Origin of the sequence: Nonomuraea sp. B12E4 (assembly GCF_039871825.1) — a bacterium.
Taxonomy (GTDB): Bacteria; Actinomycetota; Actinomycetes; order Streptosporangiales; family Streptosporangiaceae; genus Nonomuraea.
The window spans coordinates 171705-399037 of record NZ_JBDPME010000003.1 but is presented as its reverse complement, the minus strand read 5'-3'; the positions used below and the strand labels follow the sequence as shown (position 1 = coordinate 399037).

Genomic DNA, 227333 nt, shown 5'->3' with positions numbered 1-227333 from the left:
CAACGCCAGCAGGCAGAGCAGGCTCAGCACGGCCATGGCGGAGACATACCCGCCGATGGCCAGCACGCTCAGCCCGTTCGCCCGCATGCCGGTGGCGACCAGCGGCGGCACCGCGCCGCCGAGCACCCCGCCGAGGCTGTAGGCGGCCGAGGCGCCGCTGTAGCGGAACTCGGTCCTGAACAGCTCCGGCAGGTACGCGCCCATCGGCCCGAAGATCAGCCCCATCAGCCCGAGCGTCCCGGCCAGCGACAGCCCCGCCAGCGCGGTCGAGCCCGTCTCCATCAGCGGGAACATCACGAGCCCCCACCCGGCGGCCGCGGCCGTGGCGGTGATCAGGATGCGCCGGCGGCCCACGCGGTCGGACAGCAGCGCGGAGGCCACCGTGCCCGCGGCCATGAACACGACCCCGAGCAGGGTCAGGCCGAGCATGGTGGTCTTCGGGATGCCCAGGGCGGTGGTGCCGTAGGCCAGGCAGTAGGTGGTGGCGGTGTAGAAGAGGGTGAAGGCGGCGATCATGGCGCCGGCGCCCAGGAGGACGCGCCGCCACTGGTGCCTGACCAGCCCGGCGAGCGGCACCCTGGCGATGCGCCGGTTGTCCATGGCGTCCTGGAAGACCGGGGTCTCGGCGATGCGCAGCCGTACGTACAGGCCGACGATCACGAGCAGCAGGCTCGCCAGGAACGGCAGCCGCCACCCCCAGCTCCCGAACTCCACGTCGCTGAGCGCCGCGCCGAGCACCAGGAACGACCCGTTCGCCGCGATGAACCCGACCGAGGCGCCGAGCTGCGGGAACGTCGAATAGAGCCCGCGCTTGCCGGGCGGCGCGTGCTCGGTGGCCAGCAGCACCGCGCCGCCCCACTCGCCGCCGAGCCCGATGCCCTGCGTGAATCGCAGCGTCACCAGCAGCACGGGAGCGAGCACGCCGATCGTCTCGTAACCGGGCAGCAGTCCGATCGCCACCGTCGAGATCCCCATCACCAGCAGGGACGCGACCAGCATGGACTTGCGGCCGACCCGGTCTCCCCAGTGCCCGAACAGGATCGAGCCGGGCGGCCGGGACAGGAAGGCCACGGCGAACGTCGAGAACGCCGCCAGGCCGCCCGCCACCGGATCCAGGCTGGGGAAGAACGCGGTGTTGAGCACCAGGGCCGCTGCGGTGCCGTAGATGTAGAAATCGTAGTATTCGATCGCGGTGCCGATCAGGCTCGCGGCCGCGATTCTCGATCGGCTCGGCTCCGCGGGAAGATGACCCATATATGTCTCATTATGTGGACATTCATCTTGCGCTGCGATACGCCGACGCTACCATCTGCGAATTCTCTCGGAAAGGGAATCGGCTTGGCTGTCGATCTGGTGATCTTCGACTGCGATGGGGTGCTCGTGGACAGCGAGCCCATCTCCGTACGCGTGGGCACGGCGGCGGTGCGGCGCCTGGGCTGGACGATAGACGAGGCCGAATACGCCGAGCGCTTCGTCGGGTGCACGAACGAGTACTGGGCCGAGCAGATCGGCGAGACACCGCCGGGCTGGCGCGAGCGGCTCAACGCCGAGTACGCGGCTGCGATCATGGCCGAGCTGCGCACGATCGACGGCATCGAGGACGTCCTCGACCAGCTCACGGTGCCGAGCTGCGTGGCCTCGAACGGCCGCCACGCCACGATCCGCCGCAGCCTGGAGGTCACGGGCCTGGCCCGCCACTTCGACGGCCGGGTCTTCAGCGCCGAGGACGTGACGCGCGGCAAACCCGCCCCCGACCTGTTCCTGCACGCCGCCGCCACGCTGGGGGTGGAGCCTGAGCGCTGTGTGGTGGTGGAGGACAGCCCGTTCGGGGTGACGGCGGCGGTGAGCGCGGGCATGCACTGCCTAGCCTTCGCCGGCGGCCTCACCCCACCCGAACGCCTGTCGAGCCTGGGCGCCACCCTCTTCCACCACCCGGCCGCCCTCCCCACCCTGATCGGCTCCCTCCCCTGACCACCTCGCACCGAACCGATCCGACGTCCGGGCACAGGCCGCGTCGTCACCCCTGGCGGGTGTGGCCGTTCTCGTCCAGGTAGTCGCGCCAGGACCGCTTCGGGTTCCAGCCCAGGAGGCGGTGTGCCTTGGCGCACGAGATGCCCGAGGCGTCCGGCCGGGACAGCGGGCGGAGCTCGACCTGGTCGCCGAGGTGGCGGCGGGCCATCTCGGCGAAGTCCCGCCCGCCCACGTTGTCCGGCGAGGCGATGTAGAACACCTCGTGGCCGGGCAGCTCCGACTCGGTGGCCAGGACGATCGCGTCCGCCAGGTCGTAGACGTCGATGTAGCTCCACATCCCCGCCCCCACCAGGGAGGGGTCACGGACCTGGGGGCCGAGGTTGCGCTCGTAGTTGCCCTCGTGCTGCACCCAGCTCGGCCGCAGCGAGATGCACCGGATGTCCGAACGGCGCACCGCGGCGTCCATGAGCTGCTCGCCGAAGTGCTTGGACAGCGCGTACGGGTCCTGCGGCCGGATCGGATGGTCCTCGTCGACCGGCGCGTAGTCGGGCAGGAACGGCCGCTCGGGGAAGAAGAAGCCGGGGACGGTCTCGCTGGAGATGTTCACGAACCGCCGCACGCCCAGCCGCACCGCCGCCTCGATCATGTTGAACGTGGCCATCAGGTTGTTCTGGAACACCACGTGCGGCGGGTTGCCGGTGGGGTCGGGGATGGCGGCGGCGTGCACGACCGCCTCGGCCCCGACCACCACCGCGTACGCCTGCCCGGCGTCGGTCAGCTCGGCCTGCTGGTAGCGGGGAGCGCCAGGCTCGTGCCGTTCCCAGACCGGACGCGTGAGATCCACGGCGGTGACTTCGTGACCCGCCGCGGCCAGGGCCTTGACGGCCGCCCGGCCGACCTTGCCGTGGGCTCCGGTGACGACGACGCGCATGAGCTGCTCCTTAGGGCTTCGATGAGGGCAATCTATCCCCGCCGAAACGGCTCAGGAGACGCCCACGGTGGCGAGGGTGGAGCCGGCGCGGGTCTTGCTGACCTTGAGCTGGGCGGTGATCCGGGAACGCAGCTCGGCGACATGGCTGACGATGCCCACCGCGCGGCCGCCGTCCCGCAGCCCGTCGAGGATGTCGAGGACGCCGTCGAGCGTGTCCTCGTCGAGGGTGCCGAAACCCTCGTCCACGAAGAGGGTACCGATCTCGGCGCCCCCGGCCTCGGCCGTGACGACGTCGGCCAGCCCCAGCGCCAGGGCCAGCGAGGTGATGAAGCTCTCGCCGCCGGACAGCGTCGCCGGGTCGCGGTCGACGCCGGTCCAGCCGTCGGCCACGCGCAGGCCGAGCCCGCCGCCCGCACGACCCCGCGACCCCGCCGTCTTCCGCAGGTCGTGCCGCAGCAGGTAGCGTCCGCCCGACATGTGGTCGAGTCGCTCGTTCGCCGCGTCCACCACCTGCCGCAGCCGTTCCCCCAGCACGAACGACGACAGCGACATGCTCCACCGGTTGTCGCTGGACGTGCCGCCGGCCAGCGCCGCCAGGCGCTCGGTCAGCCGGTGCCGCTCGGCCGCCGGGCGCCACCGCTCGATGCGGTCCGCCAGCTCGGTCTTCAGCTCCTCCAGCCGTGCCGCCCTGGCCACGGCCCGCTCGCGGAGGCCGGCCAGCCTCGTGTGCGTCGCCTCCAGTGCGTCCCGCTCGGCCGCGAGCGCCGCCAGGTCCGGCGCGGGCTCGGCCGCGGCGGCGACCAGCTCGGGATCGGCCAGGGTCTTGGCGACCGCGGCGTGCTCGTCGTCCAGCCGGCGCAGCGCCTCGGTCTTGCCCTCCCGCTCGGCGGGGCTCCGGTAAGCGGTCTCCGCCCCGGCCACGTCGCCGAACCCGGCCTCGACCGCCGCCGCTTCGGCCGCCCGCCGCGCCCCGGCCAGCTCCTCCTCGGCCGCCACCGCCGCCCGCGTGGCCTCCAGCGCCTCGCGCAGCAGCTCGGCCTCGTCGTGCAGCCTGGACAGGCGCGCGGTCAGCGTCGCGTCGCCTCCTCGGGCGGCGTCCAGGCGGGCGCTCAATCGTCCCGCGTCCCCGCTCAGCTCCTCGTGCCTGGTGCGGGATGCGGCCAGCCGCGCGGCCACCCGGCGACCGTGCTCCTCCAGCTCCAGGCGTTCCCGGTTGAGCCCGGCCACCTGTGCCGCGAGCCCCGCCTCCCTGCCCGCCGACGCCTCCAGCCGCCGCACCTCGCGCTCGGCGGCCTCAAGCACGGCGGCACCGGACCGGGCCGGAGGGGGATTCCCGGCCGTGCGGGTGTGACGGTCGGTCATTTCGCCCGGGCCGGCAGGCCCGTCGTCGGCTGCGCTCACCGAGCCGGTGAGCCGGTCGGACGCCTCCGCGGGGGGTGCGGTTCGGGTGAGGCGGGCCTGCAGGCGGGTGCGTTCGGATTCGAGGTGGACGCGGTGGGCGCGGTGGCCGGCGAGGGCTTCGGCGATGTCCCTGGCCTGGTCACGCACGCGTTCGCGGTCGGCTTCGACGGCTTCGAGCGCGGCGGCCAGGGCGGGCTCGCGGCCGGCCATCGAGTGCAGCCTGGCCAGCTCCTCCCCGGCCTGGCGCACCTGCTCGTCCGCGGTGTCCAGGTCGAGGTCTCCGGTGGCCGCCACGGCGTCGGCGTGCCGGGACTCCAGGGAGGCCAGGGTGCGTTCCGCGGCCTCGCGCTCGGCGAGGGCGGCGTCGTGGTCGGACTCGGCCGCGTGCTCGTCGTCGGCCGACGGGGCGCTGTCCGCCGGGGCGGCCGGGTGGGGGTGGTGGCCGGAGCCGCAGACCGCGCAGGGCCTGCCGTCGGCCAGGTCTCTGGCCAGCTCGGCCGCCATGCCCTCGATGCGGGCCTGGCGCAGGTCGAGCCAGCGTTCCCTGAGGGCTTGGGCGCGGTCCACGAGCACCTGGTGGTCGGCGACGGCCGCTGCGAGCTCCCCCGCCAGGAGCTCGCGGCGGTGGGTGGCCTCCCGGGCCGCTCGGGCCGCGTCGAGGGCCGCCGTGGCCGCCGGGACGGCCGCCGCCTCGGCGCGTACCTCCGCCAGGGCCTCGCTCGCGGCGGCGACGCGCCCGGGGAGCTCGGCGTCGGAGGCCGACACCTCGGCCTCGCGCTGGGTCAGCACGTCGAGCTCGTCCGCCAGGCGGGCCAGCTCGGCGTCGATGCCGATCAGGTCGGCCGCGGCGTCACGCACGGCCTGCGCCGCCGGGATCCTGGCCGCGTCCACGCGCGCCCGGGCCAGCTCCTCCTCGGCGCGCTCGATCAGCCCCGGCAGCGCCGCCAGCCGCCCGGCCACTTGCTCGTCGGTGCCGATCAGCTCGGCCAGCTCACCCTCGACACGCAGCAGGTCGCGCCGGACGACCGACAGCCTGGCCTCCTCGGTGAGCAACTCCGACAACCGGGCGATCTCCGCCTGCCGCTCCCGCTCCAACCCCGCCAACTCGGCCAAGCCGGCGTCGGGGGGACGAGACCCCGAGCTGGAATCAGAGGTAGGAGGTCCCGGGGTGGGGAGGAGGGGGCGGGCTCGGGCGCGGGCGTCGGCGGCCATGGTGCGGGTCTTGGTGGCGGCCGCGGAGCGTTGCCTGGCCGCCGTGATGAGGGGCAGCACGCGGTCCGCCCTGGCGGCGTCGTCGAGGATGGCCTGCAGGTCGGCACGCTTGTCAGCGCGCTCGTCGAGGGCGCGGCGGAGGGTGAGCGCCTCGGCGTGCCGGCGCTGCCGCTCGGCGAGGGCGGCGGCCCGCTCGAACCGCATCCGCACCGAGCGCAACGCGTGACCGGCCGCGTCATGCTCCTCCCCGGCCCGCACCACGACGGCCCGCGCGGCGTCGAGCAACGCACCCGCCCACCCCAAGGGGTCATCGTCGGGCGACGGCGGCCACACCCCCGCCGCGCCACCACCGGCGGCATCGGACCGGGCCGCCCCGGAAACACCGGCCTCAGGGCCCGAAGGCGACGACGTCCCATCGGACGACGTGCCGGCCAAGCCGCCGGGTGGGGTGCCGGGGTGAGAAGCAGGCGAAGCTCCGGCCGAGGTGCCGGGCGACACCTCGACCGCAGCGGGTGAGGTGCCGGGCGAGGCTCCCAGGGAGGGGGTGGGGCCGGCGGCTTCCTCGACGCGTTTGATGGCGTAGTCCACCTGTTGGCGTAGGTCCTGGGCCGTGCGCCAGGCCAGCTTGCGGTGCTCGGCGAGCCAGGACTCCGCCTGGGTGAAGATCTTGACCGTGAACAGGCGCTCCAGGAGCTTCGCGCGGTCGTCGCCCTCGGCCCGGAGGAATTTGGCGAAATCGCCCTGTGGCAGCATCGCGACCTGGCAGAACTGGTCGGCGTTCATGCCGAGCAGGCCGCCCACCAGATCGCCCGCCTCATCCAGCCGGGTCGTGAGGCCCTGCCAGGTGGCGCCGTGCCACTCCGACACGATGACCTTGGACTTCTCCTCCGTGAAGCCCGTGCCGCGCAGCTTGGGGCGCTGCCAGGACGGGGAGCGCTGGATGCGGAGTAAGCGGCCCCGGATCGAGACCTCCAGCGAGACCGACGGGCCGGCCGTGAGCGGCGCGTGGTCGCAGCGCAGGCTGCGGGCGCTGTTGCGCTGGCCGGGCACCTGGCCGTAGAGCGCGAAGCAGAGCGCGTCGAGGATCGTGGTCTTGCCCGCGCCGGTGGGCCCGTGGACGAGGAACAGTCCGGCCTCGGCCAGGGCGTCGAAGTCGACGGTCTCGGTGCCGGGGAACGACCCGAACGCCGTGAGCGAGAGCCGGTGCGGCCGCATCTACGCCATCGTCTCCTTCACCCTGGACGCCTCGATGGCCTGTCTTAGCAGGTCTTCCTCGTCAGGTGCGGCAGGCTCGCCGCGAACCTCCCGAACGAAATCGAGCGCCACCTCCGCCTCGGGCCGCCCGCTGAGGCGTACGGGCTGGGCGGCGGGAGCGGCGCCGACCGGGTCGAAGGCGAGGGCGAGGGTGTGGGGGAAGCGGGCGCGGAGCCGGTCCATGGCGGATTTGGGGCGCACGGCGTCGGTCAGGGTGACGTGCAGCCAGTGATCCTCAAAAGAGTCATATCCTGGGAGGGTCAGCAGCTCCTCCAGCTCCCCGCGCAACCGCCCGATCGGGCGGGGCACCGGGGCCGTCACGAACTCCACGTCCACCACCGAACCCGCCGGCGCTCCCGGGTCGAGGGCGACCAGCCAGGAGCCCTTGAGCTGGCCTGCCTCCGAGAACGAGTAGGCCAGGGGCGAGCCCGAGTAACGCACGGTCTCCGACATGCGCTGGCGCCCGTGCAGGTGGCCGAGCGCCACGTAGTCCACCCCGTCGAAGGCCGGCAGCGGCACGTGCGCCACCCCGCCCACGCTGATGTCGCGCTCGCTGTCGCTCGCCTGCCCGCCGGTCACGAAGCAGTGGGACAGCACGACGGAGGCGCGGTGGCGGGCCGAGGAGGCTCGCACGCGCTCCATGGCGTACGAGATCGCGGCCGTGTGGCTGCGGTCCGGCAGCTCCCACGCGGCGCGGACCAGCTCCGGCTCCAGGTAGGGGATGCCGTAGAAGGCCACGTCGTCCACCACGACCGGCTCCCAGGACCGGTCGGGCGCGGCACGCACGTGCACCCCGGCGGCCTCGAACAGCGCCGAGCCGAACCTGAGCCGCAGCGCGGAGTCATGGTTGCCGCTGATCAGCACCACCCGCGCCCCGGCGGCGCGCAGCCGGGCGAGCGCGTCGTCGAGCAGCGCGACCGCGTCCACCGGCGGCAGCGCCCGGTCGTAGACGTCGCCCGCGACGGCCACCACGTCCACTCGCTCGGCCCGCACCGTCTCGACCAGGTGATCGACGAACGCCGCCTGCCCCGCGAGCAGACTCTCGCGGTGGAACGAACGGCCCAGATGCCAGTCCGAGGTATGCAGGATCCGCATTCGCAGGAAGCTAACAGCTCCCGCTGACAAATGCGGTCTCTTCTGTCCCACGGGGCGGGAGTACGCTGGAAGATCAGCGGGCAAACCAACCCACATGGGGAGGCCAATGCGCAATGGCCGTGGCACCTTGAGCGTCGCCGCCGGTCTGGTGCTGGTGGCTCTCGCGACGGTCGGATACGTGCTGCCACCCGCGTTCGACCCGCCGCCTCTCAAGGCGGATCCAGCCTTCCAGTCGATCCCGGCGCAGCCGTCGCACGAGCTGCAGCCGGTGGTGGCCGTCGACTCGGTCCGCCGGCGGGAGATCTCGGTGGCGGCGGAGAACCAGCGCCTGTACGGCACGCTGCGGGTGCCGCTCACCCCGGGGCGGCATCCGGCGATGGTGTTCGTGTCGGGATCGGGCAACGGGTCGCGGACCGAGTTCACGCCGCAGGCCGAGTTCCTGGCCAAGGCGGGCGTGGTGACGATCGCGTTCGACAAGCGCACGATCGGCTACAACTTCCGAGACCGGGACTTCGGGCTGCTCGCCGACGACGCGCTGCGCATGGTGGAATACCTGCGTACTCTCCCCGAGGTGGATCCCACCCGCGTCGGCCTGTGGGGGGTCAGCGAGGGCGGCTGGGTGGTGCCGATCGCCGCCGCCAAGAGCCCGGCGGTGGGGTTCATGGTGCTCGTGTCCTCCCCGAACGTCTCCCCGCTGCGCCAGGTCGCCTGGGCCCTGAACGAGCAGTTGCTGCGGCTGCGCGCCCCGGTCGGCGCGCGTGACCTGCTGACCAGGGCGATGGGCGGCGTCGGCTTCAACTTCCTGCGTTACGACGCGATGCCCGCCTTAAGCCGGGTCAAGCAGCCGGTCCTGGCCTTCTACGGCACGACGGACCCCTCGATCCCGTTCGTGGAGTCCACCAAGGCGCTCGTCACGGCCATGGGTGAGGCGGGCAACGACGACTACACGATCCGGTTCATGGCCAGGGGCGACCACGCGATGCGGGTCAACGGCGGCGAGTTCACCGACGGCTACCTGGAGACCCTCACCAACTGGATCACCGGCCTGCCCGGCACGAGCAGGCCCGCGGTGCACATGGCGGGCGCCACTCCGGTGCAGCGGTTCGAGGCCAGCGACGTGCCCGCCGCCCCCTGGTACGCCGGGGGCACGATGCTGGGCCTGACGATCTGCCTGGCCGCCGTCGGCTACGTGGCCGGCCCGGTGGCGGCCATCGTCGTACGCCTGCGCGGCCGCCCCATCGCCCCCGTCGAGACCAACGCCCGGTTGTGGCCGCCGATCCGGCGCCGGCTGATCCGGATGGTGTGGACGAGCCTCGGCCTGCTGGTGTCGGTGGTGGCGTTCATCGCGGTGCTGGTGCTGTTCTCGATCAACCAGGCCGGCGCCTGGCCCGCGGTGCTGGCCGGCTGGCTGGTGGTGCGCGCGCTGGCCGTGCTCATGCTGATCCAGGAGGTCACGGCGGTGGCGGCGGTCGTGTCGGCGCTGCGCGAGGGCATGCGGCCGAGCCGCTGGCAGCATGTCGCGGTCGCGGGCGTGCTGGGCGGCACCGGCCTGCTGATGGTGGCCGCGGCCTACTACGGGCTGTTCTCGTTTCCCTGGTGACTCGGGGAACGGCCTACTGTGAGCTGTTCTCGTTCCCCTGGTAGACGTAGGTGTTCATCCACCGGTCCAGCTCGGCGAACACCTGCTTGCGCACCGGCTCCGCGGACAGCACGAGGTCGTGCACGCCGTCGGCGATGCGTACGCACGTGACGTGCGGGCCGAGACAGGTGGACCAGCGGGCGATCTGCCGGGGGTCGAGCACCACGTCGGCCGAGTGCGCCTCAGGGACGAAGTCGCGTACCCGCAACCCGGTGGCCGCGGCCAGCACGAGCACCGGCACGTCCACCGACAGGCCCGCGTGCAGCCGCCGCTGTGCCCGGCGGATGGCGGCCAGCCACATGGCGTGCACCGAGAACCCGCCCAGCGGCTTGAGCTCCAGGTCGTAGTCCCACTCGCCCTGCTCGCTGCGGTGCAGGCTCCGCCCGTAGACGGTGCTGGGACCGAGCGGCAGCCGCCTGCTGGTGTACGAGAGCGGGGTACGCAGCAGGTCGGCGGCCACCCGCAGCGGCGTGGACACGTTGAGGTCGAAGAACGGGCTGTTGAGCACGAGCCCCTGCACGAGACCCCGGCCGCGGACCCGGTCGGCCCACAAAGGGGCGATCAGGCCGCCGGTCGAGTGGGCGTTGACCGTCAGCTCATCGTGGTCCTTCCGGATGATCCGGACGGCCTCGTCGATCTCCGGGAAGTAGTCGGTGATGCTCCTGATCAGGCCCCTGGTCTGGTGCGGCAGCAGCGAACGTCCGTATTTGCGCAGGTCGAGCGCGTAGAAGTCGATGCCGCGGTCGATGTAGTGGGCGGCCAGGTGGTCCTGGAAGAAGTAGTCGGTGAACCCGTGCAGGTAGAGCACCGCGCGCCGGGAGCCGATCTTCCTGGAAACCAGCGTCGCGACGACCTCGCCCTCGAAGTCGTCCGGCAGGTCCAGCACGGTGATCTCGTACATGTTAGACACGATAGGGACTGTCCGGCCAGGACGGCACCCCGGGCGGCAGGTCGGCGCTGACCTTCATCGGAAATTCCGCCTGCCGCTTCTCCAGGAACGCCGTCACGCCCTCCACGGTGTCGGGCGCGCCGCCCAGCTCGGACATGAGCCGGGAGTCGGCCGCGTGCGCCTCCCACGGTGAGGCCGCCGACAGGCCGGACCACATGAGCCTGCGTACGGCGGCCACGGCGACGGCGGAGGTGTTGTCGGCGATCTCCCGGGCCAGCGCGTACGCCGCCGGCAGCAGCTCCCCGTCCGGGTACACCCGCGAGACCAGCCGCCCGTCGAGCGCCTCCGAGGCGGGGAAGACCCGGCCGGTCGCGGCCCACTCCATGGCCTGGGCGATGCCGACGATCCTGGGCAGGAACCAGCTCGACGCGGCCTCGGTGACGATCCCGCGCCGGGCGAACACGAAACCGAACCTGGCCGACTCCGCCGCGAGCCGGACGTCCATGGGCAGCGTCATCGTGACGCCCACGCCCACGGCGGGCCCGTTGATCGCGCCGATGACCGGCTTGAGCGAGCGGGCGATCCTGAGCGCGACGGTGCCGCCCCCGTCCCTGGGCGAGCCGTCCACGGTCTCGCCAGGTTCCCGCCGCCCGAACGTGTCACCGCCGCCGCCGAGGTCGGCCCCGGCACAGAACGCGCGGCCGGCCCCGGTGACCACCACCGCACGCACCTCGTCGTCGGCGTCCGCGAGGTCGAAAGCCTCGATCAACTCTCCGCGCATGGCAAAGGTGAAGGCGTTGAGCCGCGCCGGACGGTTCAATGTGATCGTGGCGACGCGGTCGGCCACGACATACTCGATCTCAGAGAACGCCATGCCCGAATCCTATTCGGCAACAGATGTTCACCCTCCGATAAAGACATATTTCGTATTTAGTGCGTAAGCTGCCGCCTCTACTGAGGCCGATGGTGGAGTTCGGGGAACGGGGAAGGCGTTGCGTCAGGCAAAGGAACCGATGGGCGCCGGAGCGGTCTTGGGCTGGTTGGTGCTGGCGGCGGTGGCGCCGGGGGCGGCCCACCTGCGCGCCGGGTGGCGCAGGACCGGCCTCATCCTGATCTGCTGCTATGCCGCCGGCCTGCTCGCCCTGCTCGCCGCCATCCTGACCACCGACAACCTGGTGGGCTCGCTGACCGAGGACTCCCTGCTGACGGTGATCGTGGTGGCCGCCGCCGTGCTGGGCGTGGCGTGGTTCGCGCTGGTCGTGCACTCGTTCGTGGTGCTGCGGCCCGGCCGGCTCCCGCAGCAGGGGCAGATCCTGACCGGCACGCTGGCGGGGCTGCTGGCGGTCGTGGCGGTGGTGCCGTTCGGGGTGGTCGCGCAGGTGGTGTCCACCTACCAGGCGACGCTCAACGGCATCTTCCAGGAGACGCCGGCCGAGGGCGAGCCCACGCCGGTGGCGCAGGACAAGCCCGAGGACCCGTGGGCGGGGCGGCAGCGGGTGAACATCCTGCTGCTGGGCGGCGACGCCGACGACAACCGGATCGGCGTGCGTACCGACAGCATGAACCTGGCCAGCGTGGACGTGAAGACCGGCAACACCGTGCTGTTCAGCCTGCCGCGCAACCTGGAGGACGTGCGCTTCCGCCCGGGCACGCCGATGGCGCAGCGGTTCCCGCAGGGGTTCCGGCTGCCGGCCGACCCCGGCGGCGGGCGCAGCGACCTGCTCAACAGCGTCTGGGAGTACGCCGACGCGCATCCGGAGATCTTCGGCGGCAAGCAGCACCAGGGCCCCAAGGTGCTGATGGACACCATCGGCTTCACCCTCGGCGTCAAGGTCGACTGGTACGCCCTGGTCAACATGTGGGGTTTCGCCCGCCTCATCGACGCCATCGGCGGCATCACGCTCACCGTCGAGCAGGATGTCGTGTTCGGCAAGTACAACGAGGGCCTCGTCAAGGCCGGCACGCGCAAGCTCAAGGGCGCCGACGCCATGTGGTACGCCCGCTCGCGTACCTTCAGCGACGACTACACCCGGATGCGGCGGCAGCGGTGCGTGCTCGGCGCGATCCTCAACCAGGCGGACCCGGCCACGGTGCTCACCAGGTTCAGCAAGATCGCGCTGGCCACCAAGGAGCTCATCAGAACCGACATCCCGCGCTCGATGCTCGCGCAACTGGTGCCGCTCGCGCTGAAGGTCAAGGACGCCAAGGTGACGAGCGTGCAGTTCGTGCCGCCGCTGATCAACACCGGCTATCCGGACTGGGTGAAGATCCGCAACGTCGCCGCCAAGGCCCTGCGCGACTCGGCGCGCTCCAACCCGGCCGTCGCCGCCACCGCCTCCGCCTCGCCCACCGCTTCTCCGAAGAAGTCCCCGAAGCAGCCCACCAAGCAGCCCGGCCAGGACAACAACCCGGCCAAGGGCCTCACGGAAGGTTGCGGCGGCGCCCTGTAGAACCGCGCAGGATTCATCGCGGCGGCCCGTACGGATTCCCCTCCCCGCCGCCAAAAGATCCGCCTTCCGCAGGGCCCGCATACCCGGACGCGAATGGCGGCGATTATCCGCCGCCGGCCTCCCGGCGCCAAATGGAGCGCGTCGTTTGGAAGCCCGCGCGGCACAAACAGGAAAATCAGCTCGGCCGGATTCCGGTAAGCGCTCTCGGGTGACCCGGCGTATCGCGGCCGCTGGTTCGTCACGGGCCGCACACAGGGCAGTCGGGCCGCTTCGGGATCGCCCGTGACCGTATTTCCAGCGGCCAGAAGTCGATCTCGCTCCACCGGTCGCCGAGGGCCGGCGGCAGCCCTGTGAGAATGCGGATCGCCTCCCAGCCCAGCGCGTTGCCGACGAGCCCGCACAGCGCCCCCATGGCACCGGCCTTCTCCCGCTTCCCCACGATCGACTCCATGCGGTCGCGGCCGTGGTCGGCGAACGTCTCCGCACGCACGCAGGTCCAGCAGGGGGTCCTGCCCGGGATGATCGAGGTGCCGAGCACGCCGACGTGATAGGCGTAGCCCGTGCCCATGATGTGCGGCACGCGCGGCCAGCAGGCCGCGGCCACCCAGTCCGCCACGTCGTTGGGGGTGGGCAGGTCGTCGTTTCATCGCTACCCCCTCGGTCGAACGGGCCTTCGCCGAGATTGTCCCCCCGGGCCCCGGCGAGTATCACAAACCTCGCCGTTGAATAATTGTCAGCACCCGAACGCGCCTACGACACCCGCAGGTCGTCCATGGCGTCCCGGTCCCAGGCGATCCCGAGCCCGGGCTCGTCGGGGGCGATCGCGTGCCCGTTCTCGATCGGCAACTCCGCCCTGGTGACGGCCCGCAGTTGCGGGATGTGCTCCACGTACGTCCCGGCGGGCACCGCCGCCACCAGGCTGACGTGCAACTCCATGAGGAAGTGCGGGCACAGGGCCACGTTGAACGCCTCCGCCAGGTGGGCCACCTTCAGCCACGGGCTGATCCCGCCCACCCTGGCCACGTCCGCCTGCACCACCCCGGCCGCCCCCCGCGCCAGGTAGTCGCGGAACTGCCCCACCGAGTACATCGACTCCCCCACGGCCACCGGGATGGAGGTGGACCGCGCCAGCTCGCGGTGTCCCTGGACGTCGTCGGCGGGCAGCGGCTCCTCGAAGAAGTACACCCCGTACGGCTCCAGCGCGTGCGCCCGCCGCCTGGCCTCCGAGTACGTCATCGACTGGTTGGCGTCCACCATGATGTCGAACCCGGGTCCCACGGCCGCCCGCACCGCGGCCACCCGCTCCGCGTCCTCCTCCAGGCGCGGCTTACCGATCTTGAGTTTGACCCCGCCGAGGCCGGACTCCTGCGCCGCCAGCGCGCTCCGTACCAGGTCGTCGAGGGGAAGGTGCAGCCAGCCGCCCTCGGTGTCGTAGACCGGGACGGCACGGCGGAACCCACCGGCGAGCCGCCACAGCGGCTCTCCGGCGCGCAGGCAGCGCAGGTCCCACAGGGCGGTGTCGACGGCGGCCAGGGCCAGCGAGGTGATGGCGCCGACCGTGGTGGCGCGGGTCGAGGCGAACAGGTCGCGCCAGATCGCCTCCACCTCGCGGGCGTCCCGGCCCGCCAGCCGGGGCAGCAGGTGGTCGCGGAGCATGGAGAGCACGGCGTGGCCGCCGGTGCCGATCGTGTACGAGTAGCCGGTGCCCGCCAGGCCGTCGTCCGTCCGCAGGTCCACGAAGATCGTCTCCTGTTTGAGGAACGCCTGGACGGCATCGGTTCTGACGGTTTCGACGGGGATGTCGACCAGGTGGGCTTCAGCGCTGACGATCTTCGTCATGGTCAGGTTCCAATCCGGAGGAAACGGTCGCGAGCCGCGGCGAGGTGGGCGCGCATCGCCTCCGAGGCCGCCTCCCGGTCCCCCGCGATGACGGCCTCGGCGACGCGGGCGTGCTCGGCCAGCGTCGGCTCGCCGCTGCGCCGGCCCTCGTACTCGATGCGGAACAGGTGCAGGTGGGAGTGCGTACGCTGGAGCGACTCGCGTACCGCGGGGCTGCCGGAGAGCTCGGCGATCAGGTCGTGGAAGCGGGCGTCGTGGGCGGCGATGTCGTGGTAGTCCTCGTACCTGGTGCCCTGGGGTGCCCGGGGGAGGCCGGCCAGCTCGGCGCGCACCCGGTCGGCGGCCTCGGCCGTCACCCGCTCGGCGGCGCCGGCCGCGGCCCACGGCTCCAGCAGCAGCCGCAGGTGATAGAGGTCGGCGACCTGGGCCGGGGTCAGCACGGGAGCCACCGAGTAGCCGCGCAGGGCCTCCTTGGTCAGCAGGCCCTCGGACTCCAGCGCGGACAGCACCTCGCGCACCGGCGTCTGCGAGACGTCCAGCAGCCGGGCCACCGCGTAGATGTTGACGCGGGCGCCCGGTTCCAGGTCGCCGTTCATGATCAGGCTCTTGACCCGCTCGTAGATCTCCTCGGTGAGGACACTGCGCCGGGCCGCCCGCACCCGCCCCTTGAGGCGGCTCTCGATCTGGTCGGCCATCGGCATCGCTCCCGGGTGCGGTTGTTGACAGCTCTTGACGGACACCATGCACGATAGGCAACATGTCCGAAATATCCAATAGGAAATAGTACAGGGGACATCGATGGCCACAACCATCCGGAGCACCGTGCGCGGCCGTCTGCGCTGGTACATGATCAGCTACGTCTTCGCGGGGCTCGTCATCAACTATCTGGACCGCGCGAGCCTGGGGGTCGCCCTGCCGTTCATGGGAGAGACGTTCAAACTCTCCAAGACGGAGGAGGGCATGATCCTCGCGGCGTTCTTCTGGTCGTACGACTTCTTCCAGCTCGCCGCCGGCTGGTTCGTCGACCGGTACGGCCCGCGCAGAACCTTCACCTTCGCCTCCCTGTGGTGGTCGGTGTTCACCTCTCTGACGGCGCTGGCCGGGAGTTTCGCGTCGCTGTTCGGGGTGCGGCTGCTGCTCGGCGTCGGCGAGAGCCCGGCAGCCACGACCAGCGCCAAGGTCGTGGGCCGCTGGTTCCCCAAGCACGAGCGGGCGCTGGCCACCGGGATCTGGGACTCCGGCTCGCGGGTGGGCGGCGTCATCGCGTTGCCGGTGGTCACGGGGTTGATCGCGTGGCTGGGGTGGCGGTGGACGTTCGTGATCATCGGACTGATCGGGCTCCTGTGGGCGTACGGGTGGTGGCGGACCTACCGGGATCCGCAGGAGCACCCGAAGATGACCGAGGAGGAGCTGGCCTACCTGCGCGAGGGCGGGGCCCGATGGGCGGGCGACGACGAGGGGGACGCCGGCAGGATCCGCTGGCGGGACCTTTTCCGCAACCGCACGATCTGGGCGATGATGCTGGGCTTTTTCTGTCTCAACATGGTCGTGTACTTCTTCCTCACCTTCTTCCCGACGTACCTGGTCGAGGAGCGCGGGTTCAGCCTGCTGACGCTGGGCCTGTTCGGCGCGCTGCCCGGGCTGGTGGCCATCGTCGGCGAGTGGCTCGGCGGGTGGCTGGCGGACCGCCGCATCGCCCGGGGCGACTCGCTCACGAGGGTCAGGAAGACGTTCATCTCGGGCGGGTTCCTGGTCTCGATGGTGATCGGGGTGGCGGTGTGGGTGCCGCAGGCGTGGATGGCGCTGGCCCTGCTGTCGATCGCGTACGCGGGCTCGACGTTCGCCGCCGCCAACATCTGGTCGCTGCCCGCCGACGTCGCCCCGGCCGACCGGCACGTGGCCTCGATCGGCGGCATCCAGAACTTCGCCTCGAACTTCGCCGGCATCATCAGCCCCATCATGGTGGGCTTCCTGGTGGACCGGACGTCGTCGTTCGCCGTCCCGCTGATGGTGATCTCGGCGGTGGCGCTGCTGGGGGCGATCACGTACGCCGTGATCCTCAGGCGCGTCGAGCCCCTCGGGATCCCCGCCGGGCGGGAAGCGTGAAGAACGCGCCGTGCCCCGTGCGGCGGAGCGCCTACACGTGGAAGGAGTCCTTCACCAGGCGGTGCAGCCGGGTCTCATCCACGTCGTGCCCCAGTCCCGACTGCGTCAGCGGGACCGCGATGACCCCGGCGTTCGCGCCCACGATCGGCGTGACGATCTGGTTCTGGCGCGGCGGCTGCGTCACGTCGCACGGCAGCGTGCACCCCGGCAGGCTGGCCACCGCCACCGTGGCCGCCCGGGCCAGCCCCGCTCCCTGGCCGCCCGTGCACTGGATGTCCCAGCCCGCCGCCGCGGCCCGGTCGTGCGCCCGGCGGGCCTCCGACAGCGACGGGAACGCCGAGGGCCGCAGCAGCAGCACCTTCGCCGCCCGCAACGTCAGGTAGTCGTCGAGCTCCGCCGTCGAGCCGACCTCGACCGCGACCGAGGCGGCCACCTGGTCCTGTAGCGAGGCGTGCGTGAAGACGTCGGTGACGGCGAAGGGCCGCTCGATCACCTCCAGTCCGTAGGCGTCGATCGCGACGAGCTGGCCGAGCTCGGTGTAGGCGTTGCCGCAGTCGACGGCCAGGGTCAGCGCCGGGTACGCCTGCCGCACCGCGCGTACGGGCTCCACGTCCCACCCGGGCCGGATGTCCAGCGTGACGTGCCCGTATCCGGCGCAGACCTGCTGGTTGACCCGGGCCACGAGACTCTCCACGGAGGGGTCGGGCGTCAGCCGCACGGTCGCCATGAGCGAGGTGCGGGTGCCGCCGATGGCCTCGGCGAGCGGCACCCCGCGCATCCTGGTCCACAGGTCCCAGCAGGCCATGTCCACCGCGGAGTCGCCGCTCGGCACGGCGTCGGGATGCTCCCAGTCGACCCCGATCAGCAGCGCGGCCAGCGACTCCTCCAGCCTGGACCACGTCTTCGGCTGGGGCGAGATCGCCTCGCCCCAGCCGGTCATGCCGCCGTGATCCGTGAGCTTCACGAGCAGCGTCTCCTGCCTACGGCCGAACGGCAGGACCAGCCGGAAAACCTCAAGCTCCCGCACTCGCGGCATGTACCCCCCTTTATGACGCGCTTTTCTCCATAGTGCCTGCCCTGCCGGACTGGACAAAACGAGGGGCCAGCACAACGGCCAGCAGAGCCAGCGCGACGGTGAACGCGAGCCCGATCGCGTAGTTCTCTCCGGCGGCGGTGAACAGGGCGCCGCTGATCGCCACGGCCACCACGCCGAACACCGCCTCGCCCACGCTCACGGCCGCGGAGTTGTGTCCCTCCTCGCCCTCCTTGGACATCTCCAGCACCAGGACGGACACGGTGGGGTGCAGCGCGCCGATGCCCAGCCCCGCGATGGCCATGGCCACGTACGCGACCGCGATCGGCATCGCGTCCACCAGCACCAGCGTCACCAGCGTGACGCCGATGGCGATCATGGCCGCGCCACCGCGGATGGCGGCCAGGTTGCCGATCGCGCCGCGGCCCTTGAGCCAGGAGCCGGCCGACCAGCCGAGGGCGCCGATCGTGAGCACCACGCCGGCCTCGATGGCGGTCAGGCCGCGCTCGTACTTCAGCATGAGCGGGATGAGCACCTCGGCCGCCGTGAACGAGCCGTAGGCCAGGCCGCGCAGCACGGGCGCGGTCGGCAGGCCGCGCGCGGCCCTGAGCGAGCCGGGCAGCAGCAGCCTGGGCAGGGCCACGGCCAGCAGGACGAGGCCCACCAGGAGCAGCGGCAGACCGGCGAGCTTGAGCGCGCTGCCGTACTGCATCAGGGCGGCGGCGACGGCGGTCACCGCCGCCCAGCCGACCTTGCGGCCGATGCCGGGAGCGGGCTCGGCGGCGCCGGCGGCCAGGTCACGGCCGGCGGTGCCGCGCCAGAGCAGCAGCGCGGACGGGATGACGATCAGGGAGACGCCCCAGAAGATCCACCGCCAGTCGGCGTTCTCGGCCACGAAACCCGCGATGGCGGGGCCGACCATCGACGGCACCACCCAGGCGGCCGAGAACAGCGCGAACACCTTGGGATGCAGGGCGCTCGGATAGACCCTGGCCACCAGGACGTAAAGCGCGACCTGCACCAATCCGGCGCCGAGCCCCTGCACGAACCGGCCCGCGACGAACACCTCCATGTTCGGCGCGAACCCGGCCAGCAGCAGCCCGGCCACGAATCCCGCCACCCCGGCCGCGACCGGTGGCAACGGCCCCCGCACGTCGCTCCACCGCCCGCCCAGCACCGTCGCGATCACGCTGGCCGCCAGGGTGGCGCTGAAGGCCAGGTTGTACAGGTCCAGGCCACCGAGGTCGCGGGCCACCAGGGGCATCGCCGTGGTCACCGCCATGCCCTCGAAGGCCACCAGCGTCACAAGAGCCAGCAAGCCGATGCTGACCGCCCGGTAGCGGGCGGAGGCCACCCCTGCGGCGGCCTCGGGAGAAACGTCAACGGTCGTAGTCATAGCCAGCAAGGTACGGCCGGTCGCGCGCGTGCACATCCGGCGGGCGTCCTAGGCAATTCGGCCTACGTCGCCGTGCGAGGTCCTAGGGCGGGCCGTCTTTCGGCATGCGGGCCTCGATGCCGTCGAGGAGCAGGTCGAGGCCGTAGCGGAAGCGGGCCTCACCGTCGTCGGCGATCAGGTCGTCCACGAACCCGCGCAGGTACGGGAACCGCTCCGCCGGCAGTGCCCGATAGTAGTCGGCGATCTGGCCGGCGAACGACTCGAAATACACCCGCGCGTCCCGCAGGCCGGCCGCGCGCATCCGCGCGTAGTGCAGCGAGCCCTCGTACGCGTCGCCGACGATGTGCAGCGTGAGCCGGTCCATCGCCAGGGACGCCTCCCTCGGGGGCATGCCGGCCTCGATCAGCAGCCCGAAGACGAACTCGCCCGCGCGCAGCGAGTTCTCCCCCGTGGGGACGCCGGCGAGCGCCGCCCGCGCGACGTCCGCGTGGCCGGACAGCACCCGGTGCGCCTCCATGGCGTACGCGTGCAGTTGCTCCCTCCAGCGTCCCGGGTCGGGCTCGGGCAGCTCGATCTCGCCGAGCACCCGGTCGTAGATCAGCTCCAGCAGCTCTTCCTTGTTGGCCACGTGCACGTAGAGCGAGGCGGGGCCGGTGTCGAGCTCCTGGGCGACGCGTCTCATGCTCAGCGCGTCGAGCCCCTCGGCGTCGAGCACCCGCAACCCGGCGCTGACGATCCGCTCCTGGCTGAGCTGCCGCTTGAGCTGCGCCGGCTTGCGCGACCTGCGCCATGGGGGCACGGGAATCCCGTCGTTGCCGCTTCCGCTGCGATCTACCATACGAACAATGTACTTGACAAGAACAGCGTTCGTTACTACAAACGGTGTTTGTTGACGAACGGCGTTCGTTGACGAGAACACTGTTTTGAACCCTCTTGAGGAGCCCCCGATGCCCGTTACCGCCACAGCAGCGACGACCGAGGTCCAGCCGTACCGCTGGCGCTGGGCCGCCCTGTTCGTGATCCTGGCCGCCGAGGTCATGGATCTGCTCGACGCGCTCGTGACCGCGATCGCCGCCCCCACCATCCAGCGGGAGCTGGGCGGCTCCGACAGCCTCGTGCAGTGGCTCGGCGCCGGATACACCCTGGCCATGGCCGTCGGCCTGATCACCGGCGGGCGGCTCGGCGACCTCTACGGCAGGAAGCGCATGTTCGTGGCCGGCGCCCTCGGCTTCACCGCCGCCTCCCTGCTGTGCGGCGTCGCGGTCAGCCCCGGGATGCTGATCGGCAGCCGGGCGTTGCAGGGCCTGTTCGGCGCGGTGATGATCCCGCAGGGGCTGGGGTTGATCAAGGAGATGTTCCCGCCGCGGGAGCTGGGCAAGGCGTTCGGCATGTTCGGGCCGGTCATGGCGATCTCGTCCGTCGGCGGGCCCGTGCTGGCCGGCTGGCTGGTGGACGCCGACTTCTTCGGCACCGGCTGGCGCATGATCTTCCTGATCAACCTGCCGATCGGCCTGGCCGCCGTGCTGGCCGCGATCCGTTTCCTGCCCGAGCACCGCCTATCCGACGCCACCAAGCTCGACCTCGTCGGCGTCGCGCTCGTCTCCGTGGCCGCGTTCCTGCTGGTCTTCCCGCTCATCCAGGGCCGGGAGCTGGGCTGGCCGGCGTGGACGTTCGCGTCGATGGCGGCCTCCATCGCGATGTTCGCCCTGTTCGGCCGCTACGAGTCGCGCCGCGCCCGCTCCGGCAGGGATCCGCTGGTCACACCCGGCCTCTTCCGCAAGCGGGCCTTCACCGGCGGGCTGGTCGCCGGGCTGGCCTTCTTCTCCGGGATGATGGGCTTCGGCCTGGTCTTCAGCCTCTACACGCAGCTCGGCCTGGGTTTCACCCCGCTCCAGGCCGGTCTGACCGGGCTGCCGCAGGCGGTCGGCGGCGTCATCGGCTTCGGCCTGGCGATGTCGGGGCTGCAGGACAAGCTGGGCCGCGGGCTGCTGCAGATCGGCACCGTCGTGATGGCGGCGGGCGCGGCCGTGCTCGCCGTGACCATCCACCTGGCCGGGCTCGACGTCGACGGCTGGCAGCTCGCTCCCGGGCTGGGGCTGGTCGGGATCGGGATGGGGCTGACCATGGCGCCGTTCTTCGACATCGTGCTCGCCGGGGTCGAGCCGCACGAGTCCGGCTCGGCCTCCGGCACGCTCACCGCGGTCCAGCAGCTCGGCGGCGCGCTCGGCAGCGCCGTACTGGGCACGCTGTTCTTCAACCTGCTCGGGAATCGGTGGGGCTTCGGCTCGTCGATGCAGGTCACGGTGTGGGTGGAGGTGGGGTTGCTGGCGCTGACGTTCGCGCTGTCGTATCTGCTGCCCCGCAGGGCCCGCCCCGAACAGACCGGCCACTGAGACCGCGGGCCGCCCCGTCAGGCGCCCAGGTGCCGCTCCGCCCACTGGCCGATGTCCCGCCGCTCGATGGCGGCGGCCATCAGGGCGGGGAACGCGTCCGGCGTGCACGCGAACGCGGGCACGCCCAGCGCGGCCAGCGCCGCCGCGTTCTCGTGGTCGTAGAACGGCGCGCCCTCGTCGGACAGCGCCAGCAACACGATCACCTGTACGCCGGCCTGCGTCATCGCCGCCACCCTGCGCAGCATCTCCTGCCTGACACCGCCCTCGTAGAGGTCGCTGATCAGGATGAAGATGGAGTCGGCCGGCCGGGTGACGAGCCCCTGGCAGTAGGCGATGGCCCGGTTGATGTCGGTGCCGCCGCCGAGCTGCGTGCCGAACAGCACCTCGACCGGATCGTGCAACCGCTCGGTGAGGTCCACGACCGCGGTGTCGAACACCACCAGCGACGTCTTCACCGACCGCATCGAGGCCAGCACCGCCCCGAACACGCTCGAATAGACCACCGAGGCCGCCATCGACCCGCTCTGGTCGATGCACAGCACCACCTCGCGCTGCACCGACCGCTGCCTGCGGGCGTAGCCGACCAGCCGCGAGGGGACCACGGTGTTCCGGTCCGGCAGGTAGTTTTTGAGGTTGGCCCTGATCGTCCGGTCCCAGTCGATGTCGGCCACCCGTCTGGGCCGGTGCGTCCTGGCCGAGCGGTCGAGCGCGCCGGTCACGGCCGCCCTGGTCTTCTGGGCGAGCCGGCGTTCGAGGTCCTCGACGACCCGGCGCACCAGCGCCCTGGCCGACTCACGGGCCTGGTCGGGCATGACCCGGTTGAGCGCGAGCAGGGTGCCGACCAGGTGCACGTCGGGCTCCACGGCCTCGAGCATCTCGGGCTCCAGCAGGAGCCTGGTGAGGTTGAGCTTCTCGATCGCGTCCTTCTGCATGACCTGAACGACCGTGGAGGGGAAATAGGTGCGGATGTCCCCCAGCCACCGCGCCACCCGCGGCGCCGACGCGCCCAGCCCGCCCTCCCTCTTGCCCTGGTCGTAGACGGCGCTCAGCGCCGCGTCCATCTGCGCGTCCACGCCCTCCAGCCCGGCCCCGGTGCCGTCGGCGTCCCCGCCGCCCAGCACCAGTCGCCACCGGCGCATCCGCTCGTCCGCCCCGCTCATGCCTCCGCCTTCCCGAGGATCGCCAGGACGGTGGCGACGGCCCCCGCCGCGCGCTGCTCGTCCAGGTCCTGCTCCCGCTCCCCCTCGTCCCGCCCGGCCGAGCGCAGCCGCCCCCCGACGGCCCGGCGCTCGGGCGCGGCGAAACCGCCGAACGTACGCCGCAGCAGCGGCAGCACGTCGGTGAACTGCTCGCCGGACAGCCCCGTCAGCCACCCGTCCACCAGGCTCAGCAGCCGCGGGTCGTGCACCAGCAGCAGTCCACCTCCGGCCAGGAACCCCTCGACCCAGGCCGCCGCCCTGGCCGGCGCCTGGCCCCGGGACATGGCCCTGGACATGCGGTCACCGGCGTCGTCGAGCTCACCCGAATCCAGCAGGATCCTGGTCAGCCGCCCCTCGATCAGGCCGTGCAGGTCCTGCCGGTCGCTGATCCCCCGCAGGGTGGCCAGCCACCGGCCGCGCGGCGACGCCGACGTGCCGCCTCCGGCCGGCGCCGGGTCCCGCTCACCCGGCGGGGCCTTCGGGTCGCGCTCACTCGCGGGCGCCGGATCATGCTCGCCGGACGCGGGCGCCGGGTCATGCTCGCCGGACGCGGGCGCCGGGTCATGCTCGCCGGACGCGGGCGCCGGGTCATGCTCGGTGAGCAGGGCGACGGCCGTGTGGACGGCGTCCACGTGCTTGAGCAGGCCGGCCGCCGCGTCGTCGTCCAGCCCCGTCACCGCCACCGGCAGCCCCACGCGGATGCGCTCCAGCATCGAGCGCACGATCACCGCCAGCCCCTCGGCCGAGGTGCCCCGGACATCGCCGTAGCGGTGGGCACGCACCATCGCCGGCAGCGCCGCCATGAGGTGCGTGACGTCGGTGTCCAGCGCCGCCTTGGCCGACAGGGCGGCCAGCACGCCGGGCAGCGCCTGCGGCAGCTCCGCCAGCAGGCACAGCTCCACCAGCGAGGTCAGGTCCGCCAGCGCCGCCGACTCCGTCCCCGCCAGGTCCTTGGCCCGCTGCGCGGCGGCGGCGAGCACGGTGGTGCCCAGCGCGGCGTGCTCGATGAGCGCGAGGTCGTGCTCGGGCCGCCAGCGCAACGTCCACGTCTCCCGGAACGTGCCCTTCCCCCGCGCCTGCCCCGGCGTGCCCCACTCGATGCCGAGCAGCCGCAACCGGTGCAGCAGCCGGCTGCGGTCCAGGTCGAGCGGCTTGCGCAGGTCGAGGTCGAACTCACGGTCGAGCGCCTCCGGCTTGAGCCTCAGCCGCCGCTGCTGCTCGCGCAGGTCCCGCTGGAGCGGCACCATCGGCGTGCCGTCGCTGACGTGGCCGAGCCGGTCGCCCACCACCATGCGCCGCTGGATCAGCTCCACGGCCAGGTCGTCGCCCTCGCACAACACCGCCCTGGCCGCCTCGGTGACCTCACCCAGCCCGGCCAGCGGGCGGCCGCGCAGCGCGGCCAGGGTGCCGGCGAGGCGTACGGACTCGATGACGTGCGCCGACGACACGGCCAGCCCCTCGTCGCGCAGCACCGCGGCGGCCTCGGCCAGCCATCGCTCCACCGGCCGGTCGGCGGCGGTGAACAGGTGGTGGTACCAGCCGGGCGAGGTGATCCCCGCCCCGTACCCGCTCCACGAGGCCAGCCGCCCGTACGTCCACGGCACCCACGTCAGCTCCGCCTTCACCTTCGGCAGCCCGCGCAGGAGCGCGTTGTCGGCCGCGGCGGACGGCTGGGCGCCCGTCAGCGCGGGGACGTGCCAGGCTCCGCAGACCACCGCGATCCGGGTGTGCCCCTGCTTGACCGCCGCGCGCAGGGTCCTGCGCATGTGCGCCTCGCGCCTGGCCTCCCGCTCGTCCGGCTGGTAGCCCTCGCGTACGGCGGCCATGGCCTCGGCGATCACCTCGAAGGGCGTGTCACCGCGGTGCTCGACGACGTCCTCCCACCAGCGTTCCGGGTCGTCGTATCCGGCGGCGGCGGCGAGCGAGCCGATGGGGTCGGCCCGCAGGTCGGGTGTCTCGTCGTCGTCGCGGTCGCCGGCCAGCGAATGGGCGGCGGGCAGGTCGCAGAAGCGGACCGGGACGCCGGCGGACGTGCCGTACAGGATGGCCTGCCACTCGGGCGAGAACCCGGCGAACGGCCAGAACGCGGCCCGCGTGGGCGCGCCCGGGACGTGGGCGAGCAGCGCGACGGGCGGCTCCAGCTCGGGCGCGAGCGCGACGAGCCCGTCGGCCTCCGGCGGGCCCTCGATGAGGATCGCGTCGGGCCGCAACCGCTCCAGCTCGGCGCGTACGGCCCGCGCCGAACCGGGCCCGTGATGCCGCACCCCCAGCACCGAGACGCTCGCCCCGCCGACCACCGACTCGCCCGCCCGCCCTGCCCGCCCCGGAACGAGCGCCACCGCACTTTCCTGCCCCTCCGGCAGCGCGCCCGGGTTCATGAGACCTCGCGGCAGGCGCGGTAGAAGTCGCGCCAGTCCGGGCGCTCGCGCACCACCGTCTCCAGGTATTCGCGCCACACCACCCGATCCGACACCGGCTCCTGCACCACGGCCCCCACGATCCCGGCGGCCACGTCGGACGGCCGCAGCACGCCGTCGCCGAAGTGGGCGGCCAGCGCGATGCCGTTGGTGAGCACCGAGATCGCCTCGGCCGTGGACAGGGTGCCGCTGGGCGACTTGACCTTCGTGCGGCCGTCCTCGGTGGCGCCCATCCGCAGCTCGCGGAACACCGTCACCACGCGCCGGATCTCCGTCAGCCCCGTCGTGGTCTCGGGCAGTTCCAGGGCCCGGCCGAGCTGGGTCACCCGGCGGGAGACGATGTCCACCTCCTCCTCCGCGGTGGCCGGGACCGGCAGCACGACCGTGTTGAACCGGCGCCGCAACGCGCTGGACAGCTCGTTGACCCCGCGGTCGCGGTCGTTGGCGGTGGCGATCACGTTGAAGCCGCGCTCGGCCTGCACCTCGCGGTTGAGCTCGGGGATCGGCAGGGTCTTCTCCGACAGCACGGTGATCAGGGCGTCCTGCACGTCGGACGGCATGCGGGTGAGCTCCTCGACCCGGGCGACCCGGCCCTCGGCCATCGCGCGCATCACCGGCGACGGGGTGAGCGCCTCCATCGACGGGCCCTCGGCCAGCAGCCTGGCGTAGTTCCAGCCGTACCGGATGGCCTCCTCCGCGGTGCCCGCGGTGCCCTGGACGAGCAGTGTCGAGTCGCCGCTGACGGCGGCGGCGAGGTGCTCGGACAGCCAGGTCTTGGCGGTGCCGGGCACGCCGAGCAGCAGCAGCGCGCGGTCGGTCGCCAGCGTGGCGACGGCCACCTCGACGATGCGCCGGGCCCCGACATATTTCGGGGTGATGGTGTCGCCGTCGCCCAGGATGTAGGTGGTCACGGCCCACGGCGACAGCTTCCAGCCGGGCGGCCTCGGCCGGTCGTCGTCCTTGGCCAGGACGGCCAGCTCCTCGGCGTACTGGTCTTCCGCGTGCGGGCGCAGAACGGTCATGAGGCAAGCTCCTTGTACATGTCAGCACGGAAACGCAGCAGGGCCGCGACCTGCTGGACGGACTCCACCGGCGAGTAGCTCTCGGCCAGCGGGAACAGCGCCGGGTCGATGTGCTCCCCGGCCAGCTTGACCAGCTCGCCGAGGTTCCACGGCTGCGTGGTGGCCACTTTGACGATCTTGTGCAGCACGGCCGTGGCCAGTCCCTCGCGCCAGTGGGACGACACGCCGCCCAGCACCATGATGAGCTGGCTGTCCAGGTCGTGGCGGCGTACGAACTCGGCGGCGAGCTCCTGCTGCTCGCCGGGCGGGAGCGCGTCGAGGAGGTCGGCGATCGGGTCCCAGCCGAACATCGCCCGCGCCCACTCCGGATCCCGCTGCAGCACGGCGCCGCGCACCCACGCCGCCTTGACCTCGGCGTCCCAGTCGGGGATCCGCATCTGGAGCAGCCGGGCGGGCGGGCGGCCCCAGACCGCCAGCGGGGCCCGGGCGATGATCTGCTGCAGCCACCAGGCCCGCTCGCCGGTGCCGCGGGGCGGTTTCGGGCGGATGCCGTCGCGTTCCATCGCCTTGTCGCACTCCACGGGGGCTTCGACGGCGATCACGCCACCCGTGACGGCCACGAAGGCGCGCACCCGGTCGGCCATCCGCTGGGCCATGCGCGACCCGGGCAGCCGGGTGAGCAGGTTGGCGGCGGCCTGGCGTACTTCCCTGCGCCGATCGTCCAGGGCCGCTTCGAGGAACGGCTCGTCCTCCATGCTCAGCCCGTCGGCCAGCACCTCGACGAACTCGGCCCGGTCGTCGGGCCCCTCCCGCTCCCAGGTGCTCGCCAGCAGCCGCCGGGCCGCACCGGGGTCGGCGGCCCGCAGCTCCCGCAGGTGCGCCCGCCGGTCGGCGGGGCCACCCAGCTCCCAGGTCTCCCCGGTCGGCTCCTCCAGCAGGAAGCCCCAGCCGGGGTTGAGCCCGGCCAGCCACCTGCCGCGCTGCCCGGCCAGCGTGCCCAGGTGCCCTCTGATCGACCGGTCCCGCCTGCCCCTTTCGAGCAGCTCGGGCAGCACGAAGGGGGGCACCCTACGGCCGGTCGCCGCGGCGGCGGCCAGCCATTCGGGCAGCAACCGCTCGTGCTCGCCGCCCAGGATCCGCACCAGCCGCTCGGCGGCCCGCCTGCCCACGGCCGCCTGCTCCTCGTCGGGCGCGGGCTCCGGCGGCGCGACCTCCCCCACCCGGCGCCCGGCACGCCGCCGCACGGCTTCGACGGCCGCGGTCTCCAGCAGATTCCCTTCGTACGGCCGCCGATCGGTCCCCACCAGCGCCGCCGACGCCAACTCCGCCCAGCTCGTCACAGGATCACCGCCGTCCCGTCGTCGTCCCACGTGGTCAGGGGCCGCAGGCCGGACGGGGTCCATTCGGCGGCCACGGTCACCTGCCGCCCGCCCGACACGGCGATCAGCCGCCACAGATCACGTGCCCTGGGGTGCAGCGGAAGCCCGCCGAGCGCCTCCCGTTCGGGCACCACCCCGGCGAGCACCAGCGGCCAGGACTCCGTCCACGGGTCCTCGGCCAGCACCCCGGCCACCTCCCGCAGCCCCTCCTCCGGCGACACGCCGGGCGGCACGGCGGCGGGCACGACCTCGTGGCGGGCGGCGACCAGGGCCCGCAGCGGGGCGGCGCCGGGATAGAAGGTCAGGTCGGCGTCGATCGTGGTGCCCGTGACCAGGGACGTGTCCAGCGGCTGCCCGGGTGGGGCGAAGGACAGCACCAGCGCGGGCCGCCGGGTGTGCCGCCCGCGCAGCCAGACGCGCCGGGCCGTCAGCCGGTCCTGCTCCTCGTCGCGCCGGCCCAGCACATCCCACTGATCGCGTACGGCCGTCCCGGTCAGCACCTCTTCCCTGGTGACCGGGAACCCGGCCCGGCTCAGCACCGTCTGGACCAGCGCCGGGGGCAGCTCGGCGCGCCGCCGGTAGGCCACGGCGAGCAGGTTGACCAGCGCGTATTCCGCCAGCAGCCGTCCCGGCCAGTCGTCCTCCGAACGGATCCTTGCCAGGCGGGAGACGACACCCGCGACCCCGGGGGCCTGGGCGTCGATGAGCCGCTTGGCCAGCCCCTCCCAGTCGTGCTCGGCCGCCCCCGCCAGTCCCTGCCGCACCTGGTCGGCCAGCCACCGCTCCAGCTCGGCCAGCCCGGCGGCGACCCGAGCATGCCGTACGGACTCCGCCCCGCCCCCCTGCGCACGCCCAACACCGCCGGTCCCCTCACCAGTCCCCCTGACCCCAGCAGTCCTTCCGGCCCCACCAGTCCCCCCAGCGGCCTCCGTCCCGGCCTCGGCGGCCTCGGCGGCTTTGGCGCGCGCCGCCTCGATCTTGGCTGCCGACTTGGCGGCCCGTTCGGCGCGCCCGTCCAGCCACTCCGTCACCCACGGGGGCACGGCCTCGCTGTCCGGCACGCCATCCGCCGACCACATGAGCAACAACCCGAGCGCGTGCTTGCACGGGAACTTGCGGCTCGGGCAACTGCACCGATAGGCGGGCTCGGTCAGGTCGACGCATGCCAGATAGGGCTTGGACCCGCTGCCCTTGCACTCGCCGTAGACGACCGTGCCCGTCGTGCCGCGCGACGACCACTTTCCGGGCGCCGCCACGCCCTGCGCGGCCTTCTGCGAGGCTGCGTCGGGGGCGAGAGCGAGCACCTGATCACGGCTCCACCGTTCGATCACCTGCCGCAGACTAGCCAGCCTGACCGACATTTCGCCGCGATATCCCCAAGGCCCTCCACCCCTGACCGGAGGACCTCGGAGGGATCAACCCGCTGTCACCCGGCGTGTCCCTGGCCGCCACCTCCGCCTGCCGCACGGCCGACTCGCAGTGGTCGAGCGCGAGCGATCCGCCTCTAGACTCTCTCAGCGTGGAGCTACGGATCTATCCCGACGGCCCGGCCGTCCAGGTGCCGGACGAGGCCGCGGCGCTGGCCAGCCCGCTCGACGGCCAGCTCGTCCTGGACGGCACTCGCTTTCTGCGCAGGGACGTCACGGGTGCGCCGGTCGCCTTCGTGGAGCGCCCGCCGGTCGCCGCCGCCCTCGACCTGCTCCCCCACCCGGAGGGCGGCTGGTTCCGGGAGACCTGGAGAACGGCGGTGACGTTCCGGCCCGACGGCTACGAGGGGCCGCGGGCCAGCGCCACGGGCATCTACTTCCTCCTGCACCCCGGCGAGGAGTCGGTGCCGCACGTGGTGGCCTCGGACGAGGTCTGGTTGTGGCACCGCGGCGGCCCGCTGGCCCTGACGATCGGCGACGCGACGATCATGTTGGGGGCGCGGGTGGAGGACGGCGAAGTGCCCCAGGCAGTGGTGCCCGGCGGGGTGTGGCAGTCGGCTCGCCCGGCCGGGGCAGAGCCCGTTCTGGTGAGCTGCGTCGTCTCCCCCGGCTTCGACTTCGCCGACTTCACCGCCTGAAGCCGCCTGAAGCTGCCCGAACCAGCCCTCACCGGGTCTGACCTGGGGCTGGCAGCCATGATCACCACGGAGCCGACCAGGAGCTCCAGGGGTCGACGTGACACCATGAAAGCGTGCAACAGCTATCCTTGCGTACGATCCGGTCCACCGAGGACGTGGCTGCCGGGGACGCCTTCGCCTACTGGTCCGACGTCATCTGCGACACGCTCGTGCACGTCGCGGCCCGGGCGACCGGGAAGGAGCCGTTTCGAGGGTGGATCGAGCACACCGTCCTTGACGGCATCGGATGGTCGACCCTGTCCTCCGGACCCCAGCAGGTGACGCGCACGCGCCGGATGATCGCGCGGGATCAGGAAGAGTTCCTGCTGGTCAACATCCAGACCGCCGGCCAGGCCGTGATCCGGCAGGACGAGCGTGCCGCCACACTCGCGCCGCGCTCGATGACTTTCCTGGACAGTACGCGCCCGTACACGCTGGAATTCGGCGATCCGTTCTCGCAGGTCGTCGTGCAGGTGCCCCGGTCCCTGCTGTCCGGCAGGTCTCTGGACGATGTGACGGCGCTCACGCTCGGCCCTCACGGGCCGGCCCGGCTCGTCGCCGACTTCCTCGTGGGTCTGGAACAGCAGCAGCGCGAGGATCCCGTGGCGGCGGCCGCGCTGCTGCCGCACGCGGTGGGCCTGCTGGAGTCGATCCTCGGCCTCGCCGCGCGGGAAAGTACGCCACACCCCTCCGCCACGGCCCTGGCCAGGGAGCGCGTACACCGGTTCGTCCAACGGCACGTCCACGACCCCGGGCTCGACGCCGCGGCGGTGGCCGCCGGCTGTGGGATGTCGCGGCGCACGCTTTTCCGCGCCCTGGCCGCCGACGGCGAACCGCTGACCACGTTGATCCGGCGCCTTCGCGTGGCCCAGGCCCAGCAGCTTCTCCGTGCCCGGCCGGCCCTCCCGATAGCTGCCGTGGCCCTGAACTGCGGTTTCGCCGGCACGGCGCAACTCCACCGCGCGTTCCGCTCCCTCACCGGCACGACGCCGGGGGCTTACCGTACCGGGGGAGAGCGGGCTCAGGAGCCGGCACCGCTCTGAGGCATCAGCTTCCGCACCACTTCGATGAACGACGGCGGGGGCGGGGACTGCGGGCTGTCGACGAACCGGCCGAGCGCGACGTCGTAGCGCGGGCCCCAGACGGGATCGAGCACGTGGTAACCGTCGGACCGCAACTGGGCCACGTTGCGCTGAACGGCCGGCTTGCCCCACATCTCACCGGTCATCACCGGGAAGAACGCGACGGGATGGGCGGCCGCCAGGATCGTGGTCGCGAGCATGCTGGGCGCCCCGCCCGAGGCCGTCACGTGCAGCGTGTGCGCGGTCGCCGGGAGCACCGCCGTCATGTCGTGCTCGGCGGCCAGTGTCGCGTGGTTCACCTCCGGCCAGGTGTCCGCCGGCTCGCCCGTGACGACGCGGTCCGCGAACAGGCCGACGGTGTGCGCGGGCAGGAAGGCCGACGCCGTACGCGTCATCAGAACGGTGATCGTGCCCTGGAAAACGGCGCGCAGCGCGCCGATGTACATCGGCAGCGTCGCGACGGCGGCCGACCCGGTCGCGCCGATGAGCAGGCGCCCGTCAAAGGGTGAGATTTCATCACTGGTCATAGGTGCAGGTTGCGGCCCCGGAAGGCGGATCGGGGAACCGAACGTGCCCCTTTGTGTGACCGTATGTGCCAGGCGCCGACCTGAGAATGGCGATGCTCCACGACGGCTCGAACATCAACGACTGCCTGAACGCCCTGGCTGAGGCCTCCGCCCAGCGCGTCACCCACGAGCATCTTGTCCGCGGAACCGTCAAGATCAAGCCCCACTGGCCAATTACATTATTATACCACGAAATCGCTATTTCCGCATTTTTCGCAGCCGTCCGGAATATCGCGTACGACGGTTGTAAATTTCGCTACATTGGCAGCTATGACCGATTCAACATTTGTTTCCTCCGGCGATTTGCGACTCTGGACAGAACGATTCGGCGACCCCGGCCACCCGACCGTGCTGCTGGTCATGGGCACCTCCACCCCGGCCGCCGGATGGCCGGACGAGCTCGTGGAGACGCTCGTCGACGGCGGACGGCAGGTGATCCGGTTCGACCATCGCGACACCGGACGGTCCGACTGCGTGGACTTCGCCATCCGGCCGTACACGCTCGCCGACCTGGCCACCGACGCCGTCGCCGTGCTCGACGGGCACGGCGTCGCCGATGCGCACGTCGCCGGGGCCTCGCTGGGCGGCGCGGTCGGGCAGTGGCTGGCGGTGCACCGGCCCGAGCGCGTACGGACCCTGACGGTGATCATGAGTGGGCCGATGGGCGCCGACGCCGGGCCCGCCTGGGCGCGGGCGCTGGCCGGGCAGGAGCCCGACCCCGACGACCTGCCACCGCCCGCGCCCGCCTTTCTCCGGCATCTGGCCAGGTCCGCCACCATGCCGCGGACGACGCGCGACGAGCTGCTCACCGCCGGCCTGGAGACCTGGCGGGTGCTGAACGGCGACGGCCTGCCGTTCGACGAGGAGGCCGCCCGCCGCCTCGTCGCGGAGGCGTACGACCAGAGCGGCAACCCCGCCGCGGCCCTCAACCACGACCTGGCCGGGCGGTTGATGACCGACGACCGGCTCGTCCCTCTGTCGTCGGTCAAGGCGCCGACGCTGGTCGTGCACGGCACGGAGGATCCGCTGCGCCCGCTCCCCCACGGCGAGGCCGTCGCCGCTCAGATCCCCGGCGCGCGGCTGCACCGGGTGCCCGGCATGGGGCATTCGTTCCTGTCCCCCGGGCTGCCCCGCCGGATCGCCGGACTGGTCCTCGACCACACGGCCTGAGCGTCGCGAGGGACGGTCAACAGGTAAATCGGTTGACGCGGCGGGGCGGGAGCCGCTGGTATGACCCGGGTCCGACGGATAAAGGCATACATGGGCAAGATGCACGCTGACGAGGTCGACATCGACATCCCGCTCGTCCGCCGCCTGCTGGCCGCGCAGTTCTCCCAGTGGGCCGATCTGCCCATCGAGCGGTTCCCCTCGCCCGGCACGGTCAACGCGGTCTACCGGCTCGGCGACCACCTGGCCGTACGGCTCCCGCTGGTCTCGTGGGGAGTCGAGGACGTGGAGAAAGAGCACCACTGGCTGCCACGGCTGGCCCCGGTGCTGGACGTCCCCATCCCGGCGGTGCTCGGCAAGGGCTCACCGGCCGCGGGCTACCCCTGGCCCTGGTCCGTCTGCCGCTGGCTCGACGGGGAGAACCCGGACCCGGCCCGCCTCGCCGGCCCGGAGCGGCTGGCGAAGGATCTGGCGGGGTTCGTGGCCGCGCTGCGGCGGGTCGATCTCCGCGGCGCGCCGCGGGCGTACCGGGCGGGACCACTGACGGAGGTGGACGCGGGGGCGCGGACCGCGATCAGCGAACTGGAGGGGTTGATCGACACCCGGGCCGCGACCGCGGCGTGGGAGGCGGCCGTGGCGGCGCCCGAGTGGCCGGGGCCGCCCGTGTGGCTGCATTCCGACCTGATGCCCGGCAACCTGCTGGTCGAGGACGGCCGGCTCACCGGAGTGATCGACTTCGCCACGGCCGGCGTGGGCGACCCCGCCTGCGACCTGATCCCGGCCTGGAACCTGCTCCCGCCGCCCGCCCGCGAGGTCTTCCGCTCCGCGCTGGACGTGGACGAGGCGACCTGGGCCCGCGGCCGCGGCTGGGCCCTGGCCATGGCGCTCATCCAGCTTCCTTACTATCTGCATACCAACCCGGCCATCGCGGCCAACGCGCGGCATACCATCGACGCGGTGCTGACCGGGTGATTCTTGGGTTTTTTCCGGCGAGATGATTGTCTGTCCGGAGGAACTACGAGGAGGGCACCGGTGAGCCGTCAGATCGTTTCAGTCGTGGGTGGCAAGGACGCCGCCACCGCTGACACATACGAGTCGATTAATCCCGCCCGCACCACCGAAGTCGTGGCGCGGGTGGGCCTGGCCGACGCAGCCACGTTCGCCGCCGCCTGCCGCACCGCCAAGGAGGCCCAGCGCGAGTGGGCCAAGGTGCCCGCTCCCGTGCGCGGCCGGGTGATCGCCTCCATCGGGCGGCTGGTCGAGGCCAACGCCGAGCGCCTGGCCGGGCTGGTGACCGAGGAGATCGGCAAACCGTACGCCGAGGCGCTGGGTGAGGTGCGCGAGATCATCGACACGTGCGACTTCTTCCTGGGCGAGGGCCGCCGGCTCTACGGGCAGACGGTTCCGTCGGAGATGCCGGACAAGAACCTGTTCACGTTCCGCAACCCGATCGGCGTGGCCGCGGTGATCACGGCGGGGAACTTCCCCGTCGCCGTGCCCTCCTGGTATCTGGTCCCGGCGCTGCTGTGCGGCAACGCCGTCGTGTGGAAGCCCGCCGAATACGCCGCCGCCGCCGCGCACGCCATGTTCCAGCTCTTCGTCGCCGCCGGGCTGCCCGACGGCGTGCTGAACATCGTGTTCACCGACGGCGCCGAGACCTTCCGCGGCCTGGAGCTGGCCCTGGAGGAAGGCAGCGTGCAGAAGGTCGGGTTCACCGGCTCCAGCGAGGTGGGCCGGAAGGTCGGCGAGCTGGCCGGGCGGCACCTGCAGGCCCCCTGCCTGGAGCTCGGCGGCAAGAACCCGATGGTGGTCATGCCGGACGCCGAGCTGGATCTGGCCGTGGAGGGCGCGCTGTTCGCCGGGTTCGGCACGGCGGGGCAGCGCTGCACCAGCCTCGGCACGGTCATCGTGCACGAGAGCGTGCACGATGAGTTCGTGGAGCGGTTCGCGGGGGCGGTGCGCGAGGCCAGGATCGGCGATCCCCGGCAGGACGTGCTGGCGGGCCCGCTGCTGGCACAGAAGTTCGCGGATCGGTACGAGGAATACCTGACCTGGATCCAGCCCCACCACAAGGTCGTGTCAGGAAATATCGGGAAAATTACCAAGGACAAGCCGCACGGCGACTTCGACGGCGACCAGGGGATCTACTACCACCCCGTCATCGTGGACGGCGTCAAGCCCACGGACCGGCTGTTCCTGGAGGAGACCTTCGGCCCGATCGTGGGCGTGACCACCTTCAGGACCCTCGACGAGGCCATCGAGCTGGCCAACCTGCCCGGCTACGGCCTGTCCAGCTCCATCTACACCACCGACCCGAAGCACGTCTTCCGCTTCCGCGAGGGCATCTCGGCCGGCATGGTCAGCGTCAACAACTCCACCTCGGGCGCCGAGGCCCACCTGCCGTTCGGCGGCAACGGCAAGTCCGGCAACGGCAGCCGCCAGTCCGGCATGTGGGTGCTCGACCAGTTCACCCGCTGGCAGGCGATGAACTGGGACCACTCCGGACGCCTGCAGAAGGCCCAGATGGACGTCGCGGAGATCACGCCCGACCTGGAGTTCCGCCTCCACTGAGGTGCCCGACGGGCCCCGGGCGGCCGGGGCCCGTCGGCGGGGAGGTCAGACCTGGCCGGCCTTCTCCAGGGCCGAGCAGCAGGTGTTCACCAGCAGGCGGGTGACCACGTACGGGTCGATGTTGGCGTTCGGGCGGCGGTCCTCGATGTAGCCCTTCTTGTCCACCTCGACCTGCCACGGGATGCGCACGGAGGCGCCCCGGTCGGACACGCCGTAGCTGTACTTGTTCCACGGGGCGGTCTCGTGGGCACCGGTCAGGCGGCCCTCGATGCCGGCGCCGTACTGGGCGATGTGCTCCGCCGGCTTGTCGCCCTCGCCCAGCGCCTCGCAGGCGGTGATGATGGCGTCGTACCCCTCGCGCATGGCGCGGGTGGAGAAGTTGGTGTGGGCGCCGGCGCCGTTCCAGTCGCCGCGGGCGGGCTTGGCGTCGAGCGTGGCCTCCACGCCGACCTCCTCGGCCGTACGGTAGAGCAGCCAGCGCGCGATCCACAGGTGGTCGGCGACCTCAAGCGGACCCGCCGGGCCGATCTGGAACTCCCACTGGCCGGGCATGACCTCGGCGTTGATGCCGGAGACCTTGAGACCGGCGGCCAGGCAGCGGTCGAGGTGCAGCTCGACGATCTCGCGGCCGAAGACGGTGTCGGCGCCGACCCCGCAGTAGTACGGCCCCTGGGGGGCGGGGAAGCCGCCCTCGGGGAAGCCCAGCGGACGGCTGCCCTTGAAGAAGGTGTATTCCTGCTCGATGCCGAACCACGAGTCCTGCTCGGCGTACCTCTCGGCGATCGGGCGGAGCAGGGCGCGCGTGTTGCTGACGTGCGGGTCACCGTTGGTCTCCTCGACCTCGGCCAGGACCAGCACGTTGGCGCCGCCGCGAATCGGGTCGGGGCACGTGAACACCGGGCGGAGCACACGGTCCGACGCGTGGCCCTCGGCCTGGTTGGTGCTGGAGCCGTCGAAGCCCCAGACCGGCGGCTCGGCTCCGTCGGCAAGGATCTTCGTCTTCGAGCGCAACAGGGCGGTGGGCTCGGTGCCGTCGATCCAGATGTACTCAGCCTTATAGCTCACAGCAGTCCTTTCGGTTCTCCTCCGACACACCGAGTCTTACGGATAGCCGTTACCCGGCTTTTGCCCACATGTGAACGGCGTGTTAATCGGCCCTCGTCACAGACCTGTCGCGGGCCGGGCATGTCCCGCACAGGACTCGGGGCAGCCGTTCGCGGTCCGAGCCGCCGTGCGACCATCGACTCGGGGGGATTCACATGCACGATCTGTGGTTCGGCGCGTTCCTGTCACCGGAGGCCGCCGGGCGCGACCGGCTGCTGCGCCACGTCACGCTGGCCGACCGGCTGGGCCTCGACCTGGTCGGCGTCCAGGACCATCCCTATCAGGCCGACTTCCTGGACGCCTGGACGCTGCTGTCGGCGATGGCGCAGCGCACCGAGCGGATCCGGCTGGTGCCCGACGTGGCCAACCTGCCGCTGCGGCCACCCGCCGTGCTGGCCCGGGCCGCCGCCTCGCTCGACCTGCTCAGCGGCGGCCGGGTGGAGCTGGGGCTGGGCGCGGGCGCGTTCTGGGACGCGATCGTCGGGATGGGCGGGCGGCGGCTGTCGCCGCGCGAGTCGATCGAGGCGCTGGCGGAGGCCATCACGGTGCTACGAGCGCTGTGGACGCCCGGCGGGCCCGTGGTGTTCGAGGGCACGCACTACCGCCTCGGCGGGGCGCGGCCCGGACCGTTCCCGGCGCATCCGATCGGCATCTGGATCGGCGCGATCAAGCGCAGGATGCTGGAGCTGACCGGGCGGATGGGCGACGGCTGGCTGCCCTCCTCCTTCTACAGCCCGCCCGCGGTGGTGGCGGCGCAGGCGAAGGTGCTCGACGCGGCGGCCGCGGACGCGGGCCGCGACCCGACCGAGATCCGCAAGGTCTACAACATCGGCGGCACGTTCTCACCGCTGCCGGGTCCGGGCTTCCTCGACGGGCCCGCGGGGCTCTGGGCGGAGCAGCTCACCGAGCTGGTGTTCGGGGTGGGTATGACCGGGTTCGTGCTGGCGCCGGGGCCGGAAGCGGAGCGGGATCTGCGGGTGTTCGCCGAAGAGGTGGCGCCGGCCGTACGCGAGGCCGTGGCCAAGGAGCGCGGGCGGCCCGCGCCCGTGCCCGCCGAGCGGCCGGCCACGCTCACGGACCTGGACGAGACGGGACGGCCCCGGACGCCGTCATCGGCCCCCTCGACGCTCACGCCCGAACAGCAGCGGTACGCGCTGCGCCTCGTGGCGGTGCACGACGGCTACCGGCAGGAGATGCGTCAGGTCCAGGACGCGATCGACCAGGTCGCGGCCGACGCCGCGGCCGGCCGGGCGCCCCACACGGCGGCCGGCCGGGTGGCCCCCGGCGCCGGGCACTCGCCGGCCGGCCGGTTGGCCACGCGGCAGAACCACTGGACGCTGGGCACGCTCTGCGCCACGTTCCGCCGGCTGCTGACCGTGCACCACACGGCCCAGGACGAGTCGGTGTTCCCGGCCCTGCTGGAACACGATCCCGCGCTGGCTCCGGTGATCAAGAAGTTGCAGCAGGAGCACGAGCTGATCGCCGAGCTGCTCGCCCGGCTCGACGGCGCGTGCGTGGCACTGCTGAGCGACCCGGCCGGGATCGACCGGGTCAGGGCCGGGGCGGAACGGCTGGCGACCGTGCTGTCCTCACACTTCGCCTACGAGGAGGAGGAACTGGTCGAACCCCTCGGCCGCCTCGGCACCGGCCTGTAGCCACGCAGGCGGCCACCTCCGCATCGGCCCACAACCGACCCCGACGACCACCGCGGCAGCGGGCTGTGGGCGGGGAGCCGGGGTTCAGGGGGTGAACGTGGCGAGTTCGGGCGGGATGCCGCCCTCCAGGATCGAGGTGGCCAGTGCCTCGCCGCTGAGCGGGGCCATGGTCAGGCCCGCCGCGCCGAACCCCGTCATGACGTGCACCCCGGGCGCGCCCGGCAGGGCGCCGACGATGGGCAGGCCCCCGGACAGCGGACGCAGCCCGACGCGGGTCTCGATGAGGGTCGCGTCGGCCAGCCCCGGCGCGATCCGCAGCGCCTCCGACGGCACCTGCCACTGCCCCCGGGCGGTCACCCGGGGGTCGAAGCCGCTGCCCGTCTCGCGGGTCGCCCCCACCGCCACCCTGGAGTCGTCGAAGGCCATCAGGTAGTGGTGGGACAGCGGGTTGACGGACGGCCAGCCGCTCGTGTCCACCCCGTCGAGCCGCAGGTGCGTGATCTGGCCGCGCTGCGGCTCCACGTCCAGGCGCACGCCGAGCGGTTCGAGCAGCGCGTTCGTCCAGGCCCCCGACGCCACCACGACGTCGTCGGCCGCCAGCACGCCGGTTTCCGTCTCGACCTGCGGTGTGCCGTGCGGGCGCGGGAGCAGCCGGGCCTGCCCGGACACCGTGACCGCGCCGTTCCGGGCCGCGCCGGCCAGCAGCGCGTCACGCATGGTGCGCCCGTCCACCCGGCTGCCGCCGGACACGTACACGCCTTCCAGGTCGGGCGCGAGGACCGGGACCAGGGCGCGTACCTCGGCGTCGCCGACGCGCCGGATGTCGCCCACGACGCCGCCGGCCGTACGGGCGCGGGTCTCGACGAGCTCCTGCGCGGCGGCGAGCCGGCCCGGGTCGGCGCTGACCAGCAGGGCTTTGCGAGAATACGAGCCCGCGTCGCCGGGGCGTCGCGGGCACGCCCTGGAAGCGCGGGCACGCCCCGCGGCCGGTCGAGCCACGGCGGCCGGTCAGGGTCCGGGGCGGCCCTCGCTCCCGTTGCCGTCGTATCCCAGCAGTCGCATGGCCGTGTCCGGGTCCATCGCCGCGGCCAGGAGCTGGGCCCGGGCGTGCGCCTGGTCGCGGTCGCGTTCGGCCTTGGCCTGCGCGGCGCGTACGCCCTTGACCGCGACGAGCGCCAGCCCGGCGCCCACGATCACGGCGACGACCACGACGAACAGCAGGAGCAGCAGCCCCGGCGAGGCCACCATGGGCGCGGCGTTGGCGCCGGGGCCGTTGCCGCCCGCGACCGCGCCCGTCACCGCCAGCGCGGCGATGATGGACAGCGTCACCAGGCCGAGCAGGCTCGCGATGACCGACCAGAGCCGCCCCACCCTGCGGCGCCGCGCCACGAGCGGCCCGGCGGCCACGGGCCCCGCCTGCACGGCCCCGGACATAAGCCCCGCAATGGGCCCCGCAATGGGCCCCGGACCGGCGGCGGGCACAGTCGTGGACGACTGCGCCCACGGCACGAACTCGGGCCGCCCCGACGGATCCGACAGGATCGGCGCGCCTGGCTCAGGCCACTGCCCAGCACCCCCGACCGGCACCACCGGAGGCGAACCTGGCCGCCCGCCACCCCCGCCCGGCAGCGGGGGTGCGACCGGCACCATCGGAGGTGTGACCGGGGGCGTGACCGGGGGCGTGACCAGGTATGGCGGCCGGCTGGCCTTGGCGCGGGGGCCCCTGAGACAGGCGGGTTCCAGGTCGATCGGTCGCGGGCCGGGCAGCTCCCGGTCGATGCGGCTGTGCTCCTTGTGCGCCCGGACCGCGTCCCGGTGGTAGTCCTCCAGCTCCTGGTAGAGCTCGTCGGAGGCGTAGATCGTGCCGTCGACGAGCGGCCCCGGCCGGTGGCCGAGGATGGCCACCACGTCGTCGCCGTTGAGCGTCTTGTACGTCTCCAGCGCGTGCGCCAGGCACAGCACCTTCCTGCGGTGCTGCCGCAGCAACTCCTCGGTCTTCTCCAGCAGCCGCACGAGGTTGGACTCGATCCGCTCACCGAGGACGTCGGGCGTCAGATCGGGCTGGGCCCGGCTCGGCTCCCTGCCGGTGATGCCGCTGCCGCCTCCCCGGTTGCGCATGGTCTTGCCGCTCATGATCTCCAGCTCCTGGAGCGCGGGCAGCGAGGTGACGCCGGAGCCCATCCCCCAGTACGACTCCATGAGCGCGGTCAGATAGGTGGCCGAGTGCAGGTCGCCGGACACGCCGGAGGAGTTGTCCTCGCCGAAGAACATGCGCTCGCCCGCCAGCGAGGCCAGCGAGACCATGATGTCGGCCTCGTACTCGGACTTCCACCGGGTGAACTGGTCCTCGGGCTTGATCGAGGCGACCATGCCCAGGTGGTCGGCGCTCTTCTCGATGGTGGCGATGTCGATCGCGAGGTGGAAGCGGGTCACGTACGCCACGACGGCGTGGCAGGCCTCGTGCACGGCCACGGCGTGCCGCTCGCGCTCGATGTACTCGACGTCCTCGGGCGGTCCGAGCTGCTTGAGCCGCTTGGCCCGCAGCACGTCGGACCAGGTGATGACCTCGCGGCCGTCCCGGATGGCGATGATCAGGGACTCGTTGACCAGGTCCTTGATCGTGGCGCCGGTGGCGTAGGGGGTGATCGTGGCCAGCTTGTCGATCTGCTCGGGGGTGAGATCGTGCCACACCTTGCCGAAATAGCCCTGGTAGGTCCGCAGCCGTCCGGCCTTGGACGGGTAGCCGACCTTGTAGATGCGGTCGATCCGGCCCGGCCGCAGCAGCGCGTCGTCCAGCGCGTCCGGCCGGTCGGTCGCCATCATGACGAGGATGCGGTATTTGGGCGGCGGCTTGGGCCGCATCCCGAGCAGCCGCCTGACATGCCGGTTGAAGAACCCCCGCGGTTTCTTCAGCCCGGACAGCTCGGTGAGCAGCGCCTGCAGCGTTCCCGGGGCACCGCCGCCCATCACGCCGCCGCCCCTGATGAACCGGTTGCGCCGCCCCGGCTCCTCCTCGGCACCCCGCCCGGCCCGGTAGGCGAGCACCTGGCGGGTCTCCTCGGAGAGATAGCTCAGGCCGTGGCAGCCGACGTGTTCCGCGAAGCCGCCGCTCTGGCCGGGCGGGCCCTGCTGGGCCGGCCGGCCGCGCTTGCCGAGCGAGTCGGCCTCGTCGAAGAAGACGATCACGCCGCCGTACCTGAGGGCCAGCTTGCGCAGCTTCCTGAACAGCGACTTGACCTTGAGGATGCCGATGCCCATGAACATGTCGGTGAACGCGTGCGGGTCCACGAACACGTACGGCTTGCCGGTCTCGCCGGCGACGGCCTCGGCCATGAGGGTCTTGCCGGTCCCCGGCGGGCCCCACAGGAGCAGGCCGCTGGGGACGTACCCGCCGCGCTTCTCGATCTCGTCGGACCGCTCCAGGAGGACGATGTTCTCCTGGACGCGCTCGACCACGTGGTCCTGCCCCCACACGTCGTGGAAGCGGGTCTTGATGTCGTCCGGGAAGTACGTCTCGATGCCGCCCCTGGACAGGAACCAGAACAGGCCGGCGAACTGGATGATGATCACGAAGAACAGGAGGACGATCTGCGGCAGGAGCGGCATGGGCTGCCAGAGCAGGGCGGGCGCCTGGAACAGCGCCTGGAACGGGCTGGTGTCCAGCACCACACCCAGCACCAGGGCGATGAGCACCACGAAGAACGCGACCTTGAGGGCCTGTGACACCCGGTATCGCGTCCAGTCGTCGAAGCGGCGGCGGGTCCACCGCTCGGTCCCGCCGAAGACCCGGTCGCTCCAGAAGCGGTGGTAGGCCGACCAGTGCTCGCTGACGAGGAAGTGCGACTGCCGCACGGCCTCCACGCCGAGCAGCCAGAAGATCCACTGGTTCGACCGCGCGATCACCTGCGCGGCCTCGGGAAAGGTGACGATGCCCTGGTAATCGGCCATCATCTTCCACGTGAGGATGAGGTAGGCCGCCACCAGGACGATGAGGAATTTACTCCGGTCCCAGAACCGCATTTTCTTCCTGGTCACGGATTCGGGGTCGGAGGGTCCGCTGCCGGGGGCACACAGCCCTCCATGATGAATGGTCCTGGTCAATGGTGCTCCCTCATCCAGGCGGCCGGAGCAGCTTGAACGTACTCGCGATCTTGTCGAATTCGGCGGCGCGCCGGCGGAAACAGATCGACTGGCAACCGATGATCATGACGGAGACCGTGCCGCCCTTCTCGTCGAGAATCGCGGTGTGGTCGAACGTCTGGACGTCGTTGCCGATCTGGTAGTTGAAGCGCACATGGACGCCTCTGGCACCCCGGTCCAGGAGCAGGACCTCGTCGCGGAGGGGCTCGAAGCGGCTGAACAGCGGTGGCCGCCCGAGGGCCATCGACCGTTGCACATAGAGGTCACGCGTCGGCTGGGTCACCGGCAGGACGAAGTCCCGCAGCCCGTTGAGCGAGACGGTGTCCCGCTGCTGGTCGGTGAGCCGGTGCACGGTGGCGTACACGAACGGGTCCAGGGAGCCGAGCAGGTGGCCGACCGTCGGCTGCGCGGACTGGTCGAAGGCGGTCGACCAGACTCGCTGGGCCCGCAGCAGCGCCGCCTGGGAGTTCGGATGGTCGCCGGACAGGAACAGCTCGATGGGGTTCGCGTTGAGCTGGGTGAAGGAGGAGGGCACCTTGAAGTAGGTGGTGCCGGCTTTGTCACGTACGTAGGTGAACTCCGGCTGCCCGCACGCCGACAGCACGAAGACCGCGACCATGAGCGCGATCCAAGCCCGTGTCTCTTTCACCGGGGCTTACCTCCGCTTTACGGACCAACGGAGTTGTTGTGCCCGCTTTCAGGCCGAATGAGCCCGGCGCGCGCTGAGAAATCTTGACCAGATCTTGGCCACCCATTGGCTTTACTTGTTACAGATCGAATTGGACGGTCATGCGACCGGTGCCTGAATCGTGGTCGAATGTGAGCACGCTTCAGGCAGCCGCCGGTCGTTCCAGATGGCCTTGTGGCCCAGCAGCCGCCGCGCGGTGGTGACGGCGCGCAGCGCGAGCTCCGCACCGTCCGGTACCGGCGGGCGCACATCGACGTCAGCACCTCGTTCGTTCACGCATGCTCACACTTTTGAGAACTGTTCCGAACCCCCATTGGTCCAACTCAGGAAGTAGCGAAAGATATGAGGGTCCCTTCCGCCAACCGGGAGTGCACAATGACAGAACCCGCAAGGGAGATCGTCGGCTCCTTCGCCGTGATGGCGGAGCGCCGGTTCGCCGACGTCTGGTCCAGGACGGTCCTGCCGGTCAGGGACCGCCGCCTCCTCCTGCTCGGGCTGCTCGTCGGCCAGGGGCTCGACGACATGACGGAGGTGCAACTGGACGTCGCCCTGCGCACCGGTGAGCTGTCCGAGGTCGAGCTGCGCGAGGTCGTCGTCTTCCTGTCCCACTACGCGGGCTGGGCCCGCGGCGCCAGGCTGAACGACCAGGTGGAAGAGCTGATCGAGCGGGTCAGCCGGACTCGATCCGGTAGAGCGGACCCTGCAGGCTGAGCGCGTAGAGCTCGCCGTCGTGCCCCTCCCCGAAGGACGAGAGCTGCTCGACCTTTCCGACCTCGGCCGCCCTGTCCAGCTCCTCCACGGGGGCGGCCCTGATCCAGCCGGCGCAGAAGTCGCCGTACAGGAACCGCCCCTGCAGCCAGGGGATCTTCTGGCCCCGATAGACGAAGCCGGCGATCACCGAGCAGTTGCCGCCCTCGTGCAGCGGGTAGGTGATCACCGGATCGACCATCTCCCTGGTCTTCTCCCCGCGGTGGCGGCGCGTGCCCTCGCGCGCGTTCCAGCCATAGTTCTCGCCGCCCTCCGAGCCGGCGGGCTGGTAGTCGACCTCCTCCCAGGTGTTCTGGCCGACGTCGCCGATCCACAGGTCACCGGTCTCGCGGTCGAAGCCGAACCGCCACGGGTTGCGCAACCCGTAGGCCCAGATCTCGGTCCTGGCGCCCTCCTTGCCGACGAACGGGTTGTCCTCCGGCACCGCGTACGGCCGGGCGCCCCGCGGGTCGATGCGCAGGATCTTGCCGAGCAGCGTGCCCAGGTCCTGGCCGTTGCCGTGGGGGTCGCCCCCGCTGCCGCCGTCGCCGAGGGCGATGTAGAGGTAGCCGTCGGGGCCGAAGGCGAGCTGGCCGCCGTTGTGGTTGGCGTAGGGCTGCTCCTGGGTGAGCACGTCGCGCCGGCCCGTCGCCCGGGTGCCGTCGAAGGCCCACTCGGTGACGTGGGTGTGGCCCCGCGCGTCGGTCCAGTCGAGGTAGACCCAGCGGCCCGAGGGGTGGAACGCGACGCCGAGCAGCCCCTGCTCGTTGCCGCTGCTCACCTCGCCGGACAGGTCGATCACCGTGTCGCCGCCGGAGGTGCGTAACCTGCCGGACTGCTCGGCGACGTAGAGGCGGTCGTCCCCCTCGCGCACGGCGAACGCCACGGGCTTGTCCAGCCTGGCGATCTCCGTGAAGCGCAGCTCGCCCCGCTCCGCGCTCCGGCTCTGCGAGGAGCTCTCCGACGGGCTCTCCGATGGCGCCGGCGTGACGCCATCGGGGCCGGCGGACGGGGTGCCGCCGGACGGGGAACCGGCGGGCGGCGACGGCATCGGCGACGGGGAGGCGGAACACGCGATGAGGGCCGCGAGCAGCAGCCCGGCCACGACGAGGCGCACGTCATTCATCCTGCCACGGCCGTTAGGGTTTCAGGCATGCCTACCGCATTGATCACCGGCGCGACCTCCGGCATCGGCGCCGCCTTCGCCCGCCGCCTGGCCGCCGACGCCTATTCGCTCGTCCTGGTCTCACGTGACGAGCTCCGGCTGGCCCGCGCCGCCGACCAGCTCAAACTCCGCTACGGCGTGAGCGTCGAGGCGCTGCCCGCCGACCTGGCGACCGAGCAGGGTCTGGAACGGGTCGAGTCGAGGGTCCGCGACGGCGTCGACCTGCTGGTGAACAACGCCGGTTTCGGCCACCCCGGCCGCTTCCCCGACGTGCCGGCCGCCGACGAGGTGCGCATGCTCAAGGTGCACTGCGAGGCCGTGCTCAGGCTGACGCTGGCCGCGCTGCCCGGCATGCGGGAGCGCGACCGGGGCGCGGTGATCAACGTGTCGTCGGTGGCGGCGTTCTTCCCCCGCGGCACCTACAGCGCGTCCAAGGCGTGGGTGGTCAACTTCAGCGAGTCGGCCGCGGCCGAGGTGGGCAACCCGCGGATCAGGATCATGGCGTTGTGCCCCGGTTTCGTACGCACCGAGTTCCACCAGCGCGCCACGATGGACACCTCCGGCATCCCCGGGTTCCTGTGGCTGAAGGCCGACAACGTGGTGCGCGCGGCGATGCGCGACCTGGCCCTGAGCCGCCGCGTGTCGATCCCCGACCTTCGTTACAAGGCCATCGTCGCGATCGGCAGGCTGGTCCCGCGCGGTCTGCAGGCCCGGGTGTCGGCCAGAATCGGCCGCTGACGCCCCAGGCGCTGGAACACGCGGCCGGCACTGGAACGGGCCCCCGCCGCGGGAGGGGGTCGCGGTGGGGGCCCGAGCGGCCGCTGAGCATGCTCGGCGGCCGGGACTGGTGGCGGTCGTCCTACCGGTTGGCCTCGTGGCCGATGGACAGGCCGGAGGTCGGGTCGAAGAAGTGCAGGTTGTGCGTGTCGAGGACCAGGTCGATGTTCTGGCCGGGGCGGACGTGGCTGCGCGCGTTGACGCGGGCGGTCCACAGCGACTTGTCGCCCGACAGCGGCAGCGAGGCCTCCTCGTCGTCGCCCGTGTCGGCGGCGGCGACGGTGTCCTTGTGCTCGACCGGCGGGGCGTCGATCAGGAACAGCACGTTGATCTCGGAGCCCAGCTCCTCGGTGACCTCCGCCTTGACCGGCAGCGTGGCCCAGCCGTTGGCGTGGTTGCCCGCGGAGGTGGCGTCCTCGAAGTCGGAGGGGCGGATGCCCAGGATGAGCTTCTTGCCGACGTACTGGTCGAGGCCCGGCTTGTCGGTGAAGGCCGAGTCGGGGATCGGCAGCTTGATGTCGGCGAAGGCGACCGCGGCGCCGCCGTCGCCGCGGACCAGCTCGGCGGTGGCGAAGTTCATCGAGGGCGAGCCCATGAAGCCGGCGACGAACAGGTTGACCGGCTTGTCGAACAGGTTCTGCGGGGTGTCGACCTGCTGGAGCAGGCCGTCGCGCAGGACGCAGACCCGGTCGCCGAGGGTCATGGCCTCGACCTGGTCGTGCGTGACGTACACGGTGGTGACGCCGAGGCGCTCGTGCATCTGGTTGAGCGAGGCGCGCATGGAGACGCGGAGCTTGGCGTCCAGGTTGGACAGCGGCTCGTCCATGAGGAAGGCCTGCGGCTCACGCACGATGGCGCGGCCCATGGCGACACGCTGGCGCTGACCACCGGACAGGGCGGCGGGCTTGCGCTTGAGGTACGTCTCCAGGCCGAGCATCTTGGCGGCGTCGTTGACCCGCTTCTGGATCTCCGGCTTGGGCATCTTGCGAAGCTTGAGGCCGAAGGCGAGGTTCTCCTCGACGGTCATGTGGGGATAGAGCGCGTAGTTCTGGAAGACCATCGCGATGTCGCGGTCCTTGGGCGGCAGGTGGTTGACGACCTTCTCGCCGATGGCGATCTCGCCGCCGGTGATGTCCTCCAGGCCGGCGATCATCCGGAGCGCGGTCGACTTACCGCAACCCGAGGGGCCCACCAGCACCATGAACTCGCCGTCCTTGATTTCAAGGTTGAGCCCGTTCACGGCCTTCACGCCACCGGCGTAGACCTTGTCGACGTTCGTCAGAACGATGGATGCCATGACATTCCTTCGCGCTCCAGGGCGGTGGCCCGGACGTTGTTACCGTGTCCCCACTTACGTGGATACGTTTTCAAGCATCTCACCCGAAACGGACATCGGTGTCAAGGGTTGCCGTGTGACCAGCCGTTGTCGGCGTCGCCGGCTTCCGGTTTCCGCGGAACCATGATGGAATCGTTTCCATGGACAAGCGGGCGACGATCAAGGATGTGGCCGAGGCAGCCGGCGTGGGCGTCGCCACCGTGTCCCGGGTCCTGTCCGGCGGCTCGGCCAGCCGGCAGACCAGGGAGCGCGTCCTGGCCGTCGCCGCCCAGCTCGACTACCGCCCCAGCGCCCTGGGCCGCAACCTGCGCCAGCGCCGCACGGGCGGCATGGGCCTGCTCGTCCCCGACCTGACCGACACCTTCTACGGGCAGCTCGCGGAGGGCGTGCTCGCCTGCGCCCGCTCGGCCGGCGAACCGGTCGTGCTCGGCTCCACGGGCGGCGACCCCGAGCAGGAGGCCGAGCTGATCGGCATGCTCCTCGAACAGAGCGTAGACCGCCTGATCGCCGTCCCGTCGGGAGACGCGGAAACCTGGGCCCCGGCGATCCGCGCGGGCATGACGGTCGTCTTCGCCGACCGCCTGCCCGCCCAGCCCGACCAGGAGGATCCCGCGGCCACCGCCGTCAGCGACCTCATGCTCCTGGACGGCCTCTCCGCCGCCCCGCAGAGCCGCCCGCTGGACGTCCCGGCCGTGGTGGCCGACGACCGGGCGGGCATCCGTACGGCGGTGCGCTACCTGCGCGGCCTGGGCCACAAGCGCATCGCCTTCCTCGGCGGCCCCGGCCAGGACCGGCGGGTGGCCGCCTTCCGGGAGGCGGTGGGCGCGCCGGTGGACGAGGAGCTGATCGTGTTCGGCACCGGCAGCCGCGACTCGGCCTACGCCGCCGCCTCCGGCCTCTTCCAGAGCCGCCCCGACCTGTCGGCGGTGGTGGCGGGCGGCAACGTGCTGGGCGAGGCGGCGGTGCTGGCGGCCAGGGAGCTGGACCTGCGGGTGCCGCGGGACGTGTCCCTGGTGATGTACGACGACGTGCCCTGGGCCGAGCTGTGCTCCCCGCCCCTGACGGTGATCGCCCAGCCGGGCCGGGACATGGGCTACCGGGCGGCGGAGCTGGTGCTGCGGGCGGGCAGCCGCCGCCCCCGCGTCGTGGTGCTGCCGACGGAGCTCATCATCCGCGGTAGCTGCGGCCCCCACCGCTGACGGCCCCCCACCCGGCCTGCTCCACCCGGCCTGCTCCGCCTGACCCCGGCGCGGCCTCTACCGGCCCTTCGCCCCCGCCCCCGTGTAGCGGCGCGGGAGGATCATGACCGGGTTGTCGTCCAGGATCACCTCAGGCGGCCCGAACTGCGCCGCCACCTCCCGGATCTCCGGCTCGTCGAGCAGCAGCAGCCGGCCGTGCTCGATGAACAGCTCCCCGTCCACCACCACCGTGGGCCGGTCCACCTGGCAGTCGCAGTGCGCGAAGCCGGGCCCCGTCGTGACCGGCAGCCCGTCGGTCAGGCCGTCGATGCCGCAGTAGAAGGCCCCGGCGTGCTTCTCCCGCTCGAACTGGGTCCCGCCCGCGATCCGCACCTTCGGGTTGAGCCCGATCAGGCCGTGCCGCATGTAGTAGCCGTCGGGCGCGTACCGACGGAGCTGCTCGGCGGCGGCGCCGCCCTCGATCTTGCGGACCAGGTTGCCTTCGAGGGTGAGGCGCAGGGGCTCCTCGGGGACGCCGGTGACCGTGGAGTCCTCGATCACGATCACGCCCTCGGTGTCCGTGGGCCAGAAGTTGGCGCCCCCGTACGGGAACGGCCGCCAGTCGCCGGGCCGCATCGCGCCCGGGTCCGGGTCGAACGCCGGCCCGGCGAACGTCACGTCGGTGCCCCGCTTGGAGGTCACCCGGATCGTCCGGGCCGCGGAGAGCTGCCGCAGCGCCCGGAGCAGCAGCGCGTAGAACACCTCGGCGGGCAACCGGCCGCCGGTGAGCAGCGCGCCGGCGGTGGCCGTCATGTGCAGCGACAGGAAGCGCGAGGAGCGGGACTTGATCTGGTCGAAGAACAGCGGCGCCGTGTGCACCTCGCCCCACCAGGTGCCGCTGATCACCACGTCGGCCTCGCGGAACGCGGCGGTCTCGATGTCGAGCGAGGCCTCCCGGTCCCACCCGCCGGGGCTGAACGGCGGCACCGACAGGATGCGCACGTCCGCGTCCCGCAGCGCCGCCGCCGCGGCGATGGCCTGCACGACGACCGGGTCCACGGTGTGCTCCATGAGCAGCAGCACCCGCTCGCCGGCCGACAGCCGCACGTACTCGCACAGGTTGCGGACGCCGGGCATCAGCTCCACGATCGAGTACGGCGCCACGGCCGGCTCGGCGACATAGCTGAACGGCGATCCGGCGTACGGATTGATCGTCATCGCGCGCTCCCTGCGGGGCCGACTACATAACGCGTGATTACATACCGCAATCAACCAGCCACTACACGTGAAGCGGCGCCGCGGGCTCGGCGAGGGGCCGCGCGGCGCCGCGGTCGCCGGCTCAGAGGAGTTTCTCGATGGCCTCGGCGATCGCCGGATCCTCCGGGGTGGTGCGGGGGCGGAAGCGGGCCACGACCCTGCCCTCCCGGTCCAGCAGGAACTTCTCGAAATTCCACTGGATGTCCCCGGCCTCGCCCTGGCCGTCCTCGGCCTGTGTCAGCTGCTCGTACAGGGGGTGGCGGCCCGGGCCGTTGACGTCGGCCTTCGCCAGGAGGGGGAAGTCCACGCCGTACGTCGCCGCGCAGAACCGCTGGATCTCCTCGGCCGAGCCCGGCTCCTGGCCGGCGAACTGGTTGCAGGGGACGCCGACCACCGTGAAGCCGCGCGGGCCGTACTGCCGGTGCAGGGCGACCAGACCGGCGTACTGCGGGGTCAGGCCGCACTTCGAGGCCACGTTCACGATCAGCACGGCCTTGTCGGCGGCCAGCTCGCCGAGGGTCGTGGGGTTGTCGTCGAGAGTGCGCACTGGGATGTCGCTCAGGGTCATGAGACGACCCTACAGAACCAGTCAGGACCGGAAATGTGACACAGTCCTCATTTTCCCGACAAAACCCCAGAAGACCCCCTATATCGGGATCTTTACTGACGATCCACGTTTTCATGGTCAATTCCCTGTAAAGGCGGCGGATCCGGCAGGGTGACGCGGTCCCCTGAACCCCTTCGAAGGGAATCCGCATGCCCATGCTCCGCCGTACCGGCGTCCTGGTCCTGGCCGCCACCCTGGTGGCGACCGGCCACGCCGCGGCCGCACAGGCGCAGAGCTCCCAGACCAGCGGCAGGAACAAGGCCATCGCCCGGCCCATGGTGGCCGCCCGCGGCTGGAAGGCCCAGTTCGCGTGCCTGGAACGCCTCTGGACGAGGGAGAGCGGCTGGAACCACCGCGCCGGCAACCGCTCAGGCGCGTACGGCATCCCGCAGGCCCTGCCCGGGCACAAGATGGCCTCCTCGGGCCACGACTGGCAGACCAACCCGCGCACCCAGATCGCCTGGGGCCTCGGTTACATCAAGCAGCGGTACGGAGGGCCGTGTCGCGCGTGGGGGCACTTCCAATCCCACGGTTGGTACTGAGCCAAACCCCAGGCTTGATCGTTTTTTGCGGCAAGCGCGCCCCATGAGCGCGACGGACCGGGCAATCCTGGCCCAGCGAGCGGGCCCTTTATCCGCCACGATCGCACAAACACCTGTCCGACGCGTGTCGAGATACTCGGCCAGTGGTTACGGAGAGTAATAGGAATCGTGCTCAGGAGCACGTCGCGGCGCTCTCCGGGCCGCCCAGCACGATCGGGCGGTACAGGATCCCGGAGGGCCGCGCGGACCCGCCGCGTCCGAGCCACGGACGCGGACCTGGCAGGGCGCCGGACGACCGGCGCCCGTCCGCACGCGACCCGATGGCAAGGATCATCTTGGACAGCAAACGTGCACTCAGCAGCACACTACTCTCCGTAGCAGCGTTCACCGGCCTGGGCGCCACCTCGACGGCTTGGGCGGAAACCTCGCCCTCGATCAGGACGCGGACCTGGACGACGTCAGCGCAACCCACGATCTCGGCCGCCAAGCCGGCCGACCGGAACAAGAAATTCGCCCTGGGCCAGGTCGTCCAGCGCTCCTGGAACCTCCGGGAGTTCCGCTGCCTCGACAACCTGTGGACCAAGGAGAGCAACTGGAACCACCGGGCCCACAACCGTTCGTCGGGCGCCTACGGCATCCCGCAGGCCCTGCCCGCCGTCAAGATGAGCGGCGCGGGGCATGACTGGAAGTCCAACCCCAGAACGCAGATCCGGTGGGGCCTGGCCTATATCAAGGGGAGGTACGGCAGGCCTTGCGGCGCCTGGGGACATTGGAGATCGCACAACTGGTACTAGGAGCCCGGGGGCACCCGGAACTCACCGGGTGCCCTCCTTACGCCCCGAGTGCACCTGCATGGCTTGAATGAGCAACTCCACCCCGAAGTCGAACTCGGCCTCGTGGTCGCACTGGCCGAGCAGCGGCGCCAGCGCGCTGACCTCGGGGAACAGCGCCGGATCGACCCCCTCGGCCTTGATCGTCCTGGTCTGCACGGGCGCGAACGTCGGCGTCACCCCGACCTCGCGCAGCAACGACCCCACGATGAACGCGATGAACATCCGCAGCATCCGGACCGCTTCCGGCCCGTCGAACCCGGCGCCGCGCAGCGTGGCCAGCGCCCGCTCGACCGGCAGCAGACCGGCGGCGGAGTGGAGCTGGCGGCTGACCACGAGCATGGTCGAGCGCGGGTGGTGGTGAGCGATCTGCCGGAAGGCCCGCGCCTGCATGCGCACCCGGTCGGTCCAGTGCGCGTCGGGGTCGTCGGTGAACTCGATCTCGCTCAGCACCGCCTCGGCCACCCCGTTGAGCAGGGCGTCCTTGCCCGGCACGTGGTTGTAGAGGGACATCACGCCGACCCCCAGCTCGGCCGCGATGCGCCGCATGGAGATCGCGTCGGCCCCCTCTCGCTCGATGAGGTCGATGGCCGCGGCGACGATGCGGGCCCGGGAAAGCGGCTCGGAGCGCATAGCTCATTCTATTGACTTCACGTACGGCGTACGTGCACGCTCGAAGGGTACGTACGGTGTACGTAACCCCCCGGAGGCCCCATGTCGACCCACGACCTCTACACCATCCCCGTCGGCCTCGCCACCTGGGACGTCGGGATGTCCGGCGCCAGCCGGTTCACCTGGGAGTACGACGACGGCAGGGACCGCATGCTGGCGCTGTACCAGAAGGGCAAGGACAAGCAGTGGGACTCCACCAAGCGGATCGACTGGGACCTCGAGGTGGATCCGTACGACGTGCTGGGCACCCCTGACGAGATGATCGCGATCTACGGCACCCCGCTGTGGGACCGGATGAGCACGCGGATGCGCAGGGACGTCCGGCTGCACAGCGCGGCCTGGCAGTTCTCCCAGTTCCTGCACGGTGAGCAGGGCGCGATGATCTGCTCGGCCAAGATCGTCGAGTCCGTGCCCGACCTGGACTCGAAGTTCTACGCGGCCACGCAGACGATGGACGAGGCCCGGCACGCCGAGACCTACGCCCGGTTCCTGCAGGAGAAGGTGGGCCTGGCCTACCCGATCAACGAGCACCTCAAGGCGCTGCTCGACAGCACGCTGAGCGACTCCCGCTGGGACATGCCCTACCTGGGCATGCAGGTGCTCATCGAGGGGCTGGCGCTGGCGGCGTTCGGGGTGATGCGCGACATCACGACCAAGCCGCTGCCCAAGCAGATCCTCGCGTACGTGATGCAGGACGAGGCCAGGCACGTCGCCTTCGGCCGGATGGCGCTGCGCGACTACTACCGCGACCTGTCGGAGGCCGAGTTGCGCGAGCGCGAGGACTTCGTCATCGAGGGCTGCCACCTCATGCGCGACCGGCTGCGCGGCCGGGAGACCTGGGAGCACCTGGGGCTGTCGAAGGCCGAGGTCGGCGAGGCCATGGAGGCGACCGACCGGTCGGACTACCTGCGGGCGTTCCGGTCGCTGCTGTTCAGCCGGATCGTGCCGTGCGTGAAGGACATCGGGCTGTGGAGCCCGCGGCTGCGGCAGGCGTACGCGGACATGGGCGTGCTGGAGATGGCGGGCCAGTCGCTGGACGCGCTCATGAGGCAGGACGAGGAGATCGCCGACAAGATCGACGAGGCGCGCTTCGCCGAGGAGGAGGCCGAGCGGCACGCCGAGGTGACCGGCACGATCGAGCTCGGCTCCACTTCCTGACCCTGCCCCCGGGCTCAGCCGACGCGCGGCAGCCGCAGGATCAGCCGGGCCCCCGGGCCGTCCTCGACCTGGAGCGTCCCGCCGTGGGCGGTGGCGATGTCGCGGGCGATCGACAGCCCCAGCCCGCTGCCTCCGGTGTCCCGGGACCGGGCGCCGTCGAGCCGGGTGAAGCGCTCGAACACCCGCTCCCGCATCTCCACCGGGATCCCGGGCCCGTCGTCCGCCACCCGGACCACGGCCGTGTCACCGCACCCCCGCACCTCGACCGAGACGGCGCTGTCCCCGTAGCGGTCGGCGTTGGACAGCAGGTTCGTCAGCAGCCGGGAGAGCCGCAGCCGGCTGCCCCGTACGTGGACGCGGGGTTCGATGTCGGTGCTCACCGGCAGCCGGGCGGGACGGCGCGCGATCTCGTCCCCGACCAGCCGCCCGAGGTCGAGCCGCTCCTCGGGCGGCTGGACCTCGGCGTCCAGCCTGGCCATCAGCAGCAGGTCCTGCACGATGTCCGACAGCCGGTACGCGTCGTCCAGCGCCGCCCGCCACTCCGCCGCGTCCAGGTCGTCCTGCCCCGCCTCCAGCCGCACCGTGAGTGCCGTGATCGGGGTGCGCAGCTCGTGGGAGGCGTCCGAGACGAACCGCCGGTGCCGGTCCACGGCGTCCTCCAGCCGGGCCAGGGTGTCGTTGACGGTGGAGGCCAGCTCCGCGACCTCGTCGCGGGTCCCTGGCACCTCGATGCGCCGGCTCAGGTCCTCGGCGCTGATGCGTTCGAGCCCGGTGCGGATGCGCTCCACGGGGGCCAGCACCCGGCCGACGCCGTGCCAGCAGGCCCATCCCATCAGGCCCAGCAGCAGCGCGGACGAGCCGAACAGGACCAGCGGCAGGAACGGCGAGCCCAGCAGGAACGGCTCCCGCACGGCCGCGTAGGCGACGACGGGCCCGTACACGGTGGTGCGGTTGCGGAGACCCACGACGATCACGCAGCCGTCACGCCCGCACACCCGGTCGCGGACCCGGGGGTCGCCGCCGCCGGGCCGGGCCTGGGTGAGCGGCGGCCGGCCGGCCAGCCCCCCGTTCGAGGCCAGCACGTGTCCCCCCTCGTCCACGATCTGCTGGAGCGCGACATCGCCCTGTGTCGGGATCAGCCCGGTGAACCGGTGCTCCTCGATCTTCATGGCGAGGTGCCGGCTGGCCCAGTCGGCCTTGGCGGTGAGCTCGTTCCGCACCCACGCCGGGTAGGCCGCCAGCAGCACGATCACGCCGGCCAGCAGGACGACCCCGAACACGACCATCGTCGCGATCGTCATCCTGGCCCTGATGGACCGGCCGTACACCATGATCCGACTGTGACACGCACAGTACAAACCGCAGGTCAAACGGCATACGTGAGGAGGTGACCGGGCTACCTGAGCCTCGGGGCGGTGAACGGGCCCGCCGTCTCGGAGCGGGTGACCAGGGTGAGCAGCGCGGCACCGAGATAGACGGCGCCGGCCACGATCGCGGCGTCGTGCACGCCGGACACGAACGCGGCGGGCCGGGCCGGGTCCCCGGCGATGGCGCCGAGGGCGGCGACCCCGAGCACGCCGCCCGCCTGCCTGGCCGAGGTGTTGAGCGCGCTGGTCAGCCCCTCGCCGGCGGGCGGGGCGGCGGTCATGGCGAGCGCGACGATGGCGGGGGTGAGCAGCCCGGCGCCCGCGCCGATGAGGGTCATGCCCACGACCAGCGCCCCGTACCCGGAGTCCGCCCGCAGGGCGAGCAGCGGCGCGAAACCCGCCACCAGCAGCACCAGCCCGGCGAGCATGACGGGCTCGGGGCCGCGCCGGGCGGCCGTACGGGCGGCGTGCGCGGGCAACAGCACCAGCGGCACGAACAGCGGCAGCAGCGCCAGCCCCGACTCGATCGGCGTGTGACCGCCGACCACCTGCAGGAAGATGCTGAACAGGATGATGACGCCGTTGATGCCGAAGTTCATGCCGGCGGCCACGATCGTGCTGACCGCGATCGGCCGCCTGCTCAGCAGGGACACCGGCAGCACGGGGTGGGCGCGGTGACGCTCGGTCAGGACGAAGGCGATCCCGGCGGCCAGAGCGAGAGCGGCCGGCAGGAGGAAGACCGGCGGCCAGGCCCCGAGCCGGCCCGTCTCGATGACGGTGAAGGCGACCAGCGCGAGCGCCGCCGTGCCGAGCACCGCTCCGGTGACGTCCAGCGGCCGGGGCTCCGGCGCGCTCTCCACCACCAGGTACGCGGTCCCGGCGACGACCAGCACGACGACGGGCACGTTGATCCAGAAGATCCACGGCCAGCCGAGCAGCTCGACCAGCAGCCCGCCGAGCACCGGCCCGGCGGGCAGCGACAGGCTGGTGACCACCGCCCAGGCGCAGACGGCCCTGGCGTGCTCCTCGCGCCTGGTGTAGAGGCGGATGACCACGGCCAGGGTGGCGGGCAGCAGCAGCGCGGCGCCCGTGCCCTGCACCGCGCGGGCGGCGACCAGGGTCCACAGGCCGGGGGCGAGGGCGCAGGCCACCGAGGCCAGGCCGAAGATCACGAAGCCGGTGGTGAGGATCCGCCGGTGGCCGTACCGCTCCGCGAGCGCGCCGCCGAACAGCAGCAGGCCCGCGAGCGTGAGCTGGTAGGCGCCGATCACCCACTGCAGATCGGCCACGTGCGTGACGCCCGTGCCGCGCCCGATGGAAGGCAATGCCACATTAACGATCGTGACGTCCAGCAGCACGACGAACATGCCCGTGCACATCACGGCGAACGTGGCCGGCTTCCGAAACCCCATGAACTTTCACGTTTCCGCACGTCATATACAGAAACCACACCCAGGGGGTCACATAAAATCGGTTGATCGGCCGTATTAGCCTAGATGGGATGCCTCCCGATACGCACATACCTCGCCGTCCCCTGCTCTCCTCCAATTCCCTGTGGCGGATGAAGTCCTACCTCCGCCCGCACGTCGCCAGACTCGTCTGCATCTGGCTGGCAGCGATGATCGGCATCGGCGCCAGCATCACGCTGCCCCTCATCAGCGAACAGGTCATCGACGGACCCGTTCTCCATGGCGACCAGGACGCTCTGCTCCCGCTCGGCTTAGTCGCGCTCGGTGTGGGCGCCACCGAAGCCTTCATGATCTTCTTCAGACGGTGGGTGCAGATCAAACCCGTGCTCGGGCTCGAAACCGCCATCCGCGACGACCTCTACGAGCACCTGCAGCGCCTGCCCATGGGATTCCACGGCGACTGGCAGTCCGGCCAGTTGCTGTCACGGGCCACCACCGATCTGTCGACGATCCGCCGTTTCCTCGGATTCGGCATGCTCTTCCTGGTCATGAACCTCCTTCAGCTGGTCACGGTGACCGTGCTCCTGCTGAACAAGTACTGGCCGCTCGGGCTGCTCGTCGCGGCCTCGGCGGTGCCGATCGTGCTGGTCTCGCTCCGCTTCGAGAAGCGCTACATCAAGATCTCCCGCCAGGTCCAGGACCAGCAGGGCGACCTCGCCACCCTCGTCGAGGAGTCGGCCATCGGGATCCGTACGATCAAGGCGTTCGGCCGCCGCCACCACGTCTTCGACAACTACGACGAGGTCGCCCTCAAGGTCTACGGCTCGTCGCTGGACAAGGTGCGGCTGTCGGCCAAGTTCTTCGCCTTCCTCGGCCTGATCCCCAACGTCACGCTCGCCATGGTGCTGCTGCTCGGCTCGCTGGCGGTCGGCTCGGGCTCGCTGACGCTGGGCGGCCTGGTGGCCTTCACCACGCTGATGCTGCAGCTCGTCTGGCCCATCGCGAGCCTCGGCCACATCCTGGCGATGGCTCAGGAGGCCGTGACCTCCGCCGACCGCGTCATGGAGGTCATGGACACCGTCCCGGCCATCAAGAGCGGCGACCGCACGATCGACCAGCCGCGCGGTCACCTGCGCTTCGAGGGCGTCGGTTTCTCCTTCCCCGGCTCCGACCGGCCGGTGCTGCACGACGTCTGGCTCGACGTACGACCCGGGGAGACGGTCGCCATCGTGGGCGCGACCGGCTCGGGCAAGACCACGATGACCGCGCTCGTGCCCCGGCTGATCGACCCGGCCGAGGGCCGCATCACGATCGACGGCCAGGACGTGCGCGAGCTGACGCTGCCCGCGCTGCGCTCGGTGGTGGCCACCGCGTTCGAGGAGCCGACGCTGTTCTCCATGAGCGTGCGGGAGAACCTCACCCTCGGCCGCCTCGACGCCACCGAGGAGGAACTGGCCGCCGCGATCCAGACCGCACAGGCCATGTTCGTGTACGACCTGCCGTGGGGCCTCGACACCCGCATCGGCGAGCAGGGCCTGTCGCTGTCCGGCGGGCAGCGACAGCGGCTCGCCCTGGCCAGGGCCGTGCTCAGCAAGCCCAGGATCCTGGTGCTCGACGACACGCTGTCCGCGCTCGACGTCGAGACCGAGGCGCTGGTGGAGGAGGCGCTGCGGCACGTGCTGCGCGACGCCACCGGCATCGTGGTGGCGCACCGCGCCTCCACCGTGCTGCTGGCCGACAAGGTGGCGCTGCTGCGTGACGGCACCATCACCCACGTCGGCCGCCACCACGAGTTGCTGGCCCAGGTGCCCGAATACCGGGAGCTGCTGGCCCAGGACGCGGACCTCGACCCGTCGGAAGGGGCGCTGCGATGACGACCGCCACGACGTCGACCTGGCGCGGCGTCGGCTCCGAGGAGCAGGACGAGCTGCCGGAGAAGGTGTCGGTCCTGCTGCGGGCCCGCTCCCGCAGGCTGCTGGGCGACCTGCTGTCACCGTACAAGAAGTCGATCGCCTGGCTGACCACGGTCATCGTGATCTCCAACGTGGCCGGGCTCGCCATCCCCTACCTGGTCAAGGTGGGCATCGACGAGGGCATCCCGCCGATGCTGCGCGGCAGCGGTTCGGCCACGCTGCTGACCGTGGTCGGGGTGATCCTGGCCGCGGCGGTCACGCAGGCGCTGACCCGGCAGGCGTTCCTGCGGCTGTCGGGCAGGATCGGCCAGAGCATCCTGCTGGAGCTGCGCCGCCGGGTGTTCGACCACTTCCAGCGGCTGTCGCTGAGCTTCCACGAGAAGTACACCTCCGGCCGGGTCATCTCCCGGCTCACCTCCGACGTCGAGGCCATCGCCGAGCTGCTGCAGGCGGGCTTCGACGGGCTGGTGACGGCGGTGCTGACGATGATCGGCACCGCGGTGCTGCTGCTGGTGCTGGACGTGCACCTGGGCCTGGTGGCGCTGATACCGCTGCCGATCCTGCTGCTGTTCACCCAGTGGTTCAGGCGGCAGTCGGTGATCGTCTACCGGCGCACCCGGGAGACCGTGGCGCTGGTGATCGTGCACTTCGTGGAGTCGATGACCGGCATCCGCGCCGTGCAGGCCTTCCGCCGGGAGCCGCGTAACCAGGAGATCTTCAAGGAGCTCAACGACGGCTACCGCGGCGCGAACGCCAGCAGCATGCAGCTCATCGCCGTCTTCATGCCGGGGATCAAGCTGATCGGCAACATGACGGTCGGCGGCGTGCTGATCTACGGCGGTTACCTGGCCTTCAACCAGGAGGTCACGGTCGGGGTGCTGGCCGCGTTCCTGCTGTACCTGCGGCAGTTCTACGAGCCGATGCAGGAGATCAGCCAGTTCTACAACACGCTGCAGTCGGCGGGCGCGGCGCTGGAGAAGCTGTCGGGCGTGCTGGAGGAGGAGCCGGGCGTGCCGGAGCCGCGCGACCCGCAGCCGCTGCCCAAGGGCAGGGCGCGCGGCAAGGTGCGCTTCGAGGACGTCAGGTTCGCCTACGTCGAGGAGATGCCGATCCTGCCGAACCTCGACCTGACCATCCCGGCCGGGCAGAGCGTGGCGCTGGTCGGCGCGACGGGGGCGGGCAAGACGACGCTGGCCAAGCTGATCTCCCGCTTCTACGACCCCACCGGCGGCCGGGTGCTGCTCGACGGCGTGGATCTGCGCACACTGGACGAGCCGACGCTGCGCCAGGCCGTGGTCATGGTGACGCAGGAGAACTTCCTGTTCACCGGCACGGTGGCGGACAACATCAGGTTCGGCCGCCCGGACGCCACCGACCGGCAGGTCCGGGAGGCTGCCAAGGCGATCGGCGCGCACGACTTCATCTCGGCCCTGCCCGAGGGCTATGACACCGAGGTGGGCAAGCGCGGCGGCCGGATGTCGGCGGGGCAGCGTCAGCTCGTGGCCTTCGCCAGGGCGTTCCTCGCCGACCCCGCGGTGCTGATCCTGGACGAGGCCACCTCCAGCCTCGACGTGCCGAGCGAGCGGCTGGTGCAGCGGGCGCTGCGCACGATCCTCGCCGACCGCACGGCGCTCATCATCGCGCACCGCCTGTCGACGGTCGAGATCGCCGACCGGGTGCTGGTGATGGACCGGGGCGAGATCGTCGAGGACGGTCCGCCGGACCAGCTCATCGCCGCCTCGGGCCGGTTCGCCGGGCTGCACCAGGCGTGGCTGGACAGCCTGAGCTAGCGGTGCGGGTGTGCCGCGGCCACGACGTTGGCGTACAGCTCGTAGCCGATGAAGATGGCCAGCGGCACGCCGAGCGCGATCAGCAGGCGGCCGGGCAGCGGCGTCCGCTCAGCGGGCACCCTGCTCGGCTCCGTCCCCGGCACGAACAGCGGTGCCGGGTCCGGCTCGGGCCCGGGCACGAGCTCGGGATGGCGCGCCAAATAGCCCGCCGGGAACGAGGTCACGTGGTACGCGCCGCAGCCCGGGCAGCAGGCACCGGACCACGGCGGCGGCACGGGCACCCCTGAGCTGAGCCAGATCTCGACCGTGTTGCCGTGGTTGTCGGAGAGATGCCTGAGGACGAAATCCTCTTCCCAGACATAAAGGCAACGTAGACATTCGAAGGGCCACGTCTCCCGGGTCTCGAACCCGTCGGGCACTTGGACCACCCCCGGCCGCGAATCGCCGTTCGCTCCGAGTGTCCGCCCGGCTCATGCCCCCCGCAAGGGCGGGCATTGCGACACTTGCCGCTACCCAATGCTCACCAAGTGTCATGTTAGTCGTCAGTAAATCAGTAAAGCGGTTTTGGCACCGGACTGAGGAGCGGCGTCGGATCGGGCGCGACGGGTCCGGCCGGCGGGATCAGCTCGGGATGATGTGCCAGGTAGCCGTTGGGGAATGTGGTGGCCTGCTGGCCGCCGCAGCGCGGGCAGATGGCGCCCGGCGCGGGTGGCGGCACGGGCAGCCCGGCCTGCAGCCACACGAGGCTCTCGTCGCCGCGACGGGAGTGGACGTGCCTGACGACATAGTCCTCTTCCCAGACGTGCCAGCAGCGACGGCATTCGAATGGAATTTTCCTGAGTTCTTCCTCCACGAGGTCACCCCCTCGCTTCCGAGTTTCCGCCTCCCCCTCCGCCTGACGCAACTCGGGGGTCACCTGACCGTGAGCACGAAGGTCACCGCCCCCGCGACCACGCTGAGGGTGCCCAGCCAGGCGATGAGCACGTCAAACCCGGAGTCCAGGGGCCTGCCGCCGTGCAGGGCCGCCTGCACCCGGCGGAAGCGCGCGCCGGTCCTGATGAGCAGCACGGCGCCGCAGAGCGCGGCCAGCGCGAACCCGGCGACGGCGGGCAACGGCAGTTGGTGCCGCATGGACAGCCCGGCCGCGCCGAGTCCGCCGGTGGCCAGCGCCACGGCCGTACGCACCCAGGCGAGCCGGGTGCGCTCGCTCTGCAGGCCGCGGTCCCAGATCTGCTCCTCGGGCGTCATCTCAGCCCGGCAGGACGATGAGGATGAGGGCGATCACCGCCACGGCCGCCACGCCGTACCCGAAGACGGCGGCGAGGGCGGGCGGCGGCAGGGGCGACTGCTGGCGCAGGGCCCGCTGGATGTTGCGCCACCGGGGATAGGCCATGCCGGCCGCCAGCGCGGAGAGCGTGACGAGTATCACAGCCAGCCCGGTGCGGATCCACGGCACGAACACGTCGGGCGGCACCGCCGCCATGGCCACCCCACCCGCGCTGAGCGCCAGCGCCGTGCTCAACCAGGTGAGGAAGGTACGTTCATTGGCCAAGGTGAAACGCGGGTCGGGCTCCATAGGATTTACCGTAATTCGTCCATATTTCCCCTAGAGATGGCGGGATTGCCGACCCCGCCGGGGATCTGGACCCTTCAGGATCAGCTACAGGCCTCGGCCACCTGCTTCACGTAGGCGGCGCCTTCGCTGGTGGCCTTCTGCGCCGCGTCGACGGCGTCGTTGACGTCGTTGACGGTGATGCCGCTCAAGGTGGCCGCGAGATTGTCGGAGGCCTCTTTGATCGTGGTGTTGGCGGCGTCGTCGGCCACGTTGTTGAGCTTGGTCGCGGTCTCGTCCAGGGCCTTCTCCATGGCCTGGGGGTCGTTGGCGAGGTTGGAGAGCTGGGTGCCCAGGTCGGCGATGATCTTTGGCGCCTCCAGGCACGCCTGGGCCTTGTCGATGGTGCTGTTGACTTCGCCGCACCCGGCGGCGAACACGCAGACGACGAAGGCCGCGAGGGGCACGTACCGGCTTTTGAGGTGACGCATGTCTTCGACCCTACCCAAGGGCCCGGCCACGTGACGTGACCGATGATGTTCACTTCGTTCACCCCCGCGCGACCTCGCCTTACCTTCATTCCAAGGAAATCCTTGACATCTTCGTGCCCTCGTGGCGAGGATTCCAAGCATGTCTTTGGAATCTTCGGGGGGTCGGGTGCTCGACGATCCGGCGGCGATGCGGGCCTTCGCCCATCCGGTACGGCTGGCGCTGCACGAACTGCTGCTTCGGGCGGGGGCGGCGACCGCCGCGGAGGCGGGGCGGGAGGTCGGCGTCAGCCAGGCGCTGGCCTCCTACCACCTGCGGCAACTGGCCAAATACGGGTTCGTGGAGCAGGCCGCGGCGCGGGACGAGCGGGAGCGGCCGTGGCAGGTCACCCAGCGCCTGCAGGAGTGGGACGACGCCGCGCCGGGGCCCGAGCAGTCGGCGGCCAGGAGCCTGCTGGAGCAGGTCATCGCCGAGCGGGCGCTGTCCCGGCTGATGGAGTGGCAGGAGCGGCGGCACGACGAGCCAGGCCCGTGGCGGGCGATCGGTGGCGTCGACAACCGATACCTCTACGCCACGCCCGAGGAGGTCGCGGCGCTCGGCAGGGCGCTCACGGAGCTGCTGGAGCCGCTGATGACCCGCGCCCAGGACCCCGCGGCCCGCCCCGCCGGAGCCCGCCCCCTGCAACTGACCCAACTCCTGATCCCCCTCCCGCCCACCACCTCCGGTGACTGACCAACGCCCCGCGGCCGCCGGCCCGCCTGAGGCGACCGACCCCACCACGACCGGCACGTCCCGGACACCTGAGCCACCCGCCTCGGCCGGCGTCCCCCGGGTGCCCGAGGGGCGCGGCATGGCCGGCGCGGCCAGGGGGCTGTTACGTGGGAATCGGGACTTTCGCCGGCTGCTGGTCGCGTCGCTGGTCTCCCAGACCGGTGACTGGGTGGTCAGCACCGGCCTGGCCTTCCAGGTCTACCGGCTCACCGGCTCGACGCTGTCCACCGCGATCATGCTGCTGATCGCGCGCATGCCCGACGTCCTGTTCGGATCCCTGGCGGGGGTGCTGGCCGACCGCTGGGACCGCCGCAGGCTGCTGGTCGCCACCGACCTGCTGCTGGCGCTGGGGCTGCTGCCACTGCTCGCGGTGCGGGGACCGGACCAGGTAGGGATCGTCTTCGCCGTGGCCCTGTGGTCGGGCGTGCTCGGCACTCTGATCGCCCCGGCCCAGAAGGCGCTCCTGCCGGGACTCGTGCCCGGGTCCCGGCTGGTCCGGGCCAACGCCCTGCACGCCCAGAGCGGCCAGGTCGCGCGCCTGCTGGGCGCGGCGCTGGGCGGGGCCGCCGTCACGGCGGGCGGGCTGCCCGCCATCGTGCTGCTGGATGTGGCCAGCTTCGTGATCTCCGCAGGCCTGCAGGCGACCCTGCGCGTCCCGGCCCGGCCGGCGGCCGTGACGACCGTGAGCGGCCAGTGGGCCGCCGGCTTACGGCTGGCCGGGGCGGACCCGGGGATCCGGCTGCTGGTCACGTACATGGTGATCACGGGGGTGGGGGAAGGGATCTTCGTCACGCTCGCGGCGCCCTTCGTGGCGGACGTCCTGGGCGGCGGGGCCGGCGCGTACGGGGTGTTCGTGTCGGCGCAGGCGGTCGGCGGGCTGGTGGGCGGCCTGGTGGTCGCCGTGGCTCCGGGCCGCGCCGGGCCGCGGGCGTTGCTGGGCTGGGGTACGGTCGTGTTCGGCCTGCTGGATCTGGCGTTGTTCGGCTACCCGCTGGCCGTGCCCGCGTTGTGGCCGGCGATGGCGCTGATCGTGCTGGCCGGGGTGCCGGCGGCGGCCGCGATGGCCGGATTCGCCACCCTGGCGCAAACCGTCACCGCCGACGACCGCCGAGGCGGCGTCATCGGTCTGCTGGGCAGCGCCCAGGCCGCCACGTCGCTGGGTGGCATGGCGCTGGCCGGGGTGCTCGGCGGGCCGGTGGGGATCGTGGCGATGCTCTGCGTACACGCGGGCGGGCTCGTCGTGGCGGGACTGCTCGTGCTGGCACGCGGAAGGGCCCGTGGCGGCCCGCACATGCGCCCTGACCTGTGATCATGTTTGATCGGATATCGACCAGACGGCGATATCGCTATTGGACGTCGAGCGAACGGATCTGCTTGGCTCCTGCCCTCTGGATGGACGACCTCAAGGATCTGGCATGCGACACCGCCGTCTCACGGCAGCGACCACGTTGACGACCTCTCTCCTCGCAGGCGCCGCGCTCACCCCGGCCTCGGCCTCGGCCGCGCCGGTGACCGCCGTCCAGGACCCCGCGGTCCGGACGGCCACGGCCCAGGCGCAGGCCCGTAAGGAGTTGCGCGCGCTGGAGTCCTCCTTCAAGGGCCGCATCGGTGCGTACGCGATCGACACCGCCACCGGCAGGACCATCGCCTACCGGTCGGCCGAACGGTTCCCGCTGCTGTCGACGTTCAAGGCGATGGCGTGCGCGGCGGTGCTGCACAAGGCCCATACGTCCGAGCCCGGCCTGCTGAAGAAGGTCGTACGCTGGACGGCCGCCGAGGTGAAGGAGAACTCGCCGGTCACCGAGAAGCATGTGCGGGACGGGCTGACGGTGGCCCAGCTCTGCAAGGCGGCCATCACGGTCAGCGACAACACCGCGGGCAACATGGTCCTCAAGCAGATCGGCGGCCCGGCCGGGCTGACCCGGTACTTCCGGGGGCTGAAGGACCCGGTCTCCCGCCTGGACCGCTGGGAGACCGAGCTGAACGACTGGACGCCGAAGGACGATCGCGACACCACCACGCCCGCGTACATCGCCCGTGACCTGCGTGCGGTGACGGTCGGCGACGCGCTCACCACCAAGGACCGGGAGCAGCTCATCGCCTGGCTGCGGGCGACCGAGACCGGCGGCACCCGCATCCGCGCGGGCCTGCCGAAGAGCTGGACGATCGGCGACAAGACCGGCACCAACTCGGCGTTCGGCGGCGCGAACGACATCGCCGTCGTCTGGCCGAAGAAGACCGCCGCGCCCATCATCATGGCCGTCTACACCCACCGGGGCCCCGGCGTCGCGGGCGACGACTCCGCCGTCGCGCGCACCGCCACCATCCTGGCCCGCGCCCTCGGCAGGCTCTGACGTCGGCCGGGGTGGCTGGTGAGGTGTGGTCCAGGTCACCCCCCAATGAGCGCAGGGCCCCCGCTCGCCCGGCGGCCGGAAGAGGGGGCCCGGCGGAATCGGCACCTCACCTCTGCGCCTAGGATTTCTGCTATGGCAATGTGCGACCACCTCTCCCAGGCCGACGACCCGGCCGCGAAGACGCCCGAAGGGTGCGAGGAGTGCCTGGCCTCCGGCGGCCGCTGGGTGCACCTGCGGCGCTGCCTGGAATGCGGCCACATCGGGTGCTGCGACTCCTCACCGAACAAGCACGCCACCGCGCACTTCCACGCCACCAGCCACCCGGTGGTCCAGTCCTACGAGCGCGGCGAGAGCTGGCGCTGGTGCTTCGTGGACAACCAGATGGCCTGAGGGCCTAGCGTTCCAGGATCGCCTCTTCGAAGTCGAGCTGGGCCATCACCTCGCGGAGCACCTCGTCGTCGAGGCGGCGCTCGTCGCGCAGCTGGACGAAGACCCGGCGCTCGGCCTGGAGCATGTCGCGGCGCAGGCGGCGGTAGAGAGCGCTGGGGGTCTCCGCGCCCCCCGAGCCGGTCCCGCCGCCCAGGCGTTCCCACGCGGACAGCGAGCGCCGCCACGACTTCTCCCTGAGCTGGTCGATGACCTGCTTCTCGATCTCGTCCAGCTCGCCGTGCTCGGCGATCAGCCGGTCCAGCTCCGCCAGGCCCGCCTCCAGCGCCGCCTGCTGGGCCGCCGCCTCGGCCAGGCGGTCCTCATACCGCTCCTGCTCGTCCGACACGTGCAGCCGCCTGATCAGCGCCGGGAACGTGGTGCCCTGGATGAGCAGCGTGCCGATCACGGTCGTGAACGTCACGAACAGCAGCAGCGCGCGGTCCCGCGCGGGCACGTCCGGCGGGATGGCGAACGCCGCCGCCAGCGACACCACGCCGCGCATGCCCGCCCAGCCGAGAATCACCGTCTGCTGCCGGGTCGGCTGGGTGGCCCCCCTGCCCAGCAGCCGGGCCAGGGAGGTGACCGCGAACAACCATACGAACCTGGACACGATCGTCACCACCAGCACCGCGGCCGCGTACCCGGCGACCTTCCACGGCTCGTAGCCGCTGATGCCCTTGATCACGGTCACGAGCTGCAGCCCGATGAGGGCGAAGACGATCGCCTCCAGGAAGAAGGCGGTGACCTTCCACACCGAGTCGGACACCAGCCGGGTGCCGAAGCCGCGCAGGTGCATGCGGTTGCCCAGATAGAGGCCGACGACCACCACCGCGATCACCCCCGAGGCGTGTACGCTCTCCGCCGCCAGATAGGCGGCGAACGGGATGAGCAGCATCAGCGTGTTCTCCACCAGGGAGTCCCGGGTGCGCTCGAACAACCAGCCGAGCGCCAGCGCCAGCACCAGCCCGATCACCACGCCGCCGGCCGCGGCGAACACGAACTCCCCGAGCCCCTGCCACACATCGACCGCGCCGCCCACGGCCGCCCCGATGGCCACCCGGTAGAGCGTCAGCGCGGTGGCGTCGTTGAACAGGCTCTCGCCGACCAGGATCGTCAGCGCCCGGCGCGGCAGGCCCAGCCGCCGGCCGACCGCGACGGCCGCCACGGCGTCGGGCGGCGCGATGATGGCGCCGAGCGCGAACGCCAGCGCCAGGTTCAGCTCCGGCAGCAGCAGGTGGACGAGCAGCCCCACCGCGACCGTGCTGAACAGCACCAGCCCCACCGACAGCAGCCCCACCGCCCGCTTGACGTCGCGCAGGCGCAGGTAGGAGCTGTCGAACGCGGCCGCGTAGAGCAGCGGCGGCAGGAACACGTACAGCACCATCTCCGGCTGCAACGGCACCGCGGGCACCAGCGGAGAGACCAGCAGTCCCGCGGCCACCAGCAGCAGCGGCGCGGGCCAGCCCTTTCGCCGGGCGACGGCCGCGACCGCCACCGCTCCTCCGGCCACCAGCAGCAGCGGCAGGCCCATGGTCGGATTCACCGTGCTCCTTAGCTCAGCCCGTCCCCTCAGCCTCGCCGTGAGCGTACCTGTCACGCGGACGTGCTCGGTGCGTACCCCCCGCACGTCCCTCGGCCAGGCGGAAAGGAGCGGATCTCACCATTCCCTGCGGTCGCTGCGCTCGTGGTAGTCCGGCTGCTGCTGCTGATCGGGGCGCAGGCGCTCGCCGGTGGAGAACATGGGGTCGCCGACGTAGGGGCGGGACATGTCCGGCTCGCCGCCCTGCTGCTGGTACTGCTCCTGCCTGCCCATGGCCAGCAGCGGGTCCACCGGGTTGGGCTGGGCGGCCTGGTGGTTCGGGTAGTCGTCCCGCGCGGGCGGCGCCGGCTGCCGCCGCTGGGGCATCGACCGGGGCCGGCCCGCTCCCGGGATGCCGTGCATCGGGGTGCCGAGACCCGCGCCGCCGCCCTGGGCCTGCTGGGCCTGCTGGGACTGCTGGTATCCGCCGCCGTACGGGTCGGAGGGGTGCTGCCGCTGGTTGCTCGGCTGGTACGGATCCGCCGCCTGCGACGGGAAGCCGAGGGGGTCGGTGCTCGGTGACGAGCGGCGCGGCTCGCCGGCGGGCATCTGGTAGACGGGGTCGCTGTCGACGACGTACTGCGGGCCGGTGAACGGCTCGGGCTGCGACTGGATGCCGTGGGGGCCGCTGAGCGGGTCTGCGGTGTACTGGGGGCCGGTGAAGGGCTCGCCGGCCGGCTGGGGACCGCTGTAGGAGTCGCCGGCGTACTGAGGGCCGCTGTACGGATCGCCCGTGTACTGCGGGCCGCTGTAGGAGTCGCCGGTGTAACGCTGTTGCGGGGCCGTCGAGTCGACGTACTGGGGGCCGGTGAAGGGGGACCGCTCGCCGTGGGCCGGGGTCGCGTCCCTGGGCACGGTGGTCTCGCCGTAGGCCGTGTCCCTGTGCACCGCCGCGTCCCTGTGCACCGCCGCCGTGTCACCGTAGGCGGGCTCTCCATAGGCGGGGTCACCGTAGACGGGTTCCCTGGGGACCGCCGTCCCGCCGTAGGGCGTCGTCTCCGAAGGGTCGCCGTAGGCGGGTTCCCTGGGGGCCGTCCTGTCACCGTAGGTGTCCCTGGGGGCGGCGGCGGGCGCGGGGTCGGCGTACGAGGCCACCAGCTTGTCCTGGCGCGCCGGCGGGGCACCCCTGGCCACGAGCACGTCGTTGGGCGACAGGGCGGCCGTGGGCCGTTCCTCGGGCTGCGCCACCGCTTGCGGGGCCGGCTGGGCGGGCCGGTGGTAGGTGCCGGTGCCGGGGATGACCTCGGTGCCGGGGTCGTGCGCGGGCACGGCGGGCTGCTCGCCCGTCGCCTCGGCGTACCCGTCGTCAAGGGTGTCGAGCAACCGGCCGACGTCCTCCATCGGCATGCGGAAGCTCGCTGTGCACATCTCCCCGCGCCACAGGCTGAGCACCAATGTGCCCTCGTGCCATGTGACACGAAGGCACCGCTCCTGACCTCGCGCATCGAAGAAGACTTCGCCGAACGACGGCAACGGGACAACTTCCGACATGGCAGACATACTGCTTTAACCAGCCTTTATTCGTCCACTCAACCCCGGAAAACCCTACTGAACCGGCCTTCCCATCTACAGCGTGAACCCCCCTGGTCACGTCGGGTGAAGATCTACTTCGACCAGTTGGAGTCCCGATCGCTCAGTGTGCCACGTCGGCCGCCGGAAGGGTCCGGGAACGCCGGGATGCGTCTGGCCGGTCACACGCCGTTCGAAACCCATCCCCCGCCACCCGATCACCGCGACTTTACGCCGGACCACCCGAACCCCGAAACCCTGGACGGATCCGGCCCCACCTCCCGGCACCAAGCGCCGAGATCCCCTGAGGCCAGGTCACCCCGCCGCAGCACTCACACCCACTACGCGACGAGCCGAACGTCCTGCGTCCGGGCGCGTCGGCGCCCGAATGCGGGTAGCGTTTACTGCCGTGCCGGACTCCGATCTCCCGTCAGTCGACGAACTGCTCAACATCGCGGTCAACGCTCTCGGAGGGAGCGAGCGGCAGGGCCAGATCACCATGGTCCACGCCGTGCAGAAGGCCATAGACGACGAGGAGCACCTCGCGGTCCAGGCGGGCACGGGCACCGGAAAGTCGCTGGCCTACCTGGTGCCCTCGATCCGGCACGCGATGAGCGGCGAGGAGCCGGTGGTGATCTCCACGGCGACCATCGCGCTGCAGCGCCAGCTCGTCGACCGCGACCTGCCGAGGCTGGCGGAGGCGCTGGGCAAGGACCTGCCGCACGAGCCGACGTTCGCGATCCTCAAGGGCCGGCGCAACTACCTGTGCCGTTACAAGGCGACGGCGGGCTGGCCCGAGGAGGACGAGCAGGACCAGCTCTTCGACCCGCGCGAAGTGAGCGCGACCGGCCGCATGGTGCAGCGCATCCAGGAGTGGGCCGAGGAGACCGAGACCGGCGACCGCGACGAGCTGGTGCCAGGAGTGAGCGAGCAGGCCTGGCGGCAGTTCTCGGTGAGCGCGCAGGAGTGCCTGGGCGCTACGCGCTGCCCGAGCGGCGCCGAGTGCTTCGCGGAGCTGGCCAGGGCGCGGGCGGGCGAGGTGGACGTCGTGGTCACCAACCACGCGCTGCTGGCCATCGACGCCATGGGAGACCTGCCGGTGCTGCCCGAGCACGAGGTCGTGGTCGTGGACGAGGCCCACGAGCTGGTCGACCGGGTGACCTCGGTGGTGACCGCCGAGCTGTCGGAGACGTCGGTCATGCTGGCCGTGCGCCGGGTCGGCCGGCTGATCGAGCAGCCGATCGCCGACCAGCTCATGGAGTCCGGCGAGGACCTCAAGGCGCTGCTGGCCGCCGCACCGCCCGGCCGCATCGACGAGCTGCCGCAAGTGCTCGGGCTGACGCTGGCCCTGGTGCGCGACAACGCGTGGCGGTGCATCACCGCGCTGGGGCCGCGCAACGCCGACAAGGACGACCCCGACAAGGCGGGACAGCGCAAGGCGGCGTTCACGGCGCTGGACGAGGTCCACGACACGGCGGTGCGCATGCTGGAGGCCTACGGGCACGCCTCGGAGGCCGACCGGGCGGAGGTGGTCTGGCTCGACGCGGGCACCGACCGGCGCCCGCCCATGCTGCGGGTGGCACCCCTGACCGTGAGCGGCATGCTGCGCGACAAGCTGTTCGGCAACCGTACGGTGGTGCTCACGTCCGCCACCCTCGCGCTCGGCGGCACGTTCGACGGCCTGGCCGGGCAGTGGGGTCTCGGCGACAGCAAGGGCTGGCAGGGCATCGACGTCGGCTCCCCGTTCGACCACCCCAGGGCCGGCATCCTCTACGTCGCCAAACACCTGCCCCAGCCGGGCCGCGACGGGCTGCCGCAGCAATACCTGGACGAGATCACGGAGCTGATCGAGGCGGCCGGTGGCCGCACGCTGGGCCTCTTCTCGTCGATGCGCGCCGCCAAGGCCGCCACGGAGGCCCTGCGCGACCAGCTGGACGTCCCGCTGCTGTGCCAGGGCGACGACTCGACGATGCTGCTGGTCAAGCAGTTCGCCGAGGACGAGGCGACCTGCCTGTTCGGCACGCTGTCCCTGTGGCAGGGCGTGGACGTCCCCGGCCCCTCGCTCCGCCTGGTCATCATCGACCGCGTCCCGTTCCCCCGTCCCGACGACCCGCTCACGTCGGCCCGCCAGCGCCATGTGGCGGCCAAGGGCGGCAACGGCTTCATGGCGGTGGCCGCCAACCACGCCGCCCTCCTCCTGGCCCAGGGCACAGGCCGCCTGCTCCGTTCCCAGAACGACAAGGGCGTGATCGCCGTCCTCGACCCCCGCCTCGCCACGGCCCGCTACAGCGGCTTCCTCCTCGGCTCCCTCCCCCCGTTCTGGCGCACCACAGATCCCGCCATCCCCCGGGCGGCCCTGAAACGCCTGTCAGCCGAATCCTGACCCGGACTCCCGGCGGCGACCCAGAACGCAATGCGTCCTGACAGCCGCCGCCTTTCGAACGCCCGGCCCAGCGACACCGACCAGCACCGGCGCGCGGTCTGGTGCCGTTGCCGCCTTCCCAGCCGGAGCCCTTTACGTTGTAGATCATTGTTCGTGGATCTGCCGGTGCCCCATCACCGCATCTCCGCCACCCATCGCGCAGCACGGAGGAAGGCAACGGGACGGCGGTCGCCGCATCACCCGGGATCGGATCCTGGCTCGTGAGCAACGGGCCCGGATTCAGCCACGGAGCCGGTCAAGCGAGCGCCGTAACGGCGGCCGGCCACGTGCGGGTCAGAGGCCGTCCCCCTGGAGGCCCTCACGCATGGCCGGCGATTGGAGTGGCGCCGGCCCCGCCGTACGAGATAATGATCTTCTAAATGGCCCCCTGGAGGCCCTCACGCATGGTCGGCGATTGGAGTGATGCCGGCCCCGCCGTACATGAAGATGATGATCTAAAGGGGCACCCAGGGGGAGAGCGCCGGGCGCTTGGGGGGCACCCCGTCGCCGGAGGAGGTGCCGCGGAGGCGGCGGGCGACCCAGGGGACCAGGTGCTCGCGCATCCACTGGGCATCCTCGCGCCGCCGCGCCCGAGGATCCACCGCCCGCTCCGGCCACTCCTTGCGCCAGTCCTCGAACGGCACCCCCAGCACGTCCAGCACCCGCGCCGCCACCAGCCGGTGCCCGTCCTCGTTCATGTGCAGCCGGTCGGCGCTCCACGCCCGCCAGTCCCGCAACCCCTGCATCGACCACTGGTCCACGAGCCGGCACCCGTACAGGTCGGCGATGGAGCGCACGTGCAGGTAGTAGACGGCGAAGCGCCCGCGCAGCCGCCGCATCAGCGGCGTGTCGCGCGGGTCCACCCCGGTGAACAGCAGCACGTCCGCGCCTCCGGCCCGCAGGTCGCGTACGGCCCGAGCGAGCTTCTTGGCCATCGCGTCAGGGTCGCCGCCCGGCCGGAGCAGGTCGTTGCCGCCGGCGCACAGGCTGACCAGGTCGGGCGCCATCTCGACGGCCAGCGGCACCTGCTCGGTGACGATCTGGTCGAGCAGCTTGCCGCGGATGGCCAGGTTGGCGTAGCGGAAGGACGGGTCGTCGGCGGCGAGCCGTTCGGCCACCCGGTCGGCCCAGCCACGGTAGTGCCCGTTGAGACCGGGGTCGTTCAGTCCTTCCGTGAAGCTGTCGCCGAGCGCGACGAAGGACTTGTAGTGCCTCATGACGTGGTGTTCATCTCCGAGAGAGCCTGCAGCGCAAGGACGTATGACTGTAGTCCGAACCCCGCGATCGTGCCCGTCGCCACCCCGGCCACGACGGAGGTATGGCGAAACTCTTCCCTGGCCGCGGGATTGGTGAGATGCACCTCGATGAGCGGGGCGGTGCGCTGGGCGATGGCGTCGCGCAGGGCGTAGGAGTAGTGGGTGAACGCGGCCGGGTTGAGCACGACCGGGATGCTTCCGTCTGCGGCCTCGTGCAGCCAGCCGACCAGCTCGGCCTCGTCGTCGGTCTGGCGCACCTCGACGTGGTGGCCGAGCTTCCGGCCGGTGTCGCGGCACAGCGTGGCCAGGTCGTCGAACGTCTCCGCCCCGTAGACATCGGGCTCGCGCGTGCCGAGCCGTCGCAGGTTGGGGCCGTTGAGCACGAGGATCATGCGCAGACCTCCTTGCGGGAGCCGGGCTCGCGGCCGCCGGGTCGCCGCGGGTTGGGGCCGTTGAGCACGAGGATCATGCGCAGATCTCCTTGTAGGCGGCTTCGAGCAGCTCTTCTGACGGTCCTTCGAGACGGCCGGGCTTGGCCAGGGCGTCGAGCACGACGAAACGTTGCTTGGCGCCGCGGTTTTTCTTGTCCAGGCGCATGTGGTCGCGCAGGTGAGGCCAGGCCGCAGCCTGGTAGGCGGTGGGCAGGCCGACTGCGGTGAGGATCGAGCGGGTGCGGTCGACGAGATCGGCGCGTCCCGCTAGCCGGGACAGCTCGGCGGCGTAGACCATGCCGATGGCGACGGCCTCGCCGTGGCGGATGCCGTAGTGCTCCTCGCGCTCGATGGCGTGGGCGAGCGTGTGGCCGTAGTTGAGGATCTCGCGCAGCCCGGCCTCGCGCAGGTCGGCGCCCACGACGTCGGCCTTGACCTGGATCTTGCGCTCGATCAGCTCGCGGGTGTGGGGGCCGTCGGGGCGGGTCGCCGCCTCGGGGTCCGCCTCGATGAGGGTGAGGATCTCCGGGTCGGCGATGAACCCGCCCTTGATGATCTCGGCCAGGCCCGCCACGTAGTCGCGGCGCGGCATGCTCAGCAACGTGTCCAGCTCGCACAGCACTCCCGCCGGCGGCAGGAAGGTGCCCACGAGGTTTTTGCCCTCGGGCGTGTCGATGCCGTTTTTGCCGCCGACCGCCGCGTCGACCATGGCCAGCAGCGTCGTGGGGACGAGCACCACCTGGATGCCGCGCAGCCACGTGCCCGCCACGAACCCCGCCAGATCGGTCGTCGCTCCCCCGCCCACGCCGACCACGGCGTCGGAACGGGTCACGCCGTGGCGGCCGAGCGCCGACCAGAGCCCCGCCGCCACCTCGACGGTCTTGGCCTGCTCGCCGTCGGGCACGGGCAGGTCGACCACCTCGTAACCCGCCTCGGACAGCGCCGTGCCGACCGGGCCGGCGATCGCCGGCAGGGTCTCCGGGCGGATGACCGCGACCGTGCGCACGCCCGGCTTGAGCAGCGTGGCCGACTCGGCCAGCACGCCGGTGCCGACGACCACGTCGTACGGGCTGTCACCGCGCACGGTGATCCTGGTCGCGCTCATGAGGGCAGCCCCTTGACGATCTCGTCGGCGAGCTCCTCCGGCTCGCGCTTGTCCGTCACCACCGTCACCACGGCCAGCCCCTCATAGATCGGCCGCCGCTCCTCCATCAGCTTCTTGAGCTGGCTGCGCGGGTTGAGCACGAGCAGCGGCCTGGCCGCGGCGAGACCGACCCGCTGGATCGCGTCGGACAGCCCCACCTGCAGGTAGACCACGTGGTGGCCGGCGAGCAGGGCCCGGGTCTCGGTGTCGAGCACGGCGCCGCCGCCGAGCGACAGCACCCCGTCGTGCTCGGCCAGCGCCTGGCGCACGGCCTGATGCTCCAGCTCGCGGAACCGGGCCTCGCCGTCCTCGACGAAGATGTCGGAGACGGGCTTGCCCGCCACGGCCTCCACGTCGGTGTCGGTGTCGCGGAAGCCGACTCCGAGCTTCTCCGCGACCAGCCGCCCGAGGGTGGTCTTACCGGACCCGGGAGGGCCGATCAGCACGATGACGCTCATTGGTCGCTCCGGGGTCACTTGATCACCATGGAAGACAGGTAGCCGGACAGGTTGCGGGCGACCTCCTCGACGGAGTCGCCGCCGAACTTCTCGAGCGCCGCGTCGGCCAGCACCAGCGCCACCATCGCCTCGGCCACGATGCCGGCCGCGGGCACCGCGCACACGTCGGAGCGCTCGTGGTGGGCCTTGGCCGCCTCGCCGGTCTTGACGTCGATGGTGGCCAGCGCCCTGGGCACGGTGGAGATCGGCTTCATCGCGGCGCTGACCCGCAGGATCTCGCCGTTGGTCATGCCGCCCTCGACGCCGCCCGCGCGGTTGGTGATGCGCCGGACGCCGTCCTCGGTGGTGTATTCGATCTCGTCGTGGGCGCGGGAGCCGGGCCGGCGCGCGGTCTCGAACCCGTCGCCCACCGCGACGCCCTTGATCGCCTGGATGCCCATGAGCGCCCCGGCCAGCCGGGAGTCGAGCCTGCGGTCCCAGTGCGTGTAGCTGCCCAGACCGGGCGGCAGGCCGAAGGCGAGCACCTCGACGACGCCGCCGAGCGTGTCACCGTCCTTGTGCGCCTGGTCGACCACGGCGACCATCGCGGCGCTGCCCTCGGGGTCGGAGCACCGCACCGGGTCCTCGTCGATCCTGGCCAGGTCGCCGGGGCCGGGCAGCGTCTCGGACGGGGTCTGCGCGCCGCCGATGGAGGTGACGTGGCTGACGATGTCGACGCCGAGCGCCTGCTTCAGGAAGCGCCTGGCGACCTCGCCGAGCGCCACGCGGGCCGCGGTCTCGCGGGCGCTGGCCCGGTCGAGCACCTGCCGGGCGTCGTCGAACCCGTATTTCTGCATGCCCGCCAGGTCGGCGTGCCCGGGGCGGGGGCGGGACCTGGGCGCGTTGCGCGCCAGCCCTTCCAGCTCGGCCGGGTCGACCGGGTCGGCCGCCATGACCTTCTCCCACTTGGGCCACTCGGTGTTGCCGATGCGGACGGCGACCGGGCTGCCCATGCTCCGCCCGTGCCGGATGCCGCCGACGATCGTCACCTGGTCCTGCTCGAACTTCATCCGGGCGCCGCGGCCATAGCCGAGCCTGCGTCGGCGCAGGGCCTCGGCGATCGCGTCCGTGGTCACCTCGACCCCGGCCGGAAGGCCTTCGAGGATGGCGACGAGTTCGGGCCCGTGTGACTCTCCGGCGGTCAACCAGCGCAACATGCTTCCAAGTCTTCCACGCGCGGCCGAGTGGCCTGTCCCCGGTTCACCACCCGAGAACAAGCACGCTGAACGCCCCCAGCAGCATGAACGGCCCGAGCGGGAACTGGGTGCGCCCGCTCCCGCGTCTGGTCACCAGGAGCGCGAGGCCGTAGAGCGCGCCGAGCACCTGCCCGCAGAACGCCGCCACGACCAGCGCCTGCCAGCCCAGCGCCGCGCTGGCCAGCCCGATGAGCCCGGCCAGTTTGACGTCCCCCAGCCCCATCGCGTCGGGCCGCAGAAACCACAGCACCCCGTACGCGGCCGCCAGCACCACCCCGCCGGCCACCGCGCGGGGCAACTCCCCGGTCGGTACGAGGGCCAGCGCCACGATCGGGTACGCCGGCAGCGTGACGGCGTCCGGCAGCAGACCGGTACGCCAGTCGACGAACGCCAGGGCCGTGCCGATCACGGCGAAGCACACGAACGGCGGCCCCACCCGCCACGCGACGAGCCCCGCCACGGCGGCGGCCACCAGCTCGACCGACGGCGGCCAGGCGGGGACGGGCGCGAGGCCGCCATGGGAGGTGAGCACGGGCCCGGGACCGTCATCGTGGGAGGCGTCGGCCATCACCCGGCCCGCGTAGGCGTCGGCCAGGCCCCGGATGGCGCGCCCGCACACCAGCCCGATCACCGCCATGAGTGCGACCACGAGCCGACCCTAATGGAGCCGGACCCGGTGGAAACGAGCATCAGACCAGACCGGAATACGACCTGCCTCAACTTGGGGCGCGCCTCAGTGGCGTCCTTTCCTGCCTTTGGAGAACCACCATCGCCCGCGAACCGGCTCCGCCCCGGCCACCGGCTCCACCCTGGCGAGGGTCACTCCGGTGAGCTCCCCCACCGTACCGGACTCGACCGCGGCCAGCGCCTCCAGCACCTCCCCCTCGATCACGAACTGCACCGGCCCCGCCACGTCCACCACCACGGCCGCCGCCTTCTCCTGCACGGCGGCCTGGCAGACCTGCAGCGCGGTGGCCTGGATCGGGCGGGCGTCGGCCCGCCACCGGGCGAGCGCCTCCGCGCCGGTGAACGCGAGCACCGCCTGCCTGCCGTCCTTCCCGACGAGCTTGGGCAGCGCCATCTCGCTCTCCTTCTCCTGCCGCAGCCCGTGCTCGCCGACCTCGGACTCGGTCAGCAGGGCGACCACGGGCACCAGCAGCCTGGCGCCGCTCAGCGCGGCCAGCACCTCGCCGGCCCCGGCGGTGCCGGCCTGGTAGGAGGCGAGCGCGGCGGCCACCGCGGGCGGGGCACTGCCGTCGTCACGGGGATCGAGGGGTTGCGGGATGCTCGGCACAACGCCTGAGACTACCCATTCAACCGTGGCGAATACCGGCCGGCGTCACCCGAGATCGGCGATGGCCGCCACCGGACCGCCCCCGGACGGACCCTGATGGACGGCCGCCACCGACACGAACACCGCCGGATCGCCCGTGACCGAGGCCGCCACCCCGCCCACCGTGGCCTTGATCTGCCGGTGCCAGTGCACGTCGGAGTCGTCCAGCATGATGTTGCGCCGCCCCCGCACCCGCCCCGACGGGTCGGCCTCGCACTTCATGAACACGTTCACCAGCCGCCCCCCGAGATCCGACGGATGCGGGCGTTCGGGCAGCGGCAGCCCGGAGTCCCTGATGGCCTCCCAGATGCCGTCGGCGTCCAGGGCGTCCTTCATGACGCTGTGGCCGATGCGGTAGCGGCCGCCGATGCCGCGTACGTTCCCCACCAGCACGATCTGCGCCCGGTCCAGCTCCACCCCGGACGAGCAGGAGGCCACCGACGAATACAGCGACAGGTCCTTGTGGATCTGGTCGGCGCGCGGCATGTCGATCTCGCCGAGGGCGACGGCGATGCCGAGGGCGGTGGTGGAGTTCGACAGGTCCATGGAGGGGCCGGTCTCCTCGATGGCGGTGTCCTGGCCGCGGCGCTTGGCGTCGGTGATGGTGGCCAGGGTGAGCAGGGGCGTCTTGGTCTGTACGTAGTGGACGTCACGCGGGTCGTCGATGCCCGCGATCTTCATCGCCTCCCGTACCCCCGCCGCGACCTTCTCCACCATCGCGGGCCGGCCGATGTCCTCGGGCAGGATCACCTCGCTCATCGCGACGCCCACCGACAGCCGGGGCTCGTCGGAGGCGGGGGCGCCGGCCGTGGTCGCGAAGATGGTGGCGTGCGGGCTGAGCACCCCGTCCGTGCCTCCCGACCACACCAGCGGTACGTTCTCCGGCGCGGGATGCCCGTGCTCGGCCAGCACCTCGCGGAAGGCGCGGTCGGCGAGGATGCGGGTGTAGTCGTTCACGCCGCCGTTGCCCTCGGTCTTGCCCACGACGGCGAGTACGCGGCGCGCCTCGATCACCCCGTCGGCGATGAGCCGTGACAGCCCGGAGGCGTCCGTGACGCTCTCGATCGGCACTTTGCGCACTTCGATTGGGTCCGGCATGCGATGCCTCTTCTCGTGATACCGGTGGCCCCTGCCCTGGCGACGCTAGCCGAGCCGGTCGGCGGGGTTCATGGTCAATGTCTGCCCAGGAAGCCGGGCTTCGATGTCAACGAACGCCAGCCGGCGCCGTGCCCCGTGTTCGCGGCCTGCTGAACGCCGCGGTGCCGGGCCGGCGCGGCGGTAGGGTCGCGGTTGTGATTCGGGAAGCGCACGTCAACGGGGTCAAGCTCGTCTATCGCGAGGAAGGCGACCCCGCCTCTCCCCCGCTGGTGCTGATCCACGGCCGCTCCGCCAACCACAACGACTGGAACGGCATCACCCAGCACTTCGCGGCCCGCTATCACGTCTTCGCCCCCGACCTCCGGGGGCACGGGGCCAGCGGGCACCCGGGCGACTACCCGCTGCCCGGCATGGCCGAGGACATCGTGGCGCTGCTCGACCACCTGGGGCTGCCACGCGTCACGCTGATCGCGCACTCGCTGGGTGCCGTGGTGGCCTATCTCGTGGCCGGCGGCCATCCCGAACGCGTGGAGCGGCTCGTGCTGGAGGACGCACCGCCGCCGTTGCCGCTCAGGGGGCGCCCGCCCATCGTGGAGGACGGCTCCACCGGGTTCGACTGGCGCATGATGCACGAGACCGAGCGGCAGTTGATCGATCCGGATCCGGCGTGGCCGGCGTGGCTCGGCAAGATCACGGCGCCGACGCTGGTGCTGTCGGGCGGCGAGAAGAGCCCGTTCGACGCCGGGGGCCTGGCGGCCAGGATCCCGGGGGCGGAGCTGGTCACGATCGAAGTGGGCCATCTGATCCACATGGACGCCCGCGGCCGGTTCCTGCGCGTGGTGGACGACTTCCTGAACGCCTGAACGCACGGGCACCAGACGCGAAAAGGCCGTAGCCGGTGCAAACGTGACCCCAATGTCACAAACATTCGCCATGGTAGAAAGGTGCAAACCCCGCTCAGCGATCACGTAAGGGAACGACTGGGCACGTTCGGCCTGATGGCGCCCTCCATCGCGCAGTGTGCCGTCGGTGCCGCGCTGGCCTGGATCGTGGCCATCGAGCTGCTCGGCCACCCCTCGCCGTTCTTCGCCCCGATCTCCGTACTGGTCTGCGTGGGCGTCGGCCTGGGACAGCGACTGCGCCGGGTGGCCGAGTTGGTCGCGGGCGTCAGCCTGGGGGTGGGAGTCGGCGACCTGCTGGTGTCCTGGATCGGCTCGGGCGCCTGGCAGCTCGCGCTCGTGGTGGCGCTGGCGATGTCCGTGGCGGTGCTGCTCAACGGCGGGGCGCTGTTCGTCGCGCAGGTGGGGTCGTCGGCCGTGCTGGTGGCCGTCCTGGTGCCGGGTGAGGGGGCCGGTGGGCTGGACCGGATGGCCGACGCGCTGACCGGCGGCATCATCGGGATCGCCGCGGTGGCGTTGCTGCCCGCCAGCCCGTTCACGATCGCGGCCAAGCACCTGTCGGGGGTGCTCGACGCGCTGTCCACCGTGCTGGAGCAGGCGGCGGAGGCGATCGAGAAGCGGGACGCCGACCTGGCCGCCGAGGCTCTGGACCAGGCCCGTACGACCCAGGCGGCGGTGGAGGAGTTCGAGGCCGCGCTGCAGACCAGCAAGGAGATCACCCTGATCTCTCCCCTGCACTGGCACCGCCGCGCCCGCCTGGCCCGCTACGAGACCGCCGCCGTGCCGGTGGACCTGGCGCTGCGCAACGCGCGGGTGCTGAGCAGGCGCACCCTGTCGGCGCTCGGTGAGGCCGCTCCCCCGCCCGCCGCGCTGGCCGAGGTGATGCGGGAGATCTCGGAGGCGGCCCTGCTGCTGCAACTGGAGCTCAGCGCGGGCCGCGATCCGACCCTGGCCCGCCAGGCCCTGCTCGCGGTGGCGGCCCGCGAACGGCCCGCGGGGCTGGGGTTCTCGGCGCACGTCATCATCGCGCAGTTGCGTTCGCTGGTGGTGGATCTCCTGCAGGCGACCGGCATGGAGCATGAGGCCGCGACGGCGGCGCTGACACCGCTGGAGGAACCGCAGAGCGAGACCAGACCCGCCTGACCTGGCCGGACGCGGGGTAAGAGCGGGCCGCCCGATCCGTCACGGCCGAGGTGAGAGCAGGCCCGCCGAACGGCCTGTCAGGAGGTGGGCGTGAACGTGCGCAGGATGTCCGCGATCTCGTCGAGCTCGGTCAGCTTACCCGCCGCAACGGCGACGACCAGGTCGTAGGCGACGTCATCGTCGGCCGGATCGAGCTCGACGCCGTTTTTCGCGAGAAAGACATAGGTCGTCAGCCAGCCCGCCCGTTTGTTGCCATCGACGAATGGGTGGTTGGTGACGATCGAATGAAGCAGGGCCGCTGCCTTCATCAGAAGGTCGGGATAGGCATCGCGTCCGAACAGGGACGTCTGCGGCCGCAGAAGGGCAGCCTCAAGCAGGCCGAGGTCCCGCACGTGGATGGGACCCCCAACGGCTGCCCGAGCGATGCGCAGCCCCTGTTCAAGGGTGACATAGTGGGTCACTCGCCCAGCCTCCGCAATAGGTCGGCGAATCGCTGAGCGCCCTTCTCCGCGAGCGCGTCCGTGATCTCGTCATCGGAGACGCGCTCGAGGTAGTAATCGATCGCGTTAAGTGCGACCTGCTGCATGCTGCGTCCTTCGAACTCGGCACGCTTGCGGAGGGCCTCGGTCTGCTCGTCACTCAAGCGAAGGGTCATAGCCATACCCCCCATAGTAGGTCGAGGGCGGTATCACGGCGATACCACGACCGAGAGTTTACCGTCCGTTACTCTGCGTCCGCCTCGTGTTCCGCGACCGTGATCCGGGACCAGTGGCGTGCGCGGATGCCGACGCCGGCGGTGAGACACCAGGTGCCGGAGAGGCCCGCGAAGGCGGGTCGCGGCCCCGATGGAAGACGCGCGTCCGCCGGACCTCGGGGCGGAACAACCACAGGCCGACCCGGCCGGCGGCGCCCAGCCGCAGGTTTTCCTGCCGCTCGACCTGGCCGAGGCCCTCGGGGAGGGCCGTCGTGACCTGCCGTCGGTTCATGCCGCCAGGGCATACCACGACTTGTCGGGCGACGACCTTTCAGGAGGTGCGAACGTCAGCGGGGAACGAGGTGGAAGAAGGAGCCGTCCATCGGGCCGGGGTCGAAGTGGGAGACCTCGTCCAGCCGGTCCGTCGCCTCCCGCGGCAGTTCGAGCTCGAACGCCGCCAGGTTCCCGCGCAGTTGCTCCACCGAGCGGGGGCCGACCAGGACGGAGGTCACTCCGGGCCGTCCGGCCACCCAGGCCAGCGCCACCTCGGCCGGGGCGGCGCCCACCTCGGCCGCGACCTTGACCAGTTCCTCGGCGATGGCCAGGTTGATGTCGCTGAGCAGGGAGTGGGCCCATCGGTTCGCACCCGGCATGGAATGGCCGAGCAGGCGGCCCATCCGGCTGTCCGGGTCAGGGATCTCGCCGTGGCGGTAGCGGCCGGTCAGGACGCCGCCGCCGAGCGTCCCGTACACGACCGTGCCGAGGCCGTGACGCTCGCAGGCCGGCAGGATCTCCGCCTCGATCACGCGCTGGACCAGGGAATACTGCGGCTGCAGGCTCACGAACGGGGTGCCGCCCACGCGCGCCGCCGCCCACTGCGACTCGACGATCTGGGTCGCGGTGAAGTTGGAGCAGCCGAGGTAGCGGACCTTGCCCGCGCGGACGAATCCGTCGAGCGTGGCCATGACCTCGTCGATCGGCGTCAGGGGGTCCCACTGGTGGGCTTGGTAGAGGTCGATGTAGTCGGTGCCGAGACGGCGCAGGCTGGCGTCGAGGGCACGGGTGAGGTGGCGGCGCGACAGGCCGCGCGCCTCGGGACCGACCGGCATGGCGCCCTTGGTGGCCAGCACGACCCACTCACGCCTGCCCTTCAGGGCACGGCCGAGGATCTCCTCGGTCTCGCCCCGGTGGTAGAGGTCGGCGGTGTCGATGAAGTTGCCACCCGCGTCGAGGAACGCGTCGATGACCCGGCCCGCCTCGGCCTCGTCGGCGGCCGCGAGACCGTGCTCGGTGCCGAAGTTCATGGTGCCCAGGCAGGCTCGGGAGACGCGCAGGCCGGAACGGCCCAGGTTGAGGTGGTCCATGGGGATCCCTAGAATCGGAATTAGTGTTCCGCTTGAACGATACGGAACACTTGTTCCGCTTGTCAACGGAAGGTGATGAGAATGCGCGCCGACGCGCAACGCAACCGTGCCCGCGTGCTGGAGGCCGCCGAGACGGTGCTGGCCAGGGACGGCCTGTCCGCGTCGATGCGCGAGATCGCCGAACTGGCCGGGGTGGGAGTCGGTACGATCTACCGCCAGTTCCCCACCAAGGAGGTCCTGTATCAGGCGATCGTCGTGGACCGTATGCGGCGACTGGCCGAGCGGGCCGACGAACTGGCCACGGCCGCCGATCCCGGTGATGCCTTCTTCGAGTACTTCACCACAATCGTGGAGGATTCGACCGTCAAGAAGGTGCTCGTCGACGCCCTGGTCGCCGCCGGGATCGACGCCAAGGCGGGGGCGCCCGACATCAAGGGGTCGATCGAAGGGCTGCTGGTGCGGGCGCAGGAGGCGGGAGCGGTTCGGGGGGACGTGGGGATGGAGGAACTGCTGGCGTTGCTGAGCGCGACCTGCCTGGCGGCCCAGCACAACAACTGGAACGCCGATTTGCGCACCCGTACCCTCTCGGTCGTCTTCGACGGCCTCCGCCCAGCCGCCACCCCAACCACGACGACCACCGACCCGAGCGTCCACAAAGCCTCAGCCCGCAATCCGCAGACCGCGGGCTGAGGGCCGGGGTCGCGGGGTTGCGCGCCGTCTGCGTTGCGCCAGGCCCCACCACACAACACCTCGCCGACGCGGCGCGCCAGCCGATCCCCACCCCGGGTGGTGGGGATTAGGAGGAGAGGCGTTTGAGGCGGGTCACTGCCTCGTCGATGACCTCGTCCTTCTTGCAGAAGGCGAAGCGGACGAAGTGTTTGCCGCGGTCCGCGTGGTCGTAGAAGACCTGGGTGGGGATGGCCACGACGCCGGCCAGGTCGGGGAGGCGGCGGGTCAGTTCGAGGCCGTCGGAGAAGCCCAGCGGGCGGATGTCGGTCTGGACGAAGTAGGTGCCCGCGGGCTTGAGCACGTCGAAGCCGGCCGCCGCCAGTCCCTCCATCAGGCGGTCGCGCTTGTCCTGCAGGCCCGCGCGCAGCGCCGCGACCCATTCCAGCTCCCGCCGCAGCCCGTACGCCACCGCGAGCTGCCACGGCGCACCGGCCGTGAACGTGAGGAACTGCTTGACCGTCTGCACGGCCGTGACCAGGGCGGGCGGGGCGCAGACCCAGCCCGTCTTCCAGCCCGTGACGGAGAACGTCTTGCCCGCGGAGGAGATCATCACCGTCCGCTCGCGCATCCCGGGGAGGGTGGCCAGCGGGATGTGCTCGACCCCGTCGAAGGTCAGGTGTTCGTAGACCTCGTCCGTGACGGCGATCAGGCCGTGCTCCTGGCACAGGTCGGCGATGACGGTCAGCTCGGCCCGGGTGAAGACCGTTCCGGTCGGGTTGTGCGGGGAGTTGACCAGGATGAGGCGGGTGCGCGGGGTGACGGCGGCGCGAAGCTCGTCCGGGTCGAAGGTGAAGCGGCCCTCCACCGGCCGCATGGTGACGGCCACCAGCCGGGCCTGGGCCAGCGCGATCGAGGCGGCGTAGGAGTCGTAGTACGGCTCGAACGCGATCACCTCGTCGCCCGGCTCGCACAGCGCCATGACGGTCGCCGCGACGGCCTCGGTGGCCCCCACCGTCACGAGGATCTCCCCCGCCGGGTCGTAGGAGAGGTCGTAGTGCCCCGCCCGGTGGTCGGAGACCGCCTGGCGCAGCTCCAGCACCCCCGGCCCCGGCGGGTACTGGTTGGCGCCCGAGGCGATCGCCTGGACCGCGCGGTCGAGCATCGCCGCCGGTCCGTCGGTGTCGGGGAAACCCTGGCCGAGATTGATCGACCCGGTCTGCACGGCGAGCGCGCTCATTTCAGCGAAAATCGTCGTGCCGAAGTCGCGCATCCTGGTAACAAGTGGTTCCGTCACGGCTCCACACTATTAGTCTCGTCTGCGTGATCACTCGGGTCGCCCTCATCCTGGCCCTGGCAGTCCCGCCCCTCACGATTCAGGGCGCGCCCGGGCAGAGTCCCTGCCCGGTGGCCGTGCCCGCCCGTACGACCTGTGGTTTCCTGGAGGTCCCCGAGCGCAGGGACGCCCCGGGAAAGACGATCCGGGTCGGGTACGCCGTGCGTGTCTCGATGGCCAAGGACCGCAAACCGGACCCGGTCGTCTACATGAGCGGCGGGCCCGGGTCGGCGTCCATGCAGCTCACCGGCTTCCTCGGCCAGATGTTCCCGGACCGGGACGTGGTGACGGTCGAGCAGCGCGGCAGCCGCTACTCCGAACCGTCGCTGGGCTGCCCGGAGACCGCGCAGGCGCTGCTCGGGCAGTTGCGCGAGCCGGTCGCCGACGTGGCCGCGGCCGCCGTACGGTGCCGGGACAGACTCCGGCAGCAGGGCGTCGACCTGCGGGGGTACCAGACCAAGGAGATCGCCGCCGACGTGGTGGCGCTGCGCCGCGAGCTCGGCTACAGCTCGTGGAACCTGTTCGGCGTCAGCTACTCCACCCGGGTCATGCTGGACGCCGCCGCGGCCGACCCGCAGGGGGTGCGGTCGGTGGTGCTGGACTCGTTCCTGCCGGAGCAGGCCGGCTGGTACGACGACTTCGACGCCAACCTGGTCGCCACGATGGCCCGGCTGGGGGTGCGGGATCGGTTCGAGGCCGTGGTCGCCCGGCTGAACGCGGCCCCCGCCCGGGTACCGACCGTCGATCCGCTGGCCGGCAGGCGGTTCACGGCGCGGATGACCGGCGACGACCTGGCCACGATCCTGGCGGAGGCGCTGCAGGACTCCGAGGTGACCGCGCTGACCCCGGTGATGGTCACCGCGCTGGTGGAGGGGCGCGACGAGCTGCTGCGGCCGCTGGCCGACGCCGCGGGTGAGGGGCTGGTGTCGCACGAGTTCGGGCTGTATCACGCGGTGCAGTGCCAGGACGAGGTCCCTTTCAACAAATTCACCACTAAGGCCAGGCTTTTCACCATGAAGGGGGACAAGGCGGTGTGTGATGCCTGGAAGCTCCCCGCGTCCCGGCCCGTGAACGCCACCACCAAGGCCCCGGTGTACGTCCTCGCCGGCCAGTACGACCCCACCACCCCCGCCAGAACCGCGCGGCCGGCGGCCGAGGCCCTCCCCAACGCCCGCTTCGAGGAGTTCCCCGGCACCGCGCACGCCGTCTTCCTGGCCAACGCCTGCGCCCGTCGCAAGATGGCCGAGTTCGTCGCCACCCCGACAACCGCCCCCGCCCCGACGGCTGTCCCTTCGGCCTCTCCGGCCGCCTCGCCGGGGGCCGCCCCGGTCTCCTCACCTGGCGCCGCCGCGGCGGACTCCGATCCCTGCCTGCAAGCCCCCGCCCCGGTCCCCGACCTGCACGTGACCGCCGCGCCGTACCAGATCTCCCGCTCCCCCTGGCTGGCCGCCCCCTTCGGCCTGTACGCCCTCGTCTCCCTCATCCAGCTCGTCACCGGCGCGCTGAAGGGCAGGTCGCCGGCGGCCTTCGGCGGCCTGTCCGGCGTGGCGTTCACCGGCCTGATCGCCCAGTCGGTCGCCGCCCTGGCCGGTACGAACGAGACCGCCCTGGCCGCCGGGATCCCGGCCACGGCCGTCCTCTACACCTGGATCGCGGCGGCCTCGACCGTACTGACCGCGGCGGCCCTGCGGCACGACCGCCGATGGCCCCAGGTCGCGGCAACCGTCATCAGCTCCGGATTCCTCGTATGGTGGTGCGTCTGGTGCCTTTGACACGCGTTCGAGAGCTCGACGCCCTCCGCGGCTTCGCGGTGGGCGGCATCATGCTGGTCAACACCTGGCAGCACACCATCGAGCACGTCGAGGGGCCCCGCACGGGGCTCGACCTGACCATCGAGACCCTGTTCCAGAGCCGGTTCTATCCGATCTTCTCGATGCTGTTCGGCATCAGCTTCCTGCTGTTCCTGCGCGGCAACAGCCGGTGGGCGCTGCTGAGCAGATTGTTGTGGCTGTGCTGTTTCGGGCTGGTGCAGCACACGTTCTACGAGGGCGAGGTGCTGACCGACTACGCCTTCTACGGGGCGGTGGTGCTGCTGCCCGCGTCGTTCTTGACCCCCGGGTGGCCGGTGCTGGTGCTGGGCCTGGTGGTGATCGCATGGGGGATGCTGGTGGGCTACGGGGCGTGGCTCATCCCCGGACTGTTCCTGATCGGCATGGCGTTGTGGCAACTGCGCCCGCCCCGGTCGCTGCTGTTCCCGGGGTTCGCGGCCGCCGCGCTGGCCACCGCCCTGCTCACCGCCGCCTGGGCCGTCACGAACGAGTGGGCCGTCTACAGCGTGGCCGCCCTGGCCGGCGCGGCGGCATACTCGCTGGGCCTGCTGCTCGCCCTGCGGCCGTGGTCGTCGGCGGTGCTGGAGCCGGTCGGCAAGATGGCGCTGACCTGCTACGTCTCGGGCACCGTGGTCATCGCCCTGGCCGGGCAGGTGCTGAGCCGCGACCCGACCCGGTGGTCGGTGGTGGGGCTGACGGTGGCGACCCTGGCGGTGCAGGTCTTTTTCGCCAGATGGTGGCTGGCCAGATACCGGTATGGGCCACTCGAATGGCTTTGGCGGTGCCTCACCTGGTTTCGATGGGTGCCGAACCGGTTAGAGTCGGGCCGTGACCAGAATCGCCCTCTGCCAGATCCCGGTGTCCCCTGACCCGTCGACGAACCTCAAGAGGGCTACGGAGGCGCTCGCCGGCGCCGAAGGGGCCGATCTCGCGATCTTCCCCGAGGCCACGCTCACCCGCTACGGCAGGCGGATCACGGGCATGGCCGAGCCGCTGGACGGGCCGTTCGTGTCCGGCCTGGCCGAGGCCGCCAGGCGGCACGGGCTGTCGGTGGTCGCCGGGGTGTTCGAGCCGGGCGAGGGCCGGGTCTACAACACGGCCGTGGCCATCGACGAGCAGGGCGGCCTGCGGGCGGCGTACCGGAAGATCCACCTGTTCGACTCGTTCGGCGCGAAGGAGTCCGACCTGGTCGCGCCCGGCGCCGAGCCCACGGTCGTGGAGCTGGCCGGGCTCAGGGTCGGGCTCGTGACCTGCTACGACATCCGGTTCCCCGAGCTGACCAGGGCACTGGTCGACCGGGGCGCGGAGCTGTTCGCGGTGATCGCGGCCTGGGGCTCCGGGCCGCTCAAGGAGGACCACTGGGTCACCCTGGTCAGGGCGCGGGCGCTGGAGAACACCATGTGGACCGCCGCCGTCGGCCAGGCGCCCAACCCGGCCGAGTCCTCCGACGGGTTCGGCGTGGGCCGCAGCATGCTGGTCGATCCGCTCGGCGTGGTGCGCGCCGACCTCGGCACCGGCCCCGGCGTGCGGGTCGTCGAGGTGGATCACGAGTGGACCGCGACCGCCCGGACCACGCTGCCGTGCCTTGAGCACCGGGTGCTCTGAGCACGGGAAGGCCCGCCGCTCGCGATGGACGTCCCATCGAAGGGCCAACCGATCGTAAAGTAGAACGGTGAGCGGAACGCAGATGCAGAAGGCCGTGCCGCCGCGGCTGCTGGTGCCCTACCTGTCGGGCAGGCGCACGGTCATCTCCGGCTATGTCTACCGGGTGCAGGACTGCGTCAGGCTGACCACTCCTGAGTCGCTCTTCTACGGGCTCGACCTGGGTTTCGACGGCTCGGAGCTGTTCGCGGAGGCGCCCGAGCTCTACCTCATGCGCTGGTATGCGCGTGACGTCGACACCTACGCGGTGCCGTACGGGCCGCACATGGGGGGTGACTGGAGCGACGCGCCGCCGTTCGCCGGCAACGGGTTCACGACCTCGTCGGACCACGTGGTGCCGCAGTTCCACACCGTTCCGATGCCGATCCCGGCCGGGGCGGAGATCATCCACGTGACCCATGAGGGCGAGCGGTCCTTCGCCGACTACGACGGGCTGACCTGGCGGCCCGCCGCATGAGCGAGGAGATCGTGCCGGTCGCCTCCGGCTTCGTGGCCCGCTTCGGTGAGCGCACCCTTCCTGCCGCGCTCGGCCCGGACAACGACCAGGTGGTGCTGTTCAGCGAGGTGGAGCTGACCGGCTTCGAGGCGGCCGCAGGCTACTGGCGGCGGGGGGTGCCCAGGTCCGAGGTGGAGTGGCTGGTGCTGGTCCGTACGGTGGGGGCGTTCGGCGGCGAGCCCTGCATCGTGCTCGACGAGGACGACGACGGACTGCACATCGCCTACACCGGGCACAGCGGGATGAAGGCGGAGGCGCTGGGCTACTGGATGGTGGACCACGGCGCCTACGAGGTCGTGGTGCCCCGCGAGGAGGTCTTCTCGATCCGGATCGAACGCATCCCGGTCCCGTAGGCCGCCCATCCCCTCGGCCCGACCGGCCCAGCCGGCCGGACCGCTCAGCGACAAGGCTACGGGGTGCCGAGGGTGCGGTAGCGGGCCTGGCGGGCCGCGAAACGGTCGGCCGGGCTCGCCTCCAGCAGCCCCGCGATCTCGTATTCCAGCGCCCGCCCCACCCGCTCGCAGAACTGCCGGGGCTCGTAGGCGGCGTCCGGCAGCTCGGGGATCACCCGGTCCACGATGCCGTCCTGGCGCAGGTCGGTGGCCCGGATGTGCTGCGCCTGGGCGATCTCGGGGGCGAAGTCGACCGACCGGTAGAGGATGGCGGAGGCGCCCTCCGGCGGCAGCGGCGACAACCACGCGTGCTGCGCGCACAGCACCCGGTCGGCGGGCAGCAGCGCCAGTGCCGCTCCCCCGGCGCCCTCGCCGAGCAGCAGGCAGACGGTCGGCGCGTCGAGCATGACCAGCTCGGCCAGGCAGCGCGCGATCTCGTTGGCCAGCCCCTCCTCCTCGGCCGCCTTCGACAGGTCCGCCCCCGCCGTGTCGACGACGGTGATCAGGGGCAGGCCGAGTTCGGCGGCCAGCCGCATGCCGCGCCTGGCCACCCTGAGCCCGGCCGGGCCGAGCGGCGAGTTGGTCCGCTGCAGCCGCCGGTCCTGGCCGAGCACGACCGCGGGCGCGGTGCCGAACCTGGCCAGCGCGAGCAGCAGCCCCGGCTCGTTGACGCCCTCGGCGGTGCCGCTGAGCGGGGTCACGTCGGTGGCGGCGAGCTTGAGCAGCGTGCGCACGCCGGGCCGGTCGTCGCGGCGCGAGCGGGTGATCGCCTCCCACGCCTCCACCGGCCGCAGGTCCTCCTCGGGCGGCCGGCCCGCCACGATGCCGGATCTGTCGGCGGCCAGCACCGACAACGCCTTGATGGCGCTGTCCCGTACGTCCTCGGCCGCGACCACCGCGTCCACCAGCCCCTTGCGGTGCAGGTTTTCCGACACCTGCACGCCCTCGGGGAACGGGTAGCCGTGCAGCGACTCGAACACCCGTGGCCCGAGGAACCCGATCAGCGCCCCCGGCTCGGCCAGCGTGACCTGCCCGAGCGACCCCCAGGACGCGAACACCCCGCCGGTCGTCGGATGCCGCAGGTAGACCAGGTAGGGCAGGCCGACGGCGCGGTGCGCCTGGATCGCGAGGGTGATCTTCACCATCTGGACGAACGCCAGCGCGCCCTCCTGCATCCGCGTCCCTCCCGAGGCGGGCGCGGCCAGCAGCGGCAGCCGCTCACGGGTGGCCCGCTCGACCGCGGTCACGAACCGCTCGGCCGCCGCCACCCCGATCGAGCCCGCCATGAACGAGAACTCGCACGCCACCATGGCCACCCGGCGCCCGCCCAGCAGCCCTTCGCCGGTGATGAGCGCCTCGTCATAGCCGGACTTGACGCGGGCCGCGGCCAGTTCGTCGGCGTAGGAGGAGCCTGGCCGCGCCGGGTCGGCGGGCGGCGCGTCCCACGATTTCCACGACCCCCTGTCGAGGACCGTTTCGATCAGTGTGCGCGCGTCCGGACGGCTCACTATCGCTCCCTAGATGTCGGCCGACGATGCAATGTTGACGCACGAGCCCCCCGCCCGGTGCCGTGATATTCGGATCATCTCTCGCGTTCTTCGAGCCAGGCGAGCACGGCCTCGTCGTGCTGGCCGAGCATGGGCGGCGCGGTGTGCTCCACCCCGGTCAGCCCGTCGAAGCGCAGCACCGGCCCGGGCAGCTCGATCGTGCCGAGCACCGGGTGCTCCACCTTGACGACCAGGCCCTGCGACCGCGTCTGGTCCCAGGCGTAGACCTCGTCGATCGACCTGATCGCCCCCGCGGGCACGCCCGCCTCGGCCAGCTCGGCCAGCCAGTGGTCGCGGTCGTGGGCGCCCAGGACCTTCTCCATGTCGGCGACGAGCTCGTCCCGGTGCACGAACCGGTCCCGGTTGGTGGCGTATTTCGGCGTGTCGGGATCGATGCCGAGGAGCGCGGCGACCTTGCGCCACTGGCCCTCGTTGGCGGCGGTGAGCTGCAGCATGCCGTCGGCGCAGCGGAAGGCCCCGTAGGGGGCGATGGAGGCGTGGTGGTTGCCGCTCGCGCCCGGCACCTGGCCGCCGACCGTCCAGGCGGTGCCGTGGTAGGCGTGCACGCCGGTGATGGCGGCCAGCAGCGACGTGCGCACCACGCGGCCCTCGCCGGTCCGCTCGCGCTCGTAGAGGGCGGCGGCCACGCCGTAGGCGCCCTGGATGCCGGCCAGCAGGTCGGCGATGGAGGCCCCGACGCGGTACGGCTCCTCGGGCGAGGGGCCGGTCAGCGACATCAGGCCGCCCTCGCCCTGCGCGATCTGGTCGTAGCCCGGACGGCCGCCCTCGGGGCCGTCGTGGCCGAACCCGGTGATCGACAGGATGACGAGGCGCGGGTTGAGCTCGTGCAGGCGCTCGACGGTGAAGCCGAGGCGGTCGAGCACGCCAGTGCGGAAGTTTTCCACGAGGACGTCGCTCCGGCGGACGAGGCGCTCGATGAGCTGCTTGCCCTCGGCGGACTTCAGGTCGACGCGGATGGACTGCTTGTTGCGGTTGGTGCTCAGGAAATAGGTGGAGATGTCGTGATCCGGCCCGACGAACGGCGGCCCCCAGCCGCGTGATTCGTCACCCCCGTCGGGATGCTCCACCTTGATCACCCGAGCGCCCAGGTCACCGAGCAACTGCGCGGCGTGCGGCCCGGCCAGGGCCCTGGACAGGTCGAGCACGACGATGTCCTTGAGGGGTCCGAGCAAGATCCAACCTCCTACTTGCATTCGGGGCGAAAGAACATTCTCTCAGTTGCCCACCCCTCGTCATCTACCCTGGGTCCCCATGATTTCGCCGGGTGGCCGTGGCGATCGCCCGCGGCCCCGTGCGGCCCCGTCACGGCCGCGTCTCCGGGCAAGGATCGATCGGGTCATCGGGCGCCGAGGTGGGTCACGTCGTTGAACCGTACGAGCTCGAAACGGCCGCCGCCGGCCCGCCACACGGACACCGACGCGTTCAGTACGGGCGCGTGCTCCAGCACGGCCGCCAGGTCCGCGTCCGGGCTCCCGGCGATGACGTGGCGCAGCCCCAGCACCACCGAGTCGTGGGCGACGATCAGCACCCGCCGCCCGTCGGCGCGCCCGCCCAGGTCGGCCAGAAGGAGCCGGAGCCTGGCCACGACGTCGCCCAGGGACTCGCCGCCGGGCGGGCGGTAGGCGTAGGCGCCCTCGGCCTCGCGCCGCGCCAGCTCGGCGGGGAACCGCTCCTTGATCGCGGCCAGGTTGAGCCGGGCGAACGTGCCCGCCTCCTGGTCCCTGAGCCGCCCGTCCACGGTGACCGGGAGTGCGGGGTCGATCCCCCAGGCCCGCTGCGCGACCCGCCAGGTGTCGAGGGCGCGCCGGTAGGGCGAGCACCACACCAGCTCGGGCGCCTCACCGGCGGGCAGGGCCGCGAGCAGCCGCCCGAGGGCCGCCGCCTGCGTCCTGCCCAGCTCCGTCAGCGTCACCTCGTCATCGCCCGGCTGGTAGACCAGCGGCGTCGTGCCTGCCAGCCGGAAGGCGCGGTTCGCCGCGCTTTCGCCGTGTCGTACGGCGATGATGTGGTTCGGGCCCATGCCGGCCATCATCACACGCCGCTCCGCGCATGTCCCCGGGCGAGGTCCCCGGCCTTTTCACGCCACCCGGCCGGGGACCCCACGTGCCCTGCCGGCGATCATGCTCCGCGGGCCGGCTCCTTCGCGCCCCTCGGCAGGTGGCCGGAGCGGACCAGGCACCCGAGCGTGTCACAGATCACGCGGGTGGCGATCAGCGAGGTGATGTCGGCGTTGTCGTACGGCGGGCTGCACTCCACCACCTCGATCCCGGCCAGCGGCGCGGCGTCGGCGATGAGCTGGATGAACTTCAGCACCTCACGCGGCAGGAACCCGCCGGGCTCGGGCCACCCGGTGCCCGGCACGAACGCCGCGTCCAGGCAGTCCACGTCGAACGACAGCCACACGGCCTCCGCGTCCCGCCAGGCCACCTCCAGCGCCCGTTCGGCGGCGGCCTCGATGCCCATCTCGACGCAGTCGGTGACGGTCATGATCGTGGTGCCGCGCTCGCGGCCGACCTTGACGCCCGGCCGGGGGGCCTGCCAGCCGCCGATGCCGATCTGCACGAGGTTGCGCGGGGGCACGTTCGGGAGGTCCGTGGCGTGGAACCAGGGCGTGGTGTGCATGCGCTCGTCCAGGTCGGTCTCCTGGGTGTCCACGTGCCGGTCGAAGTGGATGATGCCCAGGTTGCCCGACAGGTGCTCGGCCACGCCGCGTACGGTCGGGTAGCCGATCGAGTGGTCGCCGCCGAGGACGACGGGGAAGGCGCCGCTCGCGTACACGTGCGAGACGGCCTTGGAGATCTGGTCGAACGTCTTCTCGATGTTGGCCGGGATCGTGAACACGTCCCCGAGGTCGGCGATCGTGATCGACTCGCGCAGGTCCACGCCCAACTCGAAGCTGTAGGGCCCGTACAGCGCGGAGATCCGGCGGATGCCCTGCGGGCCGAACCGGGTGCCCGAGCGGTACGTCGTCCCGCCGTCGAACGGGGCGCCGAGCACGGCCACGTCGTAGTCGCCGCAGGTCCGCACGTCCTCGACGTACGGGGCCTTGAGGAAGGTGTTGATGCCCGCGAAGTGCGGCAGCTCGCCGCGCGAGAACGTCGGGATGCGGCGGTCCACGATGGAGTCGGCGCCCTGCAGGCCCAGCTCCAGCGCCCTGGCGACCTCGCGGTCCCAGCCGGTGGTGGGCAGCTCGGCCTCGCGTTCGACGGCGAAGCGAGCCTCGGGTCCGTAGTCGTCGTGCGGTTTGCGGGGGTGCCAGTGCATTCGTGCTCCGAATGGTCGGCCCGGCCGGAAGGCGGCCAGGCGATGGCCGGCCTCCCGGGCTTTTGTCCCGCCGTGGAGCGGCCCCGGTGGAGCGGGCCGCCTGCATCTCTCGGACCAGGCCCGGCGCGTGCCGGCGGAACCCTAGATGCGCCTCATCGTCCCGATGAGTCCCCCTCAGTGCACCTCTGCCGTGTTTCTGTGCTGTTAAGTCCTGATTCCAGTCCGCTTACCGCGCCCCGGGCGCGACGGGGCCGGGGCCCGGTTCATAAGGTGATCCCATGACTACTGTTGCAGTCCTCGGAACGGGGCTCATGGGCGCTCCCATGGCCCGGAACCTGGCTCGGGCGGGCCTGCGGGTCAGGGTGTGGAACCGTACGAAGGCGAAGGCCGAGCCGCTGGCGGAGGCGGGCGCGGTCGTCGCGGGGTCCCCGGCGGAGGCCGTCGAGGGCGCGGACGTGATCATCACGATCCTCACCGACGGGGACGCGGTGCACGCCGCGATGTCCGCCGCCGCCCCGGCGCTCCGGGCGGGGCAGGTGTGGGCTCAGATGAGCACGGTCGGGCTGGCGGCGATCGACCGGCTGGCGGCGCTGGCGGCCGAGCACGGGCCGACCTTCGTGGACGCCCCGGTCCAGGGCACCCGCCAACCGGCCGAGCAGGGCAAGCTCGTCATCCTGGCGGCGGGCGCCGAGTCCGCCCGGCCGGTCCTCGACCCGATCTTCGACGTGCTCGGCCAGCGTACGCTCTGGCTCGCCGGCGACGGGGCCGGCGGCGCCGGGACCAAGCTCAAGATGGCCACGGTGAGCTGCGGCATCTCGATGACCGCCGTCGTGGCCGAGGCCCTCGCCCTGGCCCGCGGCCTCGGCCTCGACCCTGACCTGGTCCGCCAGGTGATCGCGGGCGGGCCGATGGACAGCCCGTACTTCCAGGCCAAGGCCCGGGCCATCCTGGAGGACGACTACACGCCCAGCTTCACGGTGCGCAACGCGGAGAAGGACACGCGGCTGATCGTCCAGGCCGGGGAGTCCGCGGGCGTCCGTATGGACGTGATCGCGGCGGCGGGCGAGCGCTTCCGCCGCGCCGAGGCCCAGGGGCACGGCGAGGACGACATGGCCGCCACGTATTTCGCCGGCTTCGACAAGGACTGAACACCGTTCAGGTGACAGAGGGTACGCGCGCGGCTACGCTGCAAGCGCCGCCTCCTACGGGGGGAGTGGAAGTGAGCCCAGGTGGACTGCCGGAATGACAGGAGCCCGGACTTCGCGCTTCCAAATGCCACCCATCGCTGATGGGACATGGAAGTGAGCCCGGGTGGACCGCCGGACGACGGAAGCCCGGGCTTGCGCATTCAGGGTGACCGTTCGTGTGTGAGCGGGTACAGTAAGAGCAGGCCGCCCTCCTGCGGGGGGGATGGAAGTGGGCCCGGGTGGACCGCCGGACGACGGGAGCCCGGGCTTCGCGCTTTCAGCGAGTGTTGACACGCCGCACAAGAAGACCGGCCTCGATCTGACTCCAGAAGGTGTGATCACCCCGCTCGGCCAGACATCTCGCACCCGCGATGATGTCCGGCAACCACAGCAGCGGCTCCGTCAGAGGATCACACCACGACAGACGAAGCCTCGGCGGAACCGCATGGCGACCCTTCAGCTTGACGACAAGTTCGTGATCACGCTGGTCGAGCCCGACATCGCGGCGCTCGAAGAACACATCGGCCACATAATGGTCGCCCAGCTCCCAGAGCAGACATTCCATGCACTTGCGACGGGCTCGTTCCTGGCGCCTAGGATCCAGGCCGGTGCCCACGACCAAGATCCCGGTCGGCCGCCATTCCGCCACCGCCTCGATGAGCTGAGCCCGGCGCTTGTCGTTCTCGTCGTGCCAGTGCAGCCGCAACTGCCGATGCAGCAGCAGCGCGCGCAGGTCGGCACGGTGGCGGTCGGCCTGGTATGGGGCCACGAGCACCGCCGCCATCAGATAGACACCGCGCGCGAGCAGCATGGACTCATCGACATACGCGGAGAACGGGGGATTCACGAGGGATCATGCTAGCCCCCGCCATCACGAAGCGTGATTAACTCATCACAATTCGTCCACGCCTGCGTGCGCCCTCCCACCCGAGAGCTTCGCGTAGCCGGGGCCCCGGTCGAAGAAGCGGTCCGTCGGGGGGCGGAGGCGGGCGCGGAGTTCGGCGGTGGCCCGCTCGTCGATGCGGTCGCCGTCCAGGACCACGCCGTAGTCGCCGAGGGCGCCCGCGATCGACACCTTCCCGTCCCGTACGTCGGCCGCCACCGCCCGGGGGTCGCGGTCGTAGGGGGAGCCCCACCCGCCCCCGCCTGTCGTGCGGATCCTGATCAGCTCGCCGGCCTGCACCGGGTGGTCGTCCACCAGGCCCTCCATCTCCTTGCCCGCGATCTCCACCCGGAACGGCCGCCCCGCGAGCCCGCCGTTGACGCCCCAGCAGGAAAGGATCGAGCGGTCGGCGATCGACATGTACGAGGCGTCCCTGAGCATCCTGATGTGCTTGTCGTAGCCCAGCCCGCCACGGTACATCCCGGGTCCGCCGGAGTCGCAGGCCAGTGCCAGCCGCTCCACCCGGAACGGCCAGCGCGCCTCGGCGAACTCCACCGGGATGTTGCGCGAGTCGGGCACCACGTGGATGGTGTCCTCCCCGTCGGCGTACCAGCGCCCGCCCGAGCCGCCGCCGAGGACCTCGCGCATGAGGTACGGGTCCCCCTCCGCGTCCGTGCCGTGGACGCCGGTGTAGCGGATGGTCTCCTGGTCGGCCGGCATGCGGCCGCCCGTGGCCTTGGCCAGGGCGCCGGCCAGGACGCCGAGCAGGCGCAGGATGACGAAGGTGCGGGCGTTGGTGGGAGCGGGGAAGACCGGGGTCAGCAACGTGCCCTTTTCCGGAAAAATCATCTTAATGAGGGGTACGACGCCCTCATTGACGTCCAGCTCCGCCATCCGATCCGGCGTGTCGGCCAGGTTGCGCAGCACCGGGGCCAGCCACTTCTTCAGGAACACGCCGTCCGCGTAGTCGCCCGCGTGGTTGATCGGCCCCTTGGCCTGCGGCGACGTGCCGGTGAAGTCGATCGTGAGCGGGGATTCCGCCGCCTGGTCGACGGTGAGCGTGATGCGCTGAGCGTGCAGCCGGGGCTCGTCCACGCCGTCGTGCTCGGCGTAGTCCTCCCACACGTACGTCCCCTCGGGGATCTTCGCCAGCAACTCCCGGCGGAACGTCTCGGTGGTCTTGTCGATGATCGCGTCGAAGCACTCCTCGACGGCCTGCCGGCCGTACCGCTCGAACAGCTCCCCCAGCCGCCGCGCCCCCATCAGGCACGCGGAGCACTCGGCGTCCAGGTCGCCGGCGAGCGAGTCAGGCATGCGCGAGTTGCGGGTCATGATGCGCAGCGCCGCCTCGTTGGGCACCCCCTGGTCCCACAGCTTGATCGGCGGCACCATCAGGCCCTCTTCGTAGACCGAGCGGGCGTGCGAGGGCATGGACCCGGGCACGGCCCCGCCGATGTCGTCGTGGTGGCCGAAGGCCTGCACGAACGCCACCACCGAGTCCTCGTGGAAGACGGGCACGGTGACGCACAGGTCCGGCAGGTGACCGATGCCGCCCTCGGACAGGTAGACGTCGTTGTGGAAGTAGACGTCGCCGGGCCGCATGGTCTCGATCGGGAAGTCGCGCACCACCGGCTGGACGAGCGCGCTGTAGGAGCGGCCGGTCAGCTTGCGCAGCCGTACGTCGTGGATGCCCGCGCGGAAGTCGTGCGCGTCACGGATCATCGGCGAGCGGGCCGTCCGCGCGATGGCGGTCTCGACCTCCCGCTCGACGGAGGCCAGCGTGCCTTCGACGATCTCCACGAGGATTGGATCAGTCACGCCGTATCTCCACATTTCCGTAATCGTCGACTTTCGCGGTGAAACCGGGGTGTACGGGGATCGTGGAGCCGTACTCCTCGATCACCGCCGGTCCCCGCACCGTGGCGCCGGGGCCGAGCGCGGCGCGCTGGTGGATCGGCGTGTCGCGGGTCTCGTCGAAGTGCACGGGCCGGACCGACGTGCCCCCCTCGCCGGCCTGGTCCAGGCGGCGGATGGCCGGCCGGGTGATGGGCCCGATGCCGGACACGCGCAGGTTGACCCATTCGACGCCGTGGCGGGGATCATCCCGGTACGCGTACCCGTACTGCTTCTCGTGGGCCTCGTGGAAGCGCTCGATCACGGCGTCCTTCCAGCCGGCGTCGATCTCCCCGGCCGGGGCGGTGACGCCGACCTCGTACGCCTGGCCGTAGTAGCGCAGGTCGGCGCTGCGCAGGTAGACCGGGTCGTCGAAGCCCTCCCGCTGCAGCGCCTCGCCCGCCTGATGTTCCAGGTCGTGGAAGATCTCGGCGGCCTTGCCCAGGGAGAGGTCACGGGTGACGTACGTGCGGACGTAGTCGTTCTTGACGTCCACCGTGAGCAGCCCGAACGCCGAGACGTTGCCGGGGTCGCGCGGCACCACGACGGCCGGCAGGCCGAGGATGTCGATCAGCCGGCACGCCAGCAGCGGCCCGGACCCGCCGAACGTCACCAGCGGGAAGTCCCGCACGTCCAGCCCGCGCTTGACGGTGAGCCGCCTGATCGCGTTGCTCTGGTTGAACGCGCTGATCTCCAGGATGCCGGTCGCCGTGCGCTCGGGCGTGAGGCCGAGCTTGCCCGCCAGCGCCTGGATGCCGCTGCGGGCGGCGTCGGCGTCCAGCCGGATCTCCCCGCCGAGCAGGTGCGGCGGGATCCGGCCGAGGAACACGTGCGCGTCGGTCACCGTCACCTCGGTCCCGCCCCTGCCGTAGCAGATCGGGCCGGGGTCGGCCCCGGCGGACCTGGGGCCCACCTTGAGCGTGCCCTCCGGAGAGATCCACGCGACCGAGCCGCCGCCCGCGCCGACGGTGATGATGTCGATCATCGGGATCTTGCACGGGTAGCGGCCGACGGTCCCCTCCGTGGTGACGGAGGGCTCTCCGTCGATCACCACGGCCACGTCGGTCGAGGTGCCGCCGCCGTCCAGCGTGATCACCGACTCGTGCCCCGCCGTGGAGGCGATGAGCGCCGCGCCGAGCGACCCGGCCGCCGGGCCCGACAGAATGGTGGTGATCGGCTGGTTGACGACCTCGCGGGCGGACAGGACGCCGCCGTTCGACTTCATCACGGAATACGGCATGCCGAGCCGGTTGGACAGGCTCGCGAGATAGCCGCGCATGGCCGGCTTGACGGCGGCGTCGACCAGCGTGGTGACCGAGCGCTCGTACTCGCGGTATTCGCGCAGGACGTCGCTCGACAGCGAGATCACCGCCTCCGGGTGCTCGCGCCAGAGGATCTCGCGCATGCGGCGCTCGTGCTCGGGGTTGGCGTAGGAGTGCAGGAAGCAGACCCCGATCGCGGTGACGCCCTTGCTCCTGAACCAGCGGGCCACCTCGGCGGCCTGCTCCTCCGAGAACGGCCACACCTCCGCGCCCGTGTGGTCGAGCCGTCCGCCGACGGTCTTGACCAGGTGCGCGGGGACGATCCTGGGGGGTTTGACCCAGAAATAGGAGTTGCCGTACCCGTCGGGCACGCTCTGTCTGGCGATCTCCAGGACGAACTCGAATCCCTCGGTCGTGATGAACCCGAGGTTCTCGATCCGGTCCTCCAGCAGCTGGTTCGTGGCCACCGTGGTGCCGTGGACGATAGAGCTCACGTCGAGCTCGCCCAGCTTCTCGATGCCCGCGACGAAACCGTCCGCCGGGTTCGCGGGGGTCGAGGGGGTCTTGGTGGTGAGGATCTCACCGGTCTCTTCGTCCACCGCCACGACGTCGGTGAACGTGCCTCCGGTGTCCACACCGATTCGGACGTTACGCATGACTCCTCAGCTTCGGCGACGGCCGAGCACTTCGTCGATGACTCGGGGCGCGTTGTCTGTGCCGACGTACGCCGCCAGCCGCACCACCATCTCCTGGGCCCTGGCCAGTTCGGCCTCGACCCTCGCTTTTCCCGACTGACCGGCCTGCACGCCGAAGTAAGCCCCGATGATGGTGCCGATCACACCGGCCACACCCGCGAACAGCGCCGCGAACTCCCTCGTGGCGAACACGGCGGCGCCGAAGGCGACCAGTATCGCGACGATACCCGCCACGACGACAAGGAAGCCGTACCGCCAGCGGGTGGCGTCGGCCTGGGCGGCGGTGAGGTCGTCCTGCGTCATCATCATGTCGAGTGCCGATGGCGGGGACGGTTTGTCGGTGACCACAGATTCCTCCTGAAACTCACAGGGGAGAAATGTCCCACGAGGTCATGGAACAAGCCAAGCCGCTAAGCTGGCATCCCGTGACCCATTCGTCTGCCTTGTCGGCGGTGCCATCTGGCGCGAGAGATGCTGTGCTGAAGTTCTTCTTCGGCCCGATGGACTGCGGGAAGTCCACCTTGGCGCTTCAGATGAACTACAACCACCGGCGCCAGGGGCGGCGCGGTCTGGTGCTCACCAAGCACGACCGCTCGGGCGGCCCCAAGGTCACCAGCCGGATCGGGCTCGGGCTGGAGGCGATCGAGGTGGACGACGACCTGGATCTCGTGCGGCTGGTGACGGCGTACGGGCGGATCGACTACCTGATCTGCGACGAGGCCTGCTTCTACACCGTGGATCAGGTCGAGCAGCTCGCCGACCTGGTGGACGAGCACGGGGTGGACGTGTTCGCGTTCGGGCTGGCCTCCGACTTCAGGTCGGTGATGTTCCCGGCGGCGCAGCGGCTGTTCGAGCTGGCCGACGAGGTGTGCCGGCTGCAGGTCGAGGTGCTGTGCTGGTGCGGGCGGCCGGGACAGCTCAACGCCAGGGTGGTGGGCGGGACGCTGGCCCGCTCGGGCGAGCAGGTCGTCATCGGCGACACCGACGCCTCACCCGTGCGCTACCAGGTCCTCTGCCGCCGCCACCACCGCTCGGGCGAGCTCGGCGAGGGCACGCCGGGCAACGGCGCCGCGGTGCCTTCCGTGCCGTCCGCACCTTCCGTGCCGGACGCCGGGGGTCTCACACCACGCGCTCCAGAAGCTCTCTGAGGCGCCGCGCGTCGTCGTCCGGCAGCGAGGACAGGAAGGCCCGCTCGGCGCCGTCCACGGCCCGCGTGGCCCCCTCCAGCGTGTCCCGGCCGCGATCGGTCAGCTCGACCACGTTTTTGCGCCGGTCGTCGGGGTGCGGCCGCCGGGCCACGAGCTTCTTGCCTTCGAGCGCGTCGAGCAGGGCCACCATCGTCGTCCGGTCGATGCCCAGCCGCTGGGCCGCCGCCAACTGCGACAGCGACCCGGGCCCGCCCAGCACCGACAGCACCGCGAACTCGCGCCCGTCGATCCCGTACGGCTCCAGCGCCGGGCCCGTCAGCTCCCCCAGGCGCAGATTGGCGTGCTTGAGCAGGTAACCAAGGCGACGTCTCGACACGTCACGATTCTCCCACCCGCTCAGACGGCGCAATATCCGTCGTCGTCGCACCCGTCCGCCGGGGCGGCGAGCCGGATGATCGGCTTCTGCCCGACGCGCGCCGCCACCTCGTCGATCGCCGCCGCGAACGTCTCCTCCGGCTGGGCCCCGGACACCGCGTACTTCTCCTCGAACAGGAACAGCGGCACCCCGCTGATCCCGAGCGCCCGCGCCCGGCCGAGCTGCTCGCGCACCTCCTCGGCCCCCTGGCCGCCGTCCGCTACGCCGACCTCCCCGGCGAGCCCGCGCAGGACGTCGGCGTCGCCCACGTCGAGCCCCTCGCTGAAGTGGGCCCTGAACAGCCGGTCGGCCATCTCCCCGCCGTGGCCCTGCCGCCCGGCGACCTCGATCAGCCGGTGCGCCTCGAACGTGTTGGCGCTCAGGGCCTTGTCGTAGTGCATCTCCAGACCTTCGGCGGCGGCCGTGTCGATGACCCGCCGCGTCATCTGGCGGGCGTTCGGGCCGAACTTCCGCTCCAGGGCCGGGATCACCGGCTCGCCCTCCTTGGGGGCGCCGGGGTCGAGCTGGAACGGCCGCATCGTCACGTCGATGGCGCCGCCCCCGGCCCGGAACCGGTCGGCCGCCCGGGCGAATCTGACGTGCCCGATATAACACCAGGGGCACACGACATCCGAGAAAATCTCCACCTTCACGATCAGCACAACCACCGGCCTCCTTGCCTGATTCCGGCCGGGTCCCGCCGCCGGCGGCGCTCTAACCGGCGGCGAGCTCCTCCAGCCGATCGTGCAGGTGGCCGGAGTCGTCCACCAGGGCGGAGGTTCCGCGCCACCAGCCGAACCACTCGCCGCTCCGCCACATCCAGTCCACCCGCTCGATGGCGGCCACGACGTCGCCCACGGTGTCCCACCGCTCGCCGAGCTGCTCCCGCGTGGCGCCGTGCCGGGCCGCCCACGCCCGCAGGATGTCGCCCGCGGCGGCGGGAACCCGGCGCGCGTAGGGATCGGGATCCTCCCCGGGCAGCCGATGCGGGCCCAGCCCGGCGGCCACCCCCCAGCTCCACAGGGCCTCGGCGGGCCGTGAGTAGCGCAAGGAGTGGAAGTCGAGGTTGGACCCGAGCTCGTCGTCGAGCCGCCGGGTGACGACCGCGTCGAGCCGGCCGCCGGCGTCGAAGTGCACCACGAGCCGCTGCCCCGGCTTCACCCCGCCGGGCAGGCGGAACCGGTCCTCGGCCTGCCAGGAGTTGAGATCGACCTGGGCGACCGGCTGCCCCCACATCTGGTCGGCGGCGTCGTCGGAGATCCAGGCGGCCAGCATCTCCAGCGCGGTGAGGTCGGTCCACGGCTCGATGGCGACGGCCGTGTGCAGGACCTCGTCGGGCGGCGGCAACTTGCCGCCCCTGGGCCGGGACCACCACTCCTCGCCCAGCTCGCGGGTCCCGACCAGCAAGGCCGCGAAGGCGGCCAGCTCGGCCGACCGCCTGGTGAGCGAGGCCCCGAGTGCGAGCCCGAGGCTGCGGTCGGTCCGCTCGTCCCCGAGGACCGGACGGGCGTCACCGATCAGAGCGTCGGACGTCGGGCGCTCCTCGCCGAGCAGGTTGCGTACGACTCGCCTGGCTTCGGTCCGGGCGTCTTCAGCGTGTGCCTGCCGCATACCGCCACGCTACGCCTGGAGATCCTTTTCCGCGAGAGCCCCGACGGTCAGGGGTGGCGGGGGCGGCGGCCGAGTAGCCAGCCCAGGGCGACGCCGGCGAGGGCGATGCCCGCGCCCATGCCGAACGAGGCCAGCATCACCCACGGCCGGGTCTCGGGGCGCTGCCGGGGAGGGCGTTCGTAGACGGCGCCGGCGCGGCTCACCGCGGGCGCGCTCTCCGCGAGCGCTTCCGGCACGGCCCGCGGGAAACCCGCCCTCGGTACAGCCCACGGGACACCCGCCTCCGGCACCGCCCGCGGGATGCCCGCCTCCGCGGGACCGGTGGCCAGGGCCGCCGCCGGATGCTCGGTGCCGGGTGTCCGCAGGTGGTCCTCGACGGCCGCGAAGAACTCGCCCGCCGTCCGCCGGGCCACCGACGCCAGCATGCGCTGCCCGACCCCGCCGATCATCCCGCCGATCACCGCGTCGGCCTCGTAGTCCACCCGGGTCCCGCCGTCATCGTCGCTCAGCCGTACCAGGACGGTGGCCTCCACCGTCCCCGGCGCGCCCTGCCCGCGTGCCTTGAGCGTGAAGCTCTCCGGCGCCAGCGGGTCGGCCAGCGCGACCTCCCCCCGATAGACGCCCTTGACCGAGGCGACCCCCGCGTTGACGGTCATCCGGTACGTGTCAGGCCCCGCCTCCTCCAGCCGCTCGCAGCCCGGAATGGTGCGGACGAGCACCGCCGGGTCCTGGAGCGCCGCCCACACCCGATCCCTCTGCACGCCGATCACGGCGCTGCCGGCCACCTTCATGCCGCCACTCTAGGCAGCTCCGGCCTCCCGGATAAGGGCAACACCTGCCAGAACCTGGAAAGACGTGACAGGCGCCCGCCATCGATGTGACGAAGGTCGCACCGCATTGCTCTACAGGTTGTAGTACTACTGCAAGTAGATGTACTACAGCGTGTAGAGCAACGCCCGAAGGAGTGAACGGGGAGATGGACGCACTTGACCTGGCGCGGTGGCAGTTCGGGGTGACCACCGTTTACCACTTCCTGTTCGTGCCGTTGACCATCGGCCTGGGCATCTTCGTCGCGGGCCTCCAGACGGCCTGGCACCGCACGGGGAAGGAGCACTACCTGAGGCTCACGAAGTTCTTCGGGAAGCTGTTCCTGATCAACTTCGCCATGGGCGTGGTCACCGGCATCGTGCAGGAGTTCCAGTTCGGGATGAACTGGAGTGAATACTCCACGTTCGTCGGAGACGTCTTCGGCGCGCCGCTGGCGATGGAGGCGTTGCTGGCCTTCTTCATGGAGTCCACGTTCCTCGGCCTGTGGATCTTCGGCTGGGAGAGGCTGCCGAAGCGGGTGCACCTGGCGTGCATCTGGGCGGCCGCCATCGGGTCCAACCTGTCGGCCTATTTCATCCTCGCGGCCAACGCCTGGATGAAGCACCCGGTCGGCTACGAGGTCGTGGACGGCAAGGCCAGGATGACCGACCTGTGGGCCGTTCTGACCAACTCCACCGCGCTCGCCCAGGTCCCGCACGTGATCGGGGCGGCGTTCATCGTGGCGGGCGGCTTCGTGCTGGCGGTCTGCGGCTACTGGATGCTCAGGACGCGCGCTCCCATGTGGCGCGGCGCGGCCAGGGCGGCGCTGGTGATGACGGCGATCGCGGGGGCCGTCGTCGCGGGCACCGGCGACTCGTCCGCCCGGTTGATGTACGAGCAGCAGCCGATGAAGCTGGCCGCCGCCGAGGGCCTGGAGCACGACACCGCGAGCGCCCCGTTCTCCGTGGCACCCGGCATCGAGATCCCCGGCGTCCTCAGCTTCCTGTCCACCCACGACCCCAAGGCCGTCGTCCAGGGCACCGAGGACCTGCAGCGCCGCTTCGAGCGGCGGTTCGGACCCGGCGACTACCGGCCCGATCAGCCGGTGGTGTTCTGGTCGTTCCGGGTGATGATCGGGTTCGGGCTGGCCACGGTGGGCCTGTCGGTCCTCGGGCTCTGGCTGACCAGGCGCCGGCGGCCGTTCCCGGAGCCGCTGTCGCGGGCGCTGCTGCTCGCGCTGCCGCTGCCGCTGCTCGCGGTGATCGCGGGCTGGCTGCTGAGCGAGATCGGCCGCCAGCCGTGGACGGTCGCCGGCGAGCTGCTGACGGCCTCCAGCGTGTCGCCCGGCGTGAGCCTGGCCGAGGTGGCCACCTCACTGACGGTCTTCACGCTCCTGTACGGCGGCCTCGCGGTGGCCGAGGCCGTGCTGCTGACCAGGCATGTCCGCAAGGGCGCCGAGGAGCCGGAGCCCGCCCCCGAGCCCGAGCGGCTCGAACCGTCGCTGATGTACTGAAGGGCACGACCGTGATCGATCTGTGGTTCGTCATCATCGCCTTCCTCTGGACCGGCTACTTCGTGCTGGAGGGCTTCGACTTCGGCGTCGGGATGCTGGCCCCGCTGGTGGGCCGGGACCCCGCCGGGCGGCGGCAGAGCCTGCAGACCATCGGCCCGGTGTGGGACGGCAACGAGGTGTGGCTGATCACCGCGGTGGGCGCCATGTTCGCCGCCTTCCCGGCCTGGTACGCGGGCCTGTTCAGCACGTACTACCTGCCGGTGGCGCTCGTCCTGGTGGGGTTGATCGTGCGCGGCGTCGGCCTGGAGTGGCGCGGCAAGGTCACCGACCCGCGCTGGTGCGACCTGGGCATCGTGGTGGGCAGCGCGCTGCCGGCGTTCCTGTGGGGCGCGATCTTCGCCGGCCTGGTCTTCGGCGGCCTCCCGGCGGCGCTGGTCGGCGGCGCGTTCAGCCTGGCGGTGTGCGCCCTGCACGGCGCCGTCTTCCTGGCGCTCAGGACCACCGGCCCGGTACGCCGCCGCGCCCGCGCCGCGGCCCTGACCGCCGGCGCCGTGGCCGTCCCGGCAGGGGCGCTCGCCCTGTCGGCGCTCGGCACGTTCCCCGCGCTGGCCGCCATGGCGGCGCTGGCCGCGGCCACGGCGCTGAGCTGGCGGCGCAGGGAGGGCTGGGCGTTCGCGGCCACGGCGGGCGCCATCGTGCTGACCTCGCTGGCGGTGTTCATGGAGCTGCGGGGCCGGCCGCTGCCGGGGCTCACGCTGGCCGAGGCCGCCTCCGGCGCGTACACGCTGACGGTGCTGAGCTGGATCGGCCTGATCACGCTGCCGTTCGTGCTGGTCTACCAGGGATGGACCTACTGGGTGTTCCGCAGGCGGGTCCGGTCGGCGCCGGTCGCGTGAGCCCACGTGGCGGGTCCGGTCGGCGCCCGTCGCCGTGAGCTCACGTGGCGGGCGCGCCGCCCAGATAGAGGCGGCCGAGGCGCGGGTCCGCGGCCAGCTCGCGGGCCGGCCCGGAGATGTGCACCCGGCCGAGGTCGAGCACGCATCCCACGTCGGCCATCTCCAGCGCCCGGCGCGCGTTCTGCTCCACCAGCAGCACCGCGACCCCGGTCCGCCGCATGAGGTCGATCCGGTCGAACACGATCCGCGTGTTGCGCGGGTCCAGCCCCATGGACGGCTCGTCGAGCAGCACCACGGCCGGCTCCAGCATGAGCGCGCGGGCGAACCCCTGCAGCACGTGGGCCAGCCCCAGGCCGAGCAGCCGCTGCGGCGTCAGGCCGGTCACGTCCTGACCGGCCAGCAGCACCCGTCCCGACCGGGGCGTGAGCAGGCCACTGGCGACCTTGAGGACGGTGGACTTGCCGGCGCCGTTCGGCCCGACGAGGCAGACGAGAGGAAGGTGCGCCCCTCGGCGTTCAGCTCGCGGACGAGGGCCACGATCCGGTCGATCAGCGCCGGGTTGACGCCGCCCGCGGGCTCGTCCAGCAGCACCAGCTCGGGCTCGGCCATGAGCACGGCGGCCAGTTCGAGGAGTTTCCGCTGCCCGTAGGACAGGTGCCGGGCCTCGGCCTCCTCCAGGTGCTCGATGCCCATCCGGCGCAGCCACGAGCGGGCCCGCTCGACCTCGCCCCCGCGGTCCTCGTGTCGCGACCACCTGGGAGTGGACGCCGCGTCGTCCGCCGAGGTGGCCGGCCAGGTCGGCATCAGGCCGAGCCGGGTCGTCAGCGGATACGGGACGGGCCCGCGCCGACCGGCGGCGCGGGCCCGTTCTGTGATCAGGATCCGATGGGTCAGGATCCGGCCGTACAGGTGTCGGGTCTGAGGGTGAAGTCGGTGTTCGCCGTCTTCCCCGCCCTGAGCTTCACCTGCTTGGTCTGGGGTGCCCAGCCATCCCTGGCCACGATCACCTCGACCGGGCTGGCGGTACTCGGGCCCCAGATCTCGTACTTGCCATCGGTGTCGGCCTTCAGGGTGTACGTCCACCCTTGCCGGCCGTTGACCTGGACGGTGGCGCCGCGCAGAGCGGTGGCGCCGGTGCCCTGGCAGTCGACCCCGGTGACGGTCCCGGACAGCTTGCCCCAGGAGTGGGGCGGCGTCACGGTCATCTTCGCGTCGATCGGCGCGACGGGGTACGGCGTGTTGGATTTGATGCCCAACTGGGCGGTGTAGGTGCCGGGTTGTTCCACCTCCGCGGCAGTGGTCGCGTCCAGTTTCACCGACACGGTGACGCTCTGACCCGGGGCAAGCGTCGCGGTGGTCGGCGTCGCGGACAGCCACGGCACGTCGGTGACCGTGGCGCACTGGTCGAAGCCGGGCAGGATCTCCGACTCCGGTGTCGGGGTGAAGCCGCCGGTGGATCCGCCGATCTTCACGAATCCACAGGCCGCCCCGGACCGGTAGCGGGCGTAGTTTGCGTTGGGCAGCGCCGTCCAGGAGTTGGCCGCCGGGTCGTACGCCCAGCCCTGGTTGGTCACTATCGCGCTGTTGTTGATGACTCCGGTGGAGAGCAGCAACAGCCCGTTGGCGGTGTCCGCGCCCGCGCCCCAGAGGTCGACCGGCATGTCGGCCAGCTGGGTCCACGCATTGGCGCCGGGGTTGTACGCGTAGGTGCTCTTCAGCGTCGTCGCCCCGCTGCCGCCGGCGCAGTACACCGTGTCGTTGATCGCGCCGCAACCCTGCCAGGCCACCGCCACCGGGTACCGCGCGACATTGGCGAACGTGTCGGCGGCCGGGTCGTAGCTGACCACGATGTCGGACTTGGTGCAGGGACCGTCCGTGCAGCCGCCGATCAGGTAGACCTTCCCGCCGACCACGGCCACACCGGCCGCGGCGCGCGGCGCGGGGTTGACCGACGCCTTGGTCTGCCAGGCGTTGGTGCCGGGGTCGTAGACGTAGACTTTGGCCGAGGTGGCGCCGGTCGGGCCCCAGCCGCCGAAGACGTACAGCTTCCCGTCGACGAAGGTCGCCGCCGGCTTCTCCAGGGCCACGGGCAGATCGGCGATCCTCGCCCAGGTGGCCGTCGCCGGGTCGTACACGTAGCTGTTGGCGAGGTTGGCGCCGCCGGAGGCACCGCCCACCGAGTAGATCTTGCCGTCGAACGCCGCCGCCGCGTTGTCCATCACCGGCACCGGATAGTTGGGCGTGTTGACCCACGGCGGAGCGTACGGTGACGGCTCGAACGGGACGCCGGGCTTGCCGTCACCTCGCCAGCCGACCGAGACGCCACTGCCCTTGACCATGTTGAGCTGCAGCGGGGCCCCGCGCGGGCCGAGCATGTCGAACGAGCCGCGCCGCTCGCTCAGCTCCACCGTGGCCGGTGCGCCGCCGGTGTTGCGTATCGTCGTCTTGACCGTCTTGGTCGCTCCCATCGTCTGCGTGGCGGTCACCGATGGCTCGCTGACGGTCAGCCGGCCGGCCTTGAGGGTGAAGTCCGCCCGGGTCACCCCATCGGCCGCCACGTTCACCGCGGAAGTGACCGGTGTGTAGCTCCCGCTCGATCCGGTGAACTGGTGGCTCCCGGTCACCGAGGAGTACATCCAGTAGAAGCCGTCGCCCAGGCCGTCGTCGTCGGGCGTCGGCGCCGTGGTGGCCTTCTCGGTCGGCTTGTCGAGGCTGGTCACGGTCGCGCCGTCGAGGCCCTTGTCGGTGTTGCCGTCGATCACCCGGCCGACCACGAGGCCACCGGGGACCGGGTCGCAGGCCCGGTTGAGCACGGAGACGTTGTCCAGCTCCCACCACCACGCGTACGCGCCCTGGTAGTGGAACCGGACCCGTACGTCGGCCTTGCCGCCGGCAGTCGGGATCGGCACCTCCTCCAGCACCGGTCCGCGCCGGCTCGCGGTGGTCCAGTTCGACGCGGTGGTCCAGGTGGCGCCGCCGTCGGTGCTCACCTCGACCTTGGCGAACCCGTTGAGAGCCCGGTAGTCGCTGTTGAACCGCAGCGTGGGCGCGGGTACGCCGGTCAGGTCCAGGGACGGGGTGGTCAGGGTGGTGTCGATGGACGTGCCCGAGCCGGCCGCGTCACTGTCCGCGATGGCGTACTTGCCGGTGCCGCCCGTGAGGTTGCCCCGGTTCTTCGGATCCGTGAACGCCCAGCCGCCGTTCTGCGTGGCGTTCGCCACGCTCCAACCGTCCGGGACTGACTCGCTCTCGAACGCCTCCGTGATCACGGGAGAGCCGTACCCGAACCGGTATCCGGCGGCGGTGCAGCTGGTGTCCACCGGGACGGCGATCTCCTTGGCCTGGTCGCCGTCACCGACCACCAGCTGCTGGGTGACCTGCTGGTAGGCGGGGTACATCGCCTTGACCGTCAGGCCGTACTCGCCGCTCGGCAGATCGACGCTGTACGCCCCGGTCACGGGGTCGGTGAACACCGGACCGCCGGGGTTGCCCGCCACGTCGATCCGCGCGTAGAGAGGCCAGCCGTGTCCCGAGCCGTCCTTCACCACGCCGGAGACCCGGTGCTTGGGCACGGCGGCGAGCGTGAAGTCAGCGGTCACCGTGCCGCCGTCCGTCACGGTCACCTTCTGGCTCTTCGTCGCATAGCCGAAGGCGGAGACGGTCACGTCGTACTCGCCGACGGGCAGGCTCAGCTTGTAGGCGCCGTCCTCGCCGGTGGTGGTCCCGCTGTCGGCCACGCGTACCGAGGCGCCGGCGATCGGCTGGCCCTCCTGCGTGGTGACCTTGCCGGACACCTGGCCGCTCGGGCCGGCCACACAGTTCGGGAACTTCATCGCGCCGACCCGGGTGTGCCAGTCGGCCGAACTGGTCGCCACCGTGTACTCGGAGGTGAACCAGAACGTACAACCGTCGGTCGGGTCGACGGACATGGAGCTGTAGTCGCCCCAGCGGGCCGCCGTGTGGGTCTGCGCTCCCCCGCCTGCGATCAAGGTGCGCTCGCTCTGGCCGAGCGTGCCGAGCGGGTCACCGGCGAGCCGGCCGGCCACCTTGATGGAGGGGAACGACGTGGTTCCCGAGGTGGAGTAGCCGAACGCGATGTTGCCGGCGACGTCGATCGCGCCGCTGGCCATCCAGCGGTGCTCGGCGTCCGGCGCGTAGGTGCCCTGCTGGTGGATGGCCCAGTCGGACGAGCCGGTGCTGCGCAGCTCGTACCAGCGTACGGCGGCATGGTTGGTGCCGTCGGCGTCCACGGTGTGGTTGAGCGCGATCGAGGCGTGGTCGCCGAAGTTGCGGTACGCGGCCCGGTACATCAGCCGGTCGGCGATCGCGTCCAGCTTGGCCGTGGATCCCTGCTGCGGGACGCAGGCGCGAGCGTATTCGCACATGTTCGAGTCGAACGGCTCGGTCTCCATGAATCGGCTGGGCGCCAGGGCGTTGCCGAACGTGGAGTTGGCCGGGTTGCCCCAGTCCACCTTGAAGTCCCACATCAGCAGCCGGTCGGTGGGAGAGACGCCCCACGCGTCGTCGTCGAACATCACGAACGGGTTGGGCGCGCCGGCCGGTGGCGCCTGGCCCTCCACGTCGGACGGCAGCACGCCGCCGTAGTCCGGGCCCAGGTGGAAGTACACCATCCGGGCCGGTTCCCCGGCGAGCATCTTCTCCCGCTCGAACGCGACCGCGCCGACGCCGGCGAATGACGGGGAGAACTCGTTGGCCGTCATGTAGTAGGCGTCCGGCCAGATCCCGTACTTCGGGTAGTCGTTCATCCGGGTCTGGTGGTAGAGGAAGTCGTAGCGGTAGAACGCCCCGGTCGGGTCGGGGGTCTGCGAGATCGCCATGCACTGGTGGTAGCCGGCGGCTCCGCCGGGCACCGCGAACTGGGTGACCATCCAGCGGTCGGCGGCCTCATCGTAGAGCACCACCGGGTCACCGTCGTTGCTGGTCTCGCACGGCCCGCCGAAGCCGCTGAACAGTGCGTTGCCGGGCAGCGGGCCGAGCAGCAGTCCGCCGCTCTTGTTGTAGACCGCGTACGAGAGATTCACCATCTGCACGTAGTGGTTGGGACCCACGTCGCCGTTGGCGTCCGGCGGCAGTACGCCGTTGACGTTGCCGACGCCTTCGAAGTCGACGGTGAACTCGGGGACCTGGGTGGCGGTCAGTTCCTTCTGCACCACATCGCTGCCGGATTTGGCCGACTCCTTCGCCACCTCGCGAGGCAGCGACCGCATCGGCTGCGCCTCCTCGACCTTGGCCTTCATGGCACGGTTGCGGTTGGCGGGAAGATCTCGTAATTTTCCGGAAACATCGTGCTTGACGGCTTCACGTACTTCTGGTTTGGGAGCGGCCGCTGTGGCGGCCGTCTGCCCAGCCGGTTGCGCGGCGGCGGGCAGGCCGCTCACGAGCGTGAGCAGGGTGGCCACCGCGGCCACCACCGCTCCCGCCCGTGCTAAGCCGGGGCGCTTCTTACTCAAGAGGGTTGACCTCCTCTGGCGGCCGATGAGGGTGTCGGCCACGAAGTGCTGAACGGGACGCTTTCTCTGCGGCGGGGTTACCTCCCGCCACAAGTCCGTGACGTACGGGCCGCGGGATTGTCGCAGCCCGCGCTCATCGTCAAACGTGGAGGCGCGCTCCTCAAGATCAGAGAAGGGGCAGTAGTGGGGCAGAATCGCCGGAAAACGACCAAATGTTGTCCTGGCGGCAACGTGGATAGGATGAAAGTTACATATTGACTAATATCGGTCGACGTTGCTTTCCTTAGTGTGTGAGCGTTAACCATGTGGATGACCTGGAACAGCCGGTCATCTTGTGCGTGACACCCAGTCGCGCCAAGCGAGCACAAGTGGCTCGGTTGATGAGCGGTTCCGGCACCGTATTGATGTTTCCCGACCTGAAGTCGATCCGTAGCGTGTTGTTCGGTGAGCAGGACGTGTCCGCCCCGGCGCCCGGCGCGGAGGTGCTGGCGCTGGGCCGCCTGGTCATCGATCGCGACCGGCAGCAGGTGCGCTGGGCCGGCACCACGCTTCCCCTGACCAGAACCGAACGTGCCGTGCTCGCGGTGCTGGCCGCCCCGCCGCTGCGCGTGTGGACCTACCAGCAGTTGTACGAAAGCGCGTGGGGCGCCGACTATCTGGACGACGTGTCCGCGGTGCGATCGGCCGTCAAGCGGCTGCGTGCCAAACTCCGTAAGGCCGGCGCGACCGTCGCACTGAAATCAACTCGGGGGGTCGGATTCTCCCTGGCCGACACCGGTCCGGAGCGGTGAGCGATACCCGATTTCCGACGCCGGAAACCACACACGGGCGACCGGCTCCGGGTGATCCGCACGAAACCTAAATTTCACCGCCAACGCCTAGCGTTTACTGCTTATCGCATTTTCCGGGCTTCATTATCAGCCGGTTAAGTCCAACAGCCGCCGAATTCCCGAGGTGAGTCAGCCGAGCCCGACCGCGGACGCCTCCTGCGGGGACGCTCGGCGCTCTCGTCCGGGATGGAGGCCCCGGTGCGCCTCCTGACGAGCCGGGCGATCATGCCGTCCGGCATGAACAGCACGACCAGCACCCCCGTGGCGGTCAGGTGGATCTGCGTCTCGCCCAGCGCGATCAGGAAGTATTCTCCCGCCGGGGCCACGATGAGCGCGCCGAGCAGCGGGCCGAACAGGTGCCGGACACCGCCGAGCAGGCTCCTCAGCACCATGTACGAGCTGGTCAGGATGGAGAAGACGAAGATCGGGTCGAGGCTGCCGAACCACAGCGCGTAGAGGCCGCCCGCCAGCGCCACGAACAGGGCGGACAGGGCGAACGCCGCCACCTTGTACGCCCCGGTGGCACGCCCAGCGACTCGGCCTTGTCCTCGTCCTCCCTGATGGCCCGCAGGCCGGCGCCGAAGCGGGAGCGGGACCGAGGAACGGGTCCACGCCGAGCGTCGTGTGCGCGGTGTAGGTCAGGTACGCGGCCAGGAACAGGAACGCCGGATGCGCCACCATGACCACCCGCATCACCCCGAAGTACAACGACAGCCCCGAGGCCAGCAGCGCGTAGAGCCCGCCGGTCAGCACGCCCAGGGCCAGCCCCTGCAGGACCAGGCTCACCATGCGCGCTTCGGGTAGACGAGCCCGGCCGTCCTGGCCTGCTCGGGCAGCACGATCTCGATCTTGCCGTCGACGTACTGCTGGATCATGTGCGCCTGCTCCGGCCTGCCCTGGTCGTCGAAGGACAGCGGCCCCACGACCGTCTGGAACGTCCCCTGTCTGATGTGCTCGGTCAGCTTGTCCTGGCACGCCTTGGACGGGTCCGCGCATTTGACCGCGTTCACGGCCGCCTCGATGACCTGGCCGACGGTGTAGCCGTTGGCCGCGTCCTCGTTGGGGTCGCCGGAGAACATCTCCTTGTACCGCTTGACCAGGTCCTCGTTGCCGGTGAACGTCGAGGTGGCCGACCAGCCGACGGGCGAGAGGACGTGCTGGTGGACGCGGGCGGCCGCCCGGTCACCATGCGGGACCTGGCCGGCGACGCCCGGGTGGACCTGCGCTTCGGCCGTGACGGCGCGGGCGAGCTCTACCTGCTGTCCAAGGCCAACGGGAAGATCTGGAAGGTCACCGGAGCCGCCTGGACGCCGCCCGGTGTGCTGCCCGGACTGCGCGGCGACCTGGTGGCGGCCTACGACTTCGAGCACCCGGTGCCCGGCGACCCGGCCCGGGAGCGGGACCGGGGCCTGTCGGGCACCGACATCACGCTGGTCGACGGCGGGGCCGCGATGCGGGTGGCCGACCGCGCGTACCGGGGCAGCACGTACGCGCTGGAGACCCGCCAGGTCGATCCCGCCACGGCGGGCAACGACGACTGGAAGGCCGGGACGTACGGCGCGGACGGCGTGCCGTCCCTGCGCGCGCTCAACGGCGTGCGGGGCGTGACCATCATGGGCTGGTTCAAGATGCTCGGCCGGGGCCCCGCGCCCAACTCGGGCACCGCCGACCCGGCCGACCACTACAACGCGATCGGCCTGGCCGGGGTGCTCAGCGGCGAACGGCCTGATGATCCTGAAGAGGGTGGCGACCCCCGGGGAGGTCAGGGCCCAGTACGCGCTGGCGCGCTGACCGCCGCCCCCGGCGTCAGCCGACGGTCCGCATCTGCCTGGTCCGGTGGTCCGTCAGGTGCAGGTCGCCGCCGAGCCGCTCCTTCAGCAGGTCCAGCACCTGCCTGCTGGACAGGACGGTCCAGAGCCTGCCGACCAGGTGCGGGTTGTACTCGGGGGCGGCGTCCATCCAGGCGTCCTTGCCGGCCTGGGTCGCGAACGTGCTGACGAAGAACTCGCCGTCCGGGGTCTTGCAGTATCCGGTGCGGATGTCCGCGGCGTCCACCTGCAGGCGCGGCTCGCAGCCGACCTTGGCGGAGAGCTGCTCGACGGTGAGGGGGGCGGCGTTCTGCTGGTTCTTGCCTGCCGCGACGTAGCCGCCCCCGCTCCCTGAGGAGCAGGCGGCGACCAGTCCGGCCAGCAGCGCGAAAGCGGCCAGACGTGGAAATGTCGTCATGTGTGGAGGTACGCAGGCCCGCCCGCCCCGGTTCACCCCTGCGGCTTCGGCGTCCCCGAGACCCGGTGGTCGGTGAGGTGCAGGTCGCCGTTGAGCGGCTCCCGCAGCGCCTCCAGCACCTTGAGCGGCCCCAGCACCGTCCAGCGGAACCCGACCAGATGCGGGTTGTACTCGGGCGCCTGGTCCATCCACTGGTCCTTGAGCGCCTCGCTGGCGAAGGTGTTGACGAAGAACTCGCCGTCGGAGGTCTTGCAGTACCCCGTGCGGAGGTCGCTGCCCTCGACCTGCATCTTCGGCTTGCACCTGACCTTGGCCGAGAGCTGCTCGACGGTCAGCGGCGTGGTGACTTCCTTGTCCTTGGCTCCTGCGGCGTAGTCGCTCCAGCCCGTCGAGGACGAGCAGGCGGTGACCAGCCCGGCCAGCAGCGCGAAAGCGGCCAGACGTGGATAGGTCCTCATGTGCGAGGGTACGCACCCCGGGCCCTCCGGGTTCAGCGCAAGCCCCCTCCGGTTCAGCGCAGGATGACACATCCGCGTTCGCGCAGCCCTCGCAGCACCTCCGGCTCGCCGTCGAGCTTGTTCCACCGCAGGTCGAGCTTCTCCAGGGCGGGCAGCCGCGCGGGCAGCTCGCGGAGCCGGTTGTTGCGCAGGTCGAGGTGGGTGAGCCGGGGCGGCAGGTCCTCGGGCAGCTCCGTCAGCAGGTTGTCGCGCAGGTCGAGCACCCGCAGCTCGCCGAGCTCGGCGAGCGCCGCGGGCAGCCGGGTCAGCCGGTTGCCCCGCAGGTGCAGCTCCCGCAGCCGCCGCAACCCGCCCAGGGAGCCGGGCAGCTCGGCCAGCCGGTTGCCGTAGAGGCGCAGCTCCACCAGCGCGGCCATCTCGCCGAGGGCGTCGGGCAGGCGGGCGAGCCGGTTGTCCGTCAGGTTGAGGTAGGTGAGCCGGTCGAGCCGCCCGAGCGCCGCCGGCACCTCGGTGAGCAGGTTGTCGCTCAGGTAGAGGTAGTCGGTCAGGCCCAGGTCGCCGAGCTCGGCGGGCACGGTGGTGAGCCGGTTGTGCCCCAGGTCGAGCATCCGCAGCCGGGTGAGCCCGCCGATGGCCGCGGGGACCTCGGTGAGCGCGTTCTCGGCCAGGTTGAGCGATTCCAGGCCGGTCAGCGTCCACCACTGAGCGGGCACGTGGGTCAGCCCGTTCGCGCCGGCCGACAGGTGGCGCAGGCGCGGGAGCGGCCGGTCGGGCAGCGCGCCCACGCGGTTGCCGTACAGGGAGAGCGTCTCCAGCCCCGGCGGGCAGCGGGGGAAGACGGTCAGCTCGTTGCCGTCGAGGTGCAGCGCGCGCAGGGCGGCCAGCCCCGACAGGTCGGGCAGCGCGCGCAGGCGGTTGCCGTCGAGCCGGAGCTCCTCCAGCGACCCGAGCCCGGCCACCCGGTCCGGGACCTCGGCGATCTCGTTCCAGGCCAGGTCGACCAGCCGGACGTCGTCGGGGAGGGCGGGGAAGGAGGCCAGACCGGCAGCGGGAGCACGCACGGCGCCGATCATCTCATGTCGCGGGCGGCGCGCAGGTCGAAGAGCTCGGACGGGGAGATGGGCATGCGGTCGATCTCGATGCCCTCGGCGTCCTCGATCGCCGAGGCGATGACCGCGGAGACCGGGATCACGCCGGCCTCGCCCGCGCCCTTGACGCCGAGGGGGTTGAGCGGCGAGGGCGTCTCCAGGTGGCCGGTCTCGACGTGCGGGACCTCGGTGACGTACGGCATGAGGAAGTCCATGAAGGAGGCGTTGACGAGCTGGCCGTGCACGTCGTACGCCATGCGCTCGTACAGCGCCCCGCCGATGCCCTGCGCCACTCCCCCGTGGATCTGGCCCTCCACGATCATCGGGTTGATCAGCTTGCCGCAGTCGTGCACGACGACGTAGCGCACCACCTTGATCTCGGCGGTGTCCGGGTCGGTCTCGACGATCGCCGCGTGCATGCCCGCCGCGAACGTGGACCTGATCGGCGAGTAGTAGTCGCGCCCCTCCAGCCCCGGCTCCTCGCCCTCGGGCACGGGCGGCCGGTCGTAGTCGGCGACCCCGGCGAACGGGGTGGCCCGGCGCGTCTCCTCGTCGAAGGCGTAGCGCAGCGGGTTGGCCAGCACCGCCACCGAGGCCAGCGGGATGGCGGCGCCGGGGGCCCCGGCCACGTGCACGATCCCGTCGTCGATCTCCAGGTCGGCCGGGTCGGCCTCCAGCGCCTCGGCCGCGATGCGCAGCGCCTTCTCGCGTACTTTGCGGCAGGCCAGCGCGATCGCGCTGCCGCTCACGACGGCCGCCCTGGAGGCGAACGTGCCCACCGCGTACCCGAACCTGCGGGTGTCCCCCGTCACCACGCTCACGCGCTCGATGGGCACCCCCAGCTCGGTGGCGGCGATCTGGGCGAAGGCCGTCTCGTGCCCCTGCCCCTGCGAGGTGAGCCCGGTGGAGACGTGCACCCGCCCGTCGGAGGTGATCTGCACGTGCCCGCCCTCGTAGGGCCCGACCCCGGTCCCCTCGACGTAGCAGCCGATGCCGATGCCCGTGCCGGGCCGCCGCGCGTGCTCGTCCCAGCCGACCATCTCCTTGAGCACGCGGAGCATCTCGGGGTAGTCACCGCTGTCGTAGATCAGCGGCCGGCCGTCCTGGAAGATCAGCCGCTGGTCGTAGGGGAACTCCTCCGGCCGGATGAAGTTGACCTCGCGCACCTCGGTCCGGTCCTTGCCCAGGTAGCGGGCGATCTTGTCCATGGTGCGCTCCATGCAGAACGCCCCCTGCGGCCTGCCGGCCCCCCGGTAGGGCGTGACCTGCACGGTGTTGGTGTACACGGCGCTGAACTCGACCCGGTAGGCCCCGATCTTGTACGGCCCGAGCAACTGCGTGGAGGTGACGATCGGGACGATGATGCCGTAGGGCGTGTAGGCCCCGTGGTCGTGCAGGAAGGTCACGTCCAGCCCCAGGACACGCCCGTCGTCGTCGAACCCGACGCGTACGTACTGCACCTGACCCCGCTCGTGCGCCGAGGAGATGAAGTGCTCCCTGCGGTCCTCCGTCCACTTGACCTCGCGGCCGAGCGTCATCGCCGCCCACGGCACCAGCACCTCCTCGGCCCACGGGTGCACGATCTTCACCCCGAACCCGCCGCCCACGTCCGGCGCGATCACCTCGACCTGGGTCAGCGGCAGTTCGAGGGCGGCGGCCACGGCCATGCGCACGCTGGTGGAGGTCTGGGTGCTGGAGTAGACGCGCAGGTCCCGGCCGTCCCAGCGGGCGTACACGCCGCGTCCCTCCAGCGGGGTGCTGGCGCTGCGCTCGATGTCGAGCCGGAAGGCGAGGGTGTGCGGCGCGGTCTCGATCGCCTCCCTGGCACTCCGCCCGTCGGCGCCCGCCACCTCCTGGACGAAGTGCGCGCCGACGTTGCCCGGCACGTCCTCGTGCACGAGCTGGGCCCCCAGGACCGCCTCCTCCAGGCCGACGACCGGCTTGAGCGGCTCGTAGTCCACGTCGATGAGCGCGCAGGCGTCCTCGGCCGCGTACCGGTCGGCGGCCACGACCATCACCACCGGCTCGCCCACGTGCCTGACCATCTCCCGGGCCAGCGGGTGGGCCGTCCGCCCGTGGGTGAGCGCGGGATGCGGGATCAGCAGCGGCAGCGGCCGGCCCACCCGCTCGGGCAGGTCCTCCCAGGTGTAGATCGCGACGAGTCCCGGCACGTCGAGCGCTTGCGTCACGTCGATGTCCCGGATCCGGGCGTGCGCGTGCGGCGAGCGTACGAACGCGGCGGCCAGCGCGTCCCGCCCCAGGTCATCGACGTAGCGTCCCTGCCCGGTGAGCAGCCGGGGATCCTCCCGCCGCCGGACCGGCTCCCCGAACAGCCTGGTCGTCATGATTCCTCCGCCAGCAGCTCGGCGGCCCGATGGACGGCCTTGACGATGTTCTGGTAGCCGGTGCACCGGCACAGGTTGCCCGAGAGGCCCTCGATCACCTCGTCGTCCGCCGGAGCCGGGTTCTCCCGCAGCATCGCGGTGACCGTGCACAGGAACCCCGGCGTGCAGAACCCGCACTGCAACCCGTGGCACTCGGCGAACGCCCGCTGCACGGCCGACATCCCCTCCGCCGTGGCCAGCCCCTCCACGGTGGTGATCTCGCGCCCGTCCACGGTGACCGCGAACGTCAGGCAGGAGCGCACCGGCTCCCCGTCCAGCAGCACCGTGCAGCACCCGCACACCCCGTGCTCACAGCCCACGTGGGTGCCGGTCAGCCCCAGGTCGTGGCGGAGGCAGTCGGACAGCAGCCGCCGCGCGGGCACGGACACCCGCCTGGCGGCGCCGTTCACGACGAGCGTGATCTCATGATCCACGGGCCGCCTCCCTCGCCGCGCCGTCCAGCGCCCGCCCGGCCAGCACCCCCACCAGGTGCCGCCGGTAGGCGGCCGAGGCGTGGATGTCGTCCTCGGGCTCGATCTCCTCCCGCACCCGCCGCGCCGCCGCCTCCCAGCCTTCCCGCCCCGCCTCGGTCACGTCGGCGACGACCGGCACCGGGCCGACCCCGGCGCACGCGACCCTGGCGGCCGCCACGCGACCGTCCTCGTCGAGGGTGACCACGGCGCAGACCCCGGCCAGCGCGTAGTCGCCGTGCCGCCGGGCCAGCTCCTCGAACGCGGCCCCCGTCCGCGCCCCCAGGGCCGGGAAGAACGCCGACACGGCCAGCTCCCCCGGCCGGACCGCGGACTCCATGGGCCCGACGAAGAACTCGCGCGCGCCCACCTCCCGCGTCACGGCCGCGGCGGACTCCCAGCGGGCCAACCGTACGGAACCGTCCAGGACGGCCAGCACGGCGGGCAGCTCGGCCGCCGGGTCGGCGTGCGCCAGACTGCCCACGACCGTGCCCCGGTTGCGGATCACCGGATGGGCGACCAGCCGCAGCGCCCGGGTGAGCAGCGGGTGGGTCCCGCCCCGCTCCACCCGCGAGTGCCTGGCCAGCGCGCCCACCCGCACGCCCGCCTCGCCCACCTCGACCTCGTCCAGGGAGGCGACCCGGTTGATGTCGACGAGGTGCGCGGGCTCCATCAGCCGCATGTTCAGCATCGGGATCAGGCTCTGCCCGCCCGCCAGCACCTTCCCGTCCGCACCCACCTCCGCGAGGGTGCGCAGCGCCTCATCCAGGTCGCGGGGGGCGTGGTATTCGAATGGCGGCGGCTTCACCCGTTGTCGCTCCTGACCGGTACGTCGCTCCTGACCGGCTCGTCACTCCGCCTGGCGATGGCCCGCAGAAGGTGGTAGCCGCCCAGCACCACGATGGTGCCGAGCGCGATGCCCTCCAGCGTGAACTCACCGCCGATGTGGTGCCGCACGGGTCCGATGGCCAGAATGATGCCCGCCCCGATCGGGACCATGTTCACCGGATCGGCGAAGTTCACCCTGTTCTCGATCCAGATCTTGGCGCCCAGCAACCCGATCATGCCGTACAGGATGACGGTGACGCCGCCCAGCACCCCGCCCGGCGTGGCCGCGACCAGCGCCCCGAACTTCGGGATCAGCCCGAACAGGATGGCGATGACCCCGGCGATGTAGTAGGCGGCCGTGGAGTAGACCTTGGTGGCGGCCATGACCCCGATGTTCTCGGCGTAGGTCGTGGTGGGCGAGCCGCCCACGGCGCTGGTGACCATGGTGCCCACGCCGTCGGCCAGCACCGCCCGTCCCACGTACGGGTCCACGTCGGTTCCCGTCATCTCCCCCACGGCCTTGACGTGCCCGATGTTCTCCGCGATGAGCGCGATGACGGCGGGCAGCACCAGCAGCACGGCGGACATCCGGAAGTCCGGGGCGTGGAGGTTCGGCAGCCCGAACCAGTCGGCCTTGGCCACGGAGTCGAAGTTCACCCGGTCGTGCGGGAACGCGGTGGCCACGCAGTAGGTCCCCTCGGCCGGGCAGGCGGCCCCCGCCGTGTCCCGCAGGTTGGTCCCGGGGAGCACGGAGGTGATCGGCCCCGCCATCCTGTCCAGCGCCCAGGACAGCACGAACCCGGCGACCAGCCCGACCAGCACGCCGACCCGCCCGACGAACCCCTTGAACAGCACGATCACCAGGAACGTGACGATCATGGTGATCAGCGCGACCCAGTGGTCCTGCGACCAGTAGACGTCCGCCACCACGTACGCCAGCCCGAACCCGATCAGCATCACCACGGCCCCGGTGACCACGGGCGGGAAGATCCGGTGGATGATCTGCACCCCGAGGAAGTGGATGGCCAGCCCGGCGAGCGCGAGCACGAACCCGGCGACGAGGACGGCCCCGGTGACGACGGCGTCGGCGCCCGCCGTGTCACCCCCCATCACGGCCCTGATGGCCAGCACCCCGCCCACGAAGGACGCGCTGGTCCCCAGGTAGCTGGGCACCTTCCCCTTGACGATCAGCAGGAACAGGATGGTCGCGACGCCCGACATCATCACGGCGACGTTCGGATCCAGCCCCATGACCAGCGGGAAGACGAAGGTCGCGCCGAACATCGCGATCACGTGCTGCGCCCCGAACCCCACCATCCGGGGCCAGCTCAGCCGTTCGTCGGGCCTGACCACCTCGCCGGGAGCCAGGTGCTTTCCGTCACCGTGTCTGGTCCATCCCCAAGCCATGCGAGCCCCTCTTGTACTGGGCCATTGATCGGCCGGCGACACGTACCGTTGCGGGCACATTAGGCCCGCCGGCACGCACCCACACGGGCATGATCTGCCAAATCTGACCTCCTGACCAGTGCATGCCACACCCCCACGCCGCGTTACGGCCCCCGTCCGACGCCGACCGGGGCCGTTTCTTTACAGCAGAACGCCCGGCGCTCAGTTCCCGGGCTTTACGGCCCCCGGCAGGGGGCCGTAACTTCTTCGCCGGCGCGCCCGGTATGCGGTGGCTTCCGTGAAGGGCCTCGTCACTCCACCCGGATCGAGAAGCCGTCGCCGCTGACGACCTGCCCCGACCGGATCTTGGCTCGCTTGCGCAGCTCGACCTCGCCGTCCACCAGCACCATGCCCTCGGCGACGAGTTGCTTGGCCATCCCGCCCGTCTCCGTGATCCCGCAGTATTTCAGCAGGTCGCACAGCGGGATGTAATCGGAGCTCAGTTGGAATTCCACAGCCCCCCAGCCTAGATCCCCCGCATCCGCAACACGTGCAGGGCCAGGGTCAGGTTGAGCCGCAGGTGCGGGTCGTCGGTGAAGTTGCCCAGCAGGCGCTCCAGCTTCCCGATCCGGTAGCGCAGCGTGTTGTAGTGGAAGTGCAGCCGCCTGGCCGTCTCCGCCACGTTGAGGTTGGTCTCCAGCAGGGCCTGCAGCGTACGCCTGAGGTCGGCGTTCTCGGCGTCGTCGTCGGAGGCGAGCGGCCCGAGCGTCTCCCTGACGAACGCGTGCAGCTCCTCCGTGTCGTTCACCAGGGACAGCAGCCGGTAGACGCCGAGCTGGTCGAAGTGGGCCACCGCGCCGGGCCCGTGGAGCTGACGGCCCACCCGGGCCGCCTTCAGCGCCTGCGAGTAGGCCTCCGGCAGCGTCTCCGCCCCCGGGCTCGGGCGCGAGGTGCCGGTGGAGAAGGTGGCGGGCGGCACCTCGGCGAAGGCCGAGGCGGCGTCCTTGGCGACCCGGGTGGCGTCGAGCGCGGCGTCCACCACGGCCACCACCTCGTGCGAGAACCCGGCCACCGCCCCGCGCTGGTCGTGCCGCCGTACCGCCGCCGTCCAGCACGCCACCAGCCGGTCCTGGGCGCTGCGCTCGTCGCCCTCCGGATCCAGCTCGGCCACCAGCACCGTCACGGGCCGCGCCAGGTCCCACCCGAACGCCCTGGCCCGCGTCGTGACCCGCTCCGCCGCCCCGGCCCTGCCGGTGAGCACGTCGCGCAGGAAGTCGGCCCGGTATTTGCTCTCGACGGCGTTGACCGCCTCCTGCCGGGTGACGACGAGCGCGGCGACGGTGGCGGCCCGCTCGAGGATGCCGACGTCGCTGTCCCTGATCTCCCCGGACGGGCTGTGGGCGACGATCCGGCCGTGGTGGTGCCCGCCGGCCAGGACGGGCACCGAGGCGTAGGCCCGCGACCGCCCGGTGCCGGCCGGCGGCCCCTCGCCGGCGATCGACGTGCGCAGGGCGGCCAGGTGCTCGGCGGGCCCGGCCGAGGCGAGCACCCGGCCGGTGCCGTCCACGGCCGCCACGGACACGTCGAGCAGGTGCGCCACCTCGGCGGTGACCTCGCGGAGCCCGCCGCCCGCCAGCACCACCTGGACCAGCGCCCGGTGCGCCTCCTCGGCGCGGGCGAGCACGGCGGCCTGGCGGTTGAGGATGTCCGTCAGCACCTGGTTGAGGATGTCGTCGAAGCCGACGTCGTTCGGCAGCAGAATGAGCGGGAAGCCGAGCCGGTCGGCCTGCTCGGCCATCTCCCCGGGCAGCTCGTCCACGTAGCGCCCGAGTTTGATCGCCAGCGCCGCCAGCCCGCGCTCGTCCAGGTCGGCCACCAGCCGCCCGAGCGACTGCGGGGTGTTGCGCAGCGGGTAGCCGGTGGTGAGCAGCAGCTCGTGCGGCTTGACCCAGGCCAGGATGTCGGGCACTTCCATGACGTTGAGCCGCTGCACGATGCGGCCCAGGCCGCTCTCCCCCGCGATCAGCCTGGCTTCGGCGAGCGTCGAGACGCCGAGCACCTCTCCCACGGAGACACCGTGAATGATCGTTCCGGTGCTGGCGAGACGGACAGGGGGCTCCATGGAGGAAATTGTGACCCCGGAAGCCATCTGTCAGGAAGAGCCAACCATCGCGCTGACTGTTGGCAAATTTACCCGTACGGAGGGTTCCCGGCCCGTTCTACGGTCAGGTCCAAGGTCGGTTGGGAGGTCCGGTGACCGTCAGTACTCATGCGAGGCGTTCCCGCGTCCGCGTCACGGGCGCGGCCAGCGCGGCGGTACGCCCTGTCCTGGAGTCGTCCCGCCGCCCGGCACGCGTGCTGGCCGTGTTCCCGGCGGGGGTTTACCTGGAGGTCAGGACGGAACTGGAGCCCTCGGTGATCGCCGTCATCACGGGCGAGGCCACCCGGCTGCCGAACTCCGTGCTGCTGGCCACCCCGCTGCCGCACGTCACGGTGGGTGACGAGGCCGCGGTGGGAGACCGGACGGTCGATCTGGGCCCGCTGAGCCTGAGCGTGCGCCGCTGGTGGGATCCCGCCCCGCCGCCGGGCCGGACCGGCCTCGCCCGCCTGGCGCGGGCCGCCGCCGTCCTCGGCGATCCGCCGGGCCGGGGGCTGGCGGGCAACGGCGCCGTGGACATGCTGGCGAGCAGTTGCGCGAAGGGCCGGCTGCTGGGCGTGGTGACGGCGGCCGAGCAACTCGTGGGCCTGGGGCCCGGGCTCACGCCGAGCGGCGACGACGTGCTGGCGGGGCTGCTGGTGACGCTGCGGCACCTGGGCATGGCGGCGGGCGTGGAACGCGCGGTCTGGGTGGCCGACTGGCTGGCGGCGACGGTGACGTACGACGCGCGCACGCGTACGACGCCCCTCTCGGCGACGCTGCTGCACTGCGCGGCCAGGGGCGAGGCCAGTCCCGAGGTGATCGCGGTGTTGCGTGCCATCGTCGGCGGGCAGGCGCTCGAACCGGCGCTGCGCCGCCTGCACCGCCTCGGCCACACCTCGGGCGCGGACCTCGCCCAGGGCGTCGCCATCGGGGTGAGCGCCGTGCTCTCGCTGGGCGAGCCGCGGTGAACCGGGATCTGGTGCTGGTACGGCGAGGGACGTACTACGACTCAGTCACCCTCATGCGGATAAGTCGTGCACTCACCGAGATGCCGGGAGTGTCGGCCGCGATGGTCGCCATGGCCACCGACCTCAACCTCTCCGTCATCAGGGACCTGGGCTTCCCCGCCCCGGAGGCCGGCCCCGGCGACCTCCTCATCGCCCTGCGGGCCGCGGCCCCCGAGTCCGCCGTGGCGGAGGCCGACCGGCTGCTGAGCACGTTCCAGCAGCCGCGCGAGCCGGCCGGCCAGCCCCCGCTGACCACCCGCTCGGCCATCCGCTCCGCCGTGCCGCCCCCTGACCTGGTGCTGGTGTCGGTGCCCGGCGAGCACGCCTTCGCCGAGGCGCAGGACGCCGTCCAGGCCGGGCTCCCGGTCATGATCTTCAGCGACGGCGTCCCCCTGGAGCAGGAGAGGCGGCTGAAGGAGCTGGCCGAGGCCAAGGACGTGCTGGTCATGGGCCCGGACTGCGGCACCGCCGCGATCGGCGGCGTCGGCCTCGGCTTCGCGAACGTCCTGGCCCCCGGCCCCGTCGGCGTCGTCGCGGCCTCGGGCACCGGCGCGCAGCAGGTGACCTGCCTGCTGGACTGGGCGGGCACCGGCGTCAGCCACATACTGGGCGTGGGCGGCCGGGACCTGTCGGCCGAGGTGGGCGGCCTGTCCACGCTGCGGGCCCTGCGCATGCTCGACGACGACCCGGCCACCGAGCTGATCGTGCTCATCTCCAAGCCGCCCGCGCCCGAGGTGGCGCGGGCCGTACAGGAGGTGGGGCTGCGCACACGCATGGTGCGGGCGCTGCTGCGGGAGGGCGCGCCGGACCTGACCGAGGCGACGGAGCAGGCGCTGGGCGCGCTGCGGCGGCCCGTCCCCGAGTGGCCGGCGTGGCCGGCCTGGTCGGGGCGGAGGGCCCGGCACAAGGCGATCAAGGGCATCTACTCCGGCGGGACGCTCAGCACCGAGGCCGCCCTGGTCGCCGGGCAGGGGGACTTCGTCGACTACGGTGACGACGCCTACACCAGGGGGCGGGCGCATCCGATGATCGACCCGACCCTGCGGGTGGAGGCGCTCTCCCGCGCCGACGAGACGGACGTGGTGCTCATGGACGTCGTCCTGGGTCACGGCGCCGATCCCGACCCGGCGGCCTCGCTCGCGCACGCCGTCGCCCGCACCCCCGCCACGGTCGTGATCGCCCTCATCGGCACCGAGGGCGACCCGCAGGACCTGCACCGCCAGGCCGCCGCCTTCCGGGAGGCGGGCGCGGCGGTGTTCACCTCCAACGCCCAGGCCGCCCGGCACGCCAGGAGCCTGCTGTGAACCTGCTCTCCGCCCCGCCCCGCGTCGTCACGGCCGGCGCCGGCCTGCTCGACGAGTCGCTCAAGGCGCAGGCCGTGCCGACGATCCCGGTGTCCTGGCGGCCGCCGCTGCCCGGCACCGCGCGGGCGCTGGTCAAGGTGCTGGCCGACCCGCGCAGGCAGGCCGCCAACGAGCTGGCCGTGCGCCGGCTGATCTCCGCGCGCCCGCACCTGACCCGGGTACGGCGGGCGTCGGAGGTCCTCGACGAGGACACGTTCCTGCACGCGGGCCCGCCCATCGGGTGGGAGCGCGCCTCGGGCCCGATGCGCGGCGCACTGATCGGCGCGATGCTGCTGGAGGGCCGGGCGCGCGACGAGCGCGACGCCGAGCGCGCGCTCGCGGCCGGCGCGGTGGCGCTGCGCCCGTGCCACGAGCACGGGGCCGTCGGCCCGATGGCGGGGGTGGTCAGCCCGTCGATGTGGCTGTTCGAGGTACGCGACGACGAGCACGGCGGCACCGCCTACTGCTCGCTGAACGAGGGCCTGGGCAAGGTCCTCAGATACGGCGCGTACGGTCCCGAGGTGCTGGAACGCCTGCGCTGGATGGACGAGGCGCTCGGTCCGGCCCTGGCGGCCACGCTGGAGCGCACCGGGCCGATCGACCTGCGCTCGCTGATGGCCCAGGCGCTGCAGATGGGCGACGAGCTGCACAACCGCAACCGCGCCGCCACCTCGCTGCTGCTGCGCGAGCTGGCCCCGGCCGTGGTGGAGGCCGCCCCGGACACGGCCGCGCGGGTGCTGCGGTTCATCAACGGCAACGACCACTTCTTCCTGAACGCCGCCATGGCCGCGGCCAAGGTCAGCACCGACGCGGCCCGCGACGTCCCCGGCTCGTCCCTGGTCGTGGCCATGGCCAGGAACGGCACCGACTTCGGCGTGCAGGTGTCGGGCCTGGGCGGGCGCTGGTTCACCGGGCCCGCGGGCGTGCCCGACGGCCTCTACCTCGGCACGTACGGCCCCGAGGACGCCAACCCGGACATCGGTGACTCCACGATCACCGAGACCTCGGGCCTGGGCGGCTTCGCGATGGCGGCGGCCCCGGCCATCGTGCGGTTCGTCGGCGGCGAGGTGGCCGACGCCGTCAGGGCCACCCGCTCGATGTACGAGATCACGCTCGCCGAGCACCCCGCCTTCCAGATCCCCGGACTCGGCTTCCGCGGCACACCGGTCGGCATCGACGTCACGCTCGTGGCCAGGACCGGCCTGCTGCCCGTGGTCAACACCGGCATCGCGGGCCGCGTGGCCGGGACAGGACAAGTCGGTGCGGGTCTGGTGAAACCGCCGACCGAAGCATTCACCGCCGCCTTGCTGGCCCTGGCCGGCGAGGTAAGTGATCCATTTGATGATCGGCTTACCCGCACGTCGGGCCAGCGGTAGGGGGTTCTCCGCTTCCATTACGGATTTGTCGCCGATATCGTGTCGAACCTCTTAATCTGCAAGTAGCGCGCGACGCACGTGACGGATGAGGCGAGATGGGGGCGGAATCATGGCAGCCGACCGCTTGCTCAGCGGACCCGGCCCGGAGGGAGGCCCCGCGGGAGGCCCCGCCGAGAGCCAGGGCCGCCTGATCGGCAGGCGTTATCGCCTCATGTCGCCGGTCGGCAGGGGCGGCATGGGCATGGTGTGGCACGCCCACGACGTCCTGCTCGACCGCGATGTGGCGGTCAAGGAGCTCATCCTGCCCTACGGGCTGGACCACGCCGGCAAGCAGGTGGCGCACCGGCGCATGCTGCGCGAGGCCAGGTCGGCCGCGCGGCTCCAGCACCCCGGCATCGTGACCGTGCACGACGTGGTGGAGGAGGACGGCCGCCCCTGGATCGTGATGGAGCTGGTCCGGGCGTGGTCGCTTGAGCAGGCCGTACGCCAGAGCGGGCCGCTGCCGGTGATCCAGGCGGCCGAGATCGGCATCCGGGTGCTCGACGCGGTCAGGCACGCGCACGCCGCCGGGATCCTGCACCGCGACATCAAGCCGGGCAACGTGCTGCTGACCTCGGACCGGGTGGTGCTGACCGACTTCGGCATCGCGGCCATCGAGGGCGACGTGAACATCACGCAGACCGGGCTGCTCATGGGGTCGCCCGCGTACATACCGCCGGAGCGCCTGTCCGGGCAGCCGATCACGCAGGCGGCCGATCTGTGGTCGTTCGGGGCGACGCTGTACGCGGCGGTGGAGGGGCGGCCGCCGTACGAGGGGCCGGACCCGGTCGCCGTGCTCGGCTCGGTGGTCACCCAGGATCCGATCAGGCCGCAGCGGGCCGGCTCGCTGCTTCCGGTGATCGAGGGCCTGCTGCGCAAGAACCCGGCGGAACGGCTGACCTCGGGCCAGGTCATCGAGATGCTGGAGACGGTGCTGCGCGCGCACGGCTCCGCCCGCCCGCGCCAGCCCGAGACGCTGCCCAGCCAGGCGGATCCGACCCCGGCCGGGCTGCTGCCGCCGCTGGAGACACCGTCGGGGCCGATGCCCTCGCGCATCGTGGAGACGCCCTCGGGTCCGGTGCGGGTGCCGTACGACCCGATCAACAGCCCGTCCGGCGGCTATTCGATGCCGTACGACGGCATGACGAGCCCGTCCGGCAGCCACCGGACCGACCAGTTGCACACGCCGGGCGGCTATGACTCGCTCGGCGGCCCGTCCGGACCGCAGCGACCGGACCCGGGCCGGCAGCCCTTCGGCACCCCGGACACCGACCGGCAACCGTTCGGCCACCCGTCCGGACCACAGCACGTGGACACCGGCCAGCCGTCGTTCGGCCACCCGTCCGGGCCACAGCGTGTGGACGCGGGGCAGTCGCCGTTCGGCGGCCCGGCGCGGCCGCAGAGGTTCGAGCCCGACGAGGACCTGGACGGCTCCGGCCCGCGCCCGCAGCCGATCCTGCCGCTGACCACCGACAGCCGCGCCACCACCAGCGGCCCCACCCCCTGGCCGCTGGCCTCGGCCGACGACCTGCGCGAGCAGTCGCGGGACCTGTCGCACGACATCGGCCGCAGCCGGCTGGCCACGTTACCCAGCGCGGCACAGCGTACCGGCAAGAGCAGGCGCAGGCCGGACGAGCAGGACAGCGGCCCCTGGACGCGCGACGGGCGGCCGACGCCGCTCACGATCATCAGCGCGCTCGTGGCGGTGGCCGTCGTGGTGGGCGCCGTGATGATCATCCTGAGGGGCGGATCGCCGGCCCCGGTGACCCCGGCCACCGCCACGGCGGCCGCTTCGGACGCCCCCACGAACGACCAGGCGGCGCCCTCGGCCGCGCCCGAGGGCTACAAGGAGCACACCCCGCCCGGATTCACCGCCGCCGTGCCGGAGGACTGGACGGTGGCGACGGCGGAAGACGTGGCCACGTTCAGCGGGCCGAAGGATTCCGGCCTGCGGATCGTGGTGGAGCGGGTCACGCCGCAGACCGACGGCGGGCTGTCCGAGCTGGGCCGGCGCGAGGCCGAGGGCGGCATGGAGGCCTACATCCAGGTGCGGCTCCAGGGCCTGGAATATCGCGGCTGGCAGGCCGCCGACTGGGAGTACACCTACACCACCGCCGCCGGCGTCCCCATGCACCGGCTGACCCGCTACGTGACGCTCGACGACATCACCGCGTTCACGATCACCTTCGACCTGCCCGATCTCAAGTGGGACGAGCAGGCGGAGACGCGCAAGGTGTTCCTGGACACGTTCGGGCCGGCCGCGTGACCGGCCCTCAATTGAACTGACCATTCCAAAACCTGCTACGATACGGGAATGGCACGACCGAGGAAGTTCGAGGAGGAGCGCGCGATCGAGGCGGCCATGCGCGCCTTCTGGCGGGCGGGCTACGAGGCCACCTCGACCCAGGACCTGTGCGTGGCCACCGGGCTGGGGCGCAGCAGCGTCTACAACACCTTCGCGAGCAAGCACGACCTGTTCGAGAAGGCGCTGCGGCACTACATGGACGAGCAGTTCCTCATACTCACCGACCTGATGGACGGTGACCTGCCGGTCAGGGAGAAGGTGCGCGCGGTGCTGTGGCGGGCGGTCGATCCCGATCCGGACGACCCGGCCGGCTGCCTGGTGATCAACTCGCTGGTCGAGCTGGCCCCGCGGGACCCGGAGGTCGCCGAGTTGCTCCGGCGCGACAACGAGCGGCGGATGGAGATCATGCGGAGCGCGTTCGAGCTCGGCCGCGCCCGGGGGGAGCTCGCCCCCGACCGGGACCCGCCCACCCTCGCGCACTTCGTCGTCGCCACGGTCAGCGGGCTGCGCGTGGCCGCCCGCGGCGGGGCAGACCGGCCCGCGCTGGAGGCCGTCGCGAACACCGCGCTCGGCGTTTTCTGATCCGCCGATCACCGCTTTTCATGCCCTCATTTTGAACTGATCTATACAAAACACTGTTGAAGGAGTTTCGCCATGCCGTTGGCGGTCTACATCCTGGGCCTGGCCATCTTCGCCCAGGGCACCTCGGAGCTGGTGCCGGCCGGGCTGCTCCCCGAACTGGCCACCGACCTGGGCGTGTCCGTGCCGGACGCGGGCCTGCTGATCTCGGCGTTCGCGATCGGCATGCTGGCGGGCGCCCCGGTGCTGGCCGTCGTCACGCTGCGCTGGCCACGCCGTACGGCGCTGCTGACGTTCCTGGCGGTCTTCGTCCTGGTCCACGCGTTGAGCGCGATGACGACGAGTTACGGCATGTTGTTCGCCGGCCGGGTGGTGGGCGCCTTCGTGTACGCCGGGTTCTGGGCCGTGGCCGGCAGCACCGTGATCGGCCTGGTGCCCGAGAACGCCCGCGGCCGGGCCATGAGCGTGCTGGCGGGCGGCCTGACGGTCGCCACCGTGCTCGGGCTGTCCCTGGGCACCGTCATCGGCCAGCACCTCGGCTGGCGGGCGGCGTTCTGGACGGTGGCCGTGATATCGGCGCTGGCCGCGATCGGCGTGCTCCTCACCGTCCCGGGCGGCAGGCCGGCCACCGAGACCGCGCCGCCCAGCGTGGCCGCCGAGCTGCGTGCCATGCTCAACCCCAGGCTCTGGCTCGCCTACGGCACGACCGCGCTGACCACGGGAGCGCTGCTGGCCTCCTTCAGCTACCTGAGCGCGATGCTGGTCGGCACCACGGGCCTGGCGCCGGCCTGGGTGCCCGCCGTGCTGGCGCTGTACGGGGCGGGCTCGCTGATCGGGATCACCATCGGCGGCCGGATCGCCGACGCGCGGCCCTACCCGCTCCTGTACGCCGGGGTCATCGGCCTCATCCTCACCTCCGTGGCGCTGGCCCTGGCCGCGCCCGTGCCGCCGCTGGCCATCCCGCTGATCTTCCTGCTCGGCGCGTTCGGCTTCGCCACCAACCCCGCGCTCAACACCCGGGTCTTCGCCCTGGCCCAGGGCGCCCCCACGCTGGCCGCGGCGCTGAACGTCTCCTCGTTCAACGTCGGCATCTCCGTCGGCCCCTGGCTGAGCGGGCTGTTCCTCACCGCCGGCCTCGGCTACCCGTCGGTGGCCTGGACCGGCGCCGCGATCGGCCTGGCCGCCCTCGGCACCGTGACCCTGGCCGCGACCCTGGCCCGCAAGGGCTCCGTGGCCCGGGAGCCGGTACGGTCGGCCGTATGAATTTGGCGAGCATCCACTTCTATCCCGTCAAATCCACTACAGGACACGACGTCCCGGAGATCGAGGTCCAGCCGTGGGGGCTGGCCGGCGACCGCCGCTACCTGGTCACCGGCGAGCGCGGCGAGCTCGTCACCGCCCGCGAGGAGCCCGGGCTCCTGGCCTGCGTCGCCGAGCTGGACGACTCCGGCGCGCTCACGCTGACCGGCCCGCACGCCGCCCCGCTGCGGGTCGTCCCCGGCACCACGCGCTCCACGGTCACCCTCGGGCGGACCCCCGTGAAGCTCACCGACTGCGGGGACGACGCCGCCCGGTGGCTGTCCGCGCTGCTGGGGCGCCAGGTCAGGCTCATGTGGCAGGACGACCCGACCTGCCGCCCGGTCAATCCCAAGTACGGCAGGCCGGCCGACCGCGTCAGCCTGGCCGACGGCTACCCGCTGCTGCTCACGACCGGCGCCTCGCTCGCCCGCCTCAACGACTGGATCGCCGAGGCCGCGGTGGAGCGCGGCGAGGAGGTGCCCGCGCCGCTGTCCATGCGCCGGTTCCGGCCGAACGTGGTGATCGACGGGGTCGGCACGCCGTTCGCCGAGGACGCCTGGCGGCGGGTACGCATCGGCGCGGTGGAGTTCCGGGTGTCCAAGGGCTGCGACCGCTGCGTGCTGACCACGATCGACCCCGACACCGGCGCCAAGGGCAAGGAGCCCATCAGGACGCTGTCCGGGCACCGCAGGTGGGACGGGAAGGTCTGGTTCGGCGTCAACCTGATTCCGGACGCGCCCGGCCGCATCGCCCGTGGGGATCTTGTCACCGTTCTCTGAAATATCACTTTTGTGGAGATCTTGTGGGCTATGCGAGACTTCACGCGTGACGAGTGCCCCCACAAAGCCCGCCATCTCCACCTATGACCGGATCAGAATCCAGCGCCGCACCCTCGGCGTCCTGTCCGCGGCGCAGATCGTGGGCGGGGTGGGGATGGCCGTCGGCATCGCCCTCAGCTCGGTCGTCGTGGACGAGCTGTCGGGCTCCACGGTGATCAGCGGCTTCGCGGGCACGGCCACCACACTCGGCGCGGCGCTGCTGGCCCTGCCGACGGCCAGGGCCGCGGGCCGGAGCGGGCGGCGCGCGGGCCTGGCCCTGGCCTACACGGCGGCCCTGTTGGGCTGTGTGATCTCGGTGAGCGCGATCGGCGCGCGCTCGTGGCCGATGCTGCTGGCGGGGCTGGTGCTGGTGGGCGGCGGGAGCGCGGGCAACCTGGCGGCGCGCTACGCCGCGACCGACCTGTCGCCGCGGGGCCGCTCGGCCAGGCACCTGTCGCTCGTCGTCTGGGCCTCGACGATCGGCTCCGTGGCCGGCCCGAACCTGGCCGAGCCCGCCGACCAGATCGGCGTGCGGCTGGGACTGGTGGAGAAGGCGGGCCCGTACGCGTTCTCGGCGCTGGCGTTCGCCCTGGCGCTGGTGGTCATCCTCGGCCTCCTCCGGCCCGACCCGCTCCAGCTCGCCCGCGAGCTCGACGGCACGCGGGGGGCGGGCCCGGCGCGTACCCGGACGATCCGGACCGCGTGGGAGACCCTGCGCACCACGCCGATGGCCTTCAGGGCGCTGGTCATGATCGCGGTCAGCCACACGGCGATGGTGTCGGTCATGTCCATGACCCCGGTCAAGCTGCACCACGACGGCTCGGACCTGGAGGTCATCGGCATCGTGATCAGCCTGCACATCGCGGGCATGTACATGCTGTCGCCGGTCGTGGGCTGGCTGGCCGACCGGGCGGGCAAGGTGCCGGTGCTGGTGCTCGGCATGGCGCTGCTGCTGGGCGCCGCCACGCTGGCGGGCACGGCGGGACACGGGGTCGCGCAGGTGACGGCGGCGCTGGTGCTGCTCGGGCTGGGCTGGTCGTGCGGCCTGGTGGCCGGCTCCGCGCTGGTCACGGAGTCGGTCCCGATCGAGCGCCGCCCCGCCGTCCAGGGGCTGTCCGACCTGCTCATGAACGTCTGCGGCGCCACCGGCACGATCGTCGCCGGCGCCATCGTGAGCGCGTTCTCCTACAGCGCGCTCGGCCTGGGCGTGGGCGTCATGGTGACCCTGGCGGCGCTCTGGCTCGTCCTGCCCCGCCGCCGCGACGCCCGGTGACTCACTTGGCGTCGGCGTAGGACGTGACGGCCACGGCCTCCATCGGGAAGCGCACCGGCGTCCGCCCGAACAGCAGCCTGCTCGCCTCGGCCGCCGCGGCGGACACGGCCGCGATCACCTCCTCCGCCTGCTCCCGCGGGCAGTGCACCATCACCTCGTCGTGCTGGAAGAACACCAGCCGGGCCGGCTCGGGCAACAGCCCGCGCAGCACCGCCAGCAACGCCAGCGCCCACTCCGCGGCCGTGCCCTGCACCACGAAGTTCCTGGTGAAGCGCCCCCGGTCGCGGGCCGCCCGGTTGCCCTCGGGCCCCGCCACCAGCTCCTTCCACCGCGCCGACGGCGGCGGGCTGGTGCGCCCCAGCCAGGAGCGCACCAGCCGGCCCTCCTCGCCCGCCTTGGCCGCGTCCTCGACGAACTGGTAGGCCCTGGGGAAGCGCTGCCGCATCACCGCCAGCAGCTTGGGGGCGTCGCCGCTGGTCCCGCCGTACATGGCGGACAGCATCGCGATCTTGGCGTGGTCCCGCTCGCCACCGAACGAGTGGGCCAGCGCCGAGTAGAGGTCGATCTGCCCGGCCGCCCTGGCCAGCCCCACGTCCCCGGCCATCGCGGCCAGCACCCGCGGCTCCAGCTGCGCGGCGTCGGCGACGACCAGCGTCCATCCGTCGTCGGCGACCACCACCCGCCGCATCACCTTGGGAATCTGCAGCGCCCCGCCTCCGCTGGTGGCCCACCGGCCGGACACGACGCCGCCCACCACGTATTCAGGCCGGAAGCGTCCGCCGCGCACCCACTGGTCGGCCCAGATCCACCCGTGGAAGCTGAACAGCCTGGCCAGCTCCTTGTAGGCCAGCAGCGGCGCCACGGCCGGATGGTCGACCTGCTTGAGCTCTTCCGACCTGGTCGTCCTGAGCCCCACCCCCGCGCCCTTGAACGCCTTGACGAGCTGCTGCACCGAGTCCGGGTTGACCGCGTGCCCGAACGCCGCCGCCACCTCGTCGGCCAGCGCCTGCAGCTTGGCCGGGCGCATGCCGTGCACCGGCCGCGGCCCGAGCAGCTCGGTCAGCAGCGCGTCGTGCACGTCTCCGCGCCAGGGCATGCCCTCGTGCGACATCTCGGCCGCGACGAGCGCCCCGGCCGACTCGGCGGCCACCAGCAGCCGGAACCGCCCGGGCGCGGGCAGCGCCTCGATCCGCCGGAGCTGGTCGGCCAGCACCTCGGCCACCGCCTCGGCGGCCAGCGGCTCGGGCGCGAACAGCGTGTCCTGCGCACTCGGCCGCTCCTCGGGCACCGGCAGCCCGCGCAGCCTGGCGTGGGCGGCCCTGGCGGAGCGCGCCTCGCCGTAGCGGCCCTCGTGGGCCAGCAGCAGCCCCTCGGTGAGCGCGACGTCGTGGCAGCGCGCGACGCGCACGCCGGCGCGCAGCAGGCCGGGATAGACGTCGCGGGTGTCGGCCCACACCCAGCGCGGCCGCTCCGCCTCCATCTCCCGCACGGTCCCGACCAGGTCCGGGGGACGCTGGACCGAACCCCCGACAGGGAGCACCGTCTCCCCCGCCATTACCACGTACACGTGGTCAAGGGTGCCAAATCGCTACGACAAACTGATGCGCACCTCGTCCTCGATCGGCGGTTCGAGCTCCTGCGCCAGGCAGCCGGTGGCGGCGAAGCAGCGCAGCGTCAGCTCCTCGGGCGTGACGGAGACGTGCAGGAACTGCTTGAAGAACGGCGGGGTGTCCCAGTCGGACAGCTCGGACAGGAAGCGGTGGAACACCTTGTCCACCGGCAGCCTGAACGGCCACGGCCAGGCCCCGAGCAGCCGCGCGGCCCAGCGCATCCTGCCGGTGATCCGCACGGGCACGGCCGGGGTCCTGACCGGCTCGTTCTCGACGTGCTCCGACGTGACGCACGCGGCCTCGGAGGGCGTGAGGTAGATCCACCTCATCCGCAGCCTGCGGGCGTAGAGCTGGCTGTAGAAGGACAGCGAGTCACCGCGCAGCGGGTAGCACCTGAAGTCGTCCTCGTGCACGCCCGCCACGTCGACCCTGCCGATGGTGTGCGTCGCGTGCATGAACGCCCCGGCGCCGCCGGACACGACGTACTGGATCACCCGATCGCCCACCTGGACCGGGTAGCGCTGGTAGTTGTGCACGTCGCCGCCGATGGCCGCCACGTAGCGGTGCTCGGGGTCGCGCACGATGTCGTCGATCGTCCCGCCCCCCTCCAGCGGCGACGGCTTGTACGCGTTGCCGGTGTAGATGGGCTTGCCCGTCAGGAGCACCTTCGGCCGCGGGTCGCGCGAGACGCGCCGCAGCCACTCCGCCTGCCCGCGGTCGATCACGTTCCTGATGCCGGTGTCGACCCCGACGAGCAGCAGGTGGTCACTCTCGATCACCCAGTACGGCCCCGGCTGCGCCGCCTGCTGGGACGGCCTGGACCTCAGCTCGCGCGCCTCGGCCAGCCGCGCCTCGTCGATCGTCTCCGGCTTGCGCCAGAGCAGCCCGCGCAGCCCTCGGTCCGGTTTCGGCTTGAGCGGAGGGGCGTCGCAGAAGACCCGCATGAAGCCGCCGAGCCCGTCGTACCAGTCGTGGTTGCCGGGGATGGCGTAGATGGGGGCGTCATAGTCCTTGTACGGGCGGAAGAACTTGTCCCCGTACTCGTTGCCCGACCCGGTGGGGTAGATCACGTCGCTGGCGATGACGGCGAATGACGTCCCCTCGCCCACCTTCAGCATGCCCGGAACAACGGCGTACTGGGAGGCGTCGCCCTCGCCGGTATCGCCGAGCAGCAGAAAACTGAAATTCCCCGCGAGGGAGGGCTGGATGCGAAATTCCGGATCAATCCCGCTCTCTTCCTGCGCCTTCACCCACCGCACCCGAACCTGTCCCGAGGGATCGCCGAACAGCCCGGCCAAGATCTCGTTGCGTGAGCGCCAGAGCGTTCGCAAATTCAGCCAGGAAAAACCCCGGCTATTAGGTCTGAGCTGGGCGAATGACCCCGTCTGCGTACAAGCCCACCCCGCGCCCTCCTCCGACACCCGGGACGAAATCCGCTTTCCACGCTCAGCCGCCGCTTCCACCATGACCACATCTTTACCGTGATCTTCCATTTGCGCACCCTGAACGCTGCGTACTGTGCGGAACACCGAAGGTTCGCAATGGTGTACCCTCATCCCCCCAAGCAAGCGGTTGGGATTGCGAGGGGAGGCTCCCATGACGCGTAACGGCCCGGATGATGCCATCGGCGGCATTTCCGAGGCGCGGGCCATCGAGGGCCTGCTCGCTTTCGCGCAGCGCGGTCCCCGCTGGGGAGGACGGGCGCTCAAAACCGTGAACATGGCCATCGAGCGGAGCCGGGCGCTGTCCGAGGAGTTCCCCGGCGCCCACACGGAGCTGCTGACGCGCTCGCTGCTCGCCGCGGCCCGGCTCCACCTCAAGCGCGGCCGCGCCACGGAGGCGCTGCCCCTGGCGGAGGAGGCGGTGGAGATCAGCCGGGCGGCCGGCGGCGGCCCGCTGGTGGTCTCGCTGAACTGGCTGGCCACCATCCTGGAGGCGCTCCATCGCTACAGCGAGGCCGCCGCCACCATCGCGGAGGCCGACGAGATCAAGCCGCCCGACTGAGCCGCCCGACTGAGCCGGCCCTGCCGACCCGGCCCGCTGAGGGACTCGCCGCCCGGCTAAGGGATCAGGACGCCGGGGTTGAGGATTCCGGCCGGGTCGAGCCTGGCCTTGACCGCCGCCAGCACGCTCACCCCGGCGGGTCCCAGCTCGGCCCCGTAGGCCGTCCGGTGGTCACGCCCGACCCCGTGGTGGTGGCTGACCGTGCCGCCGGCCGCGACGATGGCCGCGTTCACCGCCGCCTTGGCCCGCTCCCACTGGGCGACGGGGTCCGCCTCCTGCGGGGTCACGACGGTGAAGTAGAGCGAGGCGCCGGTCTCGTACACGTGCGAGATGTGGCACATGACCAGCGGCGCGCCGAGCGCGCCGAGCAGCGCCAGCCGGACCGCGTCGTAGAGCCGCGGCAGGTTCGACCAGAACCCGGCCGTCTCCAGCGTCTCCACGGTGGCGCCGGCCGCCAGCAGCGAGTCCCGCAGGTACGGCGCCGAGAAGCGGCCGCGCTCCCACTCCTGCCCCGGCTCCGGCCCCAGGCACTCGCCGCCCAGCCGCGACAGCGCCTCCGAGACGGCGGCCCGCTGACCGGCGACCGAGTCCCCCTCGTAGCCCGCGATCATCAGGCACCCGGAGTCCCCCGAGCCGATCGCCTCCGGCTTGGCCAGGCCGGCCATCGTCTCGGTCTCGTCGGAGAGCCGCAGCACGGCCGGCAGCGGCCCCTCCTGGGCCAGGGCCCGCATGGCGGCCGACCCCGCCGCGAACGACGCGAAACGCCACCCCTCGTAACGACGCTCGGCGGGCGCCCGCCGCACCCGCAGCCGCAGGGACGTGATGACGCCGAAGGCGCCCTCCGAGCCGAGCACGAGCTGCCGCAGGTCGGGGCCGGCCGCCGACTTCGGGGCGCGGCCGAGGTCCAGGGTGCCCACCGGGGTGGCCAGGGTCAGGCCCACGACCATGTCGTCGAAGCGCCCGTATCCGGCCGAGGCCTGGCCGCTGGAGCGGGCCGCGGCGAAGCCGCCGAGGGTGGCGTACTCGAAGGACTGCGGGAAGTGGCCCAGCGTCAGCCCGCGCCGGGCGAGCAGCCGCTCGGCCTCGGGAGCCCGCACCCCCGGCTCGAACTCGGCCACCATCGACTCGGCGTCCACCGACCGCAGCCGGTCCAGCCGCGCCAGGTCCAGCGCGACCACCCCGGCGAAGCCCGCGCGGGCGGCCGCGAGCCCGCCCACCACCGAGGTGCCGCCGCCGAAGGGCACGACCGCGACCCGCGCCTCCGAGCACACCCGCAACAGCTCGGCGACCTCGTCGTGCGAGCCGGGCAGCACCACCGCGTCGGGGGCGTCCGAGCCGTCTCCCGCGCGCATCCGCAGCAGGTCGAGAGTGGACTTGCCGCGCGTGTGACGCACCCGGGCCTCGTGACCGGTCAGCACGTGCCCCGGGCCGGCGACCGCCGCCAGCGCGTCGAGCACCGGCCCGTCCAGGGCGACGGCCGGCAGGCGCACCGCCTCCAGGGGGACGGCGGGCGCGTCGGGCGCCCGCACGCCGAGGAGGTCGCGCAGCAGCGCGCGGATCCGCTCGGGCAGCTCGCGGGCCTGTGCGGGGTCGCCCCATCCGGACCACGACATCGGTTCTCCAGCCACGCTTACACTGTGACATATGACGTCGATCCGTCACAATGACCGCGTGCTGGACGCGGCCCGCGCCTGCGTCCTGGCCTACGGGGTGCGCAGGACGACGCTCACGGACGTGGCGCGGCGGGCCGGCGTGTCCCGGATGACGCTCTACCGCCGCTGGCCCGACGTGCGGACGCTGGTCACGGACCTGATGACCCGGGAATGGGTACGGGTGTTCGCGGAGCTGGACATGTCAGACCCGGTGCGAGCCGTCGTGTCCGGGGTACGGGGACTGCGCGGGCATCCCCTGTGGCGGAAGATCGTGGAGGCGGATCCGGAGTTGCTCCTGCCCTACCTGCTCGACCGGCGCGGGGCGAGCCAGGAGTCCGTCCTGTCGTTGCTCGAGCCGGTCGTCGGCGACCCGCGCAAGGCCAGGGCGGTGCTGCTGGTGGCCCAGTCGTTCCTGCTGTCCGCGCCGACCATGCTCGACCCGGTGACCCTGGACGAGCTCGACGCCGAGCTCGCGGCCCTGCTGGAGGCCTACCTTGGATAGCTCGCTGAACGCCCGCAGAAGAGCCCGCGAGTTGCGCCGCGTCGCGGAGGAGCGGGTGGACGTGCTGGTCGTGGGGCTCGGCGCGACGGGGGCGGGGGCCGCGCTGGAGGCCGCGTCCCGGGGGCTCAGCGTAGCGGCCGTCGACGCCCACGACCTGGCTTTCGGGACCTCCAGGTGGAGCTCCAAGATGATCCACGGCGGGCTGCGCTATCTGGCCAGGGGACAGGTGGGCGTCGCCTACGAGAGCGCGGTCGAGCGCGGCGTCCTCCTCCGCACGACGGCTCCGCACCTGGTCAAGGCGCACCCGTACGTGCTGCCGCTGACCGCGGAGGTCTCGCGGCGGCGGGCGGCGGCGGTGATGGCCGGCCACCGGCTCGGCGACGGGCTGCGCGCCGCCGCCCGCACGCCGCGCCGCCTGCTGCCCGGCCCCACCCGCCTGACCGCGGCCCGCACCCGCACGCTGGCGCCGGTGCTGGCCGCGGACGGCCTGCGCGGCGCGCTCCTGTCGTGGGACGGCCGCCTGCTCGACGACGCCCGCCTGGTGGTGGCCCTGGCCAGGACCGCCGCCGCGCACGGGGCCCGCGTGCTGACCCGCTGCCGCGCCCTGCGGCTCGCGGACGACGGCGCGCTCGTACGCGACGAGCTGACGGGCGAGGAGTTCACCCTGCGGGCCAAGGCCGTGATCAACGCGACCGGGGTGTGGGCCGCCACGCTGGATCCCCAGGTGAAGCTGCGCCCGTCCCGGGGCACCCACCTCGTGCTGGCCCCCGGCACGCTCCCCGGGCTGATCGCCGGGCTGCACCTGCCCATTCCCGGAGAGACCAACCGATTCGCGCTCGTTCTGCCGCAGCGCGACGGCCGCATCCACGTCGGCCTCACGGACGAACCGGTGGACGGGCCGGTGCCCGACGTCCCCGAGGCACCCGAGGAGGACGTCAGAGCCCTCCTGGAGGTGTTGAACGGGGTTCTTGAGGTCCATGTGACCAGGGAGGCCGTTGCGGGCGCGTACGCGGGTCTCAGGCCCCTTCTGGCGGCAGACGGCGTGACGGCCGACCTGTCCCGGCGGCACGCGGTGCTCTCGGACGGCGGGATCGTCACGGTGGTGGGGGGCAAGTTGACGACATATCGGCGCATGGCCGAGGACGCGGTGGATCGGGCCGTCTCGTCCCGGAACCTCCGAGCGGGGCGCAGCCGTACGCGGAAGCTCCCGCTCGTCGGCGCGGGCCCGCACCCGGACGGGGTGCCCGCGCGCCTGGCCGAGCGCTACGGCAGCGAGGCCAGGGCCGTGCACGCCCTCGTCAAGGAGCACCCGGAGGAGGCCGGGCTCGGCATCACCCAGGGCGAGCTGCTCTGGTCGGTCCTGCACGAGGGCGCGCTCGACGAGGGCGACCTGCTGGACAGGCGCACCAGGATCGGCCTGGTACGGCGGGACCGGGACGCCGCGCTGCCCGCGGCCCGCGACGCGCTGAGCCACGCGACCCGCACCTGACCACCCGAGCCAGATCCCCAAGCCCGACTCACCGTGGCCACCAACCCGGCGGCCCCACCCTGAGCGCCGGAACCCAGCGACCGGCCGTCAACACCAAGCCGACCGACCCACCCCGACCACCCGAACCCGACCGACCCGCCCCGAGCACCCGAACCCGGCCCCGACGCACCCAGACCTGGCCGGATCCGCAGCGGTTCGCCCTGACTCAGGGCCCTCGGTGGCTCGTCTTGGCTCAGGGCCCTCGGCGGCACGCCCCGGCCCAGGGTCCGCACTTCGCTCCCTGGACCCCCGTCCCGCATCGGGCGCAACAATCCATTAGGTTAGTCTTACCTAATTCGTTGCAGGGGTTCGTCGCGGGGGAAGGGGCGGGGCGTTGGCGAGGGGCTGCGAGCATCCGATCGGCTGCCACACCGGCGCGCTGCCGACGCACGCCAGCGCCACCGTGGGAGCCAAGCTCTGGCTGCTCATCGAACACACCGGCCCGTGGCCCTCACATCTGGAAAGCTTCGAACTTCCTGAAAAAATCTCAGAACTCGTCCGCCGGGCGCTAGAACGCGGTATCCGCCCCCAGCTCATCCGCCGTCCAGGAAGGCGGACCCGCCCGCGAGAGCAGGGAATCCATGTGCTAGTCGCGTACGCGATCGGGGAACGCCCCTGGATGGCGGGAGGCGTCATCGCAGGTCCTGACGATCTTGACCTGGACGCGCTGGTGGCCGGAGTGGTCCCGGAGTCCTGCATACTTGAAGACGAGCCGGTATTTCTGGTCTGCACGCACGCCAAGCGCAATGCGTGCTGCGCCCGCATTGGACTACCCCTCGCCCGGTCCCTGGCCGAAAACCTGTCGGACAGGGTGTGGGAAACGTCACACGTTGGCGGCGATCGCTACGCCGCCAACCTGGTGTGCTTGCCACACGGAATTTTCTACGGCAGCATGTCTCAGGCTGCTGCACTGGCAGCGGCTAACGCGTACCGGTCGGGCGAGATCATTCTCGACCGCTACCGGGGACGCGCAGGCATCCCTGAGCCATTGCAGGCCGTGGAGCACTTCGCCCGAATCCATACGGGAGAGCGCTCCGTCGGCGCGGTGGCCGTGGAATCCTTCAGGTCGGACGGTGACGTCACCAAAGCCATTGCGCGCTGCGGCGGCGTCCGGTTCCAGGTTGTGGTTGAGCCATCGGCGCTCACAGCGCCGTGTGGTACGGCTTGCGCCGAGACGATCACCACCTACCGGCTGGTTTCGCTGGACAGGCTCGCGCCTGTACGGTACGCCACGCCCGCCCTCACCTGAGCCAGGGAACATCACGGCCCAACCCTGCGTTGGAACAGTGACGCCATAAGCGTCCAATGCGGCTCAATTACCGAAATACCTCTCACGAAGGTGGTTTTCTCATGTCTCAGGTACGTCGGCAGCTCGCCCGCCCGCGCCCCAGCTGGGGTTGGCAGGATGATGCCGCGTGCCGGGGTGAGGACCTCGTGCTCTTCTTCGGCCCCGATGGGGAGCGGCAGCCCGAGCGTGACGTACGTGAGCGGAAGGCCAAGGCGATCTGCGCCCAGTGCCCTGTCCGCAACGAGTGCCTTGACTACGCGCTGTCCCGGCCCGAGAAGTACGGCACGTGGGGCGGTCTCAACGAAGACGAGCGCGCTTCCGAGCGTCGCCGTCGTATGCGCCGCGCGGCCAGCGCCGGCATCTCCGCCGCCTGACACACCCGGCAGCGTCACCAGCATCGCGTGATCAAGCAGTTGTCCTGATGAACCGGAGCCTGGCCAGCCACGCCGAGGCTCCGGCGAACCCGGTCGGGACAACTGCCTGATCAGGCACCTCACCTCCGCACGGCTCAAGGCGTCGTCGCGCCCGCGCGACGCCGATCCGGCGCGGGGGAAACAACCCCGGTTATACCCACCCCAACTACCCAGCCAAACCCACAGCGGTCCCCCGAACCCATCGGTCCCGCGACCACCACCCGCCGCCCGCGGCCCTGTCGCCGCCGTCGGCCTTGCGCGTGGCGCCGACCTGCCATTCGGCTCCTGTCATCCCCCAACGGATCGGAATGCGTCGGGATGACGCGGCAACCACCCATTCGCCGTTCCAGTGCCGCCGTATGCGCTGGGCAGCACGCGGGCTGCCGCACGAGCGCTCACCGTCACGCCACCGCACAGGCAGCCGCTATGCCGAAGACAAGCCGCCCCGATCCCTGATCGAGGCGGCTGGCACATGTATGCGAAAAGTCCGACTTATCCCGCAACACCGGCGCGGGCGCGGTGACAGCGGCGACAGCGCCACGTACGCGGTGGAGCGCGAGGTGGCGGACATCGCGGCGCTGATCGAGCACGCGAGCGGGCGGACGAGCGCGCTCGGCCACTCGTCGCTGGCGATTCTGGCGCTGGAGCCGCTCGCCGGGCCCGCCGATCGACCGCGTCGCCGTATACGAGCCCCCTACGTCGTGGGCGACGATCGGCCGCGGCGCCCGGGAGCCGACCTGGCCGACCGCGCGGCCCGGCCCGGCGGGGCTGCCGCAGGTGCTTCGATGGCCGGGACTCGCTCAGACGATGAGGTCGTCGAACTCGCCGTCCTTCGCCCCGAGGACGAACGCGGTGATCTCGGCCTGCGTGTAGACCAGCGCGGGACCTTCGGGAAAACGCGAGTTGCGCATGGCGATCTCCCCCGTGGGCAGGCTCGCGACCTCGACGCAATTGCCGTTGGGGTTGCTCCGCCTGCTCTTGCGCCAGACGACGGAAAGGCGGCCGGCGGACGTTCCGTTCAGGAACTCAGGCATGGGGGCAGCTCCTCACGATCTTACGGATGCACGTGCATCCGCGTTTGCGAGCTGACAATACGGCAGCGCGTTGATCTCCATATACCGGACAACCAAAAAATCCCTCTATGGAGTGGATCACAGGGAGATGTCGGCGCTCATCGGGAAATGAGGCGTTCCAGGAAGAGTCTGGTCCGCTTGGGCTCTTCGGCCTGGATGCTCAGCCGGTCCATCACTTCCATGTAGTGATCCGAATCGGCGGGTTTGTCCAGGTAGAGGGCGCTGGTGAGCTGCTCCATGTAGACCACGTCGGGCAGCTCGCGCTCAGGGAAGCGCAGGATGCTGAAGGGGCCCCCGGCCGCCGCGTGGCCGCCCCGGTCGAACGGCATGAGCTGGACGGTGACGTTGGGCTCGGCCGTGACGTCGAGCAGGTGGGCGATCTGCGCGCGCATGGTCTCGGCGCTGCCGAGCGTACGTCGCACGACGGCCTCGTCGATCACCGCCCAGATGGTGAGCCCGCTCTCCAGCCGCCGCTGCCGCGTGGTGCGCAGCGCCACCCGCCGGTCGAGCTCCGACTTGGTGGCCTTCTCGTGTGCCAGTGCGATGACGGCCCTGGCGTAGTCGGCGGTCTGGAGCAGGCCGGGCACGAACTGGTTCTCATACGTACGGATGCTCGAGGCGGCGCCCTCCAGGCCGATGTAGACCTCGAACCAGTTCGGCAGCACGTCGCCGTACTTGTGCCACCAGCCGGGGGCGTTGGCCTGCTTGGCCAGGGCGAGCAGGGGCTCGCGCTCGCCGGGGTCGGTGACGCCGTAGAGGGTCAGCAGATCGGCCACGTCGCGGTGCTTGAAGCTGACCTGGCCGAGCTCCAGCCGGCTGATCTTGGCGTGAGATGCGCGAATCGAGTATCCGGCGTCCTCCCGCGAGATACCCTTCTCGGTACGCAGCCTGCGCAGTTGGGTCCCGAGCAGGATCCGCAGCACCGTCGGACTTCCCGGCGAATGGCTGAGAAGCCGTCCCTCCGCGCTCTCTGCGCTCACTCCACCGCTCCTAGGTCATCTGCACGTGCAGATGCGATTCGCATCCGTAAACCACGAAAAGTCTTGCATCGGTAAGCACTCCCCGTAAAGATGGGCATTGGATCACCAGACCGCGCTTCGGGGGCCAGAATGACGACTTTCGACGCTCGGCCGCAAGCCGCCATCGGTTCCCGGCCACCAGGATGGCTTACGTCCGTTCTGGTCGACGGTCATGCCGGTGATTGTGACGCGATGTTCCCCTTCCATCAACGGACCTCGCTCGAACCCGCCTGTGTGGCGTTGGCCCGGCGGTTCGTCGACCAGACGCTGTCCACGTGGGGCGTGATCGAGGTGGCCTTCGACGCCCAGCTCGTGGTGTCGGAGCTGGTGACCAACGCCATGCGGCACGGTGGAGGGGCGGTGCAGCTCCGGTTATTGACGCACGGGACGGAGCTGGCCTGCGTGGTGACCGATCACAGCCACACTGTGCCGGTGGCGGCGACGCCTGACGTGTTCTCGGAGTTCGGGCGGGGGCTGCGGCTGGTGGACGCGTTGTGCACGAAGTGGGGCTGGCTCTCCTCCGGTGGCAGCCGAAAGCTCGTCTGGGCCGTCCTCGCCTCCTGACTCACCACCCCGGCACTCCCTCAACTCGTCCACCAGCCGCCCCGCCCGATTCCGCTCCCTCGATCCCTCCGTCCGACCGGCTCGACCTCCCCGGCCGATCAGGCTCGCGGTCATTTCCTGCCGAGCAGGTCCAGCACGTCGGCGTCGCTGAGCTGGTCGAAGTGCACGTACCACTGGCCCACCGCCCTGAAGTCGAGCGGCATCAGCAGGACGACCACCTCGTCGGCCTCCTTCTGCAGCGATTTGACCGTCTCGCGGGCCCCGACGGGCACGGCCAGCGTCAGTTTGCCGGGCTTGGCCGCGCTGACCGCCCTAAGTGCTGCCCGCGCGGTGCCGCCGGTGGCCAGGCCGTCGTCCACCACGATCACTTCCCGGCCCTTGAGCGGGGGCAATGGGCGATCGCCCCGATAGGCCCGTACTCTGCGGGCCAGCTCCCGCCGCTCCTGCTCGACCACGCCGGCCACGGACTCGGGCGTCAGCCTGAGCCGCTGCAGCAACCCCATGTCGAACACCGGCTCGCCGCCCTCGGCCACCGCGCCGACGCCCAGCTCGGGCGCCGGCGGGTAGCCGATCTTCCTGGTCACCAGCACGTCGAGCTCGGCGCCGAGCGCGCGCGCGATGGGTACGGCCACCTCCACGCCGCCGCGAGGCAAGGCCAGCACGATGGGGTCGTGCGCGTCCCGCAGCCGCTCGGCGAGCCGTGCCCCGGCCTCGGCCCGGTCTGCGAAAAGCTCCATGCCGATGCCCTACCCGCTGACGCCCGCTCCTCGCCTCCCCCACCCCGCCATTCCGCCATGCCCACAACCCCGAACTCGTCACCCAACACACCCGGGCACCCGCACCCCGGGCACCGCTCCCGCGACCGCGGCCCCAGGAGCCACAGCCAAGGACCGAGGTCAGGCGCGCCAGTCAGGGGGGTGGTCAAGGGGTGCGGTCAGGGGCGGCGGTCAAGGGGTGCGGTCAAGGGGTGCGGTCAAGGGCGGTTGCGGCCTGAGCGGCGCATCTCCTTGGTGATGATCCGCCACTTGTTCTGCTGCTCCTTGCGCAGCCGGGCGTCCGTGCGGGAGGCCATCCAGGCGGCCTCCCGCTGGAGCTTGCGCCAGCTTTCCAGGCGCCGCTCCGGCAGCTCCCCGCTCTCCAGGGCCGCGAGCACCGCGCAGCCGGGCTCGCCCGAGTGGCCGCAGTCGCCGAACCTGCAGTGCTCCGCCAGCTCCTCGATGTCGGCGAAGACCCGGTCGACGCCCTCCCCGATGTCATACAGGCCGATCCTGCGGATGCCCGGCGTGTCGATGACCAGCCCGCCCCCGGGCAGCGGGATCAGCTCCCGGTGCACGGTGGTGTGCCGGCCGCGCCCGTCCACGGCGCGTACCTGCTGGGTCTCCATGACCTCGGCCCCCGCCAGCGCGTTGACCAGGGTGGACTTGCCGGCGCCGGACGCGCCCAGGATGACGGCCGTACGGGAGCCCTCCAGGTAGGCGCGCACCAGCGCGACCCCGTACCCGTGCTGCGAGGAGACGGCGTGCACGTCCACGCCGGGCGCGGCCACCCGCACGTCGGCGAGCAACTGGTCGAGGCCGTCCTCGAACAGGTCGGACTTGGTGACGAGCACGACGGGCGTGCCGCCGGACTCCCAGGCCAGGGCGACCAGGCGTTCGATGCGGCTGAGGTCGGCGAAGTCGGTGGAGTGCATGGACGGCTCGGCCACGAAGACGATGTCCACGTTGGCCGCGAGCACCTGCCCCTGGCCGTCGCCGGACAGGCCGCCCACCGAGTCGCGGCTCACGCCGCCCCGGACGAACGCGGTCGTCCGCGGCAGGACCTCGTCGAGCTCGTAGCGGCCCTCGGGAAGCAGCCGAAGCGCGACCCAGTCGCCGACGCACGGCAGCGCGATCGGGTCGGCGGCCGCCGCGCGGCGTACGCGGGCTCCGTACTTGACGTGGAACTGACCGTCCGCCGCGATCACCTCGGCCGCGCCGCGGTCGACGCGGGCCACGCGGCCGGGGACGGTGTCAGCGGGCAGCTCGGCGGCACGGAGGTCGTTCCAGCCGAACAGCGAAAGATCGTGAGACAACGTGATCAAACCTTTGGTGTCGAAGAGGCGGAACCGGGCGGGGTCAGATGAGCGCCCGGAGGTGGACGGACGGCATGCCGAAACCGATTGCCCGCATGGTCCTCACCTCCTCGATCAGTTGCCGGTGTGACTCTACGCACCCTGTCCGCATGGACGCAATCACATTTACTTCCGCGGTTTGTTGAACCGTGCCAGGGCAACCGCCCGTACCACCTCCCGACGGACGCGAGAAAGGGGAATGATGCGAGTCAGCACGTATCCCCCGCCCTCGGCCGAGGGAACCGCCCCGATGGGCAAGCCGCGCTTACGACACTGGATCCGGCGGGTGCGGCCGGATGACGAGGTGGTCGTGTCCGCGCTCTACCGGGAATATCACAGGCCGCTTCTGGCCTTCGTGATCAGATTGACGGCGGGCGATCGGCAGTGGGCGGAAGACGTGGTGCAGGAGACCATGATTCGTGCCTGGCGCAGTGTGGAGCGACTCGACCCAGATTCGGTGTCGCTGATGCCCTGGCTCGCCACGGTCGCCAGACGTATCGTGATCGATGACCGGCGGCGCCGGGAGGCCCGGCCGCTGGAGTCGGGCGACGGGCCACTGGAGAGCATGCCAGTGCCGGACGAGATGGAGGGCCTCCTGCACCAGGTGGTCGTGTCAGAGGCGCTGAAGGCGTTGTCCCCGGCTCACCGCGAGATCCTCAACGAGACGATCCTGCGGGATCGGTCGGTCAACGACGCCGCCGAGGCTCTCGGCATCCCGGTGGGCACCGTGAAGTCCCGGGTCTACTACGCGGTCCGCGCGCTGCGGCTCGCCCTGGAGGAGAGGGGGGTGACGGCGTGACTTCGAGAGTCGAGCACACGGACGTGGGCGCCTACGCATTGGGCCTGCTGGAAGCGGACGACAGGGTGGCTTTCGAGGCCCATCTCCTGATCTGCCCCTCCTGCCGGGCCGAGCTGGACGATCTGGCCGGCGTGGCGAGCGTGCTGCACGGGATCGCACCCGTCGAGGAGCCCGACCCCCCTACGCCTGAGGGGCAGGACGACGTGATCGACCTGCTCCGGCGCAGGAAGGCGGCCGATCGGCGGACACGCAGGGGGACGTTCGTGATCGGGATGGCGGCGGCGGTCACGCTGGTGGCCGGCGGGCTGACGATCGGCACGCAACTGGACGCGGACGGCACGCCGCAGGTTGCGCAGGAGCACTCCGGCCACATGGGCCCGGCCGAGCAGTTCTACGCCGACGGCAAGCCGATCGACGGCAAGGGCGCCGCCGGGGTGACCGGCGGGCTGGTGGTGGAGTCCAAGGGGTGGGGCACGCACGCCGCCCTCAAGCTGGCCGGGGTACAGGGCCCGCTGGAGTGCGAGCTGGTCTCCGTGGCCAAGTCGGGAGAGCGCCGGGTGATGACCGGGTGGTCCGTACCTCCAGCCGGGTACGGAGTTCCGGGATCGCCTGATCCGCTCTACATGCACGGCGGCAGCGCCACGCCGTTGCCGGACATCGACCATTTCGAGGTGGTCACCTCGGCAGGTGACACGTTGCTCACCGTCGAGCTCTGATCACGGGTTCACAAGCCCTCCCGCCGCTGGTGGGAGGGCTTGAAGCTCCACATGTCACGGACGGGTGGTGTGACCCTGGCCCCGCCGTGCATATGGAGCTTAGAGTCCCGGGGCGGGGAACTGGGCGGTGAGGTCGCTCACCTCGTGATGAACTCGGGTGATCACGTCGTCGGCGTCGCCCTTGGCCAGTGCCGTGACGACCTCGTCCATCCAGGCGCCGATCTGCCGCATCTCCGTCTCCCCCATCCCGCGCGAGGTCACCGACGGCGTGCCGATGCGGATGCCCGACGGGTCGAACGGCTTGCGGGTGTCGAACGGCACCGTGTTGTAGTTGGTCTCCAGCCCCGCCCGGTCGAGCGCCTGCGCGGCCGGCTTGCCGCCGATGCCCTTGGGCGTGAGGTCGAGCAGGATCAGGTGGTTGTCGGTGCCGCCGGAGACCAGGTCGAACCCGCGTGAGGCCAGCTCGTCGGCCAGCGCCTTGGCGTTGGCGACGACCTGGTGGGCGTAGTCGCGGAAGGACGGCTGGGCCGCCTCGTGCAGGGCTACGGCGATGGCGGCGGTGGTGTGGTTGTGCGGGCCGCCCTGGAGGCCGGGGAAGACGGCCTTGTTGAGCGCCGTGGCGTGCTCGTCACTGGTGGCCATGAGCATGGCGCCGCGCGGGCCGCGCAGGGTCTTGTGCGTGGTCGTGGAGATCACGTCGGCATGGCCCACCGGGGACGGGTGCGCGCCGCCCGCGACCAGGCCCGCGATGTGGGCGATGTCGGCCGCGAGCACGGCGCCGACCTCGCGGGCGATCGAGGCGAAGCCCTCGAAGTCGATGGTCCGCGGGATCGCGGTGCCGCCGCAGAAGATCAGCTTCGGCCGGTGCTCCAGCGCGAGCTGACGGACCTCGTCGAGGTCGATGCGGCCGGTGTCCTTGCGCACGCCGTAGCGGACCGGGTTGAACCACTTGCCGGTGGCCGAGACCGACCAGCCGTGGGTGAGGTGGCCGCCGAACGGCAGGCCCATGCCCAGCACGGTGTCGCCGGGCTGCAGGAACGCCATGTAGACCGCGAGGTTGGCGGGCGAGCCGGAGTAGGGCTGGACGTTGGCGTGGGCGACCCCGAACAGGGCCTTGGCCCGCTCGATGGCCACGGTCTCGATCTGGTCGATGACCTGCTGGCCCTCGTAGTAGCGCTTGCCCGCGTAGCCCTCGGAGTATTTGTTCGTCAGGACGGTGCCGGTGGCCTCCAGCACGGCCTTGGACACGTAGTTCTCGGACGCGATCAGCTTGACGGTGTCGGCCTGACGCCGCTCTTCCGCCTTGATGAGCTCGGCGATCTGCGGGTCGACGCTAGCGAGAGAACTCATGATTCTCCTGTCATCGGTGACAATGCGCGAAGACCCAGGCGCACGGCCTCCGCTCCCTTCGCTCCCTGGTGGTTGATCCCACCGAATGCGCCAGTCGCGTCTCGCCCTAGACGATAGCGGATGCCGCAGGCCCTCAGCTCGTCGTGATCAGCGGGTTCGCGTCCCGCCCGGGCGGCCGCTACTGGTTGCGCCCCTCGCCCGGCCAGAGCCGGTCCACCTCGGCGTTCAGGATGGCGCCGATCAGCACGGCCAGCGCGGTGATGTAGAGCCAGAGCAGCAACGCGATGGGCGCGGCCAGCGAGCCGTAGACCGAGACGGGCGAGAACCACGCCGCCAGCACGGCGCGCAGCACCGCCGCGCACACGATCCACAGGAACAGCGCCAGGATCGCCCCCGGCAGCTCCCGATACCACTTGGTGCGCACCGGCACGCTGACGTGGTAGAGGACCGTCAGGAACAGCACCGAGCCGATGATCACGACCGGCCAGTAGAGGACGTCCACGAGCACGCCGTATTCGCCGGGCAGGGTGTCCTTGAGCAGCGTCGGCCCGATGACCAGGATCGGCATGACGATGATCCCGATGATCAGGCCCACGACGTAGAGTCCGAACGACATCAGCCGAGTACGGATGATGCCCCGCTCCTCCCCCAGCCCGTAGGCGACGGAGATGAGGTCCACGTAGACATACAGGGCGCGGGAGCCGGACCACAGCGACAGCAGGAAGCCCAGCGAGATGATCGACACCTTGCCCGCGTCGTCGCTGAGCACGTCGGTGATGAGCGGGTTGATCACCTTGTTGACGGCGTCGTCGGTGAACAGCAGCCCGGCCTGCTCGATCACCCACGTCTTGACCTGCAGGACCACGGTGGCCCCGATCCAGGTGCCGAGCTTGCCCAGCACCCCGATCAGGCCCAGCACGAACGGCGGCAGGGACAGCAGCGCGAAGAACGCCGCCTCACCCGCCAGGCCGGTGACCCGGTAGGTCACGCCGGCGTTCGTGGCCGCGCGAACGGTCGCCCACGACCTGGTGTCGAGCACCCAGCTCAGCCTGGCCCGGGCGTTGGAAACGAGCCGGCCCTTGGGCCGAGAAGGCGCGTCGGTCGACGTCATGGCACCCAACGGTATTCCGCAGTGACTCTTCCGGACAGCTTACGTCCCTGGTCCTGCCCTAGTCGTTGGTCACAATGCGCGCGCCCAGCGGAAGCAGGGAAACGGGGATGAGTTTCAGGTTGGCCACGCCCATCGGGATGCCGATGATCGACAGGAAGAGCGGGATCGAGGTCACCACGTGCCCGATCGCCAGCCAGACGCCCGCTACGACGCACCAGATGATGTTTCCGAGCAGTGAGAACACACCCGCGTCCGGGTCGCGCACGACGGTCCTGCCGAACGGCCACAGGGCATAGGCGGCGATTCTGAACGAGGCGATGCCGAACGGGATCGTGACGATGAGGATGCAGCAGATGATCCCGGCCAGCGAGTATCCGATGGCCAGCCAGATCCCCGCGAACACCAGCCATATGACGTTCAGGATTGTGCGCATGCTCACAGCATGTCAGCGGGCGTGCGGCCCGCGTCATCCGGCATCTCCCTGAGCGGACCCTGGCCTCGGCACCCGTCCCTTGCCCGGGGGCCCGGCGAACGCCTGCGCGATCTCCATCCAGGCCCGCGCCGGCTCTCCGGCCGGCTCCAGCGCGGTGTCGGACAGGTGGACGCGCTGGGTGACGACCAGGCAGAAGTCGAGCACCGGGCCGCGTAGGAGGGCGGGGGCGCCGGCCGGTCCCGCCGTCCAGGTGCTTCCGTCGGGCATGGCCAGTTCGACCCTTACCTGCTCGTGCTCGGCGGGCACGGGCAGCCCGCGGGCGGTGAAGCTGTAGGGGCGGGCCCGGAACCCGAGCGTGGCCACGTGCCGCAGCCTGACGGTGGGTTCCCGGGTGACGCCCAGCGCGTCGGCCACGTCCTGGCCGTGCGCCCACGTCTCCATCAGCCGCGCGGTGACGAAGGAGGCGGCCGACATCGCCGGGCCGAACCACGGCACCCGCTGGCGGGGATCGAGCGCGGCGAACACGTCGAGGCTGCGGGCGCGGGCCCCGCGGAACCACGCGTGCAGCTCGGCGGGGGGCATCCCGCGCGACTCCCGTACGAGGTCGTCCACCGAGCCGAAGTCCGCCAGCGAGGCCCGGTAGGCGGCGGGGTCGGTGGCGGCGAGCACGGCGGCGTCGTCGAACCAGGCCAGGTGGCTCACCTGGTCGCGGACCGCCCATCCCTCGGCCGGCGTGGCCAGCTCCCACTCCTCCGGCCGCAGGGGCCGGAGCAGCGCCTCCAGGGACGCGGTCTCGGCGCGCAGATCGTCGAGCAACTCCGCCATGAGATCCACGCGAGCCAGGCTAACCCGGACAACGTTCGGGGAGAATAATTGCAGACGTGATCTGCGACAGCTGCAAGGAGAAACGGCACGAGGACTGCCGCGGCGGCTCCTGGTGCGACTGCCAGCACCAGACGCGAACCCACACGGGACCCACCACGCCCGACAACGAGGACAAGGAAGAAGGGGCGCAGGAACCGCGGGTCAACTGGCTGCGTCAGGGGTAGGGCCCGGAATCCGCCTCCCGCCGGGTGACGAACATCACACGGACGGCCGGGCGCGACACCAAGCGGGCGGGGTCATCACCATGCCGCGGAGCCCGATCGGCCCGTGGATCCTGCCCCGCGCGGCTGATCATCATGGCGTTCCCGTCCGGTTGCCCGGAGGCGGAGTCCGCCGCCGTCCGCGACTGTGCCCGGATTTCCGACGCCGGCGTCAGCCGGATCGTCTCCGCCGTCCAGGGCGCGCGTTACGTCAAAGTGCTCAAAGGCCGCGTCGGCAAGCGCCCCCGCGCCTGGCTCCCGCTCACCGGCGAAGGCCGCCGGGCGCTCACCGGACACCTGGCCGCGCTCCAGACGATCGCCGAAACCGCACGTCACGCCGCTGCCGACGCCGAGTGAGAGATCGATCTTGAACGAGCGGGAGGCGGACGGATCAAGGCCGCGGTCCAGTGCCGGGCAGTCCCACACTCTGGACCCGTCTTGGACATCCCGGACCGCCGGAGTATCGTCAAAGCATGCCAGCGGACCCCATGCTTGTCGGTCGACGCCACGTCGATCTTCAGCGTGTCCGCAGTGCCATCTGTTGCGACGCCCAGTAACCCATCCGCATTTTCCTGCCGCTGAGCGCGTCGCACTCCTTTCTCACCGCCCCTGGCCTCGACGATGAGGCAGGGAGGACGTTGCGCGCGCCCATGAACCGAAGGACGCGCAATGAGCACCCCTGCCAGCCGCACTCCTGCCAGCCGGCACCACAAACGCCCGCGCGGCGAAGGCCAGTGGGCTCTCGGTTACCGTGAGCCGCTCAACAAGAACGAAGAGAACAAGAAGAACGACGACGGCCTCAACGTCCGCCAGCGCATCATCGACATCTACTCCAAGCGGGGCTTCGACTCGATCGACCCGGCCGACCTGCGTGGCCGCATGCGCTGGTTCGGCCTCTACACCCAGCGCAAGCCCGGCATCGACGGGGGCAAGACGGCCATCCTGGAGCCGGAGGAGCTCGACGACCGCTACTTCATGCTGCGCGTCCGCATCGACGGCGGCCAGCTCAGCCTCACCCAGCTCCGCGTGATCGCGGACATCGCCAACGAGTACGCCCGCGGCACGGCCGACGTGACCGACCGCCAGAACATCCAGCTCCACTGGATCGAGATCGAGTCGGTGCCGGACATCTGGGAGCGGCTGGAGGCCGTGGGCCTGTCCACCACCGAGGCCTGCGGCGACACCCCGCGCGTGATCCTCGGCTGCCCGCTCGCCGGGATCGACTCCGACGAGGTGATCGACGCCACCGAGCAGATCCAGCAGGTCCAGGACCGCGTCCTGGGCAATCCCGCGTACTCCAACCTGCCGCGGAAGTTCAAGTCGGCGCTGAGCGGCTGCCCCGCGCACTGCACGGTGCACGAGATCAACGACGTGGCCTTCGTCGGGGTGGTCAACGAGCGCGGCGAGAAGGGCTTCGACCTGTGGGTGGGCGGCGGCCTGTCGACCAACCCGATGCTGGGCAAGCGGCTGGGCGTGTTCGTCCGGCCGGACCAGGTGGCCGACGTTCATGAAGGCGTTGTCGGGATATTTCGTGACTACGGCTACCGGCGGCTGCGGCACCGGGCCCGGCTCAAGTTCCTCGTCAACGACTGGGGAGCCGAGAAGTTCCGCGAAATCCTCGAACAGGAATACCTCAAGGAGCCGCTGCCCGACGGGCCCGCGCCCGAGCAGCCCCGCGACCGCCGCCGCGACCACGTCGGCGTCTTCCGGCAGAAGGACGGCAACTTCTACGTCGGCTTCGCGCCCAAGGTGGGCCGCCTGGACGGCGACAAGCTGCACACGATCGCCGACATCGCCGAACGGCACGGCTCCGCCCGGGTCCGTACGACGGTCGAGCAGAAGATGGTCGTCCTCGACATCGCACCCGACCGGGTGGACTCGATCGTGGCCGAGCTGGAGGCCAACGACCTGCAGGTCAGGCCGTCCACGTTCCGCCGCCAGACGATGGCCTGCACCGGCATCGAGTTCTGCAAGCTCGCCATCGTCGAGACCAAGGACACGGCCTCCCTGCTGATCGACGAGCTGGAGCGGCGGCTGCCGTCGTTCGACCAGCCGCTGACCATCAACGTCAACGGCTGCCCCAACTCCTGCGCCCGCATCCAGACCGCCGACATCGGGCTGAAGGGCCAGCTCGTGGTCGACGAGAACGGCGACCAGGTCGAGGGCTTCCAGATCCACCTGGGCGGCTCGCTCGGCGTCAACTCCGGCTTCGGCCGGAAGGTGCGCGGCCTCAAGACCACCGCCAAGGCGCTGCCCGACTACGTGGCGCGCGTCGTGGGCAACTACGACGACCAGAAGAAGGAAGGCGAGTCCTTCGCCGACTGGGTGCAGCGAGCGGACGAGGCGGACCTGAAATGACCACGCGCGCGGTTCCCTTCCACTGCCCCTACTGCGGCGACGAGGACCTCGAGCCCTACGAGGGAGACGGTGGCTGGTACTGCCGGGCCTGCGCTCGCGCCTTCAAGCTCAAATTCCTTGGCATCGGAGTAAAGATATGACGCTCGTGGACATCGAGGTGGTCCTGAAGGAGCAGCGCGGCACGCTCGACCTCCAGGACATCGTGGAGTCGGCAGCCACCTTCCTTGAGGGCGCGCCCGCCCGCGAGATCATCCGGTGGGCGGCGGCGACGTTCGGCGACCGGTTGTGCCTGACGTCCTCGATGAGTGACGCCCTGCTCATCGACCTCGTGAGCAGGGTCAAACCCGGCGTGGACGTGTTGTTCATCGACACCGGCTACCATTTCGCCGAGACGATCGGCACGCGGGACGCGGTGGCGCAGGTCTATGACGTCAATGTGATCGACATCAAGCCGTCGCGGACGGTCGAGGAGCAGGATCGCGAGCTCGGCCCCCGCCTGTTCGGCCGCAACCCGGACCTGTGCTGCCATCTGCGCAAGGTCGAGCCGCTCAACCGGGCGCTGGAGCCGTATCTGGCGTGGATCTCCGGCATCCGCCGCGACGAGTCGCGCAGCCGGACGAACACCAAGGTCGTCGAGTGGGACGCCAAGCGGCAGATGGTCAAGGTCAACCCGATCGCGGCCTGGACCCAGGAAGACGTGGACAACTACATCGCCGACAACGGGGTGCTGATCAACCCGTTGCACTACGACAACTACCCCTCGATCGGCTGCGCGCCGTGCACGCGGCAGGTCGCGGAGGGAGAGGATCCGCGCAGCGGACGCTGGGCGGGCCTGGGGAAGGTCGAATGCGGCATTCACCTGTGATCCCCAGCAGGGGACCTGTCCCGTTGGCAGGCGGGACCGCCCCCGGCCGCGTGCCACTGGTGGCGGTGGCGCACGGGTCCCGTGACCCGCGCGCCGCCGCCACCGTGGCCGCGCTGCTCGACCAGGTACGCCTGGCGCGCCCCGAGGTGCCCGTACGGGCCGCGTACCTGGACCACTGCACCCCGACCCTGGGTCAGGCCCTGGACGGCCTGGAGGAGGCCGTGGTGCTGCCGCTGCTGCTGACGGAGGCGTACCACAGCCGGGTGGACCTGCCCGCCGCGCTCAACGAGGTCCGCGCGCACGAGCCGCGCCTGCGCGTGCGCTACGGCTCGACCCTGGGGCCGCACCCGCTGCTGCTGTCCGCCCTGGAGCGGCGGCTGGCGCAGGCGGGCGTGCCGGCCGGTGACCCGGACACGGCGGTGGTGCTCGTCTCGGCGGGTTCGAGCGACGCCATGGCCAACACGGTGATCTCGGAGCTGGCCCGGGCGTGGCGGCGGTCCGGCTGGTGGGCGGTCTCGGCCGCGTACGCCTCCGCCGCCGAGCCGGCCCCGGCCCAGGCCGTGGCGGCGCTGTCCCGGGCGGGCGCGCCGCGGGTGGTCGTGGCACCGTACCTGCTGGCGCCCGGCTACTTCGCCGACAAGGTGCGGCGGAGCACGCTGGAGGCGGGGGCGGCGATCGTGTCAGACGTGCTCGGGCCCGCGCCCGAGCTGGTGGACGTGCTCCTCGAACGGTATGAGTCGGCCCAGTGGCCGGCCCAGTGGCGGCCGGTGCCGCTGGCCGGCTGAGGGACGGCGCGGCGGCGCGTCAGTAACCGTGCCGCCGCATGTCCCTGCGGTCGTCCCGGTAGTCGTCGCGGAGCTGCCTGCGCAGCTCCCGGCCCTCGGCGCGGAGCTGCCTGCCCAGCTCCCGCCAGTCGTCCCCGTGCAGCCGCCGCCAGTGCTCCCGCCAGGCCGTCAGGCCGCGCTGCAGCGGCTGCGCCCGCGAGTCGCCGATCACCTTGACGTTGCCCATCACCGCGTACGCCTTCACCCGCACCACGGGGACGTTCATGCCCTGGGGCGCCTCCTGGACGTCCACCCGCTTGTCCCCCATGACCGCCACGCCTTCGAGGTCCACGATGACCCCGTCCGGCACGATGATCTTCACGTCGCCCATCACGGAGACGGCCGTGATGTCCACGATGCTCGTGCGCACCTCGGCCTCGCGCAGGTCGAGCAGCACGTCGCCCATCACCGCGACCGCGCCGAGCTCCTGGTCGATCCGCCAGGTCCCGCGCCGCTTGGAGTCGCCCATGACGCCCACGAACCAGCGCCGCTTCCTGCCCTGCGGCGCGGGGGCCGGCGGGCCGCTCACGCCTCCGGCGGCGGGCAGGTCCTGGGTGAGCAGCGCGAGCTCGGCGTGGGTGGTCGCGGTGTAGGCGGCCTCCGTACGGTCGGTCAGCTCGGCGAGCGTGAGCCGGCCCTCGACCGAGGCGACACGCAGTTGCTCGACGACGGCCTCACGCTCGGCATCCGAGGCACGGACCTCACCGGGTTCAGTCATACTCGCAACATATCGCGTCTTGTCCGCCTTGTGACTCCCCCTGAGGGAGGAATCGTCGCCCTCGAAAGATGCTCATTCGACATGGTGATTGAACCCGGACGGGGTTCTGGCACGTACCAGGCGATGACATGGCCCTAGCGAGGTCCGGGGCGCGGCCGGACCAGGCTAGGGTCCTGTCATGCATGAGGAACAGCTCTACCGCGCGGCGTTGAACGGCGAGTCCGAGACCGTGGGCAAGCTGCTCGCCAGTGGCGCGGACCCCAACAAGCTCAGCGAAGGCGCGGACGAGGGGCTGCCGCTGTGCGCGGCCGCCGCCTGGGACCGGGACGAGGTGGCCGGCGCGCTGCTCGCGGGGGGCGCCGACGTGAACGGCCGGGAGGCGGGCGGCTGGACGGCGCTGCTGTGGGCGGCCGCCAACGGCCACGCCGCCACCGCCAGGGTGTTGATCGAGGCGGGCGCCGAGATCGACGCGACCAACGACGACGGCGACACCCCGCTCACGCTGGCCGCCAGGCGCGGCGCGCTCGGCGTGGCGCAGGTGCTGCTGGAGGCGGGGGCAGACCACGAGAAGTACGACGGCGACGGCGACTCACCGCTCGAGATCGCCCTCGACTGGGTGGGCGTGCACCTGGAGAGCGCGCTGCTGGACCAGATCGAGCAGGACGGCTGGGAATACGTCGTGGCCCGCCAGTACGCTAAGGACGGCACCGAGCTCGTCACGGTGGCCGGCCGCTCGGCCGACGGCTCGGAGACGGAGCAGGTGCAGGCCCAGCGCGGCCACGCCGCCATCGCGACGCTGCTGGAGGACGCGGCGGGCACCTACACGCCGGCGGACCGGCTGGTGGCGCGTGCCGTGGCGCACCGCGACATCGACGAGGACGCCGAGACCTGGTGGATCGTCGCCGACGTGCTGGGCAAGCGGGCCGACGAGGAGACGTACGAGGCCCTGGCCCGGTTGTGCGTGAGCGAGGACGCCCGGGAGCGGGAGTTCGGGGTGGACGCGATCGCCCAGTTCGGGTTCGCCGACGGCGAGAAGCCCTATCTGGAGCGTACGCTGCCGCTGCTGCAGAAGATGGTCGCCACGGAGGGCAATCCGCAGGTCCTGCGCTCGGTGCTGGCCGCGCTCGGCCACCAGGGCGACCCGCGGGCGCTGCCCTCCGTCCTCGACGTGCTCCGCCGTCCCGGGCACAAGCGCACGATGACCGACGCGATCGCGCTGGCCGACGTGCTGCCGCCGGACCACGAGGAGGGGCTGGCGCTGCTGGTCGAGATGTCGGAGGACGAGGACTCCGAGATCCGCGACTGGGCCACGGCGGGGCTCGCCGGGCTGGCCGCCGACACGCCGCGCATCCGGGAGGCGCTGGCGGCCCGGCTCACCGACTCGGACCTGCGCACGGTGGCCGAGGCCACGCGCGGGCTCGCCATGAGGGGGGACGAGCGGGCCACGCAGGGGGCGGACCGGGTGCTGGCGGAGAGCGACGACGAATACGCCCGCGACCTCGTCACGCGGCCGCACGAGTAGCGCACGCGTGGTGAAGGCGCGGCGGACGTGATTCGGGCGGCACGGGCGTGATCGAGGCAGCGGCGCACGGGCGCGCGGGCCGGGGTGTCACCGGCCCGCCCGCCTCGGGTGAGGGCCGGGCTCCGCCTCGGTGGGGGTCAGTCGCCGTTGAGGACGCGGGTCACCCATTCGAGGGTGCCCGTCCGCAGGGCCTCCTCCGCCAGGCGCTTGCCCGTCGGGGTCGTCAGCGCGGCCAGCGAGCTGTCGATCCAGCCCTGGACGTTCTGGTGCCCCTGCTCGCGATATTCGACCGCCTGGATGAGGCACTCCAGCTTGTCGGCGTCCCGCGCGCAGAGGGCTTCGAGGCTGGCCTTCTCCTCATACTCGCCCACGGCGTCGGCCACCATGTCCGCCACCTCGGTGGGCACGCCGCGCACCTGGTCGGCGGTGACGTCCTCGTTGGAGGCCGCCTTGAGGTAGCGCTTGCCGATGTAGGGGATGTCGGTGATGCGGGTTTCCTGCGTGTCGTGGAAGAGGCTCATGAACGCGGCCCGCTCCGGGTTGCCGCCCTCCATCCGGGCGATCATGCCGGCGATGACCGCCGCGCGGAACGAGTGCTCGGCTATGCTCTCCGGATCGCGTACGCCCGCGACCAGCCATCCGGTCCTCTTGTAGCGCTTGAGCAGCCCGAACTCGTACAGCAGGCCTGCCAGTCCCGTCACCTCGCCGTTCACGACGACGACCCCCTCTCGTCTATGCGCCGAGCCTAGACGACGGCCTGGCGGCTTATGGTCCTCGATGAGTCGTCGTGGTGATGGTTGGCATTCGGACAGAATCAGGCGTACCCACCGGGAGGATCACACCTACCCCATTCAGCTCAAACAACCCGTCAAATCCCCAGAACACGCCTGGTCAGTCGTCTATCGCGGCATATGCCGCCGTCCAGGAGCCCTGGAACACGTACGGGGCCCGCGGTGCGTCGAAGACCCGCTGCGTCAGCAGGAAGTGACAGCGTGCCGAGTGCCACGACGTGTGTCTCTCCGCGCCGGTGCACCAGCGCGACCAGCCCGGGCACGGTGCCGCTCTCGACCGCCTCGGCCAGGATCTCGCGCATGCGCCCGAGCCGCTTCCGCGACAGCCCGCCGCCCCCACCCAGAACGCTCATGGAATCTCCCTCGTAGCCGGATCTCACGGGAGCAGACCGCCCGGGGGCGCGGAACTCATCGGCCGTGACCGGCGGGCCTCAGGGACCGGAGAAGGTCGGGGCCGTGGTCAGGATGTCCCTGGCCAGGTCATGGTCGCCCGTCACGTCGGCGGGGAAGTCCAGCGGATCCCCCCGCCCGCCCAGCAGGAAGCAGAACTTGACCACGTCGGCCGTGATGTGGACGTCCGGCGTGCCCGGGACCGTCTCCTCGACGCCCAGCGGCAGCGTCCACTCGCCGCCGCCCTCGCCCGTCAGCGTCAGGTGCACGGTGCGGCCGGCGCCGTCGAGGCCGGAGAAGAGCATCGTCCAGGGCAGCAGGCGGGCGCACAGGTCCGCGGTCGGGCGGATGTGCTCGGGGATCGGGTCGGGCAGGCTGATCTGGGCCGTGTGGGCCGCGTCGGACGTGTGGACCCAGGTCTCCAGGCCCCGGGCCAGGATGTGGTCGCCGATCGCCGTCTCCATGCCGTCCAGGCCGGCCGGGGTCGCCGGGTCCAGTTCCGCCAGATGGCGGCAGAGGGCGTCCGCCTGGGCCCGCCAGTCCCGGCGGGTCTGCTCGGGGCTGCGGCCCCGCTCGTACGCCTGCACCTCCCGCGTACGGCCCATCGAGTCGGCCGCCCCCAGCGGCGGGCCCAGCACCGGGGCGCCCACCGAGGCGGCCAGCAGGCCGTCCTTGGCGGCCAGGTGGGCCACCAGCTCCTGCAGGGTCCAGCCCTCGACGATGATCCGCGACCAGTCGCCGTCCACCGCCGAGGCCAGCAACGCGTCCATGGCGGCGACGCGGCCCGCGTACGGCTGCGCCCAGGCCGCCGTGGGAGCCGCGGGTCTGCGCCGTGCCCTGGCCCCGGCCAGCAGTTGGGGACGCAACGAGTGGGCCGGCACCGCCGGGTCCTCCATCATCGCGTCCAGGTAGAGACGCTCGACGGGGTCCATCACACCTCTTCCTCCGCAAGCGCGTCCGCCAGGCGTCTCAGCGCCAGCCGGATGCGCGATTTGGCGGTGCCCTCGGGCACGCCTAATTCCTCGCCGACCTGCCGGTAGGTCCGCCCGCCGAAGTAAGCCAGCTCCACCGCCTCCCGGAGCCCGTCGGGCAGCGACGTCACCGCCTGGCGCACGCGCTGGGCCTCGTCGGCGGCGAGCACCGTGTCCTCCAGTCTCGCAGGCTCGCGTTCGAACAGCCGGGGGCCCAGGGCGGACACGCGCCGGCGCTCCTCGGCGCGTACGTGGTCCACCGCACGGCGGTGGGCGATCGTGGCCAGCCACGCGCGCAACGTGCCGCGGTCCGGGTCGTAGGCCAGCGGCCGCTCCCAGAAGACCAGGAAGACCTCCTGCGTGATGTCCTCCGCGATCACCCGGTCCCTGGTGACACGCAGCGAGAGACCGAAGATCAGCGAGGAGAGCCGATCGTAGACCTCACCCAGTGCGGCCTCGTCGCCGCCGACCACCCGCTGGTGCAGCAGGCGGTCGTCGTACGGTGCCTCCACTGGCACCACACTCCCGTGTTCATCCGGACCAAGGCGGCCGGTGCGCCGCGACCCGAGCATGTCACTATTCGCCGCAAAAGTAGAGCCGGATGACCTCCGGGACGCACTTTGTCGGCGCGCGATAGTGTCGGAGCACTACAACGGAGGGAGCTACGCCATGGCCACCACTCGCACCGCCACCACCCTTTGGAAGGGCGCCCTGCTCAACGGTTGGGGCACCGTCTCGCTCGACACCTCGGGCGTCGGCGCGTTCGAGGTCTCCTGGGCCTCCCGGGCCGAGGATCCGGGCGGCAAGACCTCCCCCGAGGAGCTCATCGCGGCGGCTCACTCCTCCTGCTTCTCGATGGCGCTCTCGCACGGGCTGGCCGGCGCCGGCACCCCGCCCGAGTCGCTGGAGACCAGCGCCGACGTGACGTTCCAGCCCGGTGAGGGCATCACGGGCATCGTGCTCACGGTGAAGGGCCGGGTTCCCGGGATCACCGCCGAGCAGTTCCAGCAGGCCGCGGAGACGGCCAAGGCCAACTGCCCGGTCAGCAAGGCGCTGGCGGGCACCACGATCAACCTCATGGCCGAGCTGCTCTGACCGGATCCTGACCTTCCCGGCGGCAGGTGACCGCCGGGAAGGCGACGGCGATCGGTTCATCGCGAGACCAAGAGCGCTTTCGCATGCGACAATTGGTCCACATGCGCGAGGTCTGGCCGGGCGAGCCCTATCCACTCGGCGCCACCTGGGACGGCGTAGGCACCAGCTTTTCGGTGTTCTCAGAGGTCGCCGAGCGGGTCGAGCTGTGCCTGTTTCACGAGGACGACGTCGAAGAGCGCGTCGATCTGCCCGAGGTCGACGGGTTCGTCTGGCACGGCTACCTGCCGGGGATCCAGCCGGGGCAGCGTTACGGCTACCGCGTCCACGGCCCCTTCGACCCTTCGCAGGGCCACCGCTCCAACCCGGCCAAGCTGCTGGTCGACCCCTACGCCAAGGCCATCGACGGCGACCTGGTGTGGAACCAGGCGCTGTTCCCCTACTACTTCACCGATCCCAGCCGGCGCAACACCGAGGACAGCGCCCCGTACATGCCGAAGAACGTGGTGGTCAACCCGTTCTTCGAGTGGGGCAACGACCGGCCGCCGCGCACGCCGTACCACCAGACCGTGATCTACGAGGCGCACGTTCGCGGGCTCACCAAGCGGCACCCGGACGTGCCGCCCGACCTGCGGGGCACGTACGCGGGGATGGGGCATCCGGCGGTCATCGACCACCTGCTGTCGCTGGGGGTGACGGCGGTCGAGCTGATGCCGGTGCACCACTACATGCCCGAGCACTTCCTGGTGGCGCGCGGGCTGACCAACTACTGGGGCTACAACACCATGGCCTACCTGGCCCCGCACGCCGGCTACTCCAGTGCGGGCACGCGGGGACAGCAGGTGCTGGAGTTCAAGGCCATGGTGCGGGCGCTGCACGAGGCGGGCATCGAGGTCATCCTCGACGTGGTCTACAACCACACCGCCGAGGGCGACCACATGGGGCCCACGATGGGGTTCAGGGGGATCGACAACGCGGCCTACTACCGGCTGCACGACGGTGACCGGCGCTACTACCTCGACTACACCGGGTGCGGTAACTCCCTCAACGTGCGCTCGCCGCACGCGCTGCAGCTGATCATGGACTCGTTGCGTTACTGGGTGCTGGAGATGCACGTGGACGGGTTCCGGTTCGATCTGGCCTCGGCGCTGGCCAGGGAGTTGCACGACGTCGACCGGCTGAGCGCGTTCTTCGACCTGATCCAGCAGGATCCGGTGATCTCACAGGTCAAGCTGATCGCCGAGCCGTGGGATGTGGGTCCGGGTGGGTATCAGGTCGGAAATTTCCCACCATTGTGGACGGAGTGGAACGGCAAATATCGGGACATAGTGCGAGATTTCTGGAGGGGTACGCACTCCGCCCTCCCCGAGTTCGCCTCCCGCCTGACCGGCTCCGCCGACCTGTACGAGTCCTCCGGCCGCCGCCCGGTCGCCTCGATCAACTTCGTCACCTGCCACGACGGGTTCACCCTCACCGACCTGGTCTCCTACGACCACAAGCACAACGAGGCCAACGGCGAGGACAACCGCGACGGCACCAACGACAACCGCTCCTGGAACTGCGGCGCGGAGGGCCCGGTCGAGGACCCCTCGATCGTCGGGCTCCGCCACCGTCAGCGCCGCAACCTCCTGGCCACGCTGTTCCTGTCGCAGGGCGTGCCCATGCTCTCCCACGGCGACGAGCTCGGCCGCACCCAGCGGGGCAACAACAACGCCTACTGCCAGGACAACGAGCTGGCCTGGGTGGACTGGTCGCTGCTGCAGGCCGAGCCGGCGCTGCTGGAGTTCGTACGCGCGTTGTCCAAGCTGCGCCGCGAGCACCCGGTCTTCCAGCGCCGCCGCTTCTTCCACGGCCGCCATCCGGACAACGGCGCCCGCGACCTGGTCTGGCTCACTCCCGGCGGCGTGGAGATGACGGCGGGCGACTGGCACATCAGCTACGCCAAGTCCCTCATGGTCTATCTGAACGGCGAGGCGATCACCGAGCCCGGGCCACGCGGCGAGCGCATCGTGGACGACTCGTTCCTGCTGTTGATCAACGCGCACCACGAGAACCTGCCGTTCACGCTGCCCGGCCCGGAGTTCGGCACCGGGTGGCTGCCGGTGCTCGACACGAGCCACGACTGGGTGGAGGACGCGTTCGCCGACGACCAGTGGCAGGCCGGTGGCCTGGTCGCCGTCACGGCCCGCTCGCTGCAGGTGCTGCGCCAGCCCCGCACGACCCGGCCGTCCTGACCGCCGGCCCGGCCATCCTGACGATCGGCTCAGCCGTACTGACGGTTGGTCCGGCCGTGCTGACGGTCGGCCCGGCCGCACTGACGATGGGTCCGGCCGCCTGGCGGTCGGCCCGGCCGCCTGACCTCGGGGGCGGCGCCGGCCTCAGAAGACGCGGGCCGCGCTGGCCGCGAGGAGCACCAGGGCAAACGTGGCCACCCCGGCCAGCCCGTGCAGGGTGACCGCCAGCACCGGGAGACCGGCGCCGCCCCTGCCGTGCCGCCCCGCGCCGAGCCAGCGGGTGAACATCACGAAGCCCAGCAGCGCGGCCGCCGCCAGCCCGCCGAACGCCAGCCACGCCAACGCCCGGTTCCCCGTGATCAGCGCGGCGACCCAGCACGCCAGCGCCGAGACGGCCAGCGTCGGGTGGGAGAAGACCACCGCCGCCGGGAACCGGGTGATCTTGGCCCGGTCGCCGCCGGACAACCAGTGGCTCAGCAGGCGGACACCGGCGAGCGCGGCGATCGTCCACGTCAATCCGGTGACCAGCCCCATGGGCCCTCCCCTCTCCCCCCGCCACGTAAGCACGGAACCGCCCACCCGTCCGTCAATCCGCAAAAGTGGTATCCCTCCCAAAACCCCCTGCGGCTGAATGTCGGCGGGGTGTGCCAAGGTAGAGGAGTGCGGCGCATCTATCCCGACATACAGGACAATCCAGGCATTCCGCAGGCGTACGCCTACCCGGAGGACAGGCCGTGGTTGCGGCTCAACATGGTCGCGAGCGCCGACGGCGCCGCCTGGCTGAAGGGGCGCTCCGGCGGCCTGTCGAGCACGGGTGACAAGCGGATATTCCAGGTCCTGCGCGGGCTGGCCGACGTGGTCGTCGCGGGCGCGGCGACGGTCCGCAAGGAGGGATACGGCCCGGTCAAGCCGCGCGAGTCGTGGGCCGAGATCCGCGCGGGCCGGCCCGAGGTGCCGCCCATCGCGATCATCACCCGCAGCCTCGCCTTCGACCTCGACGACGAGCTGTTCACCGACGCCACCAGCAGGACGATCGTGATCACCTGCGCGTGCGCGCCGCACGAGCGGCTCAAGGAGGCGGCCAAGCGCAGTGACCTCATCGTGGCCGGCGAGGAGGGCGTCGACATGCGGCAGGCCGTGGCCGAGCTGCACGACCGGGGGCTGACCAGGATCCTGTGCGAGGGCGGGCCCCGGGTCAACGCCCAGCTCTCGGCCGCCGGTCTGGTCGACGAGTTGTGCCTGTCGACCAGCCCGATGCTGGTCGGCGGCGGCGCGGCGCGCATCATCAACGGCGAGCCCGCACAGGTCAGCTTGAATCTCAGGCAGGTGCTGGAGGAGGACGGGGTCCTCTTCTGCAGATATACGAGGGAGCAGAGCCCATGACCACCGAGCCCGCCGACGGGCCCGTCGAAGAGCCGGTTCCGAACCTTCCGGTGCGTCCGCCGGTGCCGCCGATGCTGGCCAAGCCGGTCAAGAAGATGCCCAAGCAGGACGGCACGCTGTTCTATGAGCCGAAATGGGATGGGTTCCGCTGCATCGTGTTCCGCGACGGCGACGAGGTCTATCTGGGCAGCCGTAACGAGCGGCCGTTCACACGCTACTTTCCCGAGCTGGTCGAGGCGGTCCGGGCGGAGTTGCCGGAGAAGTGCGTCGTGGACGGTGAGATCGTGCTGCCGATGGGGTCGCAGCTCGACTTCGACGCGTTGCAGCAGCGCATCCACCCGGCCGCGTCCCGGGTCAAGATGCTGTCGGAGCGCACGCCGGCCCAGTTCTTCGCGTTCGATCTGCTGGCGCTGGGTGACGAGTCGTTCATGGAGGTGCCGTTCTCGGAGCGGCGGGCGCGGCTGGAGGGGATCTTCCCGGAGCGGGGCGGGTCCATCCGGCTGACTCCGGTGACGACCGACGAGGATCAGGCGGGTGAGTGGTTCGAGACGTTCGAGGGGGCGGGGCTCGACGGCATCATCGTCAAGCCCGGCGACCAGCCGTACATCCCGGACAAGCGCACGATGTTCAAGGTCAAGCACGAGCGGACCGCCGACGTCGTGGTGTGCGGCTACCGTGAGCACAAATCCGGGCCGATCGTGGGCTCGCTGCTGCTCGGCCTCTACGGCGCCGACGGGCGGCTGCACCACGTGGGGGTGGCCGCCTCCTTCCCGATGGCGCGCCGGGCCGAGCTGGTCGAGGAGATCAAGCCGTACCTCACCGAGCTGGGCGAGCACCCCTGGGGCCACTGGGCCGAGCAGGCGGCGGCCAACCTCGGGCAGCCGGCCGCCGGGCCGGCGACGGGCGGGCAGCGCGTGCCGGGGGCGATATCACGCTGGAGTGCCAAGAAGGACCTGTCGTTCATTCCGCTCAGGCCGGAGTTGGTGATCGAGGTGGCCTATGACCAGATGGAAGGCGACCGGTTCCGGCACACCGCACAATGGCGGCGGTGGCGGCCGGATCGCACGCCGGAATCATGCACCTATGAGCAGCTCGAACGTCCGGTCAGTTACAACCTCGACGATATCCTTGCCCGCTAGCAAAAGTCCCGCAATATTCTCGGAATATGAGTACAGGAGATGAGCTGCGCGCAGCTCTGTCCGCCCGCCGCGACCTCGGCCCGGAGTTCGAGGACGCCGTCGTGGAGTCATTTCTCGAGAAGATGGGCCAGGAGGTCGACCGGAGGGTGGACGAACGTCTGGCCCAATCAGGCCCAGCGGCCAAGCAGGTTGCCCGTCAGCAGACCACGGCTGACGGGCAACGGCTGGCCCTGGCGATCGTCTCGGTCGCCCTGGGCACCGTCTCCACCATCCTGCTCACGCTGGTCGGTGACGGTAAGGAATACGCGCTGATCCCGGTGTGGGTCGGCATCATCATCGTGAACGTGATCTTCAACACCCGCAAGAACTGACCCTCCAAGCGCCACAACTGCGAGCGCCACCCCTTCCAGCGCCGCACCCCAGGGCCGCACCCCTGATGGCACGACTTTGCGCGCCCCGGCTTCGGACGCCGCGATCCTTGGCGCGGTAACGCGACCACACCTTGGGCGCCGCTGTCTTGGGCGCCGGGTCAGGTGAGCCAGATGAGGGCGGCGAAGCGGCCGCCGGGCTGCTCGCGGCGGTGGGAGTAGAGCTCTGAGGACTCCATCGTGCAGCGGGCGTCGTGGCGTACGTCGACCAGGCCCACCGCACGGAGCTGGGCCTCGATGCCGGCGCGCAGGTCGAGGGCCGGTGTCTCCCAGGAGGTCGTGGACCACGTCTCGGGCACCTTGGCGGCGACCTGCTCGCGCATACCGGCGGGCACCTCGTAGCAGCGGCCGCAGACGCCGGGACCGACCATCGCGACCATCCGCTCCGGTGTCGCGCCCTTTGCGGCCATGGCCGCCACCAGCGCGGTCGTGATGCCCGCCGCGGTGCCGGGGCGGCCGGAGTGTGCGGCGCCCACCATGCGGGCCACCGGATCGGCCACCAGGACGGCGGGGCAGTCGGCGCCGAGCGAGGCGAGCGCCAGGCCCGGCTCGGTGGTGAACACCCCGTCGAGGCGCGGCGGGTCGTCGCCGAACGGCTCGCTCACGTAGGCCACCTCGGCGCTGTGAACCTGGCGCATGAACACCACGGCCCGCACGCCCAGCTCGGCGGCCACTCCCGCGCGGTTGGCCCGTACGGCCTCGGGGTCGTCGCCGACCAGGCCGCCGAGGTTGCGTGAGGTGTACGGTCCCGTGCTGACCCCTCCGTGTCGGTCGGTGACGGCGACATGCACTCCAGAGGTCAGCTCCATGGCTCGATCTTAGGGCCCCGCCCGAAGTCACCGGCCCTGCCAGTCCACCTTCTCCTTGGCCAGGAAGGCGGGGACGGCGGCGTGGAAGTCGTCGCTGCCGAAGACCGTGGCCACGATGTCGTCGCCGTCCGGCAGGTTCGCCACCCGCAGCCGCCGGACGGCCTCCTTGGCCGCCCACATCGACAGCGGCGCGTGTCCCAGCAGCCGATCCTCCAGCTCCGCCAGGCGCTCGGGCAACTCCTCCGGCGTGCGGAGCTCGGCCACGAAACCGGCGGCGTGGGCCTCCTCGGCGGTGTAGAGGCGGGCCCTGAGCAGCATGTCCAGGGTGCGGGCCGGGCCGAGGTGGTGGACGAGCAGGGAGTAGGTGTTCATGGACAGGCAGTTGCCGAGGGTGCGGGCGATCGGCACGCCGAACGTGGCCGCGGGCACGGCGATCCGCAGGTCGCAGGCCGCGGCGACGATCAGGCCCGCGCCCACGCAGTGGCCCTCGACGACGGCCACCGTGGGAACCTTGACGCGTTCGAGGCGGTCGATGACGCGCTGGACCCCGCGCTCGTACGCGACGCCGTCCGAGCCGTCGTTGAAGGCGGCGAACTGGGCGATGTCGGTGCCGGCCACGAACGCCCGTCCGCCCGCCCCGGACAGCACCAGCAGCTTGATCGCGGGGTCGTTGTCGGCCCGCTCACAAGCCTGCTCCAGGCCGTCCCACATGTCCCAGGTCAGTGCGTTGTGCCGGTCCGGCCGGTTGAACACCACCCGCAGCACGGGCCCGTCGGCGGTGACCACAAGCTCGCTCACACCATCTCCTCCTCGTCCCGAACCTCTCCGTCATGAAATATCCGATCAAATCGGATACGAACCCCACCACCGACCCACCCCCACCCAGATTGCGGTACCGCGCCCCGGCGGGGGTGGGGTGGGGCGGCATCGCGTCCACGCGGATCGCGGGGCCCCGCCCCCGGCGCGAGATGCCCGGCGGGCTTGGCGTCTCCGAGGGCTATCCGACGGCTATCCGAGGGCTAAGCGTGGAGCCGGTGGATCGGGAGTGGGCCGCCGGCCCAGCGGTCGAGCGCCTCCTCGTCGGCGAAGGCCAGCACGCGCATCATGTTGCCGCCGTCGCTCAGCTCCACGTTGCGGCGCAGCCGGTCCCGCAGGGCGGGGGTCAGGTTGGTGGTGCCGGCCTCGATCGTGTCGCCGTAGTGGGGCGCGAAGGCGACGCCCGCGAAGCCGGTACGCCGGAGCAGCGTGCGTACGGTCTCGGAGGAGTAGAACATCAGGTGGTTCCTGGTGAAGCCGCTCCACGCCGACCCGTACGCCTTGAGCAGCAACGACCGGGCGTTCACGGTCAGGATGAGCAGCACCCCGCCGGGCGCCAGCAGGCTCCTGAACTCGCGGAAGTCCTCCAGCGGCCTGGGCAGGTGCGCGAGCACCGACCAGAGCGTGATCACATCGAACCCGCCGGCGGCGATCTCCGGCACGTCCCGCGGAGTGCCGAAGTAGGTACGGGCGGTGACCAGCCGCGCGTTCGCCTGGGCCACGGACTCCGGCGACAGGTCCACCCCGTAGCCCTCGAACCCGCGCTGCTCGGCCAGTTCCAGGAACAGCCCGACGCCGGAGCCGAAGTCGAGCAGCCGGCGCTCCTTGCCCTCCTCGAACACCGGCGAGAACGCCTCCATGGTCAGGCTGTAACGGCGTTGCCGGTTGGCGGCGTACTTGCCGGTCAGGAAGGTGCTGTAGCCGCTGGCGTACAGGTCGCCGAGGCGTTCGGGGCGGATGTTGGGGTTGCGGTAGAGGAAGCCGCAGGAGGGGCAGCGGACGACGTGATAGCGCCACCCCGTGTCACCGCGCGGCTCGAACAGCGGCTGCTGGCGCGACTCCCCGCACATCATGCAGCTCAGGAACTCCTCGATCTCGCCGGGATGCCTGAGCCGCTCGTACTCCTCGCGCGACATGACCGGGGATCGCCTGATGAGCAGCCGCCACCGCGCCTCGCGGATCAGGCGTTCTCCCGGCCGTACATAGACTCGCTGGCCCCAGGGGACGTGGTTGTAGCGGGAGCCGTACGCCAGACGGCCGAGCAGTTCGTGTGCCATGGCCACCACCCTGCGAGGCGTCTCTCCCGAGCCACAGCGGACAATCCGCACACGTTCATGCGCTTTGCGCGATCTTGAGTCCCGGTTGGTTCACCGCCTGGTGGGAGACCAGCCGGGGCCGCCCGGCGCCGAGCCGTGCAGGACCACGCCCGGGCCCGCGCTTCGTGCGCGATCCGCGCAGCGGCACCGTCCGGGTGAACACCTTCCGCCGGGCCTGCCGTTCGGGGGCGGTCAAGGACGACGGCGCCCAAGGTCGCCTTGCCCAAGCTGGTCGACTCGCCGAAGGGGGTGCCGGCTCGGACGCTGCGCGAGGAGTTCGGCACCCACGTCCGCCCGTATCTGTGTCGTGATCATTTCTGGTCCGGCTCGGCCTTCGCCGGGTCGGTGGGCGGGGCCCACCGACCGTGGTCGAGCAGTAGATCGAGCAGCAGAACCGGCCGGTCTGATCGGAAGAACAGATAGATTGACCCCTCATGAGCGAGGGGATCAAGGACCACCCTGGGCTGTCCGATGCAGCCGCCCAGTCCCGGGCGTCGGTGCTGCGCAGCCGCGCCGAGTCGTACATCGCCCTGTCGAGGCACGAGGCGGCCATCGCGGACCTGACCGAGTCGATCGCGCTGGTGCCCGACCACGCCCGCTCCTGGCGGTTACGCGGCGAGAGTCACCGCGTCATCGAGCGGTACGAGGCCGCGCTGGCGGACTTCGACGAGGCACTGAGACTGGAGCCGGACAGCGCGTACGCCCTCGGCTCGCGGGGCCAGACCTACGCCGCCATGAGCCGCCTGGAGGAGGCCATGGACGACTTCGAGCACGCCCTGACCCTCGCCCCCGATTCCCTGTGGATCCTGGAGGCCAAGGCGGAGCTCCTGGTGGACCTGGACCGCCTGGACGAGGCGCTGCACGAGTACGCCAAGATCATCGCGCAGAACGAGGAGCTGGCCTACTCCTGGGTCGCCCGCGGCGACCTGTACCAGCGCATGCACCAGTACGAGGAGGCGATCGCCGACTACACGAAGGCCCTGGCGGCAGACCCCGAGTACGTACGGGCGCTCAGCAGGAGAGGCGAGGCCCTGCGCATGACCGACCGCTATGAGGAGGCCCTGGCGGACCTGAACCGGGCGCTGGAGCTGGACCCGGAGAACGACCGCGCATTCGGCAGCCGGGGCGCGGTGCTGAGCGAGCTGGGCGACAATGAGGCGGCGTTGCGCGATTTGAACCGGGCGATCGACCTGGATCCCGAATATATCTGGGCATATCGCGTACGCGGCGAAATCCAGCAGGAGCTGGAGCGCCACGAGGAAGCCGTCGCCGACTTCACCCAGGCGCTGCACCTCGAATTCGGCGACTGAAAGCACGGGTCTACGCCGCTGAACACGGCGTCCACGTTTCCCTGTTTCTGGTCAAACTTACCTATAAACCAGCAGAACATTAGACAAATAAGCATGAAAGGGATGCTGGGGCGAGCAGAGTTGTACAGAACGGGACGGGGAGGAAGAAGCAGGCTATGGACGTTGCCGAGCGCGAGGACCCCACTGCTCTGGATCGGGCCCGCAAACGTTTCTGCGCCGGCGAACCGGTCGAGAGCGGCGTGCGGCCGTGGGTGCTGACGTCATGGGAGCGCAGCCGGCGGATGGGCGTCGTCCCGCACGCCGCGCCCACCGTGTACGACCCGGACGTGGACCTGCACGGCAGGCTCGCGCAGGCGGCCGCGCCCGTGCTCGACGAGCTCGAATCCCGGGTCTCCGGCATCAAGGTGGCCCTGGTCCTCGCAGACGGGCAGGCGCGGGTGCTGCAGCGCCGGGTCGGCGAGCCGGCGCTCCTCCGGTGGCTCGACCACAACCAGGTGCTGCCCGGCTTCGGGTTCCCCGAGCAGGCCATCGGTACGAACGGCATCGGCACCGCGCTGGCCGAGCGGCGGCCCGTCCTCATCTGGGGCCGGGAACACTACGCGAACTCCTTGGGCGATCTGGTGTGCGCGGCCTCGCCCATCCGCGACCCGATCAGCGGTCACGTCGAGGGTGTGCTGAACCTGGCGTGCCTGGACAGGTTCGCCGACCCGGCGATGCTCGGCCTCGTCGTGGACACGACCGACCTCATCGGGGAACGCCTGCTCGAACAGATCTCACAGCGGGAGCAGGTGCTGCTGCGCGCGTTCTTCGAGGCCCGGCACCGGTGCGGCGGAGTGGAGCCCGCCACCGGCCGGCCGATCGACCAGGCCGGTCCGCTCGCCCCGCACGACCGTTTCCGCCTGCTGGAGAGGGCCACGGAGCTGATCTCGGCCGGTCACGCGGGTGTGACGGTGGTGCTGTTGTCGGGGGGCCGTGCCGCCACGCTGGTCAGCCGCACGGTCGAGAACCCCGCCGGGGCGCGCGGCATCGCCGTGGAGGCCGTCCTGACCGACGGCTCGTCCTGGTACGTGGCCTCCGGCTCCCGGGGAGACCACGGTGACGGACCAGCGGCACGCCGGCCACCACTCACCCATACGCCCACCGACGGACACCCCACCCTCTCCGCCGAACCCTTCACCACCCCCACAACCGTCGACGACATCACCTCCCATGCGCCGACACTCATCGACGGCACTGCCGCCACTGCGCCCACACCTGCCGAGAGCGCCACTCCCACCACCACCGGACCCGCGCCCGCTGAAGACACCACTCTCGCTGATCCCGTCTCCACCGAGACCATCAGCGCTCCCGTGGAGCCCGCCGCCGCTCAGCCGGTGTCCGCTGTTCCTCCCCCGGGCGTTCCGGCCTCGCGTGTCCCTCCCTCACCTGAGGCGGGCTCACCCGGGCTGGGCTCCCCCGGGCACACCTCCTCTGGGGTGACCTCCGCGCAGCCGGGCTCACCTGGGACGGGCTCGCCTCTGCCGGGCGTCCCCCTTTCGGGTGCCCCGGTTTCCGCCGCCGCGACCGACCGGTGGTTGCTGGCCGTGGGTGAGCCGGGTGTGGGACGGCTCGCCGTGCAGGCGCGTGAACGGCTCAGCCTGATCTGGGAGGCCGGCGCCCGCGTCGGCACCAGCCTGGAGGTCACCAGGACCGCTCAGGAGCTGACCGAGGTCGCCGTCCCCCGCTTCGCCGACTTCGCGGCCGTCGACCTGCCGGACCCCGTGCTGTGTGGCGATGAGCCGGGCGTGCTCGACGCCGGCCTGCGCCGGATCGCCCTGGCCACCACCCTGCGGAACTTCGACCTGGCCGACGTCGGCGCGCTCATCCACCCGCCCCCGGCCACGCCGCAGGGCCGCTGCCTGGCCGGCGGGGAGTCAGTGCTCGAACCCGAGCTGGACATGTCGCTCTGGTGGATGGCGCAGGATCCGGAACGCGGCCAGAGAGTGCGCGAGCAGGGCATCCACTCGCTCATCGTGGTGCCGCTGCGGGCCAGGGACGTCACGCTCGGAGTGGTGAGCTTCTACCGCTCCCGGCGCATGAGCGCCTTCGAGGAGGACGACCTGGCCCTGGCCGAGGAGCTGGTCGGCCGCGCGGCGGTGTGCGTGGACAACGCCCGCCGCTACACACATGAGCACACGATGTCGGCGCAGCTCGAACGTGCCGCCGAATCGCTGAAACAGTCGCTCGACCGCCAGCGGCGGTTCACCACCGATGCCTCCCACGAGCTGCGTACCCCGCTGGCGGGGCTGCGGGCCCAGTTGGAGGAGGCGCAGCTCCACCCCGGCGAGACCGATCTCTCCGACCTGCTGGAACACGCGCTCGGCGACGTGGACCGGCTCCAGGCCATCATCACCGACCTCCTGCTGATGGCCCAGCTCGAAGCCATCCCGGCCAGCGCCTTCGAGCGCGTCGACCTGGCCGAGATCGTCAAGGCCGAAGCGGCCTGCCGGGCCGGCGACCGCTGCCCGGCGCGGCTCGATCTCGAGTCCGGCGTGATCGTCGACGCCGTTCCCACGCAGATCCGCCGGGTGCTGGGCAACCTGCTCGACAACGCGCGCCGGCACGCGGCCCACAGCGTCGTGGCAGGGGTGAGCCGCACCGGCGACCTGGCCGAGCTGACCGTCACCGACGACGGGCCGGGGATCCCGGAGGCCGAGCGCGAGCACGTCTTCCAGCGCTTCGCCCGGCTGGACACCGCGCGCAGCCGTGGCCACGGCGGTGCGGGCCTCGGGCTGGCGATCGCCCGGGACATCGCCCACGCCCACCGTGGCACCCTGCACGTCGAGGAGGCGTGCCCGCACGGAGCCCGCTTCGTCTTCCACCTCCCGCTCGCCACCGAGCCACCGGCGCCCGAACCGGCCCAAAGCAACCCGAAGCGCCCCCAGCGCTCCCGCCGTTCGCGCCGAACCTGACGGCCGACCCACCTGGACGGCCGGGGCCCGGCGGGGCGGGAGAGCCCATCGGGGCCGACGGGCTCAGAGGGCCGGCCTCAGAGGGTCAGCATGGCGTTGACCGGTAGCCGGGTGTCGGACAGCGGGCGGACGGCGACGCGGAGCAGCGCCAGCGCGTTGTCGTCGCCCGCGATGCGGTTGGCGCTGAGCCCGCCGCACGACTGGCAGTGATGGATGATCAGCCACTCCCCGTCCCGCCGCACGGTGACGCTCAGCGCCGCCATGCGGCCCCGGCAGGCCGCCCGCCTGTCCCCCGGAATCCGGTGGTCGACGTGCAGGCTCGTCAGGCAGTGCGGGCAGTGGTTGCGGTGCGCGGTGCCCGGCGCGCTCATGGGCACGTCCAGCCGGCACCCGACGCAGCGGAACGCCTCGCCGGACTCCTGGTGGTGTGCCCTCTTGCGCCGTTGCGGCCGTTCCCGGCCCGGGTTCCTCCTCGGCATGTCACAGACCGCCGAACGCCTCGAGCGGGAACGGCGGCTGCGCGAGCGGGCGCACCGCCATGCGCATGAGGATGAGCTGGTTGTCGTCCCCGCGGATGGGGTTGGACGTCAGCTCGCCGCACCGGGTGCACCGGTGGATGATCATCCAGTCGCCGGTGCGCAGGACCGCGATCGCGATCGGGATCATGCGCGCCCGGCACTCCGACGGGCCGCCCTCCACACCGTCGAGCACGTGCTGCGAGTGCAGGCAGCTCGGGCAGTGGTTGCGGCGGGTGCCGTCAGGTGCGGTCGCCGTGACGGTCAGGCCGCAGCGTACGCACTGGAAGGTCTGCGTGTTCACGATGAAACGCGATTTGTCGTTGGTGGACAACCTGGTAACTCCTTGCCGGAATGATTCATCAAAGGCAGCAAGGGAGCCGAGCGAGCCTCGCGGCATACGCGGGCATGCCGGTACGGCAGGCGGTCCAGCCGATCGAAGGGTGATGCTTCAGAGGCAGGATTCGCCCACGGCACGGCGAGGCGCACTTGGCGCGGTGCCAGGCATAAATCCACTCCCTCCGGCGGGGCGATGCCCCGACTTGTTCGGACATGGATGAGGCTATCGGCGCAGGGCGATCGGCGGCCAATGGTTTTTGCGCGCTCGGCGTGCCCCGGGACCCGTGGTCAGCTCCGGGGGTGGTACGGCGCCGCCAGGTGCGCGTACACGATCGTGTTGTCGCGGTAGCTGTGCGCCGCCTGGTCGAACGCCCCGCCGCAGGTCACCAGCCGCAGCCCCGGATAGGGGAGCTTGGCGTAGACCTTCTTGGCGGGGAAGCTCCGCTTCGGCGTGTGCTCGACCGAGTCGACCACGAAGACGGCCACGGAGCGGTCGGCGCGCAGCACCTGTACCTGGTCGCCGCGCTTGACGTTCCTGAGCCGGGCGAAGACTGCGGGGCCCGACCTGGTGTCGAGGTGGCCGGTGATCACAGCGGCGCCGCGCCGGCCGGGGACGGGGCCGTAGCGGTACCAGCCGGCCAGGTTCGGGTGGTCGAGGGGCGGGTTCTGGATGGCGCCCTCGGCGTCCAGGCCGAGCTCCGTCAGCGGGGCCTGGACACCGATGGAGGGGATGTAGACGGCCGTGGGGCGGGCGGCCCGCATGGGCGCGGCCACCTTGCCCGGCGGCACGCCGGTGAACAGGGACGGGACCGGCTCGCGGGACGTGGCCGCGACGGTGTCCGGCTCGGGCGCGCCGCCCAGGATGCCGCCGAGCCCGAGCGCGATCAGCAGCATCCCCGCCAGCGACACCACCCCGGCGCCGGCCAGGATCGCCTTCTGTCCCCCCACGGCGAACCTACGCGGCGTTCTCGCGCCGTACCGCGTACCCGGTCAGCCCGGCCCCGGCCAGCAGCGCCACGCCGCCCAGGGCGAACGGCCACGCCGGGCCGTCGTCCGGCGCCAGCCCGCCGCCCCCGGTCTCCGGATGTCCCCTGGGCACCCTGTGCTCGTCCTCGCCGGCGGGCCGCCACGGGCGCAGGTAGTCCGCCTTCCCCGGCCGGGATTCCTCCGGTTCGTGCTCCACCGGGGGCGGCTCCGTCCAGGAATCATCGGGTTCGTGGTGGTCCGGGCGGGGCTCCTCGGGCGGGTCGTCGCACAGCAGCGGCAGTCGCAGCGGAAGCAGGCAGTCGGGCAGCACGTCAGGCACCACGTCAGGCAGCTTGGGACCGGACTGCGCGGAGGCCGTACCCGCCGCGAGGCTCATGCCCGCGATCACGAAGGCGGTCACCGCTCCGGCCGCCGCGAATCGGCGCGCTCTTGCCAGTCGGGCTCTTGCCATGAGAAGGCTCCAGACTCGGTTGTCGCCCCCCGATGCAGAAACGAGCCTTGCGAACTATTAGACCGTGAGTCAAGTTATGTGACCGAAGTGAAACCAGCCAGATACGGAGGGTTTGCCCAAGGGGACAATGCGGCATTAATCCCAATAAAAGGGGATAAATGCCATGAGTAATCCACAACAGCCTGAAATTCGCAGATCTGGCCGGTCGCCCGCCGAATCCAAGTCCGCCCAGGCCGTACGGGAGACGAAGAGCGGATCCAGGCGCGCGGGCCACCCGCACGGCACCGACAAGGGCCGCAAGGGCGGCGGCCAGGGCGGCGGCGTGCCTCCCGCGCAGCGCCCCCCGCACCCGGGGTGAACCGAGGTGAGGGGCAGCCTGCGGTTCATCGGCAACGCCACCGTGCTCATCCGCTACAACGGCTTCACCCTGCTGACGGATCCGAACTTCCTGCACCGGGGCCAGCGCGCCCACCTCGGCTGCGGCCTGTTCTCGCGCCGCCTCACCGACCCGGCCGTGCCGATCTCCGCTCTGCCGCCGCTCGACGCGGTCGTGCTGTCCCACCTGCACGGCGACCACTGGGACCGGGTCACCCACCGCGAGCTCGACCGGGCGACGCCGGTCATCACCACCGGCACGGCGGCCGGCCGCCTGCGCCGGCGCGGCTTCCGCCACAGCGTGGGGCTGGCGGAGTGGCAGCACCACGAGCTGCGCGGCCCGCAGGGCGGCGTCCGGATCACCGCCCTGCCCGCCAGGCACGCGGCAGGCCCGGCCGAGGCTCTGCTGCCGCAGGTGATCGGCATGATGCTGGAGTTCACCGACCGGCGGGAACGGGTGGAGCTGCGCGTCCACATCAGCGGCGACACCCTGCTCGACCACCGCCTGACCGCGATCCCGCGCCGTTTCCCCGACATCCACCTGGCCATCGCGCACCTGGGCGGCACCAGGCTGTTCGGCACGCTGCTCGTCACCATGGACGGCGAGCAGGGCGCCTCGTGGGTGGCGCTGATCAACCCGCACACGGTCGTGCCGGTGCACTACGCCGAATACACCGCCTCCACCTCGCCGCTGGACGACTTCCGCCACCACGTCGAGCAGGCCGGGCTCGCCGACCGGGTCGTCTACCTGCGCCGGGGCGAAACCCGCGAACTCGCCCCGCACCACCTCGTACGCCGCTGACCGCCCCGGCGCGAGGTCACTCGGACGGCGTTTTCCTGGCCCGGCTCGGCTGGACCCGCATCGGCTCGCCGGGCATCTTCGGATAACTGGGCGGGTACGGCATGTCGCCCCGGCCGTCCTTGGCGTAGAGCTCCAGCAGCGGCTCGATCGAGTAGGCCCGGTCGTCGATGGCCGCGTGCACGTCGCCGACCTCGGCGAAGCGGGCGGGCACCGTGCGGATGTCGAAGTCGCGCGGGTCGGCGTCTTCGAGCTCGTCCCAGGTGAGCGGGGTCGAGACGGGCGCGTGCGGCTGGGCCCTGATGGAGTATGCGCTCACCACCGTCCGGTCCCTGGCGTTCTGGTTGAAGTCGATGAACACCCGGTCCCCGCGCTCCTCCTTCCACCACGCCGTGGTCACCAGGCTCGGATCGCGCTCCTCGACGGCCCTGGCCAGGGCGATGCCGGCGTGGCGCACCTGGATGAAGTCCCAGCGCGGCTCGACGCGCACGGAGACGTGCGCGCCGCGGTTGCCCGAGGTCTTGACGAACCCGGCCATGCCCAGGTCCTCCAGCACCTCCCTGGTGAGGAAGGCGGCGCGCCGGGCGGCGTCGAAGGGCAGGCCCGGCTGCGGATCGAGGTCGATGCGCAGCTCGTCGGGGTGCTCGACGTCGGCGGCCCGCACCGGCCAGGGGTGGAAGTCGATGGTGCCGAGGTTGGCGCAGTAGGCGATGGCGGCCACCTCGGTGACGCGCAGGCTCTGCGCCGTGCGGCCGCTGGGGAAGGTCACGGTCACCGACTGGAGCCAGTCGGGATGCCGGGGCGGCATGCGCTTCTGGTAGATGGCCTCCGTCTGCACGCCGTCGGGGTGCCGCTTGATGTTGGTGGGCCGGTCCTTGAGCGCGCGCAGCGCCCCCTCGCCGACGCTCACGTAGTATTCGACGAGCTCCCGCTTGGTGGCGCCGATCCCCGGAAAATACACCTTGTCCGGGTTGGTGACCTTGACGGTCCTCTCGCCCACCACCAGCTCTATGTACGGCGATGCCATGTCACCGAACCTACCTTCCCCGTCAAGCGAGGTGGGCCCGCCCCGGAGCCGCCTCGGTGGCGGGACCGAGGGCTCGACGGGGCGGGCCTGCAGATCATTCGCTGCCGTTCCGGGCGCTGGCGCGCCACCCGGCCGGCCATGGCGATCCCCCAGCGGCTCCAGCACGGGCGTGGGCTGTGCCGCTCGGTGGGATCTGCGAATGATCTCACCCCTGGCAGGGAGCGATGACACCCCCTTGCCTACAAAGACGCAAATTCGCCCCATGAAGGATGCTTCACCCTGCGGAGATCTCTTTTTGCCGGATCTCGTACTCTGGACGCATGGAGAAGGTGGTCAAGAGCGACGCCGAGTGGCGGGCCGAGCTTTCGCCGGAGGAGTTCAGCGTCCTCCGGGAAGCCGGGACAGAGCGTCCCTTCACGGGCGAATACGTCGACACCAAGACCGAGGGCGTCTACTCGTGCCGCGCCTGCGGCGCCGAGTTGTTCCGGTCGAACACGAAGTTCGAGTCGCACTGCGGGTGGCCGAGCTTCTTCGAGCCGTCCGAGTCGGACGCGGTGACGCTGATCGAGGACCGCAGCCACGGGATGGTGCGTACCGAGGTGCGCTGCGCCCGGTGCGACTCCCACCTGGGACATGTGTTCCACGGAGAGGGTTACCCGACTCCGACAGATGATCGTTACTGCATCAATTCGATTTCGCTGCGACTCCACCCCATCGTGTGATCGAATAGCGACAGTGCGTACCGATCGTCGGCCCCGGGTAGGAGTGCTCGCGTGGGCTTTGTCCATCTTCGCCACCGGTGGGTGACGATCGAGACCATTGGCCGGGTCGTGACTCAACGGTGCGAGGTGTGCTCGAAGACCCGCGTACGGGTCCGGTAGCCCCTCGCCCGTCACGAAGCCGGCCTCGCCCTGCGCCGTTCCCGCGTCTCCACCCGCGGGCCCGGCACTGCTCCGGGTCCAGGCTGCCCGGTGCCTCGGTCCGGTGCTCTCGGTCCGGTGCTCTCAGTCCGGTGGCGGGTGGGTGACGCGGCAGTCGTGGTCGTCGGGGCCCAGCACGTTCGCCAGCACGGGATTGCCGTTCCCGCCGAACTCCGAGTGCACGAACACCACCGGATCAGCCACCCCGGCGGCCCGCAGGTATTCCAGGCCGCGCTTGCACAGCGTGATGGCGTGCCGGGAATTGTCCGCTGTTTCCGGTAAGTCCGTATATATGCGCAGATATCCGCCGACTGTGCGGATCTCCTTGAGGCGTTTCATCGCTTTGTCGCCCGCACCCCAGTGCGTGCGGAAGTATTCGGCCGCCCGCCGGTCGGTGTGCCGCGATGGGCCGTCGGCCTTGAATCCCGCCGAGTCGTTCGGGGGCCGCTCTCCCGACGCGATGATCCCCTCCACCAGGCCGGGCTCCACCTGACCGGCCTCCACCCGGCCGGGTTCCACCGTGCCGGGAGTGGCGGTCGGCGCGGGCTGCGGGGTCTTCCGTATTTCGCGTTCGCGGGGCTGAGCCTCCGCGCCCGGCCGCGGGCCGGTTCCCGCCTTGCCGGACGGCGCCGGCACGCGGTCCACCCCTTCGCTCCGGGCCGCCCCGCCGGCGGCCCCCGCGGCCTCCGGGCGGTGCGAGACGGCGGGCCCTGCCACGGCCGGCGCCCCGCCGGGCGCCGCCGCGAAACCTCCGTTGCCGCCGACCAGCCCGGCTCCCCCGCCCGCCACCGCCAGCGCCAGCACACCGACCGTCAACCGGCTCCGCCCGGCACGCCGCCGCGCATGCCGCGACCGCCCCGCAGCACGCCCTCCGGCCGCGTGCCGCCCTTCGGCGACCCGCGCCTCCGCACGCCGGCCGACGGCGTGCCGTCCAGTTGCCCGGCTCTCGGCGGAGCGCCGCCGCCGACCCGGTTTTCCCGACTTCGCCACCTCGCCCCCTTGGAGCGGGCCACCGCGAGCCGCGCTCAATAAACGAGGGATTTCCCTGATTGTGACAAAGGGGGTAGATCACTTCAGTTGGATGGCCAACTTGGGCCTCGCCTTTTCGCGATCAGGCCCAGCCGGCTGCCGTCAGGACCCGGGACGAACGCCTCCAGCGCCAAGCGAATCGGTGTACCGGTCGCAGTGGCCCGCGACCCCGCCCGGTGCAACGGTCGCCCGGCCGGGGCGTTTCACCGGGGCCGAGGTGTTCTCCTGGTCAGGGGAGGGCGGCGATGAGCTCGTGGACCGGCTTGCGGGCCCCCGTGTAGAAGGGGATCTCGACGCGCGTGTGCCGCCGGGCCTGCGCCGCCCGCAGCGTGCGCATCAGGTCCACGATCCGGTGCAGCTCGTCGGCCTCGAAGGCCAGCATCCACTCATAGTCGTTGAGCGAGAAGCAGGAGACCGTGTTGGCCCGCACGTCGGGATAGTCACGCGCCATCCGGCCGTGCTCGGCCAGCATCGCCCGGCGCTCGGAGTCCTCCAGCAGATACCACTCGTAGGAGCGGACGAACGGATAGACGCTCACGTAGGCGCGCGGCTCCTCCTCGGCGAGGAAAGCCGGAATGTGCGACTTGTTGAACTCGGCCGGCCGGTGCAACGCCATCGCCGACCACACGGGCCTGCTGTGCCGGCCCAGCTCCGTACGGCGCATCCGGGCGTAGACGTCCTGCAGGTCCTCCGGGGTCGGCGCGTGCCACCAGAACATGAAGTCGGCGTCCGCGCGGAACCCCGCCACGTCGTAGACCCCCCTGGTCACGACGTCCTTGCCGGCGACCTGATCCAGCAGGTCACCCACCTCGCCCGCCATGCGGTCGCGGTCACCCGGGCACGGCTCGGTCACCTGGAAGACCGACCACATGGTGTAACGGATCACCTGGTTGAGATCGCGGGCCTTGAGCCGCGCAGCGCCCTCTGTCATGGTGCCTATTCTCCTCGCAGCGACAGGTGGTCCAGAATCCGGGCGGCGGCCGTGCGGGCGGTGCCGACGCAGGCCGGAATGCCGATGCCATCGTAGGCGGCGCCGCACACGGCCAGCCCCGGCTGCACGGCCACCGCCGAACGCACCCTGGCCACCCGGTCGAGATGCCCCACGTTGTACTGTGGCAGCGCCCCGCCCCAGCGGGTGACCCGGCTGTCCACCGGCAGCCCGCGCACGCCCATGACCCCGGCCATCTCGGCCGTGGCCAGCGACACCAGCTCGGCGTCGTCGCGCTGCAGCAGGTGCTCCTCGCCGATCCTGCCGATCGAGCAGCGCAGGATGATCAGGTCACCGGCCAGGTGCGGCCACTTCACCGAACTGAACGTGACCGCCTTGACCGCCCGCCCGTCCACCGGCGGCACCAGGTAGCCGCTGGAGACCGGCGGCTCGGGGAAGGCGTCGACCGGGTAGGCGAGCGTGACGATCGCCATGCTGGCGTAGTCGATCCTGGCCAGCTCGCCCGCCGCCTTGGGCACCTCGGCCTTGAGCAGCCGGGCGGCGGCGGGCCCCGGCGTGGCCACGATCACGGCGTCGGCCTCGACGGTCTCGGGCTTCGGCACCGGCCCCGTGACGAGCCGCCAGCCGTGCTCGGTCCGGTGCAGCTCGCGTACGGTGACGCCGGTCCTGACGTCGGCGCCGGACTCCTTGGCGACCGCCTCGGGCAGGCCGCCAAGGCCGTTCTTCAGCGAGGTGAAGACCGGCCCCGCCTCCTTCGGCGCCTCCTCGACGAGCTGCCTGGCGGCGCTGAGCAGCGAACGCTCGGACCGGGCCACGGCCGCCACCCGCGGCATCGTGGCCTCCAGCGACAGCATGTCGGCCCGGCCCGCGTAGACGCCGCCGAGCAGCGGCTCGATCAGCCGCTCCACCACCTCGCCGCCCATCCTGGCGCGGATGTAGGCGGCCACGGACACGTCGGTGCGTACGAGGGTCGGCGGCAGGATCTGGTCGAGCGGTACGCGCAGCAGCCCGCCGGGCGAGACGATGCCCGATTTGGCCAGCTCCGCCAGGTCGGAGGGCACGCCCATGACCTGGCCCCTCGGCAGGAACCGCAGCACGCCCCTGGTGTAGATGGCCGACCGGGTGGTGCCGGGCACCACCAGCTCGTCGCCCAGCCCGACCGCCCTGGCCAGCTCCATGCCCTCGGGCCGGCGGGCCAGCATGGCCTCGGCGCCCGCGTCCACGCTCACCCCGGCCACCTCCGAGGAGTACAGCTTGCCGCCGATGCGCGGGCCGCCTTCGAGCACCGTCACTCTGACCTGCTCGCCCGCCCCCTGCCGGAGATACCACGCGGCGGCGAGACCGGAGATCCCCCCGCCGATGACGACCACGTGTGCCCGATTCCCTTCCACGTCTCCCGACGCTACCGCCTCACCGGCTCGGCCAGCCGCTCGGGGCCGCGGGGCAACGCCGTTCGTCTGGAAGGAGACGACGGTGGGCGGGGAGCGAGGCCGCTCACCGAGTGAGGTCACGGACAGAGTGACCGTACCGTGATTACCATCGTCAAACCTGATTGATCCGGGAGCCGTCTTAGAGGCATGCGGAGAATCCGGTACGGCATTGTGCTCTCGGTCGCCTCGGCGGCCGTTCTCCTGACGAGCTGTGGCGGCGGCGGGGGGTCCAGCCTGGCCGGCGGGGAGGCCGCCACCGCCGACACCCCCGTGCCCGCCGCGGAGTCCGACCTCGCCCAGAACGCGGCCCCCGCGAGAGAGTCGCGAGCGAGCGACCAGGGCGGCGGCCAGGGCGGCGGCATCGTCTCGGACGTCGAGGTCGCACAGCAGGAGCGGCAGGTCATCTACACCGGCACCATGGACGTGCGGGCCAAGCAGGTGGGCACGGCCGTTCAGCAGGCCAAGCAGATCGTGACGGCGGCGGGCGGCTACCTGTCGAAGGAGGAGACCAGCTCGGCCGACGACAGCCAGGACACGGCCACGCTGGAGTTCAAGATCCCGCCCGCCAAGTACGCCGAGGTGACCGGCCGGCTCGGCAAGGACCTGGGCGAGCAGCTCTCCATGAACCAGGGCACCGAGGACGTCACCCTCAAGGTGGCCGACGTGGAGAGCCGGCTGAAGTCGGCCCGGCAGTCGCTTGAGTCGCTGCGCGAGCTGATGAAGCGGGCCGACACGATCGGCCAGGTGCTGGAGGTGGAGCGGGAGATCTCGGGCAGGGAGGCGGACCTGGAGTCGCTGGAGGCGCAGCAGAAGGAGCTGGCCGCGCAGGTCTCCATGGCCACGCTGACGCTCCGGCTGGTCGGGCCGGCCGCCGTGATCGAGCGGCCGGAGGAGGAGCCCGCGGGCTTCCTCGGCGGGCTCAAGACGGGCTGGGACTCGCTGGTGGCGTTCACCAAGGGGCTGCTCACGATGCTCGGCGTGCTGCTGCCGTGGATGATCTTCCTGTTGCCGGTGGTGGCCGTGATCGTCTTCCTGACCCGGCGGAACCGCACGCGGCGCCCCATGCCGGCCACGGTGGCGGCGATGGCCTCGCCCCCGGGTCCGATGCCCCCGCCCCCTGGCCCGATGCCCTCGCCGTCATCCGCCCGGCCGCCCCAGCGGCCCGCCCCCGCCTCGGCCCCGGTTTCGAGCCCGGCCTCGGCCCCTGCCTCGGACCCGGACCCGGACTCGGACCCGGGCCCGGGCCCGGACACGGACACGGACACGAAACCCGCCTGAGCGGGGAAACCCGGCCGGGGCAGGCGTTCCTCGGGTCGTGGGAGCGCCTGCCCGGCGGGGCTCAGCTCGCCCGGCCGGCCTCGTGAACGAGGTCGGTCAGGCGCTTGAGCTGGTCGGGGTCGGTCGAGGGCAGCACGCCGTGCCCCAGGTTGAACACGTGCCCCTCGGCCGCCTCGCCCCGCCGCAGCACCTCGCGGGCCTTGCGCTCCACGACCTCCCACGGCGCCAGCAGCACGGCCGGGTCGAGGTTGCCCTGCAGTGCCTTGCCGGGGCCGACCCTGCGGGCCGCCTCGTCCAGCGGGACCCGCCAGTCCACGCCCACCACGTCGGCGCCGGCCTCGCCGAGCACTCCGAGCAGCTCGCCGGTGCCCACCCCGAAGTGGATGCGCGGCACCCCGGCGACGCCCTCGAAGATCCGCCGCGTGTAGGGGAGGATGAACTCGCGGTAGTCGGCCGCCGCCACCGCCCCCACCCAGGAGTCGAAGAGCTGCACGGCCGAGGCCCCGGCGGCCACCTGGATGCGCAGGTGCTCCAGCACGATGCCGGTCAGGCGGTCCATCAGGGCGTGCCACAGCTCGGGGGCGCCGTACATCATGGCCTTGGTGCGGTCGTGGTTCTTCGACGGGCCGCCCTCGATCAGGTAGGAGCCGAGCGTGAACGGCGCCCCGGCGAACCCGATCAGCGGCGTGCCGCCCAGCTCGCCGGTCAGGGCGCCGATGGCCTCCGTGACGTAGGGCACGTCGCCGGGCTCCAGCGGGCGCAGCGCGTCCAGCCCCCTGGCGTCGCGGATCGGGTCGGCCACGACGGGCCCGACGCCCGGCTTGATGTCGAGGTCGACGCCGATGGCCTTGAGCGGAACCACGATGTCGCTGAAGAAGATCGCCGCGTCCACGCCGTAGCGGCGGACCGGCTGCATGGTGATCTCGACGATCAGGTCCGGCGTGGCGCACGCGGTGAGCATCGGCACGCCCTCCCTGACCCTGAGGTATTCCGGCAGGGACCGCCCGGCCTGGCGCATGTACCAGACCGGGGTGTGCGGGACGGGCCGTCGGCGGCAGGCACGGAGGAACGCTGAGTCGGCGAGGTTCACGTGACAAGGGTGCCATGCACGGTCAGCGGGCCCGCCATCGGCGCGAGGTGTCGGAAAAACATGCATTGGCCGCCCCAAATCATGATCAGATAGCCGGATGAAGGTTTACCGGTCTGCTCGGCATCGGCGTCCCACACGGGTCCAACACACCCCATGGCCGCCCAGAGAGCCGGTCTCGACTGGGCCAAATCTTCCCCAACGCACCGCGCGGCATCGATTCAGCGACCACTTTCGGGACACGCCGAGCGCGTTGCGGGGAATTGTCGGCGGCTCGTGCCAACGTCGGACCACGACCCGAAGAAAGGCCCCGGTAATGTCTGGTGCGACGAACGCGATGTGGAGTTCCTCAGAGCGCCGCAATGAGCGCTGCGCTACCTGCGCCGGTGAGCGACCCTTCGAGCAACCGCCGTGCTTCGACGGGCACGAGCCCGGCCAGTGCCCGGAGTGGGCCTGCGTGGAGTGCGGCCATGCGATCTTGCTCGGCTCGGCCGAGTCCACCCGACCGGTTCGCCAGCTTGTTACGGCAGCGGCTTGATCACGAAGGATGAGCACCCCCGTGGTCCCCTTCCGCCCGACTTCGACCTACGCTTCGGCTATGACACTCGGTGACCAGCCACCGCCTCCGACGGCGTTCACGCGCGCCGCGGCGAGCCTGCGGCTGGCCGAGGTCAGGCCGGAGATCGAGCTCGAGGACCTGCCCGCGCCGCAGCGGCTGGCCCCCTACTCGGCCGCCATCGGCGCGTCGGTCTACCGCGATGACGACGAGCTCGCGGTCGGCCGGTTGATCCTGCTCTACGACCCCGACGGCCAGCGCGGGTGGGAGGGCCCGTTCCGGCTGGTGGCCTACGTACGCGCCGACATGGAACCGGAGATCACCTCCGACCCGCTGCTCGGCCCCGTCGCCTGGAGCTGGCTGACCGAAGCTCTTGAGGCCCATCAGGCCGACTACAGCGCCGCCGGCGGTACGGTGACAAGAGCCGTGTCCGAGGGGTTCGGCAACAAGGCCGACGATCCGGTCACGACCGAGCTCGAGCTGCGGGCGTCCTGGTCACCCGCCCAGGAGGATCTCTCCGGCCATGTCGCCGCTTGGTGCGACCTCATGTGCCTGGCGGCGGGGATCCCGCCGCTCCCGCCCGACGTGGCCGCGATGCCCCGCCGACGTGAAGATCCGGAGAGTGACCGTACGAAGTGAGGGCACCAGTCAAGACAGCACCAGCGTCATGAGGTCGGTGAACTCATGACAGAAGAACGCACAGTCGTTCCCCTGCTCGAGCCGCGCGAGGGCATTCCCCCTGTCGTCGCGGACGCGGGCGGGCTGGCCGGGGTCGTGGAGAGGTTCGCCGCGGGCAGCGGTCCGGTGGCGGTCGACGCCGAGCGCGCCTCGGGCTACCGCTATGGCAACCGCGCCTACCTGGTGCAGTTGCGCCGGGCCGGGGCGGGCACCGCGTTGATCGACCCGATCGGCTGCCCCGACCTGTCCGCGCTCGACGCGGCCGTGGCCGGTGCGGAGATCGTCCTGCACGCCGCCTCGCAGGACCTGCCGTGCCTGCTGGAGGTGGGGTTCCGGCCGCGGGAGATGTTCGACACGGAGCTGGCCGGACGCCTGCTCGGCTACGAGCGGGTGGGGCTCGGCACGATGGTGGAGAGCGTGCTCGGGCTACGGCTGGAGAAGGGCCATTCGGCGGCCGACTGGTCCACCAGGCCGCTGCCGGAAGACTGGCTGCGCTACGCCGCGCTCGACGTGGAGGTGCTGGTCGAGCTGCGCGACGTGCTGCACCAGGAGCTGGACGAGAGCGGGAAGCTGGAGTGGGCGCGCGAGGAGTTCGCCGCCGTGCTCGACACCCCGCCGCCGGTGCCCAGGTCCGACCCGTGGCGGCGCACGTCGGGCATCCACAAGGTGCGCAACGTGCGGGCGCTGGCCATCGTGCGCGAGTTGTGGACCATGCGCGACCGGATCGCCCGCGAGGCCGACCTGGCGCCGGGCCGGGTGCTGCCGGACGCCGCGATCGTCACGGCCGCGCTGGAGGGTCCGCGTACGAAAAAGGCATTGACCGAAATTTCAGCATTCACCGGGCGAAGTGCGCGCCGGCACATGAGCGACTGGCTCGCCGCCGTGGCCAGGGCCCGCGGGCTGCCCGACAGCCAGCTCCCCCAGCCCAGCACACCCGGCGACGGTCCACCGCCGCCCAACCGCTGGCCCGACCGCGACCCGGCCGCCGCCAAGCGGCTGGCCGCCGCGCGGGCCGTGGTCGCCACGCTGGCCGAGCAGCACCACATGCCCACGGAAAACCTGCTGCAGCCCGACGCCGTACGCAGGCTGACGTGGGAGCCGCCCGCGGAGATCACCGACGAGAGCGTGACCGCCAGGTTGCGCGAGCTCGGCGCCCGCGAGTGGCAGTTGTCGCTCACCGCCCATCCCATCGCCAAGGCCCTGGCCCGGCTGGAGACGCGGGGAGACCTGTAGGTCCGGGCCGTCCCGGGTTCCCGCAGCTCACGGCGGGTGCTACTTGACGCGTTCGGTAGCACCGCCGTACGGTTCGGGAAAGCGCTTTCCCCACGTTGCCCTGAAGGGATCCTCATGAGCGTGCGCACCATCGGCGTCGTGATGAACGGCGTCACCGGACGGATGGGCTACCGCCAGCACCTGGTCCGTTCCGTCCTGGCCATCAACGAGCAGGGCGGCGTCACGCTCTCGGACGGCGACAAGGTAAGGTTGAAGCCCGTACTCGTCGGTCGGAATGCCGACAAGCTTGCAGATATCGCGGCTAAGCACGATATTGCGGATTTCACCACGGAGCTGGACTCGGCCCTCGCCGACGACGACAACCTGATCTACTTCGACGCCCAGGTCACCAGCGCCCGGGTCAAGGCCGTGCTGAAGGCCATCGAGGCGGGCAAGCACATCTACGCCGAGAAGCCCACGGCCGAGTCGACCCAGGAGGCGCTGGCGCTGGCCGAGGCCGCCACGGCCAAGGGCGTCAAGAACGGCGTCGTCCAGGACAAGCTCTTCCTGCCCGGCCTGCTCAAGCTGAAGCGGCTGATCGACGGGGGCTTCTTCGGCCGCATCCTGTCGGTGCGCGGCGAGTTCGGCTACTGGGTGTTCGAGGGCGACTGGCAGGAGGCGCAGCGCCCCTCGTGGAACTACCGGACCGAGGACGGCGGCGGCATCGTGCTCGACATGTTCCCGCACTGGCACTACGTCATGGAGAACCTGTTCGGCCGCGTCCAGTCCGTCTACGCCCGGGCCGTGACGCACATCCCCACGCGGGTGGACGAGCAGGGCAACGCCTACCTGGCGACGGCGGACGACGCCGCGTACGGGATCTTCGACATCGAGGGCGGCATCGTCGCCCAGATCAACTCCTCCTGGGCCGTCAGGGTGAACCGGGACGAGCTGGTGGAGTTCCAGGTGGACGGCACGCACGGGAGCGCCGTGGCGGGACTGCGCAACTGCCGGGCGCAGCACCGCGCCGCCACCCCCAAGCCCGTCTGGAACCCGGACCTGCCGGCCACGGCGCGCTTCCGCGACGGCTGGCAGGAGGTGCCGGACAACGAGGAGTTCGACAACGGGTTCAAGGTGCAGTGGGAGGCGTTCATCAGGCACGTGCTGGAGGACGCGCCCTTCTCCAACGACTTCGCCTCCGGCGCTCGTGGTGTGCAGCTCGCCGAGCTGGGCCTGCGCTCGTCCGCCGAGGGCCGCCGGATCGAGGTGCCGGGGCTGTGAGGATCGACCTGCCGGGCGTCGGCGCGTACGAGCTCAAGGAGCCGGCCCGGTGGCCGGTGCCCGAGACGCCGGCCACCAGCCGCGTCGTCTACGCGGCCGCGCACGTGGTGGCCGACCCGCTGGGCGACAACACGCCGGGCTCCCCCGCCGCCGTGGACTGGGACGCCACCCTGCGCTTCCGCCGTCACCTGTGGTCCTACGGGCTGCGGGTGGCCGACGCCATGGACACCGCCCAGCGCAACATGGGCCTGGACTGGGCGGCCACCAAGGAGCTCATCCGGCGCAGCGCCGCCGAGGCCCGCTCGCTCGGCGACCCGGCGGAGCTGGTGGCGTGCGGGGCCGGGACCGACCACGCGCCAGGCGCCGCCGACCTGGACACGATCACGGCCGCGTACGCCGAGCAGATCGAGACCGTCCAGGCCACCGGCGCCGGGGTGATCGTCATGGCCTCCCGCCAGCTCGCCAGGACGGCCGCCGGGCCCGCGGACTACCACCGGGTGTACGGGAAGCTGTTCGGCCTGGCCGACCGGCCGGTGATCCTGCACTGGCTGGGTGAGATGTTCGACCCGCAGCTCGCCGGTTACTGGGGGTCGCGTGACGTGGCGGCGGCGACCGAGTCGTTCCTGGAGCTGATCCACGCCCACGCCCCGCTGGTGGACGGGGTGAAGGTGTCGCTGCTGGACGAGGAGCACGAGGTGGGACTGCGGGCGGCGCTGCCCGACGGGGTCAAGCTCTACACGGGCGACGACTTCAACTACCCCTCGTTGATCAGGACGGGCTCGCACGCCCTGCTGGGCATCTTCGACGCCATCGCGCCGGCCGCGGCGTCGGCGCTGCGGGTGCTGGACGCGGCCGAGGCCGCCTCGGACGCGAAGGCCCGCGACGAGTTGCTGGCCGCGTACGACGTGGTCCTCGCCCCGACCGTGCGGCTGTCCAGGAAGATCTTCGAGGCGCCCACCTACCACTACAAGACCGGCATCGTCTTCCTGGCCTGGCTGAACGGCCACCAGGACGCGTTCGCCATGGTCAACGGCGCGCAGTCGGCCCGGTCGCTGCTCCATCTGTCGGAGGTGTTCCGGCTGGCCGACCAGGCGGGGCTGCTGACCGACCAGGAGCTGGCCGTGGGCCGTATGAAGGCGCTGCTGGCGGTGAACGGCCTGTGAGCGGCCAGATCATCGGTTCCGGCAGCCTCTCGCTCAACCAGTGGACGACCAGGCGGTGGTCCGTGGCCGAGGCCGTGGACGGATGCGTACGGCACGGCCTGGCGGCGGTCGGGCTGTGGCGCGAGAAGGTCGCCGAGCAGGGACTGGCGGAGAGCGTCAAGCTGGTACGGGCGGCCGGGCTGCGGGTGTCGTCCCTGTGCCGGGGCGGCTTCCTGACGGCGGGCGGGCTGCCGGGCGAGGAGGGCCGCCGGGCCTTCGCGCGGGCCCTGGACGACAACCGGCGAGCCGTCGACGAGGCGGCGGAGCTCGGGGCGGCGTGCCTGGTGATGGTGGTGGGCGGGCTGCCCGGGGTCAAACCCGGCGAACCCCTGCCCACCAGCGGCCAGGCCACCGCCGCCGCCGCGGCGGAACCCGGTGGCCTCGCGGACGGGACGGGACCGGGTGGTGCCGCGGGCGAGCCGGAATCCGCCGGCTCGGCGGGTTTCTCCCGTGACCTGGCCGGGGCGCGGGAGCGGGTGGCCGAGGCGGTGGCGGAGCTGGCTCCCTACGCCGGGGAGCGGGGGGTCAAGCTGGCCCTGGAGCCGCTGCACCCGATCTACTGCCCGGACCGGGCCGTCCTGTCCACCTTGGGCCAGGCGCTGGAGCTGAGCCTGCCCTATCCCGAGGAGCAGGTCGGGGTGGTGGTGGACACCTTCCACGTGTGGTGGGACCCGCGGTTGTTCGAGGACATCGCGCGGGCGGGCCGCCGGATCGCCTCCTACCAGGTGTGCGACTACCTGCACCCGCTGCCGGAGGACGTACTGCTGGGCCGGGGCATGATGGGCGACGGCGTGATCGACTTCGCGCCGATCACCCGCGCGGTCATGGCGGCCGGATACACCGGCGACGTCGAGGTGGAGATCTTCAACGCCGACGTCTGGACCGCCGAGCCGGACGAGGTGGTCGCCACGATGAAGACCCGCTATGAGGACGTGATGCTCCCCACCCGCTGACCAGGGGCCGCCGGGCGGCGGCCACTCCCGCCGCCATCCGGCGTGGCGGGCCGTCCCGCCGCCATCGGGCGGGCCGTCTCCGCTGCCGTCCGGATGCGGCGCGGGTTCAGTCCGGCAGGGTCACCGTGCCGGCGGCGCCGTTCACGGTGATCTGCCGGCCCGTGGTGATGCGGTGGGTGGCGTCGGGGACGCCGGCGACGGCCGGGATGCCGAATTCGCGGGCCACGACCGCGCCGTGCGACATCGCGCCGCCCATCTCCATCACCAGCCCGCCCGCCGTCAGGAACAGCGGCGTCCAGCCGGGGTCGGTGGACGGGCAGACCAGGATCTCGCCCGGCTCCAGGTGCGCGCCGATCGGGTCGAGCACCACCCGGGCCACGCCCGTGACGGTCCCCGCCGAGGCGGGCGTGCCCGTCAGCGCCCCATCGGCTGCCGCGGCGCTCTCCAGCGCCTCGGGCTCGGTGCCGTCCGAGAGCAGCACCCTGGGCACGTGCCGGCGCCGCGACTCCAGCTCGTACGCCGCCCGCCGCCGAGCCACCAACTCCCGCAGGTCTCCTCCGCCCAGGGCCGCCCTGGTCTCCTTCAGGTCCAGGAAGAACACATCGCCCGCCGCGTCGAGCACACCGGCGCCCACCAGGTGCTCCCCGACCACGAGCAGGCTCCGCCGGACCCCGGCCAGGGCCTTGACCACGTAGAACTTGGGCAGCTCGCGCAACCCCGCGAGCTCCCGCGTGCGGCCCAGCCCGAACCGCACCACGGCCGCCCGCCACCGGCTCCTGCGGCGGGCCGCGGACACCGCACGCTCCGCCGCGGCCCGTGCCTCCCGGGCGCCCTTGGCGAACAGCGCGGCGGGCGCGAGGCCGGCGCCGCCCTCCATGCGCAGGTAGTTGGCCAGCACGCCGAGGATGTGCGCGGGCTCCTCGGACCAGCGCGGCACGCCCACGTCGATCTCAGCGACGCCTCGGTGGCCGTACTTGCCGAGGAAGGCGCTGATCTCACGCTGCGCGACCGGCGGAAGCCGCCCGGCCCGATAGCGGCGGACCAGCTCCGACACCGGCTCCTGCCGGAACGGCTCCGGCTCGACGCGGGTGGCCAGATCCCACAGCTCCAGGTCCATCTCCGTGGTCGGGTTGTGGGGCACGCTGCGCAGGACGTCCTGCATGTCGGTGACCGGGACGCCGGACAGCCGGGCGGACAGGGCGAACAGGCCGTAGCCGGTGACCACCATGGGCATGATCGAGACGATGGCCGGGAAGGCCCCGCCCATCAGGCTTTCGGCGTGGTCCAGGCGCTGGGCGGGGGTGGCGGAGGCGGGCGGGTCCAGCCGCGCGTCGAGTTGCCCGCCGACCCGGGCGGCGTACCGCAGGGCCTGACCGGGCCTGGTCAGCGCCAGGAGCACCCGGGAGGGGGCGTGCACGCCGCGGGCGAACCGGCGCAGGCTGCGCAGGAACGGGCGGGGAGAGGTGATCGTCAGCGCCAACCGCGGATCCGCCGCCAGCCGTTCGAAGACGGGCGCGGAGCGGGCCTCGCCGAGCGTCAGCATGCGCGGTGCGACGGCGCGCCCCACGCGACTGCGCGCCGCCGGGGTGACGTCGATCCACAGGCGCTGCCCGGCCTCGGTCAGGGCCGGGGCGCCGTCGCGGCGGTCGGCCGGGGCGAAGCCGAACAGGCCCGCCGCCCCGGCGCTGAACACCCGCATGGCCGCCAGCCCCATCGGCGTCAGGGGGCCCATGACGCCCTGGAAGACGTTGAACGAGAAGTACACCCGCAGGCCCGGCCTGGCCCGCTCGGGCAGCGGGTAGAGGGTGGTGATCGGCCGCGCCTGGGTGAGCCAGAGCGTGCCGTCCCGATCGACGGCCCACTCGGTGTCCTGCGGCGCGCCGTAGTGGTCCTCGACCCGGGCACCGAGCACCGCCAGGTCACGCACCTGCGCGTCGGTCAGGCAGAGGCCACCGACGTCACGACCGGCGGCGTCGAAACCGCCGGTCTCAGGGCTGCCGGTGCCTGGACCCGCGGTCTCAGGACCGGCGGCGCCGGGACCGGCGGAGGTCTCGACGCGTTCGGTGCCGCCGCCGGGCAGGGGGCGGATGGCCAGCCGCTTGTCGCCGGCGTGGCGTTCCAGGATCTCGCCGCCGAAGACGGCGAACCGGTCGGGGTTGACCGCGCCGGACACGACCGCCTCGCCGAGCCCGGGGGCGGCGTCGATGACGGTCTCGTGCCGCCGGCCGGTCAGCGGGTTGGCGGTGAACATCACGCCCGCCACCTGCGCGTCCACCATGACCTGGACGACCACCGCCAGCCGGACGGCCGCGTGGTCGATGCCGTTGGACTCGCGGTAGGCCACGGCCCGGTCGGTCCAGAGCGAGGCCCAGCAGCGGCGTACGGCGTCCACCACCGCCTCCGCCCCGACCACGTTGAGGAACGTGTCCTGCTGCCCGGCGAAGCTGGCGAACGGCAGGTCCTCGGCCGTCGCGGACGAGCGCACCGCCACCGGCACGTCGTCCCCGAGCGCGACGTAGAACTTCACGATCGTCTCGTGCACGGCGTCCGGCACCGGCGCCTGGAGCAGGTGCCGCCGGGCACGCTCCGCCAGCCCGTCACCGCTGGTCTCCAGCCCCTCGGCGACCTGCCGGTACGCCTCGGTGGTGAGCGCCCAGCCGGGCGGCACGGGCAGCCCGGCCCTGGTCATCTCGCCGAGGTTGGCGGCCTTCCCGCCCACCTCGGCCAGCATTCCCGCGTGGATCTCAGAGAAGTCCAGCGCTGTCTTCATCGGATGCTCCCCAGCCGTTCAGCGTCCTGTCACGAGTCTCGCGCTTTCCGGCGCAAAATTCAACACACGATGAAAATCGTCACAAGGCCAGCGGAACCCCGTCCAGCTCCCAGCCGGGATCGAGCTCCACCCCGAGGGCGGCCAGCGCCGTCGGCCCCACGTCCACCAGCCGCGGGCAGGCCAGGGAGCGGCCGCCGAGATGCGCGTCCAACCGGCTCGCGATCACGAACACCGTGCGTTCCTCGTCCGAGATGCCCCCGTGCCCGCCCGCGTCCACGTGCCCGTGGTCGGTCGTGACCAGCACGGTCCAGCGCTCGCGGGGGTACGTGGCCCGCCCGCGTACGGCCTCGAGCAGGCGGCCCAGGTGGGCGTCCTGGGTGGCGAGCGCGGCGGCGTATTCGGGGCAGTGCGGGCCGAGGTCGTGGGCCACCTCGTCGGTGTCGCCCAGGTACACGAACAGGGCGTCGGGGTCGGCGGTCGCCAGGTGCCGCTCGGCGGCCTCGGCGACCTGCTTGTCGGCCGCGGCCCAGCCGACGGTGTAGCCGTCGAGGACGAGGCGGTGGTCGATGGCGCGGCTGAACGCGCCGTGCTCGTCCAGCGCCGCCCATGAGAAGAACGCGGCCGTCGCCAGCTCCGGCCGGACGGTCTTCGCACGAGTCAGGAAGTCCGGAAATTTCTGGAAATTGGGCGCCGCGAAACTGTTGTCCACGACGCCGTGCTTGTCGGGCCAGACCCCGGTCGCGATGGACGACCATCCCGGCCCCGAGTCCGTACGCGACCTGATGACCCTGCCACCGTCCCCCGGCTCGGGGGCCTTGGGGACGACCTCGCCGGGCGACTCCGTACGCGGCGTCCCGGCCTCGCCGTAGGGGAGCCTGCTGGTGCCGTGCGCGCCGGCGGCCATCAGGGCGGCCAGCACGGGCGCGTCCAGGGCCAGGAGCCGGTCGAAGCGCAGCCCGTCCATGCCGACGACGAGCACCTTACTGATTAATGGGGACATCCCCCCATTTAAGCGGCGAAACGCCGCACCCAGTCGGCCGCCCCCGGCAGGATCTCCTCCACCGGAGCGACCTGGGGATACCAGGTGCGCTCCCACTCCAGCGACACCCATCCGCCGTAACCGGTCCCGCGCAGCAGCTCGCCCGCCTCCTCCAGCGGCACGGACCCGCGGCCCATCGGCACCGGCGTGGTGTCCTCGGCCGACACCGCGTCCTTGACCTGGACGTAACGCAGGTGGGGCCCGAGCGCGGCCAGGGTGCCGGCCGGGGATTCGCCGTGCCGCCACGGGTGCAGCAGGTCCCAGATCGCGCCCGTCGTGCCGGGGTGGCCGGCCGCGTCCAGCAGCCCGGCCACGGCGGCACCGGTGGCCATGAGATCGTGGGTCTCGACGAGCACGCGCAGGCCGAGCTCGCCCGCCGTACCGGAGACCGCCTTGAGCCGGCGGGCGCCGACGGCGGGGTCGCCGCCGCGCGGGAACACCCGCACGCCCGGCGCCCCGAGGTCCGCGGCGAGGCGCAGGTCGGCGAGCAGCGCCTCGACGACCGGCTCGTCCGGTCCGGGCTCACAGATCCTGACATATCCGGCGAGGGCAGCGATCTCGAGTCCCGCCCGTTCCACCCGATCCCGCACCGACCGCCGCTCCGCGGCCCCCAGCCCGGCGTGCACCCCGGTGTCCGGGTGCAGCCGCAGCTCCAGCCCCTGGCAGCCGTGCCCGGCAGCGATCTCGATCGCCCTGTCGAGCCCCTCGCCGGGCATGCCCAGGGTGCTGACCGCCAGCCTCACGTCATCCTCCGCACGCTCTCCCGCAGCACGACCTCACCCGCGACCTGCTCCACCACGACCATCTCCGCCTCGCCGAGCGCGAGCTCCAGAGCCCGCGCCCCCATGTCCTTCAACGGCAGCCGTACGGTGGTCAGCGCGGGCACATGATCACGCAGCGTGACGATGTCGTCGAACCCAGCCACCGACACGTCCTCGGGCACCCGGACCCCGCGCTCCCGGTAGGCCGCCAGCGCCCCCACCGCCATCACGTCGTTGACCGCGAACACGCAGGTGGCGTCGCCCCGGACCTGCTGGGCCGCCGCGTATCCGCCGTCGCGGTCGAACGGCCCGTGAATGACGTGCGGCGCGGGCAGCCCCAGCTCTTTCAGCGCCCCGGCGAACCCGGCGCACCGGTCGGCGGCCGTGACCAGGTGCGGCGGCCCGGCCAGCACCGCGAACCGCGTGTGCCCGAGCCCCGCGAGAGCCCGGGCCAGCTCCGCCGCGCCCTCCCGGTTGGCGGGGGCGACGGTGTCCACGCCGAGCAGATCCTGCCCCACGCACGCCGCCCGGCCGCCGCCGTTGCGGTATCGGGCCAGCTCCTCACGCAGCCGCCCGGTGACCCCGGCGTCGGCCACGCGCGAGCCGACCAGCAGCACGGCCCGCACCCGCTGCGCGTTGAGCGTGGCCACGTAGGCGATCTCCTGCTCGGGGTCGCGATGCGTGGTGCCCACCATGACCAGCAGGCCCTCGATGGCCGCCGCCCGCATCGCGCCGTCGGCCAGGGCCGCGAAGTAGGGGTCGGTCAGGTCGTGCACGACGATGCCGATGACGTTGCTCGCCCCCCTGGCCAGGGTCTGGGCGGCGATGTTGGCACGGTAGCCCAGCTCGTCCGCGGCTCGTTCGACCCGTGCCCGCAACGCCGCCCCCACCTGGCGGGTGCTGCCGTTGAGCACCCGCGAGGCGGTCGCGAGGGAGACGCCCGCCTGCTTGGCGACGTCCTCAAGCGTGACCACGAGACCTCCTGGAAAACGGTTTCCAGTGTGCCAGACAGGCACCCGGAACCGCATCCTCGCACGTCTCAGGCCCAGGGGAACAGGATGTCGAGCAGCCCACCCCCCTTGTCCTCCTCGGGCTGGGGCTGCTGCGGAGCCAGCGTGGGAGGAGGCGCAGCGGTGGGCGCGTCCTGCTGCTCCCGCTGGCCGGTGTCACTCTGCGACGAACCGGTCGGACGGTCGTTGTCGCCGGTGGTCTCCCGGATCCGGTTCTCCGGCGCGCGGGTGGCCTTGTTGCTCGGGCTGTTCGTCGGCTCCCTGTGCTGCCGCGAGGGCGTGGCGCGGGTCGAGGGCTCACGCTCCTGCTGCTGCGGCTGACGGGCCCGCTGCGTCGCGGGAGTGGTGGGCGCTGAGGCGTCGGAGTCGGCCGGGTCCTCGGCGACCGAATCGGTGGGCTCGGGGGTGTCCGTCGTCTCCTCGTCCTCGGCCGGCACCGAGGTGTCCTCTTCCTCGGTCGGCGCCGCTGTGTCCGACGGGGAGCTCACCTCGCCCGCGCTGGCGCATTTGCCGCCCGTGCACGGGTCGTCGGAGGAGTTGCCGGTGAGCATGAACCCGGCGCCCACGCCGACCAGCACCACCGCGACGGCCGCCACGAGCAGCACCCGGGTGCGGCGGCGCACCTCTCCCGCACCGCCGCTGCGGGAGGGGGGCTCGTCAGGAGAGTCGTCGGTCCAACCCGAGCCGAGGAAGCCGCGCTTGGGCTTGTCGTCGTCCCAGTCGTCGTCGCGCCCCGACTCGTAGCTCCGGTCGATCGGCAGGTAGGGGTTGTCGTCCTCCAGCCGGTCACCGTGCTCGCCGCGCGGGTCGCCGGGCTCGTCGAAGTCACGACCGCCGCCGAAATCGTGCGCGCCGCTCGGCCCGCCGAAATCGTGCGCGCCACTGGGCCCGCCGAAATCGTGGGCACCGCTCGGCCCGCCGAAATCGTGCGCGCCACTGGGCCCGCCGAAATCGTGGGAGCCGCCGTAGTCGCGCTGGTCACCAGTGCCGTAGTCATAGTCGTAGTTGCGCGAGCCGCCCAGCTCGTGCGCACCACCAATGTCGTGCGAGCCGCCCAGATCATGGGAGGACACCGGCGTGCCCAGCACGTCGTGCCCGCCCGGCCCGTCGAGCACGTCACGCCCGCCCGGCCCGTCGAGCAGGTCATGCCCCCGCGGGTCGTCGAGCACGTCGCGCATACCGGGGTCGATGAGCTGCGGCTCGCCCTTGTCCGGCGGGAGGATGTAGGTCTCGTTCCCGACCACCTGGATGGCGGGTTGCTCGTCAGTGTCCTCAGTGCTCCACCGCGGCGACGGCGACAACACGTCACCCGAGAGCTCTGGGTTTAACGACCTCCCCTGCCCTTCCTCGTATGGCCTGTCGTTCTCGTCGCGCGCCACGATGAACCTCTCTGGTACGAATACTGATCGCGCCCCTTCCTACCACCACTTGTCCGGATATTTCACGCGTTTCCCCAAAGTCACTCTGGGTAACATATGCCCGGCCAACCCCACAAAAAGAGGCATGTCCCGGCGCCGTGCCGGCCGGCCCGGATCAGAGACAGGGATTGGTGTTGGTGTCGACGACCTTGTCCTGGAGGGAGCTGGGGATCGCCGAGACCACCCGCACGCCGGGCCAGTCGGCCCCGATGACGAGCTGGATGATCGGCCCGCTGGGCGCCTTCGTGGCGGTCGCGGACTCGTACGGCTGCGCGTTGACCGGCTTGACCTTGCCCTCCACCGGGGTCCGCTTGTCCTTGGACAGCCGGGCGGCGACCGCTTCACCGTAGGCCGGCCCGTCCTTGGTGTCCTTCTTGGCGTAGCGGATCGTCGTGGTGGCGGCGGCCGGGGCGTTGCCCACCTCGGTGACCACGAAGCCCTGCTCGGCCAGCTCCTTGGCCACCGTGCCCGCCTTGCCGCCCTCCGTGGTGCCGTTCAGGACCTGCAGGCGCACCTGGGAGTTCTCGACCTTGGGCGTCGTCGACTTGCCGGGGGTGGGGGTGGCGGTGACCTCGGTGTCGTTGCGCACGCTCTCGAAGAAGCCACTCGCGGCCGGCTCGGCGAACTGCACCCGGTTCGGGTCCGGCTGATAAGGCTGGGTCGGCACCGTGATGCCCTTGAGCTCCTTGGCCGTCAGGCCCTGGACACTCCTGGCGATTTCCAGCATGCGGTCGAGCGTGAGCCCCTCGTCCATGGTGACCGCCGCGGTGCCGGCCTGCAGGAAGCCGTTGAGCTCGATCGGGTTGGTCAGCAGGCCGCCGTCGGTGATCTTCTGCATCACACTGGTGAGGAACACCTGCTGGCGCTTGATCCGGTCCAGGTCGCCGCCATCGCCCAGGGCGTACCTGGTGCGTACGTAGCCCAGCGCCTGCTCCCCCTTGACCACGTGCTTGCCCGCGGTGAGCACCAGCTTGGACTTGGGGTCGTTGACCGGCTTGGGCAGGCAGATCTCGATGCCGCCGAGGGCGTCGATGATGCCCTTGAAGCCGGTGAAGTCGACCTTCACGAAGTGGTTGATCTTGATCTGGGTCAGCGACTCGAGGGTCCGGATCGTGCAGTTGATCCCGCCGTCGTTGAAGGCGGAGTTGATCTGCCGCAGGCCGCCGGGGAGCACGGCGCCGTTGTTGCCCTCGCACTGGGGGATCATGACCATGGAGTCGCGCGGGAAACTGATCATGGTGGCCTTGTCCCGGTTCGGGGAGATGTGCAGCAGCATGATCGTGTCGGTGCGCTCCCCCAGGCCCACGGACTTGGCGCCGTACTTCTTGTTGTCGCCCTCGCGGGAGTCGGAGCCGACGAGCAGCACGTTGAGCGCGCCGGTCTCGGGCGGGCGCGAGGGGCCGACGTCGATGGCCTCGCGGTCGATGCCGCTCTCGACGTACCGGTAGTACCCGTAGCCGCTGAGCGAGATCAGCACCAGCAGCAGCGTCAGCCCCACGCTGACCCACCCCAGCGGGGTCAGCGGGATGCGCCGCGGCTGGGGTTCGCGCTGGTCAGGGGTCGGCAGTGGAGCAACACGCCGACCCAGAACCGACTCATCCCGCTGCCGTTTCACGCGGTCCACCCCTTGCGCCATGATCGCGAAGCATAGTCACAACATGAACGCACGGCATATCCGTGCGTTGCCCGCGCCCGTACGAGACACGCTAATTCGCTGATAAGCGCAGGGGGAGATTGTGTCCGCGGCAGCACCTCTTCGTCACCCGCCGGAAGCGAGGGCTCCATCCGAGCCTCGGAATCCGCAGCGTCACCACGCATGAGCCCGCCATCATGACGTGCATGCTGTTGACCGAGATGACGCCACCCCCGGGCGCCGAGGCGGTGGCCCGGCTGCGGTCCGGGGCCAGGGCCGCCCGCCGCGGCTCCCTCGTCGCGCTCTTCACCTCGATCGCACTCCTGGCCACCGTCCAACTGCTCGCCGACCGGGCACTGACCCGGGAGCAGACGCTGCCGCTGGCCGTGCTGTCCCTGGCCGTCTTCGCCGCCGCCCTGCCCACGCTGGCGCTCACCCAGTACGTCTGGGGCAGGCGGGCCCGCCGGGTCCGGCGGCGCGAGCGCGAGCTCTACACCGCCGCCCCCACGGGCTGGACGCGGGCACTGAGCAGGCTCGGTGTCGCCGCGGGATGGGCGGTGACACTGCTGCTCGGCTGGACGGCGCCGCGCCAGTTCCGCCAGGCCGCCCTGTACGCCTTCGCCGACGCCCTGAGCTGGGCCGTCGAGGCCCTGGCGGTGCTGAGTTGCGCGGCCGGGGTGTTGTTCCTGGCCTGGTGGGCACGTGACACGCTGGGGACGCTGACGCGTGCCGCGCGTCCGGGCGGATCACCTGGCGATCCATGGGACCCCGGCCACGGCACGCGCCAGCCGGTCGATCCGGTGCTCTGGGCGGGCGCGGCCGTGGCGGTCGGTGCCCTGCTCGGAGCCCGTGCCCACCTCTGGGAGCCGGCCACCGGCCTGGTGTACGCCCTGCTCACCGCGGCCCTCGTCTGCACCGTAGTTACCGACGAGTAGCATAGGGACCGAACCCATCCGGCAACGAGGAGCGAATCCGTGCCTTCCTCTCGTGACGTCGTGTTCGTCGACGGCGTACGCACACCCTTCGGCAGGTCAGGGCCGAAGGGCCTGTACGCGGAGACCCGCGCGGACGACCTGGTCGTCCGCGTCATCCGCGAGCTCATCAGGCGCAACCCCAACCTGCCACCCGAGCGCGTGGACGAGGTCGCCGTCGCCGCGACCACGCAGATCGGCGACCAGGGCCTGACCATCGGCCGCGCGGCGGCGGTGCTGGCCGGACTGCCCAAGACGGTGCCCGGCTACGCGATCGACCGCATGTGCGCGGGCGCGATGACCGCGGTCACGACGGTCGCGGGCGGCATCGCGTTCGGCGCGTACGACGTGGCCATCGCGGGCGGCGTCGAGCACATGGGCCGGCACCCGATGGGCGAGGGCGTGGACCCCAACCCGCGCTTCCTGTCGGAGAAGCTCGTCGACCCGAGCGCGCTGGTCATGGGCATGACGGCGGAGAACCTGCACGACCGCCACCCGTCGATCACCAAGGAGCGCGCGGACGCGTACGCGGTGCTGTCGCAGGAGCGGGCGGCCAAGGCCTACGCCGACGGCAAGATCCAGCCCGACCTGGTGCCGACCGCGATCAGGACGGCCGAGCGGGGCTGGGGCCTCGCGGTCGAGGACGAGGCGCCCCGGCCCGGCACCACGATGGAGGGCCTGAGCGGGCTCAAGACGCCGTTCCGGCCGCACGGCAGGATCACGGCGGGCAACTCCTCCGGCATCAACGACGGCGCCACCGGCTGCGTCGTGGCCGCCCGTGAGGTCGCGGCCGAGCTGGGGCTGGACGCGAAGATGCGGCTGGTGTCCTACTCGTTCGCCGGGGTGGACCCCGAGGTCATGGGCGTGGGGCCGATCCCGGCCACGGAGCGGGCGCTGCGCCTGGCGGGTCTTGATATTTCGGATATCGGGTTGTTCGAGATCAACGAGGCGTTCGCGGTCCAGGTGCTGGCGTTCCTGGAGCACTTCGGCCTGGCCGACGACGACGCCCGGGTCAACGCCTACGGCGGCGCCATCGCCTACGGGCACCCGCTCGCCTCCTCCGGCGTACGGCTGATGACGCAGCTCGCGCGGCAGTTCGGCGAGCGTCCCGACGTGCGTTACGGCATCACCACGATGTGCGTCGGCATGGGCATGGGCGGCACCGTGATCTGGGAGAACCTGGCATGAACAAGCTGGACGAGTGGCGGGCGCTGCTGAGCGAGCACGGCACCGACGAGGTCGTCACCAAGGCGCTGGTGCGCGACGTGCGGCTGCCCGGCGGCGCCGGCACGATGGCGCTGATCACCCTGGACAACGGCTTCGACCACACCAAACCGAACACCTTCGGCCCGCACGGCCTGTTCGCGCTCAACGGCGCGCTGTCGGAGATCGCGGCCCGCACCGACCTGGCCGCCGTGGGCGTGACGGGCAAGCCGTTCATCTTCGCCGTCGGCGCCGACCTCAAGGGCGTGACCGCCGTGACCGGCCGCGAGCAGGCCCAGGCCATCGGCGAACTGGGCCACCACGTCTTCCGCAGGCTGGCCGAGCTGCCGATCCCGTCGTTCGCGTTCGTCAACGGCGCGGCCATGGGCGGCGGGCTGGAGCTCGCGCTGCACTGCGACTACCGGACGATCTCCGCCGGCGTGCCCGCGGTGGCGCTGCCCGAGTGCTTCCTCGGCCTGGTGCCCGGCTGGGGCGGCACGCAACTGCTCCCCCGCCTGATCGGCCCCGCGAACGCGATCAAGCTGATCATCGAGAACCCGCTGTCACAGAACCGCATGATCAAGGGCCCGGCGGCCTTCGAACTGGGCGTCGCGGACGCGATGTTCGAGCCCGCCGACTTCCTGGAGGAGTCGCTGCGCTGGGCCGCCAAGGTGATCGGCGGCGAGGTCACCGTGACCCGGCCGGAGCGGCACGACGGCTGGGCCAAGGCGGTCGCCGACGCGCGCTTCCTGGTGGACATGAAGCTGCGCGGCGCCGCCCCCGCCCCCTACCGGGCGCTCGACCTGATCGCCCGGGCCGAGACCGCCTCCCCCGACGAGGGCTTCGCAGCCGAGGACGCGGCCCTCGCCGACCTGCTGATGGGCGACGAGTTGCGGGCCGGCCTCTACTCCTTCGACCTGGTGCAGCGCCGCGCCAAGCGGCCGGCCGGCGCGCCGGACGCGTCACTGGCCCGCAAGGTCACCAAGGTCGGCATCGTGGGCGCGGGCCTGATGGCCTCGCAGATGGCGCTGCTGTTCGCCCGCCGCCTGGAGGTGCCCGTCGTGCTGACCGACCTCGACCAGGCCCGGCTCGACAAGGGCGTCGCGTACGTCCACGACGAGGTCGGCAAGCTGCTCGCCAAGGGCCGGATCACCGCCGACCAGGCCAACCGCCTCACGTCCCTGGTCACCGGCTCGCTGACCAAGGACGCCTTCGCCGACGCCGACTTCGTGATCGAGGCGGTGTTCGAGGACCTGGCGGTCAAGCGGCAGGTGTTCCGCGAGGTGGAGGCGGTGGTCGCGCGGACCGCCGTGCTGGCCACCAACACCTCCTCGCTGTCCCTCACCGAGATGGGCGAGGGCCTGGCGCACCCGGAGCGGCTGGTCGGGTTCCACTTCTTCAACCCGGTCGCCGTCATGCCCCTGCTGGAGATCATCAGGGGGGCGACGACCGACGACGCCACGCTGGCCACGGCGTTCGCCGTCGGCAAGTCGCTGAAGAAGTCGTCGGTGCTGGTCAAGGACGCCCCGGCGTTCGTGGTCAACCGGCTGCTGACCCGCTTCATGGGCGAGGTCGTGGCGGCCGTGGACGAGGGCACGCCGCTGGAGGTCGCCGAGCACGCGCTCGACGGGCTGGGGCTGCCGATGACGCCGTTCGCGCTGCTGCAGCTCGTCGGCCCGGCCGTCGGCCTGCACGTGTCCGAGACGCTGCACGCGGCCTTCCCCGACCGCTACGGCCTCTCAGAGGGTCTGGCCAAGCTGGTCGCCGCCGGCAAGCCGGGCGTCTACCTGCCGGACCTCACGCTGGACCAGGAGGCCGTGGCGCTGTTCACGGGCGGCGGCTCACCCTCCACCGCCGAGCAGGTACGCGAGCGTGTCCTGGCGGCGCTGGCCGAGGAGATCCGGATCATGCTGGACGAGGGCGTCGTCGCGGCGGCGCAGGACATCGACCTGTGCATGATCCTGGGCGCCGGCTGGCCGTTCCATCTGGGCGGGATCACTCCGTACCTGGACAGGGCCGGCATCTCCCGGCCGCGCTTCCTCGCGCCCGGGGTCGCCTCGGTCACCGCGTGATTTTGCGGGGGCCCGCTCGGCGGGCCTCCGCACCACCAGGAGCACCTCCGTCGTAACGTTTGGTAGCGTTCAACGAACGGAGAGCAATCATGATGAGAGCAATGGGGACTGTCGTCCTCTGCGGCGCCTTCATGCTGGGCGCGTCGTCACCCGCGACGGCCGCCAACGATCCGAAGGCGCAACTCAAGATCCTCGACGCCGCCAAGGGCGGGGAGACGAAGACCGCGTGGCTCCACTGCGCGCCCATCGGCGGCACCCACCCGCACGCCCGCGAGGCCTGCCGTCTGCTGCGCGAGGTGCAGGGCAAACCGGACGCCCTCAACGTCAGGCCGAACACCATGTGCACGCACGACGTCGCCCCGCACGCCGTCGTCATCGCGGGCCGCTGGTTCGGCCAGGACGTCTCCTGGGCCAAGGTCTTCAGCAACGCCTGCGCGCTCAAGGCCGCGACCGGAGCGGTCCTGGCGCTCTGAGCCGCCGCGGGAGGCCGGTTCCGGCCCCGCGTGGATCCGCCGAGGGGGCGGCCGGTTCCCGCCTCCTCAGGCGCTCACGGGGTCTTCCTGGGCGACGGCTCCGCGCCCATCCTGCTGTGCCAGTAGCCGAAGGCGAAGTAGACGACCACGCCGACCACCATCCAGACCAGGAACCGCAGCCAGGTCTGCACCGGCAGGTTGACCATCAGGTAGAGGCAGGCCAGCACGGACAGGATCGGCAGCACCGGCACCAGCGGCGCGCGGAAGCCCCGCGGCAGCTCCGGCCGGGTCCGCCGCAGCACGATCACGCCGATCGAGACGACCACGAACGCGAAGAGCGTGCCGATGTTGACCAGTTCGGCCAGCTCGCCGAACGACACGAACCCGGCCAGCGCCATCGTCACCAGCCCCACGGTGGCCGTGAGCCGCGCGGGGGTGCCGAAGGTGGGGTGCACCTTCGCCATCGGGCGGGGCAGCAGCCCGTCGCGGCACATCGCGAACAGCACCCGCGTCTGGCCCAGCAGCAGCACGAGCACGACCGTGGTCAGCCCGGCGATCGCGCCCACGCTGATGATCGTGGCCAGCCACGGCTGACCGGCCGCGACGAACGCGTCCGAGAGCGGTGCCGTGGTGCTCAGCTCGCTGTAGTGCTGCATGCCGACGACGACGAGGGAGACGGCGACGTAGAGGGCCGCGCAGACGGCCAGCGAGCCGATGATGCCGCGCGGCACGTCGCGCTGCGGCTCGATGGTCTCCTCAGCGGCGGTGGCCACGATGTCGAACCCGATGAAGGCGAAGAACACGATGGCCGCGGCGGAGAAGATGCCGACGACCCCGAACGCCACCGGCGTGACGCCGAACAGCACCTGGATCAGCGGCGCCTTCAGCCCCTCCACGCGCGCCGTGGCGACCGCCTCGGGCACGAACGGCGTGTAGTTGGCGGCCTTGACGAAGAACAGCCCGGCCACGATGACCAGCAGCACCACCGTGACCTTGGTGATGACGAGGATCAGGTTGACCCGCGAGGAGATCTTGATCCCGACCAGCAGGATCACGGTGAGGATGAGGACGATGAGGACGGCGGGCAGGTTGACCACCGGGTCGTCGCCCGCGACGGCGGCGGGCAGGTGGATGCCCACGGAGGACAGCATGGAGCTGAAATAGCCCGACCAGCCGACGGACACCACGGCTGCGGCCAGCGCCAGCTCCAGGACCAGGTCCCAGCCGATCACCCAGGCGGGAAACTCGCCCAGGGTCGCGAAGGAGAAGGTGTAGGCCGACCCCGCCACCGGGATGGTGGAGGCGAACTCGGCGTAGCACAGGGCCGCCAGCCCGCAGACGACCGCCGCGACGACGAACGAGATCGCCACCGCCGGACCCGCCAGCTCCTTGGCGACCTGACCCGTCAACACGAAGATTCCGGTGCCGACGATGACGCCGATGCCGAAGACCGTCAGGTCCGTGGCGGTCAGGCGCTTGCGAAGCCGGTGCTCCGGGGCTTCGGTGTCACGGATCGATTGCTCGACGCTCTTCGTGCGAAAGATATCCACGTCGGGTGAGTCTGCCCACACCAAGAGTGCTCATTCCCCGCCGTTGGCACTCCGTTGACCGGGCTCGCGACCTGGAGCCCCGCCCCACACCCTCACCGGGGGGACCCCGGGGCCGGCGGTGACTTCCCGCCGACCCCGGCACCGCCGACCCCGGCACCGCCGGCCACCGCACCACCGGCCACCGTGCCGGCGGCCGTGACCGGCGGGATGCTCAGGGGCGGACCGGCTCCGCGTGGGAGGTCCGCTTGGCGATCGCCTCGGTGATCTGCCGGGCGAGGTCCTGCCCGGTCAGGCCGATCCGGCTGAGGATGGCGGCGCGCTTGGCGTGGTCGAGGAACTCCTGCGGGATCCCGAACGTACGCACCGGCACGTCCACGTCGGCGTCGCGCAGCAGGCGGGCCACGGCGTCACCCACGGCGCCCACCCGCCCGTTGTCCTCCACGACGGCCACCAGCTTGTGCGCGCCCGCCGCCAGTGCCAGCGCCTCGTCCAGCGGCTTGACCCAGCGGGGGTCCACCACGGTGGCCGCGATGCCCTGGGCGTCGAGCAGCACCGCCGCGTCCATGCAGACGTGCGCCATCGGCCCCACGCCGACCAGCAGCACGTCGGGCTCGCCCGCCGGGGCGCGCAGCAGGTCCATCTCGCCGAGCTTGCCGACCGGATCGATCGACTCGGCCACCGGTCCCTTGGGGTAGCGCAGCACGGTCGGCCCGTCGGAGATCTCCACGGCCTCGCGCAGCAGCTCGGTGACCCGGTCTCCGTCGCGCGGCACCGCGACCCTGAGCCCGGGGACGACCTGGAGGATCGACAGGTCCCACATGCCGTTGTGGCTGGGGCCGTCGTCGCCGGTGACGCCCGCCCGGTCGAGCACCACCGTGACCGGCAGCCGGTGCAGGGCGACGTCCATGAGGAGCTGGTCGAAGGCCCGGTTGAGGAACGTGGCGTAGACGGCCACGACCGGGTGCAGGCCACCCAGGGCCAGCCCGGCGGCGCTGGTCAGCGCGTGCTGCTCGGCGATGCCGACGTCGTAGGTGCGCTCGGGGTAGGCCTCGGCGAACGCGTTGAGGCCCGTCGGGTGCAGCATGGCCGCGGTGATCGCGACCAGGTCCTCGCGCTCCTTGCCGAGCCGGACGAGCTCCTCGCTGAACACGTCGGTCCAGATGCGGGCCTTGGGCTTCTCCACGCCGGTGGCCCGGTCGAAGGCGCCGGGCGAGTGGAACTGGTCCTCGTCGTGGTTTTCCGCGGGCGTGTAGCCGCGGCCCTTCTGGGTGAGTGCGTGCACGATGACGGGGCCGCGGAAGTCGCGGGCCTGGCGCAGGGCCGCCTCCATGGCCTGCTCGTCGTGCCCGTCGATGGGCCCGACGTATTTCAGCCCGAGGTCCTCGAACATGACCTGCGGTGCCAGCACGTCCTTGACGCCCTTCTTGAAGCCGTGCAGCGCGTCGTAGAGCACCGGGACGTTGCCGAGCTTGTCCTTGACGTATTCCAGCATGTCCTCGTAGCGGCGGTTGACCCGCAGCGAGGACAGGTGGGAGGCCAGGCCGCCGATCGTGGGCGAGTAGGAGCGGCCGTTGTCGTTGACCACGATCACGACCGGCAGGTCCTTGTGGGCGGCGATGTTGTTGAGCGCCTCCCAGGCCATGCCGCCGGTCAGGGCGCCGTCGCCGATCACCGCGACGACCGTGCGGTCCCGCTCGCCCCGCAGCTTGTACGCCTTGGCCAGGCCGTCGGCGTAGGACAGCGCGGTCGAGGCGTGGGAGTTTTCCACGAAGTCGTGCTCCGACTCGGCCTGGCTCGGATAACCCGACAGGCCGCCCTCCTGCTTGAGCGCCTCGAACCCGGTGGCCCTGCCGGTCAGGAGCTTGTGCACGTAGGCCTGGTGTCCGGTGTCCCAGACGACGGGGTCCTGCGGAGAGTCGAAGACCCGGTGGATGGCGATGGTCAGCTCCACCACCCCGAGGTTGGGGCCGAGATGGCCGCCGAACCTGGCACAGGCGTCGACGAGCAGATCACGGATCTCGACGGCGAGCCGCGGCAACTCCTCGATTCTGAGCCGTTTGACGTCGTGCGGTCCCTCGATCGAGCCCAGCAACCCGCTCACGGATCCGACTCCCCTCTGCTCTTGTTCGCCGATCCCCCGAGTGTAGTTCGCGGACGCCTCGGTGACTCCATCGAGTCAAATGCGCCCGCATATGTACGATCTTGACCTAGTCTTTCGATACCTATGAACTCCGTCCCAAAAGGCAAGCTCTTAGCACTTGTGGCAGCTCTGCTGGGTCTTGCCCTGACAGCGGCTGCTTTGGTGCTCGTGCTGGCCGACGTGGCCACCACGTCCACGGGCTTGGCCAACGGGGCCCAGCAGGCCGCCTCGCCGCCCGCCGGGGGCGGGACGGACCGGCTGCCCGGCCTCGGCAGGACGCTGGCCACGGCGAACGCGCTGTACCGCACCGGGCGGCTGGCCGACGTGAACTGCTCGCCGGGAGAGCTGCCCGCCCAGAGCATCACCGCCTACCGGCGGTTCCTGACCCGCGTGAACAACTGCCTGAACAAGGCGTGGGGGCTGCAGTTCCGCAAGGCGGGGCTGACCTTCGCCAAGCCGCGGCTGCGCATCATCACCCGGCAGGTACGGACGCCCTGCGGCACGTGGAACGCCGGCGCCGACGGCGTCTACTGCTCCACCGACCGCACGATGTATCTGATGATCAGCAAGGACCAGTTACGCAACCCGTTCCCGCTGGGCATCACCCGGCTGGTCGCCCACGAGTACGGCCACCACATCCAGCAGATCTCCGGCATCTGGGGCTACTACTGGACCGCCAGGGCGGGGGCGAGCAAGGCCAAACGGCTGCAGCTCTCGCGGAACTCCGAGTTGCAGGCCGAGTGCTTCTCCGCGGCGTTCATGAGCACGCTGAAGGGCACGTCGCTGGTCACCGACTCCGACTGGGCCTACACCGTGGACTGGTTCCGGAAGAACGGCGCCAAGGGCTGGCCGCAGAACGACCACGGCAAGGGCGCGACGCAGGCCGCCTGGATGACCCGCGGCTTCAACCGCGGCGGCCCCGGCGCGTGCAACACCTGGGCGGCCCCGGCCCGCATCACCCGCTGACCGCATCGGACTCTTGCCGCGCTGTCAGGAACAAATAGCAATCAACTCATCTATGATTCGCGATCGTGCGCATATCCCTCATGGCGGTGGTCGCGTGCCTGCTCGCGGGCGTGCTGTTGCCGGGCCCGGCCGCCGCCGCCATGCGCACCGCGCGGCCCGGGCTGGCCGGCGCGATGACCGGCGAGGCCACTCCCCACACCTGTGAGATCCCCGCGATCCGGGCGGGCAGCGCCGCCTCGCTCAAGGCGTTCCACCGCGCGATGGCCGGCTGCGCCGACCGCTTCTGGGCCGCCAGGTTCGCGGCCGCGGGACTGCCCTACAGCCCGCCCGAGGTCACGATCACGACGGGGACCGACTCGGTCTGCGGAAAGATCACCAGCACCGGCGCCCAGTACTGTCCCGTGCAGCGCACCATCGTCATCCGCATCCTGAAGCAGGACCTGCGGGACCCGTTCAGGATGAACATCGCGCACTCCGTCGCCCACGAGTGGGGGCACCACGTACAGCAGCTCATCGGCGTGCTGGACGCGCAGAACGCGCTGTACTGGCCGGCCTCCGAGAGCGCGCGGTCCGTGCTCAGCCACCGGCTGGAGATGCAGGCCGAGTGCTTCGCCGGCGTCTTCTACAGCGCCGCGCTGAAGTCGATCAACCCCGACGTCTCGTGGGGCGAGTGGATCGAGGCGGTAGGCGGCGCGGACGAGAGCGAGATCCATGGCAAGCCCCGCAACCTGGCCTTCTGGCAGGACCGGGGATACCGCGGCGGCGCCACGGGCTTCTGCAACACCTGGACGGCCAAGGCGTCCAGGGTCAAGTGAGGCGGCTCAGCCGCTGGCCCGCGCCAGGACCTCCAGCGGGTCGGAGAGCACGTGCGCGAAGGCCAACTCGGCCGCGCCCACCAGCGTGGCCGCGTCCCCCAGCGCCGACGTGCGCAGCCGCAGCCGCTCCCGCTGCGGCGCCATGGCGTTCAGGGCGAGCTGGGTACGCACCTGCGCCGCCGAGCCGAGATAGATCTCCCGCAGAGTCCCCCCGAAGATCACCATTTCCGGGTTGAAGATGTTCACCAGGTTCGCCACGCCGAACCCGAGCCAGTCGCCGACCCTGGTGAGCGCCTCCTGCGCCATGATGTCGCCCCGGTCGGCGGCCTCCACCACGGCCCGCACGGCGTCGCGCCCGCGCTGCCCCGGCTGCCCCGGCTGTCCCGGCTGCCCCGGCTGTCCCGGTCGCTCCGGCTGCCCCGGCTGCCCTGGTCGCTCCGGCTCCTGGGGCTGCCCCGCCCGGGTCCGGCCCGCCGACTCCAGCAGCGCCCGCTCCCCCACCTCGGCCTCCAGGCAGCCGTTCGAGCCGCAGCCGCAGGCCCGGCCGCCCGGGTTGACGACCATGTGCCCGACCTCGCCCCCGTAGCCGTCGTGCCCGCCGAGCAGGTGGCCGCCCGCGATGATGCCGCCACCGATGCCGACGTCGCCGTGCAGGTAGATGAGGTCCCTGACGGCGGCCCCGATGCCGCGGCTGTGCTCGGCCAGCGCGGCCAGGTTGGCGTCGTTGCCCACGCTGACCGGCAGCCTCAGGCCCAGCCTGCGGCCCAGCTCCTCGCCGAAGGGCACCTCCTCCGCCTTCAGGTTGGGGCCGAACCTGACCACGCCGTCGCCCTTGCGCACGCCGCCCGACACGGCCGCCGCCGCTCCCACGCAGACGGTGTCGGCCCTGGTCTTGCGGCGCATCTGGCGGGCGAACCCGGCCAGCGTCCCGGTCAGCTCGTCCAGCTTGAACGGGCCACGCTCGCGTACGGACTCGCGGCGGTCGAGGATCACCCCGCCCAGCCCGACGCGGGCGGCGGCGAGCCGGTCGGGGCCCACGTCGAACGCGAACACGTAGACCCGCGCCGACTCGGGCCGCACCACGAGCGAGGGCCGCCCGGCGCGGCCCCTCTCCCGCGGCAGCTCCTCGCGCACCAGCCCGGCGGCGGTGAGATCGGAGGTCAGGGCCATGATCGTGCTGCGGTTGAGCCCCATCTTCGAGGTCAGCTCGGCGCGCGAGGTCGGCCCGCCCAGATGGACGTGACGCAGCAGCGCGCCGAGGTTGTGGCGCCTGATGTCCTCTTGGGAGGGGCCGGCACGCATCGTCTGAGGATCCTTGAGGGGCCGTGAGTCGCTGATCACCTTAGACCAGCGGCTGCCGCCCGCCTGCGCGCCAGGGCGTCCACACCCGCCGCGAGCAGCAGGACAGACCCTGTGACCAGGTATTTCACACTAGCTCCATACCCCATCAGACCCATGCCGTTCTCGATCACGGCCACCACCGCGCCGCCGAGCACGGCGTCCAGCACCCTGCCCTTGCCGCCGAACAGGCTCGTGCCGCCGATGACGGCCGCGCCGACCGCGTAGAGCAGGACGGAGCTGCCGCCCGTGTTCGGGTCGACGGAGCTGGCCCGGGAGGCGGCCACGATCCCGCCGACCGCCGCCATCGAGGAGCAGATCACGAACGCGCTGATCCTGATCCGGTCCACCGGGATGCCCGCCCTGCGGGCGGCCTCGGCGCTACCGCCGACCGCGTAGATGTGCCGCCCGAACGCGGTCCGCCGCAGCACCATCGTCCACACGACCAGCAGCACCAGGATGACCGGCACCACGATCGGCACCCCGGTCAGCGAGACCAGCGCCGGGTTGCGGCTGCGCTCCAGGTTGAGCACGTAGACCGCGAGCCCGGCCAGCACCGCCAGCGCGCCCACCCGGGCGGCGATCAGCGACAGCGGGTCGGCCACCAGGCCACGCTTGGCGCGGGTCCTGGCCCGCAGGAGCTGCACGGCCGCGAAGATCGCCACGCAGCCGGCGTACAGCGCCCAGCCGAGCCACGGCGGCAGGTTCCGGTTGGCGACGGCGACGATCACGTCGTCCCTGATGGAGATGTTCGTGCCCTCGTCGACCAGCACCAGGACCAGGCCCTGGAAGGCGAGGAAAGCGGCCAGCGTGACCACGAACGACGGGATACCGACCTTGGCCACCAACGTGCCCAGCACGATGCCGATGATCACACCGGTGACGATCGCGGCCACCACGCAGACGTACCAGGGCAGGCCCGCGCTGGTGAGCGTGACGGCGAGCACCGCCGCGCACACGCCGCTGGCGAAGCCGGCCGACAGGTCGATCTCGCCGAGCAGCAGCACGAACACCAGGCCCATCGCGATCAGCGTGATGGCGGCGCCCTGGGTGAAGAGGTTGGCGAAGTTGATCGAGGTGACGAAGGCGGGGCGGGCGATGGCGAAGACCGTGCAGAGCACCACCAGGCCGAGCACGGCGGGCAACGCGCCCATGTCGCCGCCGCGTACCCGCTCGAGGTAGGCGAGGAAGCTGTTGCCGATCGACGGGGACTGCGTCGCGGCGACGATGGCCTCGCCGGGGAGTTCCTTGACCTTGCTCATGGGGTGACACCGTTCTTCAGGCCGAGATCCCCGCTGCGGCCGGAGGTGATCAGTTCGACGACCTGCGCGTGCGTCACGTCGGCGGTCTTGACCTGGGCGGCCATCCTGCCGAGGTAGAGCGCCGCGATCCGGTCGGAGACGGCGAACACGTCGTTCATGTTGTGCGAGATGAGCACGACGGCCAGGCCGGTGTCGGCCAGCCGGCGTACGAGCTCCAGCACCTGCGCGGTCTGGGCCACGCCGAGAGCCGCGGTCGGCTCGTCGAGGATGACGACCTTGCTGTTCCACAGCACGGCCTTGGCGATGGCGACGGTCTGCCGCTGCCCGCCGGACAGGCTGGAGACCTGCTGCCTGATGGACTTCACCGTGCGCACGGACAGGCTGCTGAGCGTCTGCTCGGCCAGTTCCTCCATGCCGTCCTCGTCCAGCAGGACGCCGCGCTTGCGCTCCCTGCCGAGGAACATGTTCTGCACGATGTCGAGGTTGTCGCACAGGGCCAGGTCCTGGTAGACGATCTCGATGCCCAGCTCGCCCGCGTCGCGGGGGCCGTGCACGTGGACCTGGCGGCCGTCGAAGAAGATCTCGCCGGCGTCGATCGGGTAGATGCCGCCGACGCACTTGACCAGCGTCGACTTGCCGGCGCCGTTGTCGCCGACGAGCGCCGTCACCTCGCCGGCGCACGCGGAGAACTCGACGTCGTGCAGGACCTTCACCGGGCCGAAGCTCTTGTCGATCCCGCGCACTTCAAGGAGGGGGGTCATGGGTCTCCCTAAAGGGGGGCACGGCCGGCGGCCGCACCCCCTCGGCGTTATTGGATTCCGGCCTCTGTGCACTTCTCGGCGAAATCACCGGTGCACAGCTCCTCCTTGGTCACGTAACCGTCGGCCACCACGTCCTTGACGTTGTCGAAGTAGATGGCCTGCGGCTCCATGAGCTCGGCGGGGACGTCCGCGCCCGACTCCGGGTCCTTGACGCTCGCCGCCGCCGTGGGCTTCTCGCCCTTGGCCAGCGCCACCGCGAGCTTGGCCGCGGCGTCGGCCTCCTTCTTGACCGCCTTGTAGACGGTCATGCACTGGTCGCCCGCGAGGATGTTCTGCAGGCCCTGGACGGTGGCGTCCTGGCCGGTGACCGGCACCTTGCCGTTGAGGTTGTTCTTCTTCAGCACGGTGATGGCGGCGTTGCCGAGGCCGTCGTTGGCGGCCAGCACTCCGGCGATCTTCGGCTCCTGGGTCAGCATCTGCTCGAAGATGGTGCCGGCCTGGGTGTTGTCCCATTCGGGCACGGCCTGGTCGGGGCCCTTGACGTACTCGCCGGCGTCGAACTTGGGTTTGAGCACCCCGTCGTAGCCGTCCTTGAACAGGGTCGCGTTGTTGTCGGTCGGCGAGCCGTTCAGGTAGGCCACGATGGGCTTGTCGGCCTTCTTGTCGGTCAGGCACTTGCTCAGGCCCTCGCCCTGCAGCGTGCCGACCTTGGTGTTGTCGAAGCTGACGTAGTAGGCGGCGCCGCCACCGAGCGTCAGCCGGTCGTAGTCGATGGTGGGCACGCCCTGTGCCTTGGCCTTGTCGATGACCGTCTTGCCGGTGCCGCTGTCCAGGTTCACGATCATCAGGACGGTGGCGCCGTTGGTGATCATCTGGTCGGCGATGGTCTGGAACGCCGTCTTGTCGTTCTGGGCGTTCTGGATGTCGTACTCGACACCGGCTGCCTGGAACGCCTCCTGCAGGTATTTGCGGTCCGCCGTCTCCCACCGGGCCGAGGACTTGCTGTCCGGCAGGATGACGCCGATCTTCCCGGCCTTCGCCGCCGAGGCTGTGGCCGACGAAGTCGACGTGGTGGTCTGACCGCTGTCGCCCCCGCAAGCGGTGAGACCGAGGGCGAGCGCGGCTGCCGCGGCGGTCAGGCTGAGGATCCCCTTGCGCATGGTGCAGGGTCCTTTCTCCCGGAGGGGCCCGGATGAATGTTGTCTGCGGCAACGTATTTCGCTATGGACTGGTTTGGAAGACCCAGTCGGCCGGGAGTTTGTTGCATCCGATAACAATCCAGAAACGCCATCCGGCCCGGGACCTCGCGGCCGTCCCGGCGCTGGAGCGCCGGCCGCCACGCGCGGCCCCCTCGACGGTCAGGGCCGGCTGCGGCCTTTACGTGGTTTTTCGGGGGTCGTTGATTGTGTTGGCCCTCATGTCGCCGATCTACCTTTGGAGTGTCGTGAACCTGAGACCCGTCCTGGCCGCGGCCACCGCGGTCGTCGCCCTGTCCCTGCTCGCCCAGCCCGCGACCGCGAGCGCCACCCCACCCGATCCCGCTCCCGGCGGACCGCAGCGCCCGTACGAGCCCGACGTCGAAGGCACGGAGAACCTCGACGAGCTGTCGGTGACGGCGGCCCGCGGCGCGGGCAGGAGCGTGACCATCGCCTTCGACCGGCGCAGCCGGGCCGCGACGGGGCAGGTCCCGGCCGGTGCGCGGCGGTTCGTGTTCCTGTTCGACCGCTCGGTGAGCTTCAATCCCGGGGCGTTTCCCACCTGCGCGCGTACCGTGATCGAGCAGCGGGGGCCGCAGGCGTGCCCGGCGGGGTCGCGCATCGGCGGCGGGCGCGGGCAGTCGGCGGACGGGCAGTCGCAGGAGGTGCTGGCCTTCAACACGCGCGTCGGGCGGCTGCCGGGGGTCCTGGTGGTGCTGCCCGCCTCCGGGGTGATCCTGGAGCAGACGCTGGAACGGGTCTCGGACCCGTACCGGGGGGAATACCGGTGGACGCTGGACGAGATCCTGCCGCCCACGTCCGTCCCGCCGCAGGACCGCGCGGGCACCACGCGCTTCCAGCTCTCCTTCGGCGCCACCACCCGGCATGGGGGCCGTACGGTCGGTTTCGCCGAGACCACGGCCAGTCCGGGCGAGACGCTGAGTTTCGGGTTGTGGAGCGAGTTCGTGACCGGCCAGGTCCTCCTGCCCACCTCCCGGACGCCGCTCGTGGCAGGGACGGGGTGATGACGGGCGGTCCGCCCCGGGGCCAGGTCGTGGCCGGCCCCCGCCGAAGGCGCCGCCCGATGAGTTTCCGCGCGCGCCGAGGTCACCACACCGAAGCCGGGGAGTCGTGCGGCGATGCCCCGGACGATCGGTAAGAGAGGATTCATGATGGGACAGCCAGTCGTGCACTTCGAGATCATCGGCCGGGATACGGAGAGACTCCGCGCCTATTACGGCGAGTTGTTCGGGTGGCGCTTCCACACCGGTGACGCGGCCACCGAGACGGTGTCCCGGCCGGGTGAATACGGGTTCGTCGACGGGGCCTCGACCGGCGGTGGGATCAACGGCGGTGTCGGCGGTGGCGAGGGATTCGAAGGGCGCGTCCTGTTCTATGTGGGGGTGCCCAACGTCGAGGCCGCGCTCAAGCAGGCGGAGAGCCTCGGCGGGAAGCGCCGGATGGGACCCGAGGGCACGCCTGGATCCCTCGTGGTCGGGCAGTTCACCGATCCCGAGGGAAATCTCATCGGGGTGGCCGGTACGGAGTGACCGGCGTTCGGTGACGGGGGCCGCCGGCGGAGCTCGGGCGGCGGCCCCCGTCACACCACTACGCGCCCCCGCCTGGGGTCACGCTCTCCCCCACCTCTCGCAGGTATGCCGCCACGCGGTCCCGGCCGCCGTACTCGGCCCAGCCGAGCGGGGTCGCGTCGTGCCGGGTGTCCTTGATCGTCGCATCGGCGCTCAGCTCGATGAGCGTCCTGGCGGTCTCGACGTCGTCGTTCCAGGCCGCCGCGTGCAGCGGGGTGCGTCCCGTGGCGCGCCCCACCACCCTAGGCCGGAGCCGAGCCCAGCAGCCACATGACCACGTTCTGCACGATGAGCGCCACGGAGGAGGCGGCGGCCACGACGAGCACGGCCACCCGCACCTTGCCGCCGTCGACGTAACGCCGCACCGGCCCCGACACCAGGAAGCCGAGCACCATGGGCACCAGCAGCACCGCCCCCGTCACGAGCGCCTGAGCCGGCAGCTCGCCCACGATCGCCAGGATGATGATCGACTGCAGCGCGCTGAGAAAGAAGAACATCGCCAGCGTCGCCCTGATCTGGGGCCCCTTGGCGTGCTGGTAGACGAGCGCGATGGGCGGCCCGCCGATGCCGGTCGCCGTCCCGGTGATCCCCGACACGAACCCGGCCGCGGTGACCGTCGCCCCGCTGCGCGGCACGCTCAGCGCCCTGGCCGTCAGCCCCACGGCGATCAGCACCATGACGGCCACGAAGATGCCGCGCGTGTATGCGGAAACGTAGACAACAATGACTGCACCGATGACGCTCCCCGGCACTCTCCCCAGCACCGCGAAACCGATCCCGCGCCAGTCCACCCGCCGCCATTCCGCAGCCAGCGTGAACAGCGGCAGGGTCATGTTGACCACCTGAATGGCGCCGGGCATGAGGTCGGGGCCCAGCAGAGTGAGCACGGGCGCCGCCACCAGCCCCACCCCGAAACCGACACTGCCCTGCACAATCGCGCCAACGAAAACCGCTAAGCCGCCAAAGGCCAGCACCAACACCGCATTAGTCATGAACGAGAGTCAATCACCTTTACTCTCCGTTGCCATTGATGATGCGAGAGTAACGAAGGTGGTGTAGTGTCTTCCACGATGCGGACATAGCCTGTGGAGTATGACAGTGAAACATAATGCGGCGACGACGATACGTGTCAGCGTCAAGACAAGAGACCGCCTGTCCAGAGTCGCCCGCCAGGAGGGCCGAAGCATGACCGAGGTGCTAAACGACGCCATCGCCGACTACGAGCACAAACAGTTCTGGCAGACCCTCAACGACCAGATCGAGGAGACCCAGCGAGAGGACCCGGAGGGCTGGGCCGACTACCTGGCCGAGCGCCAGCTCGTTCTGGGCCGCCGACCGCGCTCCCGCCGTGTCGCACCCGAGTGGGAGGGCCTGATCACATTCCCCGAGGAGAAGGATGAAACTCACACAAGGTGAGATCTGGTTCACCCAGTTCGGCGACCCCACCGGCCGCGAGCAGGGCTACGACCGACCCGCCCTGATCATCAGCAATGACTTCCTCAACCAGTCCAAGTTGGGGCTCGTCATGGCTGTGCCGCTGACCACCCGTGAACGCGGCTATCTCACGCATATCCGCATCGGGCGCAACGGCACCGGGCTGGCCAAGACAAGCTGGGCGATGGTCGAGCAGATCCGCGCGATCTCACCGGAGAGGTTCGACTTCTTCGTCGGTAACGCCCCCGACGAGGCCGTCACCGAAGCGGTGACGGTGCTGAAGCGGATGCTGTGATTTTGCCGCCCGGCGAAATATCGGTTCGCCGGGTGGCATCTCTCATCGTGCCACAGTCCGTCTTTCATTGAGCCGCTTCCTCGGCAGCGGCTCTCCTTCACATGGTCGGCGACCCCGAACAAGAGGAGCCGCCCGGATGGGGATTGTCCCTCCGGGCGGCTCTTCGGTGTCGGGTGGTTCCCCCGAGACGGGCGCGTGAGGATCGCACCCCACCCCCGGCATGACGCCAGGGTTCCCGGCCCCCGCACGGCTCATGACCGTGCGAGGGCCCGGGAAGTCACTTCGCGAGCAGCGAGCGCAGCACGTACTGCATGATGCCGCCGTGCCGGTAGTAGTCGGCCTCGCCGGGCGTGTCGATGCGGACCACCGCGTCGAACTCGACGTCGCCGGCCCTGACGTGCACCGTGCTCGGGATGCCGCCCTGGTTGAGCTCCGTCACGCCCGTGATGTCGAACGTCTCCTCGCCCGTCAGCCCGAGCGCCTCCGCCGAGGCCCCCTCGGGGAACTGCAGCGGGAGCACGCCCATGCCGATCAGGTTGGAGCGGTGGATGCGCTCGTAGGACTCCGCGATGACCGCGCGCACGCCCAGCAGCGCCGTGCCCTTGGCCGCCCAGTCGCGCGAGGAGCCCGAGCCGTATTCCTTGCCCGCCAGCACCACCAGCGGCGTGCCGGCCGCCGCGTAGTTGACCGAGGCGTCGTAGATGTAGGACACCGGGCCGTCGGCCTGGGTGAAGTCGCGGGTGTAGCCGCCCTCGGTGCCCGGCGCGATCTGGTTGCGCAGGCGGATGTTGGCGAACGTGCCCCTGATCATCACCTCGTGGTTGCCGCGCCGCGAGCCGTAGGAGTTGAAGTCCTTGACCTCGACCCCGTTGGCCTGCAGGTATTGCGCGGCCGGGGTGCCGACCTTGATGGAGCCGGCCGGCGAGATGTGGTCGGTGGTGACCGAGTCGCCGACCTTGACCAGCACGCGGGCGCCGGAGATGTCGGTCACGGGCTCGGGCTTGGACGGCATGCCGTCGAAGTAGGGGGCCTTGCGTACGTAGGTCGAGGCCGGGTCCCACTCGAAGGTGTCGCCGGTGGGGATCGGCAGCGAGCGCCAGTGGTCGTCGCCCTTGAACACGTCGGCGTAGTCGCGCTCGAACATGTCGCGGCCGATCGAGGAGTTGACCACCGCCGAGATCTCCTCGGGCGAGGGCCAGATGTCCCTGAGGAAGACCGGCTCGCCGTCGCCGCCCAGCCCCAGCGGCTCGGTGTCGAGGTCGATGTCCATGGTCCCGGCCAGCGCGTAGGCGACCACGAGCGGCGGCGAGGCCAGGTAGTTCATCTTGACGTCGGGGTTGATGCGGCCCTCGAAGTTGCGGTTGCCGGACAGCACGGCGGTGACCGCCAGGTCGTTGGCCTGGATGGCGTCGGAGATCTCCGGCAGCAGCGGCCCCGAGTTGCCGATGCAGGTGGTGCAGCCGTAGCCGACGAGGTTGAAGCCGATCTTGTCGAGGTACGGCTGCAGCCCCGAGCGCTCGAAGTAGCCGGTGACCACCTGCGAGCCGGGCGCCAGCGAGGTCTTGACCCACGGCTTGCGGGTCAGGCCCTTGTCGACGGCGTTGCGGGCCAGCAGCGCCGCGCCGAGCATGACGTACGGGTTGGAGGTGTTGGTGCACGAGGTGATCGCGGCGATCGAGACGATGCCGTGGTCGATCTCGAACGAGGTGCCGTCGGCCAGCGTGACCGGGACCGGCTTGTGCGGCCGGCCGCCGTCGGCCTGGGCGTTGGAGGCGGGCGAGTCGGAGGCCGGGAAGGACTCCTCGACCGCCTCGTCCACGCTGTCGGCCACGTAGTTCTGTACGTCGTGACGCCAGGTCGTCTTGGCGGCCGACAGCGCGATGCGGTCCTGCGGGCGCTTGGGCCCGGCGATCGACGGGACGATGGTGCCCAGGTCGAGCTCAAGGTATTCGGAGAAGGCCGGCTCGGCCGCGGCCGGGTCGAGCCACAGGCCCTGGGCCTTGGCGTAGGCCTCGACGAGCGCGATCTGGTCCTCGCCGCGCCCGGTCAGCCGCAGGTAGTCCATGGTCTGGCCGTCGATCGGGAAGATCGCGCAGGTGGAGCCGAACTCGGGGCTCATGTTGCCGATGGTGGCCCGGTCGGCCAGCGGGACGGACGCGACGCCCTCACCGTAGAACTCCACGAACTTGCCCACCACGCCGTGCTTGCGCAGCATCTCGGTGATGGTCAGCACCAGGTCGGTGGCGGTGGCGCCGGCGGGCAACTGGCCGCTGAGCTTGAAGCCGACCACGCGCGGGATGAGCATGGAGATCGGCTGACCGAGCATCGCGGCCTCGGCCTCGATGCCGCCGACGCCCCAGCCGAGCACGCCGATGCCGTTTTCCATGGTGGTGTGGCTGTCGGTGCCCACGCAGGTGTCGGGGTAGGCCTTGCCGTCGCGGGTCATGACCACGCGGGCCAGGTGCTCGATGTTGACCTGGTGGACGATGCCGGTGCCGGGCGGCACCACCTTGAACTCGTCGAAGGCCGTCTGCCCCCAGCGCAGGAACTGGTAGCGCTCGCGGTTGCGCTCGTACTCCCGCTCGACGTTGCGCTGGAAGGAGTCGGGGTGGCCGAAGTAGTCGACGATGACCGAGTGGTCGATGACCATCTCGGCCGGGGCCAGCGGGTTGATGCGCGCGGGGTCGCCCCCGAGGTCGCGCACCGCCTCGCGCATGGTGGCCAGGTCGACGACGCACGGGACGCCGGTGAAGTCCTGCATGATGACGCGGGCAGGGGTGAACTGGATCTCCACACTGGGCGCCGCGGTCGGGTCCCAGCCGGCCAGCGCGCGGATGTGGTCGGCGGTGATGTTGGCGCCGTCCTCGGTGCGGAGGAGGTTTTCCAGCAGGATCTTCAGGCTGTACGGGAGACGTGCGGCGCCCTCGACGGCATCCAGCCGGAAAATCTCATATGACGCGTCGCCTACGCGTAGCGTGTCACGGCTGCCGAAGCTGTTCGCGGACACGGTGATTCGCCTCCTCCATCAGACAGTGATCGATGCTCATTGGTCGCTCACCGCTCCTCACGCGCTTCGCCGGGCCCGCCCCCGTGACGGGCTCCCGCGCAGCGCGCTGCGTCGCGTTCGCTCCCTCAAATCCTGCCGCACTCGGACAACCGCACGAACGTTAGGTGACCCTAAGTCGCAGGCGGCGGCAGGTGTCTCGACATCAAGATATCTACATAGTATCTCGACATCAAGTTAAAGCGGGGCCAGCCGCCAGAAGAGCAGGCCGACGATGGCGACCGACAGCACCGGGGCGAGGATCTTCTCCTCGAACTTCTTGCCGGTCTTGATGCCGATCTTCCATGGAAGCACGAACTTGACCGACATCGGCCAGAGCACCGGACAGCCCCGCTCCGTCATGCAGTCGCCGACCACGTGGATGAGACAGCCGAGCCCCACGGCCAGGCCCAGCCAGGCGTATCCGACGCCGAGCGAGAGGAAGACGGCGAACAGGCCGGCGGTCAGCCCGACGTTGATCATGGCGGACCCGAGCTTGTTGCCCGGGATGCCGATGCCGATGGCCCGCAGGCACAGGCCGATGAGCAGCACGACCATGATGTCGCGCCCGAGGGAATAGGCGCCGGCCAGCCAGTGCGCCCCGAACCCGAGCGCCACCGCGAACACCAGCGAGTGCGTCGCCCCGCGGTGCCCGCCGGCGAGCCAGGACACGGCCTTGCTGAGCAGCCAGGTGACCGGCCCGAAGGTCTGCGCGATCGTCGCGCTGGGATGGTCGAGGTCGGGCAGCATGGCGGCGCCCGCGCAGATGATCGCCCCGGCGATCAGCTCGGCGGGGGTGAGCGCGTTGGCCATGATCCCGGTGTCGACGAATCTGGAGGACTCGTTCAGCAACGGCAGTGCGGCGAGCGGCGGTGCCAGCCCCAGCCAGGCAATGGCCCCGGTCATCGCGTGCGTGTGCCCCATCATGATCGGGACTGTACGGCAAAGAAGCCCTTTACGCGCCGCGACCCGCCCTGGGGCGGGATCCCCGGCGCGCCCCGGCCCGGGCACCGGCCGGAACCGCCGGTGAATTCGGGGGCGAACGCAGACGAGGCCGTCTCCGCGGCGACAGCACCCCCCAGCCCTGCCGACGCGGAACGACCTCGTCCGCTGTGAATAACGACCCTTCCTTCGATCGTGTTCCCCGATTCCGCAACTTTTTCGTGATGTGCCTCACTCTCAGGCACGCCTTGCTAACGACATAGTGTCGATATATCGTTGATGCATCGAGAACAGATCACGATATAGGGGGAAAAGTGACTTCCGCGCAGGCAACAGGCGGGCCCTGGCCCGGCGCGCACGATTACCGCAAGGCGGCCCGCGAGGCGTTCAAGGCCGTGGCCGACGCCTTCGAGGAGTTCGGCGGCCGCCGCCAGCCGCACCACCACGAGCACCGGGAGCGCGGCCGGCGGGGCGGTCCCGGACCCTTCCCGTTCGACTTCGGGCGCGGCCCATGGGGCGGTCCGGGCGGGCCATGGGGCGGCGGCCACCGGGGGTGGGGCGGCAGGAGCCGTAAGGCCAAGCGGGGCGACGTACGCGCCGCGATCCTGGCCCTGCTCTCCGAGGAGCCGCGCAACGGCTACCAGATCATCCAGGAGATCGCCGAGCGCAGCGAGGGCGGCTGGAAGCCCAGCCCCGGCGCCGTCTACCCGGCGCTGCAGCAGCTCAGCGACGAGGGCCTGGTGATCTCGGAGGAGCAGGAGGGCCGCAAGACCTTCCGGCTCACCGAGGCCGGGCGCAACTACATCGAGACGCACGCCGACGAGGTCCGGGCCCCGTGGGACGAGATGCGGCCGGACATCGACGACAACACCGCTGATCTCTGGCATATCGCCCGACAGTCTGCATTTGCCATGATGCAGGTTCTTCAGACCGGAAACGACGCACAAATCCGCGAAGCGCGTAAGACTCTTGTTGAGACCCGGCGCAAGCTCTACCAGATCCTGGCCGACGACGAACCGGGCGAGGAGTGACCACATGACCGGCGTCGCCACGGCTGCCCGGTCCGGGGACAGCGAGGAAGCACACGTGGACCGTGACGATCTCCGCATCGGCGACGCCGAGCGCGAGCAGACCATGGCCGCCCTGCGCGAGCACTTCGCGCAGGGTCGTCTCACCCACGAAGAACTCGACGAACGACTCGACCAGACGCTGGCCGCCAAGACGGCCCGCGATCTGGCGAAGGTGACCGCCGATCTGCCGGGTTCCGGGCCGGCCCCCACCGCGGCTCCCGAGCGTCCCGGGCACATCCCGCACTACGACAGGGACGCCTGGCGGCAGGCGATGAAGGCGCACCGGGAGCAGCTCCAGTCCATGCGCCACGCGCGGCGCGACATGCGCCGGGGCTGGGCGGGGCACCCCGGCCCCCAGGGCCACCATGGGCACCCGTGGCGGCACCACCGGGGGCCGGGCCCGCTGCTGCCCCTGCTGTTCGTGTTCATCATGCTCGGGATGGTCTTCGGCGCCGGGCTGTTCAAGGTGTTGATCGTGGTGTGGCTGGGTGCCCTGATCTTCACTGCGGTGCACCGGCGTTTCCACTACCGCGGCTGAATCCCCGCCCAGATCATTTTGGGCCTTGACCGTGTCAGGGGCTCATTTCATGATCTGGGCGGGTCTTCGCTGCGAAAGGGACACCGCATGACCGAGCACAGCACTCCGGTCCGCCGCACGAATCCGTTCGCCGCCGTGCCCGGCGCCGACGGCCTCGTCCTGGATGTGCCGGAGTATCTGTCCGGTTTCGACCGCGACCACGCGGTCTGCACGGGACCGATGTGGAAGCTGGAGCGCGCCCAGAACTTCTACGAGCCCGACGTGGCGAGCTGGCGGGCCATGATGGACGGCGACTGGGCGCGCTCGCTGGCGCTGGCCGACCGCATGGCGGCGCCCATGGCCGAGTTCTTCCGCACCCGCCTGGCGGTCAGCCGGGTGCGGGTGGTGGAGTTCCCGATCACCGCGTACCTGCAGTGGGAGATGCACCTGCTGGTGTTACGCGCCGCGGCGGGCTCCCCGTGCCGGGTGATCCCGGCCGAGCGGGTCGCGGACCTCGACCCGCTGCCCGAGCTGGTGATCTTCGCCCCGACCCTGATGTACGAGGTCCTGTACGACCGGCATGGCGGCTGCCGCGGCGGCCGCCGGATCACCGATCCCGAGGTCGTCGACCCCTGCCTGCACCTGGTCCGCGAGCTGTTCGCCGAGGGGGAGGACGTGCTCGAATTCCACCGGCGGGAGATCGCGCCGCTGCCGCCGCCGGTCGTCACGGACGAGATGCGGGCCGCGCTGCCCGCGTACGCGCACCGGACCGAGGAGTTCCGGATCTGACCCGGCCTACGGGCAGCTGCCGAGCCGGGCGCAGGCCACGAAGTGACCCGGATCGGCCTCCAGCAGACCACCGGTGCCGCCGCGCGCGTGGTAGGGACAGGTGTCCACGGGCCTGGCCTCGGCCCAGTCCTGGTGCAGCCGGGGCACCGCCGCGAGCAACTCGCGCGTGTAGGGGTGCAGCGGGTCTCCGAAGACCTGCTCCGTCGCCCCCATCTCGACCACGCTCCCCCGGCGCAGCACCACCGTGCGCTCGGCGAGATAGTTGCCCAGCGACAGGTCGTGCGTGATGTAGAGCACGCCGAGGCCCCTGGCCTTCAGGTCGGCCAGCAGGTTGAGCACGTCGATGCGGGTGGAGGCGTCCAGCATGCTGGTGATCTCGTCGGCCACCAGCAGTTTGATGTCCAGCAGCAGCGCGCGGGCGATGAGCAGGCGCTGCAACTGGCCGCCGCTGAGCTGGTGCGGGTACTTGCCGATCACCTGGCCGGGGTCGAGCCGCACGTCGCGCAGGCTCTCGCCGACCCGCTGCGCCCATTCGTGCCCGGGGACGGCCGGGTGGTAGGTGTCCTTGATCGTCCCGAACACCCGGTCGGCCTTGAACACCGGGTTGAAGGAGCTGAAGGGGTCCTGGAAGATGCCCTGGATGTGGCGATAGTACTCCTTGCCGGCCCGGACCGGGCGGCCCTCGAAGGTGATCGAGCCGCTGGTGACCGGGTTCAGGCCGAGGATCATCCGGCCGATCGTGCTCTTGCCGCTGCCGCTCTCTCCGATCAGGGACACGACCTCGCCGGGCGCGACCTCGAAGCTGACGCTCCTGACCGCCGTGACGCTCTTCCCGCCGAAGGCGCCGATCTTGAATTCCTTGGTGACGTCGTCGAGTTTGAGCATCATGCCTTCCAGCAGGCGACGTGGTGGCCGGGGGCGAGCTCGGCCACCGGGGGGTCCTCGGCGCACTCCTCCCCCGCGATCGGGCAGCGGTCGCGGAAGCGGCAGCCGGCCGGCGGGTCGAGCAGCGAGGGCGGGCTGCCGGCGATGCCCGCCAGCCGCCGTTCGGTGTGGCGCACGCCCACCTCGGGCAGGGAGTCGAGCAGCAGCCTGGTGTACGGGTGCCGGGGCGCCTTGACGATCACGTCGGCGGGCGCCTTCTCGGCCAGCCTGCCGGCGTACATGACCATGATCGTGTCGGCGATGTGGTGGGTGAGCGCGATGTCGTGGGTGACGAAGATCATGCTCTTGACGTAGCCGCTGTCGCGGAAGCCGAGCAGGGCGCGGGCCACGGCCTTCTGGGTGGAGACGTCGAGCGCCGAGGTGACCTCGTCGGCGATCAGCAGGGACGGGTCGAGCAGCGTGGAGACGACCATGACCACGCGCTGCTTCATGCCGCCCGACAGCTCGATCGGATAGCGGTCGAGCACCTCGCGAGGCAGGCCGACCCGGCTCATCCGGCTCTCCAGCTCGGCGGTGTCCGCGGTGACGCCGCGGGATCTGAGGAGCTCGGTGACCATCCGGCGGATCTTGCGGGTGGGGTTGAGCGCGCTCATGGCGTACTGCGGGATGAGGGAGACCTTGCGGAAGCGGTAGTCGTTCATGCGGCGGTCGTCGGCGATGGGCAGCTCCTCGCCGTCGAGCACGACCGTGCCGCCGGCGTGGCGCATGCGGCCGTCCAGCCGGATGAGGCTCTTGCCCAGGGTGCTCTTGCCGGAGCCGGACTCGCCGACCAGGCCGAGTATCTCGCCGTCGGCCAGGGCGAAGGACATGCCGTCCAGCGCGCGTACCTCTCCCCTGAGCGTCCTGTAGTACACCTTCAGCTCGCTGACCCGCAGGCTCATGTCTCCCTCAGCTTCGGGTTGAAGACCTCGTCCAGCCCGACGTTGGCCACGTACAGGGCGCCCACGATGGCGGTGATGGCCGCGCCCGGCGGCACGAACCACCACCAGAGGCCGAGTTGCAGCGCGCTCCACTGGTTGGAGTTCTGCAGCATCAGGCCGAGTGAGATCCCCTCGGTGGGGCCGAGGCCGATGAAGTCCAGCGAGGACGCGATGAGGATCGACCCGCCGAACAGCAGGATGAACGTCATGAACAGGTAGGAGCTCATGTTCGGCGCGATCTCCCTGGTGATGATCCGCCAGGTGCCCGCGCCGCTCATCCTGGCCAGGTCCACGAACTCCCTGGTACGCAGCGAGAACGTCTGCGCCCTGATCGCCCGCGCCGCCCACGGCCACGACGTGAGGCCGATGAACAGGCCCTGCACGCTCACGCTCCTGATGCCCAGGTAGGCGTTGATGATCAGCAGCACGGCCAGCGTGGGGATGACCAGGATGACGTTGGTCAGCATGTTGAGGACCTCGTCGACCACGCCGCCGCGGTAACCCGCCACGAAGCCGACGAGCATGCCGATGACCGCCGCGATGCCGCCGCCGATCACACCTACCGCGAACGTGCTGCGCAGCCCGTGCCCGAACTGCAGGAAGATGTCCTGGCCGAAGGTGGTGGTGCCGAACCAGTGCTCACCCGAGGGAGGGCTCATGGGGCGGGGGCCGTACTCGTTGGGGTTGCCGCCGAGCAGCGCGGGCCCGACCAGCCCGAGCAGGAGCAGCGCGAGCACGATGCCGAACCCGGTCATCAGCTTGCCGTTGCGCACCGCGAAGTAGAGCGCCTCGCGCCGCACGCCGGCGCGCTCGCGCGGGGCGACTTCCTGAAGTGCGGTCATGCCTGCGCACCCGCCATTCCCGCCCGCGTGCGCGGATCGACCACGACGTAGACGATGTCGATGATGAAGTTGGCGATCAGCACCCCGATCACGATGAACAGGAACGTGCCCTGCAGCAGGAAGAAGTCCTTGTTCTGGATGGCCTTGAGGATGAGGCTGCCGAGCCCGGGGTAGGCGAAGACGATCTCGGTGACCAGCGCGCCCGCCACCAGCACGCCCAGTTGCAGGGCCAGGCCGGTGATCTGGGGCAGGACGGCGTTGCGGAAGGCGTACCGGCGGATGAGCCGGGCGGGGGCGCCGAGCGCGGCCAGGTAGTTGGAGTAGTCGGACTCCAGCTCGTAGATGATCATGTTGCGCATGCCGATGGCCCAGCCGCCCAGCGCCACCAGGAACAGCGACAGGAACGGCAGCGCCCAGTGGTGCAGCAGGTCCAGCAGGAACGTCCACGACCAGTTGGGCCGCATCGAGAAGCTGTAGCCGCCGGCCACCGGGAAGATTCCGGCCAGCACGCCCAGGGCCCAGGCCAGCAGCACCGCCAGCCACATGTACGGCATGGCCGTCAGGACGTACCCGACGGGGAGCACGGTGTTGTCGAGGAGCTTGCGGCGGGCGGCGTACGCGCCGAACTGGTTGCCCACCACCCAGCTCAGCAGCACGGACGGCACGATCAGAGCCAGCGAGTACGGCACCGCGCGCATGATCACTTCGCTGACCGGGGTGGGGAACAGCCAGATGCTGAGCCCGAAGTCGCCCCTGAAGAGCGCGGCCCAGAAGTTGAGGTACTGCTGCCACAGCGGCTGGTCGAAGCCGAAGAGGCTGCTGTAGTAGCCGCGCATCGCCTCGACGGCGGCGGGCTCGGTGATGTTGGCTCGG

General features: G+C 71.4%; 212 protein-coding genes, 3 pseudogenes and 1 riboswitch (2 of these 216 cut by a window edge). Of the genes and pseudogenes, 89 read left to right on the top strand and 126 right to left on the bottom strand.

The window, feature by feature from the left end:
* On the bottom strand, positions 1-1254 hold the 5' portion of the coding sequence (locus ABGB18_RS10620; protein WP_347695240.1) for an MFS transporter. It extends 72 nt beyond the left edge of the window; only the first 1254 of its 1326 coding nucleotides appear in the window; it begins with the start codon at positions 1252-1254; its stop codon lies off the left edge, out of view.
* 84 nt (positions 1255-1338) lie between these two features.
* Here ABGB18_RS10620 and ABGB18_RS10615 point away from each other — a divergent pair, with 84 nt between their 5' ends.
* Positions 1339-1971, top strand: coding sequence for an HAD family hydrolase (locus ABGB18_RS10615; RefSeq protein ID WP_347695239.1), 633 nt, complete (start codon positions 1339-1341; stop codon positions 1969-1971).
* Between the two features lie 46 nt (positions 1972-2017).
* On the opposite strand, the gene ABGB18_RS10610 is transcribed toward ABGB18_RS10615, so the two are convergent.
* Genes ABGB18_RS10610 through ABGB18_RS10600 form a run of 3 tightly spaced genes read right to left on the bottom strand, consistent with a single transcriptional unit; the run spans position 2018 to position 7864 of the window.
* The gene (locus tag ABGB18_RS10610) at positions 2018-2902 is read right to left on the bottom strand and encodes an NAD(P)-dependent oxidoreductase (protein ID WP_347695238.1); all 885 of its coding nucleotides are present in this window, start codon (positions 2900-2902) and stop codon (positions 2018-2020) included.
* 51 nt (positions 2903-2953) lie between these two features.
* Entirely contained in the window at positions 2954-6730 is a 3777-nt protein-coding gene (locus tag ABGB18_RS10605; RefSeq protein WP_347695237.1) for an AAA family ATPase, read from the bottom strand.
* The gene (locus tag ABGB18_RS10600; RefSeq protein ID WP_347695236.1) at positions 6731-7864 is read right to left on the bottom strand and encodes an exonuclease SbcCD subunit D; all 1134 of its coding nucleotides are present in this window, start codon (positions 7862-7864) and stop codon (positions 6731-6733) included. It lies immediately after the preceding gene.
* A gap of 106 nt (positions 7865-7970) precedes the next feature.
* On the opposite strand from ABGB18_RS10600, the gene ABGB18_RS10595 reads away from it, so the two are divergent.
* On the top strand, positions 7971-9464 hold the full coding sequence (locus tag ABGB18_RS10595; protein ID WP_347695235.1) for a prolyl oligopeptidase family serine peptidase: 1494 nt from the start codon (positions 7971-7973) through the stop codon (positions 9462-9464).
* Positions 9465-9477: 13 nt separating this feature from the next.
* Here ABGB18_RS10595 and ABGB18_RS10590 read toward each other — a convergent pair whose 3' ends face one another.
* The gene (locus tag ABGB18_RS10590) at positions 9478-10404 is read right to left on the bottom strand and encodes an alpha/beta hydrolase (protein WP_347695234.1); all 927 of its coding nucleotides are present in this window, start codon (positions 10402-10404) and stop codon (positions 9478-9480) included.
* A gap of 1 nt (position 10405) precedes the next feature.
* The gene (locus tag ABGB18_RS10585; protein ID WP_347695233.1) at positions 10406-11266 is read right to left on the bottom strand and encodes an enoyl-CoA hydratase-related protein; all 861 of its coding nucleotides are present in this window, start codon (positions 11264-11266) and stop codon (positions 10406-10408) included.
* A 157-nt stretch (positions 11267-11423) separates the two neighbouring features.
* Here ABGB18_RS10585 and ABGB18_RS10580 point away from each other — a divergent pair, with 157 nt between their 5' ends.
* Positions 11424-12842: an LCP family protein gene (locus ABGB18_RS10580; protein WP_347695232.1), complete on the top strand. Its 1419-nt coding sequence runs from the start codon at positions 11424-11426 to the stop codon at positions 12840-12842.
* Between the two features lie 238 nt (positions 12843-13080).
* Here ABGB18_RS10580 and ABGB18_RS10575 read toward each other — a convergent pair whose 3' ends face one another.
* The 3 genes from ABGB18_RS10575 to ABGB18_RS10565 form a co-directional block, all read right to left on the bottom strand.
* Complete coding sequence (locus ABGB18_RS10575) at positions 13081-13458, bottom strand: hypothetical protein (RefSeq protein WP_347695231.1); 378 nt, start codon at positions 13456-13458, stop codon at positions 13081-13083.
* Positions 13459-13592: 134 nt separating this feature from the next.
* The gene (locus ABGB18_RS10570) at positions 13593-14681 is read right to left on the bottom strand and encodes a mandelate racemase/muconate lactonizing enzyme family protein (protein ID WP_347695230.1); all 1089 of its coding nucleotides are present in this window, start codon (positions 14679-14681) and stop codon (positions 13593-13595) included.
* Positions 14682-14683: 2 nt separating this feature from the next.
* The gene (locus ABGB18_RS10565; protein WP_347695229.1) at positions 14684-15376 is read right to left on the bottom strand and encodes a GntR family transcriptional regulator; all 693 of its coding nucleotides are present in this window, start codon (positions 15374-15376) and stop codon (positions 14684-14686) included.
* A gap of 103 nt (positions 15377-15479) precedes the next feature.
* On the opposite strand from ABGB18_RS10565, the gene ABGB18_RS10560 reads away from it, so the two are divergent.
* Complete coding sequence (locus tag ABGB18_RS10560) at positions 15480-16787, top strand: MFS transporter (RefSeq protein WP_347695228.1); 1308 nt, start codon at positions 15480-15482, stop codon at positions 16785-16787.
* A gap of 31 nt (positions 16788-16818) precedes the next feature.
* Here ABGB18_RS10560 and ABGB18_RS10555 read toward each other — a convergent pair whose 3' ends face one another.
* The 3 genes from ABGB18_RS10555 to ABGB18_RS10545 form a co-directional block, all read right to left on the bottom strand.
* The gene (locus ABGB18_RS10555) at positions 16819-17823 is read right to left on the bottom strand and encodes an enolase C-terminal domain-like protein (protein ID WP_347695227.1); all 1005 of its coding nucleotides are present in this window, start codon (positions 17821-17823) and stop codon (positions 16819-16821) included.
* A 10-nt stretch (positions 17824-17833) separates the two neighbouring features.
* Positions 17834-19216, bottom strand: a complete 1383-nt coding sequence (locus ABGB18_RS10550) for an MFS transporter (RefSeq protein ID WP_347695226.1) — start codon at positions 19214-19216, stop codon at positions 17834-17836.
* Positions 19217-19298: 82 nt separating this feature from the next.
* Complete coding sequence (locus ABGB18_RS10545) at positions 19299-20054, bottom strand: TetR/AcrR family transcriptional regulator (protein WP_347695225.1); 756 nt, start codon at positions 20052-20054, stop codon at positions 19299-19301.
* Positions 20055-20163: 109 nt separating this feature from the next.
* On the opposite strand from ABGB18_RS10545, the gene ABGB18_RS10540 reads away from it, so the two are divergent.
* The gene (locus tag ABGB18_RS10540) at positions 20164-21609 is read left to right on the top strand and encodes a DHA2 family efflux MFS transporter permease subunit (protein ID WP_347695224.1); all 1446 of its coding nucleotides are present in this window, start codon (positions 20164-20166) and stop codon (positions 21607-21609) included.
* A 17-nt stretch (positions 21610-21626) separates the two neighbouring features.
* Here ABGB18_RS10540 and ABGB18_RS10535 read toward each other — a convergent pair whose 3' ends face one another.
* From ABGB18_RS10535 to ABGB18_RS10515, 5 genes are read right to left on the bottom strand one after another with little or no spacing between them, the layout of a single operon-like run.
* A complete protein-coding gene (locus ABGB18_RS10535; protein WP_347695223.1) occupies positions 21627-22769 on the bottom strand; it encodes a VWA domain-containing protein in 1143 nt (380 codons plus the stop codon).
* The gene (locus tag ABGB18_RS10530; RefSeq protein ID WP_347695222.1) at positions 22766-25147 is read right to left on the bottom strand and encodes a DUF5682 family protein; all 2382 of its coding nucleotides are present in this window, start codon (positions 25145-25147) and stop codon (positions 22766-22768) included. The genes ABGB18_RS10535 and ABGB18_RS10530 overlap by 4 nt, the downstream gene beginning before the upstream one ends.
* A gap of 35 nt (positions 25148-25182) precedes the next feature.
* On the bottom strand, positions 25183-26247 hold the full coding sequence (locus ABGB18_RS10525) for an AAA family ATPase (RefSeq protein ID WP_347695221.1): 1065 nt from the start codon (positions 26245-26247) through the stop codon (positions 25183-25185).
* A complete protein-coding gene (locus tag ABGB18_RS10520; protein WP_347695220.1) occupies positions 26244-27587 on the bottom strand; it encodes a DUF5691 domain-containing protein in 1344 nt (447 codons plus the stop codon). The genes ABGB18_RS10525 and ABGB18_RS10520 overlap by 4 nt, the downstream gene beginning before the upstream one ends.
* The gene (locus ABGB18_RS10515) at positions 27584-28957 is read right to left on the bottom strand and encodes an SWIM zinc finger family protein (RefSeq protein WP_347695219.1); all 1374 of its coding nucleotides are present in this window, start codon (positions 28955-28957) and stop codon (positions 27584-27586) included. Before ABGB18_RS10515 ends, ABGB18_RS10520 begins: the two co-directional genes overlap by 4 nt.
* A 188-nt stretch (positions 28958-29145) precedes the next feature.
* On the opposite strand from ABGB18_RS10515, the gene ABGB18_RS10510 reads away from it, so the two are divergent.
* Both ABGB18_RS10510 and ABGB18_RS10505 read left to right on the top strand, forming a co-directional pair.
* Positions 29146-29691 carry a cupin domain-containing protein gene (locus ABGB18_RS10510; RefSeq protein WP_347695218.1) on the top strand — a complete coding sequence of 182 codons (546 nt, stop codon included), beginning with the start codon at positions 29146-29148 and terminating at the stop codon, positions 29689-29691.
* A 113-nt stretch (positions 29692-29804) separates the two neighbouring features.
* Positions 29805-30773: a helix-turn-helix domain-containing protein gene (locus ABGB18_RS10505; RefSeq protein ID WP_347695217.1), complete on the top strand. Its 969-nt coding sequence runs from the start codon at positions 29805-29807 to the stop codon at positions 30771-30773.
* On the opposite strand, the gene ABGB18_RS10500 is transcribed toward ABGB18_RS10505, so the two are convergent.
* Positions 30752-31339: a flavoprotein gene (locus tag ABGB18_RS10500; RefSeq protein ID WP_347695216.1), complete on the bottom strand. Its 588-nt coding sequence runs from the start codon at positions 31337-31339 to the stop codon at positions 30752-30754. The two genes, ABGB18_RS10505 and ABGB18_RS10500, sit on opposite strands and share 22 nt — an antisense overlap.
* Before the next feature lie 342 nt (positions 31340-31681).
* On the opposite strand from ABGB18_RS10500, the gene ABGB18_RS10495 reads away from it, so the two are divergent.
* The 3 genes from ABGB18_RS10495 (at position 31682) to ABGB18_RS10485 (ending at position 35116) form a co-directional block, all read left to right on the top strand.
* Positions 31682-32548, top strand: coding sequence for an alpha/beta fold hydrolase (locus ABGB18_RS10495; protein ID WP_347695215.1), 867 nt, complete (start codon positions 31682-31684; stop codon positions 32546-32548).
* Positions 32549-32638: 90 nt separating this feature from the next.
* Positions 32639-33517: an aminoglycoside phosphotransferase family protein gene (locus tag ABGB18_RS10490; protein ID WP_347695214.1), complete on the top strand. Its 879-nt coding sequence runs from the start codon at positions 32639-32641 to the stop codon at positions 33515-33517.
* Positions 33518-33577: 60 nt separating this feature from the next.
* A complete protein-coding gene (locus ABGB18_RS10485; protein ID WP_347695213.1) occupies positions 33578-35116 on the top strand; it encodes an aldehyde dehydrogenase family protein in 1539 nt (512 codons plus the stop codon).
* A 45-nt stretch (positions 35117-35161) separates the two neighbouring features.
* On the opposite strand, the gene glnII is transcribed toward ABGB18_RS10485, so the two are convergent.
* Positions 35162-36181 carry a glutamine synthetase gene (gene glnII / locus ABGB18_RS10480; RefSeq protein ID WP_347695212.1) on the bottom strand — a complete coding sequence of 340 codons (1020 nt, stop codon included), beginning with the start codon at positions 36179-36181 and terminating at the stop codon, positions 35162-35164.
* Positions 36182-36375: 194 nt separating this feature from the next.
* On the opposite strand from glnII, the gene ABGB18_RS10475 reads away from it, so the two are divergent.
* Positions 36376-37875, top strand: coding sequence for an LLM class flavin-dependent oxidoreductase (locus ABGB18_RS10475; RefSeq protein ID WP_347695211.1), 1500 nt, complete (start codon positions 36376-36378; stop codon positions 37873-37875).
* An 84-nt stretch (positions 37876-37959) separates the two neighbouring features.
* Here ABGB18_RS10475 and ABGB18_RS10470 read toward each other — a convergent pair whose 3' ends face one another.
* The 4 genes from ABGB18_RS10470 to ABGB18_RS10455 form a co-directional block, all read right to left on the bottom strand.
* The gene (locus ABGB18_RS10470) at positions 37960-38874 is read right to left on the bottom strand and encodes an FAD-binding oxidoreductase (RefSeq protein ID WP_347695210.1); all 915 of its coding nucleotides are present in this window, start codon (positions 38872-38874) and stop codon (positions 37960-37962) included.
* A 9-nt stretch (positions 38875-38883) separates the two neighbouring features.
* Positions 38884-41910 carry an AAA family ATPase gene (locus ABGB18_RS10465; protein ID WP_347695209.1) on the bottom strand — a complete coding sequence of 1009 codons (3027 nt, stop codon included), beginning with the start codon at positions 41908-41910 and terminating at the stop codon, positions 38884-38886.
* 76 nt (positions 41911-41986) lie between these two features.
* The gene (locus ABGB18_RS10460; protein ID WP_347695208.1) at positions 41987-42664 is read right to left on the bottom strand and encodes a hypothetical protein; all 678 of its coding nucleotides are present in this window, start codon (positions 42662-42664) and stop codon (positions 41987-41989) included.
* Between the two features lie 138 nt (positions 42665-42802).
* The gene (locus tag ABGB18_RS10455) at positions 42803-42979 is read right to left on the bottom strand and encodes a hypothetical protein (RefSeq protein WP_347695207.1); all 177 of its coding nucleotides are present in this window, start codon (positions 42977-42979) and stop codon (positions 42803-42805) included.
* 99 nt (positions 42980-43078) lie between these two features.
* Between ABGB18_RS10455 and ABGB18_RS10450 the strand changes: the two genes are divergently transcribed.
* Entirely contained in the window at positions 43079-43414 is a 336-nt protein-coding gene (locus tag ABGB18_RS10450; protein WP_347695206.1) for a carboxymuconolactone decarboxylase family protein, read from the top strand.
* Here the strand turns inward: ABGB18_RS10450 and ABGB18_RS10445 are convergent.
* Entirely contained in the window at positions 43374-44567 is a 1194-nt protein-coding gene (locus ABGB18_RS10445; RefSeq protein ID WP_347695205.1) for a PQQ-dependent sugar dehydrogenase, read from the bottom strand. The two genes, ABGB18_RS10450 and ABGB18_RS10445, sit on opposite strands and share 41 nt — an antisense overlap.
* A 36-nt stretch (positions 44568-44603) precedes the next feature.
* Here ABGB18_RS10445 and ABGB18_RS10440 point away from each other — a divergent pair, with 36 nt between their 5' ends.
* A complete protein-coding gene (locus tag ABGB18_RS10440; protein ID WP_347695204.1) occupies positions 44604-45353 on the top strand; it encodes an SDR family oxidoreductase in 750 nt (249 codons plus the stop codon).
* A 121-nt stretch (positions 45354-45474) separates the two neighbouring features.
* On the opposite strand, the gene ugpC is transcribed toward ABGB18_RS10440, so the two are convergent.
* Positions 45475-46689: a sn-glycerol-3-phosphate ABC transporter ATP-binding protein UgpC gene (gene ugpC / locus ABGB18_RS10435; RefSeq protein ID WP_347695203.1), complete on the bottom strand. Its 1215-nt coding sequence runs from the start codon at positions 46687-46689 to the stop codon at positions 45475-45477.
* Between the two features lie 179 nt (positions 46690-46868).
* Between ugpC and ABGB18_RS10430 the strand changes: the two genes are divergently transcribed.
* Complete coding sequence (locus ABGB18_RS10430) at positions 46869-47927, top strand: LacI family DNA-binding transcriptional regulator (RefSeq protein WP_347695202.1); 1059 nt, start codon at positions 46869-46871, stop codon at positions 47925-47927.
* 57 nt (positions 47928-47984) lie between these two features.
* Here the strand turns inward: ABGB18_RS10430 and ABGB18_RS10425 are convergent, their stop codons facing one another.
* Positions 47985-49124, bottom strand: a complete 1140-nt coding sequence (locus ABGB18_RS10425) for a hypothetical protein (protein ID WP_347695201.1) — start codon at positions 49122-49124, stop codon at positions 47985-47987.
* A gap of 121 nt (positions 49125-49245) precedes the next feature.
* Positions 49246-49731, bottom strand: coding sequence for a glutathione peroxidase (locus ABGB18_RS10420; RefSeq protein ID WP_347695200.1), 486 nt, complete (start codon positions 49729-49731; stop codon positions 49246-49248).
* 188 nt (positions 49732-49919) lie between these two features.
* Here ABGB18_RS10420 and ABGB18_RS10415 point away from each other — a divergent pair, with 188 nt between their 5' ends.
* Positions 49920-50312, top strand: a complete 393-nt coding sequence (locus tag ABGB18_RS10415) for a transglycosylase SLT domain-containing protein (protein WP_347695199.1) — start codon at positions 49920-49922, stop codon at positions 50310-50312.
* Between the two features lie 335 nt (positions 50313-50647).
* Entirely contained in the window at positions 50648-51106 is a 459-nt protein-coding gene (locus tag ABGB18_RS10410; protein WP_347695198.1) for a lytic transglycosylase domain-containing protein, read from the top strand.
* A 21-nt stretch (positions 51107-51127) separates the two neighbouring features.
* Here ABGB18_RS10410 and ABGB18_RS10405 read toward each other — a convergent pair whose 3' ends face one another.
* On the bottom strand, positions 51128-51775 hold the full coding sequence (locus ABGB18_RS10405; protein ID WP_347695197.1) for a TetR/AcrR family transcriptional regulator C-terminal domain-containing protein: 648 nt from the start codon (positions 51773-51775) through the stop codon (positions 51128-51130).
* 81 nt (positions 51776-51856) lie between these two features.
* Between ABGB18_RS10405 and ABGB18_RS10400 the strand changes: the two genes are divergently transcribed.
* Entirely contained in the window at positions 51857-52972 is a 1116-nt protein-coding gene (locus ABGB18_RS10400) for a ferritin-like domain-containing protein (RefSeq protein ID WP_347695196.1), read from the top strand.
* Between the two features lie 14 nt (positions 52973-52986).
* On the opposite strand, the gene ABGB18_RS10395 is transcribed toward ABGB18_RS10400, so the two are convergent.
* Both ABGB18_RS10395 and ABGB18_RS10390 read right to left on the bottom strand, forming a co-directional pair.
* Positions 52987-54303, bottom strand: coding sequence for an ATP-binding protein (locus ABGB18_RS10395; RefSeq protein ID WP_347695195.1), 1317 nt, complete (start codon positions 54301-54303; stop codon positions 52987-52989).
* Positions 54304-54368: 65 nt separating this feature from the next.
* Entirely contained in the window at positions 54369-55751 is a 1383-nt protein-coding gene (locus tag ABGB18_RS10390) for an MFS transporter (RefSeq protein ID WP_347695194.1), read from the bottom strand.
* Between the two features lie 149 nt (positions 55752-55900).
* On the opposite strand from ABGB18_RS10390, the gene ABGB18_RS10385 reads away from it, so the two are divergent.
* Entirely contained in the window at positions 55901-57622 is a 1722-nt protein-coding gene (locus tag ABGB18_RS10385; RefSeq protein ID WP_347695193.1) for an ABC transporter ATP-binding protein, read from the top strand.
* Positions 57619-59451 carry an ABC transporter ATP-binding protein gene (locus tag ABGB18_RS10380; protein ID WP_347695192.1) on the top strand — a complete coding sequence of 611 codons (1833 nt, stop codon included), beginning with the start codon at positions 57619-57621 and terminating at the stop codon, positions 59449-59451. The genes ABGB18_RS10385 and ABGB18_RS10380 overlap by 4 nt, the downstream gene beginning before the upstream one ends.
* On the opposite strand, the gene ABGB18_RS10375 is transcribed toward ABGB18_RS10380, so the two are convergent.
* The 5 genes from ABGB18_RS10375 to ABGB18_RS10355 all read right to left on the bottom strand — a co-directional run bounded on the left by ABGB18_RS10375 (position 59448) and on the right by ABGB18_RS10355 (position 61494).
* Complete coding sequence (locus tag ABGB18_RS10375) at positions 59448-59870, bottom strand: hypothetical protein (RefSeq protein ID WP_347695191.1); 423 nt, start codon at positions 59868-59870, stop codon at positions 59448-59450. The genes ABGB18_RS10380 and ABGB18_RS10375 overlap by 4 nt on opposite strands.
* A gap of 131 nt (positions 59871-60001) precedes the next feature.
* A complete protein-coding gene (locus ABGB18_RS10370; RefSeq protein WP_347695190.1) occupies positions 60002-60304 on the bottom strand; it encodes a hypothetical protein in 303 nt (100 codons plus the stop codon).
* 59 nt (positions 60305-60363) lie between these two features.
* Positions 60364-60699, bottom strand: a complete 336-nt coding sequence (locus ABGB18_RS10365; protein ID WP_347695189.1) for a DUF202 domain-containing protein — start codon at positions 60697-60699, stop codon at positions 60364-60366.
* Between the two features lies 1 nt (position 60700).
* Positions 60701-61027 (bottom strand): DUF202 domain-containing protein, encoded by a 327-nt coding sequence (locus ABGB18_RS10360; RefSeq protein ID WP_347695188.1) that lies wholly within the window; start codon positions 61025-61027, stop codon positions 60701-60703.
* 80 nt (positions 61028-61107) lie between these two features.
* Positions 61108-61494 (bottom strand): hypothetical protein, encoded by a 387-nt coding sequence (locus ABGB18_RS10355; protein ID WP_347695187.1) that lies wholly within the window; start codon positions 61492-61494, stop codon positions 61108-61110.
* A gap of 139 nt (positions 61495-61633) precedes the next feature.
* Between ABGB18_RS10355 and ABGB18_RS10350 the strand changes: the two genes are divergently transcribed.
* The 4 genes from ABGB18_RS10350 to ABGB18_RS10335 all read left to right on the top strand — a co-directional run bounded on the left by ABGB18_RS10350 (position 61634) and on the right by ABGB18_RS10335 (position 65007).
* Positions 61634-62224, top strand: coding sequence for a helix-turn-helix domain-containing protein (locus ABGB18_RS10350; RefSeq protein ID WP_347695186.1), 591 nt, complete (start codon positions 61634-61636; stop codon positions 62222-62224).
* The gene (locus ABGB18_RS10345; protein WP_347695185.1) at positions 62217-63572 is read left to right on the top strand and encodes an MFS transporter; all 1356 of its coding nucleotides are present in this window, start codon (positions 62217-62219) and stop codon (positions 63570-63572) included. The genes ABGB18_RS10350 and ABGB18_RS10345 overlap by 8 nt, the downstream gene beginning before the upstream one ends.
* Before the next feature lie 106 nt (positions 63573-63678).
* Positions 63679-64617: a class A beta-lactamase gene (bla, locus tag ABGB18_RS10340; protein WP_347695184.1), complete on the top strand. Its 939-nt coding sequence runs from the start codon at positions 63679-63681 to the stop codon at positions 64615-64617.
* A 132-nt stretch (positions 64618-64749) separates the two neighbouring features.
* Positions 64750-65007 (top strand): UBP-type zinc finger domain-containing protein, encoded by a 258-nt coding sequence (locus ABGB18_RS10335; protein ID WP_347695183.1) that lies wholly within the window; start codon positions 64750-64752, stop codon positions 65005-65007.
* Between the two features lie 4 nt (positions 65008-65011).
* Here the strand turns inward: ABGB18_RS10335 and ABGB18_RS10330 are convergent, their stop codons facing one another.
* Positions 65012-66589, bottom strand: a complete 1578-nt coding sequence (locus ABGB18_RS10330; protein WP_347695182.1) for a Na+/H+ antiporter — start codon at positions 66587-66589, stop codon at positions 65012-65014.
* Positions 66590-66703: 114 nt separating this feature from the next.
* Complete coding sequence (locus ABGB18_RS10325; RefSeq protein ID WP_347695181.1) at positions 66704-68116, bottom strand: hypothetical protein; 1413 nt, start codon at positions 68114-68116, stop codon at positions 66704-66706.
* Between the two features lie 406 nt (positions 68117-68522).
* Between ABGB18_RS10325 and ABGB18_RS10320 the strand changes: the two genes are divergently transcribed.
* Positions 68523-70517, top strand: coding sequence for an ATP-dependent DNA helicase (locus ABGB18_RS10320; RefSeq protein WP_347695180.1), 1995 nt, complete (start codon positions 68523-68525; stop codon positions 70515-70517).
* 494 nt (positions 70518-71011) lie between these two features.
* On the opposite strand, the gene ABGB18_RS10315 is transcribed toward ABGB18_RS10320, so the two are convergent.
* The 8 genes from ABGB18_RS10315 to ABGB18_RS10280 form a co-directional block, all read right to left on the bottom strand.
* Positions 71012-71773, bottom strand: a complete 762-nt coding sequence (locus ABGB18_RS10315; protein WP_347695179.1) for an SGNH/GDSL hydrolase family protein — start codon at positions 71771-71773, stop codon at positions 71012-71014.
* Positions 71770-72204 (bottom strand): type II 3-dehydroquinate dehydratase, encoded by a 435-nt coding sequence (gene aroQ / locus ABGB18_RS10310; RefSeq protein ID WP_347695178.1) that lies wholly within the window; start codon positions 72202-72204, stop codon positions 71770-71772. The genes ABGB18_RS10315 and aroQ overlap by 4 nt, the downstream gene beginning before the upstream one ends.
* A 73-nt stretch (positions 72205-72277) precedes the next feature.
* On the bottom strand, positions 72278-73348 hold the full coding sequence (gene aroB, locus ABGB18_RS10305) for a 3-dehydroquinate synthase (protein ID WP_347695177.1): 1071 nt from the start codon (positions 73346-73348) through the stop codon (positions 72278-72280).
* Positions 73345-73845: a shikimate kinase gene (locus tag ABGB18_RS10300; RefSeq protein WP_347695176.1), complete on the bottom strand. Its 501-nt coding sequence runs from the start codon at positions 73843-73845 to the stop codon at positions 73345-73347. Before ABGB18_RS10300 ends, aroB begins: the two co-directional genes overlap by 4 nt.
* A gap of 14 nt (positions 73846-73859) precedes the next feature.
* Positions 73860-75041 carry a chorismate synthase gene (aroC, locus tag ABGB18_RS10295; protein WP_347695175.1) on the bottom strand — a complete coding sequence of 394 codons (1182 nt, stop codon included), beginning with the start codon at positions 75039-75041 and terminating at the stop codon, positions 73860-73862.
* A 43-nt stretch (positions 75042-75084) separates the two neighbouring features.
* Entirely contained in the window at positions 75085-75729 is a 645-nt protein-coding gene (locus ABGB18_RS10290; protein ID WP_347695174.1) for an A24 family peptidase, read from the bottom strand.
* A gap of 84 nt (positions 75730-75813) precedes the next feature.
* Positions 75814-76374 carry an SseB family protein gene (locus tag ABGB18_RS10285; protein WP_347695173.1) on the bottom strand — a complete coding sequence of 187 codons (561 nt, stop codon included), beginning with the start codon at positions 76372-76374 and terminating at the stop codon, positions 75814-75816.
* Between the two features lie 45 nt (positions 76375-76419).
* On the bottom strand, positions 76420-77511 hold the full coding sequence (locus ABGB18_RS10280; RefSeq protein ID WP_347695172.1) for a ring-opening amidohydrolase: 1092 nt from the start codon (positions 77509-77511) through the stop codon (positions 76420-76422).
* A 194-nt stretch (positions 77512-77705) separates the two neighbouring features.
* Here ABGB18_RS10280 and ABGB18_RS10275 point away from each other — a divergent pair, with 194 nt between their 5' ends.
* Together ABGB18_RS10275 and ABGB18_RS10270 are read left to right on the top strand one after the other, a co-directional pair.
* Complete coding sequence (locus tag ABGB18_RS10275; protein WP_347695171.1) at positions 77706-78374, top strand: alpha/beta hydrolase; 669 nt, start codon at positions 77706-77708, stop codon at positions 78372-78374.
* Positions 78375-78455: 81 nt separating this feature from the next.
* Positions 78456-79553, top strand: a complete 1098-nt coding sequence (locus ABGB18_RS10270) for an FUSC family protein (RefSeq protein WP_347695170.1) — start codon at positions 78456-78458, stop codon at positions 79551-79553.
* A gap of 77 nt (positions 79554-79630) precedes the next feature.
* Here the strand turns inward: ABGB18_RS10270 and ABGB18_RS10265 are convergent, their stop codons facing one another.
* The 3 genes from ABGB18_RS10265 to ABGB18_RS10255 form a co-directional block, all read right to left on the bottom strand.
* Entirely contained in the window at positions 79631-80014 is a 384-nt protein-coding gene (locus ABGB18_RS10265) for a type II toxin-antitoxin system death-on-curing family toxin (RefSeq protein WP_347695169.1), read from the bottom strand.
* Positions 80011-80196, bottom strand: coding sequence for a CopG family transcriptional regulator (locus ABGB18_RS10260; protein WP_347695168.1), 186 nt, complete (start codon positions 80194-80196; stop codon positions 80011-80013). Before ABGB18_RS10260 ends, ABGB18_RS10265 begins: the two co-directional genes overlap by 4 nt.
* A gap of 398 nt (positions 80197-80594) precedes the next feature.
* Complete coding sequence (locus ABGB18_RS10255) at positions 80595-81611, bottom strand: aldo/keto reductase (protein WP_347695167.1); 1017 nt, start codon at positions 81609-81611, stop codon at positions 80595-80597.
* Between the two features lie 81 nt (positions 81612-81692).
* On the opposite strand from ABGB18_RS10255, the gene ABGB18_RS10250 reads away from it, so the two are divergent.
* Positions 81693-82301: a helix-turn-helix domain-containing protein gene (locus tag ABGB18_RS10250; protein WP_347695166.1), complete on the top strand. Its 609-nt coding sequence runs from the start codon at positions 81693-81695 to the stop codon at positions 82299-82301.
* 106 nt (positions 82302-82407) lie between these two features.
* On the opposite strand, the gene ABGB18_RS10245 is transcribed toward ABGB18_RS10250, so the two are convergent.
* Positions 82408-83574 (bottom strand): pyridoxal phosphate-dependent aminotransferase, encoded by a 1167-nt coding sequence (locus ABGB18_RS10245; protein ID WP_347695165.1) that lies wholly within the window; start codon positions 83572-83574, stop codon positions 82408-82410.
* A 26-nt stretch (positions 83575-83600) separates the two neighbouring features.
* On the opposite strand from ABGB18_RS10245, the gene ABGB18_RS10240 reads away from it, so the two are divergent.
* The 5 genes from ABGB18_RS10240 (at position 83601) to ABGB18_RS10220 (ending at position 87953) form a co-directional block, all read left to right on the top strand.
* Complete coding sequence (locus ABGB18_RS10240; RefSeq protein WP_347695164.1) at positions 83601-85385, top strand: alpha/beta fold hydrolase; 1785 nt, start codon at positions 83601-83603, stop codon at positions 85383-85385.
* Positions 85376-86311, top strand: coding sequence for a DUF418 domain-containing protein (locus ABGB18_RS10235; protein WP_347695163.1), 936 nt, complete (start codon positions 85376-85378; stop codon positions 86309-86311). The genes ABGB18_RS10240 and ABGB18_RS10235 overlap by 10 nt, the downstream gene beginning before the upstream one ends.
* A complete protein-coding gene (locus ABGB18_RS10230) occupies positions 86271-87047 on the top strand; it encodes a carbon-nitrogen hydrolase family protein (RefSeq protein ID WP_347695162.1) in 777 nt (258 codons plus the stop codon). Before ABGB18_RS10235 ends, ABGB18_RS10230 begins: the two co-directional genes overlap by 41 nt.
* Positions 87048-87114: 67 nt before the next feature.
* The gene (locus ABGB18_RS10225; protein WP_347695161.1) at positions 87115-87561 is read left to right on the top strand and encodes a hypothetical protein; all 447 of its coding nucleotides are present in this window, start codon (positions 87115-87117) and stop codon (positions 87559-87561) included.
* Positions 87558-87953, top strand: a complete 396-nt coding sequence (locus tag ABGB18_RS10220) for a hypothetical protein (RefSeq protein ID WP_347695160.1) — start codon at positions 87558-87560, stop codon at positions 87951-87953. Before ABGB18_RS10225 ends, ABGB18_RS10220 begins: the two co-directional genes overlap by 4 nt.
* Positions 87954-88009: 56 nt before the next feature.
* Here ABGB18_RS10220 and ABGB18_RS10215 read toward each other — a convergent pair whose 3' ends face one another.
* The 4 genes from ABGB18_RS10215 to ABGB18_RS10200 form a co-directional block, all read right to left on the bottom strand.
* Entirely contained in the window at positions 88010-89500 is a 1491-nt protein-coding gene (locus ABGB18_RS10215) for a carboxyl transferase domain-containing protein (RefSeq protein ID WP_347695159.1), read from the bottom strand.
* 74 nt (positions 89501-89574) lie between these two features.
* Positions 89575-90732: a CoA transferase gene (locus tag ABGB18_RS10210; RefSeq protein WP_347695158.1), complete on the bottom strand. Its 1158-nt coding sequence runs from the start codon at positions 90730-90732 to the stop codon at positions 89575-89577.
* Positions 90733-90896: 164 nt separating this feature from the next.
* On the bottom strand, positions 90897-91580 hold the full coding sequence (locus ABGB18_RS10205) for a histidine phosphatase family protein (RefSeq protein ID WP_347695157.1): 684 nt from the start codon (positions 91578-91580) through the stop codon (positions 90897-90899).
* A 98-nt stretch (positions 91581-91678) separates the two neighbouring features.
* Entirely contained in the window at positions 91679-92824 is a 1146-nt protein-coding gene (locus ABGB18_RS10200) for an agmatinase family protein (protein WP_347695156.1), read from the bottom strand.
* A 49-nt stretch (positions 92825-92873) separates the two neighbouring features.
* A riboswitch (guanidine-I (ykkC/yxkD leader) is annotated at positions 92874-92980 on the bottom strand.
* 122 nt (positions 92981-93102) lie between these two features.
* Between ABGB18_RS10200 and ABGB18_RS10195 the strand changes: the two genes are divergently transcribed.
* Positions 93103-93972 (top strand): NAD(P)-dependent oxidoreductase, encoded by an 870-nt coding sequence (locus ABGB18_RS10195; protein ID WP_347695155.1) that lies wholly within the window; start codon positions 93103-93105, stop codon positions 93970-93972.
* Between the two features lie 316 nt (positions 93973-94288).
* Here the strand turns inward: ABGB18_RS10195 and ABGB18_RS10190 are convergent, their stop codons facing one another.
* From ABGB18_RS10190 to ABGB18_RS10175, 4 genes are read right to left on the bottom strand one after another with little or no spacing between them, the layout of a single operon-like run.
* The gene (locus tag ABGB18_RS10190) at positions 94289-94858 is read right to left on the bottom strand and encodes a hypothetical protein (protein WP_347695154.1); all 570 of its coding nucleotides are present in this window, start codon (positions 94856-94858) and stop codon (positions 94289-94291) included.
* Positions 94859-94903: 45 nt separating this feature from the next.
* Entirely contained in the window at positions 94904-96712 is a 1809-nt protein-coding gene (locus ABGB18_RS10185) for a hydantoinase B/oxoprolinase family protein (RefSeq protein WP_347695153.1), read from the bottom strand.
* A complete protein-coding gene (locus ABGB18_RS10180) occupies positions 96705-98705 on the bottom strand; it encodes a hydantoinase/oxoprolinase family protein (RefSeq protein WP_347695152.1) in 2001 nt (666 codons plus the stop codon). Before ABGB18_RS10180 ends, ABGB18_RS10185 begins: the two co-directional genes overlap by 8 nt.
* A gap of 6 nt (positions 98706-98711) precedes the next feature.
* A complete protein-coding gene (locus ABGB18_RS10175; protein ID WP_347695151.1) occupies positions 98712-99092 on the bottom strand; it encodes a hypothetical protein in 381 nt (126 codons plus the stop codon).
* 128 nt (positions 99093-99220) lie between these two features.
* Here ABGB18_RS10175 and ABGB18_RS10170 point away from each other — a divergent pair, with 128 nt between their 5' ends.
* Positions 99221-99892: a thymidine kinase gene (locus ABGB18_RS10170; protein WP_347695150.1), complete on the top strand. Its 672-nt coding sequence runs from the start codon at positions 99221-99223 to the stop codon at positions 99890-99892.
* On the opposite strand, the gene ABGB18_RS10165 is transcribed toward ABGB18_RS10170, so the two are convergent.
* From ABGB18_RS10165 to ABGB18_RS10150, 4 genes are read right to left on the bottom strand one after another with little or no spacing between them, the layout of a single operon-like run.
* Positions 99864-100268 (bottom strand): MarR family transcriptional regulator, encoded by a 405-nt coding sequence (locus ABGB18_RS10165; protein ID WP_347695149.1) that lies wholly within the window; start codon positions 100266-100268, stop codon positions 99864-99866. The two genes, ABGB18_RS10170 and ABGB18_RS10165, sit on opposite strands and share 29 nt — an antisense overlap.
* Positions 100269-100288: 20 nt before the next feature.
* Complete coding sequence (locus tag ABGB18_RS10160) at positions 100289-100975, bottom strand: DsbA family oxidoreductase (protein ID WP_347695148.1); 687 nt, start codon at positions 100973-100975, stop codon at positions 100289-100291.
* A 46-nt stretch (positions 100976-101021) separates the two neighbouring features.
* Positions 101022-101918, bottom strand: coding sequence for a hypothetical protein (locus ABGB18_RS10155; RefSeq protein WP_347695147.1), 897 nt, complete (start codon positions 101916-101918; stop codon positions 101022-101024).
* Between the two features lie 47 nt (positions 101919-101965).
* Positions 101966-102709, bottom strand: a complete 744-nt coding sequence (locus tag ABGB18_RS10150; RefSeq protein ID WP_347695146.1) for a carbon monoxide dehydrogenase subunit G — start codon at positions 102707-102709, stop codon at positions 101966-101968.
* A 185-nt stretch (positions 102710-102894) separates the two neighbouring features.
* Between ABGB18_RS10150 and ABGB18_RS10145 the strand changes: the two genes are divergently transcribed.
* Both ABGB18_RS10145 and cydB read left to right on the top strand, forming a co-directional pair.
* A complete protein-coding gene (locus ABGB18_RS10145) occupies positions 102895-104238 on the top strand; it encodes a cytochrome ubiquinol oxidase subunit I (protein WP_347695145.1) in 1344 nt (447 codons plus the stop codon).
* 11 nt (positions 104239-104249) lie between these two features.
* Positions 104250-105134 carry a cytochrome d ubiquinol oxidase subunit II gene (cydB, locus tag ABGB18_RS10140; protein ID WP_347695144.1) on the top strand — a complete coding sequence of 295 codons (885 nt, stop codon included), beginning with the start codon at positions 104250-104252 and terminating at the stop codon, positions 105132-105134.
* 40 nt (positions 105135-105174) lie between these two features.
* Here the strand turns inward: cydB and ABGB18_RS10135 are convergent, their stop codons facing one another.
* The 3 genes and pseudogenes from ABGB18_RS10135 to ABGB18_RS10125 all read right to left on the bottom strand — a co-directional run bounded on the left by ABGB18_RS10135 (position 105175) and on the right by ABGB18_RS10125 (position 110605).
* Positions 105175-105519, bottom strand: coding sequence for a hypothetical protein (locus ABGB18_RS10135; protein ID WP_347695327.1), 345 nt, complete (start codon positions 105517-105519; stop codon positions 105175-105177).
* A 125-nt stretch (positions 105520-105644) separates the two neighbouring features.
* A pseudogene (locus tag ABGB18_RS10130) lies at positions 105645-105938 on the bottom strand (ATP-binding cassette domain-containing protein); the annotation flags it as partial.
* An 86-nt stretch (positions 105939-106024) separates the two neighbouring features.
* A complete protein-coding gene (locus ABGB18_RS10125; RefSeq protein WP_347695143.1) occupies positions 106025-110605 on the bottom strand; it encodes a carboxypeptidase regulatory-like domain-containing protein in 4581 nt (1526 codons plus the stop codon).
* 380 nt (positions 110606-110985) lie between these two features.
* Between ABGB18_RS10125 and ABGB18_RS10120 the strand changes: the two genes are divergently transcribed.
* Positions 110986-111396 carry a winged helix-turn-helix domain-containing protein gene (locus tag ABGB18_RS10120; protein WP_347695142.1) on the top strand — a complete coding sequence of 137 codons (411 nt, stop codon included), beginning with the start codon at positions 110986-110988 and terminating at the stop codon, positions 111394-111396.
* A gap of 134 nt (positions 111397-111530) precedes the next feature.
* Here ABGB18_RS10120 and ABGB18_RS10115 read toward each other — a convergent pair.
* From ABGB18_RS10115 to ABGB18_RS10060, 12 genes and pseudogenes are all read right to left on the bottom strand, one after another.
* A pseudogene (locus ABGB18_RS10115) lies at positions 111531-111962 on the bottom strand (hypothetical protein); the annotation flags it as partial.
* Positions 111963-112217: 255 nt separating this feature from the next.
* Positions 112218-112805, bottom strand: a complete 588-nt coding sequence (locus tag ABGB18_RS10110) for an ABC transporter substrate-binding protein (RefSeq protein WP_347695141.1) — start codon at positions 112803-112805, stop codon at positions 112218-112220.
* On the bottom strand, positions 112790-113050 hold the full coding sequence (locus tag ABGB18_RS10105) for a hypothetical protein (protein WP_347695140.1): 261 nt from the start codon (positions 113048-113050) through the stop codon (positions 112790-112792). The genes ABGB18_RS10110 and ABGB18_RS10105 overlap by 16 nt, the downstream gene beginning before the upstream one ends.
* A 191-nt stretch (positions 113051-113241) precedes the next feature.
* A complete protein-coding gene (locus ABGB18_RS10100; protein ID WP_347695139.1) occupies positions 113242-113661 on the bottom strand; it encodes a hypothetical protein in 420 nt (139 codons plus the stop codon).
* Between the two features lie 32 nt (positions 113662-113693).
* Positions 113694-114119: a hypothetical protein gene (locus ABGB18_RS10095; protein ID WP_347695138.1), complete on the bottom strand. Its 426-nt coding sequence runs from the start codon at positions 114117-114119 to the stop codon at positions 113694-113696.
* Positions 114120-114172: 53 nt separating this feature from the next.
* Positions 114173-115180 (bottom strand): leucine-rich repeat domain-containing protein, encoded by a 1008-nt coding sequence (locus ABGB18_RS10090; protein WP_347695137.1) that lies wholly within the window; start codon positions 115178-115180, stop codon positions 114173-114175.
* Positions 115181-115188: 8 nt separating this feature from the next.
* Positions 115189-117552, bottom strand: coding sequence for an aerobic carbon-monoxide dehydrogenase large subunit (gene cutA / locus ABGB18_RS10085; RefSeq protein ID WP_347695136.1), 2364 nt, complete (start codon positions 117550-117552; stop codon positions 115189-115191).
* Positions 117549-118025 carry a (2Fe-2S)-binding protein gene (locus ABGB18_RS10080; protein WP_347695135.1) on the bottom strand — a complete coding sequence of 159 codons (477 nt, stop codon included), beginning with the start codon at positions 118023-118025 and terminating at the stop codon, positions 117549-117551. Before ABGB18_RS10080 ends, cutA begins: the two co-directional genes overlap by 4 nt.
* Entirely contained in the window at positions 118015-118869 is an 855-nt protein-coding gene (locus tag ABGB18_RS10075; RefSeq protein ID WP_347695134.1) for an FAD binding domain-containing protein, read from the bottom strand. The genes ABGB18_RS10080 and ABGB18_RS10075 overlap by 11 nt, the downstream gene beginning before the upstream one ends.
* Positions 118866-120296 carry a solute carrier family 23 protein gene (locus ABGB18_RS10070; RefSeq protein WP_347695133.1) on the bottom strand — a complete coding sequence of 477 codons (1431 nt, stop codon included), beginning with the start codon at positions 120294-120296 and terminating at the stop codon, positions 118866-118868. Before ABGB18_RS10070 ends, ABGB18_RS10075 begins: the two co-directional genes overlap by 4 nt.
* Positions 120297-120586: 290 nt before the next feature.
* Positions 120587-120790 (bottom strand): RNA-binding S4 domain-containing protein, encoded by a 204-nt coding sequence (locus tag ABGB18_RS10065; RefSeq protein ID WP_347695132.1) that lies wholly within the window; start codon positions 120788-120790, stop codon positions 120587-120589.
* Between the two features lie 11 nt (positions 120791-120801).
* Positions 120802-122397, bottom strand: a complete 1596-nt coding sequence (locus ABGB18_RS10060) for a PucR family transcriptional regulator ligand-binding domain-containing protein (RefSeq protein WP_347695131.1) — start codon at positions 122395-122397, stop codon at positions 120802-120804.
* A 131-nt stretch (positions 122398-122528) separates the two neighbouring features.
* Between ABGB18_RS10060 and ABGB18_RS10055 the strand changes: the two genes are divergently transcribed.
* The 8 genes from ABGB18_RS10055 (at position 122529) to ABGB18_RS10020 (ending at position 132454) form a co-directional block, all read left to right on the top strand.
* Complete coding sequence (locus ABGB18_RS10055; protein ID WP_347695130.1) at positions 122529-123383, top strand: DUF2877 domain-containing protein; 855 nt, start codon at positions 122529-122531, stop codon at positions 123381-123383.
* Positions 123380-124726, top strand: coding sequence for an FdrA family protein (locus tag ABGB18_RS10050; protein WP_347695129.1), 1347 nt, complete (start codon positions 123380-123382; stop codon positions 124724-124726). The genes ABGB18_RS10055 and ABGB18_RS10050 overlap by 4 nt, the downstream gene beginning before the upstream one ends.
* The gene (locus ABGB18_RS10045) at positions 124723-126141 is read left to right on the top strand and encodes a DUF1116 domain-containing protein (protein WP_347695128.1); all 1419 of its coding nucleotides are present in this window, start codon (positions 124723-124725) and stop codon (positions 126139-126141) included. The genes ABGB18_RS10050 and ABGB18_RS10045 overlap by 4 nt, the downstream gene beginning before the upstream one ends.
* Positions 126142-126250: 109 nt before the next feature.
* Positions 126251-128446, top strand: a complete 2196-nt coding sequence (locus ABGB18_RS10040) for a protein kinase (RefSeq protein ID WP_347695127.1) — start codon at positions 126251-126253, stop codon at positions 128444-128446.
* Positions 128447-128494: 48 nt separating this feature from the next.
* A complete protein-coding gene (locus tag ABGB18_RS10035) occupies positions 128495-129067 on the top strand; it encodes a TetR/AcrR family transcriptional regulator (protein ID WP_347695126.1) in 573 nt (190 codons plus the stop codon).
* 72 nt (positions 129068-129139) lie between these two features.
* The gene (locus ABGB18_RS10030; protein ID WP_347695125.1) at positions 129140-130327 is read left to right on the top strand and encodes a Cmx/CmrA family chloramphenicol efflux MFS transporter; all 1188 of its coding nucleotides are present in this window, start codon (positions 129140-129142) and stop codon (positions 130325-130327) included.
* A complete protein-coding gene (locus ABGB18_RS10025) occupies positions 130324-131142 on the top strand; it encodes an MOSC N-terminal beta barrel domain-containing protein (protein WP_347695124.1) in 819 nt (272 codons plus the stop codon). Before ABGB18_RS10030 ends, ABGB18_RS10025 begins: the two co-directional genes overlap by 4 nt.
* 46 nt (positions 131143-131188) lie before the next feature.
* On the top strand, positions 131189-132454 hold the full coding sequence (locus ABGB18_RS10020; RefSeq protein WP_347695123.1) for an MFS transporter: 1266 nt from the start codon (positions 131189-131191) through the stop codon (positions 132452-132454).
* Position 132455: 1 nt separating this feature from the next.
* Here the strand turns inward: ABGB18_RS10020 and ABGB18_RS10015 are convergent, their stop codons facing one another.
* Together ABGB18_RS10015 and ABGB18_RS10010 are read right to left on the bottom strand one after the other, a co-directional pair.
* On the bottom strand, positions 132456-134009 hold the full coding sequence (locus ABGB18_RS10015) for a bifunctional 3'-5' exonuclease/DNA polymerase (RefSeq protein ID WP_347695325.1): 1554 nt from the start codon (positions 134007-134009) through the stop codon (positions 132456-132458).
* 33 nt (positions 134010-134042) lie between these two features.
* Entirely contained in the window at positions 134043-135395 is a 1353-nt protein-coding gene (locus ABGB18_RS10010; RefSeq protein ID WP_347695122.1) for a metallophosphoesterase, read from the bottom strand.
* 265 nt (positions 135396-135660) lie between these two features.
* Between ABGB18_RS10010 and ABGB18_RS10005 the strand changes: the two genes are divergently transcribed.
* On the top strand, positions 135661-136068 hold the full coding sequence (locus ABGB18_RS10005; protein ID WP_347695121.1) for a tetratricopeptide repeat protein: 408 nt from the start codon (positions 135661-135663) through the stop codon (positions 136066-136068).
* A gap of 56 nt (positions 136069-136124) precedes the next feature.
* Here ABGB18_RS10005 and ABGB18_RS10000 read toward each other — a convergent pair whose 3' ends face one another.
* Positions 136125-137681 (bottom strand): FAD-binding oxidoreductase, encoded by a 1557-nt coding sequence (locus tag ABGB18_RS10000; protein ID WP_347695324.1) that lies wholly within the window; start codon positions 137679-137681, stop codon positions 136125-136127.
* Between the two features lie 31 nt (positions 137682-137712).
* On the opposite strand from ABGB18_RS10000, the gene ABGB18_RS09995 reads away from it, so the two are divergent.
* The 5 genes and pseudogenes from ABGB18_RS09995 to ABGB18_RS09975 all read left to right on the top strand — a co-directional run.
* A complete protein-coding gene (locus tag ABGB18_RS09995) occupies positions 137713-138222 on the top strand; it encodes a helix-turn-helix domain-containing protein (protein WP_347695120.1) in 510 nt (169 codons plus the stop codon).
* Positions 138215-139711, top strand: coding sequence for a glycerol-3-phosphate dehydrogenase/oxidase (locus ABGB18_RS09990; RefSeq protein ID WP_347695119.1), 1497 nt, complete (start codon positions 138215-138217; stop codon positions 139709-139711). The genes ABGB18_RS09995 and ABGB18_RS09990 overlap by 8 nt, the downstream gene beginning before the upstream one ends.
* Before the next feature lie 373 nt (positions 139712-140084).
* The gene (locus ABGB18_RS09985) at positions 140085-140999 is read left to right on the top strand and encodes a sucrase ferredoxin (protein WP_347695118.1); all 915 of its coding nucleotides are present in this window, start codon (positions 140085-140087) and stop codon (positions 140997-140999) included.
* 101 nt (positions 141000-141100) lie between these two features.
* A complete protein-coding gene (locus ABGB18_RS09980) occupies positions 141101-141412 on the top strand; it encodes a WhiB family transcriptional regulator (protein ID WP_080036407.1) in 312 nt (103 codons plus the stop codon).
* Positions 141413-141957: 545 nt separating this feature from the next.
* Positions 141958-142098 (top strand): annotated as a pseudogene (locus tag ABGB18_RS09975) (alpha/beta hydrolase); the annotation flags it as partial.
* A 153-nt stretch (positions 142099-142251) separates the two neighbouring features.
* On the opposite strand, the gene ABGB18_RS09970 reads toward ABGB18_RS09975, so the two are convergent.
* Together ABGB18_RS09970 and ABGB18_RS09965 are read right to left on the bottom strand one after the other, a co-directional pair.
* On the bottom strand, positions 142252-142485 hold the full coding sequence (locus tag ABGB18_RS09970; RefSeq protein WP_347695117.1) for a DUF397 domain-containing protein: 234 nt from the start codon (positions 142483-142485) through the stop codon (positions 142252-142254).
* A 137-nt stretch (positions 142486-142622) separates the two neighbouring features.
* Complete coding sequence (locus tag ABGB18_RS09965) at positions 142623-143504, bottom strand: helix-turn-helix transcriptional regulator (protein ID WP_347695116.1); 882 nt, start codon at positions 143502-143504, stop codon at positions 142623-142625.
* Positions 143505-143735: 231 nt separating this feature from the next.
* On the opposite strand from ABGB18_RS09965, the gene ABGB18_RS09960 reads away from it, so the two are divergent.
* Positions 143736-144107: an ATP-binding protein gene (locus tag ABGB18_RS09960; protein ID WP_347695115.1), complete on the top strand. Its 372-nt coding sequence runs from the start codon at positions 143736-143738 to the stop codon at positions 144105-144107.
* A 110-nt stretch (positions 144108-144217) separates the two neighbouring features.
* Here ABGB18_RS09960 and ABGB18_RS09955 read toward each other — a convergent pair whose 3' ends face one another.
* On the bottom strand, positions 144218-144844 hold the full coding sequence (locus ABGB18_RS09955) for a phosphoribosyltransferase (protein ID WP_347695114.1): 627 nt from the start codon (positions 144842-144844) through the stop codon (positions 144218-144220).
* A gap of 236 nt (positions 144845-145080) precedes the next feature.
* Positions 145081-146178, bottom strand: coding sequence for a ribosome small subunit-dependent GTPase A (gene rsgA, locus ABGB18_RS09950; RefSeq protein ID WP_347695113.1), 1098 nt, complete (start codon positions 146176-146178; stop codon positions 145081-145083).
* A 289-nt stretch (positions 146179-146467) separates the two neighbouring features.
* On the opposite strand from rsgA, the gene ABGB18_RS09945 reads away from it, so the two are divergent.
* Both ABGB18_RS09945 and ABGB18_RS09940 read left to right on the top strand, forming a co-directional pair.
* Positions 146468-147016, top strand: a complete 549-nt coding sequence (locus ABGB18_RS09945) for a sigma-70 family RNA polymerase sigma factor (protein ID WP_347695112.1) — start codon at positions 146468-146470, stop codon at positions 147014-147016.
* A complete protein-coding gene (locus ABGB18_RS09940) occupies positions 147013-147732 on the top strand; it encodes a zf-HC2 domain-containing protein (protein ID WP_347695111.1) in 720 nt (239 codons plus the stop codon). The genes ABGB18_RS09945 and ABGB18_RS09940 overlap by 4 nt, the downstream gene beginning before the upstream one ends.
* 99 nt (positions 147733-147831) lie before the next feature.
* Here the strand turns inward: ABGB18_RS09940 and glyA are convergent, their stop codons facing one another.
* The 4 genes from glyA to ABGB18_RS09920 all read right to left on the bottom strand — a co-directional run bounded on the left by glyA (position 147832) and on the right by ABGB18_RS09920 (position 151451).
* Entirely contained in the window at positions 147832-149082 is a 1251-nt protein-coding gene (gene glyA, locus ABGB18_RS09935; protein WP_347695110.1) for a serine hydroxymethyltransferase, read from the bottom strand.
* A 178-nt stretch (positions 149083-149260) separates the two neighbouring features.
* Complete coding sequence (locus tag ABGB18_RS09930; protein WP_347695109.1) at positions 149261-150193, bottom strand: YihY/virulence factor BrkB family protein; 933 nt, start codon at positions 150191-150193, stop codon at positions 149261-149263.
* A 58-nt stretch (positions 150194-150251) separates the two neighbouring features.
* A complete protein-coding gene (locus tag ABGB18_RS09925; protein ID WP_347695108.1) occupies positions 150252-150626 on the bottom strand; it encodes a YccF domain-containing protein in 375 nt (124 codons plus the stop codon).
* 33 nt (positions 150627-150659) lie between these two features.
* On the bottom strand, positions 150660-151451 hold the full coding sequence (locus tag ABGB18_RS09920; protein ID WP_347695323.1) for a TIGR03084 family metal-binding protein: 792 nt from the start codon (positions 151449-151451) through the stop codon (positions 150660-150662).
* Positions 151452-151507: 56 nt separating this feature from the next.
* Here ABGB18_RS09920 and ABGB18_RS09915 point away from each other — a divergent pair, with 56 nt between their 5' ends.
* The 5 genes from ABGB18_RS09915 (at position 151508) to ABGB18_RS09895 (ending at position 155719) form a co-directional block, all read left to right on the top strand.
* The gene (locus tag ABGB18_RS09915) at positions 151508-151675 is read left to right on the top strand and encodes a hypothetical protein (protein WP_347695107.1); all 168 of its coding nucleotides are present in this window, start codon (positions 151508-151510) and stop codon (positions 151673-151675) included.
* A gap of 132 nt (positions 151676-151807) precedes the next feature.
* Positions 151808-152068: a transcriptional regulator gene (locus tag ABGB18_RS09910; protein ID WP_347695106.1), complete on the top strand. Its 261-nt coding sequence runs from the start codon at positions 151808-151810 to the stop codon at positions 152066-152068.
* 312 nt (positions 152069-152380) lie between these two features.
* A complete protein-coding gene (locus ABGB18_RS09905; protein WP_347695105.1) occupies positions 152381-154069 on the top strand; it encodes a nitrite/sulfite reductase in 1689 nt (562 codons plus the stop codon).
* Between the two features lie 136 nt (positions 154070-154205).
* Positions 154206-154934: a phosphoadenylyl-sulfate reductase gene (locus ABGB18_RS09900; RefSeq protein WP_347695104.1), complete on the top strand. Its 729-nt coding sequence runs from the start codon at positions 154206-154208 to the stop codon at positions 154932-154934.
* A gap of 23 nt (positions 154935-154957) precedes the next feature.
* Positions 154958-155719 carry a sirohydrochlorin chelatase gene (locus tag ABGB18_RS09895; RefSeq protein ID WP_347695103.1) on the top strand — a complete coding sequence of 254 codons (762 nt, stop codon included), beginning with the start codon at positions 154958-154960 and terminating at the stop codon, positions 155717-155719.
* A gap of 19 nt (positions 155720-155738) precedes the next feature.
* On the opposite strand, the gene ABGB18_RS09890 is transcribed toward ABGB18_RS09895, so the two are convergent.
* Entirely contained in the window at positions 155739-156476 is a 738-nt protein-coding gene (locus ABGB18_RS09890) for a DUF1707 domain-containing protein (RefSeq protein WP_347695102.1), read from the bottom strand.
* A 178-nt stretch (positions 156477-156654) separates the two neighbouring features.
* Here ABGB18_RS09890 and ABGB18_RS09885 point away from each other — a divergent pair, with 178 nt between their 5' ends.
* Positions 156655-157998, top strand: a complete 1344-nt coding sequence (locus tag ABGB18_RS09885) for an ankyrin repeat domain-containing protein (RefSeq protein WP_347695101.1) — start codon at positions 156655-156657, stop codon at positions 157996-157998.
* A gap of 137 nt (positions 157999-158135) precedes the next feature.
* Here the strand turns inward: ABGB18_RS09885 and ABGB18_RS09880 are convergent, their stop codons facing one another.
* From ABGB18_RS09880 to ABGB18_RS09865, 4 genes are all read right to left on the bottom strand, one after another.
* Positions 158136-158711: an HD domain-containing protein gene (locus ABGB18_RS09880; RefSeq protein WP_347695100.1), complete on the bottom strand. Its 576-nt coding sequence runs from the start codon at positions 158709-158711 to the stop codon at positions 158136-158138.
* Between the two features lie 155 nt (positions 158712-158866).
* Positions 158867-159142 carry a hypothetical protein gene (locus ABGB18_RS09875; RefSeq protein ID WP_347695099.1) on the bottom strand — a complete coding sequence of 92 codons (276 nt, stop codon included), beginning with the start codon at positions 159140-159142 and terminating at the stop codon, positions 158867-158869.
* Between the two features lie 78 nt (positions 159143-159220).
* Positions 159221-160111, bottom strand: coding sequence for a maleylpyruvate isomerase family mycothiol-dependent enzyme (locus tag ABGB18_RS09870; RefSeq protein ID WP_347695098.1), 891 nt, complete (start codon positions 160109-160111; stop codon positions 159221-159223).
* A complete protein-coding gene (locus ABGB18_RS09865) occupies positions 160111-160668 on the bottom strand; it encodes a sigma-70 family RNA polymerase sigma factor (RefSeq protein ID WP_347695097.1) in 558 nt (185 codons plus the stop codon). Before ABGB18_RS09865 ends, ABGB18_RS09870 begins: the two co-directional genes overlap by 1 nt.
* Positions 160669-160819: 151 nt before the next feature.
* On the opposite strand from ABGB18_RS09865, the gene ABGB18_RS09860 reads away from it, so the two are divergent.
* Both ABGB18_RS09860 and glgX read left to right on the top strand, forming a co-directional pair.
* Positions 160820-161245, top strand: coding sequence for an OsmC family protein (locus ABGB18_RS09860; protein WP_347695096.1), 426 nt, complete (start codon positions 160820-160822; stop codon positions 161243-161245).
* A gap of 101 nt (positions 161246-161346) precedes the next feature.
* Positions 161347-163476 (top strand): glycogen debranching protein GlgX, encoded by a 2130-nt coding sequence (gene glgX / locus ABGB18_RS09855; RefSeq protein WP_347695095.1) that lies wholly within the window; start codon positions 161347-161349, stop codon positions 163474-163476.
* Between the two features lie 144 nt (positions 163477-163620).
* On the opposite strand, the gene ABGB18_RS09850 is transcribed toward glgX, so the two are convergent.
* Positions 163621-164010 carry a hypothetical protein gene (locus ABGB18_RS09850; RefSeq protein WP_347695094.1) on the bottom strand — a complete coding sequence of 130 codons (390 nt, stop codon included), beginning with the start codon at positions 164008-164010 and terminating at the stop codon, positions 163621-163623.
* A 126-nt stretch (positions 164011-164136) separates the two neighbouring features.
* Here ABGB18_RS09850 and ABGB18_RS09845 point away from each other — a divergent pair, with 126 nt between their 5' ends.
* The 3 genes from ABGB18_RS09845 to ABGB18_RS09835 are packed head-to-tail and all read left to right on the top strand — an operon-like array spanning position 164137 to position 166369.
* Positions 164137-164859, top strand: coding sequence for a pyrimidine reductase family protein (locus tag ABGB18_RS09845; protein ID WP_347695093.1), 723 nt, complete (start codon positions 164137-164139; stop codon positions 164857-164859).
* Positions 164856-165998: an ATP-dependent DNA ligase gene (locus tag ABGB18_RS09840; RefSeq protein ID WP_347695092.1), complete on the top strand. Its 1143-nt coding sequence runs from the start codon at positions 164856-164858 to the stop codon at positions 165996-165998. Before ABGB18_RS09845 ends, ABGB18_RS09840 begins: the two co-directional genes overlap by 4 nt.
* Before the next feature lie 26 nt (positions 165999-166024).
* On the top strand, positions 166025-166369 hold the full coding sequence (locus ABGB18_RS09835) for a hypothetical protein (RefSeq protein WP_347695091.1): 345 nt from the start codon (positions 166025-166027) through the stop codon (positions 166367-166369).
* 158 nt (positions 166370-166527) lie between these two features.
* Here the strand turns inward: ABGB18_RS09835 and pgeF are convergent, their stop codons facing one another.
* The 3 genes from pgeF to ABGB18_RS09820 form a co-directional block, all read right to left on the bottom strand.
* Positions 166528-167235, bottom strand: a complete 708-nt coding sequence (gene pgeF / locus ABGB18_RS09830) for a peptidoglycan editing factor PgeF (protein WP_347695090.1) — start codon at positions 167233-167235, stop codon at positions 166528-166530.
* Between the two features lie 27 nt (positions 167236-167262).
* On the bottom strand, positions 167263-168033 hold the full coding sequence (locus ABGB18_RS09825; RefSeq protein WP_347695089.1) for an enoyl-CoA hydratase/isomerase family protein: 771 nt from the start codon (positions 168031-168033) through the stop codon (positions 167263-167265).
* Between the two features lie 221 nt (positions 168034-168254).
* Positions 168255-169328, bottom strand: a complete 1074-nt coding sequence (locus tag ABGB18_RS09820; RefSeq protein ID WP_347695088.1) for a class I SAM-dependent methyltransferase — start codon at positions 169326-169328, stop codon at positions 168255-168257.
* A 473-nt stretch (positions 169329-169801) separates the two neighbouring features.
* Between ABGB18_RS09820 and ABGB18_RS09815 the strand changes: the two genes are divergently transcribed.
* Both ABGB18_RS09815 and ABGB18_RS09810 read left to right on the top strand, forming a co-directional pair.
* Complete coding sequence (locus ABGB18_RS09815; protein WP_347695087.1) at positions 169802-170677, top strand: tetratricopeptide repeat protein; 876 nt, start codon at positions 169802-169804, stop codon at positions 170675-170677.
* A 155-nt stretch (positions 170678-170832) separates the two neighbouring features.
* Entirely contained in the window at positions 170833-173628 is a 2796-nt protein-coding gene (locus tag ABGB18_RS09810) for an ATP-binding protein (RefSeq protein ID WP_347695086.1), read from the top strand.
* A gap of 77 nt (positions 173629-173705) precedes the next feature.
* Here ABGB18_RS09810 and ABGB18_RS09805 read toward each other — a convergent pair whose 3' ends face one another.
* The 4 genes from ABGB18_RS09805 to ABGB18_RS09790 form a co-directional block, all read right to left on the bottom strand.
* On the bottom strand, positions 173706-174107 hold the full coding sequence (locus ABGB18_RS09805) for an RNHCP domain-containing protein (protein WP_347695085.1): 402 nt from the start codon (positions 174105-174107) through the stop codon (positions 173706-173708).
* A gap of 1 nt (position 174108) precedes the next feature.
* A complete protein-coding gene (locus tag ABGB18_RS09800; RefSeq protein WP_347695084.1) occupies positions 174109-174477 on the bottom strand; it encodes an RNHCP domain-containing protein in 369 nt (122 codons plus the stop codon).
* Positions 174478-174770: 293 nt separating this feature from the next.
* Positions 174771-175430: a class F sortase gene (locus tag ABGB18_RS09795; RefSeq protein WP_347695083.1), complete on the bottom strand. Its 660-nt coding sequence runs from the start codon at positions 175428-175430 to the stop codon at positions 174771-174773.
* A 7-nt stretch (positions 175431-175437) separates the two neighbouring features.
* On the bottom strand, positions 175438-175920 hold the full coding sequence (locus ABGB18_RS09790) for a hypothetical protein (protein WP_347695082.1): 483 nt from the start codon (positions 175918-175920) through the stop codon (positions 175438-175440).
* A gap of 163 nt (positions 175921-176083) precedes the next feature.
* Here ABGB18_RS09790 and ABGB18_RS09785 point away from each other — a divergent pair, with 163 nt between their 5' ends.
* Complete coding sequence (locus ABGB18_RS09785; RefSeq protein ID WP_347695081.1) at positions 176084-176278, top strand: hypothetical protein; 195 nt, start codon at positions 176084-176086, stop codon at positions 176276-176278.
* A 6-nt stretch (positions 176279-176284) separates the two neighbouring features.
* Positions 176285-177097 (top strand): MBL fold metallo-hydrolase, encoded by an 813-nt coding sequence (locus ABGB18_RS09780; protein ID WP_347695080.1) that lies wholly within the window; start codon positions 176285-176287, stop codon positions 177095-177097.
* A 16-nt stretch (positions 177098-177113) separates the two neighbouring features.
* Here ABGB18_RS09780 and ligD read toward each other — a convergent pair whose 3' ends face one another.
* Positions 177114-178121: a non-homologous end-joining DNA ligase gene (ligD, locus tag ABGB18_RS09775; protein ID WP_347695079.1), complete on the bottom strand. Its 1008-nt coding sequence runs from the start codon at positions 178119-178121 to the stop codon at positions 177114-177116.
* Positions 178122-178441: 320 nt separating this feature from the next.
* On the opposite strand from ligD, the gene msrB reads away from it, so the two are divergent.
* Positions 178442-178843 (top strand): peptide-methionine (R)-S-oxide reductase MsrB, encoded by a 402-nt coding sequence (msrB, locus tag ABGB18_RS09770; protein ID WP_347695078.1) that lies wholly within the window; start codon positions 178442-178444, stop codon positions 178841-178843.
* 282 nt (positions 178844-179125) lie between these two features.
* Here the strand turns inward: msrB and ABGB18_RS09765 are convergent, their stop codons facing one another.
* The 3 genes from ABGB18_RS09765 to hemG all read right to left on the bottom strand — a co-directional run bounded on the left by ABGB18_RS09765 (position 179126) and on the right by hemG (position 182410).
* A complete protein-coding gene (locus tag ABGB18_RS09765) occupies positions 179126-179857 on the bottom strand; it encodes a hypothetical protein (protein ID WP_347695077.1) in 732 nt (243 codons plus the stop codon).
* Positions 179858-180299: 442 nt separating this feature from the next.
* Complete coding sequence (hemQ, locus tag ABGB18_RS09760; RefSeq protein ID WP_347695076.1) at positions 180300-181001, bottom strand: hydrogen peroxide-dependent heme synthase; 702 nt, start codon at positions 180999-181001, stop codon at positions 180300-180302.
* A gap of 5 nt (positions 181002-181006) precedes the next feature.
* The gene (gene hemG, locus ABGB18_RS09755) at positions 181007-182410 is read right to left on the bottom strand and encodes a protoporphyrinogen oxidase (protein WP_347695075.1); all 1404 of its coding nucleotides are present in this window, start codon (positions 182408-182410) and stop codon (positions 181007-181009) included.
* A gap of 186 nt (positions 182411-182596) precedes the next feature.
* Here hemG and ABGB18_RS09750 point away from each other — a divergent pair, with 186 nt between their 5' ends.
* On the top strand, positions 182597-183727 hold the full coding sequence (locus tag ABGB18_RS09750) for a DUF4349 domain-containing protein (protein ID WP_347695074.1): 1131 nt from the start codon (positions 182597-182599) through the stop codon (positions 183725-183727).
* Positions 183728-183788: 61 nt separating this feature from the next.
* Here ABGB18_RS09750 and hemE read toward each other — a convergent pair whose 3' ends face one another.
* Together hemE and ABGB18_RS09740 are read right to left on the bottom strand one after the other, a co-directional pair.
* Positions 183789-184745, bottom strand: coding sequence for a uroporphyrinogen decarboxylase (gene hemE / locus ABGB18_RS09745; protein WP_347695322.1), 957 nt, complete (start codon positions 184743-184745; stop codon positions 183789-183791).
* Positions 184746-184813: 68 nt separating this feature from the next.
* Positions 184814-184954 (bottom strand): hypothetical protein, encoded by a 141-nt coding sequence (locus ABGB18_RS09740; protein ID WP_347695073.1) that lies wholly within the window; start codon positions 184952-184954, stop codon positions 184814-184816.
* Between the two features lie 458 nt (positions 184955-185412).
* On the opposite strand from ABGB18_RS09740, the gene ABGB18_RS09735 reads away from it, so the two are divergent.
* The 5 genes from ABGB18_RS09735 (at position 185413) to ABGB18_RS09715 (ending at position 190696) form a co-directional block, all read left to right on the top strand.
* Complete coding sequence (locus ABGB18_RS09735) at positions 185413-186009, top strand: DUF3000 domain-containing protein (protein WP_347695072.1); 597 nt, start codon at positions 185413-185415, stop codon at positions 186007-186009.
* 45 nt (positions 186010-186054) lie between these two features.
* The gene (locus ABGB18_RS09730) at positions 186055-187281 is read left to right on the top strand and encodes a ribonuclease D (protein WP_347695071.1); all 1227 of its coding nucleotides are present in this window, start codon (positions 186055-186057) and stop codon (positions 187279-187281) included.
* Between the two features lie 114 nt (positions 187282-187395).
* Positions 187396-188541: a Gfo/Idh/MocA family oxidoreductase gene (locus tag ABGB18_RS09725; RefSeq protein ID WP_347695070.1), complete on the top strand. Its 1146-nt coding sequence runs from the start codon at positions 187396-187398 to the stop codon at positions 188539-188541.
* Entirely contained in the window at positions 188538-189704 is a 1167-nt protein-coding gene (locus tag ABGB18_RS09720; RefSeq protein WP_347695069.1) for a dihydrodipicolinate synthase family protein, read from the top strand. The genes ABGB18_RS09725 and ABGB18_RS09720 overlap by 4 nt, the downstream gene beginning before the upstream one ends.
* Positions 189701-190696, top strand: coding sequence for a sugar phosphate isomerase/epimerase (locus ABGB18_RS09715; protein ID WP_347695068.1), 996 nt, complete (start codon positions 189701-189703; stop codon positions 190694-190696). The genes ABGB18_RS09720 and ABGB18_RS09715 overlap by 4 nt, the downstream gene beginning before the upstream one ends.
* A gap of 106 nt (positions 190697-190802) precedes the next feature.
* Here the strand turns inward: ABGB18_RS09715 and ABGB18_RS09710 are convergent, their stop codons facing one another.
* The 6 genes from ABGB18_RS09710 to ABGB18_RS09685 form a co-directional block, all read right to left on the bottom strand.
* Positions 190803-193466, bottom strand: coding sequence for a PEP/pyruvate-binding domain-containing protein (locus tag ABGB18_RS09710; protein WP_347695067.1), 2664 nt, complete (start codon positions 193464-193466; stop codon positions 190803-190805).
* Between the two features lie 79 nt (positions 193467-193545).
* On the bottom strand, positions 193546-194466 hold the full coding sequence (locus tag ABGB18_RS09705; protein ID WP_347695066.1) for an alkaline phosphatase family protein: 921 nt from the start codon (positions 194464-194466) through the stop codon (positions 193546-193548).
* A gap of 8 nt (positions 194467-194474) precedes the next feature.
* Positions 194475-195248 carry a TIM barrel protein gene (locus ABGB18_RS09700; RefSeq protein ID WP_347695065.1) on the bottom strand — a complete coding sequence of 258 codons (774 nt, stop codon included), beginning with the start codon at positions 195246-195248 and terminating at the stop codon, positions 194475-194477.
* On the bottom strand, positions 195245-196240 hold the full coding sequence (locus ABGB18_RS09695; RefSeq protein ID WP_347695064.1) for a LacI family DNA-binding transcriptional regulator: 996 nt from the start codon (positions 196238-196240) through the stop codon (positions 195245-195247). The genes ABGB18_RS09700 and ABGB18_RS09695 overlap by 4 nt, the downstream gene beginning before the upstream one ends.
* A 65-nt stretch (positions 196241-196305) precedes the next feature.
* Entirely contained in the window at positions 196306-197577 is a 1272-nt protein-coding gene (locus tag ABGB18_RS09690; protein ID WP_347695063.1) for a hypothetical protein, read from the bottom strand.
* 232 nt (positions 197578-197809) lie between these two features.
* Positions 197810-199330 (bottom strand): LCP family protein, encoded by a 1521-nt coding sequence (locus ABGB18_RS09685; RefSeq protein ID WP_347695062.1) that lies wholly within the window; start codon positions 199328-199330, stop codon positions 197810-197812.
* A gap of 203 nt (positions 199331-199533) precedes the next feature.
* Here ABGB18_RS09685 and ABGB18_RS09680 point away from each other — a divergent pair, with 203 nt between their 5' ends.
* From ABGB18_RS09680 to ABGB18_RS09665, 4 genes are all read left to right on the top strand, one after another.
* Positions 199534-200262 (top strand): hypothetical protein, encoded by a 729-nt coding sequence (locus tag ABGB18_RS09680; RefSeq protein WP_347695061.1) that lies wholly within the window; start codon positions 199534-199536, stop codon positions 200260-200262.
* A 39-nt stretch (positions 200263-200301) separates the two neighbouring features.
* Complete coding sequence (locus ABGB18_RS09675; protein ID WP_347695060.1) at positions 200302-201486, top strand: acetyl-CoA C-acyltransferase; 1185 nt, start codon at positions 200302-200304, stop codon at positions 201484-201486.
* On the top strand, positions 201483-203573 hold the full coding sequence (locus ABGB18_RS09670; RefSeq protein WP_347695059.1) for a 3-hydroxyacyl-CoA dehydrogenase NAD-binding domain-containing protein: 2091 nt from the start codon (positions 201483-201485) through the stop codon (positions 203571-203573). The genes ABGB18_RS09675 and ABGB18_RS09670 overlap by 4 nt, the downstream gene beginning before the upstream one ends.
* 101 nt (positions 203574-203674) lie before the next feature.
* Positions 203675-204046 carry an SSI family serine proteinase inhibitor gene (locus ABGB18_RS09665; protein WP_347695058.1) on the top strand — a complete coding sequence of 124 codons (372 nt, stop codon included), beginning with the start codon at positions 203675-203677 and terminating at the stop codon, positions 204044-204046.
* A gap of 74 nt (positions 204047-204120) precedes the next feature.
* Here the strand turns inward: ABGB18_RS09665 and ABGB18_RS09660 are convergent, their stop codons facing one another.
* A complete protein-coding gene (locus ABGB18_RS09660) occupies positions 204121-205596 on the bottom strand; it encodes an amino acid permease (protein WP_347695057.1) in 1476 nt (491 codons plus the stop codon).
* Between the two features lie 211 nt (positions 205597-205807).
* On the bottom strand, positions 205808-207688 hold the full coding sequence (dxs, locus tag ABGB18_RS09655; RefSeq protein ID WP_347695321.1) for a 1-deoxy-D-xylulose-5-phosphate synthase: 1881 nt from the start codon (positions 207686-207688) through the stop codon (positions 205808-205810).
* Positions 207689-207856: 168 nt separating this feature from the next.
* Between dxs and ABGB18_RS09650 the strand changes: the two genes are divergently transcribed.
* Both ABGB18_RS09650 and ABGB18_RS09645 read left to right on the top strand, forming a co-directional pair.
* A complete protein-coding gene (locus ABGB18_RS09650; RefSeq protein ID WP_347695056.1) occupies positions 207857-208702 on the top strand; it encodes a neutral zinc metallopeptidase in 846 nt (281 codons plus the stop codon).
* Between the two features lie 65 nt (positions 208703-208767).
* The gene (locus ABGB18_RS09645) at positions 208768-209517 is read left to right on the top strand and encodes a neutral zinc metallopeptidase (RefSeq protein WP_347695055.1); all 750 of its coding nucleotides are present in this window, start codon (positions 208768-208770) and stop codon (positions 209515-209517) included.
* Between the two features lie 6 nt (positions 209518-209523).
* Here the strand turns inward: ABGB18_RS09645 and ABGB18_RS09640 are convergent, their stop codons facing one another.
* From ABGB18_RS09640 to ABGB18_RS09625, 4 genes are read right to left on the bottom strand one after another with little or no spacing between them, the layout of a single operon-like run.
* Positions 209524-210819 carry an ROK family transcriptional regulator gene (locus ABGB18_RS09640; RefSeq protein ID WP_347695054.1) on the bottom strand — a complete coding sequence of 432 codons (1296 nt, stop codon included), beginning with the start codon at positions 210817-210819 and terminating at the stop codon, positions 209524-209526.
* Positions 210820-210854: 35 nt separating this feature from the next.
* Entirely contained in the window at positions 210855-212117 is a 1263-nt protein-coding gene (locus ABGB18_RS09635; RefSeq protein WP_347695053.1) for an ABC transporter permease, read from the bottom strand.
* Positions 212114-212878, bottom strand: a complete 765-nt coding sequence (locus ABGB18_RS09630) for an ATP-binding cassette domain-containing protein (protein WP_347695052.1) — start codon at positions 212876-212878, stop codon at positions 212114-212116. The genes ABGB18_RS09635 and ABGB18_RS09630 overlap by 4 nt, the downstream gene beginning before the upstream one ends.
* Positions 212879-212925: 47 nt before the next feature.
* Positions 212926-214038 (bottom strand): substrate-binding domain-containing protein, encoded by a 1113-nt coding sequence (locus tag ABGB18_RS09625; protein WP_347695051.1) that lies wholly within the window; start codon positions 214036-214038, stop codon positions 212926-212928.
* A 284-nt stretch (positions 214039-214322) separates the two neighbouring features.
* Between ABGB18_RS09625 and ABGB18_RS09620 the strand changes: the two genes are divergently transcribed.
* Positions 214323-215099 (top strand): hypothetical protein, encoded by a 777-nt coding sequence (locus tag ABGB18_RS09620; protein WP_347695050.1) that lies wholly within the window; start codon positions 214323-214325, stop codon positions 215097-215099.
* 144 nt (positions 215100-215243) lie between these two features.
* Positions 215244-215624, top strand: coding sequence for a VOC family protein (locus ABGB18_RS09615; RefSeq protein WP_347695049.1), 381 nt, complete (start codon positions 215244-215246; stop codon positions 215622-215624).
* Between the two features lie 58 nt (positions 215625-215682).
* On the opposite strand, the gene ABGB18_RS09610 is transcribed toward ABGB18_RS09615, so the two are convergent.
* Together ABGB18_RS09610 and ABGB18_RS09605 are read right to left on the bottom strand one after the other, a co-directional pair.
* The gene (locus tag ABGB18_RS09610; protein ID WP_347695048.1) at positions 215683-215901 is read right to left on the bottom strand and encodes an ankyrin repeat domain-containing protein; all 219 of its coding nucleotides are present in this window, start codon (positions 215899-215901) and stop codon (positions 215683-215685) included.
* A gap of 4 nt (positions 215902-215905) precedes the next feature.
* Positions 215906-216655: a sulfite exporter TauE/SafE family protein gene (locus ABGB18_RS09605; RefSeq protein WP_347695047.1), complete on the bottom strand. Its 750-nt coding sequence runs from the start codon at positions 216653-216655 to the stop codon at positions 215906-215908.
* A 193-nt stretch (positions 216656-216848) separates the two neighbouring features.
* Between ABGB18_RS09605 and ABGB18_RS09600 the strand changes: the two genes are divergently transcribed.
* Positions 216849-217079 carry a hypothetical protein gene (locus tag ABGB18_RS09600; protein ID WP_347695046.1) on the top strand — a complete coding sequence of 77 codons (231 nt, stop codon included), beginning with the start codon at positions 216849-216851 and terminating at the stop codon, positions 217077-217079.
* Entirely contained in the window at positions 217060-217392 is a 333-nt protein-coding gene (locus ABGB18_RS09595) for a type II toxin-antitoxin system PemK/MazF family toxin (protein WP_347695045.1), read from the top strand. Before ABGB18_RS09600 ends, ABGB18_RS09595 begins: the two co-directional genes overlap by 20 nt.
* Before the next feature lie 277 nt (positions 217393-217669).
* Here the strand turns inward: ABGB18_RS09595 and acnA are convergent, their stop codons facing one another.
* Positions 217670-220399 carry an aconitate hydratase AcnA gene (gene acnA, locus ABGB18_RS09590; RefSeq protein WP_347695044.1) on the bottom strand — a complete coding sequence of 910 codons (2730 nt, stop codon included), beginning with the start codon at positions 220397-220399 and terminating at the stop codon, positions 217670-217672.
* Positions 220400-220633: 234 nt separating this feature from the next.
* Positions 220634-221362, bottom strand: coding sequence for a metal-dependent hydrolase (locus tag ABGB18_RS09585; protein WP_347695043.1), 729 nt, complete (start codon positions 221360-221362; stop codon positions 220634-220636).
* 329 nt (positions 221363-221691) lie between these two features.
* On the opposite strand from ABGB18_RS09585, the gene ABGB18_RS09580 reads away from it, so the two are divergent.
* From ABGB18_RS09580 to ABGB18_RS09570, 3 genes are all read left to right on the top strand, one after another.
* Positions 221692-222408, top strand: coding sequence for a PadR family transcriptional regulator (locus ABGB18_RS09580; protein ID WP_347695042.1), 717 nt, complete (start codon positions 221692-221694; stop codon positions 222406-222408).
* Between the two features lie 4 nt (positions 222409-222412).
* On the top strand, positions 222413-222985 hold the full coding sequence (locus ABGB18_RS09575; RefSeq protein WP_347695041.1) for a DUF1707 domain-containing protein: 573 nt from the start codon (positions 222413-222415) through the stop codon (positions 222983-222985).
* A gap of 87 nt (positions 222986-223072) precedes the next feature.
* The gene (locus ABGB18_RS09570; protein WP_347695040.1) at positions 223073-223753 is read left to right on the top strand and encodes a DUF6879 family protein; all 681 of its coding nucleotides are present in this window, start codon (positions 223073-223075) and stop codon (positions 223751-223753) included.
* Positions 223754-223759: 6 nt separating this feature from the next.
* Here ABGB18_RS09570 and ABGB18_RS09565 read toward each other — a convergent pair whose 3' ends face one another.
* The 4 genes in view from ABGB18_RS09565 to ABGB18_RS09550 are tightly spaced (each overlapping or abutting the next) and all read right to left on the bottom strand, a layout consistent with a single transcriptional unit that may run on beyond the window.
* Positions 223760-224638 (bottom strand): ATP-binding cassette domain-containing protein, encoded by an 879-nt coding sequence (locus ABGB18_RS09565; RefSeq protein ID WP_347695320.1) that lies wholly within the window; start codon positions 224636-224638, stop codon positions 223760-223762.
* On the bottom strand, positions 224638-225579 hold the full coding sequence (locus ABGB18_RS09560) for an ABC transporter ATP-binding protein (protein WP_347695039.1): 942 nt from the start codon (positions 225577-225579) through the stop codon (positions 224638-224640). Before ABGB18_RS09560 ends, ABGB18_RS09565 begins: the two co-directional genes overlap by 1 nt.
* Entirely contained in the window at positions 225576-226460 is an 885-nt protein-coding gene (locus ABGB18_RS09555) for an ABC transporter permease (RefSeq protein ID WP_347695038.1), read from the bottom strand. Before ABGB18_RS09555 ends, ABGB18_RS09560 begins: the two co-directional genes overlap by 4 nt.
* Positions 226457-227333: the 3' portion of an ABC transporter permease gene (locus ABGB18_RS09550; protein WP_347695037.1), read on the bottom strand. Its footprint extends 119 nt past the window's final position; 877 of the gene's 996 nt are visible here — the last part of the coding sequence; the start codon falls outside the window, past its right edge; its stop codon occupies positions 226457-226459. The genes ABGB18_RS09555 and ABGB18_RS09550 overlap by 4 nt, the downstream gene beginning before the upstream one ends.

Bases quoted from the DNA above. Each gene is read 5' to 3' on its own strand.
- ABGB18_RS10610 (WP_347695238.1), bottom strand. From the start codon at position 2,902: ATGCGCGTCGTCGTCACCGGAGCCCACGGCAAGGTCGGCCGGGCGGCC.
- ABGB18_RS10605 (WP_347695237.1), bottom strand. From the start codon at position 6,730: ATGCGGCCGCACCGGCTCTCGCTCACGGCGTTCGGGTCGTTCCCCGGC.
- ABGB18_RS10600 (WP_347695236.1), bottom strand. From the start codon at position 7,864: ATGCGGATCCTGCATACCTCGGACTGGCATCTGGGCCGTTCGTTCCAC.
- ABGB18_RS10595 (WP_347695235.1), top strand. From the start codon at position 7,971: ATGCGCAATGGCCGTGGCACCTTGAGCGTCGCCGCCGGTCTGGTGCTG.
- ABGB18_RS10590 (WP_347695234.1), bottom strand. From the start codon at position 10,404: ATGTACGAGATCACCGTGCTGGACCTGCCGGACGACTTCGAGGGCGAG.
- ABGB18_RS10585 (WP_347695233.1), bottom strand. From the start codon at position 11,266: ATGGCGTTCTCTGAGATCGAGTATGTCGTGGCCGACCGCGTCGCCACG.
- ABGB18_RS10570 (WP_347695230.1), bottom strand. From the start codon at position 14,681: ATGACGAAGATCGTCAGCGCTGAAGCCCACCTGGTCGACATCCCCGTC.
- ABGB18_RS10565 (WP_347695229.1), bottom strand. From the start codon at position 15,376: ATGGCCGACCAGATCGAGAGCCGCCTCAAGGGGCGGGTGCGGGCGGCC.
- ABGB18_RS10560 (WP_347695228.1), top strand. From the start codon at position 15,480: ATGGCCACAACCATCCGGAGCACCGTGCGCGGCCGTCTGCGCTGGTAC.
- ABGB18_RS10555 (WP_347695227.1), bottom strand. From the start codon at position 17,823: ATGCCGCGAGTGCGGGAGCTTGAGGTTTTCCGGCTGGTCCTGCCGTTC.
- ABGB18_RS10550 (WP_347695226.1), bottom strand. From the start codon at position 19,216: ATGACTACGACCGTTGACGTTTCTCCCGAGGCCGCCGCAGGGGTGGCC.
- ABGB18_RS10545 (WP_347695225.1), bottom strand. From the start codon at position 20,054: ATGGTAGATCGCAGCGGAAGCGGCAACGACGGGATTCCCGTGCCCCCA.
- ABGB18_RS10540 (WP_347695224.1), top strand. From the start codon at position 20,164: ATGCCCGTTACCGCCACAGCAGCGACGACCGAGGTCCAGCCGTACCGC.
- ABGB18_RS10535 (WP_347695223.1), bottom strand. From the start codon at position 22,769: ATGAGCGGGGCGGACGAGCGGATGCGCCGGTGGCGACTGGTGCTGGGC.
- ABGB18_RS10525 (WP_347695221.1), bottom strand. From the start codon at position 26,247: ATGACCGTTCTGCGCCCGCACGCGGAAGACCAGTACGCCGAGGAGCTG.
- ABGB18_RS10500 (WP_347695216.1), bottom strand. From the start codon at position 31,339: ATGACCAGTGATGAAATCTCACCCTTTGACGGGCGCCTGCTCATCGGC.
- ABGB18_RS10490 (WP_347695214.1), top strand. From the start codon at position 32,639: ATGGGCAAGATGCACGCTGACGAGGTCGACATCGACATCCCGCTCGTC.
- ABGB18_RS10475 (WP_347695211.1), top strand. From the start codon at position 36,376: ATGCACGATCTGTGGTTCGGCGCGTTCCTGTCACCGGAGGCCGCCGGG.
- ABGB18_RS10450 (WP_347695206.1), top strand. From the start codon at position 43,079: ATGACAGAACCCGCAAGGGAGATCGTCGGCTCCTTCGCCGTGATGGCG.
- ABGB18_RS10440 (WP_347695204.1), top strand. From the start codon at position 44,604: ATGCCTACCGCATTGATCACCGGCGCGACCTCCGGCATCGGCGCCGCC.
- ugpC (WP_347695203.1), bottom strand. From the start codon at position 46,689: ATGGCATCCATCGTTCTGACGAACGTCGACAAGGTCTACGCCGGTGGC.
- ABGB18_RS10430 (WP_347695202.1), top strand. From the start codon at position 46,869: ATGGACAAGCGGGCGACGATCAAGGATGTGGCCGAGGCAGCCGGCGTG.
- ABGB18_RS10425 (WP_347695201.1), bottom strand. From the start codon at position 49,124: ATGACGATCAATCCGTACGCCGGATCGCCGTTCAGCTATGTCGCCGAG.
- ABGB18_RS10420 (WP_347695200.1), bottom strand. From the start codon at position 49,731: ATGACCCTGAGCGACATCCCAGTGCGCACTCTCGACGACAACCCCACG.
- ABGB18_RS10415 (WP_347695199.1), top strand. From the start codon at position 49,920: ATGCCCATGCTCCGCCGTACCGGCGTCCTGGTCCTGGCCGCCACCCTG.
- ABGB18_RS10405 (WP_347695197.1), bottom strand. From the start codon at position 51,775: ATGCGCTCCGAGCCGCTTTCCCGGGCCCGCATCGTCGCCGCGGCCATC.
- ABGB18_RS10400 (WP_347695196.1), top strand. From the start codon at position 51,857: ATGTCGACCCACGACCTCTACACCATCCCCGTCGGCCTCGCCACCTGG.
- ABGB18_RS10395 (WP_347695195.1), bottom strand. From the start codon at position 54,303: ATGGTGTACGGCCGGTCCATCAGGGCCAGGATGACGATCGCGACGATG.
- ABGB18_RS10390 (WP_347695194.1), bottom strand. From the start codon at position 55,751: ATGGGGTTTCGGAAGCCGGCCACGTTCGCCGTGATGTGCACGGGCATG.
- ABGB18_RS10385 (WP_347695193.1), top strand. From the start codon at position 55,901: ATGAAGTCCTACCTCCGCCCGCACGTCGCCAGACTCGTCTGCATCTGG.
- ABGB18_RS10380 (WP_347695192.1), top strand. From the start codon at position 57,619: ATGACGACCGCCACGACGTCGACCTGGCGCGGCGTCGGCTCCGAGGAG.
- ABGB18_RS10365 (WP_347695189.1), bottom strand. From the start codon at position 60,699: ATGACGCCCGAGGAGCAGATCTGGGACCGCGGCCTGCAGAGCGAGCGC.
- ABGB18_RS10360 (WP_347695188.1), bottom strand. From the start codon at position 61,027: ATGGAGCCCGACCCGCGTTTCACCTTGGCCAATGAACGTACCTTCCTC.
- ABGB18_RS10355 (WP_347695187.1), bottom strand. From the start codon at position 61,494: ATGCGTCACCTCAAAAGCCGGTACGTGCCCCTCGCGGCCTTCGTCGTC.
- ABGB18_RS10350 (WP_347695186.1), top strand. From the start codon at position 61,634: ATGTCTTTGGAATCTTCGGGGGGTCGGGTGCTCGACGATCCGGCGGCG.
- bla (WP_347695184.1), top strand. From the start codon at position 63,679: ATGCGACACCGCCGTCTCACGGCAGCGACCACGTTGACGACCTCTCTC.
- ABGB18_RS10335 (WP_347695183.1), top strand. From the start codon at position 64,750: ATGGCAATGTGCGACCACCTCTCCCAGGCCGACGACCCGGCCGCGAAG.
- ABGB18_RS10325 (WP_347695181.1), bottom strand. From the start codon at position 68,116: ATGTCGGAAGTTGTCCCGTTGCCGTCGTTCGGCGAAGTCTTCTTCGAT.
- ABGB18_RS10320 (WP_347695180.1), top strand. From the start codon at position 68,523: ATGCGGGTAGCGTTTACTGCCGTGCCGGACTCCGATCTCCCGTCAGTC.
- ABGB18_RS10315 (WP_347695179.1), bottom strand. From the start codon at position 71,773: ATGAGGCACTACAAGTCCTTCGTCGCGCTCGGCGACAGCTTCACGGAA.
- aroQ (WP_347695178.1), bottom strand. From the start codon at position 72,204: ATGATCCTCGTGCTCAACGGCCCCAACCTGCGACGGCTCGGCACGCGC.
- aroB (WP_347695177.1), bottom strand. From the start codon at position 73,348: ATGAGCGCGACCAGGATCACCGTGCGCGGTGACAGCCCGTACGACGTG.
- ABGB18_RS10300 (WP_347695176.1), bottom strand. From the start codon at position 73,845: ATGAGCGTCATCGTGCTGATCGGCCCTCCCGGGTCCGGTAAGACCACC.
- aroC (WP_347695175.1), bottom strand. From the start codon at position 75,041: ATGTTGCGCTGGTTGACCGCCGGAGAGTCACACGGGCCCGAACTCGTC.
- ABGB18_RS10280 (WP_347695172.1), bottom strand. From the start codon at position 77,511: ATGCCGGACCCAATCGAAGTGCGCAAAGTGCCGATCGAGAGCGTCACG.
- ABGB18_RS10255 (WP_347695167.1), bottom strand. From the start codon at position 81,611: ATGGACCACCTCAACCTGGGCCGTTCCGGCCTGCGCGTCTCCCGAGCC.
- ABGB18_RS10250 (WP_347695166.1), top strand. From the start codon at position 81,693: ATGCGCGCCGACGCGCAACGCAACCGTGCCCGCGTGCTGGAGGCCGCC.
- ABGB18_RS10220 (WP_347695160.1), top strand. From the start codon at position 87,558: ATGAGCGAGGAGATCGTGCCGGTCGCCTCCGGCTTCGTGGCCCGCTTC.
- ABGB18_RS10205 (WP_347695157.1), bottom strand. From the start codon at position 91,580: ATGGGCCCGAACCACATCATCGCCGTACGACACGGCGAAAGCGCGGCG.
- ABGB18_RS10200 (WP_347695156.1), bottom strand. From the start codon at position 92,824: ATGCACTGGCACCCCCGCAAACCGCACGACGACTACGGACCCGAGGCT.
- ABGB18_RS10195 (WP_347695155.1), top strand. From the start codon at position 93,103: ATGACTACTGTTGCAGTCCTCGGAACGGGGCTCATGGGCGCTCCCATG.
- ABGB18_RS10180 (WP_347695152.1), bottom strand. From the start codon at position 98,705: ATGCGTAACGTCCGAATCGGTGTGGACACCGGAGGCACGTTCACCGAC.
- ABGB18_RS10155 (WP_347695147.1), bottom strand. From the start codon at position 101,918: ATGCGGCAGGCACACGCTGAAGACGCCCGGACCGAAGCCAGGCGAGTC.
- ABGB18_RS10150 (WP_347695146.1), bottom strand. From the start codon at position 102,709: ATGAAGGTGGCCGGCAGCGCCGTGATCGGCGTGCAGAGGGATCGGGTG.
- ABGB18_RS10145 (WP_347695145.1), top strand. From the start codon at position 102,895: ATGGACGCACTTGACCTGGCGCGGTGGCAGTTCGGGGTGACCACCGTT.
- ABGB18_RS10120 (WP_347695142.1), top strand. From the start codon at position 110,986: ATGAGCGGTTCCGGCACCGTATTGATGTTTCCCGACCTGAAGTCGATC.
- ABGB18_RS10105 (WP_347695140.1), bottom strand. From the start codon at position 113,050: ATGATGGTCACGCCCCGCACGCCGTTGAGCGCGCGCAGGGACGGCACG.
- ABGB18_RS10100 (WP_347695139.1), bottom strand. From the start codon at position 113,661: ATGACGACATTTCCACGTCTGGCCGCTTTCGCGCTGCTGGCCGGACTG.
- ABGB18_RS10095 (WP_347695138.1), bottom strand. From the start codon at position 114,119: ATGAGGACCTATCCACGTCTGGCCGCTTTCGCGCTGCTGGCCGGGCTG.
- cutA (WP_347695136.1), bottom strand. From the start codon at position 117,552: ATGACGACCAGGCTGTTCGGGGAGCCGGTCCGGCGGCGGGAGGATCCC.
- ABGB18_RS10070 (WP_347695133.1), bottom strand. From the start codon at position 120,296: ATGGCTTGGGGATGGACCAGACACGGTGACGGAAAGCACCTGGCTCCC.
- ABGB18_RS10060 (WP_347695131.1), bottom strand. From the start codon at position 122,397: ATGGAGCCCCCTGTCCGTCTCGCCAGCACCGGAACGATCATTCACGGT.
- ABGB18_RS10040 (WP_347695127.1), top strand. From the start codon at position 126,251: ATGGCAGCCGACCGCTTGCTCAGCGGACCCGGCCCGGAGGGAGGCCCC.
- ABGB18_RS10035 (WP_347695126.1), top strand. From the start codon at position 128,495: ATGGCACGACCGAGGAAGTTCGAGGAGGAGCGCGCGATCGAGGCGGCC.
- ABGB18_RS10030 (WP_347695125.1), top strand. From the start codon at position 129,140: ATGCCGTTGGCGGTCTACATCCTGGGCCTGGCCATCTTCGCCCAGGGC.
- ABGB18_RS10025 (WP_347695124.1), top strand. From the start codon at position 130,324: ATGAATTTGGCGAGCATCCACTTCTATCCCGTCAAATCCACTACAGGA.
- ABGB18_RS10015 (WP_347695325.1), bottom strand. From the start codon at position 134,009: ATGGCGGGGGAGACGGTGCTCCCTGTCGGGGGTTCGGTCCAGCGTCCC.
- ABGB18_RS10005 (WP_347695121.1), top strand. From the start codon at position 135,661: ATGACGCGTAACGGCCCGGATGATGCCATCGGCGGCATTTCCGAGGCG.
- ABGB18_RS10000 (WP_347695324.1), bottom strand. From the start codon at position 137,681: ATGTCGTGGTCCGGATGGGGCGACCCCGCACAGGCCCGCGAGCTGCCC.
- ABGB18_RS09995 (WP_347695120.1), top strand. From the start codon at position 137,713: ATGACGTCGATCCGTCACAATGACCGCGTGCTGGACGCGGCCCGCGCC.
- ABGB18_RS09980 (WP_080036407.1), top strand. From the start codon at position 141,101: ATGTCTCAGGTACGTCGGCAGCTCGCCCGCCCGCGCCCCAGCTGGGGT.
- ABGB18_RS09970 (WP_347695117.1), bottom strand. From the start codon at position 142,485: ATGCCTGAGTTCCTGAACGGAACGTCCGCCGGCCGCCTTTCCGTCGTC.
- ABGB18_RS09960 (WP_347695115.1), top strand. From the start codon at position 143,736: ATGTTCCCCTTCCATCAACGGACCTCGCTCGAACCCGCCTGTGTGGCG.
- ABGB18_RS09955 (WP_347695114.1), bottom strand. From the start codon at position 144,844: ATGGAGCTTTTCGCAGACCGGGCCGAGGCCGGGGCACGGCTCGCCGAG.
- ABGB18_RS09945 (WP_347695112.1), top strand. From the start codon at position 146,468: ATGGGCAAGCCGCGCTTACGACACTGGATCCGGCGGGTGCGGCCGGAT.
- glyA (WP_347695110.1), bottom strand. From the start codon at position 149,082: ATGAGTTCTCTCGCTAGCGTCGACCCGCAGATCGCCGAGCTCATCAAG.
- ABGB18_RS09930 (WP_347695109.1), bottom strand. From the start codon at position 150,193: ATGACGTCGACCGACGCGCCTTCTCGGCCCAAGGGCCGGCTCGTTTCC.
- ABGB18_RS09925 (WP_347695108.1), bottom strand. From the start codon at position 150,626: ATGCGCACAATCCTGAACGTCATATGGCTGGTGTTCGCGGGGATCTGG.
- ABGB18_RS09920 (WP_347695323.1), bottom strand. From the start codon at position 151,451: ATGGCGGAGTTGCTCGACGATCTGCGCGCCGAGACCGCGTCCCTGGAG.
- ABGB18_RS09910 (WP_347695106.1), top strand. From the start codon at position 151,808: ATGGCGTTCCCGTCCGGTTGCCCGGAGGCGGAGTCCGCCGCCGTCCGC.
- ABGB18_RS09905 (WP_347695105.1), top strand. From the start codon at position 152,381: ATGAGCACCCCTGCCAGCCGCACTCCTGCCAGCCGGCACCACAAACGC.
- ABGB18_RS09900 (WP_347695104.1), top strand. From the start codon at position 154,206: ATGACGCTCGTGGACATCGAGGTGGTCCTGAAGGAGCAGCGCGGCACG.
- ABGB18_RS09890 (WP_347695102.1), bottom strand. From the start codon at position 156,476: ATGACTGAACCCGGTGAGGTCCGTGCCTCGGATGCCGAGCGTGAGGCC.
- ABGB18_RS09885 (WP_347695101.1), top strand. From the start codon at position 156,655: ATGCATGAGGAACAGCTCTACCGCGCGGCGTTGAACGGCGAGTCCGAG.
- ABGB18_RS09875 (WP_347695099.1), bottom strand. From the start codon at position 159,142: ATGAGCGTTCTGGGTGGGGGCGGCGGGCTGTCGCGGAAGCGGCTCGGG.
- ABGB18_RS09870 (WP_347695098.1), bottom strand. From the start codon at position 160,111: ATGGACCCCGTCGAGCGTCTCTACCTGGACGCGATGATGGAGGACCCG.
- ABGB18_RS09860 (WP_347695096.1), top strand. From the start codon at position 160,820: ATGGCCACCACTCGCACCGCCACCACCCTTTGGAAGGGCGCCCTGCTC.
- glgX (WP_347695095.1), top strand. From the start codon at position 161,347: ATGCGCGAGGTCTGGCCGGGCGAGCCCTATCCACTCGGCGCCACCTGG.
- ABGB18_RS09850 (WP_347695094.1), bottom strand. From the start codon at position 164,010: ATGGGGCTGGTCACCGGATTGACGTGGACGATCGCCGCGCTCGCCGGT.
- ABGB18_RS09840 (WP_347695092.1), top strand. From the start codon at position 164,856: ATGACCACCGAGCCCGCCGACGGGCCCGTCGAAGAGCCGGTTCCGAAC.
- ABGB18_RS09835 (WP_347695091.1), top strand. From the start codon at position 166,025: ATGAGTACAGGAGATGAGCTGCGCGCAGCTCTGTCCGCCCGCCGCGAC.
- pgeF (WP_347695090.1), bottom strand. From the start codon at position 167,235: ATGGAGCTGACCTCTGGAGTGCATGTCGCCGTCACCGACCGACACGGA.
- ABGB18_RS09820 (WP_347695088.1), bottom strand. From the start codon at position 169,328: ATGGCACACGAACTGCTCGGCCGTCTGGCGTACGGCTCCCGCTACAAC.
- ABGB18_RS09815 (WP_347695087.1), top strand. From the start codon at position 169,802: ATGAGCGAGGGGATCAAGGACCACCCTGGGCTGTCCGATGCAGCCGCC.
- ABGB18_RS09810 (WP_347695086.1), top strand. From the start codon at position 170,833: ATGGACGTTGCCGAGCGCGAGGACCCCACTGCTCTGGATCGGGCCCGC.
- ABGB18_RS09805 (WP_347695085.1), bottom strand. From the start codon at position 174,107: ATGCCGAGGAGGAACCCGGGCCGGGAACGGCCGCAACGGCGCAAGAGG.
- ABGB18_RS09790 (WP_347695082.1), bottom strand. From the start codon at position 175,920: ATGGCAAGAGCCCGACTGGCAAGAGCGCGCCGATTCGCGGCGGCCGGA.
- ABGB18_RS09785 (WP_347695081.1), top strand. From the start codon at position 176,084: ATGAGTAATCCACAACAGCCTGAAATTCGCAGATCTGGCCGGTCGCCC.
- ligD (WP_347695079.1), bottom strand. From the start codon at position 178,121: ATGGCATCGCCGTACATAGAGCTGGTGGTGGGCGAGAGGACCGTCAAG.
- msrB (WP_347695078.1), top strand. From the start codon at position 178,442: ATGGAGAAGGTGGTCAAGAGCGACGCCGAGTGGCGGGCCGAGCTTTCG.
- hemQ (WP_347695076.1), bottom strand. From the start codon at position 181,001: ATGACAGAGGGCGCTGCGCGGCTCAAGGCCCGCGATCTCAACCAGGTG.
- ABGB18_RS09750 (WP_347695074.1), top strand. From the start codon at position 182,597: ATGCGGAGAATCCGGTACGGCATTGTGCTCTCGGTCGCCTCGGCGGCC.
- hemE (WP_347695322.1), bottom strand. From the start codon at position 184,745: ATGCGCCAGGCCGGGCGGTCCCTGCCGGAATACCTCAGGGTCAGGGAG.
- ABGB18_RS09735 (WP_347695072.1), top strand. From the start codon at position 185,413: ATGACACTCGGTGACCAGCCACCGCCTCCGACGGCGTTCACGCGCGCC.
- ABGB18_RS09730 (WP_347695071.1), top strand. From the start codon at position 186,055: ATGACAGAAGAACGCACAGTCGTTCCCCTGCTCGAGCCGCGCGAGGGC.
- ABGB18_RS09725 (WP_347695070.1), top strand. From the start codon at position 187,396: ATGAGCGTGCGCACCATCGGCGTCGTGATGAACGGCGTCACCGGACGG.
- ABGB18_RS09710 (WP_347695067.1), bottom strand. From the start codon at position 193,466: ATGAAGACAGCGCTGGACTTCTCTGAGATCCACGCGGGAATGCTGGCC.
- ABGB18_RS09705 (WP_347695066.1), bottom strand. From the start codon at position 194,466: ATGTCCCCATTAATCAGTAAGGTGCTCGTCGTCGGCATGGACGGGCTG.
- ABGB18_RS09685 (WP_347695062.1), bottom strand. From the start codon at position 199,330: ATGGCGCAAGGGGTGGACCGCGTGAAACGGCAGCGGGATGAGTCGGTT.
- ABGB18_RS09680 (WP_347695061.1), top strand. From the start codon at position 199,534: ATGCTGTTGACCGAGATGACGCCACCCCCGGGCGCCGAGGCGGTGGCC.
- ABGB18_RS09670 (WP_347695059.1), top strand. From the start codon at position 201,483: ATGAACAAGCTGGACGAGTGGCGGGCGCTGCTGAGCGAGCACGGCACC.
- ABGB18_RS09665 (WP_347695058.1), top strand. From the start codon at position 203,675: ATGGGGACTGTCGTCCTCTGCGGCGCCTTCATGCTGGGCGCGTCGTCA.
- ABGB18_RS09640 (WP_347695054.1), bottom strand. From the start codon at position 210,819: ATGCGTGCCGGCCCCTCCCAAGAGGACATCAGGCGCCACAACCTCGGC.
- ABGB18_RS09635 (WP_347695053.1), bottom strand. From the start codon at position 212,117: ATGAGCAAGGTCAAGGAACTCCCCGGCGAGGCCATCGTCGCCGCGACG.
- ABGB18_RS09630 (WP_347695052.1), bottom strand. From the start codon at position 212,878: ATGACCCCCCTCCTTGAAGTGCGCGGGATCGACAAGAGCTTCGGCCCG.
- ABGB18_RS09625 (WP_347695051.1), bottom strand. From the start codon at position 214,038: ATGCGCAAGGGGATCCTCAGCCTGACCGCCGCGGCAGCCGCGCTCGCC.
- ABGB18_RS09615 (WP_347695049.1), top strand. From the start codon at position 215,244: ATGATGGGACAGCCAGTCGTGCACTTCGAGATCATCGGCCGGGATACG.
- ABGB18_RS09605 (WP_347695047.1), bottom strand. From the start codon at position 216,655: ATGACTAATGCGGTGTTGGTGCTGGCCTTTGGCGGCTTAGCGGTTTTC.
- ABGB18_RS09600 (WP_347695046.1), top strand. From the start codon at position 216,849: ATGACCGAGGTGCTAAACGACGCCATCGCCGACTACGAGCACAAACAG.
- ABGB18_RS09595 (WP_347695045.1), top strand. From the start codon at position 217,060: ATGAAACTCACACAAGGTGAGATCTGGTTCACCCAGTTCGGCGACCCC.
- ABGB18_RS09585 (WP_347695043.1), bottom strand. From the start codon at position 221,362: ATGATGGGGCACACGCACGCGATGACCGGGGCCATTGCCTGGCTGGGG.
- ABGB18_RS09575 (WP_347695041.1), top strand. From the start codon at position 222,413: ATGACCGGCGTCGCCACGGCTGCCCGGTCCGGGGACAGCGAGGAAGCA.
- ABGB18_RS09570 (WP_347695040.1), top strand. From the start codon at position 223,073: ATGACCGAGCACAGCACTCCGGTCCGCCGCACGAATCCGTTCGCCGCC.
- ABGB18_RS09565 (WP_347695320.1), bottom strand. From the start codon at position 224,638: ATGCTCAAACTCGACGACGTCACCAAGGAATTCAAGATCGGCGCCTTC.
- ABGB18_RS09560 (WP_347695039.1), bottom strand. From the start codon at position 225,579: ATGAGCCTGCGGGTCAGCGAGCTGAAGGTGTACTACAGGACGCTCAGG.
- ABGB18_RS09555 (WP_347695038.1), bottom strand. From the start codon at position 226,460: ATGACCGCACTTCAGGAAGTCGCCCCGCGCGAGCGCGCCGGCGTGCGG.